This is a genomic window from Enterobacter asburiae (genome assembly GCF_007035645.1).
Lineage (GTDB): Bacteria > Pseudomonadota > Gammaproteobacteria > Enterobacterales > Enterobacteriaceae > Enterobacter > Enterobacter asburiae_B.
Genome location: NZ_AP019632.1, coordinates 57,267 through 287,952, shown reverse-complemented (window position 1 = coordinate 287,952; position 230,686 = coordinate 57,267). Strand labels below are relative to the sequence as shown.

Below are 230,686 nucleotides of genomic sequence, written 5' to 3'. Positions count from 1 at the left end.
GAGTAGCGGATGAACAGCGTCAGGGCGAGCATCGCAATAAAGGTCACGACCCAGATAACCAGCTGCATGGTGGTGATAGAGGCCGCGAAGTTTTCGCTGGCCCCCACAATCCACTGGCCGTTAAACAGGCTTGGCAGCGCCACGTCGCGCGAACCTTCGGTCAGGCTGACGTAGTTTTGCAGGAAGATCGACATCCCGATCGCGGAAATAAGCGCAATCAGGCGCTTGGAGCTGCGCACCGGCCGGTAGGCCACGCGCTCAATGCTCCAGCCGTAGGCGCTGGCAATCACAATCGCGCCGACAAAACCGGCGGCGACCAGCAGCCAGCTGCTGTCGATGCCCATCATCATCAGGGCGGCGATAATCATAAAGGAGACGTAGCTACCGATCATGTACACCTCGCCGTGGGCGAAGTTGATCATGCCGATAATGCCGTAAACCATCGTATAGCCGATGGCGATCAGCGCGTAGGTGCTTCCCAGCGTAACGCCGTTAAACATCTGCTGCAGGAAATAGAGAAACTGCTCGGACATATGCAAACCTTTTTATACCCGCCCGTCATGCCGGGCGGTGGGATAATTATTTGGCGGCCGAGGATGAACCGTCGGCGTGCCACTTAAAGACACCAAACTCAAATCCCTTCAGATCGCCTTTCTCATCCCAGTTCAGCGGCCCAATCACGGTGTTCGCCCCGTGTGCTTTTAAATCTTTCACCAGATCCAGCGGTTCTTTGCTGCCGGAGCGATCCAGCGCGGTGGCCAGAGACTGTACGGCCGCGTAGGTGATCCAGACGTACGGACCACTCGGATCTTTCTTCTGCGCCTTGAGCGCATCCACGATAGCCTTGTTGGCCGGATCCTGGTCATAGCGTTTTGGCATCGTCACCAGCATGCCTTCGGCAGAATCCCCCGCGATGTTAGACAGGGAGGCGTTGCCCACGCCCTCTGGCCCCATAAACTGGGTTTTCAGACCGGTGGCGCGCGCCTGACGCAGCATCTGGCCCATCTCCGGGTAGTAGCCGCCGTAGTAAACGAAGTCGATATTCTCTTTTTGCAGGCGAGCAATCAGCGCGGAGAAGTCTTTCTCACCGGCGGTAATGCCGTCGAAGAAGACGATGTTCGCGCCGCCTTTTTTCAGGCCGTCCTGCACGGAGCGCGCCAGGCCTTCGCCGTACTGCTGTTTGTCATGAATAATGGCAATGCGCTGTGGCTTAACGGTCTCGAGGATATATTTGGCGGCGGTGGGGCCCTGCGAGGAGTCCAGACCGGCGGTACGCATAATGTGCTGGTAGCCGCGCTGGGTCAGTTCCGGGTTCGTTGCGCCTGGGGTGATCATCAGAATGCCTTCGTCTTCGTAGATATCAGACGCCGGCTGCGTGGAGGATGAGCACAGGTGGCCGATCACATACTGAATACCGTCGTTGACGATTTTGTTGGCGACCGCGACGGCCTGTTTAGGATCGCAGGCGTCGTCATATTCCACGCCCACCAGCTTGTCGCCTTTGATACCGCCCTTGGCGTTGATGTCTTTGATGGCCTGGCGCGCGCCGTTGAACTCCATGTCACCCCACTGGGCAACAGGGCCGGACATCGCCCCCACTACCGCAACTTTAATGTCGTCTGCCATAGCGGCATGCGAGATCGACAGTGCGACCATCCCCGCGATTAACGTCTTCGCGTTCCTTTTCATCTCTGAATCCCCATTCGTGATGTCGTGTTTATATTTTGTTTTATTATGGTTAAAAAGCATTCTGTACTTTTAATGAACAACGCTATTTTTACCAGTGCCTTTAATGGTTTAGCGCAGTTTTTTGTCAAAAACCAGACTAAAATCTCTATTTTTCAGGCGATTAAGCAAAGATAATATTCTGAAATCAGGCAGAGATAAACAAATAAAAGTGCAGTTTGCAGCATAAAATAACGGTACAAAGCGCCGAATAAATCACTACCGTTCAGGTTAAAATTCTGCTTATTTTTCGATCCATGTGTTTTCAAACTGCCCAACGCGTTGCCAAAAAACTAATCACCTGGTTAATGAGAATAAAAAGAGGAAGCCGCTGAGTGAATAAATTGAGTACACTGCCCCTACTCAATCTGATTTGGACAAGTGGCTAATGAAACTGACTATCGTGCGTCTGGTGACCTTTAGCGACCAGGATCATATCGACCTGGGCAAGATCTGGCCGGAATATTCCCCTTCGTCGCTGCGCGTTGATGAGACCCACCGCATTTATGCCGCGCGTTTTAACGAACGCCTGCTGGCAGCGGTTCGCGTAACCCTGAGCGGTACGGAAGGGGCGCTGGACTCGCTGCGCGTGCGTGACGTCACCCGTCGTCGCGGTGTGGGACAGTATTTAATTGAAGAAGTGATCCGCGAAAACCCGAGCGTGACCTCATGGTGGATGGCTGATGTGGGCGTGGAAGACCGCGGCGTGATGGCGGCGTTTATGCAGGCGTTAGGGTTTACGGCGCAGGAAAGCGGGTGGGAGAAGCGCTAAAAGAAAGCCGGGTGGCGGCTGCGCCTTACCCGGCCTACATTCTCCACTGTATTTTCCCAAGCATTTCGTGTTGCAGGAAGGCGGCAAGTTATGAAATCCCCGGGAGCTTACATAAGTAAGTGACCGGGGTTGAATAACGCAGCCAACGCACCTGCGGCGCGAAAGGCGACGGGAAAATTATTTGGCGTCTGTCGCCGTGCCGTTCGCATGCCAGTCAAACACGCCGAACTCGAAGCCCTTCAGGTCGCCCTTCGCGTCCCAGGAGAGTGGTCCCATGACGGTCTCGACGGTATTCGCTTTCAGCCAGGTGGCAATCTCAGCCGGATCGGCTGACTGGTTCAGGCCCGCCTGCAGAGACTGCAGCGCCGCGTAGGTGGTCCAGACGAACGCGCCGCTTGGATCCTGTTTCTTCGCCTTGATGGCATCTACGATAGGTTTGTTCGCAGGAACCTGGTCGTAGTTCTTCGGTTTGGTCACCAGCAGGCCTTCGGCTGATTCACCCGCAATGTTAGACAGGGAAACGTTCGCCACGCCTTCCGGGCCCATAAACTGGGTTTTCAGGCCCGCAGCGCGCGCCTGGCGCAGGATCTGGCCCATTTCCGGGTGGTAGCCACCGTAGTAAACGAAATCAATATTCTCTTTCTTCAGACGCGCCACCAGGGTGGAGAAGTCTTTCTCACCGGCGGTGATCCCGTCGAAGAACACCACGTCGGCATTCGCTTTCTTGAGGTTATCCTGCACTGAACGCGCCAGACCTTCACCGTACTGCTGCTTGTCATGAACGATGGCAATGCGCTTCGGCTTCACTTTTTCAACGATGTATTTCGCCGCGGTTGGGCCCTGGTCAGAGTCCAGACCGGTGGTGCGCAGGGTCAGCTTGTAGCCGCGCGCGGTCAGCTCCGGTGCGGTCGCTGCCGGGGTGATCATCAGAATACCTTCGTCTTCGTAGATGTCAGACGCTGGCTGAGTAGAGGAAGAGCACAGGTGACCGATAACGTATTTGATCCCGTCGTTCACCACTTTGTTCGCAACCGCGACCGCTTGTTTCGGGTCACAGGCATCATCATATTTTACGATCTGCAGTTTTTCGCCCTTGATACCGCCCTTAGCATTAATGTCTGCAACCGCCTGTTCAGCGCCGGTAAATTCCTGGTCGCCGTACTGTGCTACCGGACCGGACATTGCGCCAACCACAGCCACCTTGATGTCTGCCTGTGCCATGGTGCTGAATGCCAACGCGATACATCCTGCCAGTAACGCTTTACCCTTCATGTTCATCCTGAGATTCCCCATTATTATGGTTATTACGATTGTTGTGATGTTGTTGTGCAGCGCTTTATGTCAGTTATAGGTGTGCTGTCCGCGCTTTTTCAGCATACTCTGCTAAAACATACCCGATTTTTATGATTTTGGAATAGCTAATTTGAAATGAATATATGATAAGCCCGGCAGGGATTTTCGCCGGGCATATGGCTTTAACGTGTCAGCGACGCGGAGATAATGTCCAGCGCTTTACGGAACTGCGCTTCAGGGATAGTCAGCGGATACAGGAAACGAATGACGTTGCCGTAGACGCCGCAGCTCAGAAGAAGCAGCCCTTCCTGCAACGCACGCTCCTGCACCTGGCGGGTAAATTCCGGCGAAGGCTGGCCCGTTTGCGGGTCGTTAAACTCCACCGCCACCATCGATCCCTGCGCGCGAATGTCAGCGATATACGGGCAGTGTTCCTTCGCCTTGTTCAGCACTTCCACCAGGTGATGGCCAAGATGCGCCGAGCGCGTGCAGAGATCCTCTTCATCAATCACGTCGAGCACGGCATGCGCCGCCGCAATCGCCAGCGGGTTCCCGGCGTAGGTACCGCCCAGCCCGCCCGGTGCAGGGGCGTCCATCACCTCCGCACGGCCCGATACCGCTGAGAGCGGCATCCCGCCCGCCAGGCTTTTCGCCATGGTGATCATATCGGGCTTCACGCAGTGGTGTTCCATCGAGAACAGCTTGCCGGTACGGGCAAAGCCGCTTTGCACCTCGTCGGCAATCAGCAAAATACCGTGGGTGTCGCACAGGGCGCGCAGTGCCTGCATAAAATCAGCTGGCGCAATGTTGAAACCGCCCTCTCCCTGAACCGGTTCGAGAATAATGGCCGCGACCTGGTCGGGTGCGATATCCGCTTTAAAGATGCGTTCCAGGCTTTTCAACGCTTCCGCCGTGCTGACGCCGTGCAGTTCATTCGGATACTGCGCGTGATACACCGAACCGGGGAACGGGCCAAAGCCGAGCTTGTACGGCGCAACTTTGCCGGTCAGCGCCATGGTCATAAAGGTGCGGCCGTGGAACGCGCCGCCGAAGGTGATTAGGCCGGGACGTTTAGTGTACGCCCGGGCAATTTTGACCGCGTTTTCGACCGCCTCTGCCCCCGTGGAGAAGAACGCGGTTTTGGCCGGACCGTCAACGGGCACGCGCTGGTTGATGCGCTCGGCAAGCGCCACATAGCCTTCGTACGGCACAATCTGGTACGCCGTATGGGTAAACGCGTGGAGCTGTTTTTCAATGGCGGAAATGACTTTTGGATGGCGATGGCCGGTATTCAGCACCGCGATCCCGGCGGCGAAGTCGATGTACTCGTTACCTTCCACGTCCCACACCGTGGCGTTTTCAGCTTTATCAGCATAGAAGTTACACATCACGCCGATGCCGCGCGGCGTCGCCTGTAAACGCCGGTCGTTCAGTTCGTTATTTTTCACCCTGTCCCCCTGAGAAAGTCGCCTGCTTAGCGCATCAGTAAGTGTTTGCCAGGGGGAGGGAATTCGCCAGAGCGGGCGCTAAAAAAACAAAACCCCCAGACTTTCATCCAGGGGTTCTCGGTGTACTTCGCGAAAATTACGCTTCGATAGCGGCGCGAAGTTTTTTCATGGCGTTCTTTTCAAGCTGACGGACACGTTCCGCAGAAACGCCGTAGCGGTCGGCCAGCTCCTGCAGCGTGGACTTGTTGTCTTCGTCCAGCCAGCGGGCGCGGATAATATCCTGGCTACGCTCGTCGAGGCCTTCCATCGCATGGGTCAGCTTGTTCGCGGCCTGATCTTCCCAGTTATCCTCTTCGATGCCGTCAGCAAAGTTAGAGGTTTTATCCTGCAGATACAGAACCGGCGCCATTGGCTGGCTGTCAGATGCGTCGTCGTCGGAGGACATATCAAAGGTCATGTCCTGCGCGGCCATACGGGATTCCATCTCACGCACGTCTTTGCTGGTTACGCCCAGCTCGCGCGCCACCATTTCCACTTCATCCTGGTTGAACCAGCCCAGACGCTGCTTGGCTTTACGCAGGTTGAAGAACAGTTTGCGTTGCGCTTTTGTCGTGGCGACTTTCACGATACGCCAGTTGCGCAGCACGTATTCATGAATTTCTGCTTTGATCCAGTGCACAGCGAAGGAGACGAGTCGCACACCCACTTCCGGGTTAAAGCGACGCACAGCCTTCATCAGGCCGATGTTGCCTTCCTGAATCAAGTCCGCCTGCGGCAAGCCATAGCCCGCATAGTTACGAGCAATGTGAACAACAAAGCGCAGGTGAGACAGGATCAGCTTTTTCGCTGCTTCCAGATCGCCCTGGTAATGCAGCTTTTCAGCAAGCTCCTTTTCTTCCTCGGCCGTTAACATCGGCCAGGTGTTCGCAGCCCGGATATAAGATTCCAGGTTACCAACAGGGGCTAAAGCTAAAGTTTGCATTTCTTTGGTCATTCATTCCTCTCAATGTTTCTTCTGGTCCTGGTCGTCCCCGTCAGGCAACAACCATGCCAAAGCGTTTGAGCAACGAGATTAGCATTCACTCTTTTATCAGACAGTGATTTTATCCACAAGTTCCAGGTGCAACGGTGAATAAATTACGCACAAATTGTGACATGAAGATGATAACAGGGGAAGCGACAACAGGGACGCTTTCCCTGCAGAGCGAGCATCTCGGTGCAGGGAAAGATTATATCACGCTTTTATTAGTCGGGAGTAAAGTGACGTAAATGTTGAACGGTTGCCAGCCAGGCTGCCACCCACCCAATCATCGAACAAACCAGCAGCAGCAACAGACACTCATCGAAGCCTAAGCCACTGATATCAAACTTCGTTCCGAAAACCTGCGCCACTTCAGTCACGGCAGAAGAGAGCCGCATCACCAAAATTTCTGACAATATCAGTGAAAGAAATGCACCGGAAAAACCGAGCAATGCGCCACCGTAAAGGAACGGTCGGAGGATGAAACCATCCGTCGCACCAATCAGTTTCTGCACGTTAATGGTATCGCGACGGGCAAAGATGCTCAGGCGCACGCTGTTACCGATGACGAGGAAGACCGCCGCCACCATCAGCACGCCAATCATCGCCGCGACGCGTCCTACCAGCCCGGTCAGGGCAGCAAGGCGCGCAAACCAGCTGTCGTCCATGCGCACTTCATCAATGCCCTTAATGCGCGTGATGCGATCGCGCAGGGTGTTAAGCGAATCGGTCCCCTGGAAATCCAGCTTCGGGATCACCACCGCCACGGCGGGCAGCGGGTTCTCTTCGAGCATATCCAGCGCGCCGCCAAAGCCAGACCAGTTACGGAACTCGCCCAGCGCGTCTTCACGGGAGAGATAGTTGACCTTCTCCACGCCCTGCTCGGCCTGGATTTGCCCGACCACCTGCGCGGCGGCGTTATCGTCGAGCGCTTTATCCATATAGACCGTGATCTGCGGGGACGGATAATACTGTGAGGCCGCCTGGTTGACGTTTTTATAGACCATATAGCAGACGCTTGGCAGCGTCAGGGAGATGGCGATCACCATCACCGTCAGGAACGTCGCCAGCGGTTTGCTTTTCAGGTCCTGCAGCGCGCCGTGGAAGGCGTAGCGCACCTGCTCGTTAAACACGTTGGTTTTACGGGAGGCCGGTTTTGGCGCGGCCTTCTGGCGCTTCGGCGCATTACGATTGCCGTCACCACCGCCCTGCGGCTTACGGAAACGGTCAAACCGGTTCCCGAACTGCCGAATCTGGTTTATTGCATCACGCTTATTCACCGTGGCCTCCGTGCAAATGCCCGTCGCTCAGGGTCAGCATGCGGTACGAACGACGGGAAATGAGCCCGATGTCGTGCGTCGCCATCAATACGGTGACTCCTACGCGGTTAAATTCCTCAAACAGACGCAAAATCCCTTCGGACAGGGCATCGTCCAGGTTACCGGTTGGTTCATCCGCCAGCAGTACGGCAGGCTTGTTCACCACCGCGCGGGCGATGCCCACGCGCTGCTGTTCACCGCCGGAGAGCTGGATCGGGAAGTTCTTCGCTTTGTCCAGCAGCCCGACCTTATCCAGCGCCGCAGAAACGCGGCGGCGGATATCGTCATAGCTGGCGCCGGCAATAATCAGCGGAATGGCCACGTTATCGAAAACGGTGCGATCCATCAGCAGGTGGTGATCCTGGAAAATCATGCCGATCTGACGACGCAGGAACGGCACTTCGCGGTTTTTCAGGCGGCTGATCTCATGGCCGCCGAAAAAGATTTTCCCGGCGCTTGGCCGCTCGATCCCACAGATAAGCTTGAGCAGGGTACTTTTCCCCGCGCCGGAATGGCCGGTCAGGAATGCCATCTCGCCCGGCTGCAGGTGGAATGTCACCCCCTGCAGCGCTTGTCTCCCACCGAGATAGGCCTTGCTGACGTGTTCAAAGCGAATCATTGTTAGTCCTCTCGGGCAAATAATGCCTCAATAAAGTCGTCCGCCTTAAACGGACGCAAATCCTCAATACGCTCGCCCACACCGATGTAACGGATAGGAATGCCGAACTGGTCGGCCACGGAGAAGATCACCCCGCCTTTCGCGGTGCCGTCCAGCTTGGTCAGCGCGATCCCCGTCAGTCCTACCGCTTCATTAAACAGCTTCGCCTGGCTGATGGCGTTCTGTCCGGTGCTGGCATCAATGGTCAGCATAATTTCATGCGGTGCGTCTTCGTCCAGCTTCTTCATAACGCGGACGATTTTCTTCAACTCTTCCATCAGGTGCGATTTGTTCTGCAAACGCCCTGCGGTATCGGCAATCAGCACGTCCACGTTGCGCGCCTTCGCTGCCTGGATGGCGTCGAAGATCACGGACGCAGAATCCGCGCCGGTATGCTGGGCAATCACCGGAATGTTGTTGCGCTGGCCCCAAACCTGCAGCTGCTCAACCGCTGCCGCGCGGAAGGTATCGCCCGCCGCCAGCATCACCGATTTGCCCTGCTGCTCGAACTGACGCGCCAGCTTGCCGATGGTGGTGGTTTTACCCACGCCGTTTACGCCAACCATCAGAATAACAAATGGCGTTTTGCCTTCAATATTAAGCGGTTCGTCAACTTTTGCGAGAATTTCACCCATCTCGTCTTTCAGCAGACCGTACAGCGCTTCGGCGTCGCGCAGCTGTTTGCGGCTCGCCCCTTCGGTCAGATTGGCGATGATCTTACGGGTGGTTTCCACGCCGACGTCCGCAATCAGCAGCTGTTCTTCCAGCTCTTCGAAGAGATCGTCGTCGATCTTCTTGCCGCGGAACAGACTGATAAATCCGGAACCTAAGTTTTCTTTGGTTTTGAGCAGGCTGCGCTTCAGGCGCGCGAAGAAACCTTCTTTGGTCGGTTTTTCCTGCTCCTGTACGCTCTCTTCTTCCGGCTGTTCTTCAACCGGCACGACGATAATCGCCTCTTCCGCGGCTTCTGCCGCCAGCGCCTGGGCTTCCAGCTCTTCGTCGGTCAGCTCTGGCTCGAGTGCCGCTTCTTCTTCCACCGCCTCAACAATTTCAACGGTTTCCGCTTCCGCCTGCCACTCTTCGGCAGAAACCTCTTCGGCTTTCACCTCTTCCGGCAGCGGCAGCTCTTCGTGCTCGATAACGGCCTGTGGCGTTTCGGTAATATCCTCAACGATAACCGGTTCTGGCTTCTCGCTCTCCTGAACCTGTTCAGTGACCTCAACCACCTCTTGTGCAAAGGATTCAATCTCTTCTTTGCTGTGCGCCGTTTCTTCCGCTTCGACAACCGCGGCGGTTTCTACAGGCGTTTCAGGCTGTGACTGCTCTTCAACGGCTTGTTGCTCTTCGGTTTTCTGTTCTGTTTCTTGCTCTTTTTCACCGAAGCCCAGCCAGGAAAAGAAGCCACGTTTTTTTTGTTTTGCCATCTGCGACTACACTCCTCGCGGCGCTATATACATGGAAGCTAAAAAAATGATGAAATAGTCTAACACTTTACTTAATTGACATCACCGCCCGCAATCGCAGGCCAATTGTTAACAGAGCTTTCCTGAGATGAAGAAACCCAACCGCGCCCCGGCCGGTCAAATTCGTATTATCGGCGGTCAGTGGCGAGGCCGGAAATTACCGGTGCCGGACAGCCCCGGTTTACGCCCTACTACCGACCGCGTGCGCGAGACGCTGTTTAACTGGCTGGCCCCGTCAATGGTAGACGCCCACTGCCTGGACTGCTTCGCCGGAAGCGGCGCGCTCGGCCTGGAAGCGCTGTCGCGCTATGCCGCCAGCGCCACGCTGCTGGAGATGGAGCGCGGCGTTGCGCAGACGCTGCAGCAAAATCTGGCGACGCTGAAAGCGAGCAACGCTAAAGTCGTGAACACCAACACGCTGAGTTTTCTTGCGCAGAAAGGCACGCCGCATAACGTGGTGTTTGTCGATCCGCCGTTCCGCAAGGGGCTGCTGGAAGAGACGTTATCCCTGCTTGAGCAAAACGGCTGGCTGGCGGATGACGCGCTAATTTACGTTGAAAGCGAAGTGGAAAACGGTTTACCGCCGGTTCCCGCCCACTGGGATCTGCACCGCGAAAAGGTCGCCGGCCAGGTCGCTTATCGTCTTTATCACCGTCAGGCACAAGGAGGCTCCGATGCCGGTACTGATTAACCTGGGACGTTTGCTGATGCTGGGCGTCTGGGCGTTTTTAATTCTCAACCTGGTACACCCCTTCCCGCGTCCGATGAATATTTTCGTTAACGTCGCGCTGATTTTCACGTCGTTCATGCACGCCCTGCAGATGGTGATGCTGAAAAACGGCCTGCCGAAAGACGGCCCGCAGATGACGGGCTGGCAGCAGCTGCGCGTGTTTATTTTCGGAGTGTTTGAACTGCTGGTGTGGATGAAGAAGTTTAAGGCGCAGGTGAAGAAGTAAGGCGCGGCCTGATGCCCTCACCCTAACCCTCTCCCACAGGGAGAGGGAACGATTACACCCTCTCCCTGTGGGAGAGGGCCGGGGTGAGGGGAAAATTACCGCTCCGGTTCAAACCCTTCAAACCGCGTCCCTTTGTAGCTCAGCGTTCCTTTCTCACCCACCGTCAGCTGATGGTACTGCTGCGCCTCCAGGCGGAAGGTCATCTCCAGGCCGCCCGTTTCCGCCCTAAAGCTCGCTTCATAGCGCATTGCTGTGCCCGCAGGCGTCACCTGCTGCTGGCGCGAGCGGCGGTCGTTGAGCGGTTTCTCGCGTTTGTTGGTCACCACCACGCGCTTTTGCATCAGCGGCGCGGCATCGTTATCCGCCTTCTCGCGGCGCTGCTGCACGAAACGGAACGAGGCGGCAATGACGATAATCGCCACCACGATAATGAAAAAAAGCGGCATCTTGCTCATTCTAAAATCCCATAAGATTATGCGGAATTCAGGATACCTTGCCTTCCCCGCCATTGCCAAACGCCCGCCCGCGTCACTACACTGGATCAGAAACTGATTATTCAGACTTAACAGATACAGGGAGTTAATATGCTTTGGTCATTTATCGCTGTCTGTTTTTCCGCATGGCTTTATGTCGATGCGTCGTACCGCGGTCCCACCTGGCAGCGCTGGTTGTTTAAACCGGTCACGCTGTTGCTCCTACTGCTGCTGGCCTGGCAAGCGCCGATGTTCAACGCCGTCAGCTATCTGGTGCTCGCCGGGCTGTGTGCATCCCTGATAGGCGATGCCTTAACCCTGCTGCCGCGACAGCGCCTGCTGTACGCCGTTGGGGCGTTCTTCCTCTCCCATCTGCTGTATACCATCTACTTTGCCAGCCAGATGACGCTCTCCTTCTTCTGGCCGCTGCCGCTGGTACTGCTGGTGATTGGCGCCCTGCTGATTGCGGTGATCTGGTCACGACTGGAAGAGATGCGTTTGCCGGTCTGTACGTTTATCGCCATGACGCTGGTGATGGTGTGGCTGGCAGGTGAACTGTGGTTCTTCCGTCCGACCGCTCCGGCGATGTCCGCGTTCTTCGGCGCCGCGCTGCTGCTGATCGGGAATGTCGTCTGGCTGGGCAGCCACTATCGCCGCCGCTTCCGGGCGGATAACGCGATAGCCTCCGCGTGTTACTTTGCCGGGCATTTCTTGATTGTGCGTTCGCTGTATATCTAAATAGCGCTTGACTCTGGAGTCGACTCCAGAGTGTATGCTGCGGTTAATGAGAAAATTATCATTGCCGGAGACTGCCATGTCGACTCCAGAAATACCAAAAAAAGTCCCTCAATTCTCGGCACTTAAGCTCAGCCCGGCTCCGTCGAAAGACGACTGCTGCTGCGAAGGCGCGTGCGAAACGCCAACTCAACCCCTTCCTGAAAGCGGCAACCGCTACAGCTGGGTCGTCAACGGCATGGACTGCGCGGCCTGCGCCCGCAAGGTGGAAAACGCCGTCAAGCAGGTGCCGGGCGTGAGCCACGTTCAGGTGCTGTTTGCCACCGAAAAGCTGCTGGTCAGCGCCGATAACGACGTCAGCAAGCAGGTTGAAGCTGCCGTCAGCCAGGCGGGCTATACCCTGCGCAGCGAAACGGCGCCCGTTGAAAAAGCCTCCTCCCTGAAAGAAAACCTGCCGCTCATTACCCTCATCATCATGATGGCCCTGAGCTGGGGGCTGGAGCAGATTAACCATCCGTTCGGCAATCTGGCGTTTATCGCCACCACGCTGGTCGGCCTGTTCCCGATTGCCCGTCAGGCGCTGCGCCTGATGAAAAGCGGCAGCTGGTTTGCCATCGAAACGCTGATGAGCGTGGCGGCGATCGGCGCGCTGTTCATTGGCGCGACGGCAGAAGCGGCGATGGTGCTGCTGCTGTTCTTAATCGGCGAACGCCTTGAGGGCTGGGCGGCGAGCCGGGCGCGTAAAGGGGTCAGCGCGCTGATGGCGCTGAAGCCGGAAACTGCCACTCGCGTGATAAACGGCACGCGTGAAACGGTCGCCATCAATACGCTGCGCCCGGGCGACGTGATTGAGGTGGCCGCAGGGGGGCGTCTGCCTGCCGACGGCGCGCTGCTTACCGCCACCGCGAGCTTTGATGAAAGCGCCCTGACCGGGGAATCCATTCCGGTAGAGCGCGCCGCGGGTGAAAAAGTGCCTGCTGGCGCCACCAGCGTCGACCGTCTGGTGCAGCTCACCGTGCTTTCCGAGCCGGGCGACAGCGCCATCGACCGTATCCTGAAGCTGATTGAAGAGGCCGAAGAGCGCCGCGCGCCGGTCGAACGCTTTATCGATCGCTTCAGCCGGATTTATACCCCTGCCATCATGCTGGTTGCCCTGCTGGTCACCGTCGTCCCGCCGCTGTTCTTTGGCGCCCCGTGGGAGGGCTGGATTTATAAAGGGCTGACGCTGCTGCTGATTGGCTGCCCGTGCGCGCTGGTGATTTCCACCCCGGCGGCGATTACCTCAGGTCTGGCGGCGGCGGCGCGGCGCGGCGCGCTGATTAAGGGCGGCGCGGCGCTGGAGCAGCTGAGCCAGGTTCAGCATATCGCCTTCGATAAAACCGGTACGCTGACCGTGGGCAAGCCGCAGGTGACCGGCGTGTATCCTCAGGAAACCAGTGAAGATGAGCTGCTTACACTGGCCGCCGCCGTTGAACAGGGGTCCACTCACCCGCTGGCGCAGGCGATTGTGCGAGAAGCGCAGTCGCGCGGGCTGAATATCCCTCCGGCAACCGCCCAGCGGGCGCTGGTCGGGTCAGGGATTGAGGCCACCGTTGACGGTAAAAATGTGCTGATTGTCGCGGCAGGCAAGTCTTCCAGTCCAGAGGTTGAGGCGTTAGAACAGACCGGACAAACCGTCGTGAGCGTTATGCAGGACGGCGTGGCGAAGGGAATGCTGGCGCTGCGCGATACCCTGCGCGATGACGCCAAAGAAGCCGTAGCGGCGCTGCACAAGCTGGGCGTGCAGGGCGTTATTCTTACCGGTGATAACCCTCGCGCGGCGGCAGCGATTGCCGGTGAGCTGGGGCTGGAGTTTAAAGCCGGACTGTTGCCTGCGGATAAGGTCATCGCCGTGACGGCGCTGAACGCCCGCGCGCCGCTGGCGATGGTCGGTGACGGGATTAACGATGCCCCGGCGATGAAAGCGTCCACCATTGGTATTGCAATGGGCAGTGGTACCGACGTGGCGCTGGAAACGGCCGACGCGGCGCTGACCCACAACCGCCTGACCGGGCTGGCGCAGACGATCGCCCTGGCGCGCGCGACGCGGGCCAACATCCGTCAGAACATCGGCATTGCGCTCGGGCTGAAAGGGATTTTCCTGGTGACGACCCTGCTCGGCATGACCGGATTGTGGCTGGCGGTGCTGGCGGATACCGGGGCAACGGTGCTGGTGACGGCGAACGCGCTCCGGCTGCTGCGTCGCCGGTAAAAAAAGCCCGGTGGCGCTAACGCTTACCGGGCCTCCATGTCCTGTTAACTCATCGGTCGGGTAAGGCGAAGCCGCCACCCGACTTTTTTATAAGAAATAGCTCATCGCCAGGCCTAAAAACAGCACCAGACCGACGTAGTTGTTGTTCATAAACGCTTTAAAACAGGCGTCACGCTCACGCTTCGCAATCAGCTTTTGCTGGTACGCAAACAGCAGTCCCGCCACCAGCACGGACCAGTAAAACTCCCAGTTCAGCCCGTTCAGGCGACCGATCGCGACCATCAGCGCCAGTACCGCGACCTGCAGGATACCGATAATCAGCTTGTCCTGACGACCAAAGAGGATGGCGGTGGATTTGATGCCAATTTTCAGGTCATCGTCGCGGTCTACCATCGCGTATTGCGTGTCATACGCCACCGCCCAGAGAATGTTCGCCAGGAACATCAGCCAGCAGCTGAGCGGTAAGGACTCACTAACCGCCGCAAACGCCATCGGAATCGACCAGCCAAACGCCGCGCCCAGCACCACCTGAGGCAGGTGGGTATAGCGCTTCATAAAGGGATATACCCAGGCCAACGCCAGCGCCGCAACGGAAAGCAGAATGGTCATGGTGTTGAGGGTTAACACCAGCAGGAAAGAGAGCAGCACCAGAACAATGAACAGCACGCGGGCTTCTTTCCCGGTGACCTGCCCGCTGGGTAACGGACGTCCGGCAGTACGCTTAACATGACCGTCGAATTTACGATCGGCATAGTCATTCACCACGCAGCCCGCCGCGCGCATCAGCCAGACGCCGGCAACGAACACGGCCAGGATCCACAGCGGCGGCACGCCCGGCGTGGCGAGCCACAGCGCCCACAGGGTCGGCCACAGCAGCAGTAACGCGCCAATGGGTTTATCGGTACGCATTAAGCGGTGATACGCCAACAGCTTATTCTGCGTCAGGCTCCACTCCATTTTTTCTTCCTCTTAGTACAACGGTGATGCCGGTAAAAAAAGCTCCGTCAGAATTAACGGTTTACCGCTCAGGCGAAGGCGGGAACGACGCCCCCAGAGTTCGGCATCACGACCAATCTCAATAAAATCCCGGGTAAGCTCAGACGAGGTAAAAAGGTAACGCCCCAGAGGCGTTTTCCCCAGACGTTGCAGCGCGAGCTCTGGCCCGGAAAGGGTGGACTCGGGGACCACCGTCCGCCCGGCAAGCCACGGCTCACCATCAGCACAGAGTAAAATTTCGCGCAGCCAGTAGCGTGGCTCTTGCGGCAGCAGCGGCAGCTCGCTGGCGATCTCATCGCCAGAGACAAACCCTTCCTGAATCAGGGTCACCGTGACCGTTTTACCCTGTTGCTCAAAACGTTTCGTCATGGAATCTTCCAGCAACAGCCAGTCCAGTTGCTGCGGATCAAGCGCAGGTATTTGGTCGAAATAGCGCAGCGCACGCAGTTGCGTTAGCGCAGGGTGTGACATGCCAGACTCTCCGATACATAACGTAATGGCATTGTATCGCAGAAACACGGATTGAGGGGGGCCAAACGTTATTTAACGATCACGATCGCAACATGGGCGCAACAGCCTGGCGGCTACGAAAAAAAGTGCGCCCACTCAGGCGCACCAAACTACTAACAAATCAGCACTGTGGGGAAACGGTTACCCCTTGCCTTTTACACTGCTGATAAAGGTGGAACGGGCAGTGGTTGAACCTAAACGTTCGGCTTCATCAAGCAGTTTCAGCGCTTTATCGACATCGCCGCGCTTCACCGCCTGCTTAATGGCGTTGTTGAAGTACTCTTCGGTGTCGTTCAGTACCGGCTCGGCCTTCTTCGCCGGGGCAGGCGCTGCGGTCGCTACCGGTGCGGCTGCCGTGGCAGCTGGCGCGGTATAGGCAGGAGCAGCTGTGTTACCTACAGTGACAGGGCCGGAACCGGAAGAGCCAAACAGCGGGCCGACCAGCACGCTTGAACCGCTGTTCGTTTTCACCTTCAGCTTTAACGTTCCGTCGGTGACGTGACGAGCAATCGGGTCTGGAATATCAGGAATCGCGTTACCGGTACCTTTTGCGTAGGCTTTAGCCGGATCGAGCAACGTGGTGGTCTTCTGAAGATCTTGCTCAGTGGTAAAGACCAGAACGTAGAGTTTTTGCTGGCCCAGCGCTGGCGTAAGGCGCATGACGCCTTCCAGACGGTCGGCGCTCATCACGCCGGGCTCCTGATACGTAAAGTATTCACTTGGGAAAAAGGCAGATGGCGTCATGTTCTGATCGAGAATCAACACGTTTGGTGCAAATACACTCGTCTGCTTATTAACCTCACTGGTCAAGGTAATGGCCAGTTCACCAATATTGGCGGGTACGCTATACGCAGCGACAGGGCCGGTAATACCCGGAACATTAAGTGACTGACCAGCCGTTGAGAGCTGGGTGGTCTGGGTTTTAGACTGATCGACAGGGGTCCAGACAAGCTGTTGCAATGCAGCTGTCGGAATGGCTGGCGCGGATGTTGTGTTTTGCGGAACGAAATTGACGTTAGCGAGCGTTACAGCAGGCGCGCTTGCCAGCAGCCCTGCGGTTAAACAAAGGGCAAGGAGAGTTTTGTTCATTTTCATTGTTATCACCTCAAAATGCACAGGTCAGCGGTAGCCAGGCAATAGCGCGCCGTCCCAAGGATTGAGGGGCTTGCGCCCCTCAGTTTGGTCATTACGTCAGGTTAAGACGGGATTACCACCAGATTTCCATCTGGGCGCCGAAGGACCACTCATCGTTGTCGCCGCGGCTGAAGCTTTTCGCAGTGGTATCGCTATAGGCCATGCCTGGGGTGTAACCCGCAACGGAGTTTTTACCTGAAGGCGCATAACCCCATTTCTCATCCCACTTGGCATAGGTGGCGAAGACGCGGATTGCTGGACGTGACCAGATGCTGTCGCCAGCCTGCCACTGTTGTGCCAGGGTGATTTTATACTGGTTGTTGGTTTCGCCAGTTTCCTGAGATTTGACGTTGTCGTAGCCCACTTCAAGCAGAGTGCTCATGATAGGCGTCCATTTGTACATAGGACGAACGCCTACGGTCCACCATTTAGTACCGTTGTTGTTATCCCAGTTGATATCCTGGTACATACCGACGTACATCAGATCCCAGCTATCGCCCAGCGAGATAGCACCGTGGTCAAGTACGCGCCACAGGTGCCCGTTGTTGTTGATGCCATAGTTGATATCGTCAGTAGTGCCAATGTTCGAACCTTGCGACAGACCTTTACCCTGAGAGGTCATAGAGTCAGTTGCATATTGCAGAACGAATTTGTTGTAGCCTTTCAGCATGCTCTGCGTGTGTTCAGCGGTGAACATCCAGCCATCTTTAGATGCGCCGTCGATCAGGTGATAATCATCACGTGGGTTTGCACGGCCGTAATCAGCCCCCAGCTCCAGGGTACCGCCCGGGTTAATTTCCATCTGGGCTAAACGCACGTCAAAGACATCGTTCGCCGTGCGAGTGGTGTAGTCATAAACGCTGTTGCTGGCGAAGGATGAAGAACCGCCGGCTTCAGAAGAACGGGTTGCAGCCAGAGAGAGCTTACCAAAACCTACGTCGATGTTTTCCAGACCTGCACCAGGACCTGAAATATCCCAGTAGTAGAAGTCGATCATGTGGACGTCATGACGCTGATAGAAGCGCTTACCGGCCCAGATAGTCGAACCTGGCAGCCACTCAATCAGGTTTTTACCCTGCACGTTGGCTTCACGGAACGCCGGGTCAGTGGCCTCCCAGTCGTTCTGTTGCGCCACGGAATACGCGACGTTGGTGTCGAAGTAGAAGCTCTTATCGCCCTCTTTCCACACTTCCTGGCCCAGTTTCAGTTCCGCATAGGTTTCACATTCGTTACCCAGACGGTATTTACTTTGAGCACCGGTTGCCTGGAAGCACTGTTGTTCGCCGCCACTACCCGTCCAGCCGATACCGGAACGAGCATAACCATGGAAATCCACGGCCATTGCCTGAGCAGACATTACGCCCGCTGCGACGGCAACTGCCAGAGGAAGTTTGCGCAGAGTAATCATCATTCTATCTCCTGAGATCATTGCTTTTCTTTGAACACTTCACCTGTCGGTTTCGTGTCTTCTTTTGGGATTGCTTAAACGCCTGGCTCTTTGTGCAACCGACGACATGCAGTGCCATCCTCACGGAACAGATGGCAACGCTCTGGCGGCAAGCCGATAGCGAATGTGGCACCCTCTTCTACCAACACCACGTCGTTCTGGCGGTAGACCAGGTTCTGACGGATGGCGGGGATCTGGATATGAATCTGTGTTTCGTGACCAAGCTGTTCGACGACCTGAACGTCACCTTCCAGGGTCACATCAGCGATGTGGCTCGGCAGCAGGTGCTCAGGACGAATACCGAGGGACATATTTGCCCCGACCTGTACGTTGGCGCTGTCGACCGGCAGCCAGACCTGCTGGCGGTTTGGCAGCTCCACCTGTACCTGTTCAATGGCTGTCGCGGTCACTTTGACGGGCAGGAAGTTCATCTTTGGCGAGCCAATGAAGCCCGCAACAAAGCGGTCTGCCGGGTAGTGGTACAGCTCCAGCGGTTTACCCACCTGCGCCACGCGGCCGGCATCCAGCACCACGATTTTGTCGGCGAGGGTCATCGCTTCCACCTGATCGTGGGTGACGTAAATCATCGTGCGGCCAAGACGCTTGTGCAGACGGGAGATTTCAATACGCATCTGGACGCGCAGGGCGGCATCCAGGTTAGAGAGAGGTTCATCGAGCAGGAACACGCGCGGTTCGGCCACCAGCGTACGGCCAATCGCCACACGCTGACGCTGACCACCGGAAAGCGCTTTTGGTTTACGCTCCAGCAGGTGGGCCAGCTGTAACACTTCCGCCACCTGCGTCACGCGCTGGTTAATGACCTCTTTCTTCGCGCCGGCCAGCTTCAGGCCAAAGGACATATTTTCGGCAACGGAAAGGTGTGGATAGAGTGCATAAGACTGGAACACCATACCGACGCCACGTTCGGCAGGCGGGATGTCGTTCATTCGGGTATCACCAATCAGCAGGTCGCCGCTGGTAATCGTTTCAAGACCGGCAATCATACGCAGCAGAGTAGATTTACCACAGCCTGATGGGCCAACAAACACCACGAATTCGCCTTCGTTGATGTCCAGATTGATGTCTTTCGACACCACAACGTCACCCCAGGCTTTCGTTACATTACGCAGCTGTACGCTCGCCATGCCCTTCTCCCTTCGTTACAACCTGTCACCGACAGAAACATTCAAGATAAGTTCACTATGGGGTATCCATTACTTTCCCGAATCCTCCACCCCCCGCCTTTTTTATGGGGGAGGAGGCGGGAGGATGAGGGAGCAGGCTCTGCGACCGCCGTGGGCGGGCTGAGGCAAAATTCGTGAAGCCGCCTGCAAAATTCGGTGGTTTTTTATGTGCGCCAGCACTCATAACTTAAATTTATGCAACGGAGATCACACAAACGGGGGGTGGGGCGTAGGGGTTGGGAGGATGGAAAGAGGATGTCAAATAAGGAGACTGAGACACGTTGAACCACTGAAGTCATACCACGAGACATCACCAAAAAGGATGGCAGCTATGAATATCAAGACTGGCGCACGCGTTTTCGCATTGTCCGCCCTCGCAGCAATGATGATTTCCGCACCGGCGCTCGCCAAAATTGAAGAAGGCAAACTGGTTATCTGGATTAACGGCGACAAGGGCTATAACGGCCTGGCCGAAGTGGGCAAAAAATTCGAAAAAGATACCGGCATCAAAGTTACCGTAGAACACCCTGACAAGCTGGAAGAGAAGTTCCCGCAGGTTGCAGCAACCGGCGACGGCCCGGACATTATTTTCTGGGCGCATGACCGTTTCGGGGGTTACGCGCAGTCTGGCCTGCTGGCAGAAGTGACGCCAGATAAAGCCTTCCAGGACAAACTGTTCCCGTTCACCTGGGATGCCGTTCGCTATAACGGCAAGCTGATCGCTTACCCTATCGCGGTTGAAGCCCTGTCTCTGATTTACAACAAAGACCTGGTACCAAACCCACCGAAAACCTGGGAAGAGATCCCGAAACTGGATAAAGAGCTGAAGGCGAAAGGTAAATCCGCGCTGATGTTCAACCTGCAAGAGCCGTACTTCACCTGGCCGCTGATTGCTGCCGACGGCGGTTACGCGTTCAAGTTTGAAAACGGCAAATATGACGTGAAAGACGTGGGCGTGGACAACGCGGGCGCGAAAGCGGGTCTGACCTTCCTGGTTGATCTGATCAAGAACAAACACATGAACGCGGATACCGACTACTCCATCGCGGAAGCGGCGTTCAACAAAGGCGAAACCGCGATGACCATCAACGGTCCGTGGGCCTGGACCAACATCGACAAGAGCAAAGTCAACTACGGCGTGACGCTGCTGCCAACCTTCAAAGGCAAGCCGTCTAAACCGTTCGTTGGCGTGCTGAGCGCGGGCATCAACGCCGCCAGCCCGAACAAAGAGCTGGCGAAAGAGTTCCTGGAAAACTACCTGCTGACCGATCAGGGTCTGGATGAAGTGAACAAGGACAAACCGCTGGGCGCCGTCGCGCTGAAATCCTTCCAGGATCAGCTGGCGAAAGATCCACGTATCGCGGCCACCATGGATAACGCCCAGAAAGGCGAAATCATGCCGAACATCCCACAGATGGCTGCGTTCTGGTACGCCACGCGTACCGCGGTCATCAACGCTGCAAGCGGTCGTCAGACTGTCGATGCCGCGCTGAAAGATGCTCAGGGTCGTATTACTAAGTAATGACGTAGTCCCCTCTCCCTTCGGGAGAGGGTTAGGGTGAGGGTTGGCGCTATCCGCACGCCCTCACCCCGGCCCTCTCCCCCAGGAGAGGGAGAAAAGATCAAACGTTGTAGAGGAAAAACCCCATGGATGTCATTAAAAAGAAACGCTGGTGGCAAAGCGACGCGCTGAAGTGGTCAGCGATCGGTCTGCTGTGTCTGCTGGTGGGTTACCTTGTTGTTTTAATGTACGTACAAGGGGAATATCTGTTTGCCATCATGACGCTGATTTTAAGCTCTGCTGGCCTGTATATTTTCGCTAATCGTAAAGCCTATGCCTGGCGCTATGTTTATCCGGGCGTGGCCGGGATGGGGCTGTTTGTCCTGTTCCCGCTGATTTGTACCATCGCCATTGCGTTTACCAACTACAGCAGCACCAACCAGCTTGCGCAGGAACGCGCGCAGCAGGTCCTGCTGGATCGCTCATATCAGGCAGGCAAGACCTTTAACTTCGGCCTGTATCCTGCCGGGAACGATTGGAAGTTAGCGCTTACTGACGAAGCAAGCAGCAAATACTATGTCTCCGACGCGTTCAAATTTGGCGGCGAGCAGAAGCTCACCTTAAAAGAGGCACAGGCCCTGCCGGAAGGTGAACGCGCCAACCTGCGCGTCATTACCCAGAACCGTCAGGCGCTGACCCAGCTCACCGCCGTGCTGCCAGACGACAGCAAGGTGACCATGAGCTCGCTGCGCCAGTTCTCCGGCACGCAGCCGCTGTATACCCTGGCGGACGACGGTACGCTGACCAACAACCAGAGCGGCGTGAAATATCGTCCGAATAACGACATTGGTTTCTATCAGTCCATTACTGCCGACGGCAAATGGGGTGATGACAAGCTCAGCCCGGGCTATACCGTCACCATCGGCTGGGACAACTTTACCCGCGTGTTTACCGACGAAGGCATTCAGAAACCGTTCTTCGCCATCTTCGTCTGGACGGTGGTCTTCTCGGTGCTGACGGTGATCCTGACCGTGGCCGTGGGCATGGTGCTGGCCTGTCTGGTCCAGTGGGAATCCCTGAAAGGCAAAGCGATTTACCGCGTGCTGCTGATCCTGCCGTATGCCGTACCGTCGTTTATCTCGATTCTGATTTTCAAAGGGCTGTTTAACCAGAGCTTCGGTGAAATCAACATGATGCTGAGCGCCCTGTTCGGCATCAAACCGGCCTGGTTCAGCGACCCGACCACCGCTCGCTCGATGATTATCATCGTGAACACCTGGCTCGGTTATCCGTACATGATGATCCTGTGCATGGGCCTGCTGAAGGCTATCCCGGACGATCTGTACGAAGCCTCGGCGATGGACGGCGCGGGCCCATTCCAGAACTTCTTTAAAATTACGCTGCCGCTGCTCATTAAACCGCTGACGCCGCTGATGATTGCCAGCTTCGCCTTTAACTTTAACAACTTCGTGCTGATTCAGCTGTTGACCAACGGCGGCCCGGACCGCCTTGGCACCACGACGCCAGCAGGCTATACCGACCTGCTCGTGAGCTACACCTACCGTATCGCCTTCGAAGGCGGCGGCGGCCAGGACTTCGGTCTGGCGGCAGCGATTGCCACCCTGATCTTCCTGCTGGTAGGCGCTCTGGCGATTGTGAACCTGAAAGCCACACGTATGAAATTTGATTAAGGAGGGCATCAATCATGGCAATGGTACAACCCAAATCTCAGAAGTTGCGCCTCCTGGCGACGCACTTAGGCCTGCTGATTTTCATCGCGGCGATCATGTTCCCGCTGCTGATGGTTATCGCCATCTCCCTGCGTTCGGGTAACTTCGCCACCGGGAGCCTGATCCCGGACGAAATCTCCTGGGAGCACTGGAAGCTCGCGCTGGGCTTCAGCGTGGAACACGCGGATGGCCGCGTCACGCCGCCGCCGTTCCCGGTCCTGCTGTGGCTGTGGAACTCGGTGAAAATCGCAGGCATTACCGCCATTGGTATCGTGGCGCTTTCCACCACCTGTGCTTATGCCTTCGCCCGCATGCGTTTCCCGGGCAAAGCGACGCTGCTGAAAGGGATGCTGATTTTCCAGATGTTCCCGGCCGTACTGTCGCTGGTGGCGTTGTATGCCCTGTTTGACCGTCTGGGCCAGTACGTACCGTTTATCGGCCTGAACACCCACGGCGGCGTGATCTTCGCCTATCTTGGCGGTATCGCACTGCATGTATGGACCATTAAAGGCTATTTCGAAACCATCGACGGCTCGCTGGAAGAAGCGGCCGCGCTGGATGGCGCAACCCCGTGGCAGGCGTTCCGCCTGGTGCTGCTGCCGCTGTCGGTGCCGATTCTGGCGGTAGTGTTTATCCTGTCGTTTATCGCTGCGATCACCGAAGTACCGGTTGCCTCACTGTTACTGCGTGATGTGAACAGCTACACCCTGGCCGTAGGTATGCAGCAATACCTCAACCCGCAAAACTACCTGTGGGGCGACTTTGCCGCGGCGGCCGTACTTTCCGCCATCCCGATTACCGTGGTGTTCCTGCTGGCGCAGCGCTGGCTGGTCAACGGCCTGACGGCGGGCGGTGTGAAAGGTTAAGTTTCATTTTGTTATGCCACTGCAACCCTCAACTTTAGACGTATTGTATTGACCCAACTTGTGACTGTTGTTAGGCGCTCTTCGGAGCGCCATTTTTTTTATTCGCGTTTCAGCCGCTTCGAGTTGCACAGCCAGAGGGTGATCACCAGCAGCAGGATCGCCGCCGAGTAGATCAGCACGTCGAGCGGGGACTTATGATCGACGATGATCAGCCGCACTATCGCAGTGATCCCAATGTAGACAAAATAACGCAGCGGGAAGTGAAAGCCGGACTGAAAGTACTTCACAATCAGGGCGATAAATTCAAAGTAGAGAAAGTAGACCACCAGGCCTTCCACCAGCGCATATTTGCTGGTTTGTTCAGGGGCGAACAGTACATCCGCAAGATGCACTGTCTCTTTACCCAAAAAGACGACCAGTATCAGGCCAAGGCTCAACAGACCGAGGTTCAGCACGGTCTGGAGGACTGTTGAGATAAACTCAACGCGCGGGCGAGTCAAGGATGTCATACAGCACCTCATTCTCCAGGGCGAGGTTCCTGTATAACGCAAAAATGTGACGGGGATCTATATTTTTTGTTTATGTTTTGTCCGCATGAGCATTCTTGCCGGGCGGCACTGCGTTTGCCCGGCCTACAAAAACGCTAACGTAGGCCCGGTAAGCGCAGCGCCACCGGGCAAAGAAGCATCAGCGGAAGTTAATGTTCTTATCGCTCGTCATGTCATACAGCTGGAACTTACGTCCAAGCTGCTGACCCCCGTCACGCGTCAGCGGCGTCCAGCCCACTGCCGCACGGCTGCGGGTTGGGCCTGACGAGAACAGATCCAGCGGGATCGACACGTAGACCCCTTTGGTGAAGTCCCCTTCCCCGTACTCGTCCGGCGAAACGTTGGTGATAGTGGCGTAGCCACCCACCACGACGCCGCTGTCGAAGTGTTTAGAGATATCGAGCGTGCCGCCCTTATCGCCCGCCAGGTACTGGCCGACGCTGGCTTTCACCAGCACGTCAGGTGCGAACGACGGCGTCCAGTAGGCGGTCAGATGGCCCGTTTTGACGCTGTAGTCGGTGAACTTCATCATGTCCTGCGCGCTGCGCCAGTCACGCTGTTTGACGTAGTTGGCATCCACCCCGAACGCCCAGTTACTGTCGACAGGACGATAAAGCACTTCCGCCCCCGCGCCGCCATACATGGTTTCCAGATACCCGCCGTACACCTGGCCGTAGAAGCCGTTGCCGAAGTACTGGAAGTAGTTGGCCTGCAGGTTATTCACGTAGGCATCGTTTTGTACGTACTCACGCACGCGGGTACGCACGCGCGGCAGCGCCGAGTCTTTTGGCGGGTTGGTGTAGTTGAACTTGTCGTAGTTATTGGCGATGTTGCCGAACAGGCTGCCGGTGGTCAGCAGGTGGTCGGTGAGCCACAGATCCGCCGTCGCCATGACGCCCAGCTGATACATGTAGAAGTTTTCAGGCCCGCCCACGGACTGGTTCAGCACCGGATCGATATGGAAATCGAAGCGCGATTTGTCGATATACCAGCCCTGCTCGGTGGTTTCCGGCACGATCGGCTCTACGCGTTTTTGCACCAGCTCGGTTTCATGCCCGAGCGGCTCACCTTCCAGATGGCGCCTGAGGCTGGCAACGTCCGTTTCGGTTGTGACCTGCGGCAGGTTGAGACGGTTCTCCGTCACGCGGATCGTGCGGATCCCTTCCGGCAGATCGTTCATAACGATCCGGTTAGCGCGTTCGATCCCTTCGCGCGAGTCGCGGTATTTCACCTGCTCGCCGGTCACGTACAGCGTATCGCCTTTCACCTGAATTTTCGGATCCGCCAGGCCGGCATTGTATTTCAGCAGCGTCAGCTGGTTTGCCACCACGGAGTGCTGCAGAATCGCATCCTGCGGCTCCGGCTGGTATGCAGGGCGCGCGTTATCATTGTAGTGCGGCCGCATGTCGTTAAAGTTGGTGCGCAGCGTGAAGCCAAACATCACCGTATTGCCGCGCTCGTAGCTGAGGTTAAAGTCGGCCCAGTCGGTGACGCGATAAATGGCGCCGACGTTAAACTTGCTCTTCTGCTCAATCTTTCCGGCGAAGTCCTGCGAGTAGTCATTCCCCTCATATTCCAGCTTCAGGCGTAATGGCTGCCAGGGCGTTTGATACTCCACGCCGCCAAACAGCGACGCCGGACCGTGGAACATCTGGTCTCCGTTGATGGAGCCCGCTTTCTTATAGCTGTTATCGCGGTAGCAGTATTTGTCGCTGTAGGAGCAAAACGGGTTTTTCACGTTACCGCTGGTGCCGAGATAGCCCCATCCCAGGCCGAGCGAGAAGTCGAACGGCCCCCAGGCTTTACTGGCCACGATGTATTCCGCATCAAACAGACCGGTACCACCGATATCTTTGGCGCCCACGGACACCTGCGGCATCCAGTAGCTCTCTTCCCACAGGCGCAGCTTGACGTCGAAGGCTTTATCTTTGTAGGTCTGATCGCCGGAGAACGCCTCTACGCTGCTGTATTGTTTCGTACGCACGTCGGTATAGCGCAGCGTGGTTTCAAGCCACGGGAACAGCTGCACCGAGGCGGAGTAGTAGCGATACTGGTCGTTATCACGGTAGTTAAGGCTAATTTCGCCTTCGCGCGCCATACGCGCGGTGGGCGTTTGCAGTAAACCGACGCCGCCGAAGTCTGACTGAGACGGGCCAATGGGTGCCGGATACGTTTCTGCATGGCAGGCGGCACTCACGCAGAGCGCCAGCATGCTGTAGAGATAGGTTCTTTTCATTATTCCGGTATCCGCTGAATCAGGGAGTGAAGGATATCGGCGTTAAGCCCGTCATACGCCTTCGTCCAGAAATGGTCGGCAAAACCGACAAAAATGATGCTGCCCGGCATAGGTTCGATATGCCGTTTATTCCAGTAAGCGACGGGGGCTTTTTGTGTGTGCCCGTCTGGGTAAACCACCCAGGCGTAGCTGTTATCGGCACCGCTCAGCAGGCTCTGCTCGTCGAGGTAGCTCGCCACGTCACGACCGGGCGTGAAGGGCTTTTTACCCGGGCTGCTGATAAGCCCCATTACGGTCACCGTCGTCGGCTTCTCCGGCAGCCAGAGCGTATACTCCCCTTCAAGCGTGGGGTTGCCCTTTTCCGTGACGCGCACTTCGTCGGGATCCAGGTTCACGTTCTGACGGCCCGTCACCTTCAGCGCCTGCAGCTGCTGGCGAACGCTGTTAATCGCCGCCGCGTCGTCGCCATCTTCCTGCTCCGCTAATCCCGTCAGCCTGGCAAGGAGCGCCTTGTGCTGTTGTTCCGCTTCAGCGGTCTTCTGCCGTTCAGCGATCACTGCCCCCGGCCACCAGCTGTTGGCGAGCCTTGGCTGTCCGACGAGATCGAGCAGATGCTCAGCGTGGGTTAAGGTTTTGGGTTTTTCACTGTCCGGCGTGTAGACCTTCACCGTCCCTGCGGACCATGCCAGCGGTGCGGCAAGGCTGGCGAGAAGCGCAACGTGGATGAGCGTTTTCATGATTTCGCCGCCTTGATCAGGGTGGTTTTCACCGGGAAGAATCCGGCACCAAGATACTGCAGGGACTGGCGGATCTGCCCTTCCTCGTCGATCCAGAAGCGGTTGTGCCAGGTGGCCTGGTCGGTGGTGATTTCTTCATCCAGCACGCGAACCTGCGTTTCGTCGCTGCCGACTTTCACGCTGTCCGTGCCGTCCCAGCGGAAGGTCGAGCGTGCCGTGGCGTAACGCACCTGCTTATGTTCGGTCCAGCCCATCGTGCGCGTCCAGCTTGCGCCGTCGGCGATCTGGTTCGGCTTGATCAGCGGATCGGCAGCGATGTTATTCACCTCCAGCAGGTTGTCGCCGCCCAACAGGGTTTTCACGATACGACCATGCTGCGTCACGATGGTGGCCTGATCCTGCGTCACCCATTTCTGCTGCCCGTTTTCATCGAAAGCGAGCACCACAAACAGCTGCGGGCCATCATTAAGCTGCATGTACTGACTGGCATAGGGCATGTTTTGAAGTTCGTCATCGGTTAAATGCACGCCCGGTGTGCCGAACATGCTTTCCCACAGTGAGTTTCCCAGCCCTTTGGTGGTGGCCGAGCACGCCTGCAGCAGCAGGCAAATCAGAATGATTGCAGGTCGCTTCACGACTCTTCTCCGAAGGGGCGAAATAACCACACCGAAGTGTGGTTATGATTAAAACACCCGCTATTACTGGGTGCTGGTTGTCGTGGTGGTCGTGGTTCCGGTATTGGAGCCATCACCGCCACCGGTTGCCGCCAGCGCGACACCCACGGCTGAACTTACGGTGCTGGCGCTGGCTGCGGTAGAACTTCCCGCAGACGCAGACGTCGCAGCCGAACCTGCCGCTTCCCCGACCTGAACCGGAGCTGCATAGACAGATGTCGCCGCAAGCGCAGATATGGCAAAAATGCCATACAGTACTTTCTTCATAACAATTTCCCTTCAATGAATGAATGGAGATTTGCCCGAAAAGAATTTCAGGCGGAATCGAGTATACACAACTACTGCCGTGGGTTTGCCGTAAGGGGAAATAGGGAGAGGGTTTTCGGACTAATGGTTAAAAGGGAAATGAAAGACAAATAACATAAATATATAACCACTATAAATCAATAAGTTATAATATAAGAATATTAATGAACCACTACGTATTTTCTTAAAATAAACCGCAGCAATTAACGGGTTAAGCGTCTTTTTCGGATTAAACTCAGATTCAGAATTTGAGTTAACTAACAGACATCAGGAATTATCCGATAAAAAAATGCCGGCATTAAGCCGGCACGTTTTCATGACGTTTTAATTACGCACGCCAGGCTTTATAACGGTTGATCAAACCATTTGTCGAGCTGTCATGGCTGGCAATCGCTTTATCGTCACCCAGCTCTGGCAGAATACGGTTTGCCAGCTGTTTGCCCAGCTCAACGCCCCACTGGTCAAAGGTGAAGATGTTCAGGATGGCGCCCTGCGTGAAGATCTTGTGCTCGTACAGGGCAATCAGCGCGCCCAGGCTGAACGGCGTGATTTCGCGCAGCAGGATGGAGTTGGTTGGGCGGTTGCCTTCGAACACTTTGAATGGCACCACGTGGTCCAGAGTTGCCGGATCTTTACCCTGGTCACGGTATTCCTGTTCAACCACTTCGCGGGATTTACCGAACGCCAGCGCTTCGGTCTGCGCAAAGAAGTTGGACAGCAGCTTCGGATGGTGGTCGGACAGCGGATTATGGGTGATAGCCGGGGCGATGAAATCGCACGGTACCATTTTGGTGCCCTGGTGGATCAGCTGGTAGAAAGCATGCTGGCCGTTGGTGCCCGGCTCGCCCCAGATGATTGGGCCAGTCTGGTAATCCACCGCGTTGCCGTTACGGTCAACGTACTTACCGTTAGATTCCATGTTGCCCTGCTGGAAGTAAGCAGCAAAGCGGTGCATGTACTGGTCGTATGGCAGAATCGCTTCGGTTTCAGCGCCGAAGAAGTTGTTGTACCAGATACCGATCAGCGCCAGCAGCACCGGCAGGTTTTTCTCTGGTGCGGTGGTGGAGAAGTGTTTGTCCATCGCGTGCGCGCCGGAGAGCAGCTCGACGAAGTTGTCGAAGCCCACGGACAGGATGATGGACAGACCGATCGCAGACCACAGGGAGTAGCGGCCGCCAACCCAGTCCCAGAACTCGAACATGTTCGCAGTATCAATGCCGAACTCGCTGACCGCTTTACCGTTGGTAGACAGCGCCGCGAAGTGTTTCGCCACGTGCTTGTTGTCGCCCGCGGTTTTCAGGAACCAGTCGCGCGCGCTGTGGGCGTTGGTCATGGTTTCCTGAGTGGTGAAGGTTTTGGACGCAACCAGGAACAGGGTCGTTTCCGGGTTCACGTTCTTCAGCACTTCGGCGATGTGGGTACCATCGACGTTAGACACAAAGTGCATATTGAGGTGGTTTTTGTACGGGCGCAGCGCTTCGGTCACCATGAACGGACCGAGGTCAGAACCGCCGATACCGATGTTCACCACGTCGGTGATTGCTTTGCCGGTGTAGCCTTTCCAGCTACCGGAGATGATCGCTTCGGAGAAGGTTTTCATCTTTTCCAGCACCGCGTTCACTTCAGGCATGACGTCTTTGCCGTCAACGATGATTGGCGTATTGCTACGGTTACGCAGGGCCACGTGAAGCACGGCACGGTCTTCGGTACGGTTGATCTTCTCGCCGGAGAACATGGATTTGATGGCGTCGGCAAGCTCAGTTTCTTTCGCCAGATCCTGCAGTTTTGCCAGCGTCTCTTCGGTAATGCGGTTTTTGGAGAAATCCACCAGCATCAGGTCGTCGAAGGTCGCGGAGAACTTAGAGAAACGATCGGCATCCTTCGCGAACAGGTCCGCGATGGTGACGTCTTTCATTTCATCAAAATGTTTCTGGAGTGCCTGCCAGGCAGCGGTCTGCGTTGGGTTGATGTTTTTCATTAGCAATACTCTTCTGATTTGAGAATTGTGACTGCGGTCGATTGTAGCGCCTGCAAATAAAAATTGTGATGGTTTTTATGCCATTGCCCTGGCCTGCATCAAACACAGGTGAAAAGACCCGAAAAGTATAGCTGCTGAAGCGCCCTCCCGGGGCGGCGAAATGTCGGTCAAAAAGCCCTAAAACGGAGCATAAAATCTGGCGCTGTTATAAGTCCTGTTTCTCAGGGGTACCCCCCCATAAAAAATCCGCATAATCCCAGCATTGACAGGACCTCCCCCGCATTTTATTTATAGGGCCGTATTTTGCGCCTGCACCTGTTTTCGTTTCACTCTTGTGCCAAGGTCGCTTATTCATTCCCTGACACGAGGTTGTTATGACGAGTTTTGTGGTCGCCAAATTTGGCGGCACCAGTGTGGCCGATTACGATGCCATGAACCGCAGCGCCGATGTGGTGCTGGCCGATCCGAATACCCGCCTGGTGGTGCTGTCTGCCTCCGCCGGCGTGACGAACCTGCTGGTTTCTCTGTCTGAAGGACTGGAAGCGACAGAACGTTTCGTGAAGCTGGATGCACTGCGCAAAATTCAGTTCGACATCCTTGAACGTCTGCAGAACCCAAACGTCATCCGCGAGGAAGTGGAACGTCTGCTGGAAAATATCACCACTCTGGCAGAAGCGGCGTCTCTGGCTACCTCCACCGCCCTGACCGACGAACTGGTCAGCCACGGCGAGCTGATGTCTACCCTGCTGTTTGTTGAAATCATGCGCGAGCGTAACGTTCAGGCGCAGTGGTTTGACGTGCGTAAAGTGATGCGTACCAGCGATCGCTTTGGCCGCGCCGAGCCGGACGTTGAGGCGCTGGCGGAGCTGACCAATCAGCAGTTGGCACCACGCCTGGCAGACGGTATCGTGATTACCCAGGGCTTTATCGGCAGTGAAGCGAAAGGCCGCACCACCACGCTTGGCCGCGGCGGCAGCGACTACACCGCCGCGCTGCTGGGCGAAGCCCTGCATGCAACGCGCGTGGATATCTGGACGGACGTTCCGGGCATTTACACCACCGACCCGCGCGTCGTTTCTGCGGCTAAACGTATTGATGTGATCGCCTTTGAAGAAGCGGCTGAAATGGCCACCTTCGGTGCGAAAGTGCTGCACCCGGCAACGCTGCTGCCGGCCGTACGCAGCGATATTCCGGTCTTCGTCGGCTCCAGCAAAGATCCGAAAGCGGGCGGGACGCTGGTCTGCAAGAAAACGGAAAACCCACCTCTGTTCCGCGCCCTGGCCCTGCGCCGTCGCCAGACGCTGGTGACGCTCCACAGCCACAATATGCTGCATTCACGCGGTTTCCTGGCGGAAGTGTTTGGCATTCTGGCGCGCCACAATATTTCGGTGGATCTGATCACCACCTCTGAAGTGAGCATTGCGCTAACGCTGGACACCACCGGCTCGACCTCCACCGGCGACACGCTGCTGACGCAGTCGCTGCTGATTGAGCTGTCTGAGCTGTGCCGCGTGGAAGTAGAAGAAGACCTGGCGCTGGTTGCCATCATCGGCAACAAGCTGTCGCGCGCCTGCGGCGTGGGTAAAGAGGTGTTCGGCGTGCTCGACCCGTTCAGCATCCGCATGATCTGCTACGGCGCATCCAGCTACAACCTCTGCTTCCTGGTGCCTGCCGATCAGGCCGAGCAGGTCGTGCAGAAACTTCATCAGAATTTGTTTGAATAAAATTCGTTAGCACGATAAACAATACCTATAAGCCGGGCACAGACCCGGCTTTTTCATAACTAAACAACACGACAATACTGCAAGGAATCCACTATGTTATCCGCCGTTACGCGGCTGTTCCCGTTATGGGCGCTGCTGCTCTCCGTACTCGCGTATTACACCCCCGCCACGTTCACGGGCATTGGTCCGTGGGTCGCCACGCTGCTGATGCTGATCATGTTCGGTATGGGCGTGCATCTGAAAATCGACGACTTTAAACGCGTGCTGTCTCGCCCTGCGCCCGTCGCCGCAGGGATCTTCCTGCACTACCTCGTGATGCCGCTTGCGGCGTGGCTGCTGGCGATGGCCTTTAAGATGCCGCCCGATCTCTCCGCCGGGATGGTGCTGGTGGGCAGCGTGGCCAGCGGCACGGCGTCCAACGTCATGATCTACCTGGCAAAAGGCGACGTGGCGCTCTCCGTCACCATCTCCTCCGTTTCAACGCTGGTTGGCGTGATTGCCACGCCGCTGTTAACCCGCCTGTACGTGGACGCGCATATTCAGGTGGACGTGATGGGCATGCTGCTCAGCATTCTGCAGATTGTGGTGATCCCGATTGCGCTGGGGCTGGTCATTCACCATCTTTTCCCGCGCGTGGTGAAGGCCGTTGAGCCGTACCTGCCCGCGTTTTCGATGGTCTGCATTCTGGCAATCATCAGCGCCGTGGTGGCGGGTTCCGCATCGCACATTGCCTCCGTGGGCTTTGTGGTAATCATCGCCGTGGTGCTGCATAACACTATTGGCCTGCTGGGCGGCTACTGGGGCGGGAAGCTGTTCGGTTTTGACGAATCGACCTGCCGCACGCTGGCAATCGAGGTAGGCATGCAGAACTCCGGCCTGGCGGCGGCGCTCGGTAAAATTTACTTCTCCCCGCTGGCGGCCCTGCCTGGCGCGCTGTTCTCCGTCTGGCATAACCTCTCCGGCTCGCTGCTGGCGGGCTACTGGTCCGGCAAACCGATTGATGAACAAACGAAAAAAGATGCGGTGAAGCAGGGTTAATTTACGCGGCTTGCTTTACACTGAAGCCTCTCTATCAGGAGGCTTCAGCAATGGCTACACCACGTTTGACCCAGAAAGACATGACGGAAGCCGAGCAGCGCGAACTGAAAACGCTTCTCGACCGTGCCCGTATCGCACATGGCCGCACGCTGACGAACGCCGAAACCAATCAGGTGAAAAAAGAGTACATCGATAAGCTGATGGCGCAGCGTGACGCCGCGGCGAAAAAAGCCCGCAAGCTTAAAAAAGAGCAGGCTTATAAACCCGATGCAGAGGCGACCTTTTCCTGGTCCGCCACAACGTCTACCCGTGGAAGGCGCTAATCAGCGCCCTTTCTTTTTGCGCCCCGGCTGGGTAAAGCGTTTTCCATTACCCGGCTTGCCTCGCCCCTTATCTTCCGCCTGAGGCGCCTTCACCACCGGGCGCTTAATCGCCTGGGTTTTCGGTTTTGCTTTGGCCTTCGGCTTCGCTTCGGACGAGGAGTTCTCGATAAGCTTGAAGAGTTCAATCAGCTCATCATCCGTTAAATCGCGCCACTCGCCCAGCGGGATACCGGACAGGCTGACGTTCATGATGCGCGTGCGTTCCAGCTTCGTCACTTCATAACCGAAGTGCTCGCACATACGGCGGATCTGGCGGTTTAAGCCCTGCACCAGCGTAATGCGGAACGCGAACGGCGCTTCTTTCTTCACCTTACACTTTTTCGTGACGGTACCGAGGATCGGCACCCCGGCGCCCATGCCGCGAATAAATTCGTCCGTCACCGGCTTGTTCACCGTAACGACATACTCTTTCTCGTGGTCATTACCGGCACGCAGAATTTTGTTGACCAGATCGCCGTGGTTGGTGAGGAAAATCAGCCCCTGAGAGTCTTTATCCAGACGGCCAATCGGGAAGATACGGCTGCTGTGGTTCACGAAATCAACGATGTTGTCCCGCTCACCGTCTTCCGTGGTGCTGACAATCCCAACCGGTTTGTTCAACGCGATAAACACTAGGTCTTCAGCATCACGCGGTTCGATGACCTGACCATTCACTTTAACCACATCGCCAGGGACCACCTGGTCGCCGATGGTGGCGCGTTTGCCGTTAAGAAACACGTTACCTTGTTCAATGTAACGGTCAGCCTCGCGACGTGAGCAGATCCCGCTCTCGCTAATGTATTTGTTTAATCGGGTTGATTGAGTTTGCAGCATAGTTTCTCCTGTGAAGGGCGAAATATACCTTAGGTATGGGCTGGAAAAAAAGATTAGCCGACGGTTACTGAGACGGGTTTTTTATTTTGCGAGACGCTTTCAGGATTTAGCGTCAGGCCATTTATCCTTGAGCTAACTCCTTTTAGCTTTACTCTCCAGAGACAATTATTTGTAGTTTATAAATCACATGGAGTAATATGAAGGAGATCGTTCAGACAGAATCCTTCCAACGCTGGGAGCAAAACTTAAAAGATCGGCGAGCGAAAACCATTATCGCTTCCCGCCTCTTTCGGTTGGCAAATGGTTTAGCGGGCGACATTAAACCCGTGGGCGAAGGTATAAGTGAGCTGAGGATCCACTATGGTCCGGGCTACAGAATCTATTTTAAAGACCAGGGCAATTGCATCATCGTGCTGTTGTGTGGTGGTGACAAAAGCAGCCAGGCCAGAGACATACTTATGGCAAAAATGCTGAGCAATGTATCCCAATGGCAGGAGTGAATGAGCATGCATAAATTAACACCCTACGATCCAGCCAATGCGCTGGTGGATGACGAGGAAATCGCCGTGTTTATGGCTGATGCCTTAGAAACGGGCGACTCAGCGTATATTGCTAAAGCTCTGGGCGTCATCGCGCGAGCGAAAGGAATGTCGACCATTTCACAGCAAACTGGCCTATCACGAGAGCAACTGTATCGATCGTTCAGTGATAAAGGAAACCCAACGCTTAAAACCACTCTGGCGGTCATGAAAGCATTGGGTCTTGGGCTAACAATCAAACACGCCGAAGATTAATACTCATCCCGCTCGTCGTCTTCATCCGGCTGTTCCATCACGCTGTACGCCACCGCGCAGAACAACGAGTTGAGACGCTTCATATCCCCCAGCAGCCCCAAGTGCAGCGAACTGGTTTCGATACTCTGCACGTTCTGCTGGTGCAGACGCTCAACGTGGGCGTGCGAGTAGCGGCGGTTCAGAATGCGGAAACGATGCTTGTTGCGGCGCAGGCGGCGCGCGCTCGGCACGTCGCTGGAGAAGAAGACCAGCATCGCCAGCTTGAGGTTGCTGACCAGCTGTTCGTGCAGCGCTTCCAGCTCCTTCAGGCCTTCACCTGAAAACGCACGACGCGCGGCAAGGGATTTGTCGGCGATCTCGCTGCCCATACGCTCCACGATATCCGAGGCCTGCTCAAGGTTAAGCGACATCTCGATGATTTCCGCCCAGCGGCGGGACTCCTCTTCCGCCAACTCGTCCTGCGGCATACGCGCCAGGTAAAGCTTGATAGCGGTATAGAGCACGTTGATATCGTCCGCCAGTCTGCGCAGTTCTTTCTCTTCACGCGGCTCGCCGTGCATCACCTTTTGCAGGCCTTCGAGCATGGTTTCCATTGCGTCGCCCATGCGCAGCGTCTCGCGCGCGGCATTCGCCAGCGCCAGCGCCGGGGTATCCAGAGCGGACGTATCCAGGTGCTTCGGCTTCAGGCGCGCATCCAGCTCCGGTTCGTCCTGAATGAGACGCTCGCAGAAGCGGGCCATCGGCCCGGCAAAAGGGACCATCGCCAGGCAGCGCACCAGGTTGTAGAACACGTGGAAGTAGATCACCAGCTCCGCCTTCGGCAGCGGGAGATTGTCCATCAGGTTCGCCAGCGGGTGGATAAAGGGCAGGATAATCAGGCTGCCCACCAGCTTAAACAGCAGGCTGCCCAGCGCCACGCGGCGGGCGGCGGCGTTGGCGGCGCTGTTGTTAAGCATCGCCAGCAGGCCTGAGCCGAGGTTGGCCCCGATCACCAGACACAGCGCTACCGGGAAAGAGATCGCCCCTGCGGCGGTAAGCGTGGCCGTCAGCAGAACCGCCGCCAGGCTGGAGTAGCTGACGATAGCAAACACCGCGCCAATGAGCGCGTCCAGCATGATGTCCCCGGTCAGGGAGGCGAAGATGACCTGAACGCCATTGGCCTCGGTGATTGGCGTGACCGCCTGCACAATCAGCTCCAGCGCCAGCAGGATCAGCCCGAGGCCAATTCCTACGCGCCCGAGCTGCCCGGCGCGCGTCTGTTTGCGGCCGAGGAAGAAGATGACGCCGAGAAAAATCAGCAGCGGCGACAGCCAGGAGAGATCGAAGGTCAGAACACGCGCCATCAGCGCGGTACCTACATCCGCACCCAGCACAATCACCAGCGCCGGGGCCAGCGCCACCAGATCCTGCGCCACAAAGGAGGTGACAAGCAGGGTCGTGGCGTTACTGCTCTGCACCAGTGCCGTGACGCCAATGCCCGCGCAGAAGGCGAGCGGCTTCTTCTCAACGCTGCTGCTGAGAACGGTACGCAAGCGCGCGCCAAATACGCGCATCACGCCGGTACGGACGATATGGGTGCCCCATACGAGCAGGGCGACTGCAGAGAGCAGGTGTAACAGGGTCAGCACGGAAGGTTTTCCTCCTTATCGTTATTCGTTTTCCATAGGTTCAGTATAAGGGTTTAAACGTAAGAAAGAGACAGGGCGCCCCATGAGCGCCCTGTTTGTTGTAAGGAAAAGTGATTTAGTCGGCGTCGTAGCCGAGATTTGGCGCCAGCCAGCGCTCCACTTCAGACACGCTCATGCCTTTGCGCAGGGCATAATCTTCAATCTGATCCCGCTGCAGCTGCGCCACGGCAAAGTACTTGCTGTCCGGATGGCTGAAGTACCAGCCGGAAACGGACGCGCCTGGCCACATGGCGAACGACTCGGTGAGCTTCATCCCGGTATGGGTTTCCACGTCCAGCAGCTTCCAGATGGTGCCTTTTTCGGTGTGCTCCGGACAGGCCGGATAGCCCGGCGCCGGGCGAATGCCCTGGTAATTTTCGCGGATCAGATCCTCATTGCTGAGGTTTTCATTCGCCGCGTAGCCCCAGTGCACCTTACGCACGCGCTCGTGGAGGTACTCGGCGAAGGCTTCCGCCAGGCGGTCGGCAATCGCTTTCACCATGATTTTATTGTAATCATCGTGCTGAGCTTCAAACGCGTCCGCCAGCGCGTCTTCTTCGAGACCGCCGGTTACCGCAAAAGCGCCGATATAGTCGGCTTTACCACTCAGCTTCGGCGCGACAAAATCGGCCAGGCAGTAGTTGGCAAAGCCCACTTTCTCGGTTTGCTGGCGCAGATGGCGGCTGACCGCCAGCACGTGGGTGCGGGTTTCATCGCGATAGATTTCGATGTCGTCGCCCACGCGGTTCGCCGGGAACAGGCCCACCACGCCGCGCGGGTTGAGGCTTTTCTCTGCGCTCAGCGTGTCGAGCATATCGTTGGCATCTTTAAACAGGCGCTTCGCCTCCTCGCCAACCACCTCGTCTTCCAGGATGCGCGGATATTTGCCCGCCAGCGACCAGGTCATAAAGAACGGCGTCCAGTCGATGTAGTTGCGCAGCGTCTCGATGCTGGCCGTTACGTCCTGCACGCCCAGGCGGTGCGCGACCGGCGGCGTGTAGCTGGACCAGTCGAAGGCCAGATCGTTGTCGCGCGCCGCCTGAAGCGAAACAGGCGGGGTGCGCGGCTTCTTACGGCCGTGCTGAATGCGAACGGTTTCGTACTCTTTGCGGGTGCGCGCCACAAAGTCATCGCGCTGGGTGTCGGAGAGCAGCGCGGAGACCACGCCCACCGTACGCGAGGCGTTCTGCACGTAGACCGTCGGGCCGCTGTAGTTCTGCTCGATTTTCACCGCCGTGTGCGCTTTCGAGGTGGTCGCCCCGCCAATCAATAACGGAATGGTGAAGCCCTGTCGCTCCATCTCTTTTGCCACGTTGACCATTTCGTCGAGCGACGGCGTAATCAGGCCGGAGAGGCCAATCAGGTCGGCGTTCACTTCGCGCGCGGTCTTGAGGATTTTGTCCGCCGGGACCATCACGCCGAGGTCGATAATCTCGTAGTTATTACACTGCAGCACTACGCCAACGATGTTCTTGCCGATGTCGTGCACGTCGCCCTTCACGGTGGCGATAACCATCTTGCCGTTGCTGGAGCCTTTCTCTTTGCTGGCTTCGATGTAGGGCTCCAGATAGGCCACCGCCTGCTTCATCACGCGGGCGGATTTCACCACCTGCGGCAGGAACATTTTGCCCTCGCCGAACAGATCGCCGACCACGTTCATGCCGTCCATCAGCGGGCCTTCGATCACCTCAATCGGGCGGGCTGCCTGCTGGCGTGCCTCTTCGGTATCAAGCTCGATAAATTCGGTGATACCTTTGACCAGCGAGTATTCCAGACGCTTTTTCACGTCCCACGAACGCCACTCGGCCTGCTGAACGTTTGCCGCCTCATCCGATTTGCTGCCGCGGTATTTCTCCGCCAGGTCCAGCATACGCTCGGTGGCGTCGTCGCGGCGGTTAAGGATCACGTCCTCGACGGCATCGCGCAGCTCGGCGGGAAGGTCGTCGTAAATCGCCAGCTGGCCGGCGTTAACGATCCCCATGTCCATGCCGTTGCGGATGGCGTAGTAGAGGAACACAGCGTGGATCGCCTCACGCACCGGGTCGTTGCCGCGGAACGAGAACGACACGTTCGACACGCCGCCGGAGATCAGCGCATGCGGCAGCTCGCGCTTGATGTCTTCACATGCGCCGATAAAGTCCTGGGCGTAGTTGTTGTGCTCTTCAATCCCGGTCGCAACGGCGAAGATATTCGGGTCAAAGATAATGTCTTCCGGCGGGAAGCCCACCTCTTCGGTCAAAATCTTGTACGCGCGGCGGCAAATCTCGATTTTGCGCTCGCGGGTATCGGCCTGACCCACTTCGTCAAAGGCCATCACCACCACGGTGGCACCGTAGCGGCGGACCATCTTCGCGTGGTGGATAAAGATATCAACGCCCTCTTTCATCGAGATGGAGTTGACGATGCCTTTACCCTGGATGCACTTCAACCCTTTTTCGATGACTTCCCACTTGGAGGAGTCAATCATGATCGGCACGCGGGCAATGTCCGGCTCACCGGCAATCAGGTTGAGGAAACGCACCATCGCCGCTTCGGCGTCGAGCATCCCCTCATCCATGTTGATATCGATAATCTGCGCGCCGCTTTCCACCTGCTGGCGGGCAACGTCCAGCGCTTCGCTGTACTTCTCTTCTTTAATCAGGCGCTTGAACTTTGCGGAACCGGTGACGTTAGTACGCTCACCCACGTTCACAAACAGGCTGTCGTCGCCGATGGTCAACGGCTCCAGGCCGGACAGACGACAGGCAACCGGAAGCTCGGGCAGCTTGCGCGGCGGCAGTCCGGCCACGGCGTTGCTCATAGCCGCGATATGCTCCGGCGTGGTGCCGCAGCAGCCGCCGACGATGTTCAGGAAGCCAGACTCGGCCCACTCGCGGATTTGCGCCGCCATGGTGTCGGCATCGAGATCGTATTCACCAAACGCGTTTGGCAGACCGGCGTTCGGGTGGGCGGTGACATAGCATTCCGCGATACGGGAAAGCTCCTGCACGTACTGGCGCAGTTCATCCGGCCCCAGCGCGCAGTTCAGGCCAAAGGAGAGCGCTTCGGCGTGGCGCAGGGAGTTATAAAACGCTTCGGTTGTCTGGCCGGACAGGGTACGGCCGGAGGCGTCGGTGATGGTGCCGGAAATCATGATCGGCAGGTCAACGCCGAGCGCTTCAAACTCCTCTTTCACCGCGTAAATCGCGGCTTTGGCATTGAGGGTGTCGAATACGGTTTCAATCAGGATCAGATCGGAACCGCCTTCCACCAGCGCTTTGGTCGATTCACGATAGGCCGCAACCAGCTGATCGAAGGTGATATTACGAAACGCCGGGTCGTTGACGTCCGGTGAAATCGACGCGGTGCGGTTCGTCGGGCCAAGCACCCCGGCAACGTAGCGAGGCTTGTCCGGCGTGCGGGCCGTCCACTCGTCGGCGCAGGCGCGCGCCAGCTTCGCGGCTTCCAGGTTGATTTCCGCCGACAGGGATTCCATCTGGTAATCCGCCATGGCGATGGTTGTCGAGTTGAATGTGTTGGTTTCAACGATATCCGCACCCGCTTCGAAGTAGGCGTTGTGGATATCCTTAATGACGGACGGCTTGCTGAGCACCAGCAGGTCGTTGTTCCCTTTCAGGTCGCAGGGCCAGTCGGCAAAGCGTTCGCCGCGGAAATCATCTTCACTCAGACGATACCCCTGGATCATGGTGCCCATGCCGCCGTCCAGCACCAGAATTCGTTCATTTAACTGCGCACGCAGTTGCTCTACTTTGCTGCTCACACTTGCTCCCGACAACGCTCAACAAGGCCATAAGGCTGCGTTCCATACTGGCACAATCTCGCAGGGTGGAAAAGCCGCACAGCGGTAACATGAGACATGTTCACCATCACTCCTCCGATCAGTCAGGATAACGGTTGCAAATTCACCAAATAAAACGAAAATGATTTCCACGATACAGAAAAAGGAGATCGTCATGGTCGCGACCGTTCCCGCTAAACGCGGCAGAAAACCTGCTGCCACCACCGCCGCCGCACAACAGGGCGGACAGGTTCAATCGCTCACGCGCGGTTTGAAGCTGCTGGAGTGGATAGCCGAGTCGCACAGCAGCGTGGCCCTGACCGAGCTGGCCCAGCAGGCTGGCCTGCCGAACTCCACGACGCACCGCCTGCTGACCACCATGCAGCAGCTGGGCTTTGTCCGCCAGGTCGGCGAGCTGGGGCACTGGGCGGTGGGCGCGCATGCGTTTATCGTCGGCAGCAGCTTCCTTCAGAGCCGCAACCTGCTGGCGATTGTGCACCCGATTCTGCGCAAGCTGATGGAGGAGTCCGGCGAGACCGTAAACCTGGCGGTGCTGGACCAGAGCGACCACCAGGCGATTATCATCGACCAGGTGCAGTGCACGCAGCTGATGCGCATGTCCGCACCGATTGGCGGCAAGCTGCCGATGCACGCCTCCGGGGCGGGGAAAGCGTTTCTCTCGCAGCTGAGCGAAGAGCAGGTGACGGGACTGCTGCACCGTAAAGGGCTGCACGCCTATACCCACGCCACGCTGGTGTCGCCCGTGCATCTGAAAGAAGATCTGGCCCTGACCCGCAAGCGCGGCTATTCGTTTGATGATGAAGAACATGCCCTGGGCCTGCGCTGCCTCGCGGCCTGTATTTTTGACGAGCACCGCGAGCCGTTTGCCGCCATATCCATCTCCGGGCCGATTTCGCGGATGACCGACGACCGCGTGACCGAGCTGGGCGCGCTGGTGATTAAGGCGGCGAAAGAGGTGACGCTGGCGTACGGTGGGATTCGTTGAGATTGAGTGCGGCCTGATGCCCTCACCCCGGCCCTCTCCCGCAGGGAGAGGGAGAAAATCTGATGCCCTCACCCTGCTCGAGAGGGTGCAAACCTAATGCAAAACCTCTGCTTGCGGCGGTAAGCGTACACATCTTCGACATGCCCGTTTTTGATCCGCGTTTGCAGCCCGCGCCAGTAGCTGGCGCGGAACAGATCCTCATGCATCTCTTCGAATAGCGGCCCGATGCGCGGGTCGGCGCACAGCCAGTGGCGAAACTCCTCCGGAAAAACATCGCCCGGCGAGACGCTGTACCACGGCTCACCGGAAAGCTCGTCTTCCGGGTAGCGGGGCTGTGGTATATCGCGGAAATTCACTTCGGTCATGTAGCAAATTTCGTCGTAATCGTAGAACACCACGCGCCCGTGACGGGTGACGCCGAAGTTTTTAAACAGCATGTCGCCCGGGAAAATATTGGCGGCGGCAAGCTGGCGAATCGCGTTGCCGTATTCTTCAATGGCATCCCGCAGCGCCTGACCTTCGGACTGCTCAAGCCAGATATTCAGCGGCACCATGCGGCGTTCGATGTAGAGATGGCTAATGGCAATTTTGTCGCCAAGATCGGTGATTTTCGCAGGTGCTTCCTGCATTAACAGCGCCATGAGCGCCGGGTCGATCTGCTGTTTATCCAGCACAAAGTTTTCGAACTCCTGGGTATCCGCCATGCGCCCGACGCGGTCGTGCTCTTTAACCAGCTGATAGCAGGCGCGAACGTGCGCGGCGGTCATCTCTTTCTGCGGCGCGAATCTGTCTTTAATCACCTTAAAGACCCGGTCGAAACCCGGCAGCGTAAACACCAGCATCACCATACCGCGAATGCCGGGCGCTTCGATAAACTGCTCATCGGCCGCGGTGACATAACGCAGGTACTCCCTATAGCTTTCCGTTTTGGCGTGCTTCTGGCAGCCAATGGCCATATACAGTTCGGCGGTGGTTTTGCCCGGCAGGATCTCGCGCAGCCACTCCACCAGCGCGGCAGGCAGCGGGGCGTACACCATGAAATAGGAGCGGGCGAAGCCAAACACGATGCTGGCCTCGGCGCCGGTGGTCAGGCAAGTATCGACAAACAGTTCCCCGTCGTCGGTACGGTGAATGGGCAGCAGAAAAGGCACAATGGCGGTCGGCGTAACCAGTTTGCCCACCAGCCAGGCGGCTTTATTGCGGTAGAAAAGCTCGTTGGCAACCTGCAAATGGCTGTGGCTGAGCACCTCAGCGCCGAAGGTTTCGTTGAGATGGGCGTGGATATAGCCGATATCCCGGGTTTTACTCTCCCAGGGCAGGCGCAGCGGCAGATCCGTTAGCACGCGGTGCAGGAGCTTTTCCCATCCGCGATCGGGAAAGAAATCTTTCGCCAGCGGACGGGGAATGGTTCGAAAGCGTCGCTCGGGCTGGGAGCTGAAGATAAATAACCGCTCAGGAGATAGTGAGCGGTGGTCAAATAACCGACAATAGACGGAGTTGAAAAAGCTCTCCGCAATCTCGAAGCGCGGGTAATCGGGTAACAAATGGGTGTAGTGCTCTTTCACGCGCAGTAAAAATTCCGCGTCCGGGCTTTTACCGTCGGTAATACAGCGCAGCTGCTCCACCACCAGACCCACGTGGTGGTCATAGAGATGGATACGCTGCTTCATGGCCTGCTGAACCGCATGCCAGTCTGCATGTTCGAAGCGCTGCTGCGCGCCGGATGTCACTTCAAGAAAACGACCATACTGGGCATCGAAGCCCTGCAAAATAGTTTGGGCAATCAGCAATTCCAGGCCACGCGACATATATTCCCCCTCACCCCAACCCTCTCCCCGAGAGGGGAGAGGGGGAAAAGATTAGAACTGTGCTTCTTCCGTTGAACCCGTTAAGGCGGTGACGGAGGAGGTTCCGCCCTGGATAATCGTGGTCACATTGTCAAAGTAGCCGGTTCCCACCTCCTGCTGGTGAGACACGAAGGTGTAACCGTCTTTGCCCGCCGCAAACTCCGGCTGCTGCACCTTCTCAACGTAGTGCTTCATGCCCTCACCCTGCGCATAGGCGTGCGCCAGGTCGAACATGTTGAACCACATGCTGTGGATGCCTGCCAGGGTAATGAACTGGTATTTGTAGCCCATGTCGGACAACTGCTGCTGGAAGCTGGCGATGGTTTTGTCATCCAGCTTTTTCTGCCAGTTGAAGGACGGCGAGCAGTTGTAGGCCAGCAGTTTTCCCGGATACTTCGCGTGGATGGCGTCGGCAAAGCGTTTTGCCAGCGCCAGATCCGGCGTGGAGGTTTCACACCAGACCAGGTCCGCATAAGGCGCGTACGCCAGGCCGCGGCTGATCGCCTGTTCAATGCCGGCATGGGTGCGGTAGAAGCCTTCACTGGTACGCTCGCCGGTGATGAACTCGCTGTCGTACGGGTCACAGTCAGAGGTGATCAGGTCCGCCGCGTCCGCATCAGTACGGGCAATCACCAGCGTCGGCACGCCGAGCACGTCCGCGGCCAGACGCGCGGCAACCAGCTTCTGTACGGCTTCCTGTGTAGGAACCAGCACCTTACCGCCCATGTGTCCGCATTTTTTCACTGACGCCAGCTGGTCTTCGAAGTGAACGGCCGCTGCACCGGCCTCAATCATCGATTTCATCAGCTCGAAGGCGTTCAGCACGCCGCCGAAGCCCGCCTCCGCATCCGCGACGATCGGCAGGAAGTAGTCAGTAAAGCGCGGATCGCCAGGTTCGATACCGGCAGCCCACTGGATCTGATCCGCACGGCGGAAGGTATTGTTGATCCGATCCACCACCGACGGCACGGAGTTAGCCGGATAGAGCGACTGATCCGGGTACATGCTGGACGCCAGGTTAGCGTCCGCCGCAACCTGCCAGCCGGAGAGATAAATCGCCTCAATACCCGCCTTCGCCTGCTGCAGCGCCTGACCGCCGGTCAGCGCGCCGAGGCTGTTGATGTAGCCCTTTTTAGAGCCACCGTGCAGCAGCTTCCACATTTTCGCCGCACCGTTCTGTGCCAGCGTGCATTCCGGATTGACCGAGCCGCGTAATTTCACCACTTCCTCCGCGCTGTAAGGACGGCGGATGCCTTCCCAGCGAGGCTGTGTCCACTCTTTCTTCAACTCTTCGATTTGTTGGGTACGGGTTTTCATGTGCAGATGCTCCATATTGTTATGTGGTGAGTTACGCCAGGAAGCGGTAGCCCGGCAGGGTCAGGAAGTCGATTAAGTCATCTGATGTGGTGATTTGCTCCATCAGGCGCGCGGCGTCGTCAAAACGTCCGCTGCTGAAGCGGTGCTCGCCCAGCTCGTCCTGGATCACCCGCATCTCTTCGGCCAGCATCTGGCGGAACAGGGTCTTGGTCACCGGTTTGCCGTTGCTGAGCGTTTTTTGATGGTGGATCCACTGCCAGATGGAGGTACGTGAAATCTCCGCCGTCGCGGCATCTTCCATCAGGCCGTAGATAGGTACGCAGCCGTTGCCGGAGATCCACGCTTCGATGTACTGGACCGCGACGCGGATATTGGCACGCATGCCCTCTTCCGTACGCTCGCCCGCGCACGGTGCCAGCAGCTGTTCTTCAGCCGTTGGGGCATCGTCTTCACGCGTGACAAACAGCTGGTTTTTGTTGTCGCCGAGAACGCGGTTAAAGACCTCCATCGCCGTATCGGCCAGGCCGGGATGGGCAATCCACGTGCCGTCGTGACCGTTACGGGCTTCAAGCTCTTTATCAGCCTTCACCTTGTTGAGCACCTGATTGTTCCGCTCTGCGTCTTTGCTCGGGATAAATGCCGCCATGCCGCCCATCGCAAAGGCGCCGCGCTTGTGGCAGGTTTTGATCAGCAGGCGCGAGTAGGCGCTCAGGAACGGTTTATCCATGGTCACGACCTGGCGATCCGGCAGTACGCGGTCGGGATAGTTTTTCAGGGTTTTGATGTAGCTGAAAATATAGTCCCAGCGCCCGCAGTTCAGGCCGACGATGTGATCGCGCAGGGCGTGCAGAATTTCATTCATCTGGAACACGGCAGGCAGCGTTTCAATCAGCAGCGTGGCTTTGATGGTGCCGCGCGGCAGGTTGAAACGATCTTCCGCGTAGCTGAACACTTCGCTCCACCAGGCCGCTTCCTGCCAGGCCTGCGTTTTTGGCAGATAGAAATAAGGGCCGCTGCCTTTTGCCAGCAGGTTCTTGTAGTTGTGGAAGAAATAGAGTGCGAAATCAAACAGGCTGCCCGGAATGGCTTCCCCACGCCAGGTGACATGTTTTTCAGGCAGGTGCAGGCCGCGTACGCGACAGATCAGCACCGCCGGGTTCGGTTTGAGCTGGTAAATTTTGCCGGCTTCGTTGGTATAGCTGATGGTGCCGTTCACGGCGTCGCGCAGGTTGATCTGCCCCTCGATGACCTTACGCCAGTCCGGCGCCAGAGAGTCTTCAAAATCGGCCATGAAGACTTTAACGTTGGCGTTCATGGCGTTGATCACCATTTTGCGCTCTACCGGACCGGTGATCTCAACGCGACGATCCTGTAAATCTTCAGGGATGCCGCGGATTTTCCACTCACCGCGACGAATGGAAGCGGTTTCCGAAATGAATCCAGGCAACTTGCCATCGTCAATTTCCTGCTGCTGATGAATGCGTGCCGCCAGCAGCTTATTACGCTGCGGCGTAAAGCGGGTCACCAGTTCAGTCAGAAATTCTACCGCTTCCGCCGTCAAAACCTGCTGTTCTTGCTCGCCATACGGCTGGGTAAAGGCCAGTTCATCGACCGTCGTTGCCTGTTGAGTCATTACTCTGCTCCTCATCAAAGATCCAAAATCACGCCCCCGATGCGAACGAAAGATCGTTGGGTAGTTTTCGCTCAGCAGAATTAAGACTATCTATATTTTTTCTAAAATCAAAAACAATTTCCATTTTAATTTAATATTGAATTTAATTGTCTGATTTTATTGAAATTAAAGTTTAACTGGAGGGTGGGCGACATTTCGGAAATAAAAAAGGCACCCGAAGGTGCCTGATTTGAATAGCTGAAACGCTTTAGGATCGTTTAGTGCAGAAGATTACTCCAGCGTTGGATTCATGTGACGCAGATCGTATGGCGTTATCTGGTAGACGTAATAGTTGAGCCAGTTAGTGAAAAGCAAATTTCCGTGGCTGCGCCAGGTTGCTCTCGGTTTGTTTTGCGGATCGTCTTTCGGGAAATAGTTGTACGGTACATCCGGATTAAGACCCGCTTCGACATCACGGAAATACTCTGATGCGAGGGTATGCGGATCGTACTCAGGATGTCCGGTCACAAAAGCAATGCGTTTATCCTTGCTGGCAAACAGGTAAGCATCTCCGTCTTCCGTTTCGGCCAGGATCTCCAGATCGGTGTAATCACGAATCAGCTGGGCCGGGAAATCGGCGTAGCGCGAATGCGGGGCCAGGAAAGAGTCATCGAAACCACGCGTCAGCAAAGCGTGCGGGTGAAGAATGTGGTGTTCGTATACGCCAGAGAGCTTTTCAGTGCGGGTTTGCTTGGGGATGCCATAAAGAATATTCAGTGCGGCTTGTACCGCCCAACAGACAAACAATGTGGAGGTAACGTGATCTTTTGCCCACTCCAGAACCTGTTTGATCTGAGGCCAGTAGGCGACATCGTTAAATTCAACCAAGCCGAGCGGCGCGCCGGTCACGATCAGTCCGTCGAAGTTTTCCCCCTGAATGTCATCGAAGTTACAGTAGAAGTTGTTCAGATGCTCAGATGGCGTGTTACGTGATTCACGGGCATCGATTCGCAGCAGCTGGATATCCACCTGCAGCGGAGAGTTCGACAGAAGACGCAGGAACTGGTTTTCTGTTTCGATCTTTTTTGGCATCAGATTGAGAATAAGCACCTTCAGCGGGCGAATTTCCTGACCTGTCGCACGCGAAGCCGTCATGACGAAGACGTTTTCTTCACGCAAGAAATTGACGGCTGGTAGCTCGTCCTGCACCCGAATCGGCATAGCTTTATATCCTCACAGCATACGTATAAACGTTTAGACATCCAGATAGCTAACGATACCCAGAAACGGGCATAATGTCGAGCCTGCAAGCGGAAGGTGAGAAAGTTTCAAGGAGGGAAAGAGGGAAAAACAAAAGCAAAAAACCCCGCACCTTACGGTACGGGGTTCTTCTAATTGATGCCTGGCAGTTCCCTACTCTCACATGGGGAGACCCCACACTACCATCGGCGCTACGGCGTTTCACTTCTGAGTTCGGCATGGGGTCAGGTGGGACCACCGCGCTAAAGCCGCCAGGCAAATTCTGTTAATCTGTATCAGGCTGAAAATCATGTCTGTCTCATCCGCCGAAACAGCTTCGGCGTTGTAAGGTTAAGCCTCACGGTTCATTAGTATCGGTTAGCTCAACGCATCGCTGCGCTTACACACCCGACCTATCAACGTCGTAGTCTTCAACGTTCCTTCAGGACCCTTAAAGGGTCAGGGAGAACTCATCTCGGGGCAAGTTTCGTGCTTAGATGCTTTCAGCACTTATCTTTTCCGCATTTAGCTACCGGGCAGTGCCATTGGCATGACAACCCGAACACCAGTGATGCGTCCACTCCGGTCCTCTCGTACTAGGAGCAGCCCCCCTCAATTCTCCAGCGCCCACGGCAGATAGGGACCGAACTGTCTCACGACGTTCTAAACCCAGCTCGCGTACCACTTTAAATGGCGAACAGCCATACCCTTGGGACCTACTTCAGCCCCAGGATGTGATGAGCCGACATCGAGGTGCCAAACACCGCCGTCGATATGAACTCTTGGGCGGTATCAGCCTGTTATCCCCGGAGTACCTTTTATCCGTTGAGCGATGGCCCTTCCATTCAGAACCACCGGATCACTATGACCTGCTTTCGCACCTGCTCGAGCCGTCACTCTCGCAGTCAAGCTAGCTTATGCCATTGCACTAACCTCCTGATGTCCGACCAGGATTAGCTAACCTTCGTGCTCCTCCGTTACTCTTTGGGAGGAGACCGCCCCAGTCAAACTACCCACCAGACACTGTCCGCAACCCGGATTACGGGTCTACGTTAGAACACCAGCCATTAAAGGGTGGTATTTCAAGGATGGCTCCACGCAGACTGGCGTCCACGCTTCAAAGCCTCCCACCTATCCTACACATCAAGGACCAGTGTTCAGTGTCAAGCTATAGTAAAGGTTCACGGGGTCTTTCCGTCTTGCCGCGGGTACACTGCATCTTCACAGCGAGTTCAATTTCACTGAGTCTCGGGTGGAGACAGCCTGGCCATCATTACGCCATTCGTGCAGGTCGGAACTTACCCGACAAGGAATTTCGCTACCTTAGGACCGTTATAGTTACGGCCGCCGTTTACCGGGGCTTCGATCAAGAGCTTCGCGTTACCGCTAACCCCATCAATTAACCTTCCGGCACCGGGCAGGCGTCACACCGTATACGTCCACTTTCGTGTTTGCACAGTGCTGTGTTTTTAATAAACAGTTGCAGCCAGCTGGTATCTTCGACTGATTTCAGCTCCACCCGCAGGGGCTTCACCTACATATCAGCGTGCCTTCTCCCGAAGTTACGGCACCATTTTGCCTAGTTCCTTCACCCGAGTTCTCTCAAGCGCCTTGGTATTCTCTACCTGACCACCTGTGTCGGTTTGGGGTACGATTTCGTGTTACCTGATGCTTAGAGGCTTTTCCTGGAAGCAGGGCATTTGTTACTTCAGCACCGTAGTGCCTCGTCATCACACCTCAGCGTTAAAAGGTACCGGATTTACCTGGAACCTCCGCCTACATGCTTAAACCGGGACAACCGTCGCCCGGCTAACATAGCCTTCTCCGTCCCCCCTTCGCAGTAACACCAAGTACAGGAATATTAACCTGTTTCCCATCGACTACGCCTTTCGGCCTCGCCTTAGGGGTCGACTCACCCTGCCCCGATTAACGTTGGACAGGAACCCTTGGTCTTCCGGCGAGCGGGCTTTTCACCCGCTTTATCGTTACTTATGTCAGCATTCGCACTTCTGATACCTCCAGCATGCCTCACAGCACACCTTCAACGGCTTACAGAACGCTCCCCTACCCAACAACGCATAAGCGTCGCTGCCGCAGCTTCGGTGCATGGTTTAGCCCCGTTACATCTTCCGCGCAGGCCGACTCGACCAGTGAGCTATTACGCTTTCTTTAAATGATGGCTGCTTCTAAGCCAACATCCTGGCTGTCTGTGCCTTCCCACATCGTTTCCCACTTAACCATGACTTTGGGACCTTAGCTGGCGGTCTGGGTTGTTTCCCTCTTCACGACGGACGTTAGCACCCGCCGTGTGTCTCCCGTGATAACATTCTTCGGTATTCGTAGTTTGCATCGGGTTGGTAAGCCGGGATGGCCCCCTAGCCGAAACAGTGCTCTACCCCCGAAGATGAGTTCACGAGGCGCTACCTAAATAGCTTTCGGGGAGAACCAGCTATCTCCCGGTTTGATTGGCCTTTCACCCCCAGCCACAAGTCATCCGCTAATTTTTCAACATTAGTCGGTTCGGTCCTCCAGTTAGTGTTACCCAACCTTCAACCTGCCCATGGCTAGATCACCGGGTTTCGGGTCTATACCCTGCAACTTAACGCCCAGTTAAGACTCGGTTTCCCTTCGGCTCCCCTATACGGTTAACCTTGCTACAGAATATAAGTCGCTGACCCATTATACAAAAGGTACGCAGTCACACCACGAAGGTGCTCCCACTGCTTGTACGTACACGGTTTCAGGTTCTTTTTCACTCCCCTCGCCGGGGTTCTTTTCGCCTTTCCCTCACGGTACTGGTTCACTATCGGTCAGTCAGGAGTATTTAGCCTTGGAGGATGGTCCCCCCATATTCAGACAGGATACCACGTGTCCCGCCCTACTCTTCGAGTTCACAACCTGTGCATTTTCGTGTACGGGACTGTCACCCTGTACCGTGCGACTTTCCAGACGCTTCCACTAACACACAAGCTGATTCAGACTCTGGGCTGCTCCCCGTTCGCTCGCCGCTACTGGGGGAATCTCGGTTGATTTCTTTTCCTCGGGGTACTTAGATGTTTCAGTTCCCCCGGTTCGCCTCGTTAACCTATGTATTCAGTTAACGATAGTGTGTCGGAACACACTGGGTTTCCCCATTCGGACATCGCCGGGTCAAAGGTTCATATCACCTCGCCGGCGCTTTTCGCAGATTAGCACGTCCTTCATCGCCTCTGACTGCCAGGGCATCCACCGTGTACGCTTAGTCGCTTAACCTCACAACCCGAAGATGTTTCACTTCTGATTGCGAAAATTTGAGAGACTCGAACACACATAACATGTGTGTCGTTTCAATTTTCAGCTTGATCCAGATTTTTAAAGAGCAAAACTTCTTAATGCACTCAAAAGTACATTCAGAAGTTCATCATTCATCAGACAATCTGTGTGAGCACTACAAAGGCAGGTTCTTTAAGGTAAGGAGGTGATCCAACCGCAGGTTCCCCTACGGTTACCTTGTTACGACTTCACCCCAGTCATGAATCACAAAGTGGTAAGCGCCCTCCCGAAGGTTAAGCTACCTACTTCTTTTGCAACCCACTCCCATGGTGTGACGGGCGGTGTGTACAAGGCCCGGGAACGTATTCACCGTAGCATTCTGATCTACGATTACTAGCGATTCCGACTTCATGGAGTCGAGTTGCAGACTCCAATCCGGACTACGACGCACTTTATGAGGTCCGCTTGCTCTCGCGAGGTCGCTTCTCTTTGTATGCGCCATTGTAGCACGTGTGTAGCCCTACTCGTAAGGGCCATGATGACTTGACGTCATCCCCACCTTCCTCCAGTTTATCACTGGCAGTCTCCTTTGAGTTCCCGGCCGAACCGCTGGCAACAAAGGATAAGGGTTGCGCTCGTTGCGGGACTTAACCCAACATTTCACAACACGAGCTGACGACAGCCATGCAGCACCTGTCTCAGAGTTCCCGAAGGCACCAATCCATCTCTGGAAAGTTCTCTGGATGTCAAGAGTAGGTAAGGTTCTTCGCGTTGCATCGAATTAAACCACATGCTCCACCGCTTGTGCGGGCCCCCGTCAATTCATTTGAGTTTTAACCTTGCGGCCGTACTCCCCAGGCGGTCGACTTAACGCGTTAGCTCCGGAAGCCACGCCTCAAGGGCACAACCTCCAAGTCGACATCGTTTACGGCGTGGACTACCAGGGTATCTAATCCTGTTTGCTCCCCACGCTTTCGCACCTGAGCGTCAGTCTTTGTCCAGGGGGCCGCCTTCGCCACCGGTATTCCTCCAGATCTCTACGCATTTCACCGCTACACCTGGAATTCTACCCCCCTCTACAAGACTCTAGCCTGCCAGTTTCGAATGCAGTTCCCAGGTTGAGCCCGGGGATTTCACATCCGACTTGACAGACCGCCTGCGTGCGCTTTACGCCCAGTAATTCCGATTAACGCTTGCACCCTCCGTATTACCGCGGCTGCTGGCACGGAGTTAGCCGGTGCTTCTTCTGCGGGTAACGTCAATTGCTGTGGTTATTAACCACAACACCTTCCTCCCCGCTGAAAGTACTTTACAACCCGAAGGCCTTCTTCATACACGCGGCATGGCTGCATCAGGCTTGCGCCCATTGTGCAATATTCCCCACTGCTGCCTCCCGTAGGAGTCTGGACCGTGTCTCAGTTCCAGTGTGGCTGGTCATCCTCTCAGACCAGCTAGGGATCGTCGCCTAGGTGAGCCGTTACCCCACCTACTAGCTAATCCCATCTGGGCACATCTGATGGCAAGAGGCCCTAAGGTCCCCCTCTTTGGTCTTGCGACGTTATGCGGTATTAGCTACCGTTTCCAGTAGTTATCCCCCTCCATCAGGCAGTTTCCCAGACATTACTCACCCGTCCGCCGCTCGTCACCCGAGAGCAAGCTCTCTGTGCTACCGCTCGACTTGCATGTGTTAGGCCTGCCGCCAGCGTTCAATCTGAGCCATGATCAAACTCTTCAATTTAAGTTTGATGCTCGTGAATTAAACTTCGTAATGAATTACGTATGTTCACTCAGAGACTTGGTATTCATTTTTCGTCTTGCGACGTTAAGAATCCATGTCACTTTGAGTGCCCACACAGATTGTCTGATAAATTGTTAAAGAGCAGTGCAACGCGGCTTTCGCTCACCGTTGCGAGGTGGCGTATATTACGCTTTCCTCTTTCAGAGTCAACCCGTTATTTCAGAATTTTTCTCTTCAACCGAACCGCTTGTTGTGTGAAGTGATTCACATCCGCCGTGTCGATGGAGGCGCATTATAGGGAGTTCTCAGCAGGCCGCAACCGCTAAATGACAGAAAAATGACTGACTGCTGCATTCCACAGCAAAACCCCGCCTTATACCTTTTTACACACAGACTTATCCACAATGATACGAAAAAGTGAAAATGTGCGAGCGTTGCGCAAACGTTTTCGTTAAAATGCTCGCGCTTAATAAGGATGCCCCGTCAGGTGTGTTAGATGAGTTTTTCGCAGGAAAATTCATCTAACGCTCTCTGTAATCGTGAAATCCAGGGGATTTACCATGCAACAACGTCGTCCAGTCCGCCGCGCTCTGCTCAGTGTTTCTGATAAAGCCGGTATCGTCGAATTCGCTCAGGCACTTTCCGCACGCGGTGTGGAGCTGCTTTCTACAGGCGGTACCGCTCGCCTGTTAGCAGATAAAGGTCTGCCGGTAACCGAAGTGTCCGATTACACCGGTTTCCCGGAAATGATGGATGGACGCGTCAAAACCCTGCATCCGAAAGTGCACGGCGGTATTCTTGGCCGTCGCGGTCAGGACGACGCCATTATGGAACAGCATGACATCGCCCCAATCGACATGGTTGTCGTTAACCTCTACCCTTTTGCCCAGACCGTTGCTCGCGAAGGCTGTTCTCTGGAAGATGCCGTAGAGAATATTGATATCGGCGGCCCAACCATGGTGCGCTCCGCGGCCAAGAACCATAAAGATGTGGCCATCGTCGTAAAGAGCAGCGATTACAACACCATTATTAATGAGATGGATGCCAACGAAGGGTCACTGACTCTGGAAACGCGTTTCGACCTCGCCATCAAAGCCTTCGAGCACACCGCGGCGTACGACAGCATGATCGCCAATTACTTCGGTAGCCTGGTGCCTGCTTACCACGGTGAAAGCAAAGATCCTTCTGGCCGCTTCCCGCGCACCCTGAACCTGAACTTCATTAAGAAGCAGGATATGCGTTACGGTGAGAACAGCCACCAGCAGGCAGCCTTCTATATAGAAGAAGAGGTAAAAGAAGCCTCTGTTGCGACCGCTCAGCAGGTTCAGGGCAAAGCGCTCTCCTATAACAACATTGCGGACACCGACGCCGCGCTGGAATGCGTGAAAGAGTTCAGCGAGCCGGCCTGCGTTATCGTTAAGCATGCGAACCCATGCGGCGTTGCCGTGAGCACCTCTATTCTGGATGCCTACGATCGCGCGTACAAAACCGACCCGACCTCCGCGTTCGGCGGCATTATCGCCTTCAACCGCGAGCTGGATGCTGAAACCGCACAGGCCATCATCTCCCGCCAGTTCGTTGAAGTGATCATCGCGCCATCCGCATCCGAAGAGGCGCTGAAAATCACCGCGGCAAAACAGAACGTGCGCGTGCTGGTTTGCGGCCAGTGGGCAGAACGCGTGCCGGGCCTGGACTTCAAGCGCGTGAACGGCGGCCTGCTGGTTCAGGACCGCGATCTGGGTATGGTGACAGAAGCCGACCTGCGCGTGGTAACCAAACGTCAACCGACCGAACAGGAACTGCGTGACGCGCTGTTCTGCTGGAAGGTCGCGAAGTTCGTCAAATCCAACGCCATCGTCTACGCCAAAGAAAACATGACTATCGGGATAGGCGCAGGCCAGATGAGCCGCGTTTACTCCGCGAAAATCGCGGGCATTAAAGCAGGCGATGAAGGTCTGGAAGTAAAAGGCTCCGCCATGGCTTCTGACGCCTTCTTCCCGTTCCGTGACGGTATCGACGCGGCGGCTGCAGTGGGCATCACCTGTGTGATCCAGCCTGGCGGCTCAATTCGCGACGACGAAGTGATTGCCGCTGCCGACGAACACGGCATTGCAATGATCTTCACCGACATGCGCCACTTCCGCCATTAATTCCGGGAGCAGAAAATGAAAGTATTAGTGATTGGTAACGGCGGACGCGAGCACGCTCTGGCGTGGAAAGCGGCGCAGTCTCCGCTGGTGAAAACAGTTTTCGTAGCACCGGGCAACGCCGGTACCGCGCTGGAACCCGCGCTGCAGAACGTGGCTATTGGCGTGACCGATATCCCGGCGCTGCTGAGCTTTGCCCAGAGCGAGAAAATCGATCTGACGATTGTGGGCCCGGAAGCGCCGCTGGTGATTGGCGTCGTCGATGCGTTCCGCGCGGCGGGTCTGACAATCTTCGGGCCTACGGAAGGCGCCGCGCAGCTGGAAGGCTCCAAAGCCTTCACCAAAGATTTCCTCGCGCGTCATAACATCCCGACGGCGGAATATCAGAACTTCACCGAAGTGGAGCCAGCCCTGGCCTACCTGCGTGAAAAAGGCGCGCCGATTGTGATCAAGGCCGACGGCCTGGCCGCCGGTAAAGGCGTGATCGTGGCGATGACGCTCGAAGAAGCGGAAGCCGCGGTTCAGGATATGCTGGCGGGTAACGCCTTTGGCGACGCGGGCCACCGCATCGTGATCGAAGAGTTCCTCGACGGTGAAGAGGCCAGCTTTATCGTGATGGTCGACGGCGAGCACGTTCTGCCGATGGCCACCAGCCAGGATCACAAGCGCGTGGGTAATGGCGATACCGGCCCGAATACTGGCGGAATGGGCGCTTACTCCCCCGCTCCGGTAGTGACTGATGAAGTCCACCAGCGCACCATGGATCGCGTCATTTGGCCAACCGTGAAAGGGATGGCGGCGGAAGGCAACACCTACACCGGTTTCCTCTATGCGGGTCTGATGATCGACAAGCAGGGTAACCCTAAGGTCATCGAATTCAACTGCCGCTTTGGCGATCCGGAAACGCAGCCCATCATGCTGCGCATGAAATCCGATCTGGTGGAACTGTGTCTGGCAGCCTGCGAAGGCAAGCTCGACGAGAAAACCTCAGAGTGGGACGAGCGTGCGTCTCTGGGCGTGGTGATTGCGGCGGGTGGTTATCCGGGCAACTACAACACCGGGTATGAAATCCACGGCCTGCCGCTGGAAGAGATTGAAGGTGCGAAGGTGTTCCATGCGGGTACGAAGCTGGCTGACGACGATCGCGTCCTCACCAACGGCGGACGCGTGCTGTGTGCAACCGCGCTGGGCCATACCGTGGCAGAAGCGCAGAAGCGCGCCTACGCGCTGATGGCGGATATTCACTGGAACGGCAGCTTTAGCCGTCAGGATATCGGTTATCGTGCAATTGCGCGCGAGCAGGGCGAGTAATTTCACACCCTCACCCTAACCCTCTCCCTCAAGGGAGAGGGAACTTAAATCAAAAACTCTTCTCTGTCGGCTGCCAGGTGCAGAAGTCTTCGTTCGCCACCAGCAGCAGCTGAGAGCCTTCCGGCGCTTCAAGCCACGCCACACTCACTTCCATTGATGAATGACGCTGACGGCGTTGAATGTGTTCTGTTGCCCAGGATTCGAGCTCAGGCTTGACCGTCTGTCCTTCGCAGGTTGTCACCGTCCCATCGGCATGCCAGCGCCCCTGGCGCAGCACAACACGTCCCAGACGAAGCGCATCGCTGGTCTGGCGGATTTGTTCGGCACGATAACGGTAGAGAGCGATTTGATCGCTGGAAAGCTGCTGTTTTTGACCGCTGACTTCGCGCTGCATAAAGCTCAGCTCGCCATGGTCGTCAAAACGCACCTTCACGTGTTCGGGGGTCTTGCTGTAGACGTTCAGTTCAATCAGCGACAGGTCATCTCCCTGCCAGCGATATTCCGCAGTCGACGTATTGCCGTTATGCCACGGGCTGAAGGCAGAAAGCAGATGCACTTCGCCGCCGGAATCTTTGCGCCAGATCCTGACCGCGCCCTGGTTGTCCGCGTAGCCGCTGGCGGTAAACGGCGGCAGGGAGGTGTCGTGGCTGCAGGCTGACAGCAGCAGCATGCCTGCCAGCGCGAGCGTTCCACGCCAGAAAGACAAAAGGGGCGTTGCCGCCCCTTCGCTAAAACTGTTCACTGCCACGCGTCTTACTTAACAGCGTCTTTCAGTGCTTTACCAGAAACAAATGCCGGCACGTTAGCTGCGGCGATTTTGATTTCTTTACCGGTCTGCGGGTTGCGGCCAGTACGCTCAGCGCGGTGGTTCACTTTGAAGGTACCGAAACCAACCAGTTGCACAGCATCGCCTTCTTTCAGAGACTCAGTAATAGCAGCCAGGGTAGATTCCAGAGCAGCTTTAGCCTGCACTTTAGACAGATCAGCCTTGTCCGCAATTACATCAATCAGTTGAGTCTTGTTCATAAGTTATCCTTTCAATGTGTTTATCGCTTGCTAAGCATCGAGTGCGACGAAAATGCCAAAAAAGCACTCTCCTGCATACACGCACCGATAGCCACTTTTTTTCGCCCCCCAAATGTAGACCAGACAAGGGGCGAAAGGGAAGAGTCGAGGAGCGACAAAACGGGCGTTATCTCAAGTTTTCTTGTCTCATTGGTTAAAAATTATACCAATATTGCTCTCGGCAGCCTCTCGTAAGTCCGCGCGCAGCCCTTTTATTAGCTCAATATCGCGTTCTTCACACTCTGCCAGCAGGCGGAAAATTTCCCACTGAATGTCCCATTCTTGCTCAACCGCCGGGTTTGCACGCAGCTCTTCGTCGGTCATCTCGCGACCTTCCTGGGTCATTTCCAGCATCGCGACGGTTGTAATCGATGCCTTACTGACTTCAATTGCATGCTCCAGCGTTTCACCGCTCAGACGGGAGTGAAGCAGTTCGCTTAACGCCACGCAGGCATCAATCGCCGGATAGACACCGTAAAGGTCAAAATCATCCGCAGCCGGAATCGCCTCTTCCAGCTTTTCCAGCTGGGAGTCGAAGTTCACCTTCGCGTCTTTCACCGTCAGCGTTTCCCAGATCAGATCCAGAATGCGGCGGTAGATATGGCCATCACCAAAGCCCGTCTCCTTACAGAACGCGGCATAGTTGGGATACATGCGCTCGCACAGGCAAGCCATAAACGTCACGTGCTGCCAGCTTTCAAGTTTCTCAAGGCGCAGGTGAATCGGGTTTTGTAGCATGATGATCTCTCGAATCGAAAATTAGGCGCAGTTTACCTGAATCATCGCTGAATTTCCTGCCAACGAACAAAAGCCGGACGCGAAGATGCCACGGCGTCTGCCCAGCGCGTCGGCTCCGGCAAGCGGTAGCCCTTCATGCAGCGCTGCACCCACGCCAGGGCGCTGTCCATGCTCACCCGGTGCCCCGTGGCGATAAAGAGCGGATTACAGCGTGCCTTGCTGCGCCAGACCCACGCCAGCTGTTCACCTTTATGGATAAGCGGCGCCAGCGCGCCCGGCTCGGCTGAAAGAGGTTCAAACGCGCCGCACAGGCGTTTCTTGGCGACGCCAATGGTCGGCACATCCACCAGCAGCCCAAAGTGGCTGGCAACGCCTAAACGGCGCGGGTGTGAAATACCGTGTCCGTCGACAAACAGCAGGTCAGGTTTTTGCGAGAGTTGCTCCCACGCTGCCAGCAGCGCGGGATATTCGCGGAAGGAGAGAAAGCCCGGAATGTACGGCATGGTGGTCGCGATACGCGCTACCTTGTACTCCACCAGCTCAAGCGAAGGATATTTCAGTACCACCATCGCCGCTCGCGTCACTTCCCCGCCCTGCTCGAATCCGACGTCTGCTCCGCCAATGTACTGCGGAGGATCTTTATCCAGACGATCCTCGCGGATCACCGATGAGGCCAGTTCGATTTGTTGAGCGCGTAGCGACGCGAGATCCATAAACACTCCTTACTTGTGATACTGGGCAGAAAGCCGATGCACCGCCTCCACAAATACGCCTGCGTGTTCTGGCGGCACATCCTGATGAATGCCGTGGCCGAGGTTAAAGACGTGGCCTTCACCCTGGCCGAAACCAGACAGTATAGTCGACACTTCTTCTTCAATGCGCGCTGGCGGCGCATAGAGCATGGACGGGTCCATATTGCCCTGCAGCGCCACTTTGTCGCCCACGCGACGGCGCGCATCGGCGATATCGGTGGTCCAGTCGAGGCCCAGCGCGTCGCAGCCGGTTGCCGCCATCGCTTCCAGCCACTGGCCGCCACCTTTGGTGAACAGCGTCACCGGCACGCGGCGGCCTTCGTTTTCACGCAGCAGGCCGTCGACGATTTTGTGCATGTAGTACAGGGAGAACTGCTGATAATCGCGCCCGGTCAGCACGCCGCCCCAGGTATCGAAAATCATCACCGACTGCGCACCCGCCTTAATCTGCGCGTTCAGGTAGAGGGTGACGCTCTTCGCCAGCTTGTCGAGCAGCGCATGCAGGGCCAGCGGCTCGGCGTACATCATCTTTTTAATCATGGTAAAGGCTTTGCTGCTGCCCCCTTCCACCATATAGGTCGCCAGCGTCCACGGGCTGCCGGAGAAGCCAATCAGCGGCACTTCACCTTTCAGCTCGCGGCGAATGGTGCGCACGGCGTTCATCACGTAGCCCAGCTCGCCTTCCGGATCGGGGATCGGCAGCTTATCCACGTCGGCTTTGCTTTTGATTGGGGAGGTGAAACGCGGGCCTTCACCGGTTTCGAAGTACAGGCCAAGGCCCATTGCATCCGGAATGGTCAGAATATCCGAGAAGAGGATCGCAGCATCCAGCGGGAAGCGGCGCAGCGGCTGGAGCGTCACTTCGCAGGCCAGCTCGGCATTTTTGCACAGCGACATAAAATCGCCCGCCTGCGCGCGCGTGGCTTTGTACTCCGGGAGATAGCGTCCCGCCTGGCGCATCATCCACACCGGGGTGACATCAACGGGCTGGCGCAGCAGCGCACGCAGATAACGATCGTTCTTCAGTTCGGTCATTTTTGCAGTTCCTTAAGCGTCATGGCCTCAGTGTAACACTACTCATACTCGGCCCGACACATCGCCACGGTATCTTCTATCAGCCGACGCGCCACGGTGCCCGGCGGAGGTAACAGCGGTAGATCGTCGTAGCGATACCAGTTTGCTTCCAGCAGCTCTTTCTGATCGATAACGATCTCGCCGCTGTCGTATTCGGCCATAAATGCCGTCATCAGAGACTGCGGGAACGGCCACGGCTGGGAGGTAACGTAGCGCAGGTTCTTCACTTTGATCCCGCTCTCCTCCATCACCTCGCGCGCTACCGCCTGCTCCAGCGTTTCGCCCACCTCGACGAAGCCGGCCAGCACGGTGTGAATGCCGTTGCGATGGCGGGTATGCTGCGCCAGCAGGATGGAATCCTCCCGGCGGATAGCGACGATAATGCACGGCGCTATCTGCGGATAGTAGCGTTCGCGGCAGTGGCTGCAGAGCATCGCCCACTCGGTTTTGCTCGGACGCATGGTATGACCGCAGTAGCCGCAGTATTTATGCGAGCGGTAAAACTCAGAAAGCTGCACGCCGCGCCCCGCCAGCTGGAACAGCCCCACGTCCAGATCCAGCACCTGGCGCACCGATCCCATATCCTGGCGGCGGGGCTGTTGGATCAACCACACCGGCTCACCCTGCCACTCGCCGATCTTCAGCGCAGGCTGGCCGACGAGATCGAACGCCTCAGCTGCACCGTAGGGGATTTCCCCGGCAGGAAGCCATAATTTTTGTTCGTGACTGACGATCCACCAACCAAGATCTGATTTTTCAATAATACGATCCATATCTATTGCACTACCTTCGCTTCACTGACATGTTGTTAGCATTGTGGTTACATTCTGGATAAGCAGATTCAATCCTACATTTTGCGGAGTCGACCATGTTAAACCAGCTGCAAAGCCTGACTGAGCGCGTTAGAGGAAATAACAAACTGGTGGATCGCTGGCTACATGTACGCAAGCATCTACTCGTGGCTTATTACAATCTGGTCGGTATTAAGCCTGGCAAAGAATCGTTTATGCGACTGAATGAAAAAGCGCTGGATGATTTTTGTCAGGGCCTGGTCGACTATCTGTCCGACGGCCATTTCAATATTTATGAACGCATTATCCGCGAAATGGAAGGGACAACGCCGTATTTAGCGGCCAGCAAGCTCTATCCCCTTCTGGAAGCCAACACCCAGCAGATCATGGATTACTATGATTCCGCGCTCGAGAACGCTATCGACCACGATAACTATCTTGAGTTTCAGCAGGCGCTATCCGACCTCGGTGAAGCGCTGGAAGAGCGATTCACGCTGGAAGATAAGCTGATCGCCCTCGTGCTGGACAACGATTTGAACATCAGTAACGAAGAGAACGTCGCGCGCCCTGCTTGAGTTCTTCACCGTTAACGAGTAATTTACAACCATTCGCCCCTCTCACGAGGGGGATTTTTCTTGTCGGAGTGCCCAGCGCCTGAAAGCGCGGGCTGAGACCGTTAATTCGGGATCCGCGGAACCTGATCAGGCTAATACCTGCGAAGGGAACAAGAGTCACACTGCTGTTGTATCGCCTGAGGGCGATCCTCTCTTGCTTCATCCGTCGTCTGACAAGCCATGTCCTTCACTTTTGGAATGAGCTATGTCTACTGCAAAACTGACCCGCCGCGAACAGCGCGCACAGGCCCAACACTTCATCGACACGCTGGAAGGCACCGCTTTCCCGAACTCGAAACGCATCTACATTTCCGGCTCGCAGGCCGATATCCGCGTCCCAATGCGCGAAATTCAGCTTAGCCCGACGCTTATCGGCGGCAGCAAAGATAACCCGCAGTATGAAGACAACGAAGCCGTGCCGGTATATGACACCTCCGGTCCTTACGGCGATCCTGATGTTGCCATCAACGTCCAGCAGGGTCTGGCTAAGCTGCGCCAGCCGTGGATTGACGCGCGTAGCGACTGCGAAGAGCTGAGCGTCCTGAGTTCTGCGTACACCAAAGAGCGCCTGGCCGACGACGGCCTGGACGAGCTGCGCTTTACCGGCCTGCTGACGCCAAAACGCGCTAAAGCGGGCAAATGCGTGACCCAGCTGCACTACGCGCGCCGGGGCATCGTCACGCCGGAGATGGAGTTCATCGCCATCCGCGAAAACATGGGTCGCGAGCGCATCCGTAGCGAAGTGCTGCGCTATCAGCATCCGGGTGAAGGCTTTGGCGCTCGCCTGCCGGAGAACATCACGCCGGAATTTGTACGTGACGAAGTGGCCGCAGGCCGCGCGATTATCCCTGCCAATATCAACCACCCGGAATCCGAGCCGATGATTATTGGCCGCAACTTCCTGGTGAAGGTCAACGCGAACATCGGTAACTCGGCCGTCACCTCCTCCATCGAAGAAGAGGTGGAGAAGCTGGTCTGGTCCACGCGCTGGGGCGCGGACACGGTAATGGATCTCTCCACTGGACGCTATATTCACGAAACCCGCGAATGGATCCTGCGTAACAGCCCGGTACCGATTGGCACCGTCCCGATTTATCAGGCGCTGGAAAAGGTCAACGGCATTGCCGAAGACCTCACCTGGGAAGCGTTCCGCGACACGCTGCTGGAGCAGGCCGAACAGGGCGTGGACTATTTCACCATTCACGCGGGCGTGCTGCTGCGCTACGTGCCGATGACGGCGAAGCGCCTGACCGGCATCGTCTCGCGCGGCGGTTCCATCATGGCGAAGTGGTGCCTGTCCCATCATCAGGAAAACTTCCTCTACGAACACTTCCGCGAAATTTGCGAAATCTGCGCCGCGTACGATGTCTCTCTGTCGCTGGGCGACGGCCTGCGTCCGGGCTCTATTCGCGACGCGAACGACGAAGCGCAGTTTGCCGAGCTGCACACGCTGGGCGAACTGACCAAAATCGCCTGGGAGTATGACGTGCAGGTGATGATTGAAGGCCCGGGCCACGTGCCGATGCAGATGATCCGCCGCAACATGACCGAGGAGCTGGAGCACTGCCACGAAGCGCCGTTCTATACCCTGGGGCCGTTGACCACCGATATTGCGCCGGGCTATGACCACTTCACGTCCGGAATTGGAGCGGCGATGATCGGCTGGTTCGGCTGCGCCATGCTCTGCTACGTAACGCCGAAAGAGCACCTCGGCCTGCCAAACAAAGAGGACGTGAAGCAGGGGCTGATCACCTACAAAATTGCCGCCCACGCGGCGGATCTGGCCAAAGGCCACCCGGGCGCGCAAATCCGCGATAACGCCATGTCGAAGGCGCGCTTCGAATTCCGCTGGGAAGACCAGTTCAACCTGGCGCTGGACCCGTTCACCGCCCGCGCCTATCACGACGAAACCCTGCCGCAGGAATCAGGCAAAGTCGCGCACTTCTGCTCTATGTGCGGGCCGAAGTTCTGCTCGATGAAAATCAGCCAGGAGGTGCGCGACTACGCCGCCGCGCAGACCATTGAAGTGGGTATGGCGGACATGTCTGAAACCTTCCGTGCCAAAGGCGGCGAAATCTACCTCAAAAAAGAGGAGGCGTAATGTATAAGCCCGATTTCCCGCCCGTCCCTTACCGTTTAGGGCTCTATCCGGTGGTGGACAGCGTGGAGTGGATAGAGCGCCTGCTGGAGACAGGCGTTCGAACGATCCAGCTGCGCATCAAGGATAAACGCGATGACGAGGTGGAAGCCGATGTGGCTGCCGCCATCGCGCTTGGCCGTCGGCATAACGCCCGTCTGTTTATCAACGATTACTGGCGGCTGGCCGTTAAGCACCAGGCGTACGGCGTGCACCTGGGTCAGGAGGACCTGGAAACAACGGATCTGAGCGCTATCCGCGAAGCCGGGTTGCGTCTTGGCGTTTCAACGCACGATGACATGGAGATCGACGTGGCCCTGGCGGCCCGTCCCTCTTACATCGCGCTGGGTCACGTCTTCCCGACGCAAACCAAGCAGATGCCCTCCGCACCGCAGGGGCTGACGCAGCTGGCGAGTCACGTTAAACGCCTTGCAGATTACCCCACCGTCGCCATCGGCGGAATCAGTCTTGAACGCGCCCCGGCGGTGCTGGAGACCGGCGTCGGCAGTATCGCCGTCGTCAGCGCCATCACCCAGGCCGCAGACTGGCGTCTCGCCACCGAACAGCTGTTACAGCTGGCAGGAGCGGGTGATGAACGATCGTGATTTTATGCGCTATAGCCGTCAGATCCTGCTGGAAGATATCGCCATCGACGGACAGCAAAAGCTGCTCGCCAGCCGGGTGCTGATTGTCGGTCTGGGCGGGTTAGGCGCGCCCGCCGCGCTTTATCTGGCAGGCGCAGGTATCGGTACGCTGGTGCTGGCCGACGACGACGAAGTTCACCTCAGCAACCTGCAGCGACAAATTCTCTTTACCACCGAGGATATCAACCAGCCGAAAGCGCAAATCACCCGGCAGCGCCTGAACCAGCTCAACCCGGATATCGCGCTGATTGCCCTGCAGGAACGGCTCAGCGGTGACAACCTCAGCCGTGAGGTCGCCCTTGCCGACGTGGTGCTGGACTGCACCGACAACATGGCGACGCGCCAGGCGATTAACGCCGCCTGCGTGGCAAATAATACGCCGCTTATCACCGCCAGCGCGGTGGGGTTCGGCGGGCAGATGATGGTCCTGACCCCGCCGTGGTCGCAGGGCTGCTATCGCTGCCTGTGGCCGGACGATGCCGAGCCGGCGCGCAACTGCCGTACGGCGGGCATTCTTGGTCCGGTGGTCGGCGTAATGGGCACAATGCAGGCGCTGGAGGCCATCAAGCTGCTCAGCGGCATGGAGACGGAACGCAATACGCTGCGGCTGTTTGATGCCCGCTCCAGCGGCTGGCGCCATCTGGCGTTACACCGCGCCAGCCGCTGCCCGGTATGCGGAGGCCGCGATGCGCATTCTGTTTAACGATGAGCCGATGAAATGCGACGACGGGCTCACCGTTGCGGTACTGCTCGACAAGCTGCGCCAGCTCAAGCCGGGAACGGCGCTGGCGCTCAATCAACAGATCCTGCCGCGCGAGCAGTGGGAACATCAGCAGGTCAATGACGGCGACCAGATCCTGCTGTTTCAGGTTATCGCAGGGGGCTGAGATGTTACGTATTGCCGATAAAGTCTTTGATTCACATCTGTTTACCGGAACCGGAAAATTCGCCTCGCCGCAGCTGATGGTGGATGCCATTCGCGAAAGCGGCAGCCAGCTGGTGACGCTGGCGCTCAAGCGCGTGGATCTGCGCCATCACAGCGATGCCATTCTGGCGCCTTTACTGGAGGCAGGCGTCACGCTGCTGCCCAACACCTCCGGTGCCAAAACGGCCGAAGAGGCGATTTTTGCCGCGCAGCTGGCCCGCGAGGCGCTCGGCACCCGCTGGCTGAAGCTGGAAATTCATCCTGACGCCCGCTGGCTGCTCCCCGACCCCATCGAAACGCTGAAAGCGGCTGAAAAGCTGGTGCAGCAAGGGTTTACCGTCCTGCCTTACTGCGGCGCCGATCCTGTTCTGTGCAAACGGCTGGAAGAGGTCGGCTGCGCCGCCGTCATGCCGCTGGGCGCCCCCATTGGCTCCAATCAGGGGCTTGAAACCCGCGCAATGCTGGAAATCATTATTGAGCAAGCTACCGTGCCGGTGGTGGTTGATGCGGGCATTGGCGTGCCCAGCCATGCCGCGCAGGCGCTGGAGATGGGCGCCGACGCGGTGCTGGTCAACACGGCCATCGCGGTTGCCGACGATCCGGTCATGATGGCGCGTGCGTTCCGCATGGCCGTAGAGGCTGGCCTGCTGGCAAGGGAATCCGGTCCCGGCTCGCGCAGTTTCCAGGCGCAGGCCACCAGCCCGCTGACCGGTTTTCTGGAGGCGATCTCATGAGCACGTTTACCGATCGCTGGCGGCAGCTTAACTGGGACGACATTGCCCTGCGCATTAACAGCAAAACGGCGGCTGACGTGGAGCGCGCGCTGCATGCCCGCCATCTGACCCGCGAGGATCTGATGGCCCTGCTCTCCCCGGCGGCCAGCGCGTACCTCGAACCGATGGCCCAGCGAGCGCAGCGGCTCACCCGCCAGCGTTTTGGCAACACGGTGAGCTTCTACGTGCCGCTCTATCTCTCAAACCTGTGCGCCAATGACTGCACCTACTGCGGTTTTTCCATGAGCAACCGCATCAAACGTAAAACGCTCGATGACGATGAGATCGCCCGCGAGTGCGCGGCCATTCGTGAAATGGGCTTTGAACATCTTCTGCTGGTCACGGGCGAGCATCAGGGAAAAGTGGGAATGGACTATTTCCGTCAGCACCTTCCCGCCATTCGTCGTCAGTTTGCGTCGTTGCAGATGGAAGTGCAGCCCCTGGCGCAGGAGGAGTACGCGGAGCTAAAAACCCTCGGGCTGGACGGGGTCATGGTCTACCAGGAAACCTATCACGAGGCGACGTACGCCCGGCATCACCTGAAGGGCAAGAAACAGGATTTCTTTTTCCGCCTGGAAACGCCGGACAGGCTGGGTCGCGCGGGGATCGACAAAATCGGTCTGGGCGCGCTGATCGGGCTCTCTGACAGCTGGCGGGTGGATTGTTACATGGTGGCGGAACATTTGCTGTGGCTTCAGCAGCACTACTGGCAGAGCCGTTATTCCATCTCCTTCCCGCGCCTGAGACCTTGCGCGGGCGGGATTGAACCGGCTTCGCTGATGGATGAACGCCAGCTGGTGCAGGCCATCTGTGCGTTTCGCCTGCTCGCCCCGGAAGTGGAATTATCGCTCTCAACGCGTGAGTCCCCGGCGTTTCGCGATCGCGTTATCCCGCTGGCGATTAACAACGTCAGCGCGTTTTCCAAAACGCAGCCTGGCGGCTACGCCGACGATCGTCCGGAGCTGGAGCAGTTTGTGCCCCATGACGGGCGACGTCCGGAAGCGGTCGCCGCAGCCCTGACGGCTCAGGGTCTTCAGCCTGTCTGGAAAGACTGGGACAGCTGGCTGGGAAGAGTCTCGCAATGACGCTGAAACGTACTGCAACGCCATAAAAAATTGTCGAGGCGCGACGAAAAGGCAAAACCGGGTGGTTGTCAGCGATCGTCCGGTTTTTTATTGTCACACGGTCAGCAACGGATGCTGACCAGGGCGAAAAGCTTCTTCCTCGTTTCGCCCTGCCTCTGGTTCATTGCACACACGGCCGTCAGCAGGTTGAATAAGTATTTTCTTAATGGTTCTTAAGATAAATCATCCCGCCAGAAATCGTGTGCCGTATAATTCACCGCTAACCGCAGGACAGCGACTATGCTGAGAGGATATCGGCAGACGAAAAGTAATCACCATCAGGAACGATGTACAGCTCATGGCACTTCACAGCAAAAAGCTCTCTTTTACCCGGCCAATTATGCTCAGCTTCGCGGGGATCCTCTGCAGTTTTGCGGTGATCGCGATCGCGGTGACGCTTTCGCAACGAAAGGATTTTCTTGAGGATTATCATAAGATAAACAGCAATTTCACGCACAACCTGGCGGTGAACTACACCGAATCTATCCTGCGTGAAAACGACTATATCCTGGGCCGTTCCGCGATGTACTTTGCCCGCGACGACAGGCTAAACGAGACGCTCAACGTCAACCCGACGCAGGGGCTGCAGATGATGATGCATTTGCAAAACCTGATGCCGACCGTGTCCTCCATCTCGCTGGCGGACACGCAGGGGCATTATCTCCGCGCGCCGGAAGTGCTCCCCACGGAGAAGAGTAAAACCTTCGATCCCCGGACGCGGCCGTGGTTTATCGCTCAGGCCGAAGCCAGTATCTTCAGCCACTATACTCGCCCGTACATGGACTACTTCACCGGCCATCCGACAGTCACACTTTATAAGCCCTTGATTTCTCCCGAAGGCAGACTGAAGGGAACGATCGCGTTTCATCTCGATTTGACGTCAATGGGCTTCACCCTGCGTCAGATGGTGGCGCCCGTCCAGGGAGAATTCTTCGTCGTTGAACGCGACGGCGCCGTTGTGCTTCACCCGGATACAGGCGCGCTCTTCAAACAATACGTGAGCGAAGCGCTGATGGACAAAATGACCAGCGGCGAAGGCCACCTTTACGATAAGAAAAGCAACGCCTGGTACTACTACTACTCGTTTACCAATCCGGACTGGTTTGTCATCTACCGGGTCTCTGGCGAGACGCTCACCGATATCACCCGCCACGAAACGACGATTGTTGGCTGGGGGTTTGCGCTGGCGGCAATCATCATCATCCTCTTCGGCTTATACCTCCGTCACGCCTCGCGTACCGTGCTGATGCACATTATCAATGCCATCAAAACCGGCGACGTCAGCGAAGCGCCGCGCCTGGAAGCAATGCTGAGCCACACTATCCAGTCCAATAAAGAGCGTGAGATGGCCTATGTGCGCCAGGCCACTCACGATGCGCTGACGGGCTGTAAAAACCGCCGCGCGTTCGATAGCGATATCGCGGAGCTGCTGAATGCCCAGCAGCCTTTCGCGCTGGCGCTGGTGGACATCGATAACTTCAAGTCGATTAACGACACGCTGGGCCACCTGACCGGTGATATCGTTCTGCGCAACGTGGCCCGCGAAGGGATCCAGATTATGCAGCCACAACACGTCTCGATTTACCGGTACGGTGGAGAAGAGTTCGCGGTAATCTTCCAGGCTGAGCAGATGACGTCTGCGCTCTCATTGCTGGAAGCCTGGCGTACCGCAGTTGAAAAACGCGTCTGGCGAGAAGAAAACCTGCGGGTTACGTTCAGCGGCGGTCTTGGGGAGTGGCATTTTGAACCGCTGGAGCAATTTGTCGGAAGCGTTGATAGCGCCCTCTACAGCGCCAAACAGCAGGGCAAAAACCGCATCAATCGAACGTCCATCAGCTAATCCTCCCTCTTTCACCCTGCCCGTTTCCACGGGCCGGGTACGCGACAATGCAAAATTGTAACCGGTTTCAGAAAATCGCCGGTTTCTTTGTGATGCCTGACACACAATCGCGGTAAACCGGTTGTTGAAGCGCTCTGCACGGGATAATTATCAATAAACACATGTAGATCGAGGCTGATTATGAAGAACATCGTTTTATGCTGTGCAGCGGGAATGTCAACCAGCATGCTGGTTCAACGTATGAAAGACGCCGCGCAGAAAAAAGGGGTTGAAGTCACCATTAAAGCCGTTCCGGTTGCGGAGTTTAAAGACAACATCGCGACGGCCGACATCGTATTGCTGGGGCCACAGGTTAAATACGAGCAGGCTAAACTTCAGGCGCAGGCCGAGCCGCTGGGTAAAAAGGTCGCGGTGATCGACATGATGGATTACGGCATGATGAAAGGCGATGCCGTCCTGGAAAAAGCGCTCAAACTTCTGGAGTCATAATGGAAGACTTAGAAACCACGATTATGGAACTGCTGGTCAACGCAGGCGCGGCGCGCAGTGCGGCCCTGACGGCGCTACAGATGGCGCGTAAAGGTGAGTTTGACGAAGCAGAAAAAGCGATGGAAGAGTCGCGCGAATATGTGAAGCATGCGCACACGATCCAGACGCAGCTTATCGGTTTTGACGAAGGGACCGGGAAGCTTCCGGTTAACCTGATCACCGTCCACTCTCAGGATCACCTGATGAACGCGATGGTCATTCAGGATCTGGCGGGCGATATGATTGAGCTTTATCGTCGGATCCCGTTGGTGAACTGATAACCTACAGATGTAAAAAAACCCGCCGAGGCGGGTTTTTTATTGTCGGGTGGCACTGAGCTTACCCGACCTACGAGGCACATGCCCGGTAATGCTCATCACCGGGCATCAACGATTACTCGTTGTCGGAACCGCCCAGACCTGCGTTCAGCAGTTCTGCCAGGCTCGCGGATGCATCTTCAGCAGTTACCTGCGGTGCAGCTGGCAGTTCGCCCGCAGCACGACGACGCATACGATCCTGGTGGTACGCATAACCGGTACCCGCCGGGATCAGACGACCCACGATGACGTTCTCTTTCAGACCGCGCAGTTCATCACGTTTACCTGCAACAGCGGCTTCGGTCAGGACACGAGTCGTTTCCTGGAACGATGCTGCAGAGATGAAGGACTCGGTTGCCAGAGACGCTTTGGTGATACCCAGCAGATCGCGCGAGAAGGTCGCACCGATTTTGCCGTTCGCTTCCAGTTCGCGGTTAGCGATCTTGACGCGTGAGTATTCAACCTGCTCGCCTTCCAGGAACTCGGAGCTGCCTGCGTTTTCGATGGTTGCTTTACGCAGCATCTGACGAACGATAACTTCGATGTGCTTATCGTTAATCTTAACGCCCTGCAGACGGTAAACGTCCTGTACTTCGTTGGTGATGTAACGCGTTACCGCGTGTACGCCACGAAGACGCAGAATGTCGTGCGGAGCTTCTGGACCATCGGAAACCACATCACCACGTTCTACACGTTCACCTTCGAACACGTTGAGCTGACGCCACTTAGGAATCATCTCTTCGTACGGTTCGCTGCCATCTACTGGAGTGATAACCAGACGGCGTTTCCCTTTGGTCTCTTTACCGAAGGAGATGATACCGCTGATTTCAGCCAGGATTGCAGGCTCTTTCGGACGACGTGCTTCGAACAGGTCCGCAACGCGTGGCAGACCACCGGTGATATCCTTGGTACCGCTGGATTCCTGTGGAATACGTGCCAGAGCATCACCCGCACCGATCTGAATGCCATCTTCCAGCTGAACGATCGCTTTACCCGGCAGGAAGTACTGCGCAGGCATGTCGGTACCAGGGATCAGAACGTCGTTACCCTGAGCATCAACGATTTTCAGTGCAGGACGCAGATCTTTACCACCGGTAGTACGTTCAGCAGAATCCAGAACCACCAGAGAAGACAGACCGGTCAGCTCGTCGGTCTGACGAGTAATGGTCTGGCCGTCGATCATGTCAGTGAAGCGGATGAAACCACTTACTTCGGTGATAACCGGCATGGTGTGTGGATCCCAGTTTGCAACGGTTTCACCGCCAGCAACCTGCTCGCCATCACCTTTCGCCATAACCGCACCGTAAGGCACTTTATAGCTCTCTTTGGTACGACCGAATTCGTCGATCAGCTTCAGCTCGGTGTTACGAGAGGTCACAACCAGCTTGCCAGCGGAGTTAACAACAGACTTCGCGTTGCTGAGCTTGATGCTACCTTTGTTTTTCACCTGGATGCTGGATTCAGCAGCCGCACGTGATGCCGCACCACCGATGTGGAACGTACGCATCGTCAGCTGTGTACCCGGCTCACCGATGGACTGTGCCGCGATAACGCCGATTGCTTCACCTTTGTTGATGATGTGGCCACGCGCCAGGTCACGACCGTAGCAGTGCGCACATACACCAAAGTCGGTGTCACAGGATACAACGGAACGTACTTTCACGGAGTCAACAGAGTTCGCTTCCAGCAGGTCACACCAGTGCTCGTGCAGCAGCGTGTTGCGTGGAACCAGAATGTCTGCAGTACCCGGCTTCAGAATGTCTTCCGCGGTTACACGACCCAGAACGCGATCGCGCAGTGGCTCTTTAACATCACCACCCTCGATAACCGGGGTCATGGTGATACCTTCGAGGGTGCCACAATCGTCTTCGGTCACAACCAGATCCTGAGCAACGTCAACCAGACGACGCGTAAGATAACCGGAGTTCGCTGTTTTCAGTGCGGTATCCGCCAGACCCTTACGAGCACCGTGGGTGGAGATGAAGTACTGGAGTACGTTCAGACCTTCACGGAAGTTCGCGGTGATTGGCGTTTCGATGATGGAGCCATCTGGCTTCGCCATCAGACCACGCATACCTGCCAGCTGACGAATCTGTGCTGCGGAACCACGCGCACCGGAGTCGGCCATCATGTAGATGCTGTTGAAGGAAACCTGCTGCTCTTCTACGCCGTCACGGTTAATCACGGTTTCGGTCTGCAGGTTATCCATCATCGCTTTGGATACACGATCGTTCGCCGCTGCCCAGATATCGATAACTTTGTTATAGCGTTCGCCCGCGGTTACCAGACCAGACTGGAACTGCTCCTGGATCTCAGCAACTTCGGCTTCCGCTTCAGAGATGATCTCGTGTTTCTTCTCTGGGATGACCATGTCATCGATACCAACAGATGCACCTGAACGCGCTGCATAAGCAAAGCCGGTATACATTGTCTGGTCAGCGAAGATAACGGTCGGCTTCAGACCCAGAATGCGGTAACAGGTGTTCAGCATTTTGGAGATCGCTTTCTTGCCCAGCGCCTGGTTGACGATGGAGAAAGGCAGACCTTTCGGTACGATCATCCACAGAATGGCACGGCCAACGGTCGTGTCTTTCAGGCTGGTTTTCGCAACGAATTCGCCGTTTTCATCTTTTTCATATTCGGTGATACGCACTTTAACGCGCGCATGCAGAGAGGCCAGGCCAGCGCGATAAATACGCTCAGCTTCTTTCGGGCCAGTCAGCACCATGCCTTCGCCTTTGGCGTTAACACAGTCACGGGTCATGTAGTACAGACCCAATACAACGTCCTGAGAAGGAACGATGATAGGTTCACCGTTCGCTGGGGACAGGATGTTGTTGGTAGACATCATCAGCGCACGCGCTTCGAGCTGGGCTTCCAGCGTCAGCGGTACGTGAACAGCCATCTGGTCACCATCGAAGTCGGCGTTATATGCCGCACAAACCAGCGGGTGCAGCTGGATAGCTTTACCTTCGATCAGGACTGGCTCAAATGCCTGGATACCCAAACGGTGCAGAGTTGGTGCACGGTTCAGCAGTACCGGGTGTTCGCGGATAACTTCGTCCAGGATATCCCAAACGACAGCTTCTTCACGCTCAACCATTTTCTTAGCGGCTTTGATGGTGGTGGCCAGGCCACGCAGTTCCAGCTTGCCGTAGATGAACGGTTTGAACAGCTCCAGTGCCATTTTCTTCGGCAGACCGCACTGATGCAGACGCAGGTATGGACCTACGGTGATTACAGAACGACCGGAGTAGTCAACACGCTTACCGAGCAGGTTCTGACGGAAACGACCCTGTTTACCTTTGATCATGTCGGCCAAAGATTTCAGAGGACGTTTGTTAGAACCGGTGATCGCACGACCGCGACGGCCGTTATCCAGCAGGGCGTCAACCGCTTCCTGCAGCATACGTTTTTCGTTGCGTACGATGATGTCCGGCGCAGCCAGATCCAGCAGACGTTTCAGACGGTTGTTACGGTTGATAACGCGACGATACAGATCGTTCAGATCGGACGTTGCGAAACGACCACCATCCAGCGGAACCAGTGGACGCAGATCTGGCGGCAGAACCGGCAGAACGGTCAGGATCATCCACTCTGGTTTGTTACCAGACTGAACGAACGCTTCCAGCAGTTTGATACGCTTGGTCAGCTTTTTACGTTTGGTTTCGGAGTTGGTTTCGTTCAGCTCTTCACGCAGCTGCTCGCACTCTTGCTCCAGATCCATGCTCTTCAGCAGGGCCTGAATAGCTTCCGCACCCATCTTCGCGTCGAATTCGTCACCGAACTCTTCCAGCGCGTCCAGATACTGCTCTTCAGTCAGGATCTGATGACGTTCCAGGTTCGTCATCCCGCCTTCGATAACCACATAAGATTCGAAGTACAGAACGCGTTCGATATCGCGCAGCGGCATATCCAGCAGCAGACCGATACGGGACGGCAGAGATTTCAGGAACCAGATGTGAGCGGTCGGAGACGCCAGCTCGATGTGGCCCATGCGCTCACGACGCACTTTGGTCTGGGTCACTTCAACGCCGCACTTCTCACAGATCACACCACGGTGTTTCAGGCGCTTGTACTTACCGCACAGGCACTCGTAATCTTTTACTGGCCCGAAAATACGCGCACAGAAAAGGCCGTCACGCTCAGGTTTGAACGTACGGTAGTTGATGGTTTCCGGCTTTTTAACTTCACCGAATGACCATGAACGGATCATGTCTGGCGAAGCCAGAGCAATTTTGATCGCATCAAACTCTTCGGTTTTAGTCTGCGCTTTCAGAAACTTTAATAAATCTTTCACGGATTTGCTCCCGTCGGAGTTAGCACAATCTGGTGCCGGGGGTTAACCCGGCACCAGTGACCTGTTTGAGCGAGAATTACTCGTCTTCCAGTTCGATGTTGATACCCAGCGAACGAATCTCTTTCAACAGTACGTTGAAGGATTCTGGCATGCCCGGCTCCATCTGATGGTTGCCGTCCACGATGTTTTTATACATCTTGGTACGACCGTTCACGTCATCAGACTTAACGGTGAGCATTTCCTGCAGGGTGTATGCCGCGCCGTATGCTTCCAGCGCCCACACTTCCATCTCCCCGAAGCGCTGACCACCGAACTGCGCCTTACCACCCAGCGGCTGCTGAGTAACCAGGCTGTAAGAACCGGTAGAACGAGCGTGCATCTTGTCGTCGACCAGGTGGTTCAGTTTCAGCATGTACATGTAACCTACGGTTACCGGACGCTCGAACTGTTCACCGGTACGGCCGTCAAACAGCGTAATCTGACCAGACGTTGGCAGACCACCCAGTTGCAGCAGCTCTTTAATTTCAGCTTCTTTCGCGCCGTCGAAGACCGGCGTTGCGATTGGCATACCTTTTTTCAGGTTCTCAGCCAGGCGCAGCACTTCTTCATCGCTGAAGGTATTCAGGTCGACTTTCTGACGCACGTCGGTACCCAGATCGTAGGCACGCTGGATGAATTCACGCAGTTTCGCGACTTCTTCCTGCTGCTTCAGCATGGCGTTAATCTTGTCGCCAATACCTTTCGCAGCCATACCCAGGTGAGTTTCCAGGATCTGACCGATGTTCATACGAGACGGTACGCCCAGTGGGTTCAGTACGATATCTACCGGCGTACCGTTAGCATCGTGCGGCATATCTTCGATCGGATTGATCTTAGAGATAACACCCTTGTTACCGTGACGACCTGCCATCTTATCACCAGGCTGGATCTGACGTTTAACGGCCAGATACACCTTAACAATCTTCAGCACGCCTGGTGCCAGATCGTCGCCCTGAGTGATTTTGCGGCGTTTCGCTTCGAGTTTTTTCTCGAACTCGTGTTTCAGTTCGTCATACTGCTCAGCCAGCTGTTCCAGCTGATTTTGTTTCTCTTCGTCGGTCAGGCCCAGTTCCAGCCAGCGATCGCGTGGCAGTTTGTCGAGCTTCTCAGCTTCAACGCCACCGGCAACCAGCACCGCATAGATACGGCTGAACAGACCCGCTTCGAGGATCTGCAGTTCTTCAGACAGGTCTTTCTTAGCCTGTTTGAGCTGCATCTCTTCGATTTCCAGCGCACGCTTATCTTTCTCAACGCCATCACGGGTGAAGACCTGAACGTCGATAACCGTACCGGAAACACCGTTTGGTACGCGCAGAGAAGAGTCTTTAACGTCAGACGCTTTCTCACCGAAGATTGCACGCAGCAGTTTCTCTTCTGGCGTCAGCTGGGTTTCACCTTTCGGCGTAACCTTACCAACCAGAATGTCGCCGCCGGTCACTTCCGCACCGATGTAAACGATACCGGATTCATCCAGTTTGGAGAGCGCAGCTTCACCCACGTTAGGGATGTCAGCGGTGATCTCTTCTGGCCCCAGCTTGGTGTCACGGGACACACATGCCAGTTCCTGAATGTGGATGGTGGTGAAACGATCTTCCTGAACCACACGCTCGGAGACGAGGATGGAGTCTTCGAAGTTGTAACCGTTCCACGGCATGAACGCTACGCGCATGTTCTGACCGAGCGCCAGTTCACCGAGGTCGGTGGACGGACCGTCTGCCAGCACGTCGCCGCGCTCAACTGGCTCACCCAGAGATACGCAAGGCATCTGGTTGATACAGGTGTTCTGGTTAGAACGGGTGTATTTGGTCAGGTTATAAATATCGATACCAGCTTCGCCCGGATACATCTCGTCTTCGTTAACTTTGATAACGATACGGGATGCATCGACGTACTGAACAGTACCGCCACGTTTAGCAACTGCAGTAACACCGGAGTCAACGGCAACAGCACGTTCCATACCGGTACCAACCAGCGGCTTATCAGCGCGCAGAGTTGGAACGGCCTGACGTTGCATGTTCGCACCCATCAATGCACGGTTGGCGTCATCGTGTTCCAGGAACGGGATCAGGGACGCACCGACGGATACCACCTGCTGGGTGGATACGTCCATGTAGTCAACCTGGTCGCGACTGAACAAGCTGGATTCGCCTTTGCTACGGCAGGTAACCAGATCTTCTACAAAGTGGCCTTCGTCATCCAGGTTGGAGTTCGCCTGAGCGATAACGTAGTTGCCTTCTTCGATAGCAGACAGGTAGTGAATTTCGTCGGTTACAACACCGTCGGTCACTTTACGGTACGGGGTCTCGAGGAAACCGTATTCGTTAGTCTGTGCGTACACGGACAGGGAGTTGATCAGACCGATGTTTGGACCTTCAGGCGTTTCGATTGGACATACGCGACCGTAGTGCGTCGGGTGTACGTCTCGAACTTCAAAGCCTGCGCGTTCACGGGTCAGACCGCCTGGGCCGAGTGCAGAGATACGACGTTTGTGCGTAATCTCAGACAGCGGGTTGTTCTGGTCCATGAACTGAGACAGCTGGCTGGAACCGAAGAACTCTTTCACTGCTGCAGAAATCGGCTTGGCGTTGATCATATCCTGAGGCATCAGGGTATCCAGATCGCCCAGAGACAGACGCTCTTTCACCGCACGCTCTACACGTACCAGGCCAACGCGGAATTGGTTTTCCGCCATTTCGCCTACGGAACGGATACGACGGTTGCCGAGGTGGTCGATATCGTCCACTTCGCCTTTACCGTTACGGATATCGATGAGCTTCTTCATCACTTCGATGATGTCGTCTTTGCTCAGGATACCGGAACCTTCGATTTCGTCGCGCAGCAGAGAACGGTTGAACTTCATACGACCAACCGCGGACAGATCGTAGCGGTCTTCGGAGAAGAACAGGTTCTCGAACAGGCTTTCCGCCGCTTCGCGAGTTGGTGGCTCACCAGGACGCATCATGCGGTAGATTTCTACCAGCGCGCTCAGACGATCGGTGGTTGGGTCGACGCGAATAGTTTCAGAAATATACGCGCCGTGGTCCAGATCGTTGGTGAACAGCGTTTCGATACGTTTGTGACCAGACTGGCTCAGCTTAGCCAGCAGATCCAGGCTCAGCTCCATGTTCGCTGGGCAGATCAGCTCACCCGTTGACTCATCAACGTAATCTTTCGCGGCTACTTTTCCTGCAATGTACTCAACCGGAACTTCGATGAGTTTGATATCATCTTTTTCCAGCTGGCGGATGTGGCGCGCGGTGATACGGCGACCTTTTTCCACATACACTTTGCCGTCGGCTTCGATGTCGAACGACGCGGTCTCGCCACGCAGACGTTCCGGCACCAGCTCCATCTGCAGCTTGTTGTCGCGGATTTCAAAGATCACTTTCTCAAAGAACAGGTCCAGGATCTGTTCAGTGGTGTATTGCAGCGCACGCAGAATGATGGTTGCAGGCAGCTTACGACGACGGTCGATACGGACAAACAGGTTGTCTTTCGGATCGAACTCAAAGTCCAGCCATGAACCACGGTAAGGAATGATGCGTGCGTTATACAGTACTTTACCGGAAGAGTGTGTTTTACCTTTATCGCTGTCGAAGAAGACGCCCGGGCTACGATGCAGCTGGGAAACGATAACACGCTCAGTACCGTTGATAACGAAAGTACCGTTGTCTGTCATGAGTGGAATTTCACCCATGTAGACTTCTTGTTCTTTAATGTCTTTTACGGTGCCTTCCGGCGCTTCGCGCTCGTAGATCACCAGACGCAGTTTTACGCGCAGCGGTGCGGAATAGGTCACGCCACGGATCTGACATTCCTGAACGTCAAACACCGGTTCGCCAAGGCGGTAGCTGACGTACTGCAGCTCGGAGTTACCGCTGTAGCTCTGAATCGGGAACACGGAGCGGAAGGCTGCTTCCAGACCGTACTGCCCTTCAGGATCTTGCTCGATAAACTTCTGGAACGAGTCAAGCTGGATAGAAAGGAGATATGGAATGTCCAGAACTTGTGGACGTTTACCAAAATCCTTACGAATACGTTTTTTCTCGGTATAGGAGTAAACCATAGGGTTCCTCAGCTCGCTGACAAGTCGACCCATCTGTCCGACGAAGGGACAGTTTGTGCAACACCATTTTGTGGACCGGAAAATTGAATACTTTCCGCAATACCTGTTGCTATCACGCTTAAATCATTTCGTCGCGATTTACACAGAGCGAGCACCCTGTCGCAATATATTAAGTCGTCGATAGAAACATGCATTGTCAGGACAATCAGCAGTCAAACAGTGTGAAATGCTACTGATGCCTTACAGCGCAAAAAGGCTGGTGACTAAAAAGTCACCAGCCATCAGCCTAATTACTCAGGCTGCAACCAGAAAAGTTGGCTTATTTAACTTCAACTTCAGCGCCAGCTTCTTCCAGAGATTTTTTCAGTGCTTCTGCGTCGTCTTTGCTCACGCCTTCTTTCAGCGCAGCTGGAGCAGATTCTACCAGGTCTTTAGCTTCTTTCAGACCCAGGCCAGTTGCGCCACGTACTGCTTTGATAACAGCAACTTTGTTAGCGCCAGCAGCTTTCAGAATTACGTCGAATTCAGTTTTTTCTTCAGCAGCTTCAGCCGGGCCCGCAGCTACAGCTACAGCAGCAGCAGCAGAAACACCGAATTTTTCTTCCATTGCAGAAATCAGTTCTACAACGTCCATTACGGACATAGCTGCAACTGCTTCAATGATTTGATCTTTAGTGATAGACATTTAAATTGTTCCTGAAAATCAGAATAAGTTTATACGTAAGCAAATGCTTTATAAAGATAACTGCGATTAAGCAGCTTCTTTCGCATCGCGAACAGCAGCCAGAGTGCGAACCAGTTTGCCAGCCGAAGCTTCTTTCATGGTTGCCATCAGGCGTGCAATTGCTTCTTCGTAGGTCGGCAGGGTTGCCAGGCGATCGATTTGCGATGCCGGGATCAACTCACCTTCAAAGGCTGCAGCTTTGACCTCAAATTTTGCATTCGCTTTCGCGAACTCTTTGAACAGACGAGCAGCAGCGCCCGGGTGTTCCATAGAGTATGCAATCAGGGTCGGACCAACAAACGTGTCTTTCAGGCACTCGAACTGAGTACCTTCAACTACGCGACGCAGCAGGGTGTTACGAACAACACGCATGTATACGCCAGCTTCACGACCTGCTTTACGCAGTTCAGTCATTTTGTCTACAGTAACGCCACGGGAATCCGCAACTACTGCAGACAGCGCGCCTTTGGCTACTTCGCTGACTTCAGCAACAATCGCTTGTTTGTCTTGAAGATTTAAAGCCATTAGCTTTGCTCCTGGATGTTTGCCGGAACTCATGTTCCGGAACTCACTTCACTCTCCCAAACGGAAAGAGCGTCTTAATACGGTGAGCAGAAACAAGCCAGAGTATCCAAAAATAATCTTAGCGTTCTGTCACCGTCTACGCAGGGGATTAAGTCTCTTGCGAAACACCTGCGGTCTTCGACGGAGGCCTGGATTAGGCCAGGCTCCAACGAACAAATCTTTTAGCCGCTAACTTTCGTTAGCAAACGTGGGGGTAAGATTGTAGACAAAATCACCGCCCACGTAAAGGCATTAGTTTGCAGCAGCGCTCAGGCCAGCCTGGTCAACTGCAACACCTGCACCCATGGTGGTGGAGATGCTAACTTTCTTGATGTACACGCCTTTCGCCTGAGTTGGCTTTGCTTTTTTCAGCGCAACCAGCAGAGCTTCCAGGTTTTCTTTCAGTTTGTCAGCGTCAAAGTCCACTTTACCGATGGTGGTGTGGATGATGCCGTTTTTGTCGTTACGATAACGAACCTGACCTGCTTTAGCGTTCTTAACCGCTTCAGCAACGTTAGGAGTTACAGTACCGACTTTCGGGTTAGGCATCAGGCCGCGTGGACCCAGAACCTGGCCCAGCTGGCCAACAACGCGCATTGCATCTGGAGAAGCAATAACAACGTCAAAGTTCATTTCGCCTTTCTTGATCTGATCAGCCAGATCTTCCATACCTACCAGTTCAGCGCCGGCAGCTTTAGCAGCTTCAGCGTTTGCACCCTGAGCAAATACAGCTACGCGAACGGAACGGCCAGTACCGTGTGGCAGTACAGTTGCGCCACGAACGTTCTGATCGGATTTACGCGCGTCGATGCCGAGGTTAACGGCAACGTCAACGCTTTCAACGAACTTAGCAGTTGCCAGTTCTTTCAGCAGAGCGATAGCTTCGTTGATGTCGTACTGTTTGGTCGCATCAACTTTGTCACGGATCACGGACATGCGCTTGGTCAGTTTAGCCATTTCTTAGTCCTCCACTACCAGGCCCATGGAACGTGCAGTACCTTCGATTGAGCGAGTCATCGCTTCAATGTCGGCACCAGTCATGTCGGCAGCTTTGGTCTGCGCGATTTCCTGCAGCTGAGCGCGGGAAATTTTACCCACTTTGTCTTTGTTCGGTTTACCGGAACCAGACTTGATACCAGCCGCTTTCTTCAGCAGAACAGCTGCTGGAGGGGTTTTGGTAACGAAAGTGAAAGAACGGTCAGCGTAAACAGTGATTACGACTGGGATTGGCAGACCTTTTTCCAGGGATTCGGTTTTGGCGTTGAACGCTTTACAGAATTCCATGATGTTCACACCCTGCTGACCCAGAGCTGGACCAACTGGTGGACTTGGGTTCGCCATACCAGCTGCAACCTGCAGCTTGACGTAGGCTTGTACTTTCTTAGCCATTGTAAAATCCTCTGATTGGGTGATAGCGCCTCAGGGAGGCTCCCCGTGAATAAAATTCGTTTTACGGGCCGGGCCCATAAAAACAAAAGGCGCGAAATTGTATTCCAATCTCGCGCCCTGTGCAACGATTAAATCGCCGCTTTTTTGATCGCTGCTTAGGCTTTTTCGACCTGCGCAAAGTCCAGTTCTACCGGGGTCGCACGACCGAAGATAGAAACAGAAACTTTCAGGCGGGACTTCTCGTAGTCCACTTCTTCAACCACACCGTTAAAGTCAGCAAACGGACCGTCGCTAACACGAACCATTTCACCCGGTTCAAACAGCGTTTTCGGACGCGGCTTATCACCCACCTGCTGCAGGCGGTTCATAATCGCATCAACTTCTTTGTCGCTGATTGGCGCCGGACGGTCAGACGTGCCGCCGATAAAGCCCATCACGCGCGGTACGCTGCGCACCAGGTGCCAGCTCGCGTCGTTCATCACCATCTGAACCAGCACGTAACCCGGGAAGAATTTACGCTCGCTTTTGCGACGTTGGCCGCCACGGATCTCAACCACTTCTTCGGTCGGAACCATAACTTCGCCAAATAACTCTTCCATGTTGTGTAATTTGATATGCTCACGCAGCGACGTTGCTACGCGGCCTTCAAAACCGGAAAACGCCTGAACGACGTACCAACGCTTTTTAGGGGCTTCAGACATCTTAGAACCTCAGGCCAGTAATAAAGGAAACCAGGCGAACCAGAATACCATCCAGTCCCCACAGGATCAGTGACATTACCGCAGTCACTGCAGCCACGATCAGCGTGGTGTGCAATGTTTCCTGGCGAGTCGGCCAAATGACCTTGCGGACTTCGGTACGTGCTTCGCGAGCGAAAGCAACGGTTGCTTTACCCTTAGTCGTCAACAGCGCGACACCGCCCGCTGCAGCAATCAGAATCACCACTGCCAGCGCGCGGAGCGGCAGCATCATGTCACGATAAAGATAGTTGCCAACGATTGCCACAATCAGCAGCACGGCAACAGCGACCCACTTCATCGCTTCCAGGCCGCGCCCGCTCCCTTGAGCTTCGGTATTCGCACTCATAAACCAACCTGTCAGAAGAATTCTACAAATAATTTCACCCCGCGATTGCGAGGCGAGCCAAATCGAAACGCTAATCCCTTTATGGATTATACGCTCTCTGCAGAGCCTGTCTCAGCAATGATTATGACAAAAATAATCACTGATGAGCCAGGTTCTGATGTGAAAGCGTGCAAAAAGGGCATCAAATGATGCCCTTTTCATGCGCATTGCGTCAAATGTTATCAGCGATTAGCCGAGAACTTTAGCAACCACGCCCGCGCCAACGGTACGGCCACCTTCACGGATTGCGAAACGCAGACCGTCGTCCATCGCGATTGGGTGGATCAGAGTCACAACCATCTTGATGTTGTCGCCTGGCATTACCATCTCAACGCCTTCTGGCAGTTCGATGGTACCGGTCACGTCAGTTGTACGGAAGTAGAACTGTGGACGGTAGCCTTTGAAGAACGGAGTATGACGGCCGCCTTCGTCTTTGGACAGGATGTACACTTCAGATTCGAACTTGGTGTGTGGCTTGATTGAGCCTGGCTTCGCCAGAACCTGACCACGTTCGATTTCTTCACGTTTGATACCACGCAGCAGAACACCAACGTTCTCACCAGCACGGCCTTCGTCCAGCAGTTTGCGGAACATTTCAACGCCAGTACAGGTAGACTTCGCAGTCTCTTTGATACCAACGATTTCAACTTCTTCGCCAACTTTGATGATACCGCGCTCTACACGACCGGTAACAACGGTACCACGACCGGAGATGGAGAATACGTCTTCGATTGGCAGCAGGAATGGCTTGTCAATCGCACGCTCTGGTTCTGGGATGTAAGAATCCAGGAAGCCAGCCAGTTCGATGATTTTCGCTTCCCACTCTGCGTCGCCTTCCAGCGCTTTCAGAGCAGAACCACGAACGATTGGGGTATCGTCGCCCGGGAAATCGTACTGAGACAGCAGTTCACGAACTTCCATCTCTACCAGTTCCAGCAGCTCTTCGTCATCAACCATGTCGCATTTGTTCAGGAACACGATGATGAAAGGAACGCCTACCTGACGACCCAGCAGGATGTGCTCACGAGTCTGAGGCATTGGGCCGTCAGTCGCAGCAACAACCAGGATCGCGCCGTCCATCTGCGCAGCACCGGTGATCATGTTTTTAACATAGTCGGCGTGGCCTGGGCAGTCTACGTGTGCGTAGTGGCGAGTCGGGGTGTCGTACTCAACGTGAGAGGTGTTGATGGTGATACCACGAGCTTTTTCTTCTGGTGCGTTATCGATCTGGTCGAATGCACGAGCAGAACCACCGTAGGTTTTTGCCAGAACGGTAGTGATTGCAGCGGTCAGCGTTGTTTTACCATGGTCAACGTGGCCGATAGTACCGACGTTAACGTGCGGTTTTGTACGTTCAAACTTTTCTTTAGACATCGATTGTCCCTCTAAGACACGGATAAATCGGTGATATCACCACATCAACCAGGCGAAATGCCTGAATTGTTGAATACAGTAAAATTGAAACAGAGAGAAACGGGAAGGAGAAGTGAAGTGGTGCTGATACCCAGAGTCGAACTGGGGACCTCACCCTTACCAAGGGTGCGCTCTACCAACTGAGCCATATCAGCACGTATTGGAGCGGGCAGCGGGAATCGAACCCGCATCATCAGCTTGGAAGGCTGAGGTAATAGCCATTATACGATGCCCGCATCCTGAAACTCGGCTACCCAGTTCTTTCTGTAACAAAAAAAGAGATTTCTCTCTTTTTCAGTTTGAGCTGGCTAATTTTTCCAACCAGCTCCGGCGGCATTTACGCTGCCAGAAAGTGGTGGTGGGGGAAGGATTCGAACCTTCGAAGTCTGTGACGGCAGATTTACAGTCTGCTCCCTTTGGCCGCTCGGGAACCCCACCGGACTTGATGGTGCCGACTACCGGAATCGAACTGGTGACCTACTGATTACAAGTCAGTTGCTCTACCTACTGAGCTAAGTCGGCATCAAGTAGCGCGCATTCTATGGATACCTGCGCGGTCATGCAACTAAAAATTTGCATAAAACGTTCTTTCGCTCACATTTTATGCGAACAGCGTATCGGACGCTGTAAAAGTAGTCATTTGAGGTTAAATATTCAACATATCATCGTGATTTGCACCGTATTCACCGTAGCGTGACGGCTTCCGCGTTACGCAGCGCTTTCCATCTTTTTTCTTATTATTCCCGTCATCTGGTGTTAACCTCCTGCCCATTGTCCAAAATTAACTGTGTGATGAGCCATAATCCGGCAGTGTGATGCTGGCTCACTGAAGCATGCTTATGAGCAAAAAAGAGCAAACGTTAATGACGCCTTATCTTCACTTTAACCGCAGCCAGTGGGCTGCCCTGCGTGATTCCGTCCCTATGACGCTGACGGAAGGTGAAATCGCACGGTTAAAAGGGATAAACGAAGATCTGTCCCTGGAAGAGGTGGCAGAAATTTATCTCCCCCTCTCTCGCTTGCTTAACTTCTATATCAGCTCGAACCTGCGCCGTCAGGCCGTGCTGGAGCAGTTTCTCGGGACGAACGGTCAACGCATTCCTTATATCATTAGTATCGCAGGCAGCGTGGCCGTGGGTAAAAGTACCACCGCGCGCGTACTGCAGGCGCTGTTAAGCCGCTGGCCGGAACACCGCAGCGTGGAGCTGATCACCACCGACGGCTTCCTGCACCCGAACGAGGTGTTAAAAGAACGTGGGCTAATGAAGAAGAAAGGTTTCCCGCTTTCTTATGATATGCACCGTCTGGTGAAATTTGTCTCTGACCTGAAATCCGGCGTGCCGCACGTGACTGCGCCAGTCTATTCGCACCTGATCTACGATCGCATCCCGGGTGGGGATAAAACCGTGGTCCAGCCGGACATCCTGATTCTGGAAGGTCTGAACGTGCTGCAAAGCGGGATGGACTATCCTCACGACCCGCATCACGTATTCGTCTCGGACTTCGTCGATTTCTCTATTTATGTCGATGCGCCGGAAGACCTGCTGCAAAACTGGTACATCAACCGCTTCCTGAAGTTCCGCGAGGGGGCGTTCACTGATCCGGATTCCTATTTCCACCACTATGCCCAGCTTTCTGAAGAAGAAGCGATCAACGTGGCCACAGGGCTGTGGAATGAGATCAACTACGTGAACCTCAAAGAGAACATCCTGCCGACGCGCGAGCGTGCAAGCCTGATCCTCACCAAGAGCGAGAAGCACGCCGTCGACCAGATTCGCCTGCGGAAATAATCAAGCAGACATAAAAAAAACCGGCTTAGCGCCGGTTTTTTTCGTTATGCCTGTGGCTTCTCGCCATTTTCATCCTGATCGACCGCGAAGCAGGCAACCAGCTGGCCGCCATAATCCTTCAGCTGCGGCTGGAGCTGGGTGCACGGACCGAAGCGGCGACTGCAGCGGGCGTTGAATGCACATCCCGGAGGCGGATTCAGCGGGCTTGGTAGTTCACCCGTCAGCTTAATACGCTCACGACGATCGTCCGGGTTCAGACGCGGCGTCGCAGACAGCAGCGCCTGGGTATACGGGTGACGAGGGTTATTAAAGATCTGGTCTTTAGTCCCCTTCTCCACGCAGCGCCCCAGGTACATCACCATCACTTCATCGGCAATATGCTCAACCACCGACAGGTCGTGGGAGATGAACACGTAAGAGAGCCCCAGCTCCTGCTGGAGATCCATCATCAGGTTCAGCACCTGCGCACGCACGGATACGTCGAGCGCGGAGACCGGCTCATCGGCAATCACCACGTCCGGATCGAGCATTAGCCCGCGGGCGATCGCAATACGCTGACGCTGGCCGCCGGAGAACATGTGCGGATAGCGATCGTAATGCTCGGTTTTGAGGCCGACCTTCGCCATCATCGCCAGCGCTTTTTCACGGCGCTGCTCTTTGCTCAGATTACTGTTGATGAGCAGCGGCTCTTCCAGAATCTGCCCGACTTTTTTACGCGGGTTTAAAGAACCGTACGGGTTCTGGAACACAATCTGGATTTTCTGGCGACGCAGCTTCTGCGCCTGCGGATCGTGCTTGAGCAGATCCTGCCCCTGATAATAGAGCTCCCCGCCGGTCGGCACTTCAATCATCGTCAGCAGACGGCCCAGCGTGGATTTGCCGCAGCCTGACTCCCCCACCACCGCCAGCGTTTTACCGCGTTCGAGGTTAAAGGAGACGCCGTCCAGCGCTTTCACCAGGCGTTCAGGGGCAAACAGCCCCTTCTTCACCGGGTAGTATTTTTTCAGATCGATGGCCTGCAACAACGGTTGTTGCGTGGTGGCCTGTTGCGTACTCATAGTGTTGGCCTCCCGGCATCATCGAGTGGGTAGTGGCATTTCGACTGACGGCCGTCAGCAAGCTGGTTCAGCTCAGGCTCTTCTGCCCGGCATTTGTCCGTTGCATACGGGCAGCGCGGATTGAGCAGACAGCCCTGCGGACGGTCATATTTACCTGGTACCACACCCGGCAGCGATGCCAGACGCGCTTTGTCCTGAGCAAACTCCGGCAGCGCGCGTAAAAGCGCCTGGGTATACGGATGACGCGGCGCGCGGAAAATATCGTGTGAATTCCCGGTCTCGACCACCTGGCCGGCATACATTACGATGATTTTGTGCGCGGCTTCGGCCACCAGCGCCAAATCGTGCGTAATCAGCACCAGCGCCATATTCTCTTTCTGCTGCAGCTCCAGCAGCAGTTCGATGATTTGCGCCTGGATGGTCACATCCAGCGCCGTCGTCGGTTCATCCGCAATCAGCAGTTTTGGTCGACAGGCAATCGCCATCGCGATCATCACGCGCTGGCTCATCCCACCGGAGAGCTGGTGCGGGTAAACGTCCAGACGTGATGCCGGGTCAGGAATACCCACCTGGTTCAGCAGGTCGATCGCGCGCTGACGACGGGTTTTCTTATTCCCGCCCTGATGCACCTTAATCGCTTCCATAATCTGGAAACCAACGGTATAGCAAGGGTTCAGGCTGGTCATGGGATCCTGAAAAATCATCGCCACTTCAGCGCCCACCAGCTGGCGGCGCTGTTTTTCAGAAATGCGCTTCAGATCCTGACCGTTGAACTGCAGGTTTTCCGCCATCACGCGGCCCGGGTAATCAATCAGCCCCATGATCGCCAGTGAGCTCACTGACTTACCGGAACCGGACTCCCCGACAATGCCAACCACTTCGCCCTGATTTACGCTGTAGCTGATGCGGTCCACGGCGCGAAACGGGGTGCCTTCGTCGCCGAAGTGCACCGATAATTTATCTACATTTAATAACGCCATCTCGTGCCTCTTACTGCTTCAGTTTGGGATCAAGCGCATCACGCAGGCCATCACCCATCAGGTTAAATGCCAGCACCGTCAGCAGAATTGCCAGACCCGGGAAGGTGACAACCCACCAGGCGCTTTGTGCGAACTGCAACACGTCGGAGAGCATGGTGCCCCACTCCGGTGTTGGCGGCTGTGCACCCATGCCCAGGAAGCCAAGAGCGGCCATATCAAGAATGGCGTTAGAGAAACCGAGCGACGCCTGAACAATCAGCGGCGCAAGGCAGTTTGGGAAGATATTCACGAACATCTGGCGCATCGCACCGGCACCCGCCACGCGAGAGGCGGTGACGTAATCGCGGTTCACTTCCACCAGCACCGCCGCACGGGTTAAACGCACGTAGTGAGGGAGCGCCACGAAGGTCAACGCCAGCGCGGCATTGCCTATCGACGGGCCGAAGATCGCCACCAGCACCAGCGCCAGCAGCAGGCTTGGCAGCGCCAGCATGATGTCGACGATACGCATGATGATGTTATCAACGATGCCGCCGAAGTAACCGGCAACCAGGCCGAGTACAACGCCCATGATCAGCGACAGCACAACAACGAGACAGCCGACCAGCAGCGACAGGCGCGCGCCGTACATCAGACGCGACAGCACGTCGCGGCCCACGTCATCGGTACCCAGCAGGTGCGTCAGGCTACCGCCATCCTGCCACGCAGGCGGCGCGAGCAGCGCATCGCGGAACTGGTCCGCCGGGTTATACGGTGCGAGGAAGTTCGCAAACACCGCAATCAGGATCATGATTACGACATACACCAGCCCTACCACCGCGCCTTTATTGCGCTTGAAGTAGTGCCAGAATTCCTGCAGCGGCGTCATAGGAACCGGTGCAGCGACCACTTTATTTTGAGTGACTTGTGACATGATGGTCCCTTACTTCTTATGACGAATACGCGGGTTCACCACGCCGTACAGCAAATCGACCAGCAGGTTGACGAGGATAATCATCGTCGCGACCAGCAGTACACCGCCCTGCACAACCGGATAGTCACGGCGCTGCAGCGCGTCAATCAGCCAGCGTCCAAGGCCCGGCCAGGAGAAGATGGTTTCGGTCAGGATCGCCCCCGCCAGCAACGTCCCCACCTGAAGGCCGATAACGGTCACCACCGGCAGCATGGCATTACGCAGCGCATGGACGATGATGACGCGCATACGCGTCAGGCCCTTGGCGCGCGCGGTGCGGATGTAATCTTCGCCCAGCACTTCCAGCATGGAGGAACGGGTCATACGCACGATCACCGCCAGAGGAATGGTGCCCAGCACCATCGCAGGCAGGATCATGTGCGCGACGGCATCAATGAAGTTGCCCTCTTCGCCCCAGATAGCCGTGTCGATCAGCATAAAGCCGGTGAGCGGGTTGGTATCATCAAGGAAGACCATATCGCTGACGCGCCCGGAGACCGGGGTTAGGTTCCATTGCACGGAGACCAGCATGATCAGCATCATGCCCCACCAGAAGATAGGCATGGAGTAACCGGTCAGCGCCAGACCCACGGCGGTATGATCGAAAATAGAGCCACGCTTAACGGCAGCCAGCACCCCAACAGGAATACCCACCGCAGTGGCAAAAATCATGGCGCAGATGCCCAGTTCCAGCGTCGCTTTGAAACGCGGCACGAACTCGTCCCACACCGGAAGACGGCTTTTCAGCGAAATCCCTAAATCACCGTGCAACACGCCCCATATATAGTGGAGGTACTGCTGCCACATCGGCTTATCGAGACCGAGTTCCGCCAGCAGCTGTGCATGGCGCTCAGGGGAAATACCACGCTCGCCCGCCATAATCATTACCGGGTCGCCGGGGATCATATGGACGAAGGCAAAAGTGAGAAGGGTGATACCGATAAACGTGGGGATAACAAGTCCCAGACGTCGGAGGATGAACTGCAACATAACCCGGATTCTCTCTGATGACGCACGACCAGTGGCGTGACGTCTGTATTGCTCACAAATGTAAATTCCCTCTCCTGGCGGGAGAGGGTTAGGGTGAAGGGCGTGCATGCATCCCCTCACCCCTGCCCTCTCCCAGAGGGAGAGGGAGAACACCCTACTTATTATTCAACAGATACGTTTTCGAAGTGGTGTTTGCCCAGTGGATCAACCACGTAGCCCTTCACTTCTTTACGCACTGGCTCGTACACGGTGGAGTGAGCAACAATCAGCGCCGGAGCCTGATCGTGCATAACAACCTGAGCCTGCTTGTACAGTTCAATACGTTTGTTGTGATCGTCGGTCGCACGCGCCGGCTGGATCAGGTCTTCAAACGGCTTGTAGCACCAGCGAGAGTAGTTAGAACCGTCTTTCGCCGCCGCGCAGCTGAACAGGGTGGCGAAGAAGTTGTCCGGATCCCCGTTATCACCGGTCCAGCCCATCATTACCGCCTGGTGCTCACCCGCTTTGGCGCGCTTCAGGTACTCGCCCCACTCGTAGGTCACAATCTTGGCCTGAACGCCAACTTTAGCCCAGTCAGCCTGAACCATTTCCGCCATACGGCGTGCGTTCGGGTTGTACGGACGCTGTACAGGCATCGCCCACAGCTCAACGGTAAAGCCTTTATCCTGGCCCGCTTCTTTCAGCAGCGCTTTCGCTTTCTCAGGATCGTAGCTGTAGTCTTTAACGTCGTCGTTATAGCCCCACATGGTTGGTGGGATCAGGTTTTTGGCAGCAACGCCCGCGCCCTGGTAAACGGCTTTGATGATCGCTTCTTTGTTCACCGCGTAGGTCAGCGCCTGACGCACTTTCACGTCATCAAACGGTTTTTTCTCGGTGTTGAAGGAGAGATAGCCCACGTTCAGGCCAGCCTGCTCCAGCAGGTTGATGTTCTTGTCCTGCTTCATTCGGGCGATATCAGCCGGGTTCGGGTACGGCATTACCTGGCATTCGTTTTTCTGCAGTTTTGCATAACGCACTGACGCATCAGGCGTGATGGAGAAGACCAGACGGTCGATCTGCGGCTTGGTGCCCCAATAGCCTTCGAACGCTTTATACAGAATGCGGGAGTCTTTCTGGTACTGCAGCAGCTGGAATGGACCGGTACCGATTGGGTTCAGGTCGACTTTTTCCGGCGTACCGGCTTTCAGCATGTTGTCCGCGTACTCTTTGGACAGAATTGAAGCGAAGTCCATGGCCAGGTCAGCCAGGAATGGCGCTTCCGGACGCGTCAACACGAACTGAACCGTTTTATCGTCCACTTTTTTCACTTCAGCGATCAGGTCTGGCAGACCCATCCCTTCGAAGTATTCATAGCTGCCGCCAGACACTTTGTGGTACGGGTTCTGAGCGTTTTTCTGGCGGTCGAAGGAGAACACAACGTCGTCGGCGTTAAAGTCGCGCGTTGGTTTGAATTCTTTGCTGTCCTGCCACTTCACGCCCTGGCGCAGGTGGAAGGTATAGGTTTTACCGTCTTCGCTGACGTCCCACTTCTCGGCCAGACCCGGAATCACTTCCGTGGTACCGGTTTTGAATTCAACCAGACGGTTATAGATCGGTACAGAGCTTGCGTCGTAAGTCGTACCAGAGGTAAAGAGCTGTGGGTTAAAGCCTTCCGGCGAGCCTTCAGAACAGTAAACCAGGGTTTTTGCCTGTACGCTTGCTGCCACGGTCATAGCCACCAGGCTCAGACCAAGCTTCAGCATCCCTGACTTCTTCAAGGAAATACTCATTATTCTGCTCCAATGTGATGTTTTGCTTTGTTGTGTTACGCCGCCAGACCTTTATTTATTTTTTACCCGGTCCGGTCGGTGATGCCCGAAGGCTTTAAAGGGATGGAGAATCCTTTCAGAAGAGCGTTTGAGTTGCAGCGCAGATCGTCCCTGAAATGCCCCTCATGCCCTACAATCTGTCAACAGAATGTGAAAACGTCAATACAGGTGACGGGGATTTACGCTGAGTGTGAGAAACCGCAAACAAAGATTAAAAAAACTATGTATGCCAGTTTTCAGCAGGGAAATTTATGCTACTCGCTATCTTGCAGCACAAGTCTCTTCATATTTCGCAACAATCAGTGATTAACTTTTATTCAGAATGGGTAAATTTTCTTGCAGAATGGTGATTATCTGAGCACTAAATACCGCGAACGTTAAAACGCACAGCGAAAAATGCTGAGGTTATCCATAAGCAACGCGAAAAAAGATCAATCTATATATAAAAAAATACAATGGATTATGTCACAAAATCGTTAACAGGCAGGGAGAAGCAGGCCTAAGGGGCGTTTTGGATACTCTGACGGGATAAGATCATAATGCAAAAAGGGCTAACCTTGCGGTTAGCCCTTTTCAGAATGTGGTCGGCGAGAGAGGATTCGAACCTCCGACCCACTGGTCCCAAACCAGTTGCGCTACCAAGCTGCGCTACTCGCCGAATGCGGAGCGCATCTTACTGCTGAGGTGCGCCCCCGTCAATCCCTTATTTTCAAAAAGCCATTCAACTGGCGATATTCTCGCCAGGGCAGCTACTGCGCGGCTTTTACGCTGTTATCAGGGAGTTTACACCAGTTGTTGTTTTCGTTAATCCCACCATTCGGTGAGGTATAGCCGAGACAACCCATAATGGTGTCGTACAGCTCAACGTGACGACGCGGCACCTTCATCTCCGCCTCTTTTTTCAGCTGAGCAAACATCTTCGCCTTCTCCGGATTTTCAAGATACTTATCCGACATCCACATGATCATCGGCACGCGGAACTGCTCCGGCGGTGCCAGCTTGCGCGGCGTACCGTGCAGGTGCTCTTTCTCGTTGATGGATTCACCGTGGTCTGCCGCGTAAATCACAATCGCTTTTTTATCGCGCAGCTGGTCGATCACCCGGCTCAGGAAGGTATCCACGTACAGCACCGAGTTATCGTAGGCGTTGATCAGCTCCTGCTTGCTGCAGTCTTTATTAATGCCCACGCACTCAGGCTGCCACTTCGCAAAATCACGCGTGTAGCGCTGGTAATAGCTGTAATGCGACCCTTTGGTATGCAGAATAACCAGATGCTTACCCTGCGGATGGTTCTTGAGGGACTGCGACATCTCTTCCAGCAGCAGCATGTCGTCGACGTTTTTACCGCGGTTACGCGGCTCGGCGCCAATCTGCTCGCGGTACGCGATGTTATCTGCAAGGGTGTTGGTGTAGAACCACATCTCACTTTGCATCGCAAACAGGTCAGAGCTAAACCCAAGCTGCTTCAGCACGGCAAACACGTTCTGCTCTTTCAGCGTGCGTTGCGGGTTATCGCTTGCACCGCCTTCACGCACAAACATACAGCGCAGCGAGAGCTTGGTTGCGGTATCGCAGGAGTAGCCACGGTAAGCCACCAGGTTTTTCTCCTGCGCCAGCTTTGGCGTGGTGTCCCGGTTATAGCCGAGAATACCCATATGATCCCAGCGCGTCGTTTCGCCGATGACGAAGACGACGTACGTATCATCAATCCCGTCGGCTGGCGGCTGGTAGGTGAATTTTTTCGTTGGATTGATCAGCGATTTCACATCACTGGATTCGTCCGCCTGCGCCCAGGCATACAAACCTAACGCTGACAGCCAGTTAGACGGCAAATAGGAGTTTGCCACCACGCCGCCATAGCTTGGCATATCCACGCCCGTCGCTTTTTCAACGCGTTTTTGCTGCGTTTCCATCAGGCGGATTGGCGCCCATACCAGCAGTCCGGCCAGCAGGACAACGACGATATTGCGGATCCGCTGTCCACGGGTGCGCAGCTGGCGTAACAGCGTATAGCGGCACGTATTGTTCCAGATAAAGAACAGCGGTATCAGACAGGTTAAAACTGTCCAGACGATAAAGCCTTTCCCTACCACCTCTTTCGAGAGATCGATATCCGTGGTCATCACCGAGGCAACGATACCGTACCCAATGACCACGTTCATAAAGGTCATGTAATAGCTTGCGGCGGCGGAAATAATCACCACCAGCGAGGCCAAAATTTGCCAGGTACGTCGGCCAAAAAGGGACAGCAGGCGTAAGAGGAAGAAGGTAGCGAGGACGGAGCCGAACACTTCAATGGCGGCAAAAATACCATTACTCACGGTAAGGTGTTCAAAATAACCTTCCACTCTTCTGAACAGTACCGCGCCATTCAGAAATAATCCGATATAGACAGCCAGCATCAGACACAATCTTTGCTGGGTAAGAGACCTAATGTATTTCATGCAAACAACCCTGGGGGAAGGGGTATAAAAACCCGACGAATCTCAAAGAGAAAGCGGACAGAGTACGTAAATGCGTAAGGAAGCGTTATTAGAAACGTCTACAAGCGCGATAAGTAGACCACAGCGGGAGAGAAAAGTGGCAGCAGAGAGTGTGATCGGTATAAATTTTTACAAAATATCGAGACGGGAAGCGTCTCGCATAAAGAAAAAAGAGGCCACAGAGGCCTCTTTCATACTGCTTACGCGTGCGCTTCTTTGAATACTTCACGCTGCGGCTGGCGAATCGTGGTCGAGAGCGCCAGCGAGATAATCAGCAGGGCAAATATGACGCAGAAGGTCACGTAGAACCCGCCGAACAGAGAGGCTATCAGCGAGCCGCAGATGCTGCCGATCCCGAAGCCAAGATAGATAACGCCGTAGTTTTTCGCCAGATTGTTCAGGCCAAAGAACTCGCTTACCAGTGACGGGAAGACGGTAATCGTGCCGCCGAAGTTAAAGGCCACGCAGGCAATCGCCGCAAAGAAGGTGGCTTCATTCAGCGGAGCGAACAGCAGCGCCGCCATGCCGACCAGCGAAACCACCTGCCCAATCGTAATCACACGGATGCGGGCAATTTTGTCAGACAGAATACCGAGCACCAGACGACCGGAGAGGTTGGCAATGGAGATGACCGTCACCGCATTCGCCGCCGTAGCCGCATCCAGCTTCACCATCCCCTGCGCGATATCCTTCGCCACGCCGATGACATAAAGTCCGCTCATGCAGGCCGTCAGGAACATCACCGCCAGCATCCAGTACTGCGGTTTACGCATGGACTGCGCGAGGGTGAAGTCGTTCTCCACCACGCCGTTAACGGATTTGACCTCCTGCTGCGGCGCATCGGTCATCAGCGTGGCGCCGAACAGAATCATCACCAGCACGATTGCGCCCCAGATCATAAAGGTGTTTTCGAGGCCAACGGACGCCAGCAGATGGGAGTCGATAAATTTGAACCCGAGACTGCCCAGGCCATAAGAGCCGATGGCGAACGCGGAGATTAAGCCTTTACGCTCCGGGAACCACTTCACGCAGTTCGACAGGGTCAGCAGGTAACCTGCGCCATCGGCCAGACCCACCAGCACGCCGGCGCTCAGCCACAGCATCATCAGGTTGCTGGAATGCGCCATCAGGAAAAAGCCCAAACCCAGCAGAATGCCGGACGCCATGGTCACACGCTTCACGCCAAAACGCTCCTGCAGCTTGCCCGCGACGGAAGACGAAATCGCCAGACCCAGGCTCAGCAGACCAAAGGAGAACGCAACCTGGCTGACCGGCGCGCCGAGTTTGTCGGAAAGCGCGCTGTTAAACAGGCTCCAGGTATAGACCGACCCCAGCGCAAACTGGGTGACGATGGTGCCAAAGAGCGTGAGCCAGCGCGTGCGGTTATAAGTTGATGTGTTCATGGCAGTCGTCCTGCAAGAGAAATTAAGGAAGTTCGCTGAGGACAACGATAAACAAAACCTTAATACGCCTGGGGTAAAACGGCATGAAATGCAGGCGGAACGGAATGAAATGCCTGGAAACGGGAATGAATGGCCTGGCCCGGGCATAAAGCGACAGCGTGTTAGTATCCGCTATCGCTGTAACGCCCGTGGTTGTTGTATTCGAGATGTTATCGTAACGTTTAAAAAAGCAACAACTCTAGAAATTTGCGCTAACGCCGAGGGTGTATAAAAACTCCTCACCGGTGGTGGTGTGCTCCCCCTGAGCCAGCGACGCATAGGCCGCGACGTGCGTATTAAAAGGAATATCCGTTCCCACGGTGACGTCCATCCAGCTACCGTTTTGGGCAGGGGCTGGCGTTTGCGGCATGCCAAACTGCGATTTCCACTGGTTTTCACCAAACTGCTGGTTATAGCTAATCTGCGCCCACGGACGAAGATCGCCGTACTGGGTATTCACGCGCCACCCCAGCGTGCTGACGCTGGCATGCCAGAGCGGGTCGGTGATTGCCTGCGTCGACGCGCTATCACCAAACTCGTTGATCATCATGGGAGCCGTGCCGTCGTACCGCCACGCCACTACCGGACCGGTGGTGATACGCGCTGAAACCGGAAAATTCCAGCCCACGCTCATCATCCCCTCCGGCGTGCTGCCAGACGGTATATTCAGGGCAAGACCCGGCGCGTTTTGCGAAGACTGAATACGCTCAGCCAGAATATCCTCATAACGCGGTTGGTGATCCGCGTCCCATGTATAGCGTTCCGCCGTATTATTTTGGGCGTCTGAAACGATATATTCCTGTTGCCAGGCAGACGCTGTATTACAAAAAAACAGGCAGGCTGAAATCCCCACCAGGCCAGAAGCAGCATGGCGACCACTGATTTTTTTTATCATCATCAACGCGACCCCAGAGAGAGCCGAATTCGGCGATATTTGTCGTTATTCAGGAAGAGCTTATAACCCTTGTATTAACTATTGTCTTTATAGTAAACACGTCAAGCCAGTCAGAATGAAAATTTTGCGAAATCAGTATCAATAAGGGAGATGACGGATGGAACGTTGCGGTTGGGTGAACCAGGATCAGCTTTATATCGACTATCACGATCGGGAATGGGGCGTGCCGGAAACGGATGGCAAAAAACTCTTTGAGATGATCTGTCTGGAGGGCCAGCAGGCGGGGTTGTCATGGATTACGGTACTGAAGAAACGTGAAAACTACCGCAACGCCTTCCACCAGTTCGATCCTGTCGCCGTCGCCGCGATGACCGATGAAGACGTGGAACGCCTGGTGCAGGACGCCGGTATCATCCGTCATCGCGGTAAGATCCAGGCCATCATCGGTAACGCACGCGCTTACCTGGCAATGGAGCAAAACGGCGAATCATTTTCAGATTTTGTCTGGACGTTTGTGAACAACGATCCGCAGGTCACCCAAGCCGCCACGCTCGCGGAAATCCCGGCCTCTACCCCGGCCTCGGATGCGCTCTCGAAGGCCCTGAAAAAACGCGGCTTTAAGTTTGTCGGTTCCACCATCTGCTACGCCTTTATGCAGGCCTGTGGCCTGGTCAACGACCACGTTACCGGCTGCTTCTGTCATCCGGGAGGCCATCATGATCCGCAAATGGCAAAGTGAGAATACCGCGCCGCTTTTGAGCCTGTGGCTTGAAAGCACCACGGAAGCGCATCCGTTTATCGAGCCGGGTTACTGGAAAGAGAACGAGGCCATGGTGCGGGACGTTTACCTGCCGTCGGCGGAAACCTGGGTCTGGGAACAGGATGGCGAGCCATACGGATTTATCAGCGTGATGCAGTCTCAGTTTGTCGGCGCGCTGTTTGTCGCACCGTCATGCATCGGGAAAGGCATCGGGCGCGCGCTGCTGAACCATGTTCAACAGCGCTTCCCGCATTTAACCCTGGAGGTATATCAGAAAAATGTGCGGGCGGTGAATTTCTACCATGCTCAGGGCTTTCGCATTGAGGACAGCGCCTGGCAGGATGATACCCAGCACCCGACGTGGATCATGAGCTGGCAGGCGGATCAAACGCCGTTAAGGTAAGCTCGGGTCCCTGATATTTTTCTACCCAGGCCAGCGCCGTGTTCCCTGCGCAGCCATTCCCCAGCTTCGAGCTGGGGAGATCTTTGGTCAGCACGTTAACCGCCCCGTTTTTACAGATCCCTCCCTCGGCGGGCTCAAGGTCGGGCCATGCGCCCTGATGAATGCAGATCACGCCCGGTTTAATTCCGTCGCTCACCACCGCCCCTGCCAGCACCTGCCCGCGCGAGTTCCAGACGCGCACCACGTCGCCGTCCGCAATCCCCCGGGCTTTCGCATCGAGGGAATTCAGCGTGACCGGCTCTCGCCCGGCGACCGCATACTTCTCGCGCAGAGACGTATAGTTAAGCTGGCTGTGCAGACGGTGCGCGGGATGCGCAGACAACACCTGCAGCTGTTCCGGCTGGGCGTTGCCGTGCCACTCGTCCGGCTCGAGCCACATAGGGTGTGGCGGGCAGTCGGCATAGCCAAAGCTGGCGATGCGCTCGCTGTGGATCACGATCTTTCCGCTCTCGGTTTTCAGCGGGTGGTTCTCGGGGTCGCGGCGGAAATCGGCAAAACGGACAAACTTCGCGTTCTGTTCGCTCTCCGGCATCTCGACGATCTGGTTCGCTTCCCAGAATTCGGCAAATGGCGGAAGCGTCACGCCCTGCGCTGCGCCGCGCTGGCCGGCAATCTGGTAGAAGGTTTCCAGCCATTGCAGATCGCTTTTCCCCTCGGTAAAACGCTCGCGACCGCCCGCTTCCCACAGCTCGCTCAGTTCAGCAAACACGTCAAAATCATCACGCGCTTCGTCTCGCGGGGCCACTACGCGCTTCATCGGGACCATATGCTGGTTGCTGTAGTCGCCGGTCATGGTGAGATCGTTACGCTCAAACGAGGTGGTCGCTGGCAGCACAATATCTGCATGCTTAGCCGAGCCGGTCCAGAAGCACTCGGAAATCACCACCAGCTCCGGCTTCTGCCAGGCGCGGATCAGGCGGTTGGTATCCTGATGGTGCGTGAAGTTCGACCCGCCCGCCCACCATACAAATTTAATGTCCGGGAAGTGGCGGTCCAGACCGTTGTGCTGATAGAAACCGCCCGGGTTTTCCAGGGCTTCAACAATACGCGCCACCGGGATTTTATCCACGGCATCGACGCCGCCCTGCACCGAGCCTTGCAGAGACGCCAGCACCGCCGCTTTACGCGTCGGGTTACCGCCGTTTGCAAAGTGATAGGAGAGACCAAAACCCCCGCCCGACGTGCCGATCTGCCCAAGCATTGCGGCAAGCGTTACTAGCATCCAGTGTTTTTGCTCGCCAAACTGCTGACGCTGCATTCCCCAGCCGGACATTAACATCGTGGTATTTTTATGGAACAACGCCGCCAGTTCGCGGATTTTCTCCGCAGGTACGCCGCAAATATCTGCCGCCCACGCTGCCGTTTTCGCCACCCCATCGGATTGGCCCGTCAGGTAGTCGGCGAATTTATCGAAGCCGGTGGTACAGCGCGTCAGGAATTCAACATCGTGCCAGCCGTTTTCTACCAGCGTATGGGCGATCCCCAGCATCATCGCCACGTCGGTGCCCATATGGGGGGCAATCCACTCGGCGCTATCGCCGAAGAAATCCATGGTTTCAGAGCGCATCGGGTCAATGCAGATGATGCGCTTGCCGCTTTTGCGCAGCGCGTCGAAATACCCAATCCCCTGCTCGTCGCTGGCATTCCAGGCAATTTTCAGCGTATTGAGCGGGTTGGCGCTCCAGAGCACCACCACGTCGGTATGCGCCAGCACCAGCGGCCAGCTGGTCTGCTGCTGGTACACTTCGTTCCCCCCTACGACGTACGGCATGATCGCCTGCGCCGCGCCGGTGGAGTAATCCCCGAGATGGCCGGTATAGCCTCCCGCCAGGCTCATGTAGCGCTGCAGCAGCGTCGAGGCCTTGTGCAGCACGCCGTTCGAACGCCAGCCGTAAGATCCGGCAAAAATGGACGACGGACCGTAAGTGTCGCGAATGCGCTTATGCTGGGCGTGGATCAGCGCCAGCGCGTCATCCCAGCTCACGCGAACAAACTCATCCTGACCGCGGATCCCCTGCGGTTTATCCGGCGAGGCCAGAAAACCTTTACGCACCATCGGCCAGCGCACGCGCGTTTTGCTGTGCACCTGATCGCGAACGACGGTCTGTAACGAGTTGGGATGTTGGGTTGGCAGTGCCCCGCGGGACGACAGAACATTTTCGCCATCGGTTTCGACCAGCATCGGCCCCCAGTGGGCGGCGGTCAGAATGGTTTTCGTTGAGGTGCTCAAGCGTGCGCTCCTGGTTGCGTGCAGGTTTACGGCCTTCTTTCTGAGGCAGTTTATGGTTTGTCACAAATTTCAGAGTTATACCCGGAATTTTCTCCGTATCTGGACGTCATAATCAACTGCCACGCTCGCCGTGGCAAAGAATAAAAAGGATTAAGGAAAGAAGATGAAAAAACGCGTACTCGTTATTGCCGCTCTGGTGAGCGGTGCTCTGGCTGTTTCTGGCTGCACAACTAACCCTTACACCGGTGAGCGTGAAGCGGGTAAATCCGGCATTGGCGCGGGTATCGGCTCGCTGGTCGGCGCAGGCGTGGGGGCGCTCTCCTCCTCCAAGAAAGACCGCGGCAAAGGCGCGCTGATTGGCGCCGCGGCGGGCGCGGCGCTGGGCGGCGGCGTTGGCTATTACATGGACGTGCAGGAAGCGAAGCTGCGCGACAAAATGAAGGGAACCGGCGTGAGCGTGACGCGCAGCGGCGATAACATCATCCTGAATATGCCGAACAACGTGACCTTCGACAGCAGCAGCGCAACGCTGAAACCAGCAGGCGCAAACACCCTGACCGGCGTGGCGATGGTGCTGAAAGAGTACAACAAGACCGCCGTTAACGTGATTGGCTATACCGACAGTACCGGCAGCCAGGATCTGAACATGCGACTGTCCCAGCAGCGCGCCGATTCCGTGGCCAGCTCGCTGATTACCCAGGGTGTTGAAGCGAACCGTATCCGCACCAGCGGCATGGGCCCTGCCAACCCTATCGCCAGCAACAGCACGGCGGAAGGCAAAGCGCAGAACCGCCGCGTTGAGATTACGTTAAGCCCAATTCAGTAGGTAAAAGCAAAACGGCAACGCTCGTTGCCGTTTTTAGTGGTTGCACCCTCTCCCGTGGGAGAGGGTTGGGGTGAGGGCACCAGACCGCACCCTCCGGTAAGCGCAGCGCCACCGGGCAAATTACTTGATTCGTCTGATTTTCCCGTTAAGGTATTCTCACTAAATTCAGGGAAATCAGCGATGAGCAAACCAGCCCGGGCCACCATCAGCGACGTGGCGAAAGCCGCCAAAACCGGTAAAACAAGTATTTCACGCTACCTTAACGGCGAGAAACACCTGCTGTCCGACGCATTGCTGGCGCGTATTGAACAGGCCATTGCCGATCTCGACTACCGTCCCAGCCTCATGGCGCGCGGGCTCAAACGCGGCCGCACCCGCCTTATCGGGCTTATCATCGCCGATATCACCAACCCCTATTCCGTTAACGTCCTCAGCGGTATTGAAGCCGCCTGTCGCGAGAAGGGGTTCACGCCGCTGGTCTGTAATACCAACAACGAAGTCGACCAGGAGCTGCATTACCTCGATCTGCTGCGCAGCTATCAGGTCGAAGGGATTGTGGTGAACGCTGTCGGCATGCGGGAAGAGGGTTTAAATCGCCTGCAGCAATCCTCCCTGCCCATGGTCCTCATCGACCGTAAAATTCCGGAATTTGCCTGCGATGTGGTCGGGCTGGATAACACCCAGGCCGCCACGACCGCCACCGAACATCTGATCGAACAGGGCTTCGAGGCCATTCTGTTTCTGAGTGAACCGTTAGGGATGGTCAATACCCGTCGCGAGCGCCTGAGCGCATTTCGCGCCACGCTGGAGCGATATCCCGGCGTGATCGCCGAAAATGCCGAAACGCCGCTTCACGAAGCCGACCAGCTCGACAACACCCTGCGCCAGTTCCACACGCGCCATCGCGGGATGCGCAAAGCCGTTATCTCCGCAAACGGGGCGCTGACGCTTCAGGTCGCCCGCTCGCTCAAGCGCATTGGCCTGCACTGGGGCAGCGATATCGGTCTGCTGGGGTTTGATGAACTGGAGTGGGCGGAACTGGCGGGCGTCGGCATTACGACACTCAAACAGCCCACCTGGCAGATTGGCTATGCTGCTGTTGAACAAGTGGTTCGCCGCATTGAAGGCACCAGCGATGCCGTTCGCGAGCAGGTCTTCTCCGGCGAGCTGATCGTTCGCGGCTCCACGGCGCGTTAATTTTCCCTTGTGATACCGATCATAAATTCGACATCCTGACCTTTTCTTTGGAACCGGTTCCATCTAGCGTAATAGTATTGTTATGTTGCGATGGAGTCCGAAGATGGGCAGGAAAATTATGGTGGTCACCGCCGCGTACGGTGCGGAACAGGTGCGACAGGCAGGCGGTCAGCGGGCGATGCTTCCCGTTATTGCAGGCGCAGGGGCAGACGGCGTGGAGATCCGCCGGGAACTGTTCAGCAGCGAAGAGCTGCTGACGCTGCCTGCGCTGGGAGAATCCATTGAGCTGCTCGGCCTGCTGGCGTGCTACTCCGCCCCCGCCGCCCTGTTTATGCCCGACGGCACTCTCAACCCGGATCTGACCCGCTATCTCTCTGAGGCCAGCACCCTGAACGCCCTGTGGCTGAAGGTTTCCCTGGGCCATTTCCGCGACGCGCAGCCTCTCGACGCCCTGCGTAGCCTGCTGAACGCAAGCGGCATGGCGCTGGTCGTGGAGAACGATCAGACCGACTGTGGACAGCTCGCGCCGATGCAGCGCTTCCAGGCCGCCTGTCGGGAAATGGCATTGCCCGTCACGCTGACCTTCGACATGGGCAACTGGCTGTGGGTCGGTGATTCCCCCGAAGAGGCCGCGCGTCACCTTGCCCCTGCGGTGAGCTATATCCACGTGAAAGCCGCCGTGCCGCATAAAGATAACTTCCGCGCCGTGGCACCGGACCACGCTGATGCGCGCTGGCTGGATCTGCTCGGCCAGCTGCCTGCCGATGCCCCGCGCGGTATCGAGTTCCCGCTGGAAGGGACGGATTTAACCGCCGTTACCCGCCATTACGTCAACCTGCTGCGCGAGGAGTAAACCATGCACAAGACGCTGGATGTCATCACCATCGGCGAGGCCATGGCGATGTTTGTCGCCACTGAAACGGGCGAACTGAGCGCGGTGGAGCACTTTATCAAGCGCGTGGCGGGCGCAGAGCTGAACGTCGCGACCGGCCTGGCGCGTCTCGGCCTGAATGTGGGCTGGGTCAGCCGCGTGGGGGACGACAGCTTTGGCCATTTCGTTCTCGACTCGCTGAAAAAAGAGGGTATTGATGCCGCAGGCGTCACCCTCGACGGACGCTTCCCTACCGGCTTTCAGCTTAAATCTAAGGTCGAAAATGGAACCGATCCCATCGTGGAATATTTCCGTAAGGGATCGGCCGCAAGCCACCTCTCAGTGGCGGATTACCACGCCGACTATTTCGCCTCCGCGCGCCATCTGCACCTGAGCGGCGTGGCGGCAGCGCTGTCTGCCAGCTCGTATGAACTGCTGGATCACGCGGCAGCCACTCTGAAAGCCCAGGGAAAAACGATCTCTTTCGATCCGAACCTGCGCCCGGTGCTGTGGAAAAGCGAAGCGGAAATGGTCGAGAAGCTCAACCGTCTGGCGTTCAGAGCGGACTGGGTTCTGCCGGGCCTGAAAGAAGGGATGATCCTGACCGGCGAAAGCACGCCGGATGGCATTGCCGATTTCTACCTGAATAAAGGAGTAAAAGCGGTGGTGCTGAAGACCGGCGCCGATGGCGCATGGTTTAAGACGGCCGACGGCGAACAGGGCGCGGTCGCGGCGGTCAAGGTTGAGAACGTGGTCGACACCGTCGGCGCGGGCGACGGTTTTGCCGTGGGCGTGATTAGCGCCCTGCTGGAAGGCAAAACGCTGCCGCAGGCCGTGGCGCGGGGCAACAAGATTGGCTCGCTGGCCATTCAGGTGCAGGGCGACAGCGAAGGATTACCCACGCGAGCAGAGCTTAACGAATAAACATCCCCCTCACCCTAACCCTCTCCCCAGAGGGGCGAGGGAATGACTTGCTCCCTCTGGGAAGAGGGCCGGGGTGAGGGGCATAAATCGCACTCAGCAAAACAAGCCACCGTGTACCCTACAGACAACGGCGGTAACAACCTCAACAACAGAGGCAAGCCTATGAACAGTTCGACCAATGCAGTAAAACGCTGGTGGTACATCATGCCAATCGTGTTTATCACGTACAGCCTGGCGTATCTTGACCGTGCCAACTTCAGCTTCGCGTCCGCGGCGGGGATCACAGAGGACCTTGGCATCACCAAAGGTATCTCCTCCCTGCTGGGAGCCCTTTTCTTCCTGGGCTACTTCTTCTTCCAGATCCCCGGCGCGATTTATGCGGAACGCCGCAGCGTGCGTAAGCTGATCTTCGTCTGCCTGATCCTGTGGGGCGCCTGCGCGTCACTGACCGGCGTGGTGAACAATATTCCTGCCCTGGCCGCCATTCGCTTTATCCTCGGCGTCGTTGAGGCGGCGGTGATGCCGGCGATGCTGATCTACATCAGCAACTGGTTTACCAAATCTGAACGCTCGCGCGCGAATACCTTCCTGATCCTCGGTAACCCGGTGACGGTACTGTGGATGTCGGTGGTGTCTGGCTACCTGATCCAGTCCTTCGGCTGGCGCGAGATGTTTATCATCGAAGGGGTTCCGGCAGTGATCTGGGCATTCTGCTGGTGGGTGCTGGTGAAGGATAAACCTGCCCAGGCGAAATGGCTTTCCGAAGACGAAAAAGCGGCGCTGCAGGCGCAGCTGGATAAAGAACAGCAAGGCCTGAAGGCGGTACGCAACTACGGTGAAGCCTTCCGCTCGCGCAACGTGATCCTGCTCTGCGCACAGTACTTTACCTGGAGCATTGGCGTGTACGGCTTTGTGCTGTGGCTGCCGTCGATTATCCGCAGCGGCGGCGAAAACCTCGGCATGGTAGAAGTGGGCTGGCTCTCTTCCGTACCGTATCTGGCCGCGACCATCGCCATGATCGTCGTCTCCTGGGCGTCGGACAAGCTGCAGAACCGAAAATTGTTTGTCTGGCCGCTGCTGCTGATCGCTGCTTTTGCCTTTATCGGCTCGTGGGCCGTGGGTGCAAATCACTTCTGGGCCTCTTATACCCTGCTGGTGGTCGCCGGTGCCGCCATGTATGCCCCGTATGGTCCGTTCTTTGCCATCATCCCGGAAATGCTGCCGCGTAACGTCGCGGGTGGCGCGATGGCGCTGATTAACAGTATGGGTGCGCTGGGGTCGTTCTGCGGCTCCTGGTTCGTCGGCTACCTGAACGGTGCCACCGGCAGCCCGTCCGCATCGTACATCTTTATGGGGGTGGCACTTTTCGCCTCCGTGTGGCTTACTCTGATTGTTAAGCCTGCTAATAATCAACAACACCCTGTCGGCGCACGCCACGCCTGAATCCTTAAAAATCAACGGAGATTAGCATGAAGCCGTCCGTCATTTTGTACAAAGCACTGCCGGAAGATCTGCAGAAACGCCTTGAAGAACACTTCACCGTCACGCTGGTGAAGAACCTGAGCCCGGAAACCGTGGCGCAGCACGCCGAAGCGTTCGCCAGCGCCGAAGGCCTGCTGGGTTCAAGCGAGAAAGTGGATGTCGCCCTGCTGGAGAAAATGCCGAAGCTTCGTGCTACCTCTACCGTTTCCGTGGGTTACGACAATTTCGATGTGGATGCCCTGAACGCCCGCAAGATCCTGCTGATGCACACCCCCCATGCCCTGACGGAAACCGTGGCCGATACGCTGATGGCGCTGGTACTCACCACGGCCCGTCGCGTGGTGGAAGTGGCCGAGCGCGTGAAAGCGGGCGAATGGACAAAAAGCATTGGACCGGACTGGTTCGGCGTGGACGTTAACGGCAAAACGCTGGGCATTGTTGGCATGGGGCGCATTGGGCTGGCACTGGCGCAGCGCGCGCATTTTGGTTTTAACATGCCGATTCTGTATAACGCGCGCCGTCATCACAGTGAAGCCGAAGAACGCTTCAACGCCCGCTACTGCGAGCTGGATACTCTGCTGCAGGAAGCCGATTTTGTTTGTCTGGTTCTGCCGCTGACGGACGAAACGCGTCATCTGATTGGCAAATCCGCATTTGAAAAAATGAAGAAATCCGCCATTTTCATCAACGCGGGTCGTGGCCCGGTGGTAGATGAGAAGGCGCTGATTGAAGCCCTGCAGAACGGTGAGATCCATGCCGCAGGTCTGGACGTGTTTGAACAGGAGCCGCTGCCGGTGGACTCCCCGCTGCTGACAATGCCAAACGTCGTCGCCCTGCCCCACATCGGCTCAGCCACCCATGAGACGCGCTACAACATGGCGGCCACTGCGGTCGATAACCTTATCGCCGCCCTAAGCGGAAAGGTGGAGATAAACTGCGTGAACCCGCAGGTGCAACGATAGAAACGAAAAAACCCGCCAGAAGGCGGGTTTTTGAATTTTGTGCTACTGGGTTGGAAGCTTACAGGCTTACAACGTTACCAGCTGCTGGGCCTTTAGCGCCGCTTTCGATGGTGAAGGAAACTTTCTGACCTTCATCCAGAGATTTGTAGCCATCGTTCTGGATAGCAGAGAAGTGTACGAACACGTCTTTTGAGCCATCGTCAGGAGTGATGAAGCCGAAACCTTTATCAGCGTTGAACCATTTTACCAGACCAGTCATTTTAGCAGACATAGAAATTACCTTATTAACAAATATATTGAGCCTTCCGGCTTGATGGATTGCGTTACAGATTTTTAAGCGATGAAGGAAGGGTCACAACGAAGGGTATCTATGGATAACAATCTGGACTGCTTTACTAAACTGCTTTAGGTCTGTGTAACAAACCGACGGGGATAGTTATACCGATGTGGTAGAAGAATGACAAGCGTTATTTTCGATAAGCATAAAAAAACCCCGCCATGCGCGGGGTTTTTTCGGTTTATTCTGTGGCCGTGACGGCGGCACTCCAGGCCTGGCTAAAGGCCTGATGCTGTGAGGCCAGCGGCCCAATCAGCGTATTGTACTGGCTTGCCTGCTGCGAGGTCGGGAACTGAATGCCGTTGGCAACAAAGCTCACCTGAGTATCCTGCTGGGCAATAAAGTCGCCCACCTGAACCAGCTGCTGCGTGAAGATTTGCGCGGCCGGAATCAGCGGTTGCAGCGCTTCAGACGGTTTCGTCACCACTTTCTCATACACTTTGTCGAAGACAGGTTTGAGATCGTCACCCTGCTTCAGCGCAGAACGTGACGCGTCAGCCTGCATTTTCGCATTCTGCAACTGCTGGCTCAGCACGCCAAGCGCACCGTTGGACTGGCGAAGCGGCTCACGCTGCGTCATATAATCCTGCGGAACGCGAATGGCGTTCACGCTATCCACTACCGGACGGATACCGGAATCCATCGCCTGGCTCACCTGCTGTGAATAACCATAAAGAATGGCGTAATCGGACACGAAGGGGCCAAACTGTTTTTTCTGATCCGCAGTCAGCGTCGGCAACCGCTCGCCGCTGCGCATCACTGTATTCTGCAGAAAATCGATAAACGCTTTGCGCTGATCGCCTTCTTTATCAAAACACCCACTCAGGCTAACAACCATCAACAACGCCGCAATAGGCGCAAACCAGCGAGAGCAGGACTTTCCTGTCGCCATTTTATTACTCCTTTCACCCAAAAAAGCGCACACCGGCACACGCGTGCCCGACGCTGACAAGGATAGTCCAGGTCAGCCTTGCAAGATACTCTTTTCATGCAAAACGGCTATTGCCGATTTATTTCTTACCATTTACAAAAAAATACCTGCCGAAGCCGACATATGACTAATCAGGTAATTAGCATAACTATCCATATCGCTGAATCGGGTAAAGCGATCGTTATCGCACGATTAATCACACCCGTGACGATCCTGGGTTCGTATTAGGGACTATTCTTAACTGGCTCTCTGATGTTCTTGATCACGATGTGAGATTTAAGAGGAGTCCTCAATGGAATATAAAGATCCTGAGTTTGAACTGCTGAGCAGTCTGGAACAGATCATTTTTAAAGACGTGCCGCAGGCGATTACCCTGCAACAAAAATCCAATCCCTTTACAGAATATGAGCAATTGCGCAAAGGGACAGGACTGAAAACGGAAGAATTCGCCAGAGCGATGGGTGTCAGCGTGGCTATGGTGCAGGAGTGGGAGTCAAAACGTGAGAAACCCACCCCAACCGAGTTAAGGCTGATGCGCCTGATTCAGGCCAACCCTGCACTCAGCAAACAGATAGCGTAGTGAAGATTGAATGCCCCCGCCTTTGCGGGGGCTTGTGTTTTAAAGGCTCTCGCAACGCCAGCCCGCCTCTTCCCATACCCATTCATGCGTTAATGTTAAGCCTCTTAAAAAAGCCTCATCGTGTGATACCACCAGCAGAGCCCCGGGGAAATCGGCCAGCGCCGCTTCAATGGCCTGGACCGAGGCCAGATCCAGATGGTTAGTCGGTTCATCCAGCAGCAGAAGCTGCGTGGCCTCCGCGCGCCACAGCACGCAGGCCAGGGCGGCTTTAAGACGCTCGCCGCCGCTGAGCTCCGCCAGCGGGAGCGTGACTTTGTCGGCACCCAGTTGAAGCTGCGCCAGACGGGTTCGCAATACCCCCTCTTCCAGAGGCGTATGACCCAGGTTGAGATGCGTCATGACCGACTGCGAAAGATTGAGTTGGGACAGATGCTGGTCGAGATAGGCGCAGCTGACTGAAACCTTACAGGTACCCGAACGGGGAGCAATCTCGCCGAGGAGGGTTTTTAACAGCGTCGATTTGCCGCAGCCGTTCGGTCCCTTTAACGCCACGCGCATCGGTCCGTCCATCCGCCAGTTGAGCGGAGGAACAGGCACATGCGGCAGCACCAGATCCTCCAGCACCAGTACCTGCTTCCCGTCCGGGATCTGACTCCCCGGCAGGGTGAACATTACCGGGTTATCTTCTTCAACGCGTTCACGCGCCTTTTTTACCGCGGCGTTGAGGGCTTCATTTTGCTCGCTGTGCTGTTTTTTCCAGGAGCCGATCCGCTCCTTTGCCGCGCCTTTATATTTGACCCGCTCGAACGACGCGATATTCAGGGTATCAACGGTGCGCAATGTCTTTGCCGAACGCCGCTGGCTGTCATCATGCTCTTTTTGCATGCGTGCCCGAGTGCGTTTGCGCTCGGTTGCAGCATGTTCCAGCGACGCGCGGGCCGCCTGCTGTTCGGCATCGCGCTGGGTTTGATAATCCGCATAATTCCCGCCGTAGCTGCGCAGGTCCGAGGCGCTCAGTTCAAGGATACGCGGCACCTGGGCCAGCAACTCACGGTCATGGGAAGCCACCAGCACGCCGCCCTGAAAACGGCTGAGCTGGTCGTAGAACCACGCCCGGCCCTGTCGGTCCAGATGGTTAGTGGGCTCGTCCAGCAGCATGAAATCGGCTTCAGCCGTAAACGCCCCGCACAGCAGGGCGCGAATGCGCTCGCCGCCGCTGAGCTCACCGGCGGGTTTATCCGGGTCAAACGGCGGGAGATTTGCATTGATAAAGGCTTCGCTCAGACGCTCGGCGACATCCCAGTGACCGTCAAGCAGCTCCAGATCGTCAGGCTGGTAATTGCCGCTGTCGATGCGCTTACGTGCCGCAAAAATAGCGTCATACCCGAGCAGTTCAGCAAGCGTCGTCTGCGGAGAAATGACGTGCTGCTGCGCCACATAGACATGCGAGCTAAAGCGTTCAATATGACCGGTAGCCGGTTCGTCCAACCCCGCCAGCAGACGCAACAGACGCGTTTTCCCGCTGCCGTTACGGCCAACCAGCGCGCACAGGGAGGGTTCCAGCGTGAGATTCAGCGGACCAAAAAGGGTATCGCCCGTCGGAAACTGACAGGTGACCTGATGCAAAATAAAAGAAGGGGACTGCGCAAAATGAGCCATAAGCACTCCTGAATGAAATCAAAACATCCCCTGCCGACGCGGTGGCGTTTAGCAAGGATCGAAATTCATCAGTCGTGTTTGTTCATTTTTGGGGGGCGCTCCAGCGTGAGAAAGTTAACGCGATAAGGATAGCGGTAATGTGTTGACGGTTTCAAGGTTAAATTTTGGACGACTTATACTCCCTCTCCCTTTGGGCTGAGGGATCCCCACCAAATATGGTCTGCACAGACGGCCCCCTCTCCCTTGAGGGAGAGGGCTGGGGTGAGGGGGAACATACGGCTGTGGGGGTTGTTCCTTGCTACTCTGTAACGACATGGCCTGTGAACGTGCCAGGGCGGCTCAATCGCCACCGCCATGGCGTCGCTGTAAAACCTCTCCCCGCAGTATGCTTCTCATTACGGTAATTTTGCGAGCCTCTTTCCAGAAATGGTAATATCCTCAGCGACATAGCTCAAAACTGTTGCCGCCTGTTTTGATGAGCAGTAAGTTCTCTTCGCACCTGCAAAATCAGGTGCCGGGATTGGAACCCTGAATCACTTCACTGGCGACACAGGCTCTGTGTCGTACGGCCTGTTGCATCTCAATGGCGGGCCGGACAGGGGCGCTGCAAAGCGCGCTGGTGTCAGTGAGGCCAGTCGTTCCAACCTTGTTCGGTTCCGCCACCAGCGAGCCTGGAACCTCCCGTGGCGGAAGATATACCACTCACTGAGGTTATTTTATGTCATTGATTAACTCTTTAATCACCCTGCCCTTCAACCATGCCACCGACTTCACCGAACTGGCGGATAACTGCGAACGTTTTACCGACGCACTGGTCGATTGCGAAGAACCCGCCCCAAAAATGGCCCTTTACGGCAGACTTTATGCCTGTCTGAATCTTCTGCAACCCACGCTTCTGGATCCTGTTCCGGACGCTTTAAAAGCCAGCCTGACCGTGAAGGAACTCCCGTCATGCGTTCCGGCTTTCGAACCCGAATGCGATCAGCTGGGGCGCTACTGTCAGGAGATAACGCAGATGCTGATGAACAGCTCACTGCCGCGACAATCTGAAATCGTGATGGAAGATTTGCTGTGCGAACTGGTCAGCTACTTTGCCGATAAGCTGAAGGCACCGCGCTGGCTGCAGACGGACGAAGGCACAATCGCGATCGGCTAAACCTGCCGGATGACGCTGCGCTTATCCTGCTCAGAAAAGCCCCATAAAAAAACCCGCCGAAGCGGGTTTTTAGCATGTGTAACAACGGCACATCACTGCAGAAGCGAAATATCCGCTACGCGCAGGAACAGCTCACGCAGTTTCTCGAGCATGGAGAGACGGTTAATACGCAGTTCTTTATCTTCGACGTTCACCATCACTTTCTCGAAGAAGGCATCGATCACGTCACGCAGCTCGGCCAGCTCCACCAGCGCTTCCTGGTAGCGACCTTCCGCGAAGTAAGGCTCGAGCTTGTCGCGCAGCACCACAACCTGCATCGCCAGAGCGATCTCTTCCGGCTCTTTCAGGGTCGCGGCGTTCACGCGCTCGTTCAGCGTCTCGTCGGATTTCGCCAGAATGTTGGATACGCGCTTGTTGGCCGCGGCCAGGGCAGATGCCGCTTCCAGCGTACGGAAGTGGGAAACCGCCTTCATACGCGCATCGAAATCAGCCGGACGGGTTGGACGACGCGCCAGCACCGCCTGAATGGTGTCAACGGTGTAGCCTTCGTCCTGATACCACGCGCGGAAACGACCGAGCATAAAGTCGATCACGTCATCCACAACCTTCGCGTTAGTCAGCTTGTCGCCGTACAGACGCACCGCTTCTTCGGTCAGGGTCTGCAGATCGAGGTTCAGGTTCTTCTCAACGATGATACGCAGCACGCCCAGCGCGGCACGACGCAGCGCAAACGGGTCTTTGTCACCTTTCGGATGCTGACCGATACCAAAGATACCCGCCAGGGTGTCCATCTTATCGGCAATTGCGACGGCACATGCAACCGGGTTGGACGGCAGTTCGTCACCCGCAAAGCGCGGCTGATACTGCTCGTTCAGGGCGACGGCCACGTCTTCCGCTTCGCCATCGTGACGCGCGTAGTGCATGCCCATCACGCCCTGGGTGTCGGTAAATTCGAACACCATGTTAGTCATCAGGTCGCACTTGGACAGCAGGCCTGCACGCGTCGCGTGGTTGACGTCTGCACCGATTTCACGGGCAATCCAGCCGGACAGCTCCGCAATGCGGTCGGTCTTGTCGCGCAGCGTACCCAGCTGCTGCTGGAACAGCACGGTCTGCAGGCGCGGGAGATGATCTTCCAGACGCTTTTTACGGTCGGTATTGAAGAAGAACTCCGCATCTGCCAGACGTGGACGCACCACTTTCTCGTTACCGGAGATAATCTGGATCGGATCTTTCGATTCGATGTTCGCCACGAAGATGAAGTTTGGCAGCAGCTTGCCGTCGTTGGCATAGACCGGGAAGTACTTCTGGTCACCCTTCATGGTGTATACCAGCGCTTCAGCCGGAACGGCCAGGAATTTCTCTTCGAACTTCGCCGTCAGCACAACTGGCCATTCAACCAGAGAGGTGACTTCTTCCAGCAGGCTGTCGCTCAGGTCTGCGTTACCGCCAATCTTGCGCGCCGCGTCTTCCGCGTCCGCTTTGATTTTGGCTTTACGCTGTTCGTAGTCGGCAATGACCTTACCGCGCTCCAGCAGGATCTGCGGATACTGGTCGGCATGGTCGATGGTGAACTCTGGCTCGCCCATAAAGCGGTGGCCGCGGATCACGCGATCGGACGCCACGCCCAAAATGGTCGCCGGGATAACGGTATCGCCCAGCAGCAGGGTCACGGTATGCACCGGACGCACAAAGTGCACGTCAGAGGCGCCCCAGCGCATCAGCTTAGGAATCGGCAGCTTCGCCAGAGACGTGGCAATCATGTCCGGCAGCAGCGCTTCCGCGCTTTCGCCTTTCACGTGCGCACGATACAGCAGCCACTCGCCTTTATCCGTGGTCAGACGCTCGGCCTGATCAACGGTGATGCCGCAACCGCGCGCCCAGCCTTCAGCCGCTTTGCTCGGCTTGCCTTCCGCGTCAAACGCCTGGGCAATTGCCGGGCCACGTTTTTCGACTTCGCGATCCGGCTGAGAGGCCGCCAGATTTGCCACTTTCAGCGCCAGACGGCGCGGTGCGGCAAACCACTCAATTTTACCGTGTGCCAGGCCAGCGTTATCCAGCTCGGCGGTCACGTTCGCAGCGAAAGATTCAGCCAGGCTGCGCAGGGCTTTTGGTGGCAGCTCTTCGGTGCCGATTTCCACCAGGAAAGTTTTCTCAGACATGGCCGCCTCTTATTTGTTTCGGTTGCACATCGGGAAGCCAAGGGCTTCACGGGACGCGTAGTAAGCTTCTGCAACGGCTTTGGTCAGGGTGCGAATACGCAGAATGTAGCGCTGACGTTCAGTCACGGAGATGGCTTTGCGGGCGTCCAGCAGGTTGAAGCTGTGGGCGGCCTTCAGAATACGCTCGTAAGCAGGCAGCGGCAGCGGAGTCTCCAGCGCCAGCAGCTGCTGTGCCTCTTTCTCGTACTGCTCGAAGCAGGTGAACAGGAAGTCCACGTCCGCGTATTCGAAGTTATAGGTGGATTGCTCCACTTCGTTCTGATGGAACACGTCGCCGTAGGTGGTTTTACCCAGCGGGCCGTCGCTCCAGACCAGGTCGTAAACGCTGTCTACGCCCTGAATGTACATGGCCAGACGTTCCAGACCGTAGGTGATTTCACCGGTGATCGGCTTACATTCCAGACCGCCAACCTGCTGGAAATAGGTGAACTGGGTCACTTCCATGCCGTTCAGCCACACTTCCCAACCCAGACCCCAGGCACCCAGCGTTGGGTTTTCCCAGTTATCTTCCACGAAACGGATGTCGTGAATGGTTGGATCCATACCCAGCTCTTTCAGCGACCCGAGATACAGTTCCTGAATGTTGTCGGGTGATGGCTTAATCACCACCTGGAACTGATAGTAATGCTGCAGACGGTTCGGGTTTTCACCGTAACGACCATCGGTCGGACGACGAGAAGGCTGCACATACGCGGTCGCCATTGGCTCAGGCCCCAACGCGCGCAGGCTGGTCATCGGGTGTGAAGTGCCGGCGCCGACTTCCATGTCCAAAGGTTGAACAATGGTACAGCCCTGACGAGCCCAGTAATCCTGTAAGGTCAGGATCAGGCCCTGGAAGGTCTTGGTATCAAACTTTTGCATAGTATTTCGTGCTGGATACGTGTGGTTTTAAATGGAAGGGACCAGTATACCCGCTGGCTGCAAGATATACAGTACGAAACGGGGTTGTTTAGGGAAAATTGGGGAAATAAGCCTTCCGGCCAGAACGCTGACGGCGTCTGGCTGCTGATTATACGAGCAGGCTAGCGCATGGAGAGGTGTAAAAACTGACCGTCCGCATCAAACGAGCAGACAAAGCCCTCTTTGCGGGACGTATGCCCCCGCAGCTCATAGCTTCCCTGAAAACGCTCAAACCCGGTGACATCAATTTTCTGCACGTCCGAGTTATAGCGGCGAGCGGCCCGATCTTTACAGAGCGCTTCCATATCCAGTGAACGTTCCGGGCTCATTTTACCCTGCTGCGCTTTTTGCACAGGTGCTTCTTGCGGCGCGCTGCATCCCGCCAGGATCACCAGCAGAAAGAGTGACGCCACACGCTTCATCATCATTTTTATTACCGCCCTGGTCAGTGGCTGTTATTTTTAGTATCAAAGCTTTTATAGATTAAGGTCCGGCATTCTGCGAATCTCGCGGCTTCCCTACAAGCCTGCTGAATAAAACTCAGAATTTTCCAAGCGAAGACTTTTGGACAATGGCAGTCACACTCAATTTACAGGGAATACGAGGAACTGATGCAGTCAAAAATTAACTGGATTGATAACCTGCGAGGAATAGCGTGTCTGATGGTGGTCATGATCCACACGACGACCTGGTACGTCACGAATGCCCACAGCATCAGCCCCGTTAACTGGGATATCGCCAATATTCTCAACTCTGCGTCACGCGTCAGCGTGCCGCTATTCTTTATGATTTCCGGCTTTCTCTTTTTTGGCGAACGTAGCGCGCAGCCGCGGCACTTCATCCGCATCGCGGCCTGCCTGGGGTTCTACAGCGCCGTTGCCCTGCTCTATATCACGCTGTTCACCTCCATTAACGCCGGGCTATCGCTGAAATACGTGCTGCAAAAACCGGTGTTCTATCACCTGTGGTTCTTCTTCGCCATTATCGTTATCTATCTGGTCTCCCCGCTCATCCAGGTAAAAAACGTCAGCGGTAAAATGCTTCTGGCCCTGATGGTGGTTATCGGCATTGTCGCCAACCCGAATACGCTCTCACAGAAAATCGACGGATTTGAGTGGCTGCCGGTCAATCTCTATATCAACGGCGATACTTTTTACTACGTGCTTTACGGCATGCTGGGGCGCGCCATCGGGATGATGGACACGCAAAAACGCGGGCTGAACTGGCTCTGCGGGGCGCTGTTTATCGCTGGCGTGGCAGTGATTTCACGCGGGACGCTGCACGAATTGCAGTGGCGCGGCAATTTTGCCGATACCTGGTATCTCTATTGCGGGCCGATGGTCTTTATCTGTGCCGTTTCGCTGCTCACGCTTGCCAAAAATACCCTGAACACGCGCGCCCTTCCCGTGCTGAGTATTATCTCGCGGCACTCTCTCGGGATTTACGGTTTTCACGCGCTGGTGATCCACGCGCTGCGCACGAGAGGCGTTGAGCTAAAAAGCTGGCCGGTGCTGGATATGGTCTGGATTTTTGCCGCCACGCTGGCGATCAGCCTGCTGCTGTCGATGCTGCTGCAAAAAATAGACGCTCGCCGCTTCGTCAGCTAATGCTTCGCTGCCGGGCGCGATGGTACTGGCGCGGGGAGGAAAACCCTGCCGCCAGTGAAGCCTGCTCCACGCCGCGCCCCTGCAATAGCCACTGCTCCGCCACCGCCAGACGCAGCTGTTCCAGATAATCGCGAACGCTAATCCCTAAATGTGACTGGAAAAGCCGGGTGAGATGACGCGGGCTGACGTGCGCCAGTGCGGCAATGTCAGGCAAGCTCCACGTTTTTTGCGGCTCGGCAGTGAGCGCATCCTGCGCCCGATGAATCGCCGGGTGAAGATGATTGCGATAGCGTAGCCACGGAGAGAGCTGGGGATCGTCACCGGAACGGCGGAACCAGACCACCATCTCACGCGCCACGGTCAGCGCCTTTTCGGGGCCGCACAGGCGGTTAATCATGTGCAGCGCCAGATCGATGCCTGACGTGATCCCCGCGCTGGTCCAGATATTCTCATCCTGCACAAAGATGCGGTTTTCTTTAATCGTCGCCGTGGGGGCCGCGGTGCGTAAACGGCTAATAACGTCATGATGGGTCGTGCACTGTCGGTTGTTCAGCAGGCCCGATTTCGCCGCCAGTAAGGCCCCTGAGCAGACGCACATCACGGTGATTTCCTGGCGCTGGATCTGCGGCTGCAGACGCATCAGCCAGTACTGGATCTGCTGCGCCTGTGGCGTTGAGAACTGACTGCGGGAGTCGCTCACACCCGGCAGCACCAGCAGGCTGCCTTCCGGCAGACGCTCCGGCAGCGGCTGAATGCCGCTCATCGTCAGGCCAATCGACGTCTGAACGTCAGGCTGCGGGCCAATGTAATGCAGGCGAAACGCGTCGCCTGCCAGCACAAAGGTTTCTGCCGGGCCGGTCATGTCTAATGACAGCACCCCGGGCAACATCACGAACCAGACGTCGATGCGCATTACAGTGACTCCAGCGTCTCCGCTACCGTTTTAATCTCGGCAAAACGCCCGGAAAGTACCGTCTCGGTACGATGGCGAATTTCCGCTGCGCTAAGGGTTATCCCCTTGTACGTCATGGGAAACGTCAGCGTTGCCTCACTAACAAAGGTCACAGCATAACCTAGATCGGATGCCACCCGGGCGGTGGTTTCACAGCATTGTTCAGTGCGAATGCCGCAGATAATCAGCTGGTTGATATCACGCTCGCGCAGCCAGCGGTCAAGCCCGGTATCCGTAAACGCATTATGGACGTGTTTCTGGAAAACCACATCCGGCTGATGACGTAAAAAGGCCATCGGTTTGACATAGCCGCTTTCGAGGGTAAAAGGACCGTCTTCATCCACGTGAAAAATATCAACGACCGGAATATTGTGCGCCTGGCAGCCTTCGATCAGCCCCAGCATCGCCTGCTGAAAGGCAGGAATTTCGTCCTCCTGCCAGTAATTGCGGTGATGGAAGGACTGCTGAGTATCGATGTTGATTAATGCAATGCGTGACATGATAAATCTCCTCGCCAGTGGGTGTAACACCATACTGGCAAGGAAATGAAGGCACGCACAGACCAAAAAAGGACATCCTCGTGCCTCTCCCGGACAAGCGGTTTTACGACATCAGCGGCAACAGCTGTTGGTAGATTTTGCGGAACACGTCGCGCCTCTCCGCGTACCGCGCATGGCGCGCCGCGTCAGGCAAATGCGCCTGTTCAAGCGTAAGCTGCGGCAACAGTTGCGAAAGCGGTTGTTCCGGATGAATGGCTATCTGCGCCAGTCGCGCGGCACCGAGCGCGGGCCCGACATCCCCTCCGGTGCGGAAATCCAGCTGCAACCCGCTGATATCAGACAGCATCTGTCGCCAGTAAGGGCTTCGCGCACCGCCGCCAATCAGGGTGACGCTCGTCGGTTTCAGGCCGCAGTCGTGCACCACGTCCATCCCGTCGGCCAGCGCATAGCCCACGCCTTCCAGAACCGCACGCGCCAGCTCTGCCGGGCCATGTTGATGGGTTAAGCCAAAGAACACCCCTTTCGCTTCCGGGTTGTTGTGCGGGGTACGCTCGCCGGAAAGATACGGTAAAAACCAGACGGTACCCGCAGCGTCATCCGCCTGCTGGGCTGCGGAAATGAGCGCCGGAACGTCGGCCATGCCGGTGAGTTTTGCCGCCCAGGCCAGGCAGGATGCCGCGCTGAGCATCACCGACATCAAATGCCATTTCCCGGGAAGGGCATGACAGAAACTGTGCACAGCGCTTTCAGGATTACTGCGATACCCGTCGCTGACGGCAAAATAGACGCCGGACGTTCCCAGCGACAGCATCGCCTGCCCCGCCTCAACCATGCCGACACCGACAGCGCCCGCCGCGTTATCGCCGCCCCCGGCCACCACCGGTACGGCAGGCATATTCCAGCGTTCAGCAACGGCTGGCAGCAGCGCGCCTGTCACCTCACAGCCTTCGTACAGCGCTGGCATATGTTCCCGGGTCAGATAGCATGCATCCAGCATCGCCTCGCTCCAGTCGCGCTTCGCCACGTCGAGCCACATGGTGCCGGCGGCATCGGACATGTCGCTGGCGAAATCGCCCGTTATGCGAAAACGCAGATAGTCTTTCGGCAGCAGGACTTTCGCCACCTGACGGAAAATCTGCGGTTCGTGGCGCTGCACCCACAGCAATTTGGGCGCAGTAAAGCCGGGCATCATCAGGTTGCCGGTAATCTCCCGGGAATTGGGCACGCATTCCTCAAGAAGCGCGCACTCTTCCGCACAGCGGCCATCGTTCCAGAGGATCGCTGGACGCAGCACGCGATGCTGGCTGTCGAGCAGCGTAGCGCCGTGCATTTGTCCGGCAATTCCCAGCGCTTTCACGTCACGAAGGCTGTGCTGCTCACCTAAGGCTTTAATTGCGCGATCCGTCGCCTGCCACCACTGCTCCGGATCCTGTTCTGACCACAGCGGATGCGGACGTGAAACCTGCAGCGTTTCCGTCTGCGTGGCTAACACGTCGCCCTGCTCGCTCAACAGGATGGCTTTCACACCCGATGTGCCAAGATCGATCCCGATATACATTACGGTGACTCCTTTAACAGAAATGCCCGGTGGCGCTAACGCTTACCGGGCCTACGTGCATCTTCAGCTCAATCACTTATCAAACAGATAGTGGTTTACGAGATTTTCCAGCAGTTCCTGGTGCCCGCTCTGGTGCTGCGGCGCCAGCTGCTGTTGTTCAGCGTACTTCGCAATTTCCGCCAGCGATAACTGACCTTTCAAGATTTGCTGACCCAGCTCACTGTTCCAGCCGCTGTAACGCTTCGCTACGCGTTTATCCAGCTCGCCGTCTTCAATCATACGAGCCGCCACTTTCAGCGCCAGCGCCATGGTGTCCATCGCGCCAATGTGGCCGTAGAACAGATCGTATTTGTCGGTGCTCTGACGACGCACCTTGGCGTCAAAGTTCAGGCCGCCGGTGGTGAAACCGCCCGCTTTGACGATTTCGTACATCACCAGCGCATTCTCTTCCACGCTGTTCGGGAACTGATCGGTGTCCCAGCCCAGCTGTGCATCGCCACGGTTCGCATCGACAGAGCCGAAAATGCCCAGCGCAATGGCAGACGCGATCTCGTGATGGAAAGAGTGGCCCGCCAGCGTGGCGTGGTTGGCTTCAATGTTCACTTTGATCTCTTTTTCCAGACCGAACTGCTTCAGGAAGCCATAAACCGTCGCCACGTCGTAGTCATACTGATGCTTGGTCGGTTCCTGCGGTTTCGGCTCAATCAGCAGCGTGCCGCGGAAGCCGATTTTGTGCTTATGGTCGACAACCATCTGCATAAAGCGGCCAATCTGCTCGCGCTCCTGACGCAGGTCGGTGTTCAGCAGCGTTTCATAACCTTCACGGCCACCCCACAGGACATAGTTCTCGCCACCCAGCTGATGCGTAGCGTTCATTGCCGTCACCACCTGCGTGGCTGCCCAGCTAAACACTTCCGGATCCGGATTGGTTGCCGCGCCCGCGCCGTAGCGTGGGTTGGTGAAGCAGTTTGCCGTGCCCCAGAGCAGCTTCACGCCGCTTTGCTGCTGTTTCGCCGCCAGTACATCCACCATCTGCGCAAAATTGTTCAGATACTCTTTCAGCGACGCGCCTTCCGGCGACACGTCCACGTCATGGAAGCAGTAGTACGGTACGTTCAGCTTGTGGAAGAACTCAAATGCGACATCGGCTTTGCGCTTTGCCAGCTCAATGGCCTCACCCGGCTGCTGCCACGGGCGGTCAAAGGAACCCACGCCGAACATATCGGCGCCGTTCCAGCAGAAGGTATGCCAGTAACAGGCGGCAAAGCGCAGATGATCTTCCATGCGCTTACCCAGCACCAGCTCATCCGGGTTGTAGTGACGAAATGCTAAAGGATTGGTCGTTTTTGGGCCTTCGTAACGAACACGATCGAGTTGGTCGAAATAAGCTTGCATATTGAGCTCCATAATCAGGGTATGCGGCGAGTCGTTGATACAGGAGTAATAGTGAATAGACATTTTGGGTTGCTCAATTACGTTATTTCACACTGCTATTGAGAGAATGCACAACTGTGCGCTGGCTCGCAAAATAATGCGCAGACAAACTATTTTTCGGCGCGTATTCCAGAATCAAATGTAATTAAGACGTTACGTATTTTAAAATCCGATCGCGGTCATAAATTTAGAAATAAACCAAATATCATAATGAGAAGATAAAAATCTGTAATTGCCAGCCCGCCTTTCCGCGTTAAAAATTTGCTGCGTCTCAGTAGTGAATGTTTCTTTTATCTCAGCAACACATACCCCTACAAAAAGGCCTAATAATTATGAAGATAAAGAACCTGACTCTAACGCTCTGCACTACGCTTATCCTTGCAAGCTTTGCAGGACATGCCAAAGAGGTCAAAATTGGCATGGCGATTGACGACCTGCGCCTGGAGCGCTGGCAAAAAGATCGCGATATTTTTGTGAAGAAAGCAGAATCTCTCGGCGCAAGCGTGTTTGTTCAGTCGGCTAACGGCAACGAAGAAACACAAATGTCGCAGATCGAGAATATGATCAACCGTGGCGTCGATGTTCTGGTCATTATCCCCTATAACGGCCAGGTATTAAGTAACGTGGTGAAAGAAGCCAAACAGGAAGGCATAAAAGTCCTGGCCTATGACCGCATGATTAATAATGCGGATATTGATTATTATATTTCGTTCGACAATGAAAAAGTCGGGGAATTACAGGCGCAAAGCCTGATCGACAAAGTGCCTCAGGGCAATTATTTCCTGATGGGCGGCTCTCCGGTAGATAACAACGCCAAACTGTTCCGCGAAGGGCAAATGAAAGTCCTTAAACCGTACATCGACAACGGGAAAATTAAAGTGGTTGGCGATCAGTGGGCCGACGGCTGGCTGCCAGAAAACGCGCTGAAAATTATGGAAAACGCGCTGACGGCCAACAACAACAAAATTGATGCGGTTGTGGCCTCCAACGATGCCACTGCAGGCGGTGCTATCCAGGCCCTGAGCGCACAGGGGCTGGCCGGAAAAGTCGCCATTTCAGGACAGGATGCCGATCTCGCTGGCGTAAAACGCATTATCGCAGGCACCCAAACCATGACGGTCTACAAACCGATTACCCAGCTGGCCAATACGGCGGCGGAAATCGCCGTGGAGCTGGGTAATGGCAAACAACCTAAAGCAGACGCAACGCTGAATAACGGCCTGAAAGACGTTCCGGCTCGCCTGCTCACGCCGATTGAAGTCAATAAAGAGAACATTGACGCCACCGTGGTTAAAGACGGTTTCCACAAGAAGAGCGAACTGTAATCCGGCGCGGCCCCTGCTCTGCGGGGGCGCATCACGTTGTACTGTTCTTCCCTCGGGCTATGTGGAGCGGTTATGCCCTATTTACTTGAAATGAAAAGCATCACCAAGCGCTTCGGCACGGTGAAAGCCGTCGATAACGTTAGCCTCCGGTTGAACCCCGGCGAAGTGGTTTCACTGTGCGGCGAGAACGGCTCGGGCAAGTCGACGCTGATGAAAGTGCTGTGCGGGATCTACCCACACGGCAGCTACGAAGGCGAAATCGTCTTTGCCGGTGAAGTGATTCAGGCGACACACATCCGCGATACCGAACGCAAAGGCATCGCCATCATCCACCAGGAGCTGGCGCTGGTGAAGCATCTCACCGTGCTAGAGAACATCTTCCTCGGGGCCGAAATTTCCCACCGCGGCGTGCTGGATTACGACACCATGACGCTCCGCTGCGAAAAGCTGCTGGCGCAGGTGAGCCTCAACATTTCACCGGATACCCGCGTGGGGGATCTGGGCCTGGGTCAACAGCAGCTGGTCGAAATAGCGAAGGCGCTAAATAAACAGGTCAGGCTGCTGATCCTTGATGAGCCAACGGCCTCGCTCACCGAACAGGAAACCGCGGTTCTGCTCAACATCATCCGCGATCTGCAAAACCACGGCATCGCCTGTATCTACATTTCGCACAAGCTGAACGAGGTCAAAGCCATTTCGGACACCATCTGCGTGATCCGCGACGGGCAGCACATCGGCACACGTGAAGCCACCGGGATGAGCGAAGATGACATCATCACCATGATGGTGGGCCGCGAGCTGACGGCGCTCTACCCGAATGAGCCTCACGCTAAGGGCGATGAAGTGCTGCGCGTGGAAAACTTGACCGCGTGGCACCCCGTTAACCGCCACATCAAGCGCGTCAATAACGTCTCGTTTTCTCTTCACAGCGGTGAAATTCTTGGGATTGCCGGCCTCGTCGGTGCCGGGCGCACCGAAGCCGTACAGTGCCTGTTTGGCGTGTGGCCGGGGCGCTGGGAGGGCACGGTTTATATCGACGGCCAGCCGGTGAAAATCGACAACTGCCAGCAGGCGATTGCCCACGGCATTGCCATGGTGCCGGAAGATCGTAAGAAAGACGGCATCGTACCGGTGATGGCGGTGGGTAAAAACATTACGCTTGCGGCACTCGATCGGTTCTCCGGCGCGCTGAGCAGCCTGGACGACGCCGCCGAGCAGCAGTGCATCCTCCAGTCGCTTGCCCGGCTGAAGGTCAAAACCTCCTCGCCGGAACTGGCTATTGGCCGTCTGAGCGGGGGAAACCAGCAGAAGGCGATTCTGGCGCGCTGCCTGCTTCTCAATCCACGCATATTAATTCTTGATGAGCCAACGCGCGGGATTGATATCGGTGCCAAATATGAAATCTACAAACTGATTAATCAGCTTGTACAGCAAGGGATTGCCGTCATTGTCATTTCGTCTGAATTACCCGAAGTGCTCGGACTGAGCGACCGCGTGCTGGTCATGCATGAGGGAAAACTGAAAGCCAACCTGATTAACCAGAACCTGACGCAGGAGCAGGTGATGGAAGCCGCTTTAAGGAGCGAACGTCATGTCGAAAAGCAATCCGTCTGATATCAAAGTCGCTGTTCCGACGCCCGGTGCGTTCGCGGGCTTAAAAGCGCTTAACCTGCAGGTTTTCGTGATGATCGCGGCCATTATCGTCATCATGCTCTTCTTTACCTGGATGACCGATGGCTCGTACTTAAGCGCACGTAACGTCTCTAACCTGCTCCGCCAGACCGCCATCACCGGCATTCTGGCGGTGGGCATGGTGTTCGTGATTATCTCCGCGGAGATCGACCTGTCGGTCGGGTCGATGATGGGTCTCCTCGGCGGCGTGGCGGCGATTTTTGACGTCTGGCTCGGCTGGCCGCTGCCGCTGACCGTGGCGGTCACGCTGGTGCTGGGTCTGGTACTGGGAGCCTGGAACGGCTGGTGGGTTGCCTACCGTAAGGTGCCATCGTTCATTGTCACCCTGGCGGGGATGCTGGCCTTTCGCGGGATCTTAATCGGCATCACTAACGGCACCACCGTCTCCCCGACCAGTGCAGCCATGTCGCAGATTGGCCAGAGTTACCTCTCGGATACCGTGGGCTTTACCCTCGGTGTGGTGGGGTTACTGGGATTTGTCGCGTGGCAGTGGCGTGGACGCATGCGCCGTCAGGCGCTGGGGCTGGCTTCTCCGGCGTCAACGTCGGTAGTGGGGCGTCAGGCGCTCACGGCGGTCATTGTGCTGGGCGCCATCTGGCTTTTAAACGACTATCGCGGCGTTCCGACCCCCGTCCTGCTGCTGGCGCTTTTACTGCTGGCCGGTATGTTTATGGCGACGCGCACCGCGTTTGGCCGCCGTATTTATGCCATTGGCGGCAACCTTGAAGCTGCCCGTCTCTCGGGTATCAATGTCGAACGTACCAAGCTGGCGGTCTTCGCCATTAACGGCCTGATGGTCGCTATCGCCGGGTTGATCCTCAGCTCGCGTCTGGGCGCCGGTTCTCCCTCCGCCGGTAACATCGCCGAGCTGGATGCTATCGCCGCCTGCGTCATTGGCGGCACCAGCCTCGCAGGGGGTATCGGGAGCGTGGCGGGCGCGGTCATGGGGGCATTTATCATGGCGTCGTTGGATAACGGGATGAGTATGATGGACGTCCCGACGTTTTGGCAGTATATCGTCAAGGGGGCCATTCTTTTACTGGCAGTCTGGATGGACTCGGCCACCAAGCGACGGGCCTGATAACCGTATTGTGACTTAATTGGGAAGTGAGCCATGTTTGAAAAGCGTCACCGCATTACGTTGTTATTCAATGCCAATAAAGCCTACGACCGTCAGGTGGTGGAAGGTGTTGGTGAATATTTGCAGGCGTCGCAATCCGAATGGGATATTTTTATTGAAGAAGATTTTCGTACCCGTCTGGAGAACATCAAAGACTGGCTGGGCGATGGCGTCATCGCCGACTATGACGATCCCATCATTGAGCAGCTGCTGACCGACGTCGACGTCCCGATTGTGGGCGTCGGCGGCTCCTACCATGCGCCCGAACACTATCCGCCGGTCCATTATATTGCCACCGATAACCATGCCCTGGTCGAGGCCGCCTTTCTCCATTTAAAAGAGAAAGGCGTCCATCGCTTCGCGTTTTATGGGTTACCGGCCACCAGCGGCAAGCGCTGGGCCGTTGAGCGAGAACACGCGTTTTGCCAGCTGGTCGCGCAGGAGAAATACCGTGGCGTGGTCTATCAGGGGCTGGAGACCGCGCCGGAAAACTGGCAGCACGCGCAAAACCGCCTGGCGGACTGGCTGCAAACGCTGCCGCCGCAAACCGGTATTATCGCCGTGACGGACGCCCGCGCGCGGCACGTGCTGCAGGTCTGCGAACATTTACACATTCCGGTGCCCGAAAAGCTGTGCGTGATTGGCATTGATAACGAAGAACTGACCCGCTATCTGTCTCGCGTGGCGCTCTCCTCCGTTGCTCAGGGCACGCGTCAGATGGGCTATCAGGCGGCGAAGCTGCTGCATCGTCTGCTCGATAAAGAGTCTCTACCGCTTCAGCGTTTGCTCGTGCCTCCTGTCCGCGTCGTGGAGCGTCGCTCAACCGATTATCGCTCCTTAAGCGACCCGGCCGTTATTCAGGCCATGCACTACATTCGCAACCACGCCTGCAAAGGGATAAAGGTCGATCAGGTACTGGATTCGGTGGGCATTTCGCGTTCGAATCTGGAGAAGCGTTTTAAAGAAGAGGTGGGCGAAACCATTCATGCCGTCATCCATGCTGAAAAGCTGGAGAAAGCACGCAGCCTGCTCATTTCTACGTCACTGTCGATCAACGAAATCTCGCAGATGTGCGGATACCCGTCTCTGCAATATTTCTATTCCGTGTTTCGCAAAGAGTATGACACCACGCCGAAGGAGTATCGGGATCGCCACAGCGAGGTGCTGATATAGAAAAGAAAACGCCTTCCAGTGGAAGGCGTTTTTTTGAGATTACATATGGGCGGCGATTAAGCGCTGGTTATCCTGGTACATGGCGAACAGATAGTTGTTATAGCTCTGTCCCTTTGTCGAATAACCTTTCAGCTTGTGGATCATCGTACTGGCCGTCACTTCCTGGTCCGCTTTACGCAGCTGAGCGCGTGATTTACGGAACGATGAGTAGGCCGGGTGCGTGTTCAGATTCACCACATAGGCGCTGACGGAATCTTTCACAGATTCAAACTGCGAATAGCCTTTCACCTTGCCAGGGGCATTATTACAACGACCTTTCACACATTTCATGCCGAAAAGGTTGTTGTTGCTACGCGCGAGCTTAGAAGTACCCCAGCCGCTTTCGGCAGCAGCCATGGTCGCAACCATGCTGCCCGGGATGATATCCACACGCTCAAGGAGAGCATTCCACGGCACACGACGGGTGTTACCGTTCCAGCTCAGCTTGTAGCGCTTCGTGATATCTTTCAGACGCGCGCGCTCTGACGGCGACCAGCGGCTATCGTACTGTTTGGAAATCAGCCAGTTACGATCCGCAGTAATCGCGGCATTTTGACTCGTGATGTAAGGCATTACCGTCCGGAGAAACGCTTTTTTCCTTGGTGTTCCGGAAGGGTATTTTCGCAAATCAGGAAGTGAACTACTCTTTGCACTATTGCGAGAATACTCTTGTTTACTGCTAACCTTACTACTTGTCGTCTTTATTACGTGGGCTTTCTTACTCGTTGTATCCGTGTGCGTCTTCGCAAGCACCTCACCCGAAAATGCCGTGGTGAGTAACATGAGTATCGCAGCCCCATATCGTCGAATGGGAGTCGATATCATTAGGTCTCCTGGTCGGATGTAATCATCCCAACACCTTATTTTTTTCACAAATTTGAGAGCGGAATCTCAAATCATATCAAAAATAGACTTCAAGAGCACGTATAGAAATAGTCCAATTCCGAAACTATGTCACCTGAAACTTGCTCATAAAAACATCATTCCACAAAAACTGTGTGCGCTATCGCAGATAACTGCCTAATTTTGCGCGAGATCACTCATCCTCACGCTTCCTCCCGGCAGAAAGCGGCAGGGGATGAGTTTTTGCCCCTCGCCTGATGGCACACTGGTCAAAAATGCCGCGACAGGAAAAAGGAATGAAACGTACCGCATTAGCCTTTCTGATGTTACCCGCACTGGCGCATGCCGACTGGTCATCGCCGGGGTTTAGCGCATTTAGCGCCGAAGGCACCGGGGTCTTCACCAGCCAGGCAAAGCTTGCGAAGGGTACGCGTCCTCTGACGCTGAGTTTTGACAAGACGTGCTGGCAGCCTGCGGACGCGATAAAACTCAATGAGATGCTGTCGCTCAAGCCCTGTGACGGCACGCCGCCGCAGTGGCGCCTTTTTCGCGACGGTGACTACCAGATGCGGATTGATACCCGCTCCGGCACGCCCACCCTGCTGCTGACGATTCAGAGTGCCGCAGAACAGCCGGTTGCAAACGTCATCCGCCAGTGTCCGAAGTGGGACGGTAAACCGCTGTCGCTGGACGTCAGCAGTACCTTCCCGGAAGGCTCCGTGGTGCGCGACTACTACAGTAAACAGACGGCGACGGTGCAGAATGGAAAAATAACCCTGCAGCCAGCCGCCAGCAGTAACGGCCTGCTGCTGCTTGAGCGCGCCGAAACCGACAAGCCTGCGCCGTTTAGCTGGCAAAACGCCACCGTCTATTTTGTGCTGACCGACCGTTATGTGAATGGTGACCCGGGCAACGACAACAGCTACGGTCGTCATAAAGACGGTATGCAGGAGATTGGCACCTTCCACGGCGGGGATCTCAAAGGACTTGCCGGCAAGCTCGATTATTTACAGCAGCTGGGAGTGAACGCACTCTGGATAAGCTCTCCGCTTGAGCAGATCCACGGCTGGGTAGGCGGTGGCACAAAGGGGGATTTCCCGCATTACGCCTATCACGGCTACTACACCCAGGACTGGACGAAGCTCGACGCCAACATGGGCACCGAAGATGATTTACGCCATCTTGTCGACGAAGCGCACAAGCGCGGGATCCGCGTTCTGTTCGATATCGTCATGAACCACGTTGGTTATGCCACGCTGGCAGACATGCAGGAATTTCAGTTTGGCGCCCTGTACCTTCAGGGTGATGAGCTGAAAAAGACGCTGGGAGAACGCTGGACGGACTGGAAGCCGGGCGCGGGCCAAAGCTGGCACAGCTTTAACGACTACATCAACTTTAGCGACAAAGCCGCATGGGAGAAATGGTGGGGCAAAAAATGGATCCGCACGGACATCGGCGATTACGACAACCCCGGCTTCGACGATTTGACCATGTCGCTGGCATTTCTGCCGGATCTGAAAACGGAATCCACGACGCCTTCCGGATTGCCTAACTTTTACCAACACAAGCCCGACACCCACGCGAAGGCCATCCCCGTATATACCCCGCGCGATTATCTGACCCACTGGCTCAGCCAGTGGGTACGTGACTACGGCATCGACGGTTTCCGGGTGGATACGGCGAAACACGTTGAGCTTGCGGCCTGGCAACAGCTGAAAGACCAGGCAAGTCAGGCGCTGGCCGCCTGGAAAGGGGCGAACCCGGACAAAAAGCTCGACAACGCACCGTTCTGGATGACCGGGGAGTCCTGGGGCCACGGAGTGATGCAAAGCGATTATTACCGCCACGGTTTTGATGCGATGATCAACTTTGACTATCAGGAGCAGGCGGCAAAAGCGGTGGATTGTCTGGCCGATATGGATCTCACCTGGCAGCAGATGGCGGAAAAGCTGCAAAGCTTCAACGTGCTGAGCTATCTCTCATCACACGATACGCGTCTGTTCCGCGAAGGGGGCCAGCGCGCGGCGGAGCTGCTTCTGCTGGCTCCGGGCAGCGTACAAATCTATTACGGTGATGAATCCGAGCGTCCGTTCGGTCCGACGGGTTCTGACCCATTACAGGGCACCCGTTCGGATATGAACTGGCAGGACGTCACGGGCAAGCAGGCCCTAACCGTCGCCCACTGGCAAACGCTGGGCCAGTTCCGCGCCCGCCATCCGGCGATCGGTGAAGGCAAACAAACCACGCTGTCGCTGAAAGAGGGATATGGCTTCGTGCGCGAGCATAATGGCGATAAGGTGATGGTGGTATGGGCAGGTAATCAATAATTCACCCCCTCACCCTAACCCTCTCCCCGCAGGGGAGAGGGAACCGCACGGCGCCGTCTTTTCCCCCTCTCCCTGTGGGAGAGGGTTAGGGTGAGGGGAAACCCACCAGAACTATTCACTACACAAATACACTTCCGCCCTATAAAACAACAAATCCGACCACATCACCCGATTTGCACCAGCACGGTGCTAGCGTTATGGTTACCCACTTTCAAAATAAGCTCGACAGATCACCTGCTATGACGTTTTCACTTTTCGGCGACAAATTTACCCGCCATTCAGGCATTACTCGCCTGATGGAGGATCTCAACGACGGGCTGCGCACACCGGGCGCAATCATGCTCGGCGGCGGAAACCCGGCTCAAATCCCGGAGATGAATACCTATTTCCAGACGCTGCTCGCTCAGATGCTGGAAAGCGGCAAAGCAACCGATGCGCTTTGCAATTACGACGGCCCGCAGGGTAAAACCGAACTGCTGGCACTCCTCGCCGAAATGCTGCGTGACGAGCTGGGTTGGGATATCGAACCACAGAATATTGCACTGACAAACGGCAGTCAGAGCGCGTTTTTCTACTTGTTTAACCTGTTCGCAGGGCGTCGCGCCGACGGCACTACCAAAAAAGTGCTGTTCCCGCTGGCACCGGAGTATATCGGCTACGCCGATTCCGGCCTGGAAGAGGATCTGTTCGTCTCTGCGCGCCCGAACATCGAGCTGCTGCCGGAAGGCCAGTTCAAATATCACGTCGATTTTGAACACCTGCATATTGGTGAAGAGACGGGCATGATCTGCGTATCGCGCCCGACTAACCCAACGGGCAACGTGATCACCGACGACGAACTGATGAAGCTGGATGCGCTGGCGAATCAGCACGGCATTCCGCTGGTGATCGATAACGCCTACGGCGTGCCGTTCCCGGGCATTATCTTCAGCGAAGCACGTCCGCTGTGGAACCCGAACATTGTCCTGTGCATGAGCCTCTCTAAGCTGGGTCTGCCGGGCAGCCGCTGCGGCATCATCATCGCCAACGAGAAAATCATCACCGCCATTACCAATATGAACGGCATTATCAGCCTTTCACCGGGCGGCATTGGCCCGGCGATGATGTGTGAAATGATTAAGCGCAACGACCTGCTGCGTCTGTCCAATGACGTGATCAAGCCATTCTATTACCAGCGCGTTCAGGAGACGATTGCGATACTTCGCCGCTACCTGCCGGAAGAACGCTGCCTGATCCACAAACCTGAAGGAGCAATTTTCCTGTGGCTGTGGTTTAAGGATTTGCCTGTCACCACCGAACTGCTCTACCAGCGCCTGAAAAAGCGCGGCGTTCTGATGGTACCGGGCGATTATTTCTTCCCGGGACTGGATAAGCCGTGGCCGCATACGCACCAGTGCATGCGCATGAACTACGTACCCGATCCGGAAAAAATCGAAGCGGGTGTTAAAATTCTCGCCGAAGAAATTGAAAAAGCCTGGCGCGAAGGCAATTGTTAAATATTAAGGCTCTTCGGATGAAGAGCCTTATTTTTATCGTGATCTATATATTTTATAAAGGATATATCCTTCTGCTTTATTTCCCTATTATTTAAAGGGATTACTTAGGATAATTCCTGTTGTTTTAATGGCACTATAGTAATTCAAAAATAATTAAGTAGACATTAAATAATAACTTAATTAACTCATTGTTATATAAGATTTAAAAACAAACAACGCTGGTAAAAAAATATCCTCGAAGCGAGTCTGTGTGCATTTTTAAAATACTGCATATACTCACTAATACGCCGCTCGGCGTTCTATTGCGTGGAGTATTTTTATGCTACCTAATAATGCTAGTCGCATCAGCGTAATTGCTGCTGCGGTACTGCTCGCGTTCTCTCTTTCTGCCTGCAGTGGAAGCGGTGGCGGATCTCACTCAACAGCCAAAAATAACCCTGCAACCGGAAGTAATACCGGCTCGGGTGATGGAAGTGGCACAACGGCTAACAATGGTGGTTCAGGCAGTAACGGATCTGGCTCAGGTTCAGGGACAGGCTCGGGCTCAGGAACGGGAACCGGAGGTAACGGCAGCGGAGGAACCGGAACGGGCAGTGGCGGCACAACCACTGCAGGCGTGAATACTGTGCTGGGTGATGCCGGTAAAACGGTGACCAGCGTCGGCTCTACGGTGGACAGTCTGGGAAGCCAGATCCCGACAAATAATCCTGTCACATCAACCGTTTCAACCACCGTCAGCGGTGTTGGCAGTGCCGTCTCTACCGTGGGAACAGGCGTCACCTCCGGCATTGGCGATCCGGGCAACGCGAACGGTGTTGGTACGACGGTTCAGGGCGTGACCACGTCGGTCACCTCCTTGGGCAATACCGTCTCTACGGTAGGCACGGGCCTGGCAAGTTCGACATCGGGAACACCGGTTAGCGGCGTAACAGGCCTGACGGGCAGCGTGGTAAACAGTACCGGGCAGTTAGTCAGTAACACCGGCACAGGTTTAACCAACACGGTCAGTAGCCCTGCGGTAGCTCAGGTAACAACCGATACCACGACTGTGGTGAACAAGACGCTGGGCGGAGTACAAGGCGTGACGCAAAGCGTGGGCACCACAACAGGTCTGGGGACTCCGGTCAACGGCCTGCTGACGCAGGTAGGAAACACCGTGAGCGGCGTAGGCACCAACGTTAGCAGCAGTAATAGCGGGCTTAGCGGCGTAGGTCAGGTCGTTCAAAACGTCGGCCAGACGGTGACGGATACCGGTACGCTAGTGAAACCCGCCACCTCGACGACCGGAGGAGGATCAGGCTCTCTCACAGCTAATGCAACTGTGGCGGCCACGAACAACAGCCTGGGTGCGACGGTCAATACAACCCTCAATACCCTGACGTCGGGCGTTACCGCCAGCACAACAACACGTTAACCACCGGTCTACTGACGCCAAAACAGTAAAACGGTTATTGCCTTTCTGCGCCCCTGCTTCAGGGGCGCTTCGTACAGCGACACTCCCCCTAACCGGGAATGATGAACAGGGATAGCGCGATGAAAAACCATTTCCTTTTTTCGCTGACGGGGCTGGTTGTGTTGAGCATGGCCCGCGCCGATACACTGCCCTCTATTATTAACCCTGATAACCCGGCGCAAGTTTCTCGTAACGTTGCCCCAGAACAGACTGAGACCGTCCCACAGCCGAAAGTCAAAATAGAAAAACCGCAGTCAACGCTGACGCCTGAAACGCCCATTACCATTCATCACATTCAGTTTATTGGCGGCACGCGTTATCCCTTGCAGGAATTACTTAAACCCTTCAGGCCTTACGCCGGAAAAACCGTGCCGCTAAAAACGCTTACGGGGCTGGTAAATGATATTACGGCGCGCTACAAGGCCGACGGTTTTCCGCTCTCCTATGCCTGGCTGCCCGATAATAATTTCCAGCAGGGAAATATTAAAATTGTCCTGGTCGAAGGGTACGTGGCGCACAGCGACATAACCAGTAACAACCCCAATATCGCCGCGCGCCTTAAACGCTTGTCAGAAAAAATCATGGCGGAAAAACCGCTGTCTCAGGATACGTTCGATCGATATAGCCAGCTGATGACCCGCACCCCGAACGTTCCGGTCACGGCCAACGCGCAGCTGCCAACCAATATCTATGGCGCGGCGGCGATGCAGATAACCGGCAATGAGGAGCGGAGCTGGAATATCGCCTCCACGATCGACACCCGTAAAGGGCAAGATGTAATGATGCTGAACGGAACGCTCAGCAACCTGACAAGCTATGGCGATCAGCTTGGCGTGGCTACGCTTATACCGTTAGATAGCAACACGCGAAAAAACTATGTGGGTCTGAACTGGCAGCAGTTTTTAAACGATGAAGGGCTGACGATGCAGATCAAAGGCAGCTATTACCGTGAAAATCCGCGGGATTTTTCCCCCCTGCTCACTTTGCCCAATAATATTCAGGTCGATTCGAAGCAAAAAACCACGCAATACAACGGCGGCGTGACGTTTGGCTATCCATTGCTGCTGACGCAAAAATCACAAATTAATCTGACCAGCGGTTTTGATTATACCGACCGCCAGGATGACTATGCCCTGCAGGCCAGACTGCAGGGCAAAACCTACAGTCTGGACTCCGTCAACCAACACGCGCGTTATCCGGCGCTGGAAGTGGGTATCAATGGTGCGCATCAATTCACAACCGCCAGCATCAGCGGCAGACTCAACGTACGACAGGGTATTGATGCGATGGGTGCCGATATCGTCTCAGTCCCTAAACCCGATATTAATTTTACGCTCACAAAAAGCTATCTGGACGCTGCCTGGCTGTTTGCCGACAAATGGCGGCTATCAACATCATGGGAGGGAGACTGGTCAAATAACACGTTGCCAGAGCCCGAACGCGTTAGCTTCGGTGCCCAGCGCTTTGGCCGTGGATATCAGGACAGTGAAGCAAGCGGTGATTACGGCTATGGCGGGCAGGTAGAACTGCGCTATATCAAGATGCGAAAAGAGAGTACCTGGCTTGCCACCATCCAGCCCTATATCCTGGCCGATACCGCGCAAACCTGGTTTAACACGTCCGGTTTGCCTCATCAACGGCTCGGGTCAGTGGCTGCCGGGGTGATGATAGGCGATACGCGCCACTATAGCGTCACTGTGGAGGCGGCACGACCCGTCGGGGATGTTCCGACAGACAGTCGCAACAGGGACTGGCGCTACAGTCTGACGTTCACGTGGAATTTCAATAAAATGCAGTAAGCTTTTCAGCCCGAATCCTGGCAGGGTCAACGCAGCGTAACGCGTGGGTTGGACAGGCCTCCACGCAGGCCGGTCCGCCTTCGCGATGCAGGCATAAATCACATTTCAGCGCCTGCGCCTTATTTCCCTCCAGGCGCACCTGCATCGCCCCGTACGGACACGCCACCACACAGCTTTTGCACCCAATGCAGCGCGTCTGCTCAACGAGCCAGGCTCCCGCCGTACGGCTGATGGCATGGGTTGGACAGACGTTAGCACACGGCGCGTCCTCGCACTGATGGCAACCCACTGCCGTAGTGTATGAACTTCCCTTAACCACCCGAAGGCGGGGCGAAAAGGCATTAGCGGAGACGGCGTCCTGATGCGACACCGCGCAGGCCACTTCGCAGGTGCGGCACCCAATGCATTTTTCCGCATCCGCCATGATAAATCGGTTCATGTGTTACGCCTCGCGCACGTTAAAAGCCGGTTCTTTTGAGATAGCCGCTGGCGCTACCGTCGAAGTCAGAACGAATGTAAGCCGGATAAAACATAACGACTCCTGATATCCGTGCTTAATTCACGCCCGTCGCCAAATACGGGCGAGAGTGCCCGGTTTGATTTTCTTTAAGAATGATACACATGATGCACACCTTTATTGATGGCGCAGATCGCATTAGCGTATCAGGAATATTAATGAGGAAGCCATGACGGGAAGGGAAAACGGGAGATCGGTACCCTCAAATATGCCCGGCGGCGCTTCGCTTGCACGGGCCTACGTAAAACTGCGATGGCAGTCCATGTAGGCCGGGTAAGGCGAAGCCGCCACCCGGCTTTAGCGCATCAGAAACGCCAGGTCAGGCCGGTCATCAGCGCGAAGCTGTCGTCGCGGTCGATCATCGGGCTGTTCTTCACGTCGTCAGGCAATACGGTGTAGACCGCGCTGGCGTTAAGATACAGCTTCTGGGTTAACTGATATTTGGCCGCCAGGCCAACGTATGGCGTCCAGCTGTCACCGGCGGTGTATTCATCCAGACCTGAGCGGCGAGACTCGCTGCCGGATACGCCATAGTAGTAGTCGTTATAGCTTTCGTCGCTATAGAAAATACCGACAGAGGGCGTCAGGGTCAGGCGTTCCATCCTGATTGGACGGAAGTATGAAACCTCGCCGATCATACCGCCGCTTTCATCCGTGGCATCGCCCGAGACCGCCACTTTCAGCGAACCCCAGCTTTCGTGGCGGTAGTACGCGCCGCCGAGGAAGGCAGAAGCTTTACGCTCATCAAGCTTTTTCATCTGATGGTCGTCGTTGTCATCAGGATCGAAATGCAGCGGCATCCAGGATGCGGTCAGGCTGAGTTCATTTTTTGCGTCTTTCCACAGGATCCATCCGCCCGTGGTCTGGCGAACATAAAAGCTATCGCCTTCGTAGCTAATTAACGGTACTGCGGTAGTATTTTCGTTATAGCCTTTGTAAGGAGACTCATTAAATACAGCCCCCGCTCCTAGTGAAAAGTCACCGGCCATTGCTGAGGATGTTGCAAATAACGTGGCAGCGATGAGTAAATTGTATTTAATAGTCATTACATGTAATCCATTAAAATGCCAAACAAGCGAGGCGCATAATAATGGTTACAAATTTGCCAATGCAACGCTGCGGTTTATATAATATTATATACAAAATCATATAGATGGGTGTGCATGATGAATAAATTACAGCTAAAGCCGCGCGAGTTAAAAATTATATCCGTCATCGCAGCCACCCACAGCATTGGTGATGCCGCCGCCCTGCTGGGCATGGCGCAGGCCAACGTCAGTAAATATCTGTCTGATTTTGAAACGCGGGTTGGACTCAAGGTTTTTGAGCGCACCACGCGGCAGCTGGCCCTGACCCAGTTTGGGGAAGCGTTACTCCCGTACATTGATGCCACGCTGGATAAGAACAGTCAACTCGTTAATTTTATTGCTGATTATAAGCATGAAAAGCGCGGAAAGGTCACGATCTATGCCCCTACAGGTATCGTAACCTATCTCGCGCGCCACGTGATCCATCAGATAGAAGATATCGGTGACATCCGCATCTCCCTGAAAACCTATAACCTGGATCGGAATGAATATTCAGAAGGCGTTTCTTTTCCGGATGACTGCGACATTTTAATTACCTATGCGCCGCCGAAAGACGAAAGTCTGGTTGCCAGCGTGTTAACAAAATATTCTGTTACGGCATTCGCTACTGTAGAATATTTAAATAAACACCCCTTAACGGGACCTGAAGGTTTAATTAATCACTCCTGTATTCTCATTGATTCCATGCTGTTCGATGATGCAAACATCTGGCGTTTCCGCGTGCACGGCAGTGATAGCGTGCATGACTACCGGGTGACCGGTAATTATATTTGTGACAATACGCAGACGGCCCTGGAGCTGGCAAGAAATAATCTTGGGATTGTTTTTGCGCCAAAAGAGAGTCTGAAAAAAGAATTAACGCAAGGGATGCTGGTTCCCTGCTTCCCGCATCAGGAAGAGTGGTGGCTCGATCTGACGGCCATTTTCCGCAAACGCGAATACCAGCCCTGGCGCGTGCAATACGTTCTGGATGGCGTTCTGAACTGCCTGCGCCAGCAAATTGCTCAGGCCGCCCATGGACGGCCTGAGCTGGGCGATTAGAACAGCCCCAGCGGTTTATCGGAGTAGCTGACCAGCAAACATTTCGTCTGCTGATAATGTTCCAGCATCATCTTGTGGGTTTCACGCCCGATGCCCGATTGCTTATAACCGCCAAATGCCGCGTGCGCAGGATAGGCGTGGTAGCAGTTGGTCCAGACGCGCCCGGCCTGAATGCCTCTGCCCATTTTATAGGCCAGATTACCGTTGCGGCTCCAGACGCCGGCTCCCAGGCCATACGGCGTGTCGTTGGCAATCTCCAGCGCCTCCTCCATCGTTTTGAAGGTGGTTACAGCCAGCACCGGTCCGAAAATTTCCTCCTGGAAGACGCGCATGTTGTTCTGACCGAACAGGATCGTTGGCTCCAGATAATACCCTTCCTGCAGATCCCCACCGAGCACCTTACGGCGACCGCCGGTCAGAATATCCGCCCCCTCTTTCTTGCCGATATCGATGTAGTTGAGGATGGTTTCCAGCTGTCCGTGCGAGACCTGCGCCCCCATCTGCGTGACGTTATCGAGCGGGTTACCGCTGCGGATAGACTCGACGCGGCGAATGGCCCGCTCCATAAAGCGCTCATAGATGGACTCCTGCACCAGCGCGCGGCTTGGGCAGGTGCAGACTTCGCCCTGGTTAAACGCAAACAGCGCAAACCCTTCCAGGGCTTTATCGAAGAAGGCATCCTCTTCCTCCATCACGTCCGCGAAGAAGATGTTCGGGGATTTCCCGCCCAGCTCCAGGGTCACGGGAATGATGTTCTGCGTGGCGTACTGCATAATCTGCTGGCCCACTTCCGTCGACCCGGTAAACGCCACTTTAGCGATCCGTTTCGAGGTAGCCAGATATTCCCCTATCTCACCGCCCGCACCGTTGACCACGTTAATCACGCCAGGCGGCAGAAGATCGCCAATGATTTCCATCAGCAGCAGCACCGAGAGCGGGGTCAGACGCGCCGGTTTAAGCACAATGCAGTTCCCGGCCGCCAGCGCGGGCGCCATTTTCCAGCTCGCCATCAGCAGCGGGAAGTTCCATGGAATGATTTGCCCGACGACGCCCAGCGGCTCGTGGAAGTGATACGCCACGGTGTCGCTGTCAACCTCGCTTATTCCGCCCTCCTGAGCGCGAATGCAGGAGGCAAAATAGCGGAAGTGGTCGATGGCAAGCGGCACGTCTGCCGCCATCGTTTCCCGGATAGGCTTGCCGTTATCCCAGGTTTCCGCCGTCGCCAGCAGCTCCAGATTCTGCTCCATCCGGTCGGCGATTTTGAACAAAATAGCCGCGCGGTCCTGAACGGAGGTGTGGCCCCATTTATCTTTCGCTTTGTGCGCCGCATCCAGCGCCAGATCGATATCGCGCTTGCCGGAGCTGGCTATTTCGCACAGCGGCTGGCCGGTTACGGGGGTCAGGTTGGAATAGTATTCGCCGTCGACGGGAGCTACCCAGTCGCCGCCAATAAAGTTGTCATAACGAGGCTTCAGCTTGAGGGGAAAACCATACTCGCCGGGCTGGATACGCGATGAGGGAGGATTGTTTGTCATGACCGTCTCCTTGCTGTTGGTGTACATCAAGGGTAGTTCCGGCTGGCGATTTTCTCGCCAACCGGTAACGGCTTTACGACGGGGGTCACGGAGTTTCAGGAAATAATAACGAATCGCGCAATAAATGATCGTTACCGCGACGGCGGGTAAAGCCGATGCGGTTGAAATACTCCAGGATCTGAATCGCCAGCTTGCGGCCCACGTTCAGCCGGTCGCGGAAATCGGCTGCGCAGGTAGAGCCCCGCTCCTGATCCAGCTCGCGGATCAGGTTCGCAAACGCCACAATGCGATCGTTACGGTAATAACGATCTTTCACGATCGCGACTATCAGCCCCTGCTGCGCCGCATGGCGCAATACCTGACGCATCACCTGCTCGTCGGTATTCGTTTCGCGGGCCAGATCGCGAACCCACCACGGCTCATCGCCAAACAGCGAGGCCACTTTTTGCCATACTGCCTCTTGCTCAGCGGTGAACCCGGCCTTGTGATCCGGAAGATGCAGCCAGCCGTGGTGGCTTTTGATCGCCCCGCTTTCGCGCATGTTTTCAATCAGCAGCAGCACCAGCGCATCGTCTTCCATCGGCAGCGCCATGCGCCGCAGACGCTCACGGCCCGGGCCAGGCTCATCCTGATGCTGTTCATGGTATGTTGCGAGCGTGCTTAGTATCTTACGCTGCCAGTTCGCAGCAACCGGGGCGTTTAGCAGACTGTTTCCAGCCTGAATAAAGCCCGGCTGCTGGGCCAGCAGGCGTAACCCTTCCTCGCTCAGCTGGCGTGCCCATGCAAAATCACGCAGGCTCACCGCACCGCGCTCAAGATGCACCCGCAGCGCGGCGTTATCATCGCTGGCCTGTGCCAGCGCTGCCAGCCACTGCAGATATTCAGGCTTACGCTTGCCGCGTCGCGGCGGATTCAGCGCGACCACCCGTGCCCCGGCCAGCGTTTCCCGCGCGGAAATATCACGCAGAACCAGACGATCGTTGTCTGCAAGCCAGAGCGGTGAATCGAATACCAGTTCGGCAAGATCGTTTTCCAGCAGCGACACGCGCCCGGTGATATGGCTGGCCGCGTGGTGAATATGCAGCGGCTGCCATTGGGTCAGGGGCACGTTTGTCTGCAGGGAGACAATGACGCGTTCAGACGGCTCAGGCGGGGCATCGGCCAGCAGCCAGTCCCCGCGGTTAAGCTGCTCTTTTTCCGCATCCCCGGCAATGTTCAGCGCGATCCGCTGCCCGGCATGAGCACGCTCCGCGGGCTGGTTTTGCGCATGTAAGCCGCGCACGCGCATCGGTTTGTTAACGCCCGTCAGCCAGAGCGTATCACCTACGTTCACTTCACCGCTCAGCGCCGTACCGGTCACCACCAGCCCCGCGCCTTTGACGGTAAACGCCCGGTCAATTGCCAGACGGAAGCGGTGATGGCTGGCGTGGTCACGCGACGAAAGCTGCTGTAAGTGGTGGCGAAGTTCATCGATACCGCGCCCTTCTGTCGCCACGGTGACAAAAAGCGGTGCATCGGCAAAACCATACTCCTGCAAGGTCGCCTGTACCGCTTCGCGCACTTCGCTGACGCGAGCGTCATCCACGCGATCGGCTTTGGTCAGCGCCACGGTCAGCTGCGGGTTACCGGTCAGCTGCAGGATCGCCAGGTGCTCACGGGTTTGCGCCATAACGCCATCATCGCAGGCCACCACCAGCAGGGCATGATCGATGCCCCCCACGCCCGCCAGCATGTTGGACAGAAACTTTTCATGCCCCGGAACATCAATAAAACCCAGCACGCGACCATCAGGCTGGGGCCAGTAGGCATAGCCCAGATCGATGGTCATGCCGCGCTTTTTCTCTTCCGGCAGGCGGTCGGCGTTTATGCCGGTAATCGCCTGCAGCAACGTGGTTTTTCCGTGGTCGACATGACCGGCGGTGGCAATAATCATTTCAACAACATCTCCAGAAATCGCTCTTCATCTTCAAGGCAGCGCAGATCCAGCCACATTCGGCCATCGTAAATCCGCCCGATAACCGGCGCGGGAAGGCCACGCCAGCGCGACGACAGGGCTTCAAGGTGGCTGCCGCGCCCGTCACGCGGGGTGAACGTGAGCGCTTCACTCGGCAGCCTGTCCACCGGCAGCGAACCGCTGCCAATCTGCGACTGGCAGGGTTCAATGCGAACGTCAAAATCGGGGTAGTGCGGGGCAATGCGCGGCAGCAGTAATTCGGCCTGGGCGCGAATCGAAGCGGCATCGCGGGTTAACAGACGCAGCGTGGGGAGGCGGTCGGCCAGTTTCTCCGGATGGAGATAAAGCCGCAGCGTCGCCTCCAGCGCGGCAAGCGTCATTTTATCGGCTCGCAGGGCGCGCTTGAGCGGATGCTGCTGCAGCTTCGCAATCAGCTCGCGCTTGCCGACGATAATCCCGGCCTGCGGCCCGCCCAGCAGCTTGTCGCCGGAAAAGCTGACCAGGCTAACGCCTGCGGCAATCATCTCTTGCGGCATCGGCTCTCTCGGCAGCCCGTAAAGGCTCAGATCCACCAGCGAGCCGCTGCCGAGATCGGCAATCACCGGAATATTCAGTTCGCGGCCAATCGCCGCCAGCTCTGCCTCTTCAACCGTTTTGGTGAAGCCTTCAATATGGTAATTGCTGGTGTGGACCTTCATCAGCAGGGCGGTATTTTCATTCACCGCCGCGCGATAATCTTTCGCATGGGTACGGTTAGTGGTGCCCACTTCATGTAGCGTGCAGCCCGCCTGGCGCATCACGTCCGGAATACGAAACGCCCCGCCAATCTCCACCAGCTCGCCGCGGGAAACCACCACCTCTTTGCCGCTGGCGGTGGCCGCCAGCATCAGCAGCACCGCTGCGGCGTTGTTATTCACAATGCAGGCATCTTCCGCGCCGGTCAGCTGGCACAGCAGGTCCGCCAGCGCCCGGTCACGATGCCCGCGACCGGCGCCGTCCAGATCGTACTCCAGCGTCACGGGCGCCCGCATGGCCTGCACAACCGCCGCAACCGCCTCTTCCGCCTGCTGCGCGCGGCCCAGGTTGGTATGCAGCACGGTACCGGTCAGGTTAATCACCGGGCGTAATGCGCTTTGCGCTTTCTCATCCAGCCGGTGCTCAACTTCCTGCTCCCACGCCGCGCACCAGTCGGGCAAGGCGTTTTCTGCCTGAATAGCGCATCGGGCTTCGTCCTGAAGCAGGCGTAACATCTCCACCGTCGCGGTATGGCCAAAACGCTCAACGGCAGCATGAATGCGGGGCTCGCGAAGGAGACGGTCGGTAGCGGGGATCTGGCTGTACAGCGAATGATGAGTAGTCATGAAAGCGCCTGGCGAGTAAATATCTTCCCCCCTCCCGACGGGAGAGGGAGTTAACATGTGGAGGGATTGTACCGCCTCCGACGCCGAAGTGTTATAACCCGCGTCAAGCCTTTGGCGGTTCGGTACGGGCAAAGCTCTCGCGGCTAAAAAGCGTGTCTGCCAGTTTCACCAGCAGCGGACGGTCGACGCACCAGCCAGGGGAAACCCGGCGGAAGTTGAGATAGCCGATGGCGCAGGCGATAGCGATAGTTGCCAGGTTCAGGCTGTCGGTTTGAATTTTGCCCTCCCGGATAAGCTGTTCGCACCTGTCCAGGCTGCGGCTGATTTTTTCCCGCTGGCGTAACAGTTCCGTTTCCGACTGCTGGGCGACGGGCCTTGCCTGTTCACGCACGGAGGTTAACGCCGCATCCATAATGCCATCGGCCAGGGCTTCAATTTGCTTCACCGCCAGCGCCGCTTTTGGGTCAGCCGGCAGCATTGCCGGGGCAACGCCCAGCAGCTCGATATACTCCGCAATAATCGGGGAATCGAACCAGTATTCGCCCTCGTCCGTCACCAGCGCCGGGACTTTCCCCAGCGGGTTGTACTGCGCGACGCCGTTTTCAGCGTTGTAGGGCTGTTCATTGATGAATTCAAATTCAATCCCTTTCTCCAGCAGGAGAATCGAGATTTTTCGCACGAAGGGACTGGTGTAGCTACCGATGAGTTTCATTGCCTGATCCTTGATGCCGGAAAAAAGTCAGTATGGATCAAGCGATGAAAAAAGGGCAGGTACGCGTGTCGCATTCCTGCCCTGGAAGGATTAGTGATCGAGGTAGAGGTAGTGCATCCAGCTGGTCATGCGCAGCAATACTTTACGCATCACCGAGACGTGGGCGAAATGGTCCGAGTAGACCGCCACCTGGGCATAGATACCGTCTGGCAGCGCATCGACCTCCGCATTCGGATCCAGCTCAATCGTACCCAACACGCCGTCCGTTCCCGGCACCACCGTCAGCGACTGCAGCGCGCCCTGCGCCTGATAGGAGCCTCCCGGCACCACCGGCAGAATACTGGTGAGTTTACCGGTAAACACCTGGCCCGGCAGCGCGTTAAACACCACCTCCGCTTCATCGCCCGGCTTCAGACGCAGCAGCGAGTTCTGACGGAACTGGGCCACGATCTGACGCTTCTGTTCAGGAATAAAGACCATCACCGGACGCAGCGGCAGCGCGGCGGCGTACGTCCCCGGACGGATCAGCACCTGGGTGATGTAGCCATCGCTTGGCGCACGGACCACGGTCTGATCCAGGTTGTATTTGGCTTCAGCAAGCTGCGCGCGTAAGGAGGCAATCTGCGACTGCTCGCCGTTCACCATGCTGTCCAGCTGGCTTTGAATCTGCGTCTGTTCGGCAACGGAGCCTTTCACCATCGCATCCTGTGCGAGATAATTTTGCCGCGCGTTGTCGATATCGCTTTCAGAAAACGGATTCACCTTTGCCTGGCTGCCTTTCAGGTAGCGCTGATAATCTTTAAACAGACGATCGCGTTCAGCCGACACGCGGGTGGTATTGGCGACCGCTTCCGAAAGCTGCGCTTTCAGATTGTCGATATTGTGCGTTGCGGTCACCAGGTCGGCCTGGAGTCTGTCGACGCGCGCCTGGTAGCGGCCCGGATCCAGTTTAAATAACACTTCGCCTTTTTTAATTAGCTGGTTATTTTTATCGGTCACTTCACTGACCACCCCGGTAACCTGCGGCGTAATTGGAATAGAAATAACCGCCTTTTGCGCCGTAAAGGTGTACGGATGGTTATAGTTCATTAACAGAATAAGTCCGGCAACAATAAACACCCCGCCTAATGTCGCGGTGGCAAGCGTCCACTGGTTTACCGGAATACGGAATATTTTAAAAATCACCCAGGCAAATGCCACATAGGTCAAAATAATTAACAGATCCATGATTAGCGCTCCAGCGTGTTTTTATCAGCGGCGGGCTGTACCGCGGCCAGCTTTTGTTCTAATTCGGCCACGCGTTTGGCCAGCGCATCCATGCCCGGAACCTCATCAGGCTTGGTGATGTGGTTTTGCATCCCCCAGCCGCGATCTTCACGGTACAGCGTGGCCCATATCCACAGGAACGGCCAGATGGCATGGAGCGTAAACAGGCTAATCCAGCCTGCCGTGTGAATCGCATCGGCATGCGGATGGTTTCGCTTTTTGGCCATATTATAAGGAATGTCATGGATGGCGATGATTCCATAAAAGAGAACCAGAAATACAAAAATCAATACGCCCAGCGCAAAATAGTTGAGAAACATATTCTCCTCACTTAAACAACGTCAACTCATTTAATTAATAAAACAGTACGCAACCTAATTAATTTATTTTGAAATACAGAAGGTATACTGGTTATTTCAGAGCCGGGGAGTATCGTTTTTTATAATATCTCCGTGCAAGTTTATAAGCGTGTCAAAATATATCCTGAATAATAATATACTTAACCTTACAATATGAGCGTAATCCACCTTTTAACTTTTCGCCATACCACACTTCAAAAGTGGTTTTTTAGCTTAACGTGTCGCGCTATGCCATCCTGACGCCGAATCGCTAAGCAGAGTTTGCCGCCGATCGCAGCCGGAGAAATCTGCATAAAAATATTTTGTGAAATCAGTCACAATCCAGAAACAAACCCACAAAACCAAATCGTGACAACCATCACAGAAAAGGGTGGTTTTTGCCGCATTTCTCGCCGTCGTATTTTTTTTGCCCACCTTTTTTGTGACTAAGATCACCTCATTGACATCCACACCCCCTACCTTTACGTGATGTGCATCACACAAATTTTCGCTGTCTGGACAGTTGAACGATTCAGTGCCAGATTTCACAGCATCAGAACAGGGCCCGGCTACCTCTGCCGCCTCATTAACAATAAACCTCGGGCCGCAAGCCTAAGCGTAAACAGAAGAAGGGGTGTTTTATGTCATCCGATTTCAAGATCAAAGTTCAAAGCTTTGGTCGTTTCCTCAGCAACATGGTGATGCCAAATATCGGCGCGTTTATCGCGTGGGGTATCATCACTGCATTGTTCATTCCGACAGGGTGGTTGCCTAACGAAACGCTGGCGAAACTTGTTGGCCCAATGATTACCTATCTCCTGCCGCTGCTCATCGGTTTCACCGGTGGTCGTCTGGTGGGCGGTGACCGTGGTGGCGTAGTGGGTGCCATCACGACCATGGGTGTTATCGTCGGTGCGGATATGCCGATGTTCCTCGGTGCAATGATTGCCGGTCCTCTGGGCGGCTGGGCGATTAAGAAATTCGACGTCTGGGTTGATGGTAAGATCAAATCCGGCTTCGAAATGCTGGTGAACAACTTCTCTGCGGGCATCATCGGGATGATCCTCGCGATTCTGGCGTTCCTCGGCATTGGCCCAGCGGTTGAAGTGCTGTCCAAAATTCTGGCGGCAGGCGTTAACTTTATGGTGGCGCACGACATGCTGCCGCTGGCGTCTATCTTTGTTGAACCGGCGAAAATCCTGTTCCTGAACAACGCCATCAACCACGGTATCTTCTCGCCGCTGGGTATTCAGCAGTCTCACGATCTCGGCAAGTCTATCTTCTTCCTGATTGAAGCCAACCCAGGTCCGGGTATGGGCGTACTGCTGGCGTACATGTTCTTTGGTCGCGGCAGCGCTAAGCAGTCTGCTGGCGGTGCGGCAATCATTCACTTCCTGGGCGGTATCCACGAAATTTACTTCCCGTACGTGCTGATGAACCCACGCCTGATCCTGGCCGTTATCCTTGGCGGTATGACCGGCGTGTTCACCCTGAGCGTGCTGGGCGGCGGTCTGGTGTCTCCAGCTTCTCCGGGTTCTATCCTGGCGGTGCTGGCGATGACGCCAAAAGGGGCGTACTTCGCGAACATCGCGGCCATCTGTGCGGCCATGGCAGTCTCCTTCGTGGTCTCTTCTATCCTGCTGAAAACCAGCAAAGTGAAAGAAGACGACGATATTGAAGCGGCGACCCGTCGTATGCACGACATGAAAGCCGAATCCAAAGGCGCGACCCCGCTGGCGGCTGGCGATGTGTCTAACGACCTGAGCCACGTGCGTAAAATCATCGTTGCCTGTGACGCCGGTATGGGTTCCAGCGCAATGGGTGCAGGCGTGCTGCGTAAGAAAGTGCAGGATGCGGGCCTGACCAACATCTCCGTCACCAACAGCGCCATTAACAGCCTGCCGCCGGACGTTGACCTGGTCATCACGCACCGCGACCTGACCGAACGCGCCATGCGCCAGGTGCCGCAGGCACAGCACATCTCGCTGACCAACTTCCTCGACAGCGGCCTGTACACCAGCCTGACCGAACGTCTGGTTGCGGCGCAGCGTCACGAAGACAACGAAGTGAAAGTGCGCTCAAGCCTGCAGGACAGCTTTGACGAAAGCAACGCCCACCTGTTCAAACTGGGTGCGGAAAACATCTTCCTCGGTCGCACAGCAGCAACCAAAGAAGAAGCGATTCGCTTTGCCGGCGAGCAGCTGGTGAAAGGCGGCTACGTTCAGCCTGAATATGTCGACGCAATGCTGGAACGCGAAAAACTGACGCCAACCTACCTGGGCGAATCCATCGCGGTGCCGCACGGTACGGTTGAAGCGAAAGATCGCGTCCTGAAAACCGGCGTCGTATTTTGTCAGTATCCGCAGGGCGTGCGCTTCGGTGAAGAAGAAGACGACATCGCCCGTCTGGTGATTGGTATCGCCGCTCGCAACAACGAGCACATTCAGGTGATTACCAGCCTGACCAACGCGCTGGATGATGAATCTGTCATTGCGCGTCTGGCGAGCACCACCAGCGTGGAAGAAGTCCTGGCACTTCTTAACAAATAAGTTCTCTTCCCTCTCCCCTCTGGGGAGAGGGCTAGGGTGAGGGGAAAAAGTTCCTCACCCCAGCCCTCTCGGGTAAAAACATTGATGAAGGTTAACACTATGAAAGCATTACATTTTGGCGCAGGTAATATCGGTCGTGGTTTTATCGGTAAACTGCTGGCAGACGCGGGCATTACGCTGACATTCGCCGATGTGAATCAGGTGGTCCTGGATGCCCTGAATGCGCGTCATAGCTATCAGGTCCATGTAGTCGGTGAAAACGAGCAGGTTGAGACGGTATCCGGCGTCAACGCGGTCAGCAGCATCGGGGAAGACGTTATCGACCTGATCGCCAGCGTCGATCTGGTCACCACGGCCGTGGGTCCGGTCGTCCTTGAGCGCATCGCCCCTGCGGTTGCGAAAGGCCTGGCAAAACGTAAAGCGCAGGGCATCGACGCTCCGCTGAACATCATCGCCTGTGAAAACATGGTGCGCGGCACCACGCAGCTGAAAGGCCACGTGCTTAACGCTGTAGCAGACGAAGACAAAGCCTGGGTTGAAGCGCACGTTGGGTTTGTGGATTCCGCCGTGGATCGCATCGTTCCGCCGTCTGAATCCGCCACCAACGACCCGCTGGAAGTGACCGTGGAAACCTTCAGCGAGTGGATCGTGGATAAAACCCAGTTTAAAGGCGCCCTGCCGACCATTCCGGGAATGGAATTAACCGATAACCTGATGGCATTTGTCGAACGCAAACTCTTCACGCTGAACACCGGGCATGCTATAACCGCGTACCTCGGAAAATTGGCCGGTCATCAGACCATTCGTGACGCGATCCTCGATGAGAAGATCCGCGCGGTGGTGAAAGGGGCAATGGAAGAGAGCGGCGCGGTGCTGATCAAACGCTACGGTTTTGATGCTGATAAACACGCAGCATACATCCAGAAAATCCTCGGTCGCTTTGAAAATCCGTATCTGAAAGATGACGTTGAGCGCGTGGGCCGTCAGCCTCTGCGCAAACTGAGCGCGGGCGACCGTCTGATTAAGCCGCTGCTGGGCACGCTGGAATACGGCCTGCCGCACGCCAACCTGGTGAAAGGGATTGCCGCCGCGATGCACTACCGCAGCGAGCAGGACCCACAGGCGCAGGAACTGGCTCAGCTGATTGATGACAAAGGCGCGCAGGCTGCGCTGGCGCAGATTTCCGGTCTGGACGCCAACAGCGACGTGGTTGTGGAGGCGGTTAACGCATACAACGCAACCAAATGATGCACAGTGCGGCGCAGGTTAACCTGCGCCCAGATAATAGATTGTCAGATATGCAGGCAATAATGGAACAAACCCAGGCCTTTGAAAATCGTGTGCTTGAGCGTCTGAATGCTGGCAAAACCGTACGAAGCTTCCTGATTGCCGCCGTCGAATTACTGACCGAGGCGGTGAATATCCTGGTGCTTCAGGTGTTTCGCAAAGACGACTACGCGGTAAAGTATGCTGTAGAACCGTTACTGGACGGAGACGGACCGCTGGGCGATTTATCCGTGCGTTTAAAGCTGATTTATGGTCTTGGCGTGCTCAACCGACAAGAGTATGAAGATGCGGAGCTGTTAATGGCGCTGCGCGAAGAGCTCAATCATGACGGTAACGAGTACACCTTTACCGATGATGAGATCCTGGGGCCCTTCGGCGAGCTGCACTGCGTCAGCGCGCTCCCCCCTGCTCCGCATTTTGATAACAGCGACCCTGAGCTATACGCGATGCAAAAGCTGCGTTATCAACAGGTTGTCCGCTCCACGATGGTGCTCTCCCTGACTGAGCTGATTTCCCGAATCAGCTTAAAAAAAGCGTTTCAGAAGTAAGCCTGCTCACATTGGTGTATCCTTCCCTGTAAATTCCCCGTTTTCAGAGTTATTTGTCATGAAAGAAGTCGAAAAGAACGAAATTAAACGCCTGAGCGACCGTCTGGATCTGATCCGCCACCAGATGGCTGGCCTGTCACTGGTCGATTCCGCCGAGAAGTACGCCGAGCTGGAAAAAGAAGCCGCCACGCTGGAAACAGAAATCGAGCGTCTGCGCGAAGTGAAGGGCCAGAAGCTGAGCAAAGAAGCGCAGAAGCTGATGAACATGCCGCACCGCCGCGCGATCACCAAAAAAGAACAGGCCGACATGGGCAAGCTGAAGAAAAGCGTCCGTGGTCTGGTGGTGGTACACCCTATGACCGAGCTTGGTCGTGAAATGGGCCTGAAAGAGATGACGGGCTTTTGTAAGACCGCGTTCTGATACTTCCCCCCTCTTCCTGTGGGAGAGGGCCGGGGTGAGGGCATCAGGCCCCACCCTGCTTCAAATTGGCCCAACCAATCCCCCTTTTCTTTCTTCCCCGGTTCACAATTCCATTATTTTCGCTCACAAACTCATTGCCTGACCATAACATTTGGTTAACCATTCATTGTCATTAACCCTACAACATAACATTGGCAGGACCACTTTTACACAACCTGTGACGCAGAGTTGAGCGGAGACTCACCCGCAGCGCAGGCTGTCTGGTCCCCAGGAGACCTGCATGAGCCTCTGGCAACAAAACTACGACCCGGCCGGAAATATCTGGCTGTCGAGCCTGATCGCATCGCTTCCGATTCTGTTCTTCTTCTTTGCGCTGATTAAGCTCAAGCTGAAGGGCTACCTCGCCGCGACGTATACCGTTGCTATCGCCCTGATGGTGGCGCTGTTCTTCTATAAAATGCCGGTCGATCGCGCGCTGGCCTCCGTCGTCTATGGTTTCTTCTACGGCCTGTGGCCAATTGCGTGGATCATCATCGCGGCGGTCTTTGTCTATAAAATCTCGGTGAAAACCGGGCAGTTCGACATAATCCGTTCGTCGATTCTTTCCATCACGCCGGACCAGCGCCTGCAGATGCTGATTGTCGGCTTCTCCTTCGGGGCATTTCTGGAAGGTGCGGCAGGCTTTGGCGCACCGGTGGCGATCACCGCCGCGCTGCTGGTCGGGCTGGGCTTTAACCCGCTCTATGCCGCGGGCCTGTGCCTGATTGTGAACACCGCGCCGGTTGCGTTTGGCGCGATGGGTATTCCGATTCTGGTGGCCGGACAGGTCACCGGGCTGGACAGCTTCGAGATCGGCCAGATGGTTGGCCGCCAGCTGCCCTTCCTGACCATTATCGTCCTGTTCTGGATCATGGCGATTATGGACGGCTGGCGCGGCGTGAAGGAGACCTGGCCTGCGGTGATGGTGGCGGGCGGTTCGTTCGCTATCGCTCAATACCTCAGCTCGAACTTCCTCGGCCCGGAGCTGCCGGACATCATCTCTTCGCTGGTGTCGCTGGTCTGTCTGACGCTGTTCCTGAAACGCTGGCAGCCGGTGCGTATTTTCCGCTTCGCCGACATGGGCGCCTCGCAGGTTGATCAAACCCTGGCCCGTACGGGCTATACGGCAGGACAGGTGATCCGCGCCTGGTCGCCGTTCCTGTTCCTGACCGCAACGGTGACCCTGTGGAGCATCCCGCCGTTTAAAGCCCTGTTCGCCCCGGGCGGCGCGCTTTACGACATGGTGATTAACATCTCCGTACCGTTCCTCGACAAGATGGTCGCCCGTATGCCGCCGGTGGTGCACGCCGCTACGCCGTATGCCGCGGTCTATAAATTCGACTGGTTCTCCGCCACCGGTACCGCCATCCTGTTTGCCGCTATTCTTTCCGTGGTGTGGCTGCGCATGAAGCCTGCGGCCGCGGTGCAGACCTTTGCCGCGACCATTAAAGAGCTGATGCTGCCGATTTACTCCATCGGCATGGTGCTGGCGTTCGCGTTTATCTCGAACTACTCCGGCCTGTCATCGACGCTGGCGCTGGCGCTGGCCCATACCAGCCACGCCTTCACCTTCTTCTCGCCGTTCCTCGGCTGGCTGGGGGTGTTCCTGACCGGTTCCGATACCTCGTCTAACGCCCTGTTTGCCGCCCTGCAGGCAACGGCAGCCCAGCAGATTGGCGTGTCGGACGTCCTGCTGGTGGCCGCGAACACCACCGGCGGCGTGACCGGGAAAATGATCTCTCCACAATCCATCGCCATTGCCTGTGCGGCGGTGGGACTGGTCGGTAAAGAGTCGGATCTGTTCCGCTTTACCGTGAAACACAGCCTGATATTCACCTGCATGGTCGGGGTGATCACCACCCTGCAGGCCTATGTCTTAACCTGGATGATCCCATGATAGTGATGCCCAGACGCCTGTCCGACGAGATTGCCTCTCGCGTGCGGGCGCTGATTGAAGAACAACAGCTTGAAGCGGGCATGAAGCTGCCCGCCGAACGCCAGCTTGCCGCACAGCTTGGCGTGTCGCGCAATTCACTGCGCGAGGCGCTGGCGACGCTGGTCAGCGAAGGCGTGCTGGTGAGCCGTCGCGGCGGCGGCACTTTTGTGCGCTGGCAGCATGACGACTGGTCCGAGCAAAACATCGTGCAGCCGCTAAAGACGCTGATGGAGAACGACCCGGACTACAGCTTCGACATCCTTGAAGCGCGTCACGCCATCGAAACCAGTACCGCCTGGCACGCGGCCATGCGGGCAACCGACGCCGACAAAGAGAAACTCATCGCCTGCTTTGAGGCCACGCAAAGCAGCGACCCGGACATCGCCTCCCAGGCGGATGTCCGTTTTCACCTGGCGATTGCCGAGGCGTCGCACAACGTGGTGCTGCTTCAGACCATGCGCGGGTTCTTCGACCTGCTGCAATCCTCCGTGAAGCAGAGCCGCCAGCGCATGTATCTGGTTCCGCCGGTGTTTGCCCAGCTCACAGAACAGCACGAGGCGGTGCTCAACGCCATTCTGGCCGGTGATGCCGAGGCCGCACGCAAAGCGATGATGGCGCATCTCGGTTTCGTGCACACCACCATTAAACGATTCGATGAAGACCAGGCCCGACAGGCGCGTATTACCCGTCTGCCTGGCGACAGTGATATTTCCAGGGAGAACAAAGCATGATTATTTCAGCAGCCAGTGACTATCGCGCCGCGGCGCAGCGCATTTTGCCCCCGTTCCTGTTCCACTATATCGATGGTGGGGCGTATGCCGAATACACCCTGCGTCGCAACGTGGAAGATCTGTCGGAAGTGGCCCTGCGCCAGCGCGTGCTGAAGAATATGTCTGACCTGAGCCTTGAGACAAAGCTGTTCAACGAAACGCTCTCCATGCCCGTGGCGCTCGCGCCTGTAGGCTTATGCGGCATGTATGCCCGCCGCGGTGAAGTGCAAGCTGCCGCTGCGGCGGAGGCCAAAGGCATTCCGTTTACGCTTTCCACCGTGTCCGTCTGCCCGATTGAAGAGGTAGCACCGACCATCAAGCGCCCAATGTGGTTCCAGCTGTACGTCCTGCGCGATCGCGGGTTTATGCGCAACGCGCTCGAGCGAGCCAAAGCGGCGGGCTGCTCCACGCTGGTCTTTACCGTCGATATGCCAACGCCCGGCGCGCGCTATCGTGATGCCCACTCCGGCATGAGCGGCCCGAATGCTGCGCTCCGTCGTTACTGGCAGGCCGTGACCCACCCACAGTGGGCGTGGGATGTCGGCCTGAACGGTCGGCCTCACGATCTCGGGAATATCTCGGCTTACCTCGGTAAACCGACCGGGCTGGAGGATTACATCGGCTGGCTGGCGAACAACTTTGATCCGTCGATCTCGTGGAAAGACCTGGAGTGGATCCGCGAGTTCTGGGACGGCCCGATGGTGATCAAAGGGATCCTCGATCCGGAAGATGCCCGCGACGCGGTACGCTTTGGCGCAGACGGGATTGTGGTCTCTAACCACGGCGGACGCCAGCTTGACGGGGTGCTCTCTTCCGCACGCGCCCTGCCGGCCATCGCCGATGCGGTGAAAGGCGATATTGCGATCCTGGCCGACAGCGGCATCCGCAACGGGCTGGACGTGGTGCGCATGATTGCGCTCGGCGCCGACAGCGTGCTGCTGGGGCGCGCGTATCTGTATGCGCTGGCGACGGCGGGCCAGGCAGGGGTGGCGAATCTGCTCAACCTGATCGAAAAAGAGATGAAGGTGGCGATGACGCTGACAGGAGCAAGAACGATTAGCGAAATCAGTAAGGATTCCCTAGTGCAGGAGTTAAGCAAATTACCGGCGGCGCTGGCGCCACTTGCTCAGGGAAACGCGGCGTAAATTCTCCTCCGTTAATATACCTTTCTCACGCGCCCGATTTCCCCCTCGGGCGCTTTTTTACGCCAAAAATAACATCCAGATAACATATTGGATAAGAAAATTTGACATCCACCTGCCGTCCGCAATTGTATAGACAAGCAAATACAAGAACACAAAAACAACATCAGATCGGAGGGGAGCGTATGGCGTATTCAGGTAAGGTGGATATTCAGCAGGTGATCGATGAGAGTTCCTTTTCAGGGTTTCACTGGCTGCTCATTGTGCTGGGCTTTCTGGTTCTGGCGATCGATGGTTTTGATACGGCGGCGATGGGTTACATCGCGCCTACGCTGTCGGCAGAATGGGGGATACACAAACAGGATCTGGGGCCGGTGCTGAGCGCGGCGCTGCTAGGGCTGTCGCTGGGCGCGCTGATTGCTGGTCCGGTATCGGACCGGATGGGTCGCAAGCGCGTGCTGGTCTTTTCGTGCCTGTTCTTCGGCCTTGCGAGCCTGGGGACGGCCTGGGCGCAAAGTCTGAATACGCTCACGCTGTGGCGCTTTCTGACGGGCCTGGGCCTCGGTGCCGCAATGCCTAACGCCATCACGCTGATCTCGGAGTTTGCCCCCCAGCGCTGTCGCGCCATGGCGATTAATACCATGTACTGCGGCTTCCCTCTGGGTGCGGCGGGCGGCGGCGCGATCTCTTCCTGGCTTATCCCCCATCACGGCTGGCGAAGCGTGCTGCTGACTGGGGCGATTGCGCCGCTGATTTTAACGCTGCTGCTGGGGCTGTTTTTACCGGAGTCCGTGAAGTTTCTGGTGCAGCGCGGGAAAGACGTCATGCAGGTCCGCCGCATCGCCAGCCGGTTCGCCCGCAGCACGCTGGATAGCGTCACGGGCTTTTTCCTGGCGGAGGAGAAAGTCGCCTCTAAAAAAGGGAGCGTGTCGCAGCTCTTTTCCATGCCCTGGCTGCCCGGCACCCTGATGCTGTGGGTGACCTATTTTATGGGGCTGGTGATTTACTACGTCCTGCTAAGCTGGATGCCGACGCTGATGCAGGGGATGGGCTATGCTCTGGCGGAATCCGCCTGGCTCACCTCGCTGTTCACCTTCGGCGGCACCGCAGGCATTCTGCTCGCGGGCTGGATGATGGACCGCTGGGAAGCGCATAAAGTTGTCGCGTGTGGTTTCGTGCTGACAATGGGCCTAATTCTTTTACTGGGAATTGAGCATAACCATATCGCTCTGTTTGGCGGGCTGATTTTCCTGATGGGGATCGCGATGAACGGCGCGCAATCGGGCATGCAAACCCTGGCCGCCACCTTTTATCCTACCGAGTGCCGCGCGACGGGCATCGCCTGGATGCAGGGGATCGGCCGCTTTGGCGGCGTGGCGGGAACCATGACCAGCGCCCAGCTTCTCGCTATGCAGTGGCAGGCAGACAGTATTTTAATGATCCTCAGCGTTCCCGCTCTGGTGGCCGCTGCGGCAACCGTCTACAAAATGCTCTACAGCCGCTCGCAGGAACCCGGCGTCGCGTAGTTCCTCTCTTTTCTGCTATTCTGCCCCCGCAATTAAGGGGGCAGCATGCTTAACATCGTTTTATTCGAACCAGAAATTCCGCCAAATACCGGCAATATCATCCGCCTGTGTGCCAACACCGGTTTTCGTCTGCATATCATTGAGCCGATGGGCTTTACGTGGGACGACAAACGTCTGCGTCGCGCAGGGCTGGATTATCATGAATTTACCGCCGTCGTTCGCCATCACGATTACGCCGCGTTTCTGGAAGCCGAAAAGCCGCAGCGCATGTTCGCCCTGACCACCAAAGGCACGCCAGCGCATAGCGCCGTGAACTATCAGGCAGGTGACTATCTGATGTTTGGCCCGGAAACCCGCGGCCTGCCGGCCACGATCCTGGATGCCCTGCCCGCTGAGCAGAAAATCCGTATTCCGATGATGCCGGACAGCCGCAGCATGAACCTGTCGAACGCGGTGTCGGTGGTGGTGTATGAAGCATGGCGCCAGCTGGGGTATCCGGGCGCCATTCTCAGAAGTTAAATGCCGTCACCATACTCGAACGTATGGTGAATGCCGTTGAAGTGCTGATCCATGTCCATGGAAGGCTTATCGCTGTCTGGTTTACCGACGATGCGCGCCGGTACGCCAGCGGCGGTGGTATGCGGCGGCACGGGCTGGAGCACCACGGAGCCTGCGCCGATCTTCGCGCCGCGCCCGACTTCAATATTGCCGAGGATTTTGGCACCCGCGCCAATCATCACCCCTTCACGGATTTTCGGATGGCGATCGCCGCTGGTTTTACCGGTACCGCCCAGGGTAACCGACTGCAGGATCGAGACGTCATCTTCAATCACCGCCGTTTCCCCGACGACAATCCCGGTGGCGTGGTCGAGCATGATCCCGCGGCCAATCTTTGCCGCCGGGTGAATATCGACCTGGAACGTCACGGAAACCTGGTTTTGCAGGAAGATCGCCAGCGCGCGGCGGCCTTCATTCCACAGCCAGTGGCCGATGCGGTAAGCCTGCAGGGCGTGGAAGCCTTTCAGGTACAGCAGCGGCGTAGAATATTTATCGACCGCCGGGTCACGCGTGCGCACGGCCTGAATATCGCAGGCGGCAGAGGCGATCATTTCCGGGTCTGCGGCGTACGCCTCTTCCACCACTTCACGAATGGCGATAGCTGGCATGATCGAGGAAGCCAGCTTGTTGGCGAGCATATAGCTCAGCGCGCTGCCGAGATTTTCGTGCTTGAGTAGCGTCGCGTGGTAGAAACTGGCCAGCATAGGCTCGCAGTCGGCCAGCGCCCGGGCTTCGGCTTTAATATTGTTCCAGACGATATCCAGTTCTTCACACGGCATTGCTTACTCCAGACGATAGTTAATGACCAGCCAGTTCTGCGCTGGCTGGGTCATTCAGGTGACAACGGTTCCGACTAGTTACTGCTGCGCTCGTCCTTGCGCGCACGACCTAATAAGGTCAATGCTGCCTCGCGCGCATTTTTTCCGCAATACAATACCTGATAAATTTCCTCGGTTATTGGCATTTCGACACCGAAACGGTGCGCCAACTCGCGGACTTCTTTGGTATTGCGGTAGCCTTCAACCACCTGACCAATCTTCTCCTGCGCGCCTTTAACATCGCTGCCCTGTCCGAGCATCATGCCAAAGCGGCGGTTACGAGACTGGTTGTCGGTACAGGTCAGCACCAGGTCGCCCAGGCCAGCCATTCCCATAAAGGTGGCCGGATCGGCACCCAGCGCTTCGCCCAGGCGGGACATTTCGGTCAGTCCTCGGGTGATCAGCGCCGTACGCGCATTGGCACCAAAACCAATGCCGTCTGACATCCCGGCACCAATCGCAATCACGTTCTTCACCGCACCGCCCAGCTGCACGCCGATAAAATCGGGGTTGCTGTAGACGCGGAAGCTCTTGCCGCAGTGCAGCAGCTGTTGAAGATCGTCGGAGAAGGCCTGATCGGTGGAGGCCAGCGAAATCGCCGTCGGCAGGCCAGCGGCCAGCTCTTTGGCAAAGGTCGGGCCGGAGATGACCGCCAGCGGGATCTCATCACCCAGCGCTTCACGGGCAACGTCCTGCAGCAGGCGTCCGGTTTCGGCTTCCAGTCCTTTTGTCGCCCAGACAATGCGCGCATCCGGGCGCATCAGCGGCTTAATCTGACGGAGCACGTCGCCAAATACATGGCTCGGAACCACAATCAGAATGTTGCGGCTGGCCGCCAGCGCGGTCGCAAGGTCGCTTTCAAGGTGCAGGGAGTCGGGGAACGGAACGTCCGGAAGAAACGCCACGTTACAACGGTCGCGTTGCAGCGTTGCGATATGTTTTGGGTCGTGGCCCCAGAGAACCACTTCGTGACCATTTCTTGCCAGCGTGATGGCAAGAGCGGTGCCGTATGAGCCGGCACCGATCACAGTCATTGACGCATTAACAGTGCTCATCAGGCATCCTGATGTTGTTCAGCACCTTCGCCAGCTTGCTGCTGCAGATAGTTCATGAACAGCGCATCAAAGTTAACTGGCGCAAGGTTCAGTTGCGGGAATGTACCGCGAGAAACCAGGCTGGTGATGCATTCACGCGCATACGGGAACAGAATGTTCGGGCAGTACGCACCCAGGCAATGCGCCATCTGGTTGCCTTCGATACCGCCGATAGAGAAGATGCCGCCCTGCTGTACTTCACACAGGAATGCAGTTTCTTCACCCAGAGATGCGGTAACGGTCACACGCAGCACGACTTCATACACGTCATCTGCCAGTTGGGTAGATGCGGTATCCAGATCAAGTTTAACCTCTGGCTGCCAATCTTTCTGGAAAACATGTGGCGCATTTGGCGCTTCGAAAGAGACGTCCTTGGTGTAGATACGCTGGATCTGGAAAGTCATCTCGGTGTTGTTTTGTTCTGACATGGAAATACCCTTTTTAATTGTCCTAAAGTCTCTTAGCTCAGCAGCGGATCGAGTCCACCACGGGCGTCGAGCGCATACAAGTCATCACAGCCGCCAATGTGCTGCGCATCAATAAAAATCTGCGGAACCGTCGTGCGACCACTACGTTTGATCATCTCTTCGCGTTTAATCGCGTCACCGTCGATCGGCAGTTCCTGGAACGTGACGCCTTTGCTGTTCAGCAGCGCTTTCGCACGATGACAGAACGGGCACGTCGCTTTGGTATAGATCTCAATATTGGCCATGACTGAACTCCTTATTTACCGCGTACCAAAGGAAGATTTTCCCCGCTCCAGCCGGAAATACCTTCTTTCAGCACCGTTACGTTTTCGAAGCCTGCTTTATGAAGCGCGCTGGCAGATTCCTGTGCCTGCATGCCGGTCGCATCGACAACGATAATCGGCTGGGCTTTGTGTTTCTCAAGCTCACCGACGTTGTTCGCTTTGATTTCAGCTGGCAGCAGGTTGATTGCGCCCGCAATGTGACCTTTGCGGAAATCGTCACGCTGACGCAGATCGACCACGACGGCATCTTCTTTGTTAATCAGACGCGTCGCTTCACCACGGGTGATAACCTTAATTTTAGACGTCAGGCTCTTAAATGTGGTGAACAGCACAGCAGCCAGCAGGCCAATCCACGCGATGCTCAGAACCGGATGGCGGCTAACGAATTGCATAATTTCTTGCATGGAGGGTAACTACTCCCGACTAAGTGATAAAAAAAACCAGGACAGGAGTATACCTGTGCGTTCTGGCAAATACAGCCAGCGACCATAACCTAATCCATTTTCTGCGGCATGCCACCTAAAAAAATGCCTCAAAATGGTCTGGTGAACATCTTGCCCCTGCGCTTTCTTTGATCTTCTGCGGCTATTTGATCGATTCAGCTGTAGTAAAATTACGCAAATTTTGACTCTTGAGCATGAGGTTGTCGCAATGTCGGTTTCTAAAAAACCTATGGTACTGGTGATTCTGGATGGCTATGGCTACCGTGAAGATAGCCAGGATAACGCTATTTTCAACGCCAAAACCCCGGTCATGGATGCCCTGTGGGCGAAACGTCCGCATACGCTGATTGACGCGTCTGGCCTGGAAGTGGGTCTGCCGGACCGCCAGATGGGCAACTCCGAAGTCGGTCACGTAAACCTGGGCGCCGGGCGTATTGTGTATCAGGATCTGACGCGTCTGGACGTTGAAATTAAAGAACGCACCTTCTTCTCCAACCCAACGCTGTCTGGCGCGGTCGATAAAGCCGTTGCCGCTGGCAAGGCCGTACACATCATGGGCCTGCTCTCTGCTGGCGGCGTTCACAGCCACGAAGATCACATCATGGCGATGGTTGAACTGGCCGCCGAGCGCGGTGCAGAAAAAATCTATCTGCACGCCTTCCTGGACGGTCGCGATACGCCACCACGTAGCGCAAAAGGCTCTCTGCAAGCCTTCGAAGAGAAATTCGCCGCGCTGGGTAAAGGCCGCGTAGCGTCCATCATTGGCCGTTACTACGCTATGGACCGCGACAACCGCTGGGATCGCGTTGAACAGGCCTATGACCTGATGACCCTGGCAAAAGGCGAGTTCCAGTTCGCGACCGCCGTTGAGGCGCTGGAAGCGGCCTATGCACGTGATGAAAACGACGAATTCGTGAAAGCGTCCGTGATTCGCGCTGAAGGCCAGGCTGATGCCGCCATGGAAGATGGCGACGCGCTGATCTTCATGAACTTCCGCGCTGACCGCGCGCGTGAAATCACCCGTGCGTTCGTCAACAGCGACTTCGACGGTTTTGCCCGTAAGAAAGTGGTAAACCTCGATTTCATCCAGCTGACCGAATACGCCGCCGATATCAAAGCGCCTTGCGCGTATCCGCCAGCATCTCTGGCAAATACCTTTGGCGAGTGGATGGCGAAGAACGACAAAACGCAGCTGCGTATTTCCGAAACTGAAAAATACGCGCACGTGACCTTCTTCTTTAACGGCGGCGTTGAAGAGCCGTTCAAAGGCGAAGACCGCATTCTGATCAACTCTCCGAAAGTCGCTACCTACGATCTGCAGCCAGAAATGAGCTCTGCAGAATTGACGGAAAAACTGGTTGCGGCCATCAAGAGCGGTAAGTACGACACCATCATCTGTAACTACCCGAACGGCGACATGGTTGGGCATACCGGGGTGATGGAAGCGGCAGTGAAAGCGGTTGAAGCGCTGGACCACTGCGTTGAGCAGGTAGCGAAAGCGGTTGAAGCCGTTGGCGGCCAGCTGCTGATCACCGCTGACCACGGTAACGCTGAACAGATGCGCGACCCGGCGACCGGCCAGGCCCACACGGCCCATACCAACCTGCCTGTTCCGCTGATTTATGTGGGTGATAAATCACTGAAAGCAGTGGAAGGCGGCAAGCTTTCTGACATCGCGCCAACCATGCTGTCGCTGATGGGTATGCCGATCCCTGAAGAGATGACTGGTAAGCCGCTGTTCATCGTGGAATAATCGCTCCCCATGAGGGGAAAGGCGATTTTTTCAATCACATGGGTCGTGAAGCCGCTTAGGTTATCAGTCAGACCTCTGTTTTACGCCAGCGCACTCAGCGCTGGCGTATTGCTGTGCGCCGCATCCGCCCACGCGGATGACCGCGACCAGCTGAAATCCATTCAGGCCGATATCGCCGCCAAAGAGCGTGCGGTACGCCAGCAGCAGCAGCAGCGCTCCGCCCTGCTCGCCCAGCTCAAGCAGCAGGAAGAGGCGATCTCCGCCGCCACGCGTAAACTCCGTGAAACGCAAAACACCCTCGCCCAGTTGAATAAACAGATCGACGAGATGAACGCGTCGATTGCCAAACTCGAGCGCCAGCGTGACGCGCAGGAGCGCAATCTTGCCGCACAGCTTGATGCCGCATTCCGCCAGGGTGAACATACCGGACTCCAGCTGATCCTCAGCGGCGAAGAGAGCCAGCGCGGCCAGCGCCTGCAGGCCTACTTTGGCTATCTCAACCAGGCGCGTCAGGAGACGATCGCGCAGCTGAAGCAGACGCGCGAAGAGGTCTCCACGCAAAAAGCCGAGCTGGAAGAGAAGCAGAGCCAGCAGCAGACGCTGCTTTACGATCAGCAGGCCCAGCAGGCGAAGCTTGAGCAGGCGCGCAACGAGCGTAAGAAAACCCTTTCCGGCCTTGAATCCTCCATTCAGGAAGGTCAGAGCCAGCTCAGCGAAATGCGCGCCAACGAATCAAAACTGCGTAACAGCATCGCCCGTGCGGAAGCGGCGGCGAAAGCGCGCGCCGAAAAAGAGGCTCGCGAGGCGCAGGCCGTTCGCGATAAGCAGCAGGAAGCGTCCCGCAAAGGGACCACCTACAAGCCAAGCGAGAGCGAACGTTCCCTGATGTCGCGTACCGGCGGTTTGGGCTCTCCTCGCGGTCAGGCTTTCTGGCCCGTTCGCGGTTCAATTCTGCATCGCTATGGCGAACAGCTGCAGGGTGAGCTACGTTGGAAAGGAATAGTTATCGGTGCGTCTGAAGGTAGCGAAGTAAAAGCCATTGCCGATGGCCGCGTGATTCTGGCCGACTGGCTGCAGGGTTACGGACTGGTGGTGGTGGTCGAACACGGTAAAGGTGACATGAGCCTTTACGGCTACAACCAGAGCGCGCTGGTCAGCGTCGGCACGCAGGTGCGCGCAGGCCAACCCATCGCCCTCGTGGGCAGCAGTGGCGGTCAGGGCCGCCCGTCACTCTATTTCGAAATTCGTCGCCAGGGTCAGGCGGTCAATCCACAGCCGTGGTTGGGAAGATAAGTTTTGCTTCAATTTCGTCGAATGGTTTTCTCCGTCGTCAGCGCGCTGGCGCTGGCTGCACCAGTATACGCAGGTAAACTCGCTATCGTGATTGATGACTTCGGTTATCGTCCACACTATGAAAATCAGGTGCTGGCGATGCCGTCGGCCATCTCTGTCGCCGTCCTTCCAAATGCGCCCCACGCGCGTGAGATGGCGACCAAAGCCCATAACAGCGGTCATCAGGTGCTGATCCACCTGCCGATGGCCCCGCTCAGCAAGCAGCCGCTGGAAAAAGACACCCTGCGCCCGGACATGAGCAGCGAGGAGATTGAGCGCATCATCCGCGACGCCTATAACAAAGTGCCGTATGCCGCAGGGCTGAACAACCATATGGGCAGCGCGATGACATCAAGCCTGTACGGGATGCTCAAAGTGATGCAGGCGCTGGAGCGTTACAACCTCTACTTCCTCGACAGCATGACCATCGGCAACAGCCAGGCGATGCGTGCCGCTCAGGGAACCGGCGTAAAGGTGATTAAGCGCAAGGTGTTCCTGGATGATACCCAGAACGAAGCCGATATCCGCATGCAGTTTAATCGCGCGGTACAGCTGGCCCGCCGTAATGGCTCAGCCATCGCCATCGGTCACCCGCACCCGTCTACCGTTCGCGTCCTGCAGCAGATGCTGCCGACCTTGCCTGCCGATATCACGCTGGTGCGTCCGAGCGATCTGCTGAACGAGCCGCAGGTAGATACCTCTACACCAAATTCAGCGCAGCCCGTCCCTACAGCGCCGCGTAATCCGTTCCGCGGCGTGAAGCGCTGTGTACCGAAGCAACCGCTTGAACCGGTCTATGCAACCCGCTTCTTCTCCGTCATCGGAGACAGCATCAGTAACAGTACCCTGGTGAAATACGTCCAACAGCAGTGGCAGGGATGGGGTAAGAAAGCCTGACGCTTATTTCGCAATCTGAGAGTCCGTCTGCTCGTTAGCAACGGGCTCTTTTTTTTCCTGATGCTGATACCAGGATTTGAAATACTTCAAAAAGCTATAGGCTGTGGCATACAGTCCCGTCGCCACCCCCACTTTGCCCTTACGCCAGGCGCCGCTAAACAGATACCATTTGAAAAAAGCCCCGATGGCGCTGATTACGCCGCGCCCTATAGAGGGCCGTATTTTTTGATGTTGAACCAGGCGGGTTGTATAACAATTTAATTTGTTAAAAAGCTCATGCAGCGTGGGAAACGTATCATGTTTTACATAACCCGGAATACGTTCACAACGGAGAAAACCTTCGACCTGGTCGTCTACCGGCCTGTTATTAAACCGGGACTGTTTACGATTAAAAAGACGCACAGGATAATCAGGGGATGAAACTGGATAAATCGTCCGGACTTCTTCACCCAGAACAAACCAGTGGCGACATATTCGCCATGCCATTCCGGGGTCTGGCTCATCGCCTGCTTTTAACGTTAAAACGGCATTAACCGTTTCCTGGTCAAGAATTTCGTCGCTGTCGATGCACAGGACCCAGTCATTGCTGGCTAAGGATATAGCATGGTTCATCTGCTCGCCATGCCAGCTAAATTTTTTATAGACAGGTAGCAGTCCAAAACTTTCACAAATATATCGTGTTTTGTCCGTACTGCCAGAATCGACCACGACAATTTCATCCGCTATTTTCAAAAGAGGCGGGATAACATCGTGCAATAATCTTTCAGAATTAAACGTTAATAAGCAGACCGTTATTTTAAACATTTTCCCACTCTCAATAGCAGCCTAAATTAATATTATTAATACTATATAAATGAGGAGAGACGATTAAAGTCCTGAATCACACTTTTCAAATAAGCACGCTTGAAATTTTGTCTAATTCTGAAGGGCAATAAAATAGAAAAATCTATTTTATTTCAACAGATTCTTTATAATGCAGTCAGATGAAGGGTAGCACACGGATTCAGACATGCCGCACAAAAGTAAAATTCTCCTCCTGGATACGGGTAAAGAATGGGGGGGAGGCACCAACAGTATGCTTGAGCTCCTGAAGCGAATCAATCGCGATAAATTCGATATTACCTGTTGTTTTTACAGTGATTATAGTCGTGCTGAAGGTGAGACGATTGGCCAGGTGCTCAACGGCATCGGCATCCCGCTCATCGTGATCCCTCAACGTCCGCAGCCGGTCTGGGCCAAATTGTTGAAGGAAGCGGGACGTAGCCTGCTGTTTTTCTCACGCAGCGCCCGCAAGGCATTGACGCGTCACGTGGATATCATGTGGCGCATCAGACCTAACGTCAGCAAAATCGAGACCCTTTTCACGCAGGGCGGTTTCGATACGCTCTATATGAATAACCAGCCGGGCTCAAACGAGGAAGGCTATCTGGCGGCGGCGAACCTGCAGGCGCGGTTGATCCAGCACTGCCGCATTGAGCCCGTTTTGACCCCGCCGCTGGTAAAGCTGGTTAATGCCCATGCCACAAAAATCATCGCCGTCTCGCACGGCGTTGAACGCGTGTTGCTTGAGCATGGCGTCCGACCCGAACTGTGTACGACGGTCAATAATGCCATCGACATCCACCAGCCTTTACCTGACCGACGCGCGATGCGCCAGCGCCTGAACATTGATGACGACACGTTTGTGTTCGGCAGTATCGGGTCGTTAATCCCTCGCAAAGCCAACCACCACACGCTGGAGGCGCTGGCACAGTTCAGCCAGAAGCATCCCGAGGCGAAATGGAAAATGGTGCTGGTCGGCGAAGGTGCCGAACGCCGCGCTTTAGCGGAACAGGCCCGAGCGCTGGGAATTGAAAACCACGTCATCTTCACCGGTTTTCAGAATACCCCATTTGATTACCTCGCTACGTTTGACGCCTTTATTCTCGCCTCAAAAAGCGAAGGGCTGCCGCGCGTGGTGCTGGAAGCGATGCTTCTCAATATCCCCGTTATTGGCTCTCAGGTGACCGGCACGGCGGAATTGATTGACCATGATTCGACAGGGCTGCTCTTCCCCTGGAGCGATGTTTCACAGCTTGCACAGCATCTGGACAATATCTGGGCAGACGCGGATCTGCGGGCTCGACTGGCTGCGGCTGCATACCAGAACGTCTGTCATACCTATGCCATCGAAAACTATGTCAGCGGTGTCGAAGCCGTGCTTGGCGCGCACTAACCAAACGAGATAACTATGTTTAAATTTCTTAATGCTCGCTATCGTCATATCACCGGGCGACACAACATTCCTTACAGCTCTCTGCCCGTGACGGGCGCGCTTGCTGCGGTGGATTCTATTGTGATTCCGTGTACCGGCGCAGATTTCGTCGAAGAAGCATTACTCTCTGCCACCTTCGCGGAACGTTATGCCACCGGGGTGAGCGAAATCGTCATCGTCAGCGATCAGCCTGAATCCGCCTTTGGGGTACTGCCGCCTAAAACCCGCGTAGTGACGCTAAATCTTCCCGTTCGTGAGGAAAGCTACCGCTATAAGCAGATCTACCTCAGCCGTCTGGTGAAGCTTAACGCCCCGCTGCAGGCTCGCGGTGAAGGGGTATTGATGATCGATTCCGATCTCAACCTGCTCAAGATGCCCGAGATCAACATGGCCGATATGCACATTTACTCCAGCTTCCGTCAGGGCAAAATGATTGCAAAGCTGGACGGTGCGCCAGAGGAAAAAGTGCCGGCGTATTACAAGGAGACGGTGCGCCCGTATCTGGTCGATCACGTTAACGGCGCGTTTCTTGCGGCAACTAAAAAAACCTGGCGCCGTATCTGCCCGCTGTGGCTGACGCTGTTCCAGGATACCTGGGAGCTGATGGACGACACGCAGCCGCCGACCGATCAGCTGCCGCTCGCCGCGCTGCTGGACATGCTGGATTTAAAAACGGTTAACCTGGGCGACTGGATGAACTGGCCAGTCTCCAAGAAGATCGGTGGTCAGGAAGCCGTTGTGCCGAAAGAGGTGATTGGCGCGCACGGCGGTTTCCCCCTCTCCGAATGGCAGAAGTATCTTGAATCGCCGGATAACAAACTGCTGTTCAAAGGTCAGGACTACACCCGCAAGGTGCGTTACCTGACGGACGAAGAGAAAAAGAATCAGTGAAAAAAGGGGCCTCAGGCCCCTTTTTGATTACTTATCCCAGCTCAGGATCACTTTTCCTGACTGGCCGGAACGCATCGCGTCGAAGCCCTGCTGGAACTCATCGATGGAGAAACGGTGAGTAATAATTGGGGACAGATCCAGACCGGACTGGATCAGCGCCGCCATCTTGTACCAGGTCTCGAACATCTCGCGGCCATAGATGCCCTTGATGAACAGCCCCTTGAAGATGACTTTGTTCCAGTCGATAGACATGTCTGACGGCGGAATACCCAGCATCGCGATACGGCCACCGTGGTTCATGGTATCGAGCATGGTGCGGAACGCCGGTGGCGCACCGGACATCTCCAGACCCACGTCAAAGCCTTCGGTCATGCCCAGCTCTTCCATCACGTCGGTCAGGCTCTCTTTCGAGACATCTACCGCACGGGTGACGCCCATTTTGCGGGCCAGCGACAGACGGTATTCATTCACGTCGGTGATCACAACGTTGCGCGCGCCCACGTGCTTGGCCACCGCAGCGGCCATAATGCCGATTGGGCCCGCGCCGGAGACCAGCACGTCTTCACCGACCAGGTCGAAGGAGAGCGCCGTGTGCACCGCGTTGCCGAACGGGTCGAAGATGGAGGCCAGGTCGTCAGAGATATTGTCCGGGATTTTGAACGCGTTAAACGCCGGGATCACCAGGTATTCCGCGAAGCAGCCCGGGCGGTTTACGCCCACGCCAATGGTATTACGGCACAGGTGCGTACGCCCGCCGCGACAGTTACGGCAGTGGCCGCAGGTAATATGGCCTTCACCGGAGACGCGATCGCCAATTTGGAAGCCTTTCACTTCCTGGCCGATTCCCACCACTTCACCGACATATTCGTGACCGACAACCATCGGTACCGGAATGGTTTTCTGCGACCACTGGTCCCAGTTGTAGATGTGAACGTCAGTACCGCAGATGGCGGTTTTACGAATTTTGATCAGCAGATCGTTATGACCGACTTCCGGCTCCGGCACGTCGGTCATCCAAATCCCTTCTTCCGCTTTCAGTTTGGATAACGCTTTCATCACACGTCCTCAGGCAATTACGCCCAGCTGTTTGCCGATGCGGGTAAAGGCTTCCACCGCACGTTCAATTTGTTCAGGCGTATGCGCCGCAGACATCTGGGTGCGGATACGCGCCTGACCTTTTGGCACCACCGGGAAGAAGAACCCGGTGACGTAAATCCCTTCTTTCTGCAGTTCGCGGGCAAATTGCTGCGCGACGACCGCATCGCCCAGCATCACCGGAATGATCGCGTGGTCAGCACCGGCCAGGGTAAACCCTGCGGCGCTCATTTTTTCACGGAACAGACGGGCGTTGGACCACAGGCGGTCGCGCAGCTCAGCGCCGGACTCCACCATCTCCAGCACCTTGATGGAGGCGGCAACAATGGCCGGCGCCAGGGAGTTGGAGAACAGGTACGGGCGAGAGCGCTGGCGCAGCCACTCGACCACCTCTTTACGCGCGGCGGTATAGCCGCCGGACGCGCCGCCAAGCGCTTTGCCCAGCGTACCGGTGATGATATCCACGCGGCCCATCACGTCACAGTATTCGTGGGAACCGCGGCCGTTTTCGCCGACAAAACCGACCGCGTGAGAGTCATCAACCATCACCAGCGCGTCGTATTTATCCGCCAGGTCGCACACGCCCTTCAGGTTGGCGATCACGCCGTCCATGGAGAACACGCCGTCGGTGGCGATCAGCACGTGGCGAGCCCCCGCTTCACGAGCCTCTTTCAGGCGCGCTTCCAGCTCGACCATGTCGTTGTTGGCGTAGCGGAAACGCTTCGCTTTGCACAGGCGTACGCCGTCAATGATGGAGGCGTGGTTCAGGGCGTCGGAGATAATCGCATCTTCTGCGCCAAGCAGGGTCTCAAACAGACCGCCGTTGGCGTCGAAGCAGGAGGAGTACAGAATCGCGTCTTCCATTCCGAGGAAGCTCGCCAGCTTTTGCTCAAGCTGCTTGTGGCTGTCCTGCGTACCGCAGATAAAGCGTACGGAGGCCATGCCGAAACCGTGGGTGTCCATGCCGTTTTTTGCAGCGGCAATCAGCTCAGGGTGATTCGCAAGACCTAAGTAGTTGTTCGCACAAAAGTTGATCACATGGCTGCCGTCGGCAACGGTGATGTCCGCCTGCTGGGCAGACGTGATAATACGCTCTTCCTTGAACAACCCTTCCGCACGTGCGGTGTCGAGGTCGCTGTTTAACTGTTTGTAAAAATCACCACGCATTGCAATTCTCCAGACTCGGCAAATTTCGGGACATATTACCCAAACCTATAGTTCATGACGAGATGACACGTCATCTCTTGTCGTTTTTGCAGCATAAATCACGCGTACCCCTGCGCTGTGAAGGTGAATGGCTGAAGGGCAGCCATACTAATGATATGATAGAGACATTAGCGTCCGGGATTGTCCCCGGGCTCCACACTTCAAAGGTTACAGTTATGATCATCGTTACCGGCGGCGCGGGCTTTATCGGCAGCAATATTGTTAAGGCTCTCAATGACAAAGGCATCACCGACATCCTGGTGGTTGACAACCTGAAAGACGGCACCAAGTTCGTCAACCTGGTGGATCTGAACATCGCTGACTACATGGATAAAGAAGACTTCCTTATCCAGATTATGGCAGGCGAAGAGTTCGGCGAGATCGAAGCCATCTTCCACGAAGGTGCGTGTTCTTCCACCACCGAGTGGGACGGCAAGTACATGATGGACAATAACTATCAGTACTCCAAAGAGATCCTGCACTACTGCCTGGAGCGTGAAATTCCGTTCCTGTATGCCTCCTCCGCGGCAACCTACGGCGGCCGCACCTCGGACTTTATCGAATCCCGCGAGTATGAACAGCCGCTGAACGTCTACGGTTACTCCAAATTCCTGTTCGACGAGTACGTGCGTCAGGTGCTGCCAGAAGCGAACTCGCAGATCGTCGGCTTCCGTTACTTCAACGTCTACGGACCGCGCGAAGGTCACAAAGGCAGCATGGCGAGCGTGGCGTTCCACCTGAACACCCAGCTGAATAACGGCGAAAGCCCGAAACTGTTCGAAGGCAGCGACGGCTTTAAGCGCGACTTCGTTTACGTGGGCGACGTTGCCGCAGTGAACCTGTGGTTCTGGGAAAACGGCGTATCCGGCATCTTCAACCTGGGTACCGGCCGCGCGGAGTCCTTCCAGGCCGTGGCTGACGCAACGCTGGCGTATCACAAAAAAGGCAGCATCGAGTACATTCCGTTCCCTGACAAGCTGAAAGGCCGTTATCAGGCGTTCACCCAGGCCGATCTGACCAACCTGCGCGCCGCAGGCTACGACAAGCCGTTCAAGACCGTTGCCGAAGGCGTAACGGAATATATGGCCTGGCTGAACCGCGACGCATAAGTATGAAGATTCTGGTGATCGGCCCGTCATGGGTGGGCGACATGATGATGTCGCAAAGTCTCTATCGCACGCTCAAGGCGCGTTATCCCCAGGCGATAATCGACGTGATGGCACCCGCGTGGTGCCGTCCGCTGTTGTCGCGTATGCCGGAAGTGAACGAGGCGATCCCGATGCCGCTTGGCCACGGGGCGCTGGAAATTGGCGAACGCCGCAAGCTCGGCCATAGCCTGCGCGATAAGCGCTACGATCGGGCGTATGTCCTGCCAAACTCCTTTAAATCCGCCCTTGTGCCTTTCTTTGCGGGCATCCCACATCGCACCGGCTGGCGCGGTGAAATGCGCTACGGCCTGCTGAACGATGCGCGGGTGCTGGATAAAGAGGCCTGGCCGCTGATGGTGGAGCGCTATGTGGCGCTGGCCTACGACAAAGGCGTGATGCGCAGTGCGAAAGACCTGCCGCAGCCGCTGCTGTGGCCACAGCTTCAGGTTAACGACGGTGAAAAATCCCAGACCTGTAACGCGTTTGGCCTTTCGTCTGAACGCCCGATGATTGGCTTCTGCCCCGGCGCCGAGTTCGGCCCGGCAAAACGCTGGCCGCACTATCACTATGCGGAGCTGGCGAAACAGCTGATTGACGAAGGCTACCAGATTGTCCTGTTCGGTTCGGCAAAGGACCACGAGGCAGGCAACGAAATTCTCGCGACGCTCAGTAATGAACAGCAGGCCTGGTGCCGCAACCTGGCGGGAGAAACGCAGCTTGAACAGGCTGTTATTCTGATTGCCGCCTGTGAGGCCGTGGTCAGCAACGATTCGGGCCTGATGCACGTCGCCGCCGCGCTCAACCGCCCGCTGGTGGCGCTGTATGGCCCAAGTAGCCCGGACTTCACGCCCCCGCTTTCTCATAAAGCGCGCGTCATCCGCCTGATCACCGGCTATCACAAAGTACGCAAGGGCGATACCGCAGAAGGCTACCATCAGAGCCTGATCGACATTACGCCAGAGCGCGTTCTCGAAGAGCTTAACGAACTGCTGTTGAGCGAAGAAGGATAACGAATGCGGGTACTGATCGTTAAAACTTCTTCGATGGGCGATGTTCTGCATACGCTCCCGTCACTGACGGACGCCATGCGGGCCATTCCCGACATTCGTTTTGACTGGGTGGTGGAAGAAGGCTTCGCGCAGATCCCCACCTGGCATGAAGCGGTTGACCGCGTGATCCCGGTGGCGATTCGCCGCTGGCGCAAAGCGTGGTTCTCCGCCCCGATTAAAGCCGAACGCAAAGCCTTCCGTGAGGCGGTGCGGGCACGGCATTACGACGCCATCATCGACGCCCAGGGGCTGGTGAAAAGCGCCGCGCTGGTGACGCGTCTGGCACACGGCGTAAAGCACGGCATGGACTGGCACACCGCCCGCGAACCGCTGGCGAGCCTGTTCTATAACCGTCGCCACCACATCGCAAAGCAACAGCATGCCGTAGAACGTACCCGCGAGCTGTTTGCAAAAAGCCTGGGCTATGCGAAACCGGAAACTCAGGGCGACTACGCCATTGCGCAGCACTTTTTGCGCAATACAGATCCCTGTGCTCAGCCTTATCTTGTCTTCCTGCATGCCACAACGCGCGACGATAAACACTGGCCGGAAACGCACTGGCGAAGCCTGATTGAACTAATGCAACCTACCGGCATCCATATTAAACTGCCCTGGGGCGCTGAACATGAGCGGCAGCGTGCAGAGCGTCTGGCAGCAGGTTTTTCACACGTCGAGGTATTGCCGAAACTCACGCTGGCGCAGGTTGCCGCGCAGCTGGCGGGAGCGAATGCTGTTGTTTCCGTTGATACAGGTTTAAGCCATTTAACCGCGGCGCTGGATCGTCCGAATATTACGATTTTTGGTCCGACCGATCCCGGATTGATCGGGGGTTACGGTAAAAACCAGCATCAGATGGTCAGCCCGACCCAGCAAACGAAGGATATCAGCGCAGATGCTATTTTTTCATTTTTACAGGGCAGCCGTTGGCTTTCCAACAGGGATATCTAACGCATGAGTTACGTATTTCTGCTGATTTTACTCTTTCCGGTGAAGCTTATCCGGAAGCTGTTCCGCAAAGAGACAGGTAAAAACCTGGTCATTCAGACAGCAAAAATCGGCGATTTTGTTAATGCAACGCCCCTTCTGGCATACCTGCAAAAAAGCGACGTGCTCATCAGTCGTAGCGTAGGTGCGCTGGCGAAGCATGATGAGACGATCGATGAGATTTTTTTTATCGAGCAGCATAAGCGTAACCTGTGGCGAAAGCTGGTCTTTGCCTGCCGGATCATGAACCGCTATGACAATGTCTATCTCCTGCAACCCAATAGCGTGAACCTCTTTTTCGCCTCCGTGTGTAACGCTAAAAACAAACAGTTTTTAAGCACTTACACGCGAAGATGGTATCACGGAATTTTCTATGCAACGGCAGACGGTACTGTTGAACACGGTAAGAAGACTCTTTCAGTCACGAACTATCTCAAACTGGCCGATCGCACCTTAACCTGGCAAGACTCGCCAAAGCACGCCACAAAGCCACTTTTCAAACCTGCGACCTATCCGGCAATCCTCGATAAACCCGGCGTGATCCGGATTGGCATCAGCGTAGCCGCGGGAAATAAAGCGAAAACCGTTCCGCCGGTCATCTGGAAGCAAATTGCCGATCGTCTCGCCGACCTGCCCTGCGAATTTTATGTGTTTGGCGCCCCGAATGAACAATCGTGGATGGATGATATCACCCGCGCTTACGGTGAACTGCCCAACTTTATTAATCTGATTGGCAAAATCTCGCTTGAAGAGCTGCCGTGGGCCATTTCTAAAATGGATTGCTATATCGCGTCTGACTCGGGGAATGTCTACATTGCCGATGCGGTAGGCGTGCCGGTAATCTTACTGTTCGGGCCTTGTTGCCACTATGAACAGCGTCCGCTGGGCAACGTATTGCTGATTGGTAATGATGACAACATTTGCTCATATGTTTTTGAAACACGATATTACTTCTCACAGAGCCGGGAAGAACTCTTCGCTGTAACAGACGAAGCGCTACGTGAACTCAAACACTTCATTTGCGAGTTACCCACAATTAATACAGACGCATACTCCTTTGATGCTCAGGGAAACTAATTATTATGGCTTTTCTAAGCATCATTATTGCCGCGCATAACGCCAAAGATACGCTTCACACTACGCTAGAAAGCCTGCAAAACGCGATTGAGGGGGCGGGGGATGATGTAGAGATCATTATCTTTAACGACAGTTCAAACGACTCAACGCAGGATATTATTGAAGCGTGGCTGCCAATGCTTCCGAATGCGCAATCCCGATACGTCGAGTACCGTAACGTAGGCCATGTTCGAAACAGTGCCCTCTCGCTGGCCACAGGTGAATACATTACCATGCTGGATAGCGATGACCGGATGAAACCGGGCAGCATCAGGGACGCGGTGGCGTTTCTCAAATCAGAGCGCCCTGATATGCTCCTGACGCGCCTGCTGGAAATTCGCGACACCAAAAAAATGACAGCCGACTGGCAGGGGTTCTCTCCTGTTGCTTTGTCACAACATGAGGCAATAAAGCGGTTCCTGCAGCACAAAGATTTTCAGGCACATCTCATCGGGCAATTCATTCATCGGGAATTGTATGTGAATAACCCGATTCCTTCGATGGTCTGCTATGAAGATTTTGCCGTGTTTCCCGGCATGCTGATGCAATCGAGTAAAATAGTCTATCAGCGTCAGGGACATTATTATTACATCAAACGTAACGACAGTTTGTCGAGCCGTCTCGACGCCAGTAAAATCGCTACGCTGGTTGATTGCACATTACAAATGGAAGAAACATTCCCTCGTTCTTTTAAGCATCTTGTTAATTGTCACTGGTTTGATATCTACAGAAACCACCGGCAGCATCTGACTGACCTGCAACTCAAACTGGTTAAACAGCGGGTCAATGCACTTTATTCTCTCTCTTTCTTCTTTACCAGAGATGTACGTTTCAGCTACAAAAAAAGGGTCATTGAGGCATTATGGAAAAAGTAAAACTGCGGCTTTATCAGCTGACGCTGATTTTGAGCCTTATTTCGCTTGCGCTGGCGCTGCTGAGTTCAGGTAAGCAGCGAGAGTTTTTCTATATTGCGATTTATGCCAGCATTATCGGCTTAGCGTGCGAATATAAAAAAATCACAGTGCGTCCTTTTTCTATCGCATTGCCGATTTTATTGATTGGCCTGCTTAATCTTGGCTGGTATCTGGTATATGAATATCATAGCGAAGGTCTGAACGTTTATAGCGATTATCTCGGTGCAAGTAAAAAATTAATTCTGGCAAGTATTCTCATTTTTTATCTTGACCGGTTTAAGTCTTATATTGATAAAATATCCTTCCAGAAATATTTTTTATACGCCTCTGGTGCAGGGTTTATACTCGCCACTGGCTATGGCTTATGGCAGGCTTCACAGGGTATGGGGCGTATCGAGATGGCCATAAACCGTGCGACCGTGTCGGCCTATGTTTATTCTGTATTGTCACTGGCGTTTGTATACAGCCTTTATCTACAGAAAAATATAAAACTGTATGTAGCCGCAGGACTCATCATCTTAATATCTTATTTCGTCATTCTTTTAACGGGCACCCGTGCCGCAATGGGGTTATATCTACTCCTGGCGATTGTACTCACGCTTTATCACTTCAGAAGAATCCACCTTAAATCTACGCTGATTTTCTTATGTATTGTGGCGGGTATTGTTATCGTTAGCTACAAGCCATTAATCTTACCTAAGATACAACAAACACAAGCTGAAGTTGAAAGTTATCAGAAAGGCTATGATGCAACCTCACTCGGCGCACGTTTCTCTATGTGGAGTGTTGGTATTCAAAACGGTCTTGCCCATCCTTTAGGGCAGTCAGTTGAAGACCGCGAAATATGGACACAGCAATATGTGAAAAATGGGCACCCACATCTGGCGGCTGCACTCGAGTTTATCAGGGTGCATCTGCACAATGAGTTTATTGAGAAATATTCTCTGCAGGGGATCCCAGGGCTGGCGATATTAGTGTTTTTCTATATATCGATGATCGTTTACGCCCTTAAAAACAGAAATGGCCTGCTGCTAACGACCATGCTTCTTTTATTACTCTATGGCCTGACTGACGTCATACTGTTGAGTTCTGAGGCTTTAATCTTCTTTGTCACCGTGTTTGCGCTGAGTACCCCTTTTTCGCAAACCAGGCAACGCTAATGATAATGCCCGCCTGGCGGGCATTATTTTTTCTTGTATTGATAAAACTCCGCCAGCGTCATCCCTACCGTCTTATCGGATAACCAGCTAAAGAGCGTTTCTAAATCCTGATACAACCCTTCAATCGCCGCCTCATCTTTAAACGTTGGGCTTCCGCCAGGCATAAATTCCGACGAATGAAGCATAAACTCCACGTACTCACTTCCCTGCGACAGGCTTTGCTGTGCGACCTGAATCATTTGCGCCGCATTCCCACCGGACGGTCTTAGCCAGTTCACAGAGGGAGAGCGATATTTACCGCGAAGCCTGTCGTAACCCTGTTTGATCGTGTTCAACCACGCCGGGTGTTTATACTGAATGCTCATCGGCACTTCGAGTAATGGGCTATTGCCTGCCCGGGAAATATTGTCTAAATCCATGAAATAGGCGTGGTCGGGGAAATGCTGATAATCCGTTCCGCCATTACCCTGTGGGGCGCCTTTCGCATTGCGCCAGTTCACGCGTGGCGTCACGGAGCAATCCACCTGGTAGCCCAGTTCAACGAGCAATTTTGCATAGCGACTGTCAAATGCCCAACGTCCGGCACGGTGGCTTAACATTTTGGTCTGGAAGGTCTCTTCCAGCAGGCGTGTCATGAACAGCACTTTTTCGCGCATCACCTCATCCGAAAATTCAACCAGATAAGGCTGCCATCGCCAGTCATCGCCCGTGAGATCGTGTTCCGGCGGGCTATTCCATGCGTGAAGGTGCATTCCCACCTCCCCCTGACCGCGGGCGATCGCGTCCCTGGCGAATTCGATGAAAACGGGCTCGATCGCCATCTCGTAATTGGTCAGCCACACGGGCTTAAAGCCGAAACGCTCACAAAGCGCCTGGAAACGCGCCAGATAACGCGCATTTTCCGTTTTAATGACGCGGTGATTTTGCCAGAGATTATCGCCCTCAGTATCAATTGTGATGATAAACGCTGGTTTGTTCATAATGAGTCCGCAAGACAGGAAAGTTAGCGCTATGTTACGCACTCTCCAAAGCATGAGTAAACCCTTCCAGGGAAATTACTGAGATTATGGAGAAAGAGTGCAAGTCGCTATCAGGTCTATTAGAATTGCCATCAGTACAACGCCGATAAGATGATGATGAATAACTTACCTGACACACCTGATTTGCGCATTTTACTTATCAAACTCCGCCATCATGGCGACATGTTGCTGACCACTCCCGTCATTGATTCGTTACGTCAAAAATGGCCGCAGGCGCAGATTGATGTCCTGCTGTATGAAGAAACGCGCGATATGCTCGCCGCGCATCCGGCGATCGGTACAATTTATGGAATCGATCGTAAATGGAAACAGCTTGGCACGCTCAAGCATCTTCAAAAAGAGTGGCAGTTGCTGCGTGCGTTAAGAAATCAGCATTATCATCTGGTGATTAACCTGGCCGATCAATGGCGTAGCGCGATCGTCACCCGTTTCACCGGTGCACCCGTTCGCCTCGGATTCGCGTTTAACAAACGCAACAGTGCATTCTGGCGTTTTTGTCACACCGATCTGGTCTCTGTCGACGGCCACAAATTCCTGCATACGGTCGAACAGAATCTTTCCATTCTGGCGCCATTACCGGTCGCGCCGCAGCCTGCCGTCACCATGGCTTACACCGCAGAAGACTGGCATCATGCCCGCCAAAAGCTGACGCAGACGGCTGTGGGTGACAGCTATATCGTGATCCAGCCGACGTCCCGCTGGTTCTTTAAATGCTGGAGCGAAGACAAAATGGCGCAAACCATTACTGCACTGCAGCAGGATGGTCATACGGTTGTGCTCACCGCGGGGCCGGATAAAAAAGAGCTGGCGATGATCGATCGCATTCTCGCCGCCTCGCCAAAGACGGGAGTCGTCTCGCTGGCGGGCCAGCTAACGTTGCGCCAGCTGGCCTCACTCATCGATCATGCGCGTCTTTTTATCGGCGTTGACTCCGTTCCAATGCATATGGCCGCTGCGCTGCAAACGCCCTGCGTGGCGCTATTTGGCCCTTCTAAACTCACGTTTTGGTCTCCATGGCAAGTCAACGGTGAAGTCATCTGGGCCGGCGATTACGGCCCTTTACCCGATCCGGATGCCATTGATACCAAAACGAAAGAACGCTATCTCGACGCCATTCCCGTTGATGCTGTCGTCTCCGCCGCAAGGAGATATCTGTCATGAAACACCATCGTCTGGCCATTGTTCGCCAAAAATATCGCCCTGATGGCGGAGCGGAACGCTTCGTTTCGCGCGCTCTCACCGCGCTGAGCAATCAGAACCTTGAGCTCAACGTCATCACGCGTGAGTGGCAGGGAGAGAAGCAAGACGACTGGCATATCCACATTTGCAACCCTCAAAAATGGGGCCGCATCAGTCGAGAGCGCGGATTTGCACAGGCCGCGCGCGCGCTGTGGCAGCAACAGCAGTTTGATATTGTTCAAAGCCATGAGCGCATCCCGGGTTGTGATATCTATCGCGCGGGTGATGGGGTGCATCGTCGCTGGCTGCTGCAGCGCGCGCGCATTTTACCTGCCTGGCGTGCGCAAATGCTGATGTATGACCGCTATCACCGCTACGTGATGCGTGCGGAACGGGAAATGTATCAGGCGCCCGAGCTGAAAGCCGTAATCTGTAATGCGGAGATGATCAAACGCGAAATCGTTGAAGACTTTGATATTGACGCAAATAAAATTCATGTGATTTATAATTCTATTGATTCCAGCCGCTTCGTTCCGGCCCAGGAGGCACAGCGTGCGATGCTGCGCCAGCAATTTGGTTTGCCAGCCGATGCCGTTGTGCTCTGTTTTGTTGGCTCAGGGTTTGAACGAAAAGGATTAGCCAGCGCCATACGCGCTATCGCTGGAACATCAGCCTGGCTGATTGTGGTTGGGCAAGATAAAGCAGAGCGTCGTTATCGCGACCTCGCCCGTTCGTTAGGCTGCGAGGGGCAAATCCGTTTCCTGGGGGTGCAAAAAGAAACTCTGCCTTTTTATCAGCTATCCGATGGTTTACTGTTGCCAACGCTGTATGATCCCTTTCCTAACGTCATTCTTGAAGCGATGGCCTGCGGCTTGCCCGTCATTACTTCAGAGAGTTGCGGTGGTGCAGAGTTTATTCAACAAGGCCAGAACGGATTTTATTGTGACGCACTTGATATCAGTACACTGAAGGAAGCGGTAGCCGCCATTCCTTCACTGGAAAAAAATAACAATATGGGACGAGCGGCACGTGAACGTGTAAAAGACGCCACTCCCGAAAAACTATCAAGTCAGCTTATTACGCTTTATCAAAAATTACTGGATTAAAAATGCGCATCCTAATGATTATTGATGGTTTACCCGGTGGAGGAGCTGAAAAAACGGTTCTTACGCTCTCCCGTGGATTAATAGAAATGGGACATCAGGTCTCTCTATTCTCTCTGCGGAAAGTGTGCGACTACGCCATCCCGGACGGCATCGATTATCAGGTTGTTCAGGACACATGTAAAAAACCGTGGCGAAAGCTGACGGAAATCCCACGCCGCGCCCAACTGCTGGATCAGGCGATTGAGCAAGCTGAGCGCAGCGGCAAATTTGATGTGGTGTTCTCTCACCTGCACAAAACAGACCGCATTGTGTCGCACTGCCGCGCGCTGGAACGTGACAAAGTCTGGTTCTGCGTGCACGGCATGTTCTCGTTTTCCTATCTTCGCCATCGCAGCGGACTTTCGCGCTGGTTTAAACATCTTAAAATTCGTCATACCTACGAAAACCGCAACGTTGTCGCCGTCTCAGGCGCCGTGTTGACAGATCTTTCCGAGACGCTGGCGCTCAATCTTCGACGCAAAGCGGTTATCCATAATCCTTTCGATATTCCTGAAATTCAGCGTCTGGCGGATGCGCCCTTCGAGATGCAGGGAAAGGATTACATTATTCATGTTGGCCGCTTCCATGAGCACAAACGCCACGACCGACTCTTACGTGCGTTCGCCCTGAGTAAAATTGACACAACGCTGGTCATGATGGGCAATGGATCTGACGCTCAAATTCAAAAACTCAAGCAGCTTGCTGCCGAGCTGGGTATTGAAAACAAAACGGTTTTCCGCCCGTTCGAGTCCAATCCCTATCCCTGGATTAAAGGGGCACGCCTTTTAGTGTTAAGTTCTGACTGCGAAGGTTTTGGTAATGTGCTGGTCGAAGCCATTATCTGCCAGACGCCACCGGTCAGTACAAATTGCCCCGGAGGCCCTGCCGAAATCCTCACCGGCGCTTTAGCGCGCGGGCTGGCAGAGTTAAATGACGAGTCACTGGCAAAAACGCTGGCGGATATTTATACCGCCCCACCGGTCGTTGGCGATACAACCATCGCGTCGTTCGGTATCAATGCCATTTGCCAGCAATATATTGCTCTGGTCGACAATCAAAAATAATCAGGTTTCTTATGCAAAATTCAGCCCCATTGTTAAGCGTGGTGGTTGCCGTTTATAACGGTGAAGCTTTCCTGGATCAGTTCTTTACCTGCCTTGTCAATCAACGCATCGACAGCATGGAAGTCATCATTGTCAATGACGGCTCTACTGACCGCTCGATGGAGATCGTCGAAAACTGGCGAGAAAAACTGCCGCAGCTGCAGGTCATAGAACAGCAAAACCAGGGCGTATCCATCGCGCGTAACACCGGTCTGGCCGTTGCGACGGGTCAATATCTTTCTTTCCCGGATATTGATGATGTCTTTAAACCCGGCATGTACCAACACCTGCTGGATATGGCCGTCACGCAGGATCTGGATGTCGCCACCTGTAACGGGAACTACGTCTGGGAGAATAACAAGAAACCCTCGCGCCCGATCTTCCCTGAAGACAAACTGGCTTCGACTGGGGTCATGGCTGGCCCTGCGTGGTTAAAAATGGCGCTGGACTCTCGTAAATTCCTTCACGTCACCTGGCTGAACATCTATCGCCACGACTTTATCCGTAAACACAATTTCCATTTCGAACCCGGCCTGCGCCATCAGGATATTCCGTGGACCACCGAAGTGCTGCTCGCGGCAGAGCGGGTTCAGTACACCAGTGAACGTTATTACGACTACTACATTCACTCTGCATCGGTGTCCCATATGCCGGACAATGACGACACGCTGATTCGCTCCGCGCGTCACTACATGAAAATCCTGCAGATGCTCGATGCCATCAATCAGCGCTACCCGGATAAAGTGAAAGGGATCCCTGCCTGCCACTGGCAAATTGCCAAAGAGGGGCTGGGCATTATTCACACCTTCGACAACATGAAGGATGAGAAGAAGAAATCAATGATTATTAAAGAGTTCTTCGAAACAGGCATCTGGAAACTCATCTGGAAAAGTGCAAAAAGTCCGCGTCTGCGCTGGCGGCTGGGTCGACGTTATTTCCGTTTGAAACGGTATCTGGCATAAGAGATAGCTTTACCTGGCCTAAATGCTTAGAATTTGCCCGCCGAAACTAAAAAAACGGATAATCGCTTGGAATTGTTGTATACCGCTCTGCTCTACATCATTCAGCCACTGGTGTGGCTGAGACTGTTGCTTCGTAGCCGGAAAGCGCCTGCGTATCGTAAACGCTGGGCTGAACGCTATGGCTTCTGCCGCAATAAAGTCGTACCGGACGGTATCTTGCTGCATTCCGTTTCTGTCGGTGAAACGCTGGCGGCGATCCCGCTGGTTCGCGCCCTGCGTCACCGCTACCCTTCACTGCCAATCACCGTCACGACGATGACGCCAACCGGCTCGGAGCGCGCGTTATCCGCTTTCGGTAAAGACGTGCAGCACGTCTATCTGCCTTACGATCTGCCCTGCGCCATGAATCGTTTCCTGAATACCGTTCGCCCGAAGCTGGTGATCGTGATGGAAACCGAACTGTGGCCGAATATGATTTCCGCCCTGCATGCCCGTAAAATCCCGCTGGTCATTGCCAACGCCCGCCTTTCAGAGCGCTCGGCGAAAGGTTACGGCAAGCTGGGTAAGTTTATGCGCCGCCTGCTGAGCAAAATTACGCTGATTGCCGCGCAGAACGAAGAGGATGCGGCACGCTTTATCGCGCTGGGCCTGAAACGCAACCAGCTTGCGGTAACGGGCAGCCTGAAATTTGATATTTCCGTTACCCCTGAGCTCGCCGCCCGTGCGATCACGCTGCGTCGCCAGTGGGCCCCGCGTCGTCAGGTCTGGATTGCCACCAGTACTCATGATGGCGAAGAAGAGATCATTCTGCAGGCTCACCGCAAGCTGCTGGAAAAATTCCCTGATTTACTGCTGATCCTCGTGCCGCGCCATCCGGAGCGTTTTAAAGATGCCCGTGAAATGGTGCAGAAAGGCGGCTTCAGCTTCACGCTGCGCAGCAGCGGTGAAATCCCTTCCGGCAGCACCCAGGTGGTGATTGGCGATACGATGGGCGAGCTGATGCTGCTGTACGGAATCGCTGACCTCGCGTTTGTCGGTGGCAGCCTGGTCGAACGCGGCGGTCATAACCCGCTGGAGCCGGCAGCCCACGCTATTCCGGTGCTGATGGGGCCGCACACGTTTAACTTCAAAGATATCTGCGCGAAACTACAGCAGGCCGATGGTTTAATTACCGTGACCGATGCGGATTCGGTGGTTAAAGAGGTATCGACCCTTCTGACTGACGAAGATTATCGCCTGTGGTACGGGCGTCATGCCGTCGAAGTGCTGCACCAGAACCAGGGCGCACTGACCCGACTGCTGCAGCTTCTGCAACCTTATCTGCCCCAGCGGAGCCACTGATGTCAACGCGCCTGTCGGTCGTCATGATCGCCAAAAATGCCGCCGACCTGCTTCCGGATTGCCTGGCGTCGGTTGCCTGGGCTGACGAGATAGTCATTCTCGACTCCGGAAGTACAGACAACACGGTGGACGTTGCCCGGGCAGCGGGCGCAAAAGTCTTTGTCGACGCTGACTGGCAGGGCTATGGCATCCAGCGCCAGCGCGCGCAGGGGTATGCCACAGGTGATTATGTCCTGATGCTCGACACCGACGAACGCATCACGCCTGAGCTTCAGCAGGCCATTCAGGCGGTGATTTCCTCGCCCCAGCCTGGCGCCGTATACAGCATTGCCCGCCGCAACTACTTCCTTGGCCGTTTTATGCGCCACAGCGGCTGGTATCCTGACCGCGTGATGCGCCTCTACGAGCGCGAGCGGTATCAATACAACGACAATCTGGTGCATGAATCCCTGAGCTGCGATAGCGCCCAGGTCATTCCCCTGACGGGCGATTTGCTGCACCTGACCTGTCGTGATTTCGCGAGCTTCCAGCGTAAACAGCTCAACTATGCCACCGCATGGGCTCAGGAGCGTCACCAGCGCGGCAAGAAGGCCTCGCTGACGGGTATCTTCACCCACACGCTGGGCGCGTTCCTGAAAACGCTGCTGCTGCGTGGTGGCGTCCTGGACGGCAAGCAGGGCTGGTTACTCGCGGTTGTGAATGCCCAGTATACTTTCAACAAATACACCGAGCTGTGGGCGCTCTGCCGCGGCTACTCAGAGAAAACGTGAGCCATGAGCACAAAAGCGATTTATCCGGGTACCTTCGATCCGATCACCAACGGTCATCTTGATATCATCACCCGTGCGGCGTGCATGTTTGACAAGGTGATTCTGGCCATTGCCGCCAGCCCCAGCAAAAAGCCGATGTTTGACCTCAACGAACGCGTACAGCTCGCCACCGATGCCATTTCGCACCTGCCGAATGTTGAGGTGGTCGGGTTTAGCGACCTGATGGCAAACTTCGCCCGCGCTCAGCAGGCCAATATTCTGATCCGTGGTTTGCGCGCGGTGGCAGACTTCGAGTATGAGATGCAGCTGGCGCACATGAACCGCCACCTGATGCCGGAGCTGGAGAGCGTGTTCCTGATGCCCTCCAAAGAGTGGTCGTTTATCTCTTCCACGCTGGTAAAAGAGGTGGCGCGTCATCACGGCGATGTCACCCATTTCCTGCCGACTAACGTCCACCATGCATTGATGGAAAAGCTAAAGTAGCCTTATTTCTGGCACTGACGGCAGTAGAACGTGGCGCGCTGGGCGTGCTTCGTGGCAATCACTGGCGTGCCGCAGACTCTGCACGGTTCGCCTTTACGGCCATACACCTGCAGCTCCTGGGCAAAATAGCCCGGCTTGCCGTCACTTTGCAGGAAGTCCTTCAACGTTGTCCCGCCCTGCTCAATCGAGCGAAGTAATACAGCTTTAATCACCCGGACCAGCAGCTCGCACTCCTGCGCCGACAACGAAGAGGCCAGCCGATCGGGATGGATCCCGGCCGCAAACAGCGATTCGCTGGCGTAGATATTCCCCACGCCGACCACCAGCTTGTTTTCCATCAGCCAGGGCTTAATCGGGCTTTTCTTTTTCGCACACTTCGCCTTGAGGTATTCCGCATTAAACGCGTCTGAGAGCGGCTCCGGGCCCAGATGCGCCAGCACGTTATGCCCTTCTAGCTCCTTCGTCCACAGCCACGCGCCAAAGCGCCGCGGGTCGGTGTAACGGAGCACTTTGCCGTTGCTCATCACCAGATCGACGTGGTCGTGCTTTTCCGCAGGCAGTTCTTCGGTAAGAATGCGCAGGCTTCCGGACATTCCCAGGTGGATAATAATCCAGCCGTCGGGCAGTTCCAGCAGCAGGTATTTCGCGCGACGCTGTACGCTAAGGACGGGTTTATCGCTCAGGGCATGGATCTCATCGGACACCGGCCAGCGCAGACGTCCATTGCGGACCACCGCGTGAAGAATCGTCGCGCCGACCAGATGGGGCTCAATGCCGCGACGGCTGGTTTCTACCTCAGGTAATTCAGGCATGGTTCCTCCGTTGAGATGCAGAATGCAAAAAACCCCGCAGTTGCGGGGTTTTTCGATACAAGGAGACTAAAATTATTTGATTTTAGCTTCTTTGTACAGTACGTGCTGGCGTACAACTGGATCGAATTTTTTCAGTTCCAGTTTTTCCGGCTTAGTACGTTTGTTCTTCGTGGTGGTGTAGAAGTGACCTGTACCAGCAGAAGAAACCAGCTTGATTTTCTCGCGAATACCTTTAGCCATGATTTATTTCCTCTTTAAGTACTTAGTACTTTTCGCCACGGGCACGCAGTTCGGACAGAACTGTATCGATGCCTTTCTTATCGATTACACGCATACCTTTAGCAGATACGCGCAGGGTGACAAAACGCTTCTCGCTCTCAACCCAGAAACGGTGAGAGTGCAGGTTCGGCAGGAAACGGCGTTTAGTCGCGTTCAGTGCGTGGGAACGGTTGTTACCGGTCACCGGACGCTTGCCAGTAACTTGGCAGACTCGGGACATGTCTATTCTCCAAAAATCAAATTAGCTCGAGCTTCGTATGGGGTATCGGCGCCTCGTCAGGCTTTACAGCCCGGTCATCGCATAGTTCTAAGTGAACTCTCGATTGCCAGGCCCAAATGCCAAACCCGAGATTCTCAAAGGTGGCGTAGTATACGCTGACTCGGCGGTGTGCTCAAGTCCCGAACAGACAAAGATCCCGATGGATCGCGAGAAATAGCCTAAATCCAGCCATGTTCTGCGAAAGAAATGTACTCACCGCGGCCAATTATCAGATGGTCCAGCACACGAATGTCCATGAATTGACAGCATTTGATAATACGTTCGGTGATTTCTTTGTCCGCTCTGCTCGGTTCTGCACAGCCAGAGGGGTGATTATGCGCGAGGATCACGCCCGCTGCATTCACTTTTATCGCTTCCCGCACAATTTCACGCGGATGCACCTCAACGTGACTCAATGTGCCCGCAAAGAGACAGCTATGTTTCAGCACCCGATTTCTGTTATCGACAAAGATCACCATAAAGATCTCGCGTTCGATATCGGTTAACTGGCTTTGCAGGAATTCGCGCGTCATCGCGGGCGTCAGGATCGGATCTTCCATCTCCATGCGGACATTGTAAAAACGGCGGGCAAGTTCAGCAATGCCCCTCAGCTGGGCATATTTCGCCACGCCAATTCCCTCAACGTGCTTAAACTGCGCCAGATCGGCGGTCAATAAACCGTACAGCGAACCGAAATGTGCTATCAGCTCTTTTGCCAGCGTAAATACCGTTTTTCCGGGCGTTCCGGTACGTAAAAAGAGCGCCAGCAGTTCATCGTCTTTTAACAGGGTGACGCCATAGCGCAGCAGTTTTTCGCGCGGCAGCAGCTCCTCATCCTCTTCTTCCATGCTCTTTCTCCCCTTTTTAACCTCATGCTGCCACAGGCCAATCCGTCGCTCGACGGCCACATTGCGTTCTTGCGTAGCGCCTCGCAAAGTGGTCGAAGGACAAAATCACCCCGCTTTGGGGATTGTGATAAAATGCCCGCTCTCTGGTGAAACCCAACAGGAAAGAATCATGATGAGCCTGGCCGGTAAAAAAATCGTTCTTGGCGTGAGCGGCGGCATTGCTGCTTATAAAGCGCCGGAGCTGGTGCGTCGTCTGCGCGAGCGCGGAGCTGACGTGCGGGTCGCGATAACCGAAGGCGGTAAAGCCTTTATCACTCCCCTGAGCCTGCAGGCCGTTTCAGGATACCCGGTATCTGACAGCCTGCTCGATCCGGCCGCCGAAGCCGCGATGGGCCATATTGAGCTGGGAAAATGGGCAGACCTGGTTATCCTCGCTCCCGCCACGGCTGATTTAATCGCTCGGGTGGCAGCCGGTATGGCAAACGACCTGGTCTCCACCATTTGTCTGGCCACCCCTGCGCCTGTTGCCGTCGTTCCTGCCATGAACCAGCAGATGTACCGTAACGCGGCCACCCAGCACAATCTGGAGACGCTGGCCTCACGCGGCCTGCTTATCTGGGGTCCGGACAGCGGCAGCCAGGCCTGCGGCGACGTTGGCCCGGGCCGCATGCTTGACCCGCTGACGATTGTTGATATGGCCGCAGCCCATTTTTCGCCTGTCAACGATCTGCAACATCTCAACATCATGATTACCGCGGGCCCCACGCGCGAGCCGCTGGATCCGGTGCGCTACATCACCAACCACAGCTCCGGCAAAATGGGCTTTGCGATTGCCGCCGCCGCCGCAAGGCGTGGCGCGAACGTCACGCTGGTGAGCGGCCCGGTATCGCTGCCTACCCCTGCGTTTGTGAAACGAATTGACGTGACCACCGCGCTGGAGATGGAAGCCGCCGTGCAGGCACATGCGCAAAGCCAGCAGATTTTTATCGGCTGTGCGGCCGTCGCAGACTATCGTGCCGAGACGATCGCCGAGGCTAAAATTAAAAAGCAAGGCGATGAATTAACACTAAAAATGGTGAAAAACCCGGACATTGTTGCCGGCGTCGCCGCACTAAAAAGCCATCGTCCATACGTTGTTGGGTTTGCCGCAGAAACGAATAATGTGGAAGAATATGCCCGGCAAAAACGTACCCGCAAAAACCTCGATTTGATTTGCGCGAACGACGTATCGCTGGCCACACAAGGATTTAACAGCGACAGCAACGCACTGCACCTTTTCTGGCAGGATGGAGATAAAGTCTTACCGCTTGAGCGCAAGGAACTCCTGGGCCAACAATTACTGGACGAGATCGTTACCCGTTATGATGAAAAAAATCGACGTTAAGATTCTGGACCCGCGTGTTGGCGAGCAATTCCCGCTGCCAACCTATGCCACCTCCGGCTCTGCCGGTCTTGACCTGCGCGCCTGTCTCGATGACGCCGTAGAACTGGCTCCGGGTGCCACTACCCTGGTTCCAACTGGCCTGGCAATTCACATTGCTGACCCGTCTCTGGCAGCAGTGATCCTGCCGCGTTCTGGTCTGGGCCATAAGCACGGCGTTGTGCTGGGTAACCTGGTCGGCCTGATCGACTCCGACTACCAGGGTCAGCTGATGGTCTCCGTCTGGAACCGCGGTCAGGACAGCTTCACCATTGAACCTGGCGAACGTATCGCCCAGATGGTCTTTGTACCGGTGGTACAGGCAGAATTTAACCTGGTGGCAGACTTTGACGCCACCGACCGTGGCGAAGGCGGCTTCGGCCATTCCGGGCGCAAATAACGGCCCGAAAGACACGTATCTCACAGCGTCATAATGCAATAACAAACCGCAAACGCCCGTTTGCGGTCGCTGTGTGGATGCCAGCCTGGCAAGTGCTTATTTTCAGGGGTATTTTGTAACATGGCAGAAAAACAAACCGCGAAAAGGAATCGTCGCGAAGAAATACTTCAATCTCTGGCTCTGATGCTTGAATCCAGCGATGGCAGTCAACGCATCACCACCGCTAAACTGGCCGCCTCTGTAGGCGTGTCTGAGGCGGCGCTGTACCGTCATTTCCCGAGCAAGACCCGGATGTTCGACAGTCTGATCGAGTTTATTGAAGACAGCCTGATCACGCGCATCAACCTGATTCTGAAAGACGAAAAAGACACGACCGCGCGTCTGCGTCTGATTGTGCTGTTAATCCTGGGCTTCGGTGAACGCAATCCGGGCTTAACCCGTATCCTCACCGGCCACGCGCTGATGTTTGAACAGGACAGACTGCAGGGCCGCATTAACCAGCTTTTCGAGCGGATTGAAGCGCAGCTGCGCCAGGTACTGCGCGAAAAGAAAATGCGTGAAGGCGAAGGTTACAGCATTGATGAAACGCTGCTGGCGAGCCAGATTCTGGCGTTTTGTGAAGGGATGCTCTCCCGCTTTGTGCGCAGCGAGTTCAAATACCGTCCAACGGACGATTTTGACGCCCGCTGGCCGTTAGTGGCTGCTCAGTTGCAGTAATCCGTAAGCCCGGTAAGCGTAGCGCCACCGGGCAATTTAATTACACCCCGAACTCTTCCCGGTACGCACGTACCGCCGCCAGATGGTCCGCCATCTCAGGCTTCTCTTCCAGATACGCAATCAGGTCTTTCAGGGTAATAATCGACGTCACTTTGCAGCTGTAATCGCGTTCGACTTCCTGAATAGCGGAAATTTCACCGCGACCACGCTCCTGACGATCCAGAGAAATCAGCACGCCAGCAAGCGTCGCACCGTTGGCCTGAATAATCTCCATCGATTCACGGATCGCCGTACCCGCGGTAATCACGTCATCGACCAGCATGACGCGGCCCTGCAGCGCGCTGCCGACCAGATTCCCGCCTTCACCATGGGTTTTAGCTTCTTTGCGGTTAAAGCAGTACGGCACGTCGCGGTCATGGTGTTCCGCCAGCGCCACCGCGGTGGTGGTCGCAATCGGAATGCCTTTATAGGCCGGGCCAAACAGCAGGTCAAAATCAATCCCGGAATCCACCAGCGCTTCGGCATAGAAACGGCCTAACAGTGCCAGATCGCGCCCGGTATTAAACAGCCCGGCGTTGAAGAAATAGGGACTCTTACGCCCGGATTTCAGCGTAAATTCGCCAAACTTAAGTACCTGCTTGTTAAGCGCAAACTCAATAAACTGGCGCTGATACGATTTCATGGATTTGCTCCTTTGGTTTTTTCTGTCTTACAGGCAAAAAAAAGGCGACTCATTGGTCGCCTTTAAAATCAATTTTCTAACGCCGCTTTCTGCGTCGTTACAATGGATTCGATTCCCCCTCGGGCCAACGCCAGCAGGGAGAGAAGCTCTTCGTGGGTGAACGGCTCGCCTTCCGCCGTACCCTGCACCTCAATGATGCGACCGTCTTCGGTCATCACCACGTTCATGTCGGTTTCGGCTGCAGAATCTTCAACGTATTCCAGATCGCAAAGCGCTTCGCCGTTAACGATACCAACAGAAACCGCCGCAACCATGCCTTTCATTGGGTTGGTTTTCAGCTTACCGGCCGCAACCAGCTTGTTCAGGGCATCCGCCAGCGCCACGCAGGCGCCGGTAATGGATGCGGTACGCGTACCACCGTCTGCCTGAATGACGTCGCAATCGAGAGTGATGGTGAATTCGCCAAGGATTTTCAGGTCAACGGCGGCGCGCAGCGCACGCGCGATCAGACGCTGAATCTCCATGGTACGGCCGCCCTGCTTACCCTTTGCCGCTTCACGGGCATTACGGGTATGGGTCGCACGCGGCAGCATGCCGTATTCTGCGGTGATCCAACCCTGGCCCTGACCTTTCAGGAAGCGCGGAACGCCTTCTTCGATGGAGGCGGTGCACAGCACTTTAGTGTCACCAAACTCAACCAGCACGGAGCCTTCAGCGTGTTTTGTATAGTTACGGGTCAGGGTGACGGGACGCACCTGATTGGCGCTACGGCCTGATGGACGCATGATGGATTCTCCGGCTTGAAACGAATGTGGCTGCGCATTATACGGATAAAGGACGCTTATTCCTATCCTGAGAAGCCCCCGAAAGCTATAATCCCCCCATCTCTCCTTTAAAAACGGGAATGTCTATGATCCGCAGTATGACCGCCTACGCCCGGCGTGAAATCAAGGGTAGCTGGGGTAGCGCCACATGGGAAATGCGCTCGGTAAACCAGCGTTACCTGGAAACGTATTTCCGTATGCCGGAGCAGTTCCGCAGCCTTGAGCCTGTCGTACGTGAACGTATCCGTACGCGTCTGACGCGCGGAAAAGTTGAATGTAACCTGCGCTTTGAGCCTGATGCGAGCGCACAGGGCGAGCTCATCCTCAACGAAAAACTGGCAAAACAGCTCGTGAATGCGGCGAACTGGGTCAAAATGCAGAGCGATGAAGGCGAAATCAACCCGGTTGATATTCTGCGCTGGCCTGGCGTCATGGCCGCCGGTGAGCAGGATCTGGACGCCATTGCCGCTGAAATCCTGGCAGCTCTCGACGGCACGCTGGACGACTTTATCGTTGCCCGCGAAACCGAAGGCCAGGCGCTGAAAGCGATGATTGAGCAGCGTCTTGAAGGCGTGAGCACCGAAGTTGCCAAAGTCCGCACCCATATGCCAGAAGTGCTGCAATGGCAGCGCGAGCGCCTTGTCGCCAAACTGGAAGAAGCGGAAGTTCAGCTGGAAAACACCCGCCTGGAACAAGAGCTGGTGCTGATGGCGCAGCGTATCGATGTCGCTGAAGAGCTGGACCGTCTGGAAGCGCACGTTAAAGAAACCTACAACATTCTGAAGAAAAAAGAAGCTGTGGGCCGCCGTCTGGACTTTATGATGCAGGAGTTCAACCGCGAGTCGAACACCCTGGCGTCTAAGTCGATCAATGCAGAAGTGACGAATTCAGCGATTGAGCTCAAAGTGCTGATTGAACAGATGCGCGAGCAGATCCAGAACATCGAGTAATGCTTTTCGGGTGGTGTCGAATGCACCACCCATTACTATTTCTAATCCATCTCAACGTCCATTTTGTCGTTTTACCGCCTTTCATCAAGCTTTCTCTATAGAACTTGATAAAAATTTATAGGGCAAACTGACTCGCCTTAGAAAATCTCAATCGTGATCTCGCGCACAAATCGCTAACCTCCCCCGCGTTCACACCGGAGGGTATATGCTGCTTCACATCCTTTATCTCATTGGCATCACCGCAGAAGCCATGACCGGCGCACTTGCCGCCGGACGTCGCCGTATGGATACCTTCGGCGTGATCATTATTGCTACGGCTACCGCGCTGGGCGGCGGTTCCGTGCGCGATATTCTGCTTGGCCATTACCCGCTCGGCTGGGTTAAACACCCTGAATATGTGATTATCGTGGCAACGGCCGCCGTGTTAACCACCATCGTGGCGCCCGTTATGCCCCATCTTCGCCGCCTGTTCCTTGTGCTTGATGCGCTGGGGCTGATTGTCTTTTCAATCATCGGCGCGCAAATCGCGCTCGATATGGGGGAAGGACCGGTTATCGCCACCATCGCCGCCGTGGTCACGGGCGTATTCGGCGGCGTGCTGCGCGATATGTTCTGCAAACGCATCCCCCTGGTCTTTCAAAAAGAGCTGTATGCCGGCATCTCCTTTGCGGCAGCGGTGCTCTATATCGCCCTGCAGCATTACGTTTCAAACCATGATGTGGTGGTCATCTCGACGCTGCTGTTTGGCTTTACGGCCCGCATGCTGGCGCTGCGTCTGAAGCTCGGACTGCCCGTTTTTCATTACAAACACAGCACCCACTAGCTTCAGAACCCGTTGATGTGCTGTTCAGCGAGCCATTTCGCCAGCACATCAATCTGAGGCGCGTGAATCCAGTTAACGATTTGTCGCGCTTTCTCCTCTCCTGTTCCCGGCAGGGTCTGCCAGTCCTTAGCGTTGCGCCCGCTCATCTTCTGCCACGATATGTCTCCCATCGCCTTCAGCGAAGCCTGGGTCAATGGCACACCCATTGCCATGAGCCAGCGGATAAACGGCTTCTCGCGCACCAGATTAAATCGGTGCCAGAGCGCCAGCCCGCGTGCTGAGGAAAACCCCGGTGTAGCCTGCAGCTGCGCCTGCGTTAATAACAGCCATGAAAAGAGATGTTCAAAATGATGCGCCTGCCAGAGGGTCCGCCAGCCTGACTCACCTAATCCTTCAATATCGAATACCTGCTTTGAACTGAGCCAGGTCAGCCGGGCAAAGAACTGCTCCATACACTCCGGCGAAGCATAGAAACAGCTAAGAGCATGATAGCGTGAGGCCGGTGGCTCTGGTTTATGTCTGTCAGTCCCGCGCCAGAGCACCTTATCAAACCGGGGGATACCCTGCCCGGCCAGGCTGATCTGTATCTGATCCCCCGGAGCAATATCCAGATTCTGCCAGCGCCCAACCGAGCCCAGACTCACCCGCTGCACCTGTTTATCATCCAGTTGCACGGGTTCCAGCGCTGCTACAACGGAAATTTTGCCCGTGCGCCCCACGGAAAAATGAATATCACTCACCTCAGCGACCTGGGCTGCGGGAGGATATTTCCACGCGACAACCCAGTGGCCTTCTCCCGGTAACCACTCTTCGCCCGCAGGTTCATCCTCCGAACGCACCACAATGCCATCCGTGGCAAAAGGTAATGCGGTCACGTGCCAGGCCGCGCGCTGCTTCTCGACGGCATCGACAGAATCGGCGGGTAGCGTGTACCGTGCCGACAACGGAAAACCGGCCTGAGACAGTTCAGCTAAAGATGTCCGCATATCTTTCGGTCCGTCCGGCCAGGCCCAGATGAATACGCCGATCTTGCTCAATAGCGAGTTATCCTTTTGCCGCATCATCGCCCCCGCCACCTTGGCGCGAGCGTTCATTCCGCCCAACTGGCTCTGAATGTGGTTGTCGCGTAACCAGTAAAGCTCGCCCTGCAAGACGCTATTCGCCAGCGCGCCGGTGAGATTTTGCGGAACAGACGGGATTAAACGTACCTTCCCGGTCCAGTCTTCCCCTTTGAGGCCATCACCGCGACTGATAGCCTGGGTTAACTTTCCGTTGCGATAGACCAGCGTTATCGCCACACCGTCAACTTTCGGCTGCAGCCACAGATGCTGTCGGGCACGCATCCACTGCCTCAGTTCCTCTTTGCTGGCCACTTTATGTACGCCCGTATGGGCAACAGGATGTTTTACGCTTCCCGCCAGCGCGGGGAATTTCTCTTCTGAAGGCTCACTGCCAAAACAACGCTGCCACTGCGTTAACCGCCCGTGAAGCTGGTCGTAAACCTCGTCGCTGATCTCGCTCACGCCCTGCTTCCAGTAGGCCTCATCCCAGCGTTTGATTTGCGCGCTTAACGACGCCATCTCTTTTTCTGCTTTTGCCTGCGACCACACCGGACACACCGCCGCGCCAGAGCCACACCACAACAGCATTAACCCGCTTATCCATCGCCACATCGCTACCCCTCCTTTGCATTGCAGGAGGTATACCCGGATGCCTGAAACAACGCTAACGACAACGTTTCACAATGCGAGACGCTATCCGGTGTTTCTTTTGGTTGCTGAAAACCACAGATAAAACCTGAAAACGGCACGCAAAATTCAATAATCCAGGGGAAAAAGTGTGACAAAGGCTACGTCACACGGCGGTGACGTGTATAATAAGCCCGTATGTAGGACTTCTTCGTTAACACATACAAAAGACTCTCATGGCTCAAGGCACGCTTTATATTGTTTCTGCCCCTAGTGGCGCGGGTAAATCCAGCCTTATTCAGGCACTGTTAAAAACCCAACCGTTGTACGACACACAGGTTTCTGTTTCTCACACCACGCGAGCGCCGCGTCCGGGTGAAGTGCACGGTGAACACTATTTCTTTGTGGATCACGACGAATTCAGAGCGATGATCGGCAGAGACGCGTTTCTTGAACACGCTGAAGTATTCGGTAATTACTACGGTACCTCGCGTGAAACCATTGAGCAGGTTCTGGCCACGGGCGTGAATGTGTTCCTGGATATCGACTGGCAGGGCGCACAGCAAATTCGTAAGAAAATGCCTGATTCGCGCAGTATCTTTATTTTACCGCCATCGAAAGATGAACTGGATCGCCGCCTGCGTGGCCGCGGTCAGGACAGCGAAGAAGTGATCGCAAAGCGTATGGAACAGGCTGTTGCAGAAATGAGCCATTACGCGGAATATGATTACCTTATTGTGAATGATGATTTTGATGCCGCACTGAGCGATCTCAAAACCATTCTTCGTGCAGAACGTCTGCGTATGAGCCGCCAGAAGCAGCGACATGACGCATTAATCACCAAACTGTTGGCAGACTGAACCCACTTTCAGTATCATGCCCAGTCATTTCTTCACCTGTGGAGCATTTTAAGTATGGCACGCGTAACTGTTCAGGACGCTGTAGAGAAAATTGGTAACCGTTTTGACCTGGTGCTGGTCGCCGCGCGTCGCGCTCGTCAGATGCAGGTAGGCGGTAAAGATCCGCTGGTACCGGAAGAAAACGATAAAACCACCGTTATTGCACTTCGCGAAATCGAAGAAGGTCTGATCAACAACCAGATCCTCGACGTGCGTGAGCGCCAGGAGCAGCAAGAGCAGGAAGCCGCAGAACTGCAGGCCGTAACCGCTATTGCTGAAGGTCGTCGTTAATTAAACCTGCGGGTCGCCCTTGTATCTGTTTGAAAGCCTGAATCAACTGATTCAAACCTACCTGCCTGAAGACCAGATTAAGCGTCTTCAGCAGGCGTATCTCGTTGCACGTGACGCTCACGAGGGCCAGACACGTTCAAGCGGTGAACCCTATATCACGCACCCGGTAGCGGTGGCCTGTATTCTGGCCGAGATGAAACTCGACTACGAAACGCTGATGGCCGCTCTGCTGCATGACGTGATCGAAGATACCCCTGCCACTTATCAGGACATGGAACAGCTGTTTGGCAAAAGCGTTGCCGAACTGGTGGAAGGGGTCTCTAAGCTTGATAAGCTGAATTTCCGCGACAAGAAAGAGGCGCAAGCCGAAAACTTCCGCAAGATGATTATGGCGATGGTGCAGGATATCCGTGTCATTCTCATCAAACTCGCTGACCGTACCCACAACATGCGCACGCTGGGCTCACTTCGCCCGGATAAACGTCGCCGCATTGCCCGTGAAACCCTCGAAATCTACAGTCCGCTGGCGCACCGTTTAGGTATTCACCACATTAAAACCGAGCTGGAAGAGCTGGGCTTTGAAGCGTTGTACCCGAACCGCTATCGCGTGATTAAAGAGGTGGTGAAAGCCGCACGCGGTAACCGTAAAGAGATGATTCAAAAAATCCTCTCGGAAATTGAAGGGCGCTTACAGGAAGCGGGAATTCCGTGCCGCGTCAGCGGTCGCGAAAAACATTTGTACTCCATCTACTGCAAAATGGTGCTCAAAGAGCAGCGTTTTCACTCGATCATGGATATCTACGCCTTCCGCGTAATTGTCCACGACTCGGACACCTGCTATCGCGTGCTGGGGCAGATGCACAGCCTCTACAAACCGCGTCCGGGCCGCATGAAAGATTACATCGCCATTCCAAAAGCGAACGGCTATCAATCTTTGCACACCTCGATGATCGGGCCACACGGTGTGCCTGTTGAGGTGCAAATTCGCACCGAAGACATGGACCAGATGGCAGAGATGGGTGTTGCCGCACACTGGGCATATAAAGAGCACGGTGGCGAAAGCAGCACGACCGCACAAATCCGTGCCCAGCGCTGGATGCAGAGCCTGCTGGAGCTTCAGCAGAGTGCGGGTAGCTCGTTTGAATTTATCGAGAGCGTTAAATCCGATCTCTTCCCGGATGAGATTTACGTTTTCACCCCAGAAGGGCGCATTGTCGAACTGCCTGCGGGCGCAACGCCGGTCGACTTCGCTTACGCCGTGCATACCGATATCGGGCATGCCTGCGTCGGCGCGCGTGTCGACAGACAGCCTTATCCGCTGTCTCAACCGCTCTCCAGCGGCCAGACGGTAGAAATTATTACCGCGCCGGGCGCACGTCCGAACGCGGCCTGGCTGAACTTTGTCGTGAGCTCCAAAGCACGCGCCAAAATTCGCCAGCTGCTGAAAAACCTCAAGCGCGATGATTCCGTCAGCCTGGGGCGTCGTCTGCTCAACCACGCGTTGGGCGGTAGCCGTAAGCTGGCTGAAATTCCGCAGGAGAACGTCCAGCGCGAGCTGGAGCGCATGAAGCTTGCGTCGCTTGACGACCTGCTGGCAGAGATTGGCCTCGGCAACGCCATGAGCGTGGTGGTGGCGAAGAATCTGCAGCAAGGCGACACGACAGCGGTGCCTGCAACCACGCAAAGCCACGGACACCTGCCGATTAAAGGCGCAGACGGGGTGCTGATCACCTTCGCAAAATGCTGTCGTCCAATTCCTGGCGACCCGATTATTGCGCACGTCAGCCCGGGTAAAGGGCTGGTTATCCACCACGAGTCCTGTCGTAACATTCGCGGCTACCAGAAAGAAGCCGAGAAGTTTATGGCGGTCGAGTGGGATAAAGAGACCGCGCAGGAATTTATCACCGAAATTAAGGTGGATATGTTCAACCATCAGGGTGCTCTGGCGAACCTGACGGCAGCGATCAACACGGCTTCTTCCAACATTCAGAGCCTGAATACGGAAGAAAAAGATGGCCGCGTGTACAGCGCCTTTATTCGTCTGACCGCCCGCGACCGCGTGCATCTGGCGAATATTATGCGCAAGATCCGCGTCATGCCGGACGTGATTAAAGTCACCCGAAACCGAAACTAGGTTTATGAATTCACAACGTTATGCACGTATCTGCGAAATGCTCGCCAGGCGTCAGCCTGACCTGACGGTCTGCATGGAGCAGGTGCATAAACCTCATAACGTCTCTGCTATCGTCCGTACCGCAGATGCCGTCGGTGTGCATGAAGTGCACGCCGTCTGGCCGGACGGCCGTATGCGCAATACGGTCTCGGCGGCGGCAGGCAGCAACAGCTGGGTGTCTGTCAAAAATCATCACACCATTGGCGAAGCCGTATCGCACCTAAAAGGGCGCGGGATGCAGATCCTCGCCACTAACCTGTCCGCTAAAGCCGTAGATTTTCGCGAGATCGACTACACCCGCCCGACCTGCATTTTGATGGGTCAGGAGAAAACCGGGATCACCCAGGAAGCGTTGGATCTGGCGGATCGTGACATCATCATTCCGATGATCGGCATGGTCCAGTCTCTCAACGTCTCCGTGGCGTCCGCGCTCATTCTGTATGAAGCGCAGCGCCAGCGTCAGAACGCCGGGATGTACGAGCGCAGCAACAGCATGCTGCCGGAAGAGGAACAGCAGCGCCTGCTGTTTGAAGGTGGTTATCCGGTTCTGGCTCGCGTTGCGAAGCAGAAAAAATTGCCTTACCCCCACGTCAACGCGCAGGGCGAAATTGAAGCCGATGCCGAGTGGTGGGCCACCATGCAGTACGCCGGGTAAGCGATGAAAGGCCGCCTGCTGGATGCTATCCCGCTTAACAGCCTGACGGGCGTGGGCTCAGCGCAAAGTAATAAGCTTGCAAAAATTGGCCTGCACACCGTTCAGGATCTCCTGCTTCACCTCCCCCTGCGTTACGAAGACCGCACCCAGCTCTACAAGATTGGCGATCTTCTTCCCTCCACTTACGCCACCGTTGAAGGCGAAGTCCTGAACTGCAACATCACCTTCGGCGGACGCCGAATGATGACCTGCCAGATCAGCGACGGCACCGGCATTCTCACCATGCGTTTTTTCAACTTCAGCGCGGCGATGAAAAACAGCCTGGCGACGGGCCGCAGGGTGCTGGCCTATGGCGAAGCCAAACGCGGGAAATACGGCGCAGAGATGATCCACCCGGAGTACCGCGTGCAGGGCGATCTCAGCACGCCGGAAATGCAGGAGACGCTTACCCCGGTTTACCCAACGACCGAAGGCATCAAGCAGGCGACGCTGCGCAAGCTCACCGATCAGGCGCTGGAGCTGCTGGATACCTGCGCCATTACCGAGCTGCTGCCGCCCGAGCTGGCGCAGGGCATGATGAGCCTGCCCGAGGCGCTGCGCACCCTGCACCGCCCGCCGCCAACGCTGCAGCTCAGCGATTTAGAAAGCGGCAAACATCCCGCACAACAGCGTCTTATCCTTGAGGAATTACTGGCACATAACCTGAGCATGCTGGCGCTTCGCGCGGGCGCGCAGCGTTTCCACGCTCAGCCGTTAAGCCAGAACGATGCGCTCAAAGATAAGCTGCTGGCCTCGCTGCCGTTTAAACCCACCGGCGCGCAGGCGCGCGTCACCGCCGAGATTGAACGCGATATGGCGCTCGACGTGCCGATGATGCGTCTGGTGCAGGGCGACGTGGGCTCCGGTAAAACGCTGGTTGCCGCCCTGGCGGCCCTGCGCGCGATTGCTAATGGTAAACAGGTGGCGCTAATGGCGCCGACCGAGCTGCTGGCTGAACAGCACGCCAACAATTTCCGCGCCTGGTTTGCGCCACTCGGAATTGAAGTGGGCTGGCTTGCCGGGAAGCAAAAAGGCAAAGCGCGCCTTGCGCAACAGGAGGCTATTGCCAGCGGGCAGGTGCAGATGATTGTCGGCACGCACGCCATCTTCCAGGAGCAGGTGCAGTTTAACGGTCTTGCGCTGGTGATTATCGACGAGCAGCACCGCTTCGGCGTACATCAGCGTCTGGCGCTCTGGGAAAAAGGCCTGCAGCAGGGCTTCCACCCGCATCAGCTGATCATGACCGCTACGCCGATCCCACGCACCCTGGCGATGACCGCCTACGCCGATCTGGATACCTCCACCATCGACGAACTGCCGCCGGGCCGTACGCCGGTCACAACGGTCGCCATTCCCGACACGCGCCGCAGCGATATCATTGACCGCGTGCGCAACGCCTGCACCCAGGAAGGGCGTCAGGCCTACTGGGTCTGTACGCTGATTGAAGAGTCTGAACTGCTGGAAGCACAGGCTGCCGAAGCAACGTGGGAAGAGCTTAAGCTGGCGCTGCCCGAGCTGAACGTGGGTCTGGTTCACGGACGCATGAAGCCCGCCGAAAAACAGGCGGTGATGCAGTCGTTCAAACAGGGTGATTTGCATTTGCTGATCGCCACCACGGTGATCGAAGTCGGCGTGGACGTCCCCAATTCCAGCCTGATGATCATCGAAAACCCGGAGCGTCTCGGCCTTGCCCAGCTCCACCAGCTGCGCGGGCGCGTCGGCCGCGGCGCGGTTGCGTCCCACTGCGTACTGCTCTACAAAGCGCCTCTTTCCAAAACCGCCCAGATGCGTCTGCAGGTGCTGCGCGACAGCAACGACGGTTTTGTGATTGCGCAAAAAGACCTGGAGATCCGCGGCCCGGGCGAACTGCTGGGCACGCGTCAGACGGGTAACGCGGAGTTCAAAGTAGCGGACTTGCTGCGCGATCAGGCCATGATCCCCGAGGTTCAGCGCCTCGCCCGCCATATTCATGAATGCTACCCCGAACAGGCGGCAGCGTTAATTGAGCGCTGGATGCCGGAAACCGAGCGGTATTCCAACGCCTGATCTCAGGCAAACATCGGCAGCATCAGGTACAGCTTGATCACCAGCGCGTTCACGATATCAATAAAGAACGCCCCGACCATCGGGACCACCAGAAACGCCATGTGCGATGGCCCGAACCGTTCGGTGATCGCCTGCATGTTGGCGATAGCCGTTGGAGTGGCCCCCAAACCAAACCCGCAGTGACCCGCTGCCAGCACCGCCGCATCGTAGTTTTTGCCCATCATGCGCCAGGTCACGAACATGGCGTACAGCGCCATAAACAGCGCCTGCACCGCCAGTATCGCCACCATCGGCAGCGCCAGCGAGGCTAGCTCCCACAGCTTGAGGCTCATCAGCGCCATCGCCAGGAACAGCGACAGACAGACGTTGCCGAGCACCGATACCGCCCGTTCAAACACGCGGTAGAAGCCCATCAGCGCCAGACCGTTGCTCAGGATCACCCCGATAAACAGCACGCAGACAAACGTCGGCAGTTCAAACGCGGAACCCGCCAGCCATTGCGCAACCACTTTGCCCACGGTCAGGCAGATGGCGATCGTCGCGATAGTTTCAATCAGCACCAGCGAGGTGATGCTGCGGCCAACGTCCGGCTTTTCGAAGGCGGTCGGCACCAGCTCATCGTCCGGCCTGCCGTTCGGCGTGGTGGAGTGCTTAACCAGATACCGCGCCACCGGGCCGCCAATCAGGCCACCCAGCACCAGGCCAAAGGTCGCACAGGCCATCGCCACTTCCGTCGCGTTTTCAAACCCATAGCGCTCGATGAACAGCTTGCTCCACGCGGCCCCGGTTCCGTGACCGCCCGAAAGTGTAATCGACCCCGCCAGCAGTCCCATCAGCGGATCCAGCCCCAGCAGCGTTGCCATGCCGATGCCAATGGCGTTTTGCATCAGCAGCAGCCCCACCACCACAATCAGGAATACGCCGAGCACCTTACCGCCCGAGCGCAGGCTCGCCAGGTTTGCGTTCAGGCCGATAGTGGCAAAGAAGGCCAGCATCAGCGGATCTTTCAGGGACATATCAAAATCGATTTCCCAGCCCATGCTTTTTTTCAGTAACAGCAGGGCCAGAGCCACCAGCAGGCCACCGGCGACAGGTTCAGGAATGGTGTATTTCTTCAGAAGGGAAACGCTATGTACCAGCTTGCGACCAAGCAGAAGAACCAGCGTTGCGGCAACAAGGGTCGACAACGTATCGAGATGAATCATAAAAGGCTCCTGTTATGCGCGTGTTCCATACACACGCGGCGTTATCCTGGGCCGGTTTGCGCTCTTCATGAGCCCCCGGCGCAAAAAGTGTAATTTTTTTTCCCCACGCGTTGTAGAAAACCTGCTCACAGCGGCAGATTTTCTTCCCTTTTTTTGCTGGCAATCGTTTGCTTTTACCAGGTGGTCAGATAAAATGCCCGCTTTTCCACCGTGGGATTGCCGCCGATGTCCGTTAACACCATAGAGTCGCCTGATGCGCAACCGATTGCGCAGAAGCAAAATAGCGAACTGATTTACCGCCTTGAGGATCGCCCGCCGCTGCCGCAAACGCTTTTCGCCGCCTGCCAGCATCTTCTGGCGATGTTTGTTGCGGTGATCACCCCGGCGCTGCTAATTTGCCAGGCGCTCGGTTTACCGGCGCAGGACACGCAGCACATTATCAGCATGTCTCTCTTCGCCTCCGGCGTGGCCTCGATTATTCAAATTAAAGCGTGGGGGCCGGTGGGGTCGGGATTATTGTCGATTCAGGGCACCAGCTTTAACTTCGTGGCACCGCTTATCATGGGCGGTACGGCGCTGAAAACCGGCGGTGCGGATGTCCCAACCATGATGGCGGCGCTGTTCGGCACCCTGATGCTGGCCAGCTGTACGGAGATGGTCATCTCCCGCGTTCTGCATCTGGCTCGCCGCGTCATCACCCCGCTGGTTTCCGGCGTGGTGGTGATGATTATTGGGCTGTCGCTGATTCAGGTGGGCCTCACCTCCATCGGCGGCGGCTATGCCGCAATGAGCGACCACACCTTCGGCGCGCCGAAAAACCTGCTGCTGGCGGGGGTCGTGCTGGCGATCATTATTCTGCTTAACCGCCAGCGAAATCCTTACCTGCGCGTCGCCTCGCTGGTGATCGCCATGGCGGCGGGCTACCTGCTGGCGTGGGCGCTGGGCATGCTGCCGGAGAACACCGCGCCGACCAACAGCGCGCTGATCACTGTCCCCACGCCGCTGTACTACGGACTGGGCATCGACTGGGGCCTGCTCCTGCCGCTGATGCTGGTCTTTATGATCACCTCTCTGGAGACCATCGGCGATATCACCGCCACCTCCGACGTCTCCGAGCAGCCGGTGTCCGGCCCGCTGTACATGAAGCGTCTGAAAGGCGGCGTGCTGGCGAACGGCCTGAACTCGTTTGTCTCTGCGGTATTCAACACCTTCCCGAACTCCTGCTTCGGCCAGAACAACGGCGTGATCCAGCTGACCGGGGTTGCCAGCCGCTACGTCGGTTTTGTGGTGGCGCTGATGCTGATCGTCCTCGGCCTGTTCCCGGCGGTAAGCGGCTTTGTGCAGCACATTCCTGAGCCGGTGCTGGGCGGCGCAACGCTGGTAATGTTCGGGACCATCGCGGCCTCCGGCGTGCGTATCGTCTCCCGCGAGCCGCTGAACCGCCGCGCGATCATGATTATCGCGCTGTCGCTGGCCGTCGGTCTGGGTGTTTCCCAGCAGCCGCTGATCCTGCAGTTTGCGCCTGACTGGGTGAAAAACCTGCTCTCTTCCGGCATTGCCGCGGGCGGTATCACCGCTATCGTTCTGAACCTCGTTTTCCCGCCTGAAAAGAACTGATCCTCTTCACGGCAGGCAGCCAATGCCTGCCGTGACATCTAATTACACCATTCCCGCCTTGAGGATTGCGCATAAATCGTGCATAACTCCCTTATGTGCGTTTTGCGGGATGGAAGACCATGAAATTTATTGGAAAGCTCCTCATCTATCTTCTGGTAGCCCTGCTCATTGTGCTGCTGGCGTTCTACATTTTGCTCCAGACCCGCTGGGGCGCGTCTCAGGTCAGCAGCTGGGTGACGGTGAATACCGACTACGAACTCAGTTTCGACAAGATGAATCACCGCTTTTCGTCGCCTTCCCACATCATTCTGGAAAACGTCACCTTCGGTCGGGACGGTAAACCCGCCACGCTGGTAGCCAAAAAAGTCGATATCGGCCTGAGCAGCCGCCAGATAACCGATCCGCTGCATATGGACACCATCACCCTGTTCGATGGCACGCTGAATCTCTCGCCTCAGACGGCACCGCTGCCTTTCCAGGCGGATCGCCTGCAGCTGAACAACATGGCCTTTAACAGCCCGAATACTGAATGGGACTTGAGCGCGCAGAAGGTCACGGGCGGCGTCAGCCCGTGGCAGCCGGAAGCGGGCAACGTGCTGGGGAACAACGCGCAGATCCAGATGAGCGCGGGCTCGCTGACCCTGAACGGCGTACCGGCGACCAACGTGCTAATCGAGGGCCAGCTCAACGGCAAGGAAGTGGTGCTGAAAACGATTGGTGCCGACATGGCCCGTGGCTCGCTTACCGGCTCCGCCCTGCGCAACGCCGACGGGAGCTGGATTATCGACACGATGCGCCTGAATGAGATCCGCCTGCAGAGCGATAAAACGCTGATGGCGTTCTTCGTGCCGCTGGCCTCCATCCCTTCTCTGCAGATTGGTCGTCTGGACGTAACCGACGCCCGGCTTCAGGGCCCGGACTGGGCGGTGACCGATCTCGATTTAAGCCTGCGCAACCTGACTCTTAGCAAAGGCGACTGGCAGAGCCAGGAAGGCCGGCTGTCCATGAACGCCAGCGAGTTTATCTACGGCTCGCTGCATCTTTTCGACCCGATCCTGAATGCGGAGTTTTCCCCGCAGGGCATGGCGCTGCGTCAGTTCACCTCCCGCTGGGAAGGCGGCATGGTGCGCACGTCTGGTAACTGGCTGCGCGACGGTAAAGCGCTGGTGCTGGACGATGTTGCCATCGCCGGGCTGGAGTACACCCTGCCGCAGAACTGGAAAACGCTGTGGATGGAGCCTCTGCCGGAATGGCTGAACAGCGTCACGCTGCAAAAATTCGGCCTGAGCCGCAACCTGGTGATCGACATCGATCCCGCCTTCCCGTGGCAGATCACCTCTCTGGACGGCTACGGCGCAAACCTGCAGCTGGTGAAAGATCGCCAATGGGGTATCTGGGGCGGCAGCGCAACCCTGAACGGCGCGGCGGCGACCTTTAACCGCGTGGACGTGCGCCGTCCGTCGCTGGCGCTGAATGCGAACGCCGCCACGGTGAACATTACCGACCTGAGCGCCTTTACCGAGAAAGGCATTCTGGAAGCCACGGCGACGGTTTCTCAGCTGCCGCAGCGGCAGACCACGGTGAGCCTGAACGGGCGCGGCGTGCCGCTCAACGTGCTGCAGCAGTGGGGCTGGCCTGCGCTGCCGATTACGGGCGACGGCAATATTCAGCTCACCGCCAGCGGCAGCGTGCAGGCCAGCGCACCGTTGAAGCCAACGGTGAACGGCAAGCTGAACGCGGTAAATATGGATAAACAGCAGGTGCAGCAGACGATGACGGGCGGTGTGGTATCGACCGCACCCTCACCCCAGCCCTCTCCCTGAAAGGGAGAGGGAGCAAACCCTTCCCTCGCCCCTTTGGGGAGAGGGTTAGGGTGAGGGGAATTAAATGTGAACCACCACCTCATTCCCCTCCGCTTTCACCACCACACCCCATTCGCTGCCCGCGTGTGAACCACCTTTTACGCCGCTCACCTTCTGTACGTTGCGCAAGCACACGGACCAGTTTTTCGCGTCTCCCGCGCCGGTAAAGGTCACGATATCGCCCCGACGTGACGCCTTCAGCGTAAACGCCACGGCCCCGTCCGCCGCAGGCACTTCGCTCACCGCCGTTGCGCCATCGTCCAGGTTAAACAGCTGGAAGGCCGTCCCCTCATTCCACGCGTAGTCCGGCTTCTGGTTATTGTTGCCCAGCGCCAGGAGGGTGTTGTCGCGCACGTAGACCGGCAGGCTCATGAAATCGTGCTGCTGCTTATGCCAGCGGCTGCCCTGAATTTCGTCGTTATGCCACAGATGCGTCCAGCGTCCTTCCGGCAGGTAGAACTGCACGTCGCCCGCCTCGGAGAACACCGGCGCGACCATCACCGCATCCCCCAGCATGTACTGGCGGTCGAGGTAATCGCATGCCGGATCGTCCGGGAACTCCAGCATCATCGCCCGCAGCATCGGCGTGCCGAACTCGCGGGCCAGCGCCGCCTGACGATACAGGTACGGCATCAGCTGACACTTCTGCTGGGTGAAGTGGCGCACCACGTCGCAGGACTCGTCATCGTACGCCCACGGCACGCGATAGGATTTGCTGCCGTGCAGGCGGCTGTGGCTGGAGAACAGCCCGAACGCGCACCAGCGTTTGTAGACATGCGCCGGAGCGGTGTTTTCGAACCCGCCGATATCGTGGCTCCAGAACCCGAAGCCGGACAGGCCAATCGACAGCCCGCCGCGCAGGCTTTCGGCCATCGACTCGTAGTTAGCGTAGCAGTCGCCGCCCCAGTGCACCGGAAACTGCTGCGCCCCGACGGACGCCGAGCGGGCAAACAGCACCGCCTCTTCCTCCCCCACCGTCTCCTTCAGCACGTTCCACACCAGCTCGTTATAGATGTAGGCGTAGTGGTTATGCATCTTCTGCGGATCGGACCCGTCGAACCACTGCACGTCCGTCGGGATACGCTCGCCGAAGTCGGTCTTGAAGCAGTCGACGCCGATTTCCACCAGGCCTTTCAGCCTGTCGGCATACCACCGGCACGCGTCCGGGTTGGTGAAGTCATAAATCGCCAGCCCCGGCTGCCATTTGTCCCACTGCCACAGGGAGCCGTCCGGGCGCCTGAGCAGGTAGCCCTTCTCTTTCAGCTCCCGGAAAATCGGGGATTTCTGGCCGATGTACGGGTTAATCCACACGCAGACCTTCAGCCCTTTCTCCTTCAGGCGGCGGATCATGCCTTCCGGATCCGGGAAGGTCACAGGGTCCCACTCGAAGTCGCACCACTGGAAGGCCTTCATCCAGAAGCAGTCGAAGTGGAAGACGTGCAGCGGCAGGTCGCGCTCGGCCATGCCGTCGATAAAGCTGTTTACCGTCGCTTCGTCGTAGTTGGTAGTGAACGAGGTGGTGAGCCACAGGCCGAACGACCACGCAGGCGGCAGCGCCGGACGCCCGGTAAACTGCGTATAGCGGTTCAGCACCTCTTTCGGCGTCGGGCCGTCGATCACGAAGTACTCGAGATATTCCCCTTCCACGCTGAACTGCACTTTGGAGACCTTCTCGGAGCCGACTTCAAACGAGACGTTCTCGGGATGATTCACCAGCACGCCGTAGCCGCGGTTGGTCAGGTAGAACGGGATATTTTTGTAGGACTGCTCGGTGCTGGTGCCGCCGTCGCGGTTCCAGGTTTCGACCGTCTGGCCGTTGCGCACCAGCGCGGTAAAGCGCTCTCCCAGACCGTAGACCGTTTCCCCCACGCCCAGATCCAGACGTTCGAACACGTAATTGCGGTCGGTATTGCTGTCCTGCACGTAGCCGTTGTTTTTCAGCTGGCTGCCGGTAATGCGCTGGCCGTTGCGCAGGAAATCCAGCGCCCAGAACTCGCCTTTGGTGACGCGCGCGCTGACGCTGCCGCTTTTCAGCTCGGCAAAGTCGGCGTTGTTTTCAATCTCTACCTTCACGTCTTTAAGAACGTTCAGCGGATAGTGCGGGCCGTTATTCAGCGCGCCCTGAAAATGCTCAATGCGCACCCCGACAATCCCTTCCTGCGGGGCAAACAGGCGCACCGTGAACATCAACGTGTCGAGCTGCCAGGTGCGTTCGCGCACGTCGCGCGGCGCCACATACACCACCAGGTCGTTGCCCTGCTGCTCCACGTCGAACACCTGAACCGGATACGTCACGTTCAGGCCCGGTTGAATAAGCCAGTTTCCATCACTGATTTTCATGCTCTCGTCCTCTTAGTTCTGCAATTCTTTGCTGACCGGCAGGGTTTCAAACTCCTGCTGATTGCGGCGCGCGCCCTGCGCCAGCTCACCCATGATTTTGGTCAGGAAGGGGGTTTTCAGCGTGTAGTAGCGCTTGGCGATAATGGCGCTCAGCACGTAGCAGACCGCCGGAGCCAGGGTAAACAGGCCGATAATGATGCTGATGGTCGCGCTGTTCTGGGTTTTGGCTGCCGCGTCGTAGCCGCCACCTGCCAGCATCCAGCCGATCATCGCCCCGCCCAGCGCCAGGCCGAGCTTCAGCACGAACAGCGTGCCCGCAAAGCTGATGCCGGTCAGGCGCTTGCCGTTGGTCCATTCGCCGTAGTCGACGGTATCGGACATCATCACCCACTGGATCGGCGTCACCAGCTGGTGCAGCACGCCGATGACGAAGATAAAGGCGAACATCAGCACGGTGGCGTGCATCGGCACGAAGAACATCGCCACGCTGACCACCGCCAGCGCGGCGTTGGTCCACCAGAAGATGCTGACCTTGCACTTCCAGTCGGTGAGCGGTTTCGCCAGCGCGGAGCCAATCAGGTTGCCGACGCAGTAGGTAGTGAGGAACGCGACGAACACCTCCGGCGAGCCCATGATCCAGGTGCAGTAGTACATCATCGCGCCGCCTCGCACGCAGACTGCGAGGATGTTGAGGATGGTGAGTACGCCGACGATGCGCCACTGGTCGTTGTGCCAGATGTCGCGCAGGTCTTCCCGCATGGAGGTGGTGCTCGGCGGCACCTGGATGCGCTCTTTGGTGGTGAAGAAGCAGAACGCCAGCATCAGGAACGCGACCACCGACAGCACGGCGATGCCGCCCTGGAAGCCGAACGCCTTATCGTCGCCGCCAATCAGGTTCACCAGCGGCATCATCAGCACCGTGGAGAGCATGCCGCCCGCCGTTGCCAGCACAAAGCGCCAGGACTGAAGGGAGATGCGCTGCGTCGGGTCGTTGGTGATCACGCCGCCCAGCGCGCAGTAGGGGATATTGACCACGGTATAGAGCAGGGTCAGCAGGGTGTACGTAACTGCGGCGTAAACCATTTTGCCGTTGAGGCTGAGGTCCGGCGTGGTGTAGGCCAGCACGCAGACGATGCCGAACGGGATGGCACCGAACAAAATCCACGGACGGAACTTGCCCCAGCGGCTGCGGGTGCGGTCGGCAATCAGCCCCATGCACGGGTCGGAGATCGCATCCAGCGCGCGCGCCAGCAGGAACATGGTGCCGACAAACCCGGCGGGAATGCCGAAAATATCGGTGTAGAAAAACATCATGTACAACATGACGTTATCAAAAATGATGTGGCTGGCGGCATCTCCCATGCCGTAGCCAATCTTCTCTTTAACTGACAATACTTCGCTCATCTTTTTTTATCCTTCACGCTGTAGGGGGCGCTGAGACCGGTTACAGAGTTTTAAACCATTGTTTCAGGAGCGGGTATTGCGTTTTCTGGTTAGCAGATTACGTTTCTTGTTTTTTGTGATCGCGGTAAATGTTGGGAGCACGAGGGGCTAACATGAGGATTTTCTTAGGAATTAACTGAAACAGGGGTGTACAGGTCAAAAGAGAGGTGAAAAAAGTGTGTCGGGGTATGTGGTAAATGCCTGAAAGTAGCTATAATGCGCCCCGCCTCCATGTAGCAATCGAGGCGCGGAAGATCGTCATCTCCGGTGAGGTGGCTGGACTTCAAATCCAGTTGGGGACGCCAGCGTTCCCGGGCAGGTTCGACTCCTGTGATCTTCCGCCAGTCCCCTACCATCGGTAGTTGTAATTTTGTGAATTGGGATTCATTACTCTTTCAATGCCATTTTCTATTAACCCTTTCCTTAATGCTTTGCTGATCAAAAGGAAACTAGGAATCTCCAATAATTTTTTTCCATTAATTTTAACTTTTGAACAATTAGTAAGTAAGTTAACTTTTGAACAATTAGTAAGTAAGTTAACTTTAGACTGATTGAATGGGAAACTATGATTTCTGTTATATCCATGCTGAGCAAGAAGTTTTGATCTTAACAATAAAGCTCTATAAATAGTAGAAACTAACCATCCATCCAGTTCTCTTAACTGCCTCTCATTCGTGACGAGTGGGTAAAAGCTCATTACACCTTTAAAGAAAATTCTTTTTGACCTTCCAGAAAGAAAGCGATGCTTTTTTATCAGGAGACGCCAGTACAGAATGGATTCATCCAGAGTAATACGGTCTCCTATTACTTCGATGGCGAAAAAGTGCGTGGCGTAATCATCGGGCAAATTACCAGTAACTAATTTTTTAAATCCCTCTCCATCAAGGTAGAGGGACCCAATCTTCACTAACAGCATCACTGAGGCACCTTATTCCAGTGATCCTCATATTTAATATGTCCCTCCAGATAAAACCACTCGATACCGCGATAACGAATCCCGATGCTTTCCATCATATTATGACCAGGCGCCCCCGGAACCCAGGTATGGGCAGCATCGCCAGACATAATCACGATACTATCCAGCGTTATGCGGTACACCTCGAATTCAAATCCTGCTTCGTTCACATCATAGTAGTGGATAACCGCTTTCTGTAGCCTTTTGCTTTGACATAAAGCATCTGCAAAGTAAGGCGACGTTTTGTCGATCTGCTTATGGATAGTGAATGCCCCATGTTCTCTGGCACCCATAAGATTGCCCGTGCTGGCGCTGCAAACCTGATGGTTGTGGTAATTGCTGTTAAGGATCTCAATCGCACCTTCTCTGCCCGAAACATTGCAGCTGCCTTTGATCGGGTTTCCATTTTCATCATAAAGAAACATGTATGCGGGTAATGACATTGACTTTCCTCCTAATGATAATTTATGACTCTGCCGTCATTATCCTTGAAAAATGGATAGTAATAATTTCGCTCATTCAAGGTATAAGAGATTTCATAGGCATAGCCAGCTGGCAAGGCAATCTCGATACAACTATCTGGATATGAACGCCTTTGAAATTCGGCCGCAAACTCTTTATATTTACCGTGTTGCATAGACGAAATTGTATATCCATTCAAAATATCTTTTTCGTCGACACTAAAACAAAAATGATTGCCATTTATCATGATCATTCGCTGCTCAGGAATATTCAGGTTTTCACCCGGACAACCGGTCAACATTGAGATAATCGGAATGAATAGAATTTTTAGTTTCACTGTGGAAAGTCTCCTAAAATAACTTCATACCGCCTGAGAAGATCCTGTTTTGGTTCCGATGGGTCGTAATCAATGAGTTTATGCAGGTTGCTGCGGGGATCAAATCCATAGGTATTGAGCAGCCAGAAATCACTGACGATAGAGGCTTGTTGCTCGAGACCGTAATCAAGCAAGTGATGTTTATCTAAATGGTAGAAATAGTCGACAGCCCAGGAGAATGCTCCACGAAGGCGTACCATCATACCGTAAAGTCGTTTTCATACGTACCTTCCATAAAGTAAATCTCACCGTTTGGCGTCATTGCGGTTCTGAAATTCTGCATATTGAAGGGCAAATAACTTCCCCGATGAATCCACACTTCATTATAACGAATACTTAAACCATAAAGTGTTTTGGCAAGGTTAATTTCACCGAGCGTTAGCAGTCGCACTCCGCCAATTTTTATTCCATCGCTCATCTGCGCTCTCCTTTTGCGAGAGCTATATTAATATCACCGTAACTTAATACAATTATTTTTTTAATGAATGATAAGGGTGTTATTATATCCCTCAGAAATTACGGTAACGTTTTAAATTATCTACTGATTATTTATACTCACCCAACCGCATATGCAGCAACGGAAACGGATTCCCCTGCCCGTCCAGTTCCGAGCGTCCGACCTGCTCAAACCCCATATGGCGATAAAATCCCACACCCTGCGGGTTCTGCTCATTCACGTCCACTTCGTTCGCGCCAAACTCTGCAATGGCGTGCTGGAGCAGCAATTTCCCGACGCCCTTCCCGCGGCTCGCGTTATCAACAAACAGCATTTCAATGCGGTTTTCATCCACGCCTAAAAAGCCGTGAATAACGCCTGCGTCATCGCGAGCGATCACGACCTTGAGGTTAGGCAGATAGGCGTTAAGCAATAGCGGGCGCAACGCCGCAATATCGCTTTCCTGTAAAAAGTGATGGGTGGCGCGGACGGAGGATTCCCAGATCGCGACCAGACGTTCGAAGTGTGTGGGGAGTGCGGTTTCTATTTTCATGGGGGGATCATGATTGGAAAACCGAACTATTTCAAGCCACGCTTTGCGGTCTGTTCCCCCTCACCCTAACCCTCTCCCTCAGGGAAAGGGAACAGGTCGAGCTAAACCCTAATCTCCATCACCGCGTACACCCCGTCCTTCGGCACCACCACGGTGACGTTTTCCACCGGTACGCCCGCCGCGAGGTGAATATCCTGCAGCTGCTGTAACGATCTCGGGTGAATATCCTCCCAGCCGATACCCCGCAGCACAAAGTCAATTTGCGGGCTGCTGGTGAGCATGTTCGACACAATCACCGCGCCGCCGGGCTTAACCAGCCGCAGCGCGCGCTGGAGAAAAATCACCGCATCGGTATCGTTGAAGTATTCAAAAATCCCCAGCGCGTCGACCAGTTCGGCCTGGTGCTCGCCGAGCTCCAGCAGCAGGTCCTCGTTACGCACCAGCGTATGGAGCAGGTTGCGCCTGAGCAGCGTCAGCTGTTCGCCCACCACAATCCCTTCCTGCGCCGCCATGGTTTCGGCCCAGCTGAGCGCCACCGGGTCTTTGTCCACCAGCGTGAGATACACCCGCTGGCCGTCAAGCTTTGCTTCGCGCAGTGCCTCCAGCACCGGAATGGCGGCACCGCTTGCGAGGCTAACCCAGTTATTTTCACTTTCGTTGTGAATGTACTTATCCACCAGCGCGGCCAGCACCCTGGCGCGGGATCGCACGCCAACCGCATCGTTAGCGTGTATAAACCACTGGCGGCTGTCGCTGTCCATTTTCGTGCCGTCGGGCAGGCGGTCCTCCAGCGGGTTTTGCACCACAAACAGCGCCAGCGCGGAGGGCACCAGCCGGGTGCGCCACGCGGTGAGCGCCGGGCGGTTGCGGAAGGCCTGTTCGGAATAGCGGTTCTGCGGGACAAGCACGGCCTGCCCCCCTTCGTCGTATTCCACCCTCGGAGGCCGGAGCGCTGGCTCGGCTTTCAGGGCGCGGTCAAGGGAGGCGATCTCACGGGCAGCGTCGTCTTTCATCGGCCACTGGTCGCTGACGTCGGGAAATGACGCGCTGAAAATCGTCATATTTTCCGGTGCATCGCCGCGAAAAGGCTGCCAGTTCATGTCGTCTTCCCTCCGTTAGGCTTTTAACGGAAGTCTATCCAGGCGAGCCAGTAATACCCTACGAAGAAAGCACGAAATAGGTGCATCAGTTCTGCGACGTGCGCCATACCCCCGGCGTGCAGCCGTACTCGGTCTGAAAATGACGAATAAAGTGGGCGCAGTCGCTAAACCGCATCCGCCGCGCAATATCCGTCACGCTCTGCTGAGAGTTTTTCAGCAGCCAGCAGGCATAGCGCAGCCTGGCGCTGCGAATAAATTCCCGCGCCGTTTTACCAAACTCGGCGTGAAACAGGCGGTTAAGCTGGCGTTCGCTCAGCTTAACGTCCTGCGCGAGCCTGGCGGCGTTCAGCGGGTGAGTCAGATACTGTTCGACGATCGTCACCGCCCTGCGCAGCCGTGAATCAGGGATCATGGCGATATTCGCGGGCCGCGGCGTGGCGGCGTCATGCGGAGGAAGGGACAGCCGCCGGGAGGTGGTGGCCGCAATGTCGTCTCCCCCGTGGGCGCGGATCAGCGCCGTTACCAGGGTGAGCGTTGAGATCCCGCCCGGGCAGGTCAGCACATCGCCTTCGTCGATAAAATCGAGGCCTTGCTCAGCATAAACCTGCGGAAACCGTTGCGTGAAAACGTCATGGTGATGAGGATGAATCGAGGCGCGGCGCTCGTTCAGTAAGCCTTCCTCCGCCAGAATAAAGCTGCCGGTACCAATACCAATCAGAGGAACGTTGTTGTGATAAGCCTCCGTGAGAAACGCTCTGTCGCCACGGTGTCCCTGGTGAAGATGCTCCAGACCTCCGCCGATCGCCGCAATATAGTCGAAATCGCCGGGCGGCGCATGGGCGGCCTCAGGCCGCACGCTGAGCCCTGAGCTGCTCACTATCGGTAAGTCGGGATAAGTGCTTATCAGGCTGAGTTTAAAGCGTATTTTCTGGCTACGCTTCTGGACGCTGGATGCAATACGTAACGCCTCTATTAATCCTGAATATGCGAAAAGCGAGAAATGGGGCCACAGGAGTAAACCCATATGCAGGGATTTATTCCGTGCAGGCGTCATTCTGACGCTATCATCAATTATATTTTTCATTAACTTGCCGAAGAATAATTACATTATCGCAACATTATTGTCGCTGTTATATTTTCCTAAGATAGGTCCTGGCTGTTAAATCAAGCATAAATGATGCCCGCAAAAACTTAAAAACATTTCTCCCTGTCGCTATCCGTTTTTTGACGTGTGGCACACATAGGTCGGCAGCGCCCCCAGAATAAATAAATAATTCTCATTCTGCTGTTTCTTAATACGCATATAAATATTCTTATTCGGATAGATAAAAAATAAGGGCTCGTACTTCTCCAGCCAGCTGTCGCTGATGTTGTCGTCCGGAAATTTCATATTGCGTATGGACGTTAGATTATAGACGCTGTCTTTGCGCTCAATCTGAAAGAAAACTTTGCGATTCAGGGTCTTCGTGGGATCGCTTTTCAACCGGCCATTCATGCTGAGTATTCCGCTGTTACCCTCCACGGTGTAATTCAGCCACAGAGAGAGCGTTTCATCACGGTGATGCTGAATAAAGTTCGCCTGGCAGGAAAAGGGCTGGATGTAATAGCGATGCCAGAGGTAATACGCCGCCACGACAGCCCCCATCAACAGGCACAGGCAGAGCGCAACAAGCGTTTGACGGTTGCGAACCATACTAGCGATCCTCTATAAAATAATCGGACATACAGCGGTTGGGTTCCGTCATTGGCCTGTCACAGCGTATGACCGATGCGCGAGGCAGCAGGATATATCCGCTGACGTACACCCAGGGATAGTTCGCGCACTGGTCCTTAAACGGGGCGGCATAGGCCAGGGCTTTATCCCGATCGCGCTGCGTTTCAATATCGCGAGAAAAATAGAGCTGACATTCGCCCATCTTCATCGCGAAGCGGTACCCGTCGACGAAATAGCTGTCATGCAGCAGGTTATGGCTGATAACGCTCACGCCAGCCAGCATCAGCAATAGCACCAGCGCGCCCGGCAGCCAGAAGCGGCGTGTCGGGGCCGTCGGGGCGACAGTCTCTTCGCAGACATCCGGAGCAGCACGTTCTTCCTCTTCAGCCTGCGGCTGCGTCTCTTTAACGGTGATTTGCGTATCGCTTGCGAGCGTCAGTCCAATACGCGGGATAGTGACAATCGGATCGGTTTCAAACCCCACTTTCTTCAGCCCCTTACGCAGAATAGAAATATTCTGGTAGTAGGTATTAGGCGAAACCAGCATCCCCCGGCGCTGCCAGACAATATCCATGCACTCCTGTTGAGTCACAATACTTCCGACTCTTTCTATTAATAACAACAAACAGCGCCCCGCCGGGGAATTTAATACCACCACCCGGTCAGGATTGTTGAGATCGCGTAATGTGCTGGCCGCTGGATGAAACTCTACCAGGCCATTAATAATGTAATGCTTATGCATAGAATGGGCTAAATACCTCCGGTCAACGCCTGTTGCGCCAGTAGATTCCCTTCACGGTTAACCTGCGTATCCCTCGCCTGTGTAAGGATTAATGTGACGGATAAATGCGCAACTGTATATCCTGGCGCCTGGCGAAAAATCTTATTTTTCCTTTCTCTTTATCTGACCAGTCTGAAGTTTTCTTAACCGCCATTTTAAGCCGTCTTGACACTGACAAAACTCGACAAAGGCGCCCGTTGAACGCTTTAGCCATCATTGTCTGAATTATTCAGCGCGCTTAATTTGTTTTTTTAATCAAAAGCAGAGAGGACGCGCTCTGCCAGCGGGTTTCGAAATTACGACCAATTCGAAAGCTGTCGTCTTAATTAACAATTTCGGTGCGAAACTGTTAGCCACCGTCAGTAACAACCCTCGTCGCATGACGTCCCCAGACTATTTCCTTACAAAACATTTATTAAAGCCAACTTTTCAATAAAAACTACCGGTATGATTATTTACAGGCAAATAAGCAAAAGCCGGTTCAGCGAGGAGAAATTGACGCTACACCTAAACCGTACTTAAAACAAATTAAGATTAATTCAGGTTACCTCTTTTACGCCCTGAGTATAGTGGGCTCACACCGTGCAATGCTTAATTGCTTCGAAAATACAGGCATCGTTCTGCCAGACAGACGAGTCTCATTACAATTATAAATCGAGGGAATGACATGGCGAATAAGCTCAACAACACACGTCATTTAAATATCGCGCTATTGGGTGGAGATCACTTTGCGCGCCAGGGGATCGCCGCGTTATTAAAAAATATTGTCCCGGCTATGCAGATTACAGCATCGATCGATAATTACATGGAAATCGAAACGATACTCGCAGCCGCACCGGTAGACGTGATTTTTTTATCCGGCATGGAGAAATATCACGCGGGATATGACTGCCTGAAATATATCAGGAAGATGAAAGTCCTTTATCCCGACGTACTTATTTGCATGTATTCCGCACCGGCAAATTCCTGGCTGTGGATACGCGGTGAAATAGACGCCTATCTCTCGCTGCAGGACCCGCTTTATCACTGGCGAGCCAGCGTATTAAAAATGGTCGATAGCCGTTATCGCCCACTAAAAAAACCCACGGCGTTATCGCTGACGCCGGGTGAATGGAGGGTATTGAAGGAACTGCGAAAGGGTCTGGATATGCGTTACATCGCCGAAACAGAGCAGCTTTCTTACCGTCGTGTCAGCGCGTTAAAAAGCTCAGCGATAAGAAAACTCGGGCTCAGGAACAAGACAGATTTGCTGGTCTTTTTAACCAGTTAGACCTGCTGCTTTCAGAGCAAATCTCGACATAACACCATAATGGAATCAGGACAATGAAAGCTCAATTCAATAATAAAACGCTGCTCGCTATCACTATTGCGGCATTACTGCCAGCGGGCACGGCCCTGGCTGCCGGCACCAGCGGCGGCACGGTGAACTTTAGCGGCAAAGTGGTGACCTCCGCCTGCGCCATCAGCGCAGGAAGCGCCAACATTGACGTGGATATGGGTGAAGTGCGTACCGCAACGCTGAAGACGGCAGGCAGCGTTGCCAGCACGGCAAAAGCGTTTGCCATCACCCTGGAAGATTGCGAAATCGCCGATACCTCAGCCTCTACGGATGAGAACCCGATTGCCGCCACAACCGTGGCCGTCACCTTCACCGGCACGCCGGACACTTCCGATGTTAATAGCTTGTCCGTCGGGGCAAACGGCAGCGCCAACTCTGCGCAAAACGTGGCTATTCGCCTTTATGACGAGCAGGGCAACGTGGTGAACCTGGGTGAACCTGCTGCGGCCATCCCTCTGCGTAAGGGTGCCAACACCCTGAACTTCAGCGCGAAATATTACTCGCCGAAGGGCGGCGCCACCGCGGGTGATGCCAGCGCCGTCGCAACCTACACCGTGACCTATTCGTAATCCTCAGGCCCGGTCTGCGAGCCGGGCCTGTCTTAGCTTTCAGGAGAAACACTATGCGCGTAAACACATGGATTTGCCTGGCGGGTGCGTTATGTTCCTCCGCCGTCTATGCCGGCGGCGTGGGGCTGGGCGCAACGCGAATGGTCTACTCCAGCGCCACCAGCCAGGCCATGATGCAGGTGAGAAACACCCATCCCGACGCTACGTTCCTCATCCAGTCGTGGATGGAGAATGAGAAAGGCGAACGCACCAACGACTTCGCGATCACACCGCCGCTGTACGTCATAAAACCGGCCAGCGAAAGCGCGGTGAAAATCATGTTTAACGGTAAAGCCCTGCCAGCGGATCGGGAGACGCTCTACTGGATGACGGTCAAAGCCATCCCCCAGCAGGCGAAAAGCGGCGCCGGGAATACGCTGCAGTTTGCGTCGGCTAACCGCATCAAGGTCTTTTATCGCCCGGAGGGACTCAGCGAGAGCCCGGGAGAGGCGTGGAAAAAACTGGCCGGTGCCTACCGCGCCGGAAAAGTCACGCTCAGCAACCCCACGCCGTACTACCTCACCACCATCAACGTGAAAATTGACGGTATGCCGGTGCAGCCGGTGATGGTGCCCCCGAAAGGCAGCGTGACCCTGGCCGAAACCTTCAGCCATGCGGGCAGCATGAGCTATCAGACCATTAACGATTACGGGGCATGGACCCCCGCCACGCGCGCGTCGTTATCCCAATAATAAAAACAGTAAGGCGTGACCACGTGAAAATAAAAATCCTGTGCGCCACGGTGATCTCCCTGGTGATTCGGCAAGCCGTGGCTGCTGAAAGCGAGCTGCAATTTAACCCCGCGTTCCTCAACGGCGAGAGCGCAAACAGCGCCGATCTCGCCTGGGTCAACGCCGGGAGCGCGTTGCCGCCGGGTGATTACAACCTCAACGTGTATATCAATACGAATTATGCGTTCACGGGAAACGTCACGTTCCGCCTTGCTGAAGACGGCACGGGTGAAGCGCTGCCCTGCCTCACGCCTGAACAATTCGCCGCGCTGGGCATCGATAGCCATCAGGCGAAGGGCGGCGACCTGCCGCTGGCGCAGCGCTGCATCTTCCTAACGAAGGCGTTTGCGGATACGCAGTTTGATCTGGACCAGAAGACGCTCACCCTGAGCTTCACCGTACCGCAAAGTGCGATGCGCAATTTGCCGCGCGGGTACGTCAGCCCGGAAAGCTGGGAGGCGGGCATTCCTGCCGTGTGGCTGAATTACGTGGTCAATGGCTCAAACAATGAGTATCGCGGCGAGACGCGCACGCGGGAGCAGCAGCTGTTTGCGAGCCTCAACAGCGGCGTCAACCTGGGCGCGTGGCGGCTGCGTGATTTCACCACGTGGACCAAAGACAGCAATGAGCTTACCCACGTGCAGACATGGCTGCAGCGCGATATTCACGCCCTGCGCGCGCAGGTGTATGCCGGGGAAACGTACACCTCGGCGCAGGTGTTCGACTCCGTGGGCCTGCGCGGTATCGCCCTGAAAACCGATGACAACATGCTGCCCGCCAGCCTCAGCGGCTATGCACCTGAAGTTCGCGGCATCGCGCGCAGCAACGCCACGGTCACGGTTCGCCAGAACGGCAACATCATCTATCAAACCTCCGTCCCGCCGGGGGCGTTTGTGCTGAAAGATCTCTACCCGACCTCCTCGGGAGGCGATCTGGCGGTCACCATTCAGGAGAACGACGGCAGCAAAACGCAATACACGCTCCCCTTTGCCAGCGTGCCGAACCTGGTGCGTAACGGACAGGTGAAATATGCCCTCGGCGCCGGGAAATACCGTCCGACGGGCAATCAGGACGCGCCCTCTTTCGCGCAGGGCGAGCTGTTCTACGGCTGGCGATACGGCCTGACGTTTTACGGCGGGGCGCAGTTTGCCGATCGCTATAACGGCCTGGCCCTCGGGTTTGGGCAAAACCTCGGCCGCTTTGGCGCCTACTCCATCGATCTGACCCACGCCCGCAGCCAGCTGGCGGACGATCGGCACTATACCGGTGATTCGGTGCGCCTGCGCTACAGCAAGCTGCTGAACGACATTGGCACGCGGGTGAATTTCTTCTCGCTGCGCTACTCCACGAAAGGGTTTTATACCCTCAGCGACACCACGTACAAAGGCATGTCGGGCGGATCGCCAAAGCAGACGGTGGAAGACGATGGCACCGTCACCACCCAATACGACACCGTGTACAACCTGCGCATGTCGCGTAAGGCAAAAAACCAGCTGCTGCTGTCGCAGCCGATGGGACAATACGGCTCGCTGTCACTGTCGTGGGATCAGCAGACCTACTGGAACACGTCAAATACCACGCAAAGCCTGCAGTTTGCGTGGAACGCCACGTTTCGCAACGTGTCGCTTGGCGTCAGCGTCCAGCGAAGCTCGAGCCTGTATGACGACAAGAAAGATAACATCCTGTCGATGTCGATTTCGGTCCCGCTGGGCAACCCGACGCTGTCGACCCGCGCGCGCTTTACCACGACCCATGCGGATTCCACCGGCACCACCACCAGCACGGGCGTGAGCGGCTACCTGCCGGGTGAGGAGAATCTGTTCTATAGCGTCAACCAGCGCTACAGCTCCCGACAGCACTACGGCGGCGATGCCACCCTGCAGTACGAAGGCGCGTGGGGAGACTACAACCTGGGCTACAGCTACGCCAGCGACTCCCGCAACCTCAGCTACGGCATCAGCGGCGGCGCGGTAGTGCATGAAGATGGCCTGACGCTGAGCCAGCCGCTCGGAAATACCAACATTCTGGTAAAAGCCCCGGGAGCCAGCAATGTCGCCGTGCTTAACCATAAGGGCATCAAAACGGACGGCCGTGGCTACGCGGTGATCCCGTACGCTACGCCGTACCGCGTTAACCAGGTCGCGCTGGACGTGACGACCGCCGGCAACGACGTGGAGCTGGAAAACGCCATCGCCAACAAAACGCCTACCGATGGCGCCCTGGTTCGCGCCACCTTCACCACGCACCAGGGGGCAAAAGCGATGTTTATCGTACGTCACGGCAACGACGTGCTCCCCTTCGGCACGCTGGTCTCGCTCGATGATGACAAAACCAGCGGCATCGTTGGCGATGGCGGCAGCCTGTATCTCTCCGGTTTGTCAGAGAAGGGCACGCTGAACGCCGTGTGGGGCCGCGGCAGCCGCCAGCGCTGCGCCATTACCTACGCCTTAAACAAGCAGAACTATAACGCCCGCACCGGTCTTTATTCTCAGGAGGTGGTATGTCAGTAACGCTTCGGATCGGCTGCCTTGCGCTGCTGCTGGTTTTCACGCTCCCCGTTCGCGGCTACGACGTGCTGGTCTCCGTCACCGGCAATTTGATCGGCAACACCTGCGTGGTGGCGCAGGACTCCGGGGAGCAAAACGTGCCGCTGGGCACCATTGGTATTAAACAGTTCAGCCGTGCCGGGGCCGTCAGCAATATCAAAACGCCCTTCACGCTCAGGCTTGAAGCGTGCGGGCCAACCTTTGCTGGCGTAAAAATTCGCTTCAGCGGTACGCCGGATGATGCCAATCCGCAGCTGCTGAAAATTGCCGACGGTGGCGCTACCGGCGTGGCGGTGCAGATCCTCGATAAAGAGAGCGTACTCATTCCCCTGAATACAAAGACCACCGCGTACGGAACGGCGGGGGATGACAGCGTACAGATGACCTTCTACGCGCAGCTGGTTGCCACCGCTACGCCGGTGAGCGCCGGTGATGTGTCAGCCCTCGCCACCTGGACAACGGAGTATCTATGATGCGTTTAGCGTTTCTTCTCGGCGGATTACTTTTCTGTGCCAGCGTGCAGGCTCTGGACTGGAAATCGGACATTACGCTCTCGCCTCAGCCGATGACCTACAGCGGGCCAGCGGATTCCGTGGTGCCGGGCAGCATTATCGGCTCGACCTGGAGCGCCACCGCCAGCGTGCAGCAGGTGTTCTGGTGCGGGCTTATTTTTACCTGCAACAAAGGCACGCTGCAGCCCAGCAGCAGCGCCATCTCAAGCGGTGCGACGGTCACCGTCGACGGCGCGAATTACACCATTTTTGAGACCGGCGTACCGGGCGTGGGGTATATCATCGGGCTGAAGGATTTTAAGAGTACACAATATATTCCGCTGCAAACCGGTATCACGCAAAGCTACCCGGCAGAGGGCACCAGTGGGTTTGCCCAGGATCTGGGATGGTCTGCAAAGGTCACCTTTATTAAAACCGGTGCAGCCCTGAAATCCGGCGTCTATAACATCCCGACCATCAACGCCGCGGTGCTCACCGCCTATAACAACGAAACGAAAACGGCGCAGGTCATCATCAGCCCGACCACCATCACGGTGACCGCCAGCGGGTGTACGGTCGGCAGCAAAAACGCCAGCGTGGCGCTGGGCACCATTGATATTCGCACCCTGCCCACGGTGGGAAGCACGTCGCCATCAGGGACGTTTACCGTCGGCCTGACCTGCGACGCGAACGTGGCGGTTCACGCGGTGATGACCGATCAGACCACGCCGTCGAACACCTCGTCGGTGGTGACCCTGACCGGAGACTCCACGGCGTCCGGCGTTGGGGTGCAGTTTTTCTACAACGGCAGCGGGCCGCTGACGATGGGGCCGGACAGCTCGGCCGCGGGTGCGACCGGCCAGTTCTTCATCCAGAGCACCACGGCGGCGCAGACGCTCACGTTACCGTTCCAGGCGCAGTACATCCGAACCGGCGAACTGGTCCCCGGCTCGGCCAACGCGCTGGCCAGCATTACGTTTTCCTACCAGTAGGGGCTACTGCTTCACCCACACCAGCTGATCGGTTCGGAAGCCCAGACCGCGCGCGGTGTTCAGGTAATCCTGCTTCACCGCATCCGGAATGGTTGGCGTGCGTGACAGGATCCACAGGTAGTCGCGGTTCGGGCCGCTGACCAGGGCGTACTGGTACTTATCGTCCAGCCTGATCACGTTATAGCCGCCGTAGAACGGGCCGAAGAAGGACACCTTCAGCGCGGCGGTGGTTGGCTCGCCGGTAAAGTACGCTTTGCCTTCGCTCTCGTTCCACTTGTTCTTCACCGGATCGTAGCCCCGGTTGAGCACGCTGATGCCGCCGTCGCTGCGCTTGCCGTAGGTGGCGGTTACCTGCTCCAGCCCGCGTTCAAAGCGGTTTTCCAGACGGGCGACCTCGTACCATTTGCCAAGATAGCGGCTGGCGTCAAAACCGGAAATCGGCTGCACGCCCTTCGGCGGCGTGGGGGATTTACAGGCGACCAGCGTCAGCGCAATGGCAACACCGGTCACTACAGGCCATAGCTTCATGAGAATTCCTTTCATTTGCACGGTTGGACGTTAAGTGTAGTGCACCGTTTCGGCGCTTCATCCCGTTCGGGAAAATTCGTAGTATATTGAGAGTATTCCTCCACTCTGGACACGGACATGGCTTACTCCATCGGCGAATTCGCCAGACTCAGCGGCATCACCGCCACCACCCTGCGGGCGTGGCAGCGTCGCTATGGTTTACTCAAGCCACAGCGCACGGAAGGCGGCCACCGCCAGTACAGCGACGAGGACGTCCAGCAGGCGCTCAAAATCCTCGACTGGGTAAAAAAAGGCGTCCCGATCGGCCAGGTCAAACCGCTGCTGGAGCGCCCGATGCCGGGACGGACCAACAACTGGCAAACCCTGCAGCAGAACATGCTGCAACGTCTGCAGGACGGCAAGGTCGAGTCCCTGCGCCAGATGATTTACGACGCCGGACGCGAATACCCAAGGCCGGAGCTGGTCGCGAACGTGCTGCGCCCGCTGCGCAGCCAGGTCTCGGCCAACGTCGCCGCCGCCATGACCCTGCGCGCGATCCTCGACGGCATCATCATCGCCTACACCTCGTTTTGCCTCGAAGGCGATAAAAAAGCGCCGGGCGATAATATTTTGCTCAGCGGCTGGCACCTGAACGACCCGTGCGAGATCTGGCTCGAAGCCTTAACGCGCACCGGGCAGGGCCACCGAATCGACATCCTGCCGGTTCCGCCTGACGCGCTGGCACCGGAAATTTTCCCGGAGCGCAAATGGCTTCTGGTCACCAGCGGCAAACTCACCGCCGGGCGGAAAAAACAGGTGGAGCAGTGGCAGCAGCAGGTATCGCTTGAAGTGATTATCCTCTGATAATTTTCTCCTGCGGGAATCTTCACGAAAAGTTGAATATTTTCCCGCACCGCAGATGCTAACGTTTTCCTGTAACGAATAACTCAACAGGAAAACACCATGAAAAAAACTGCCCCTCTGCTGATCCTGGCCTCGATGGCCTTTGCCCCTGCTGCCTTTAGCGCCCCTGCCGGCACGCTGAGCGTCCACATTCTCGACCAGCAAACCGGGATGCCGCCATCAGACGTGACCGTTACGCTGGAGAAACAGCAGCAGGACAAATGGACCCCGATTGCCAGCGGTAAAACCGACCACGACGGCCGCATCAAATCGCTCTATCCGCAGGATCAGGACATGCAGCCTGGCGTGTATAAAGTGACCTTCAAAACCGCAGAGTACTTCCACGGCAAAAAGCTGGACTCCTTCTTCCCGGAGATCCCGGTGCTGTTTACCGTGACCCGCACCAACGAGAAGCTGCACATCCCGCTTCTGCTGAGCCAGTACGGTTACTCGACCTACAAGGGCAGTTAAGACGCATTGATTTTAAAGGAATAAAAAAAATAGTTCCGCTAATACTTGGACAAATTAGTCATGTTGTGTAAGTTTTAATTATATGAACGGGAGGACTACACCATGACAACGAAACCTGTGCTCGGTATTAGCGGATGTTTGACCGGATCCGCCGTTCGCTTTGACGGCGGACACAAGCGTATGGGCTTCGTCATGGATGAGCTGGCCCAGTGGGTGAATTTCAGGCCCGTCTGCCCGGAAATGGCTATCGGTCTCCCGACGCCTCGTCCGGCCATACGCCTGACGCTGACGGACAGCGGCGAAACGCAGCTCCGTTTCAGCAAGCCGCCTCATGATGACCTCACGCAGAAAATGGTCGACTTTACGGCGGACTATCTGCCAAAAATCGGCGATCTGTCGGGATTTATCGTCTGTGCAAAATCCCCAAGCTGCGGCCTGGAACGCGTGCGGCTGTACGATGAAAACGGCAACCGGGGCCGCAAGGAGGGCGTCGGGCTGTTCACCGCCGCCCTTCTTGAAACCTACCCGTGGCTGCCCGTCGAGGAAGACGGTCGGCTGCACGACCCGGTGCTGCGGGAAAACTTTATCGAGCGGGTATTTGCCCTGCACGAGCTAAACACGCTGCGCGCTAAAGGTCTGACGCGCCGTGGGCTGCTGGATTTTCACAGCCGCTATAAGCTTCAGCTACTGGCGCACCATCAGGCAGGCTACCGCGAAATAGGCCCGTTCGTTGCCTCGCTGCACGAGTGGGAAGACCTGGACGCCTTCTTCGTGGCGTACCGGGAAAAACTGATGACCATCCTGAAAAAACCCGCCTCGCGGAAGAATCACACCAACGTGCTGATGCATATCCAGGGGTATTTCCGTAACCAGCTGAACACCCGCCAGCGCGGCGAGCTGCGCGACGTGATCCTGCACTATCGCAACGGACAGTTGCCTATTCTCGCCCCGATCACGCTGCTGAAGCACTACCTGGCCGAATACCCCGACCGGTATCTGATGACGCAAAACTACTTTGATCCCTATCCTGATGATTTGGGTCTGCGTCTGGCAGTCAAGTGATCATAAAAATGCGAAGGCCCCATTGACCCGTAGAGGCCCAAAGCAGTACCCCGTTTAGACGACATCCTCACTGTCGTCTCTTTTTTGCATTTCATCTCAAAGACTGTGATTATATACAGGCTTATTCTGCAAAAGGGGCCTGCCTGTGATCAACACCCTGCACATTCAAAACTACCGATCCATCCGCGACATGTCGCTGGAGCTGGAGCAGCTCAACATCGTCTTCGGGCCGAACGGCACCGGGAAATCCAATATTTACAAGGCGATACACCTGATGCACAGCGCCGCCCAGGGGCAATTTTCCCAGGCGCTGGCAAACGAGGGCGGCATTCTGAAGGTGTTCTGGGCAGGCAAAACCCGCAGCGACCAGCTGCGGCGGATGAATCTGGCGGTGGAAACAGAGACCTACGAATACGAGCTGCAGGTCGGGTTTGTGGAGAAGCTGCCCTATCCCTCGCAGTTTCAGCTCGATCCGGTGATCAAAGAGGAGTCTATCTGGCTGAGCGGCCAGCACCGTCGGCCTTCGTCACAGCTGATGAAGCGTAAGAACCAGGCAGTATTTCTCAACAACGTGCATCACGAGAAAGTGACCCACAGCGGCACGCTGTACGAGAACGAATCGGTGTTCGGGCAGCTCGGCGAACCGCATCTTTACCCGGAAGTGTCGCAGATGCGCGAGTCCCTGCGTAACTGGCGCTTTTATCATGAGTTTTCTGTATCAATCGGCTCGGCGATGCGCGCCCCGCAGGTCGGCTTCCGCTCCCCGGTGCTGGCCAGCGACGGTGCCAACCTGGCGGCCGCGTTTCAGACTATCGTCGAGATCGGCGACGAGCTGCTGCTGATGCGCATCCTTGACCAGGCCTTCCCCGGCTGCGTGTTTTATAGCGACAACGCCGGCGGACGTTTTCGCATGATGATGCAGCGCGAGGGTCTTAGCAGGCCGCTGGAACCGGCGGAGTTCTCCGACGGCACCCTGCGCTTTCTGTGCCTGGCGGTAGCGCTGTTAAGCCCGCGCCCACCGGCGTTTATCGCGTTGAACGAACCGGAAAACAGCCTGCACCCGCAGATGCTTCCCGCGCTGGCGAGCTTAATCGCCGAGGCCAGCCGCTACTCGCAGATCTGGCTCACCAGCCACTCGCCGGAGCTGGCGAAGTTGATTGAGAAACAGCGATCGTTTTCGCTGTATCAACTGTCAATGGTGGAGGGGGAGACGCGGGTGGAGAGGCTGGGGTAGGTCGCATTCTCTTTCTTTTAAGTAAATATGAAAAATCCTGCCAACAGATGGGCAGGATTATCGAAAATTATTCAGTATCAGAACGCGAAGATTTACGGGCTTTACGCTCATCTATTTTCGCGAAGATCCAAGACCCCAGCCCTCCAGCAGTCCCCGTAATAATGCTTACAACTATAATATCTATAATAACTTCTCGCGTTAAATTCACCTTACCATCGAAAATCAAGTCTATAACAACACTAGCTATCGAGAAAAAAATAAAACAACAAACGACAAGATAAACCACACTTAAAAATAAAATCTTCAAACTTATTTTTTGTTGTTTTTTAATTGCCAGCATTATTAGCATCCTTTTCTTTTAGTTTATCTTTAATTTTATTACCAATAAATTCGCCACCAACAGAACCAATAATGTCACTAACAAATCCGGTGCTTGGGCCGAAAACTGGATTCAATGCAGGCGGTGCAATAACACTAACCACACCACCAACTGCCCAGCTAAACCCAGAACCCGTCAGGGCATTTTTATCAAGACCATCTGTGAAAAATGTCCCTCCAGCTACGATACCTGCGTTTTGCCAGACATTACGACCCGGAGCCAGCGCCCCTGTAATACCCGCAGACATACTACTCCAGTAATCCCAGCTTTTGTTTTCGTGGCCTGGTCTGCTTAAGTCGTACCATTGATAACTGCCATTAGCAATTTCACCGATTACAGCACCACCAACAACTTTTACTATGGATGCCGCAGGCCCTAAATAGGCGGCTCCCGCTATCATTACACCATCCTTAGATCCATTAACTATCACCTTCGTGATATTGGTGCTGTCCGGCATATCGCCTTTCGCGATCCTATTCAGCCCGGCCTGTGTTTCTTCCGGCGTCAGGTTGTTTTCCACAGCATACTGTTTCCATACAGCGTTAACCGCAATAGTATTTTCCATGCCCGTGCCAAAGTTCAGCGCGTTATTCTCAGCACTATTCTTCCCGGCACTGGCCCCGGCCGCCGCACCAGCCGTATTTCCCCCAGCAATCCCGCCGGCTATGCCCGCTGAAACAGATGCCAGCGTACTCACGGTCTGCTTCTGCTCTTCCGTCAGCTTCGACGGGTCTGTGTCCGGATAGAACTGTCTGGCGATTGCTGTCGCAATCAGTTCGCCGGATGCGGCCCCCACAGCGCCCGCTGCGGCACTGTTTCCCTGAAGGGCTGCGGTTACGCCGCCGAGGATGGCATGGGCAATCGCTTTTGCCGCCGTGTTGTCATCAATGCCTGCATGATGGCCGATGATGTTCGCCAGCTCCGGTGCTGACGCGCCCGCCAGCGCCCCTCCGATATTGCCGCCCGCCAGTCCCTGCAGCGCTGCCGTGGCCGCCTGGATGCCGCGCTGCATATCGCTGCCGGTACCATATTTTTCCTGCGTCTCTTTATATTCCGGCGTAGCACGCAGTTTCGCCAGATAATCCTGGCGATCTTTTTCTGTCGCGTTAGCCGGAATATCACCATATTTATCCTTTGCCGCCTTCAGCCCGTTCAGGTCACCCTGCGTCCTGGCAATATCCGCCACCTGGCTGCCAATATCGCTGATCATCCCAACCGCGTTCAGGCGGTTCTGCTCTTTCTCCTTGTCGAAGATCGGGCTGATGCTGTCGTTAGCATGTTCGGTGTCGCGGCTCAGATCGGCCACGTCCTGCTTCTGGTTTGCCTTGTCGCGGATGGTGAGGGAGCCCTCTGCCACGGCGGCCTGCGTGGTGCCTTCCTTATGGCCTTTATTACCCGCAGCGGAGATCATGCCGCCCGGCAGGTTGCCCTGGAATTTATCCCCGAAGCTGCCGCCGCCGCTCAGGCTGATACCGGAGTGCGAGGTTTTAAAGTCCGCTTCGTTGTGGATATCGCTGAAGCCCAGCGTTCCGGTATCGAGGCTGTTTTTGTCCGGCGTGGCGGTGGACGCGATAACCGCGCCATCAAGCTGGGTGTGATGCCCCACGGTGATGTCGAAGCCCCCGTCCCCGGCATACAGCCCGGTCTGTTCGGCCACCGAATCAAAGCGGCTCTTCATCTTGTCCTGGCTGGCGTTGATATAGCCTGAACCGGACATGGTGCCGAAGGTGAAGCTGCCACCCGCTGCAACGCTGGTCTGCTTGCTGTCGTAGTCGCTGTTGTTCTGCTGGCTGCGCATCAGCAGGTCGTGACCAACATCTGCCACGATTTTATTGCCGTTAACCTGGGCGCCATCAAGCACGGTGTCGTGCCCGCTTTTTAGGGTGACGTTTTTGCCGCTGTCGATTGTGGTTTCGGTCCAGTCGGTACCGTTGCCTTTATCCTTGCCGTGCGCAGCGTTAACGTTGGCAAACACGCTGATACCCGCGCCGTTGCCTCCGGCACCGATGCTCACGCCAATGCCGCCACCGCTGCTGCTGTTCTTGCCGCTGGTTTTTTGGGTATTCGCCGCGCCGGACAACAGAATATCGTTCTGTGCATCCAGCGTGGTGTCGCCCCCGGCTTTCAGCTGGCTGCCCGCAATCACGATGTCGCCGCTGTTTGCACCTTTGTTTTTGCCGTTCGCGGTGATGGAGAGATTGTTGCCTGCGTTCAGCGTGCTGCCTGCCACCGCATCACTCTCAGCATGCTGCTGTGATTTCGACTTCTGGGTCGTCAGCGAGAGGCTCACACCCATTGCGTTCGGGTCGCCGGTGGTTGCCGCCATATCCGCAGCCTGCCCGGCCTGCACGCCGGACAGCACCGTTTTGGTGGCCTGAAGGGCTTTCAGACGGCCATCACTTTGCTCTTTGGTCTCCTGCGCCGCGCTCACGGCATTGTTAATAGCGCTACCGACGGTGCCGGAGAGCGCCACGGTGAGCCCGCTTTTCTTCTGCTCGAAGGTTTCATCCCGGGTGCGCCTGTCGTGCCCCGGCTCAATGATGACGCTGTCGCCGCTGAGGCTTAAATCCTTCCCGGCGATAAGATCCGCCCCGCCGACGTGGGCCTGGTTTCCGGCAGAAATCGCGACGTTACCGCCCGTCGAGCCCACCGTACTGAAGCTCTGGCTCTGGGTGGTGCCCTTCTCACGGAGATCGTGCGTGCTTTTGCTGCTGCCGATGGTGAAGCCAATCCCGCCCGAGCCCATCAGGCCGGATTTTTTCTCTTCCTTAAAGCGCCAGGAGGTGTCGCTGTTCGTGGCCGCCACGATATCGACGTTGTTGCCCGCCTTAAGCTGCACGTCGCCATCGCCCGCCACGGCGGAGCCGTTCACCTGCAGGTTGTTGCCCGCCACCACCTGCACGTTGTCGCCGCTAAGTAATGAGCCGGATTCACGCGTCGCGCTGTCCTCCTCGATGGTGTGGGTGGTTTTCTTGCTGAGGAAACCTTTTTTGGTTTTGGTCTGCTCTTTGTAGTGATAATCGCTTTCGGTTGCGGTATTGAGGCTGACGTCGCGGCCTGCCGCCACGCCGATATCGCCCTTCGCCGTCACCTGCGCGGCTTCGGTGGTGACATCGCGTCCGGCGAGGATTTGGGTATTCGCCCCGCTGGCGATCTCGGTTCCCTGCTGACGCACCGATTCGTTAATAACGGTTTTCTTGCCTGACCTATAGCTGTCGCCCTGCGTGGTCTCTTCCGCAGCCAGATTCACGTCGCGACCCGCCTGCAGCCCGACGCTTTTCTCCGCCGCCAGCGCGGCGGCCCGGGCGTTGATATCCTGCCCGGCCTTCAGGACCAGGTTATCGCCTGCGGAAATCGTGGTGCGGTCGAGCCCGGTGCTGTGGGATTCGCTTTTCCCTTTCCGGCTGCTTTCGCTTGTTTGCTCCGCGTTCAGGTTCAGGTCGTTGCCCGCGCTCAGCCCCGCGCTGCCGCCCGCCTTCAGGTCGCTGGCGGTCACGTCAAGGTTGTGCCCGGCATTCACCAGCAGGTTGCCGCCCGCGGTGACGTTACTGCCCTGATACGTGACGGACGAACGGCTGGTTTTCTCCCGGCTGGAGCTGAATGCGTCGTTGATCTGATTCGCGTTGACGGCAATATCGCCCCACGCATTCAGCAGTATATCCCCGCCGGAGGCCAGGTTCGCCCCGGTGACGGTGATGTTTTTCCCCGCCTCAAGCGACAGGCCATCCTGCGCGGTAATCGACGCCGTGTTGCCCAGCAGCGTGTCTTTCAGGCCGATGTTGCCGTACTTCCCTCCGGCGTTGATATCAATCTGCTCAACCTGCGTCAGGTTGTTGATGCTGCCGTCCAGGCTCTCCAGCGCGACCGTTTTGCCGCTGATGGTGGAGCTGATGTTATTGATATCGCCGATGGCGCTCAGGTTCAGGTCGCCGCCCGCTTTCATCAGGCCGTTGCTGAGGTTGCTGATGCTGTTCTGGCTGTCGAGCGTCAGGCTGTTTTTCGCCAGCAGCGAGCTGCCGCCGTTGGTGATGCTGCCGCCCTTCAGGGTGACGTTGTTGCCCGCGATCACGCTGCCGTTGTTGACGGTGACGTCCTTCGGCGACAGGTAGAGTTTCGGCACCATCACCGTTTCGCCGTTGACGGTGGCTTTCTCCCACCACAGCAGGCTGTGGTCGAGCGCGGCAATCTGATCGGCGGTCAGCGAGACGCCAAACTGCAGGCCCAGCGACTGCTGCGCCGCCGCGGCGTTGTCCATCAGGTAGCGCATCTGATCCAGATCGGAGCCGATGCCGTTCAGGTAGCGGTTACCGGTCTGGTTGAGCACCACGTTGGAGACATAGCGGGTATCGAACGCCGCATCGCCGAGGAAGCGGTAGTCGTAGTCCGGGTTCAGGTTGAGGCGGCCAAGCATATAGGACGAGCCGAGGAACTGCTTCTCGTCGGTAAACGCCAGCCGCGTCTCCTGCGGCGCCGTGGACGACGGTTTGATCCCGAGCATCGCGTTCAGATCGGCAAACAGGGCGGGATCAAGCTGTCCGAGACCATTCAGTTTCGGGTTGATGCCGATCAGGTACGGGCTTTTCGGGTTGTCGGAGAAGACAAAATAGCCGTTGTTGCCCGACGGCAGCGGGTAAGCGCTGGTATCGACGCGCTGGCCCTGATAATGCCCGACGGCGCCGCCCTGAGCGGTTCGGAGATCGGCGGTGGTGACCCCGGTGTTCGCCAGTGCGCCCAGCTGACCGAGGTTCGCGTTGCCTTTCTGCGTGGTGACAATGTTGCTGAGAGACGTGCCGGACGCGCCGCCGTTTTCCAGCGCGCCACCGCCGTTAAGCTGCTGCAGCGCCCCCTGGAGCCGATCGTTCCACTGCGGCGAGTTCACCGCCACGGTGCCGGTCGTGTTCAGCCCCTGTTTTTGCACGCCGCTGCCGATGGTCTGGTTGCTGAGGGTGTTCAGCGACGGGGTGGAGATAACGTTACTGACGCCGCCCGCGTTAGCGGTGGTATTAGTGTTGCTGATGTTGCTGGTGAAGTTCGCGGTGACGTTGCCGCCCGCCTGGATGACGGCGCGGTATGTTTCACCATTTTCACTTTCTGTGACATGCCCATCTAATACATAGGTTACGTCATTGTCGTAGTAAGTATTGCGATGGGTTGGAGAGTAGGAGCCAGGAGAACCCCCGCCATATGAGGGGCTTACATATTTATATACAGCATATTCTGTATAAGTTCCGCTCTGATAGCTCTGATTATTCAGCGTGTTTCCTGCAAGCGTAATATTGCTATTCGCCAGGATTGCACTCGCCTGATTGTTCAACTCTGCGGCAGTGATAGTCAGGTTACGCCCGGAAGAAATACGAGCGCTTCCACCCTCAGCATTTACAACCTGCGCTATCTGATTTAGTGCATATTTACGTGTTTCATAGCCTGTAATTGGTTTGTAATAGTAATGGGTATCCTCATACAAGAAACAGGGAACTCCCCCACATGTACCTGAACCGTCATGGGTATAAGTGCTGTATTTATCCCGAACAAGCGTATCGATTCCGAGAACCGACACAGGTATGTCAACAGTTGCCTGCCCAACCCAACCATACGCTGGCGACGCACTTGTTGTTGTGGTTGACGTTAATCCATCACGCTGATTTAACAGGCTGGCAGTCTTAACCGTAATATCCCCATTCTGCGTCTCAATATTCCCCGACGTGTTCACCACCTGGCTGTTCGCATTCCCCGCCGCATCCCGCTGCATCCACAGGTTGTTCCCCGCCATGATGTCGCCGCGCCGGTTAGTGATGCTGTCAGCAAACAGCGCCAGATTATTCGCCGCGTACAGCAGCGCGGTGTTGACGATGGCGCCCGGCGCGCTCAGGGTCAGCGAGCCGCGCGTGCCGGTGAAGCCGTCGACGGTAATGTTGCTCCGGCTGGCGACGGTGATGTCGCCCCCGCCCTGCACCGCGCCCGCGGCGTTCAGCGCCACGCTGCTGCCGGAGAGCGTGCTGGTGCCGCCGCCGGTGGTGATTTGTCCGTTGTTGCTGAGCTGCCCGCCCGCGCTGAGGTTAACCGCCTGCCCCTGCAGCACGCTGCGGTTATCGATGTCGCCGCCGCTGCTGATGGTCAGGGTCCGGCCTGCCGCCACGGCGGTCCGGCTGGTAAACGCGTTCGTCAGCTGCAGCGTTAAGTCCCCCAGAGAGACCAGCTGGCCGGTCAGGTCCAGCCCCCGGCTCTGCAGCCACAGGTTGCCGCCGCTCAGCAGCCTGCCGCCCGCGCTCTGGGTCACCTGGTCCGCGTCGATGTTCAGCTGCGCGTTGCCGAGCAGCGTGCCGCTGTTGTTCAGCTGGCCGTAGTTAACCGTCAGCTGTCCCGCCTGGGTGGTGCCCTGGCTGGCAAAGGTGGTGCCGGTCAGCGTGGCCCGGTCGGCCACCCACGTGCCGCCGTTAGTGGCGTTTGCCGCATTGAGTATCAGGTCGGTGGCCTGCAGCCAGCCGGTACCGGTGAACTGCGGCGTGCCGAGCGTCAGGCGCGCGCCGGAAAGCAGCCTGCCGTCGTTACGCGCCTGCGAGGAGGCGGTCACTCGCGTCTCGCCGCCGCCCTGAATCAGGCCGTAGTTAAACAGCGCGGGCGTGGTCAGCGTCAGGCCATCTCGGCTGACGATTTCGCCCCCGCTGCTGTTGGTCAGCGTGCCGCTGAGGGCCAGCGTCGCGCCGTTATCGCCCTGCAGACGTCCGCCGTTGGTGAGCGCCCCGGTGGTGATGCCGAGCGTGCTCCCCTGCATTTTGCCGTCGCTGGTGACGGAGGCCGCCGTGACGTTCAGCGCCCCGCCGGAGAGCAGGGTGCCGGTCGACTGCTGGCTGACCGCGCCGGTCTGGCTGAGGGTCAGGCCATTCACCCCGCTGATGGCGCCGCTGTTGCTGAGCGTGCCGCCGGTCAGCGTCAGGTTTTTCGCCGCCCACTGCCCCTGGTTCGCCAGCGTCGCGGCCTGCAGCGTGGCGCTGCCCGCGGTTATCCAGCGTCTGCGCGGTGATATCCGCCCGCCCCTGGCTCATCAGCGAGCCGGACGAGGTCAGCGTGCCGCCGGTCGCGGCCGTCAGCGCCCCCTGGCTGAGCAGGGACCCGCCGTGCGTCCAGTCGCCGGTGGCGCGGATGTCCGCGCCGTTCCCCTGCAGCGTGCCCTGCGTGGTCAGCTGGCCTGCGTCCAGCGTCAGCATGCCGCCGGAGAGGGTGCGCGAGGCCGCGCCCGTGGTCAGCGCGGTGCCGGTGAGCGCCAGGCCGTTCGTTCCCTGCATCAGGCCGTCGTTGTTCATCTCGCGGGCGGTCAGGGAGAGCGTGCCGCCGGTGATGCGCCCCGGGTTCGCCAGGGTGTCCGCGGTGAAGGTGGTTGCGCCGCCGCTCTGCAGCAGCCCGGTATTGGTTAACGCCCCGCCGAGCGTGCCGCTGAGCCCCGCCAGCCCGTTCACCGTGCCGCTGCTGGTCAGGGTGGTGCCGGTCATGTCCAGCGTCGCGCCCTGCAGCGTACCGGCGTTCGTCAGCTGCCCGCCCGTCAGCGTGAAGCCGCCGCCGGAGAGCCATTTGCCGTTCAGCGCGTTGATAAAGCGGTCAGCGGCGGCGTTAACCGCGCTGCTGCCCTGCATCAGGCCGCTGTTGCGCAGCTCCGTCGCGCCTGCGGTCAGCGTTCTGCCCGCCACCGTGCCGCTGCTGGTCAGCGTCGTCGCGTGAAGCGCGGCATCGCCGGTGGCCACGATGTTCCCGGTATTGCTCAGGGCGTTGCCCAGCCCCAAATCCAGGTCCTGCGCCTGAATATCGCCCCGGTTGGTCAGGTCGCTGCCCCGGAGGGTGAACCCGCCGTTCACCAGCAGCAGACCGGCGTTATCGAGCGTGTCCAGGGACAGATTCAGGCCGCTTCCGCTCACCAGCTGCCCGGTGGCGCCGTTGCTCAGCGCGCGGGTGGTCAGCGCCAGCGTGTCGTTGCCCTGCAGCATGCCGGTGTTGGTCAGCTGCGCGGCGTTCACCGTCAGCGCTTTCCCCGCCAGCCGGCCGTCGTTAAACAGCTGCGCCGCCGTCAGCGTGAACAGGTTCTGGCTGAGCAGGGCGCCGGTGTTGTCCAGCCTGCCGGTTGCAGCAAGCGTCAGGGCGTCCAGCGCCTGAACGCTGCCCTGGTTATTCAGGCCTGCGGCGTCCAGCGTGGCGCTGCGCCCCTGCAGGCTGCCCGCGTTGCTCAGCGTGTGTCCGCTCAGGGTGAGGGTCTCACCGCCCGTCACCTGCCCCTGAGTCTGGTTCGCGAAGGTGTTGCCGGACCAGGCCAGCGTGCTGCTGCCCTGAAGCAGGCCGCTGTTCTGCAGGTCGCCCCGCAGGGTCAGCGCTTTCGCCAGCAGCTGGCCCCGGTTATCGGTATTGCCGGCCTGAACGTCCAGCGCCTGCTGGCTGAGCACCTTACCGCTGTTGGTCAGCGCGCCGGTCACCGCCGCCGTCACGCCCGCTTCCCCCAGCGCGTTACCGGTGTTCATCCACTCGCCGGTGGCCAGGTTCAGGGTGTTGCCCTGCATGAGCCCGGCGTTGTTCAGGGTGGTGTGGTGCAGGCCGAGCGCGCCACCGGAGAGCAGCATGCCCGCCTGCAGGTTGCTGAGCTGTGCCCCCGTCGCCGTCAGCGAGCGGGTTCCCTGCAGCGTGCCGCCGTTGGTCACCGACGCGCTGTTGAACTGCGCGTCGGCACCGGCCATCAGCCCGCTGTTGGTCAGGCTGGCGGCGGTCAGCGTCAGGCCGTCCCGGGCAATCACCCGGCCGCCCGCCTCGTTGCTGACCTGACGGGTCAGGTTCAGCAGCAGCGCGGTGGCGCTGAGCTCGCCGCTGCTGGTAAGGGTGTCGCCGCTGAGCGTCAGCGTTCCGCCGCTGCGCAGCGCGCCGCGGTTAGTGAGGTCTGCCACGCCGAGCGTCAGGGCCGCGTCCCCCTCGACGGTGCCCTGGTTCTCCAGGCTGTCCGCCGTGATGTGCAGGTCGCCGGCGGCAATACTGCCCGCGTTAACCAGAGTAGTGCCGTTCAGGGTGAGCCGGTCGTCCGCCAGCAGGCGTCCGCTGCTGGTCAGGCTGAGGTAGTCGCTGCTCAGGCTGACGCCGTTGATTTCACCCTGGTTGGTCAGCGTGTCGCCTTTAATGCGCAGCGTGCCGTCGGTGGTGATAAGCCCGCCGTTGGCCAGCACCGGAACGTTCAGCGTTAAATCCTGCGCGCTGTAGACCGACCCGCCCGCGAGGTTCGCGAGTGACCCGGTCTTCAGGCCGAGCAGGGTGGTGCCCTGCAGCAGCCCGCCGTTCTCCACCGAGGCAGCGTCCAGCGAGAGGGTACCGGCAACCAGCGAGCCGCTGCTGGTGATGCGCCCGGGGGCCGTCAGGGTCATGCGGTCCGCTTTTGCGGCGCCGGACTGGAGGATGTTCTGTCCGCTGAGAGTAATGGCGCCGGCGGTGAGCTCCCCGCCGCTGGTCAG

General features: G+C 56.1%; 196 protein-coding genes, 6 tRNA genes, 3 rRNA genes, 4 pseudogenes and 1 riboswitch (2 of these 210 only partly in view). Of the genes and pseudogenes, 97 read left to right on the top strand and 112 right to left on the bottom strand.

Annotated elements, in window-relative coordinates:
- Together livH and livK are read right to left on the bottom strand one after the other, a co-directional pair.
- On the bottom strand, nt 1-533 hold the 5' portion of the coding sequence (gene livH, locus FOY96_RS01300) for a high-affinity branched-chain amino acid ABC transporter permease LivH (RefSeq protein ID WP_008500099.1). It extends 394 nt beyond the left edge of the window; the window shows 533 of its 927 coding nt (coding positions 1-533); its start codon is at nt 531-533; the stop codon falls past the left edge of the window.
- Between the two features lie 46 nt (nt 534-579).
- Nucleotides 580-1,689 carry a high-affinity branched-chain amino acid ABC transporter substrate-binding protein LivK gene (gene livK, locus FOY96_RS01295; RefSeq protein WP_039264148.1) on the bottom strand — a complete coding sequence of 370 codons (1,110 nt, stop codon included), beginning with the start codon at nt 1,687-1,689 and terminating at the stop codon, nt 580-582.
- A 424-nt stretch (nt 1,690-2,113) separates the two neighbouring features.
- On the opposite strand from livK, the gene panM reads away from it, so the two are divergent.
- The gene (gene panM, locus FOY96_RS01285) at nt 2,114-2,497 is read left to right on the top strand and encodes an aspartate 1-decarboxylase autocleavage activator PanM (protein WP_023334145.1); all 384 of its coding nucleotides are present in this window, start codon (nt 2,114-2,116) and stop codon (nt 2,495-2,497) included.
- Between the two features lie 177 nt (nt 2,498-2,674).
- Here panM and livJ read toward each other — a convergent pair whose 3' ends face one another.
- The 6 genes from livJ to ftsY form a co-directional block, all read right to left on the bottom strand.
- Nucleotides 2,675-3,775: a branched chain amino acid ABC transporter substrate-binding protein LivJ gene (livJ, locus tag FOY96_RS01280; protein ID WP_072163886.1), complete on the bottom strand. Its 1,101-nt coding sequence runs from the start codon at nt 3,773-3,775 to the stop codon at nt 2,675-2,677.
- Nucleotides 3,776-3,972: 197 nt separating this feature from the next.
- Nucleotides 3,973-5,238 carry a 4-aminobutyrate--2-oxoglutarate transaminase gene (locus FOY96_RS01275; RefSeq protein WP_087823777.1) on the bottom strand — a complete coding sequence of 422 codons (1,266 nt, stop codon included), beginning with the start codon at nt 5,236-5,238 and terminating at the stop codon, nt 3,973-3,975.
- 136 nt (nt 5,239-5,374) lie between these two features.
- Nucleotides 5,375-6,232 carry an RNA polymerase sigma factor RpoH gene (gene rpoH / locus FOY96_RS01270; RefSeq protein WP_023310018.1) on the bottom strand — a complete coding sequence of 286 codons (858 nt, stop codon included), beginning with the start codon at nt 6,230-6,232 and terminating at the stop codon, nt 5,375-5,377.
- A 251-nt stretch (nt 6,233-6,483) separates the two neighbouring features.
- The gene (gene ftsX, locus FOY96_RS01265) at nt 6,484-7,539 is read right to left on the bottom strand and encodes a permease-like cell division protein FtsX (RefSeq protein WP_032662628.1); all 1,056 of its coding nucleotides are present in this window, start codon (nt 7,537-7,539) and stop codon (nt 6,484-6,486) included.
- Complete coding sequence (ftsE, locus tag FOY96_RS01260) at nt 7,532-8,197, bottom strand: cell division ATP-binding protein FtsE (RefSeq protein ID WP_025758973.1); 666 nt, start codon at nt 8,195-8,197, stop codon at nt 7,532-7,534. The genes ftsX and ftsE overlap by 8 nt, the downstream gene beginning before the upstream one ends.
- Nucleotides 8,198-8,199: 2 nt before the next feature.
- Nucleotides 8,200-9,660 carry a signal recognition particle-docking protein FtsY gene (ftsY, locus tag FOY96_RS01255; protein WP_143346393.1) on the bottom strand — a complete coding sequence of 487 codons (1,461 nt, stop codon included), beginning with the start codon at nt 9,658-9,660 and terminating at the stop codon, nt 8,200-8,202.
- A gap of 127 nt (nt 9,661-9,787) precedes the next feature.
- Here ftsY and rsmD point away from each other — a divergent pair, with 127 nt between their 5' ends.
- Both rsmD and FOY96_RS01245 read left to right on the top strand, forming a co-directional pair.
- Nucleotides 9,788-10,390, top strand: coding sequence for a 16S rRNA (guanine(966)-N(2))-methyltransferase (gene rsmD / locus FOY96_RS01250; RefSeq protein WP_023310014.1), 603 nt, complete (start codon nt 9,788-9,790; stop codon nt 10,388-10,390).
- Entirely contained in the window at nt 10,374-10,655 is a 282-nt protein-coding gene (locus FOY96_RS01245; protein ID WP_010436509.1) for a DUF1145 family protein, read from the top strand. The genes rsmD and FOY96_RS01245 overlap by 17 nt, the downstream gene beginning before the upstream one ends.
- Nucleotides 10,656-10,750: 95 nt before the next feature.
- On the opposite strand, the gene FOY96_RS01240 is transcribed toward FOY96_RS01245, so the two are convergent.
- A complete protein-coding gene (locus FOY96_RS01240; RefSeq protein ID WP_143346392.1) occupies nt 10,751-11,110 on the bottom strand; it encodes a DUF2500 domain-containing protein in 360 nt (119 codons plus the stop codon).
- Between the two features lie 129 nt (nt 11,111-11,239).
- On the opposite strand from FOY96_RS01240, the gene FOY96_RS01235 reads away from it, so the two are divergent.
- Complete coding sequence (locus FOY96_RS01235; RefSeq protein WP_029741976.1) at nt 11,240-11,866, top strand: lysoplasmalogenase; 627 nt, start codon at nt 11,240-11,242, stop codon at nt 11,864-11,866.
- A gap of 76 nt (nt 11,867-11,942) precedes the next feature.
- On the top strand, nt 11,943-14,114 hold the full coding sequence (gene zntA / locus FOY96_RS01230) for a Zn(II)/Cd(II)/Pb(II) translocating P-type ATPase ZntA (protein ID WP_143346391.1): 2,172 nt from the start codon (nt 11,943-11,945) through the stop codon (nt 14,112-14,114).
- 87 nt (nt 14,115-14,201) lie between these two features.
- On the opposite strand, the gene ubiA is transcribed toward zntA, so the two are convergent.
- From ubiA to malK, 5 genes are all read right to left on the bottom strand, one after another.
- On the bottom strand, nt 14,202-15,071 hold the full coding sequence (ubiA, locus tag FOY96_RS01225) for a 4-hydroxybenzoate octaprenyltransferase (RefSeq protein ID WP_032662636.1): 870 nt from the start codon (nt 15,069-15,071) through the stop codon (nt 14,202-14,204).
- 12 nt (nt 15,072-15,083) lie between these two features.
- Nucleotides 15,084-15,581, bottom strand: a complete 498-nt coding sequence (gene ubiC / locus FOY96_RS01220) for a chorismate lyase (protein WP_023334136.1) — start codon at nt 15,579-15,581, stop codon at nt 15,084-15,086.
- 180 nt (nt 15,582-15,761) lie between these two features.
- Entirely contained in the window at nt 15,762-16,715 is a 954-nt protein-coding gene (gene malM / locus FOY96_RS01215) for a maltose operon protein MalM (protein ID WP_087823764.1), read from the bottom strand.
- Between the two features lie 112 nt (nt 16,716-16,827).
- Nucleotides 16,828-18,165 carry a maltoporin gene (locus tag FOY96_RS01210; protein WP_072210885.1) on the bottom strand — a complete coding sequence of 446 codons (1,338 nt, stop codon included), beginning with the start codon at nt 18,163-18,165 and terminating at the stop codon, nt 16,828-16,830.
- Nucleotides 18,166-18,236: 71 nt separating this feature from the next.
- A complete protein-coding gene (gene malK / locus FOY96_RS01205; RefSeq protein ID WP_023310005.1) occupies nt 18,237-19,346 on the bottom strand; it encodes a maltose/maltodextrin ABC transporter ATP-binding protein MalK in 1,110 nt (369 codons plus the stop codon).
- Between the two features lie 370 nt (nt 19,347-19,716).
- Between malK and malE the strand changes: the two genes are divergently transcribed.
- The 3 genes from malE (at nt 19,717) to malG (ending at nt 23,482) form a co-directional block, all read left to right on the top strand.
- Nucleotides 19,717-20,907 (top strand): maltose/maltodextrin ABC transporter substrate-binding protein MalE, encoded by a 1,191-nt coding sequence (malE, locus tag FOY96_RS01200; protein WP_039264157.1) that lies wholly within the window; start codon nt 19,717-19,719, stop codon nt 20,905-20,907.
- Between the two features lie 125 nt (nt 20,908-21,032).
- Nucleotides 21,033-22,577, top strand: a complete 1,545-nt coding sequence (gene malF, locus FOY96_RS01195; RefSeq protein WP_094935067.1) for a maltose ABC transporter permease MalF — start codon at nt 21,033-21,035, stop codon at nt 22,575-22,577.
- A gap of 14 nt (nt 22,578-22,591) precedes the next feature.
- Complete coding sequence (gene malG / locus FOY96_RS01190; protein ID WP_023310002.1) at nt 22,592-23,482, top strand: maltose ABC transporter permease MalG; 891 nt, start codon at nt 22,592-22,594, stop codon at nt 23,480-23,482.
- A 98-nt stretch (nt 23,483-23,580) separates the two neighbouring features.
- On the opposite strand, the gene psiE is transcribed toward malG, so the two are convergent.
- The 6 genes from psiE to pgi all read right to left on the bottom strand — a co-directional run bounded on the left by psiE (nt 23,581) and on the right by pgi (nt 29,961).
- Nucleotides 23,581-23,991: a phosphate-starvation-inducible protein PsiE gene (gene psiE / locus FOY96_RS01185; RefSeq protein ID WP_021242727.1), complete on the bottom strand. Its 411-nt coding sequence runs from the start codon at nt 23,989-23,991 to the stop codon at nt 23,581-23,583.
- A gap of 178 nt (nt 23,992-24,169) precedes the next feature.
- Nucleotides 24,170-26,266: a YjbH domain-containing protein gene (locus tag FOY96_RS01180; RefSeq protein WP_143346390.1), complete on the bottom strand. Its 2,097-nt coding sequence runs from the start codon at nt 26,264-26,266 to the stop codon at nt 24,170-24,172.
- On the bottom strand, nt 26,266-27,003 hold the full coding sequence (locus FOY96_RS01175; RefSeq protein WP_023334129.1) for a capsule biosynthesis GfcC family protein: 738 nt from the start codon (nt 27,001-27,003) through the stop codon (nt 26,266-26,268). The genes FOY96_RS01180 and FOY96_RS01175 overlap by 1 nt, the downstream gene beginning before the upstream one ends.
- Nucleotides 27,000-27,638 (bottom strand): YjbF family lipoprotein, encoded by a 639-nt coding sequence (locus FOY96_RS01170; protein WP_143346389.1) that lies wholly within the window; start codon nt 27,636-27,638, stop codon nt 27,000-27,002. The genes FOY96_RS01175 and FOY96_RS01170 overlap by 4 nt, the downstream gene beginning before the upstream one ends.
- Before the next feature lie 63 nt (nt 27,639-27,701).
- Nucleotides 27,702-27,944: an exopolysaccharide production protein YjbE gene (gene yjbE, locus FOY96_RS01165; protein WP_008503423.1), complete on the bottom strand. Its 243-nt coding sequence runs from the start codon at nt 27,942-27,944 to the stop codon at nt 27,702-27,704.
- Between the two features lie 367 nt (nt 27,945-28,311).
- Nucleotides 28,312-29,961: a glucose-6-phosphate isomerase gene (gene pgi, locus FOY96_RS01160; RefSeq protein WP_048977787.1), complete on the bottom strand. Its 1,650-nt coding sequence runs from the start codon at nt 29,959-29,961 to the stop codon at nt 28,312-28,314.
- Between the two features lie 374 nt (nt 29,962-30,335).
- Here pgi and lysC point away from each other — a divergent pair, with 374 nt between their 5' ends.
- From lysC to FOY96_RS01145, 3 genes are all read left to right on the top strand, one after another.
- Nucleotides 30,336-31,685 carry a lysine-sensitive aspartokinase 3 gene (lysC, locus tag FOY96_RS01155; protein WP_023309996.1) on the top strand — a complete coding sequence of 450 codons (1,350 nt, stop codon included), beginning with the start codon at nt 30,336-30,338 and terminating at the stop codon, nt 31,683-31,685.
- A gap of 93 nt (nt 31,686-31,778) precedes the next feature.
- Complete coding sequence (gene panS / locus FOY96_RS01150) at nt 31,779-32,723, top strand: ketopantoate/pantoate/pantothenate transporter PanS (RefSeq protein WP_143346388.1); 945 nt, start codon at nt 31,779-31,781, stop codon at nt 32,721-32,723.
- Nucleotides 32,724-32,773: 50 nt separating this feature from the next.
- Nucleotides 32,774-33,046, top strand: a complete 273-nt coding sequence (locus FOY96_RS01145; protein WP_023309994.1) for a YjbD family protein — start codon at nt 32,774-32,776, stop codon at nt 33,044-33,046.
- Here FOY96_RS01145 and rluF read toward each other — a convergent pair whose 3' ends face one another.
- Nucleotides 33,047-33,919, bottom strand: a complete 873-nt coding sequence (rluF, locus tag FOY96_RS01140; RefSeq protein ID WP_039264166.1) for a 23S rRNA pseudouridine(2604) synthase RluF — start codon at nt 33,917-33,919, stop codon at nt 33,047-33,049.
- Between the two features lie 197 nt (nt 33,920-34,116).
- Between rluF and FOY96_RS01135 the strand changes: the two genes are divergently transcribed.
- Together FOY96_RS01135 and FOY96_RS01130 are read left to right on the top strand one after the other, a co-directional pair.
- A complete protein-coding gene (locus FOY96_RS01135) occupies nt 34,117-34,419 on the top strand; it encodes a type II toxin-antitoxin system RelE/ParE family toxin (protein WP_039264167.1) in 303 nt (100 codons plus the stop codon).
- Between the two features lie 6 nt (nt 34,420-34,425).
- Nucleotides 34,426-34,713 carry an addiction module antidote protein gene (locus FOY96_RS01130; RefSeq protein WP_096151293.1) on the top strand — a complete coding sequence of 96 codons (288 nt, stop codon included), beginning with the start codon at nt 34,426-34,428 and terminating at the stop codon, nt 34,711-34,713.
- Here the strand turns inward: FOY96_RS01130 and FOY96_RS01125 are convergent.
- Nucleotides 34,710-36,341 carry a Na/Pi cotransporter family protein gene (locus tag FOY96_RS01125; protein ID WP_033144374.1) on the bottom strand — a complete coding sequence of 544 codons (1,632 nt, stop codon included), beginning with the start codon at nt 36,339-36,341 and terminating at the stop codon, nt 34,710-34,712. The genes FOY96_RS01130 and FOY96_RS01125 overlap by 4 nt on opposite strands.
- A gap of 115 nt (nt 36,342-36,456) precedes the next feature.
- Nucleotides 36,457-40,140: a methionine synthase gene (gene metH, locus FOY96_RS01120; protein WP_143346387.1), complete on the bottom strand. Its 3,684-nt coding sequence runs from the start codon at nt 40,138-40,140 to the stop codon at nt 36,457-36,459.
- A 193-nt stretch (nt 40,141-40,333) separates the two neighbouring features.
- Here metH and iclR point away from each other — a divergent pair, with 193 nt between their 5' ends.
- Entirely contained in the window at nt 40,334-41,164 is an 831-nt protein-coding gene (gene iclR / locus FOY96_RS01115; protein ID WP_045888359.1) for a glyoxylate bypass operon transcriptional repressor IclR, read from the top strand.
- A gap of 68 nt (nt 41,165-41,232) precedes the next feature.
- Here iclR and aceK read toward each other — a convergent pair whose 3' ends face one another.
- The 7 genes from aceK to FOY96_RS01080 all read right to left on the bottom strand — a co-directional run bounded on the left by aceK (nt 41,233) and on the right by FOY96_RS01080 (nt 52,169).
- On the bottom strand, nt 41,233-42,972 hold the full coding sequence (aceK, locus tag FOY96_RS01110) for a bifunctional isocitrate dehydrogenase kinase/phosphatase (RefSeq protein ID WP_143346386.1): 1,740 nt from the start codon (nt 42,970-42,972) through the stop codon (nt 41,233-41,235).
- A 51-nt stretch (nt 42,973-43,023) separates the two neighbouring features.
- Entirely contained in the window at nt 43,024-44,328 is a 1,305-nt protein-coding gene (aceA, locus tag FOY96_RS01105; protein ID WP_023309986.1) for an isocitrate lyase, read from the bottom strand.
- A gap of 31 nt (nt 44,329-44,359) precedes the next feature.
- Nucleotides 44,360-45,961, bottom strand: coding sequence for a malate synthase A (aceB, locus tag FOY96_RS01100; RefSeq protein ID WP_039264171.1), 1,602 nt, complete (start codon nt 45,959-45,961; stop codon nt 44,360-44,362).
- A gap of 270 nt (nt 45,962-46,231) precedes the next feature.
- Nucleotides 46,232-47,161 carry a homoserine O-acetyltransferase MetA gene (metA, locus tag FOY96_RS01095; RefSeq protein WP_024906663.1) on the bottom strand — a complete coding sequence of 310 codons (930 nt, stop codon included), beginning with the start codon at nt 47,159-47,161 and terminating at the stop codon, nt 46,232-46,234.
- A 179-nt stretch (nt 47,162-47,340) separates the two neighbouring features.
- Nucleotides 47,341-47,456: ribosomal RNA gene (rrf, locus tag FOY96_RS01090) — 5S ribosomal RNA — on the bottom strand.
- Nucleotides 47,457-47,526: 70 nt separating this feature from the next.
- Nucleotides 47,527-50,431 (bottom strand): 23S ribosomal RNA (locus FOY96_RS01085).
- 198 nt (nt 50,432-50,629) lie between these two features.
- Nucleotides 50,630-52,169, bottom strand: a 16S ribosomal RNA gene (locus FOY96_RS01080).
- Together the 16S, 23S and 5S rRNA genes form the textbook arrangement of a ribosomal RNA operon.
- A 560-nt stretch (nt 52,170-52,729) precedes the next feature.
- On the opposite strand from FOY96_RS01080, the gene purH reads away from it, so the two are divergent.
- A complete protein-coding gene (gene purH / locus FOY96_RS01075; protein ID WP_033146979.1) occupies nt 52,730-54,319 on the top strand; it encodes a bifunctional phosphoribosylaminoimidazolecarboxamide formyltransferase/IMP cyclohydrolase in 1,590 nt (529 codons plus the stop codon).
- Between the two features lie 15 nt (nt 54,320-54,334).
- Nucleotides 54,335-55,627 carry a phosphoribosylamine--glycine ligase gene (gene purD, locus FOY96_RS01070; protein WP_143346385.1) on the top strand — a complete coding sequence of 431 codons (1,293 nt, stop codon included), beginning with the start codon at nt 54,335-54,337 and terminating at the stop codon, nt 55,625-55,627.
- Between the two features lie 49 nt (nt 55,628-55,676).
- Here the strand turns inward: purD and FOY96_RS01065 are convergent, their stop codons facing one another.
- The 6 genes from FOY96_RS01065 to nudC form a co-directional block, all read right to left on the bottom strand.
- Nucleotides 55,677-56,369, bottom strand: coding sequence for a DUF1481 domain-containing protein (locus tag FOY96_RS01065; protein WP_033146981.1), 693 nt, complete (start codon nt 56,367-56,369; stop codon nt 55,677-55,679).
- An 11-nt stretch (nt 56,370-56,380) separates the two neighbouring features.
- Nucleotides 56,381-56,653: a nucleoid-associated protein HU-alpha gene (hupA, locus tag FOY96_RS01060; RefSeq protein ID WP_002445246.1), complete on the bottom strand. Its 273-nt coding sequence runs from the start codon at nt 56,651-56,653 to the stop codon at nt 56,381-56,383.
- Nucleotides 56,654-56,839: 186 nt separating this feature from the next.
- Nucleotides 56,840-57,430 (bottom strand): YjaG family protein, encoded by a 591-nt coding sequence (locus FOY96_RS01055; protein WP_033146983.1) that lies wholly within the window; start codon nt 57,428-57,430, stop codon nt 56,840-56,842.
- A 41-nt stretch (nt 57,431-57,471) separates the two neighbouring features.
- Entirely contained in the window at nt 57,472-58,143 is a 672-nt protein-coding gene (gene nfi / locus FOY96_RS01050) for a deoxyribonuclease V (RefSeq protein WP_023309979.1), read from the bottom strand.
- 9 nt (nt 58,144-58,152) lie between these two features.
- Nucleotides 58,153-59,217: a uroporphyrinogen decarboxylase gene (hemE, locus tag FOY96_RS01045; RefSeq protein ID WP_029742041.1), complete on the bottom strand. Its 1,065-nt coding sequence runs from the start codon at nt 59,215-59,217 to the stop codon at nt 58,153-58,155.
- A gap of 38 nt (nt 59,218-59,255) precedes the next feature.
- Nucleotides 59,256-60,029 (bottom strand): NAD(+) diphosphatase, encoded by a 774-nt coding sequence (nudC, locus tag FOY96_RS01040; protein ID WP_094935702.1) that lies wholly within the window; start codon nt 60,027-60,029, stop codon nt 59,256-59,258.
- 95 nt (nt 60,030-60,124) lie between these two features.
- Here nudC and FOY96_RS01035 point away from each other — a divergent pair, with 95 nt between their 5' ends.
- The 10 genes from FOY96_RS01035 to FOY96_RS00990 all read left to right on the top strand — a co-directional run bounded on the left by FOY96_RS01035 (nt 60,125) and on the right by FOY96_RS00990 (nt 68,910).
- Nucleotides 60,125-60,622, top strand: a complete 498-nt coding sequence (locus FOY96_RS01035) for an Rsd/AlgQ family anti-sigma factor (protein WP_023309976.1) — start codon at nt 60,125-60,127, stop codon at nt 60,620-60,622.
- Nucleotides 60,623-60,676: 54 nt separating this feature from the next.
- Nucleotides 60,677-60,788, top strand: a riboswitch (TPP riboswitch).
- 78 nt (nt 60,789-60,866) lie between these two features.
- On the top strand, nt 60,867-62,762 hold the full coding sequence (gene thiC, locus FOY96_RS01030) for a phosphomethylpyrimidine synthase ThiC (RefSeq protein ID WP_143346384.1): 1,896 nt from the start codon (nt 60,867-60,869) through the stop codon (nt 62,760-62,762).
- Nucleotides 62,762-63,403 carry a thiamine phosphate synthase gene (thiE, locus tag FOY96_RS01025; protein ID WP_045889037.1) on the top strand — a complete coding sequence of 214 codons (642 nt, stop codon included), beginning with the start codon at nt 62,762-62,764 and terminating at the stop codon, nt 63,401-63,403. The genes thiC and thiE overlap by 1 nt, the downstream gene beginning before the upstream one ends.
- Nucleotides 63,390-64,145, top strand: a complete 756-nt coding sequence (thiF, locus tag FOY96_RS01020) for a thiazole biosynthesis adenylyltransferase ThiF (protein WP_045889036.1) — start codon at nt 63,390-63,392, stop codon at nt 64,143-64,145. Before thiE ends, thiF begins: the two co-directional genes overlap by 14 nt.
- Nucleotides 64,129-64,329, top strand: a complete 201-nt coding sequence (gene thiS / locus FOY96_RS01015) for a sulfur carrier protein ThiS (protein WP_039262358.1) — start codon at nt 64,129-64,131, stop codon at nt 64,327-64,329. The genes thiF and thiS overlap by 17 nt, the downstream gene beginning before the upstream one ends.
- 1 nt (nt 64,330) lies before the next feature.
- A complete protein-coding gene (gene thiG, locus FOY96_RS01010) occupies nt 64,331-65,101 on the top strand; it encodes a thiazole synthase (RefSeq protein WP_023334103.1) in 771 nt (256 codons plus the stop codon).
- A complete protein-coding gene (gene thiH, locus FOY96_RS01005; protein WP_143346383.1) occupies nt 65,098-66,225 on the top strand; it encodes a 2-iminoacetate synthase ThiH in 1,128 nt (375 codons plus the stop codon). The genes thiG and thiH overlap by 4 nt, the downstream gene beginning before the upstream one ends.
- A 337-nt stretch (nt 66,226-66,562) precedes the next feature.
- Nucleotides 66,563-68,104, top strand: a complete 1,542-nt coding sequence (locus FOY96_RS01000) for a sensor domain-containing diguanylate cyclase (RefSeq protein ID WP_143346382.1) — start codon at nt 66,563-66,565, stop codon at nt 68,102-68,104.
- A gap of 180 nt (nt 68,105-68,284) precedes the next feature.
- Nucleotides 68,285-68,593, top strand: a complete 309-nt coding sequence (locus FOY96_RS00995) for a PTS sugar transporter subunit IIB (RefSeq protein WP_023334100.1) — start codon at nt 68,285-68,287, stop codon at nt 68,591-68,593.
- Nucleotides 68,593-68,910: a PTS lactose/cellobiose transporter subunit IIA gene (locus FOY96_RS00990; protein ID WP_033146992.1), complete on the top strand. Its 318-nt coding sequence runs from the start codon at nt 68,593-68,595 to the stop codon at nt 68,908-68,910. Before FOY96_RS00995 ends, FOY96_RS00990 begins: the two co-directional genes overlap by 1 nt.
- Nucleotides 68,911-69,025: 115 nt before the next feature.
- Here the strand turns inward: FOY96_RS00990 and rpoC are convergent, their stop codons facing one another.
- From rpoC to FOY96_RS00925, 13 genes are all read right to left on the bottom strand, one after another.
- On the bottom strand, nt 69,026-73,249 hold the full coding sequence (gene rpoC / locus FOY96_RS00985) for a DNA-directed RNA polymerase subunit beta' (protein WP_023309968.1): 4,224 nt from the start codon (nt 73,247-73,249) through the stop codon (nt 69,026-69,028).
- Between the two features lie 76 nt (nt 73,250-73,325).
- On the bottom strand, nt 73,326-77,354 hold the full coding sequence (gene rpoB / locus FOY96_RS00980) for a DNA-directed RNA polymerase subunit beta (protein WP_023334099.1): 4,029 nt from the start codon (nt 77,352-77,354) through the stop codon (nt 73,326-73,328).
- Between the two features lie 319 nt (nt 77,355-77,673).
- Entirely contained in the window at nt 77,674-78,039 is a 366-nt protein-coding gene (gene rplL / locus FOY96_RS00975; RefSeq protein ID WP_006176746.1) for a 50S ribosomal protein L7/L12, read from the bottom strand.
- A gap of 66 nt (nt 78,040-78,105) precedes the next feature.
- Entirely contained in the window at nt 78,106-78,603 is a 498-nt protein-coding gene (gene rplJ, locus FOY96_RS00970; protein WP_001207203.1) for a 50S ribosomal protein L10, read from the bottom strand.
- 291 nt (nt 78,604-78,894) lie between these two features.
- Nucleotides 78,895-79,599 (bottom strand): 50S ribosomal protein L1, encoded by a 705-nt coding sequence (rplA, locus tag FOY96_RS00965; protein ID WP_006810530.1) that lies wholly within the window; start codon nt 79,597-79,599, stop codon nt 78,895-78,897.
- Nucleotides 79,600-79,602: 3 nt separating this feature from the next.
- On the bottom strand, nt 79,603-80,031 hold the full coding sequence (gene rplK / locus FOY96_RS00960) for a 50S ribosomal protein L11 (protein ID WP_008503452.1): 429 nt from the start codon (nt 80,029-80,031) through the stop codon (nt 79,603-79,605).
- Nucleotides 80,032-80,186: 155 nt separating this feature from the next.
- Nucleotides 80,187-80,732: a transcription termination/antitermination protein NusG gene (nusG, locus tag FOY96_RS00955; protein WP_002438628.1), complete on the bottom strand. Its 546-nt coding sequence runs from the start codon at nt 80,730-80,732 to the stop codon at nt 80,187-80,189.
- Between the two features lies 1 nt (nt 80,733).
- Nucleotides 80,734-81,117 (bottom strand): preprotein translocase subunit SecE, encoded by a 384-nt coding sequence (gene secE, locus FOY96_RS00950; RefSeq protein WP_014068449.1) that lies wholly within the window; start codon nt 81,115-81,117, stop codon nt 80,734-80,736.
- Nucleotides 81,118-81,345: 228 nt separating this feature from the next.
- Nucleotides 81,346-82,530, bottom strand: coding sequence for an elongation factor Tu (tuf, locus tag FOY96_RS00945; RefSeq protein WP_023309456.1), 1,185 nt, complete (start codon nt 82,528-82,530; stop codon nt 81,346-81,348).
- A 118-nt stretch (nt 82,531-82,648) separates the two neighbouring features.
- A tRNA-Thr gene (locus tag FOY96_RS00940) sits at nt 82,649-82,724 on the bottom strand.
- Nucleotides 82,725-82,730: 6 nt separating this feature from the next.
- A tRNA-Gly gene (locus FOY96_RS00935) sits at nt 82,731-82,805 on the bottom strand.
- A gap of 117 nt (nt 82,806-82,922) precedes the next feature.
- A tRNA-Tyr gene (locus FOY96_RS00930) sits at nt 82,923-83,007 on the bottom strand.
- Nucleotides 83,008-83,015: 8 nt separating this feature from the next.
- A tRNA-Thr gene (locus FOY96_RS00925) sits at nt 83,016-83,091 on the bottom strand.
- A gap of 317 nt (nt 83,092-83,408) precedes the next feature.
- Between FOY96_RS00925 and coaA the strand changes: the two genes are divergently transcribed.
- On the top strand, nt 83,409-84,359 hold the full coding sequence (coaA, locus tag FOY96_RS00920) for a type I pantothenate kinase (RefSeq protein WP_021242480.1): 951 nt from the start codon (nt 83,409-83,411) through the stop codon (nt 84,357-84,359).
- Between the two features lie 44 nt (nt 84,360-84,403).
- Here coaA and dppF read toward each other — a convergent pair whose 3' ends face one another.
- From dppF to FOY96_RS00870, 9 genes are all read right to left on the bottom strand, one after another.
- Nucleotides 84,404-85,417 (bottom strand): dipeptide ABC transporter ATP-binding subunit DppF, encoded by a 1,014-nt coding sequence (gene dppF / locus FOY96_RS00915; protein ID WP_023309965.1) that lies wholly within the window; start codon nt 85,415-85,417, stop codon nt 84,404-84,406.
- On the bottom strand, nt 85,414-86,397 hold the full coding sequence (gene dppD, locus FOY96_RS00910) for a dipeptide ABC transporter ATP-binding protein (RefSeq protein WP_008502772.1): 984 nt from the start codon (nt 86,395-86,397) through the stop codon (nt 85,414-85,416). The genes dppF and dppD overlap by 4 nt, the downstream gene beginning before the upstream one ends.
- A gap of 10 nt (nt 86,398-86,407) precedes the next feature.
- The gene (dppC, locus tag FOY96_RS00905; protein ID WP_029742039.1) at nt 86,408-87,310 is read right to left on the bottom strand and encodes a dipeptide ABC transporter permease DppC; all 903 of its coding nucleotides are present in this window, start codon (nt 87,308-87,310) and stop codon (nt 86,408-86,410) included.
- A 9-nt stretch (nt 87,311-87,319) separates the two neighbouring features.
- Nucleotides 87,320-88,339 (bottom strand): dipeptide ABC transporter permease DppB, encoded by a 1,020-nt coding sequence (gene dppB / locus FOY96_RS00900; protein ID WP_006177810.1) that lies wholly within the window; start codon nt 88,337-88,339, stop codon nt 87,320-87,322.
- 161 nt (nt 88,340-88,500) lie between these two features.
- Nucleotides 88,501-90,108 carry a dipeptide ABC transporter periplasmic-binding protein DppA gene (gene dppA, locus FOY96_RS00895; RefSeq protein ID WP_094935112.1) on the bottom strand — a complete coding sequence of 536 codons (1,608 nt, stop codon included), beginning with the start codon at nt 90,106-90,108 and terminating at the stop codon, nt 88,501-88,503.
- Between the two features lie 620 nt (nt 90,109-90,728).
- Nucleotides 90,729-90,805, bottom strand: a tRNA-Pro gene (locus FOY96_RS00890).
- Between the two features lie 91 nt (nt 90,806-90,896).
- Nucleotides 90,897-92,591 (bottom strand): kdo(2)-lipid A phosphoethanolamine 7''-transferase, encoded by a 1,695-nt coding sequence (eptB, locus tag FOY96_RS00885; protein WP_039261186.1) that lies wholly within the window; start codon nt 92,589-92,591, stop codon nt 90,897-90,899.
- Nucleotides 92,592-92,830: 239 nt separating this feature from the next.
- Nucleotides 92,831-94,033, bottom strand: coding sequence for an L-lactate MFS transporter (locus FOY96_RS00880; RefSeq protein WP_143346381.1), 1,203 nt, complete (start codon nt 94,031-94,033; stop codon nt 92,831-92,833).
- 238 nt (nt 94,034-94,271) lie between these two features.
- Nucleotides 94,272-94,970, bottom strand: a complete 699-nt coding sequence (locus FOY96_RS00870) for an autotransporter domain-containing protein (RefSeq protein ID WP_143346379.1) — start codon at nt 94,968-94,970, stop codon at nt 94,272-94,274.
- Nucleotides 94,971-95,124: 154 nt separating this feature from the next.
- Between FOY96_RS00870 and tag the strand changes: the two genes are divergently transcribed.
- Together tag and FOY96_RS00860 are read left to right on the top strand one after the other, a co-directional pair.
- Complete coding sequence (tag, locus tag FOY96_RS00865) at nt 95,125-95,706, top strand: DNA-3-methyladenine glycosylase I (protein WP_143346378.1); 582 nt, start codon at nt 95,125-95,127, stop codon at nt 95,704-95,706.
- On the top strand, nt 95,684-96,130 hold the full coding sequence (locus tag FOY96_RS00860; RefSeq protein WP_032661790.1) for an N-acetyltransferase: 447 nt from the start codon (nt 95,684-95,686) through the stop codon (nt 96,128-96,130). The genes tag and FOY96_RS00860 overlap by 23 nt, the downstream gene beginning before the upstream one ends.
- Here FOY96_RS00860 and FOY96_RS00855 read toward each other — a convergent pair.
- Complete coding sequence (locus tag FOY96_RS00855) at nt 96,093-98,372, bottom strand: molybdopterin guanine dinucleotide-containing S/N-oxide reductase (protein WP_269473787.1); 2,280 nt, start codon at nt 98,370-98,372, stop codon at nt 96,093-96,095. The genes FOY96_RS00860 and FOY96_RS00855 overlap by 38 nt on opposite strands.
- 211 nt (nt 98,373-98,583) lie before the next feature.
- Here FOY96_RS00855 and FOY96_RS00850 point away from each other — a divergent pair, with 211 nt between their 5' ends.
- The 6 genes from FOY96_RS00850 to ghrB all read left to right on the top strand — a co-directional run bounded on the left by FOY96_RS00850 (nt 98,584) and on the right by ghrB (nt 104,682).
- Nucleotides 98,584-99,246 carry an OmpA family lipoprotein gene (locus FOY96_RS00850; protein WP_008502762.1) on the top strand — a complete coding sequence of 221 codons (663 nt, stop codon included), beginning with the start codon at nt 98,584-98,586 and terminating at the stop codon, nt 99,244-99,246.
- Between the two features lie 180 nt (nt 99,247-99,426).
- Nucleotides 99,427-100,443, top strand: coding sequence for a LacI family DNA-binding transcriptional regulator (locus FOY96_RS00845; RefSeq protein ID WP_039261180.1), 1,017 nt, complete (start codon nt 99,427-99,429; stop codon nt 100,441-100,443).
- Nucleotides 100,444-100,546: 103 nt separating this feature from the next.
- Nucleotides 100,547-101,296, top strand: a complete 750-nt coding sequence (locus FOY96_RS00840) for a sugar phosphate isomerase/epimerase family protein (protein ID WP_039261178.1) — start codon at nt 100,547-100,549, stop codon at nt 101,294-101,296.
- Nucleotides 101,297-101,299: 3 nt separating this feature from the next.
- Nucleotides 101,300-102,238 (top strand): sugar kinase, encoded by a 939-nt coding sequence (locus tag FOY96_RS00835; protein ID WP_143346376.1) that lies wholly within the window; start codon nt 101,300-101,302, stop codon nt 102,236-102,238.
- A gap of 162 nt (nt 102,239-102,400) precedes the next feature.
- Nucleotides 102,401-103,681 carry an MFS transporter gene (locus FOY96_RS00830; protein WP_023309951.1) on the top strand — a complete coding sequence of 427 codons (1,281 nt, stop codon included), beginning with the start codon at nt 102,401-102,403 and terminating at the stop codon, nt 103,679-103,681.
- A 26-nt stretch (nt 103,682-103,707) separates the two neighbouring features.
- Complete coding sequence (gene ghrB, locus FOY96_RS00825) at nt 103,708-104,682, top strand: glyoxylate/hydroxypyruvate reductase GhrB (protein ID WP_048976284.1); 975 nt, start codon at nt 103,708-103,710, stop codon at nt 104,680-104,682.
- Between the two features lie 58 nt (nt 104,683-104,740).
- Here the strand turns inward: ghrB and cspE are convergent, their stop codons facing one another.
- Both cspE and FOY96_RS00815 read right to left on the bottom strand, forming a co-directional pair.
- Nucleotides 104,741-104,953, bottom strand: a complete 213-nt coding sequence (gene cspE, locus FOY96_RS00820) for a transcription antiterminator/RNA stability regulator CspE (RefSeq protein ID WP_003860775.1) — start codon at nt 104,951-104,953, stop codon at nt 104,741-104,743.
- A 247-nt stretch (nt 104,954-105,200) separates the two neighbouring features.
- A complete protein-coding gene (locus tag FOY96_RS00815) occupies nt 105,201-105,911 on the bottom strand; it encodes a DUF3053 domain-containing protein (protein ID WP_023309949.1) in 711 nt (236 codons plus the stop codon).
- 331 nt (nt 105,912-106,242) lie between these two features.
- On the opposite strand from FOY96_RS00815, the gene FOY96_RS00810 reads away from it, so the two are divergent.
- A complete protein-coding gene (locus tag FOY96_RS00810; RefSeq protein WP_029740975.1) occupies nt 106,243-106,530 on the top strand; it encodes an HTH-type transcriptional regulator in 288 nt (95 codons plus the stop codon).
- A 39-nt stretch (nt 106,531-106,569) separates the two neighbouring features.
- Here FOY96_RS00810 and FOY96_RS00805 read toward each other — a convergent pair whose 3' ends face one another.
- A complete protein-coding gene (locus FOY96_RS00805; RefSeq protein ID WP_143346375.1) occupies nt 106,570-108,189 on the bottom strand; it encodes an ABC-F family ATP-binding cassette domain-containing protein in 1,620 nt (539 codons plus the stop codon).
- 718 nt (nt 108,190-108,907) lie between these two features.
- On the opposite strand from FOY96_RS00805, the gene FOY96_RS00795 reads away from it, so the two are divergent.
- Entirely contained in the window at nt 108,908-109,345 is a 438-nt protein-coding gene (locus FOY96_RS00795; protein ID WP_143346374.1) for a hypothetical protein, read from the top strand.
- Between the two features lie 92 nt (nt 109,346-109,437).
- Here FOY96_RS00795 and glyS read toward each other — a convergent pair whose 3' ends face one another.
- The 3 genes from glyS to FOY96_RS00780 all read right to left on the bottom strand — a co-directional run bounded on the left by glyS (nt 109,438) and on the right by FOY96_RS00780 (nt 112,895).
- Entirely contained in the window at nt 109,438-111,507 is a 2,070-nt protein-coding gene (gene glyS / locus FOY96_RS00790; RefSeq protein ID WP_143346373.1) for a glycine--tRNA ligase subunit beta, read from the bottom strand.
- Between the two features lie 9 nt (nt 111,508-111,516).
- A complete protein-coding gene (gene glyQ, locus FOY96_RS00785) occupies nt 111,517-112,428 on the bottom strand; it encodes a glycine--tRNA ligase subunit alpha (RefSeq protein WP_003860141.1) in 912 nt (303 codons plus the stop codon).
- A gap of 161 nt (nt 112,429-112,589) precedes the next feature.
- Complete coding sequence (locus FOY96_RS00780; RefSeq protein ID WP_029740978.1) at nt 112,590-112,895, bottom strand: YsaB family lipoprotein; 306 nt, start codon at nt 112,893-112,895, stop codon at nt 112,590-112,592.
- A gap of 183 nt (nt 112,896-113,078) precedes the next feature.
- Between FOY96_RS00780 and FOY96_RS00775 the strand changes: the two genes are divergently transcribed.
- The gene (locus FOY96_RS00775) at nt 113,079-114,074 is read left to right on the top strand and encodes an acyltransferase (RefSeq protein WP_143346372.1); all 996 of its coding nucleotides are present in this window, start codon (nt 113,079-113,081) and stop codon (nt 114,072-114,074) included.
- Here FOY96_RS00775 and FOY96_RS00770 read toward each other — a convergent pair.
- The 4 genes from FOY96_RS00770 to xylA all read right to left on the bottom strand — a co-directional run bounded on the left by FOY96_RS00770 (nt 114,067) and on the right by xylA (nt 118,479).
- Nucleotides 114,067-114,987 (bottom strand): GlxA family transcriptional regulator, encoded by a 921-nt coding sequence (locus FOY96_RS00770; protein WP_143346371.1) that lies wholly within the window; start codon nt 114,985-114,987, stop codon nt 114,067-114,069. The two genes, FOY96_RS00775 and FOY96_RS00770, sit on opposite strands and share 8 nt — an antisense overlap.
- Nucleotides 114,987-115,526 carry an isochorismatase family protein gene (locus FOY96_RS00765; protein WP_094935101.1) on the bottom strand — a complete coding sequence of 180 codons (540 nt, stop codon included), beginning with the start codon at nt 115,524-115,526 and terminating at the stop codon, nt 114,987-114,989. Before FOY96_RS00765 ends, FOY96_RS00770 begins: the two co-directional genes overlap by 1 nt.
- Nucleotides 115,527-115,629: 103 nt before the next feature.
- A complete protein-coding gene (gene xylB / locus FOY96_RS00760) occupies nt 115,630-117,084 on the bottom strand; it encodes a xylulokinase (RefSeq protein WP_143346370.1) in 1,455 nt (484 codons plus the stop codon).
- Nucleotides 117,085-117,156: 72 nt separating this feature from the next.
- A complete protein-coding gene (gene xylA / locus FOY96_RS00755) occupies nt 117,157-118,479 on the bottom strand; it encodes a xylose isomerase (RefSeq protein WP_087823749.1) in 1,323 nt (440 codons plus the stop codon).
- 371 nt (nt 118,480-118,850) lie between these two features.
- On the opposite strand from xylA, the gene xylF reads away from it, so the two are divergent.
- The 4 genes from xylF to xylR all read left to right on the top strand — a co-directional run bounded on the left by xylF (nt 118,851) and on the right by xylR (nt 123,828).
- Entirely contained in the window at nt 118,851-119,843 is a 993-nt protein-coding gene (gene xylF, locus FOY96_RS00750; RefSeq protein WP_096150907.1) for a D-xylose ABC transporter substrate-binding protein, read from the top strand.
- Nucleotides 119,844-119,915: 72 nt separating this feature from the next.
- Complete coding sequence (locus tag FOY96_RS00745; RefSeq protein WP_143346369.1) at nt 119,916-121,457, top strand: xylose ABC transporter ATP-binding protein; 1,542 nt, start codon at nt 119,916-119,918, stop codon at nt 121,455-121,457.
- Nucleotides 121,435-122,616, top strand: coding sequence for a xylose ABC transporter permease XylH (gene xylH, locus FOY96_RS00740; protein ID WP_033147011.1), 1,182 nt, complete (start codon nt 121,435-121,437; stop codon nt 122,614-122,616). The genes FOY96_RS00745 and xylH overlap by 23 nt, the downstream gene beginning before the upstream one ends.
- A gap of 33 nt (nt 122,617-122,649) precedes the next feature.
- A complete protein-coding gene (gene xylR, locus FOY96_RS00735) occupies nt 122,650-123,828 on the top strand; it encodes a D-xylose utilization transcriptional activator XylR (RefSeq protein WP_047059743.1) in 1,179 nt (392 codons plus the stop codon).
- Nucleotides 123,829-123,867: 39 nt separating this feature from the next.
- Here xylR and FOY96_RS00730 read toward each other — a convergent pair whose 3' ends face one another.
- Nucleotides 123,868-124,692: a protein bax gene (locus FOY96_RS00730; protein ID WP_032661838.1), complete on the bottom strand. Its 825-nt coding sequence runs from the start codon at nt 124,690-124,692 to the stop codon at nt 123,868-123,870.
- Nucleotides 124,693-125,006: 314 nt separating this feature from the next.
- Here FOY96_RS00730 and FOY96_RS00725 point away from each other — a divergent pair, with 314 nt between their 5' ends.
- The 4 genes from FOY96_RS00725 to FOY96_RS00710 all read left to right on the top strand — a co-directional run bounded on the left by FOY96_RS00725 (nt 125,007) and on the right by FOY96_RS00710 (nt 131,785).
- Nucleotides 125,007-127,037 carry an alpha-amylase gene (locus tag FOY96_RS00725; protein WP_143346368.1) on the top strand — a complete coding sequence of 677 codons (2,031 nt, stop codon included), beginning with the start codon at nt 125,007-125,009 and terminating at the stop codon, nt 127,035-127,037.
- A 239-nt stretch (nt 127,038-127,276) separates the two neighbouring features.
- Nucleotides 127,277-128,533, top strand: coding sequence for a valine--pyruvate transaminase (avtA, locus tag FOY96_RS00720; RefSeq protein WP_033147014.1), 1,257 nt, complete (start codon nt 127,277-127,279; stop codon nt 128,531-128,533).
- Nucleotides 128,534-129,149: 616 nt separating this feature from the next.
- The gene (locus FOY96_RS00715) at nt 129,150-129,947 is read left to right on the top strand and encodes a collagen-like triple helix repeat-containing protein (RefSeq protein WP_224435038.1); all 798 of its coding nucleotides are present in this window, start codon (nt 129,150-129,152) and stop codon (nt 129,945-129,947) included.
- A 119-nt stretch (nt 129,948-130,066) separates the two neighbouring features.
- The gene (locus tag FOY96_RS00710; RefSeq protein ID WP_143346367.1) at nt 130,067-131,785 is read left to right on the top strand and encodes a ShlB/FhaC/HecB family hemolysin secretion/activation protein; all 1,719 of its coding nucleotides are present in this window, start codon (nt 130,067-130,069) and stop codon (nt 131,783-131,785) included.
- Here FOY96_RS00710 and FOY96_RS00705 read toward each other — a convergent pair.
- Complete coding sequence (locus FOY96_RS00705) at nt 131,769-132,224, bottom strand: 4Fe-4S dicluster domain-containing protein (RefSeq protein ID WP_094935096.1); 456 nt, start codon at nt 132,222-132,224, stop codon at nt 131,769-131,771. The genes FOY96_RS00710 and FOY96_RS00705 overlap by 17 nt on opposite strands.
- A gap of 383 nt (nt 132,225-132,607) precedes the next feature.
- Nucleotides 132,608-133,348 carry a MipA/OmpV family protein gene (locus FOY96_RS00700; RefSeq protein ID WP_033147018.1) on the bottom strand — a complete coding sequence of 247 codons (741 nt, stop codon included), beginning with the start codon at nt 133,346-133,348 and terminating at the stop codon, nt 132,608-132,610.
- A 117-nt stretch (nt 133,349-133,465) separates the two neighbouring features.
- On the opposite strand from FOY96_RS00700, the gene FOY96_RS00695 reads away from it, so the two are divergent.
- Nucleotides 133,466-134,431, top strand: coding sequence for a LysR family transcriptional regulator (locus FOY96_RS00695; RefSeq protein WP_143346366.1), 966 nt, complete (start codon nt 133,466-133,468; stop codon nt 134,429-134,431).
- Here FOY96_RS00695 and aldB read toward each other — a convergent pair.
- From aldB to FOY96_RS00665, 6 genes are all read right to left on the bottom strand, one after another.
- Complete coding sequence (gene aldB / locus FOY96_RS00690; RefSeq protein WP_143346365.1) at nt 134,428-135,966, bottom strand: aldehyde dehydrogenase AldB; 1,539 nt, start codon at nt 135,964-135,966, stop codon at nt 134,428-134,430. The two genes, FOY96_RS00695 and aldB, sit on opposite strands and share 4 nt — an antisense overlap.
- Before the next feature lie 85 nt (nt 135,967-136,051).
- The gene (gene selB / locus FOY96_RS00685; RefSeq protein WP_143346364.1) at nt 136,052-137,899 is read right to left on the bottom strand and encodes a selenocysteine-specific translation elongation factor; all 1,848 of its coding nucleotides are present in this window, start codon (nt 137,897-137,899) and stop codon (nt 136,052-136,054) included.
- A complete protein-coding gene (selA, locus tag FOY96_RS00680) occupies nt 137,896-139,281 on the bottom strand; it encodes an L-seryl-tRNA(Sec) selenium transferase (RefSeq protein WP_033147021.1) in 1,386 nt (461 codons plus the stop codon). The genes selB and selA overlap by 4 nt, the downstream gene beginning before the upstream one ends.
- 103 nt (nt 139,282-139,384) lie before the next feature.
- Complete coding sequence (locus FOY96_RS00675; protein WP_023309924.1) at nt 139,385-139,993, bottom strand: glutathione S-transferase; 609 nt, start codon at nt 139,991-139,993, stop codon at nt 139,385-139,387.
- Between the two features lie 90 nt (nt 139,994-140,083).
- Nucleotides 140,084-141,220, bottom strand: a complete 1,137-nt coding sequence (locus FOY96_RS00670; RefSeq protein ID WP_033147023.1) for an HlyD family secretion protein — start codon at nt 141,218-141,220, stop codon at nt 140,084-140,086.
- Between the two features lie 2 nt (nt 141,221-141,222).
- Nucleotides 141,223-141,579, bottom strand: a complete 357-nt coding sequence (locus FOY96_RS00665) for a DUF3302 domain-containing protein (RefSeq protein ID WP_023334046.1) — start codon at nt 141,577-141,579, stop codon at nt 141,223-141,225.
- Nucleotides 141,580-142,238: 659 nt separating this feature from the next.
- On the opposite strand from FOY96_RS00665, the gene FOY96_RS00660 reads away from it, so the two are divergent.
- From FOY96_RS00660 to trmL, 9 genes are all read left to right on the top strand, one after another.
- Nucleotides 142,239-144,146: a PTS mannitol transporter subunit IICBA gene (locus FOY96_RS00660; RefSeq protein ID WP_023309922.1), complete on the top strand. Its 1,908-nt coding sequence runs from the start codon at nt 142,239-142,241 to the stop codon at nt 144,144-144,146.
- Nucleotides 144,147-144,245: 99 nt separating this feature from the next.
- Complete coding sequence (mtlD, locus tag FOY96_RS00655; protein ID WP_032665121.1) at nt 144,246-145,394, top strand: mannitol-1-phosphate 5-dehydrogenase; 1,149 nt, start codon at nt 144,246-144,248, stop codon at nt 145,392-145,394.
- A complete protein-coding gene (gene mtlR / locus FOY96_RS00650) occupies nt 145,391-145,981 on the top strand; it encodes a mannitol operon repressor MtlR (RefSeq protein WP_033147025.1) in 591 nt (196 codons plus the stop codon). Before mtlD ends, mtlR begins: the two co-directional genes overlap by 4 nt.
- Before the next feature lie 58 nt (nt 145,982-146,039).
- On the top strand, nt 146,040-146,402 hold the full coding sequence (locus FOY96_RS00645; protein ID WP_010436679.1) for a YibL family ribosome-associated protein: 363 nt from the start codon (nt 146,040-146,042) through the stop codon (nt 146,400-146,402).
- Between the two features lie 280 nt (nt 146,403-146,682).
- Nucleotides 146,683-148,338: an L-lactate permease gene (lldP, locus tag FOY96_RS00640; RefSeq protein ID WP_032650757.1), complete on the top strand. Its 1,656-nt coding sequence runs from the start codon at nt 146,683-146,685 to the stop codon at nt 148,336-148,338.
- Nucleotides 148,335-149,108, top strand: coding sequence for a transcriptional regulator LldR (gene lldR / locus FOY96_RS00635; RefSeq protein ID WP_023294814.1), 774 nt, complete (start codon nt 148,335-148,337; stop codon nt 149,106-149,108). Before lldP ends, lldR begins: the two co-directional genes overlap by 4 nt.
- Nucleotides 149,105-150,292 carry an FMN-dependent L-lactate dehydrogenase LldD gene (gene lldD, locus FOY96_RS00630; protein ID WP_143346363.1) on the top strand — a complete coding sequence of 396 codons (1,188 nt, stop codon included), beginning with the start codon at nt 149,105-149,107 and terminating at the stop codon, nt 150,290-150,292. Before lldR ends, lldD begins: the two co-directional genes overlap by 4 nt.
- 182 nt (nt 150,293-150,474) lie before the next feature.
- Nucleotides 150,475-151,815, top strand: coding sequence for an MFS transporter (locus tag FOY96_RS00625; protein ID WP_143346362.1), 1,341 nt, complete (start codon nt 150,475-150,477; stop codon nt 151,813-151,815).
- A gap of 45 nt (nt 151,816-151,860) precedes the next feature.
- Nucleotides 151,861-152,334 (top strand): tRNA (uridine(34)/cytosine(34)/5-carboxymethylaminomethyluridine(34)-2'-O)-methyltransferase TrmL, encoded by a 474-nt coding sequence (trmL, locus tag FOY96_RS00620; protein WP_143346361.1) that lies wholly within the window; start codon nt 151,861-151,863, stop codon nt 152,332-152,334.
- Here trmL and cysE read toward each other — a convergent pair.
- The 5 genes from cysE to FOY96_RS00595 all read right to left on the bottom strand — a co-directional run bounded on the left by cysE (nt 152,331) and on the right by FOY96_RS00595 (nt 155,440).
- Nucleotides 152,331-153,152 carry a serine O-acetyltransferase gene (cysE, locus tag FOY96_RS00615; RefSeq protein ID WP_008502718.1) on the bottom strand — a complete coding sequence of 274 codons (822 nt, stop codon included), beginning with the start codon at nt 153,150-153,152 and terminating at the stop codon, nt 152,331-152,333. The two genes, trmL and cysE, sit on opposite strands and share 4 nt — an antisense overlap.
- A 74-nt stretch (nt 153,153-153,226) precedes the next feature.
- Nucleotides 153,227-154,246 carry an NAD(P)H-dependent glycerol-3-phosphate dehydrogenase gene (gpsA, locus tag FOY96_RS00610; protein WP_023309915.1) on the bottom strand — a complete coding sequence of 340 codons (1,020 nt, stop codon included), beginning with the start codon at nt 154,244-154,246 and terminating at the stop codon, nt 153,227-153,229.
- On the bottom strand, nt 154,246-154,713 hold the full coding sequence (gene secB, locus FOY96_RS00605) for a protein-export chaperone SecB (protein WP_003860835.1): 468 nt from the start codon (nt 154,711-154,713) through the stop codon (nt 154,246-154,248). The genes gpsA and secB overlap by 1 nt, the downstream gene beginning before the upstream one ends.
- Before the next feature lie 32 nt (nt 154,714-154,745).
- Complete coding sequence (gene grxC, locus FOY96_RS00600) at nt 154,746-154,997, bottom strand: glutaredoxin 3 (RefSeq protein ID WP_023309914.1); 252 nt, start codon at nt 154,995-154,997, stop codon at nt 154,746-154,748.
- 11 nt (nt 154,998-155,008) lie between these two features.
- The gene (locus FOY96_RS00595) at nt 155,009-155,440 is read right to left on the bottom strand and encodes a rhodanese-like domain-containing protein (protein WP_023309913.1); all 432 of its coding nucleotides are present in this window, start codon (nt 155,438-155,440) and stop codon (nt 155,009-155,011) included.
- A 247-nt stretch (nt 155,441-155,687) separates the two neighbouring features.
- Between FOY96_RS00595 and gpmM the strand changes: the two genes are divergently transcribed.
- The 3 genes from gpmM to FOY96_RS00580 are packed head-to-tail and all read left to right on the top strand — an operon-like array spanning nt 155,688 to nt 159,461.
- Nucleotides 155,688-157,232 (top strand): 2,3-bisphosphoglycerate-independent phosphoglycerate mutase, encoded by a 1,545-nt coding sequence (gene gpmM / locus FOY96_RS00590; RefSeq protein ID WP_033147030.1) that lies wholly within the window; start codon nt 155,688-155,690, stop codon nt 157,230-157,232.
- A 33-nt stretch (nt 157,233-157,265) separates the two neighbouring features.
- Complete coding sequence (gene envC / locus FOY96_RS00585; protein ID WP_229231479.1) at nt 157,266-158,525, top strand: murein hydrolase activator EnvC; 1,260 nt, start codon at nt 157,266-157,268, stop codon at nt 158,523-158,525.
- Nucleotides 158,526-158,528: 3 nt separating this feature from the next.
- A complete protein-coding gene (locus FOY96_RS00580) occupies nt 158,529-159,461 on the top strand; it encodes a divergent polysaccharide deacetylase family protein (RefSeq protein WP_143346360.1) in 933 nt (310 codons plus the stop codon).
- A gap of 3 nt (nt 159,462-159,464) precedes the next feature.
- Here the strand turns inward: FOY96_RS00580 and FOY96_RS00575 are convergent, their stop codons facing one another.
- Nucleotides 159,465-160,265 carry a glycosyltransferase family 2 protein gene (locus FOY96_RS00575; RefSeq protein WP_143346359.1) on the bottom strand — a complete coding sequence of 267 codons (801 nt, stop codon included), beginning with the start codon at nt 160,263-160,265 and terminating at the stop codon, nt 159,465-159,467.
- 205 nt (nt 160,266-160,470) lie between these two features.
- On the opposite strand from FOY96_RS00575, the gene FOY96_RS00570 reads away from it, so the two are divergent.
- Complete coding sequence (locus FOY96_RS00570) at nt 160,471-161,676, top strand: glycosyltransferase (RefSeq protein WP_143346358.1); 1,206 nt, start codon at nt 160,471-160,473, stop codon at nt 161,674-161,676.
- 15 nt (nt 161,677-161,691) lie between these two features.
- A complete protein-coding gene (locus FOY96_RS00565; protein ID WP_094935084.1) occupies nt 161,692-162,606 on the top strand; it encodes a hypothetical protein in 915 nt (304 codons plus the stop codon).
- Nucleotides 162,607-162,633: 27 nt separating this feature from the next.
- On the opposite strand, the gene tdh is transcribed toward FOY96_RS00565, so the two are convergent.
- Complete coding sequence (gene tdh / locus FOY96_RS00560; RefSeq protein ID WP_023309906.1) at nt 162,634-163,662, bottom strand: L-threonine 3-dehydrogenase; 1,029 nt, start codon at nt 163,660-163,662, stop codon at nt 162,634-162,636.
- A gap of 9 nt (nt 163,663-163,671) precedes the next feature.
- Nucleotides 163,672-164,868: a glycine C-acetyltransferase gene (gene kbl, locus FOY96_RS00555; RefSeq protein WP_024906617.1), complete on the bottom strand. Its 1,197-nt coding sequence runs from the start codon at nt 164,866-164,868 to the stop codon at nt 163,672-163,674.
- 215 nt (nt 164,869-165,083) lie between these two features.
- On the opposite strand from kbl, the gene rfaD reads away from it, so the two are divergent.
- From rfaD to FOY96_RS00525, 6 genes are read left to right on the top strand one after another with little or no spacing between them, the layout of a single operon-like run.
- Nucleotides 165,084-166,016 (top strand): ADP-glyceromanno-heptose 6-epimerase, encoded by a 933-nt coding sequence (rfaD, locus tag FOY96_RS00550; RefSeq protein ID WP_008502707.1) that lies wholly within the window; start codon nt 165,084-165,086, stop codon nt 166,014-166,016.
- Nucleotides 166,017-166,018: 2 nt separating this feature from the next.
- Nucleotides 166,019-167,065, top strand: coding sequence for an ADP-heptose--LPS heptosyltransferase RfaF (gene rfaF / locus FOY96_RS00545; RefSeq protein ID WP_143346357.1), 1,047 nt, complete (start codon nt 166,019-166,021; stop codon nt 167,063-167,065).
- Nucleotides 167,066-167,068: 3 nt separating this feature from the next.
- Complete coding sequence (rfaC, locus tag FOY96_RS00540) at nt 167,069-168,052, top strand: lipopolysaccharide heptosyltransferase RfaC (RefSeq protein ID WP_143346356.1); 984 nt, start codon at nt 167,069-167,071, stop codon at nt 168,050-168,052.
- 3 nt (nt 168,053-168,055) lie between these two features.
- Nucleotides 168,056-169,165, top strand: coding sequence for a glycosyltransferase family 9 protein (locus FOY96_RS00535; protein ID WP_143346355.1), 1,110 nt, complete (start codon nt 168,056-168,058; stop codon nt 169,163-169,165).
- A gap of 5 nt (nt 169,166-169,170) precedes the next feature.
- The gene (locus tag FOY96_RS00530) at nt 169,171-170,079 is read left to right on the top strand and encodes a glycosyltransferase family 2 protein (RefSeq protein WP_143346354.1); all 909 of its coding nucleotides are present in this window, start codon (nt 169,171-169,173) and stop codon (nt 170,077-170,079) included.
- Complete coding sequence (locus FOY96_RS00525) at nt 170,067-171,278, top strand: O-antigen ligase family protein (protein WP_143346353.1); 1,212 nt, start codon at nt 170,067-170,069, stop codon at nt 171,276-171,278. Before FOY96_RS00530 ends, FOY96_RS00525 begins: the two co-directional genes overlap by 13 nt.
- A 23-nt stretch (nt 171,279-171,301) precedes the next feature.
- Here FOY96_RS00525 and FOY96_RS00520 read toward each other — a convergent pair whose 3' ends face one another.
- Nucleotides 171,302-172,258 carry a polysaccharide deacetylase family protein gene (locus FOY96_RS00520; protein ID WP_048975608.1) on the bottom strand — a complete coding sequence of 319 codons (957 nt, stop codon included), beginning with the start codon at nt 172,256-172,258 and terminating at the stop codon, nt 171,302-171,304.
- A gap of 150 nt (nt 172,259-172,408) precedes the next feature.
- Here FOY96_RS00520 and rfaQ point away from each other — a divergent pair, with 150 nt between their 5' ends.
- The 7 genes from rfaQ to coaD all read left to right on the top strand — a co-directional run bounded on the left by rfaQ (nt 172,409) and on the right by coaD (nt 179,301).
- Complete coding sequence (rfaQ, locus tag FOY96_RS00515) at nt 172,409-173,479, top strand: putative lipopolysaccharide heptosyltransferase III (protein ID WP_143346352.1); 1,071 nt, start codon at nt 172,409-172,411, stop codon at nt 173,477-173,479.
- Complete coding sequence (locus FOY96_RS00510; protein WP_143346351.1) at nt 173,476-174,603, top strand: glycosyltransferase family 4 protein; 1,128 nt, start codon at nt 173,476-173,478, stop codon at nt 174,601-174,603. The genes rfaQ and FOY96_RS00510 overlap by 4 nt, the downstream gene beginning before the upstream one ends.
- Before the next feature lie 2 nt (nt 174,604-174,605).
- Complete coding sequence (locus tag FOY96_RS00505) at nt 174,606-175,706, top strand: glycosyltransferase (RefSeq protein WP_069303472.1); 1,101 nt, start codon at nt 174,606-174,608, stop codon at nt 175,704-175,706.
- 11 nt (nt 175,707-175,717) lie between these two features.
- A complete protein-coding gene (locus tag FOY96_RS00500) occupies nt 175,718-176,707 on the top strand; it encodes a glycosyltransferase (RefSeq protein WP_045887675.1) in 990 nt (329 codons plus the stop codon).
- A gap of 66 nt (nt 176,708-176,773) precedes the next feature.
- On the top strand, nt 176,774-178,048 hold the full coding sequence (waaA, locus tag FOY96_RS00495) for a lipid IV(A) 3-deoxy-D-manno-octulosonic acid transferase (RefSeq protein WP_032661923.1): 1,275 nt from the start codon (nt 176,774-176,776) through the stop codon (nt 178,046-178,048).
- Nucleotides 178,048-178,818 (top strand): glycosyltransferase family 2 protein, encoded by a 771-nt coding sequence (locus tag FOY96_RS00490; RefSeq protein WP_045887674.1) that lies wholly within the window; start codon nt 178,048-178,050, stop codon nt 178,816-178,818. The genes waaA and FOY96_RS00490 overlap by 1 nt, the downstream gene beginning before the upstream one ends.
- A gap of 3 nt (nt 178,819-178,821) precedes the next feature.
- Complete coding sequence (gene coaD, locus FOY96_RS00485; protein WP_063408583.1) at nt 178,822-179,301, top strand: pantetheine-phosphate adenylyltransferase; 480 nt, start codon at nt 178,822-178,824, stop codon at nt 179,299-179,301.
- A 2-nt stretch (nt 179,302-179,303) separates the two neighbouring features.
- Here coaD and mutM read toward each other — a convergent pair whose 3' ends face one another.
- The 4 genes from mutM to radC form a co-directional block, all read right to left on the bottom strand.
- Nucleotides 179,304-180,113 carry a bifunctional DNA-formamidopyrimidine glycosylase/DNA-(apurinic or apyrimidinic site) lyase gene (mutM, locus tag FOY96_RS00480; protein WP_143346350.1) on the bottom strand — a complete coding sequence of 270 codons (810 nt, stop codon included), beginning with the start codon at nt 180,111-180,113 and terminating at the stop codon, nt 179,304-179,306.
- 72 nt (nt 180,114-180,185) lie between these two features.
- A complete protein-coding gene (gene rpmG, locus FOY96_RS00475; protein WP_003024094.1) occupies nt 180,186-180,353 on the bottom strand; it encodes a 50S ribosomal protein L33 in 168 nt (55 codons plus the stop codon).
- 22 nt (nt 180,354-180,375) lie between these two features.
- The gene (gene rpmB / locus FOY96_RS00470; protein WP_002436699.1) at nt 180,376-180,612 is read right to left on the bottom strand and encodes a 50S ribosomal protein L28; all 237 of its coding nucleotides are present in this window, start codon (nt 180,610-180,612) and stop codon (nt 180,376-180,378) included.
- A gap of 218 nt (nt 180,613-180,830) precedes the next feature.
- Nucleotides 180,831-181,499, bottom strand: a complete 669-nt coding sequence (radC, locus tag FOY96_RS00465) for a RadC family protein (protein ID WP_143346349.1) — start codon at nt 181,497-181,499, stop codon at nt 180,831-180,833.
- A gap of 172 nt (nt 181,500-181,671) precedes the next feature.
- Here radC and coaBC point away from each other — a divergent pair, with 172 nt between their 5' ends.
- The 3 genes from coaBC (at nt 181,672) to slmA (ending at nt 184,036) form a co-directional block, all read left to right on the top strand.
- The gene (coaBC, locus tag FOY96_RS00460; RefSeq protein ID WP_087823747.1) at nt 181,672-182,883 is read left to right on the top strand and encodes a bifunctional phosphopantothenoylcysteine decarboxylase/phosphopantothenate--cysteine ligase CoaBC; all 1,212 of its coding nucleotides are present in this window, start codon (nt 181,672-181,674) and stop codon (nt 182,881-182,883) included.
- Nucleotides 182,861-183,319, top strand: coding sequence for a dUTP diphosphatase (gene dut, locus FOY96_RS00455; protein ID WP_008502691.1), 459 nt, complete (start codon nt 182,861-182,863; stop codon nt 183,317-183,319). Before coaBC ends, dut begins: the two co-directional genes overlap by 23 nt.
- Nucleotides 183,320-183,439: 120 nt before the next feature.
- Nucleotides 183,440-184,036: a nucleoid occlusion factor SlmA gene (gene slmA, locus FOY96_RS00450; RefSeq protein ID WP_008502690.1), complete on the top strand. Its 597-nt coding sequence runs from the start codon at nt 183,440-183,442 to the stop codon at nt 184,034-184,036.
- Nucleotides 184,037-184,076: 40 nt separating this feature from the next.
- Here the strand turns inward: slmA and pyrE are convergent, their stop codons facing one another.
- Nucleotides 184,077-184,718 (bottom strand): orotate phosphoribosyltransferase, encoded by a 642-nt coding sequence (gene pyrE / locus FOY96_RS00445; RefSeq protein ID WP_010426430.1) that lies wholly within the window; start codon nt 184,716-184,718, stop codon nt 184,077-184,079.
- Between the two features lie 68 nt (nt 184,719-184,786).
- Nucleotides 184,787-185,503: a ribonuclease PH gene (gene rph / locus FOY96_RS00440; RefSeq protein ID WP_010426431.1), complete on the bottom strand. Its 717-nt coding sequence runs from the start codon at nt 185,501-185,503 to the stop codon at nt 184,787-184,789.
- A 125-nt stretch (nt 185,504-185,628) separates the two neighbouring features.
- On the opposite strand from rph, the gene FOY96_RS00435 reads away from it, so the two are divergent.
- Nucleotides 185,629-186,492, top strand: coding sequence for a YicC/YloC family endoribonuclease (locus FOY96_RS00435; protein ID WP_023309886.1), 864 nt, complete (start codon nt 185,629-185,631; stop codon nt 186,490-186,492).
- A 205-nt stretch (nt 186,493-186,697) separates the two neighbouring features.
- Nucleotides 186,698-187,315 carry a trimeric intracellular cation channel family protein gene (locus FOY96_RS00430; RefSeq protein WP_048980250.1) on the top strand — a complete coding sequence of 206 codons (618 nt, stop codon included), beginning with the start codon at nt 186,698-186,700 and terminating at the stop codon, nt 187,313-187,315.
- A gap of 2 nt (nt 187,316-187,317) precedes the next feature.
- Here FOY96_RS00430 and ligB read toward each other — a convergent pair whose 3' ends face one another.
- Complete coding sequence (ligB, locus tag FOY96_RS00425) at nt 187,318-188,988, bottom strand: NAD-dependent DNA ligase LigB (protein ID WP_143346348.1); 1,671 nt, start codon at nt 188,986-188,988, stop codon at nt 187,318-187,320.
- Nucleotides 188,989-189,239: 251 nt separating this feature from the next.
- Here ligB and gmk point away from each other — a divergent pair, with 251 nt between their 5' ends.
- From gmk to recG, 5 genes are read left to right on the top strand one after another with little or no spacing between them, the layout of a single operon-like run.
- The gene (gmk, locus tag FOY96_RS00420; RefSeq protein WP_010426438.1) at nt 189,240-189,863 is read left to right on the top strand and encodes a guanylate kinase; all 624 of its coding nucleotides are present in this window, start codon (nt 189,240-189,242) and stop codon (nt 189,861-189,863) included.
- Between the two features lie 54 nt (nt 189,864-189,917).
- Nucleotides 189,918-190,193, top strand: a complete 276-nt coding sequence (gene rpoZ, locus FOY96_RS00415; RefSeq protein ID WP_000135058.1) for a DNA-directed RNA polymerase subunit omega — start codon at nt 189,918-189,920, stop codon at nt 190,191-190,193.
- A gap of 19 nt (nt 190,194-190,212) precedes the next feature.
- Nucleotides 190,213-192,327 (top strand): bifunctional GTP diphosphokinase/guanosine-3',5'-bis pyrophosphate 3'-pyrophosphohydrolase, encoded by a 2,115-nt coding sequence (gene spoT, locus FOY96_RS00410; protein ID WP_023309883.1) that lies wholly within the window; start codon nt 190,213-190,215, stop codon nt 192,325-192,327.
- Between the two features lie 4 nt (nt 192,328-192,331).
- Complete coding sequence (gene trmH / locus FOY96_RS00405) at nt 192,332-193,021, top strand: tRNA (guanosine(18)-2'-O)-methyltransferase TrmH (protein ID WP_024906644.1); 690 nt, start codon at nt 192,332-192,334, stop codon at nt 193,019-193,021.
- A gap of 3 nt (nt 193,022-193,024) precedes the next feature.
- Nucleotides 193,025-195,106 (top strand): ATP-dependent DNA helicase RecG, encoded by a 2,082-nt coding sequence (recG, locus tag FOY96_RS00400; protein WP_143346347.1) that lies wholly within the window; start codon nt 193,025-193,027, stop codon nt 195,104-195,106.
- Nucleotides 195,107-195,108: 2 nt separating this feature from the next.
- Here the strand turns inward: recG and gltS are convergent, their stop codons facing one another.
- Nucleotides 195,109-196,311, bottom strand: a complete 1,203-nt coding sequence (gene gltS / locus FOY96_RS00395; RefSeq protein WP_033147054.1) for a sodium/glutamate symporter — start codon at nt 196,309-196,311, stop codon at nt 195,109-195,111.
- 225 nt (nt 196,312-196,536) lie between these two features.
- Between gltS and xanP the strand changes: the two genes are divergently transcribed.
- Nucleotides 196,537-197,928 carry a xanthine/proton symporter XanP gene (gene xanP / locus FOY96_RS00390; protein ID WP_014881972.1) on the top strand — a complete coding sequence of 464 codons (1,392 nt, stop codon included), beginning with the start codon at nt 196,537-196,539 and terminating at the stop codon, nt 197,926-197,928.
- Nucleotides 197,929-198,047: 119 nt separating this feature from the next.
- Nucleotides 198,048-199,751, top strand: coding sequence for an AsmA family protein (locus FOY96_RS00385; protein ID WP_143346346.1), 1,704 nt, complete (start codon nt 198,048-198,050; stop codon nt 199,749-199,751).
- Nucleotides 199,752-199,811: 60 nt separating this feature from the next.
- Here FOY96_RS00385 and yicI read toward each other — a convergent pair whose 3' ends face one another.
- Both yicI and FOY96_RS00375 read right to left on the bottom strand, forming a co-directional pair.
- Entirely contained in the window at nt 199,812-202,130 is a 2,319-nt protein-coding gene (gene yicI / locus FOY96_RS00380; protein ID WP_143346345.1) for an alpha-xylosidase, read from the bottom strand.
- A gap of 12 nt (nt 202,131-202,142) precedes the next feature.
- Nucleotides 202,143-203,534 carry a glycoside-pentoside-hexuronide family transporter gene (locus tag FOY96_RS00375; RefSeq protein ID WP_104949767.1) on the bottom strand — a complete coding sequence of 464 codons (1,392 nt, stop codon included), beginning with the start codon at nt 203,532-203,534 and terminating at the stop codon, nt 202,143-202,145.
- Between the two features lie 288 nt (nt 203,535-203,822).
- Here FOY96_RS00375 and FOY96_RS00370 point away from each other — a divergent pair.
- Nucleotides 203,823-203,917, top strand: a tRNA-Sec gene (locus FOY96_RS00370).
- 5 nt (nt 203,918-203,922) lie between these two features.
- Here FOY96_RS00370 and FOY96_RS00365 read toward each other — a convergent pair.
- The 9 genes and pseudogenes from FOY96_RS00365 to FOY96_RS00325 form a co-directional block, all read right to left on the bottom strand.
- The gene (locus FOY96_RS00365) at nt 203,923-204,492 is read right to left on the bottom strand and encodes a hypothetical protein (protein ID WP_143346344.1); all 570 of its coding nucleotides are present in this window, start codon (nt 204,490-204,492) and stop codon (nt 203,923-203,925) included.
- The gene (locus FOY96_RS00360) at nt 204,489-204,971 is read right to left on the bottom strand and encodes an Hcp family type VI secretion system effector (protein ID WP_143346343.1); all 483 of its coding nucleotides are present in this window, start codon (nt 204,969-204,971) and stop codon (nt 204,489-204,491) included. Before FOY96_RS00360 ends, FOY96_RS00365 begins: the two co-directional genes overlap by 4 nt.
- Nucleotides 204,972-204,982: 11 nt before the next feature.
- Complete coding sequence (locus tag FOY96_RS00355) at nt 204,983-205,327, bottom strand: putative T6SS immunity periplasmic lipoprotein (protein WP_269473767.1); 345 nt, start codon at nt 205,325-205,327, stop codon at nt 204,983-204,985.
- Nucleotides 205,324-205,784: pseudogene (locus FOY96_RS00350) on the bottom strand (type IV secretion protein Rhs). Before FOY96_RS00350 ends, FOY96_RS00355 begins: the two are co-directional and overlap by 4 nt.
- Nucleotides 205,785-205,911: 127 nt before the next feature.
- Nucleotides 205,912-206,355 carry an acetyltransferase gene (locus tag FOY96_RS00345; RefSeq protein WP_143346342.1) on the bottom strand — a complete coding sequence of 148 codons (444 nt, stop codon included), beginning with the start codon at nt 206,353-206,355 and terminating at the stop codon, nt 205,912-205,914.
- 101 nt (nt 206,356-206,456) lie between these two features.
- Nucleotides 206,457-207,455, bottom strand: coding sequence for a class I SAM-dependent methyltransferase (locus FOY96_RS00340; RefSeq protein ID WP_064673829.1), 999 nt, complete (start codon nt 207,453-207,455; stop codon nt 206,457-206,459).
- An 85-nt stretch (nt 207,456-207,540) separates the two neighbouring features.
- Nucleotides 207,541-208,479 carry a GlxA family transcriptional regulator gene (locus tag FOY96_RS00335; RefSeq protein WP_047059676.1) on the bottom strand — a complete coding sequence of 313 codons (939 nt, stop codon included), beginning with the start codon at nt 208,477-208,479 and terminating at the stop codon, nt 207,541-207,543.
- Nucleotides 208,480-208,668: 189 nt separating this feature from the next.
- A complete protein-coding gene (locus FOY96_RS00330) occupies nt 208,669-209,148 on the bottom strand; it encodes a YqeJ family protein (protein ID WP_143346341.1) in 480 nt (159 codons plus the stop codon).
- 1 nt (nt 209,149) lies between these two features.
- Entirely contained in the window at nt 209,150-209,911 is a 762-nt protein-coding gene (locus tag FOY96_RS00325) for a winged helix-turn-helix domain-containing protein (protein ID WP_143346340.1), read from the bottom strand.
- Nucleotides 209,912-210,617: 706 nt separating this feature from the next.
- Between FOY96_RS00325 and FOY96_RS00320 the strand changes: the two genes are divergently transcribed.
- From FOY96_RS00320 to FOY96_RS00295, 6 genes are read left to right on the top strand one after another with little or no spacing between them, the layout of a single operon-like run.
- Nucleotides 210,618-211,220 (top strand): helix-turn-helix transcriptional regulator, encoded by a 603-nt coding sequence (locus tag FOY96_RS00320; RefSeq protein ID WP_143346339.1) that lies wholly within the window; start codon nt 210,618-210,620, stop codon nt 211,218-211,220.
- A gap of 53 nt (nt 211,221-211,273) precedes the next feature.
- Complete coding sequence (locus FOY96_RS00315) at nt 211,274-211,858, top strand: fimbrial protein (protein ID WP_143346338.1); 585 nt, start codon at nt 211,274-211,276, stop codon at nt 211,856-211,858.
- Between the two features lie 53 nt (nt 211,859-211,911).
- Nucleotides 211,912-212,589, top strand: coding sequence for a fimbrial biogenesis chaperone (locus FOY96_RS00310; RefSeq protein ID WP_087823666.1), 678 nt, complete (start codon nt 211,912-211,914; stop codon nt 212,587-212,589).
- A gap of 23 nt (nt 212,590-212,612) precedes the next feature.
- Complete coding sequence (locus tag FOY96_RS00305; RefSeq protein WP_094935838.1) at nt 212,613-215,138, top strand: fimbria/pilus outer membrane usher protein; 2,526 nt, start codon at nt 212,613-212,615, stop codon at nt 215,136-215,138.
- Entirely contained in the window at nt 215,129-215,647 is a 519-nt protein-coding gene (locus FOY96_RS00300; protein ID WP_039263502.1) for a fimbrial protein, read from the top strand. Before FOY96_RS00305 ends, FOY96_RS00300 begins: the two co-directional genes overlap by 10 nt.
- Nucleotides 215,647-216,657 (top strand): fimbrial protein, encoded by a 1,011-nt coding sequence (locus tag FOY96_RS00295; RefSeq protein ID WP_058841900.1) that lies wholly within the window; start codon nt 215,647-215,649, stop codon nt 216,655-216,657. The genes FOY96_RS00300 and FOY96_RS00295 overlap by 1 nt, the downstream gene beginning before the upstream one ends.
- Before the next feature lie 3 nt (nt 216,658-216,660).
- On the opposite strand, the gene FOY96_RS00290 is transcribed toward FOY96_RS00295, so the two are convergent.
- The gene (locus FOY96_RS00290; protein WP_047059663.1) at nt 216,661-217,185 is read right to left on the bottom strand and encodes a lipocalin family protein; all 525 of its coding nucleotides are present in this window, start codon (nt 217,183-217,185) and stop codon (nt 216,661-216,663) included.
- Between the two features lie 117 nt (nt 217,186-217,302).
- Here FOY96_RS00290 and FOY96_RS00285 point away from each other — a divergent pair, with 117 nt between their 5' ends.
- The 4 genes from FOY96_RS00285 (at nt 217,303) to FOY96_RS00270 (ending at nt 220,834) form a co-directional block, all read left to right on the top strand.
- Nucleotides 217,303-218,028, top strand: coding sequence for a MerR family transcriptional regulator (locus FOY96_RS00285; RefSeq protein WP_032661978.1), 726 nt, complete (start codon nt 217,303-217,305; stop codon nt 218,026-218,028).
- A gap of 99 nt (nt 218,029-218,127) precedes the next feature.
- Nucleotides 218,128-218,538, top strand: coding sequence for a hydroxyisourate hydrolase (gene uraH, locus FOY96_RS00280; RefSeq protein ID WP_033147068.1), 411 nt, complete (start codon nt 218,128-218,130; stop codon nt 218,536-218,538).
- Between the two features lie 102 nt (nt 218,539-218,640).
- The gene (locus FOY96_RS00275) at nt 218,641-219,600 is read left to right on the top strand and encodes a YbgA family protein (RefSeq protein WP_143346337.1); all 960 of its coding nucleotides are present in this window, start codon (nt 218,641-218,643) and stop codon (nt 219,598-219,600) included.
- Between the two features lie 145 nt (nt 219,601-219,745).
- The gene (locus tag FOY96_RS00270; RefSeq protein WP_048975190.1) at nt 219,746-220,834 is read left to right on the top strand and encodes an AAA family ATPase; all 1,089 of its coding nucleotides are present in this window, start codon (nt 219,746-219,748) and stop codon (nt 220,832-220,834) included.
- A gap of 67 nt (nt 220,835-220,901) precedes the next feature.
- Here the strand turns inward: FOY96_RS00270 and FOY96_RS00265 are convergent, their stop codons facing one another.
- The 5 genes and pseudogenes from FOY96_RS00265 to FOY96_RS23320 form a co-directional block, all read right to left on the bottom strand.
- A complete protein-coding gene (locus tag FOY96_RS00265) occupies nt 220,902-221,174 on the bottom strand; it encodes a hypothetical protein (protein WP_143346336.1) in 273 nt (90 codons plus the stop codon).
- A gap of 616 nt (nt 221,175-221,790) precedes the next feature.
- A pseudogene (locus tag FOY96_RS23240) lies at nt 221,791-224,943 on the bottom strand (hemagglutinin repeat-containing protein); the annotation flags it as partial.
- A 92-nt stretch (nt 224,944-225,035) separates the two neighbouring features.
- Nucleotides 225,036-225,846 (bottom strand): annotated as a pseudogene (locus tag FOY96_RS23330) (hemagglutinin repeat-containing protein); the annotation flags it as partial.
- A 2,071-nt stretch (nt 225,847-227,917) separates the two neighbouring features.
- The gene (locus FOY96_RS23325) at nt 227,918-229,927 is read right to left on the bottom strand and encodes a beta strand repeat-containing protein (protein ID WP_462917120.1); all 2,010 of its coding nucleotides are present in this window, start codon (nt 229,925-229,927) and stop codon (nt 227,918-227,920) included.
- A gap of 291 nt (nt 229,928-230,218) precedes the next feature.
- Nucleotides 230,219-230,686 (bottom strand): annotated as a pseudogene (locus FOY96_RS23320) (hypothetical protein); its annotated part runs 447 nt beyond the window's last position; the annotation flags it as partial.

What these genes read in the sequence shown, in the direction of transcription:
- FOY96_RS00300 (WP_039263502.1), top strand. Translation starts at nt 215,129, where the DNA reads ATGTCAGTAACGCTTCGGATCGGCTGCCTTGCGCTGCTGCTGGTTTTC.
- FOY96_RS00850 (WP_008502762.1), top strand. Translation starts at nt 98,584, where the DNA reads ATGAAAAAACGCGTACTCGTTATTGCCGCTCTGGTGAGCGGTGCTCTG.
- FOY96_RS00830 (WP_023309951.1), top strand. Translation starts at nt 102,401, where the DNA reads ATGAACAGTTCGACCAATGCAGTAAAACGCTGGTGGTACATCATGCCA.
- FOY96_RS00840 (WP_039261178.1), top strand. Translation starts at nt 100,547, where the DNA reads ATGGGCAGGAAAATTATGGTGGTCACCGCCGCGTACGGTGCGGAACAG.
- FOY96_RS00995 (WP_023334100.1), top strand. Translation starts at nt 68,285, where the DNA reads ATGAAGAACATCGTTTTATGCTGTGCAGCGGGAATGTCAACCAGCATG.
- FOY96_RS01035 (WP_023309976.1), top strand. Translation starts at nt 60,125, where the DNA reads ATGTTAAACCAGCTGCAAAGCCTGACTGAGCGCGTTAGAGGAAATAAC.
- lldP (WP_032650757.1), top strand. Translation starts at nt 146,683, where the DNA reads ATGAGCCTCTGGCAACAAAACTACGACCCGGCCGGAAATATCTGGCTG.
- FOY96_RS01000 (WP_143346382.1), top strand. Translation starts at nt 66,563, where the DNA reads ATGGCACTTCACAGCAAAAAGCTCTCTTTTACCCGGCCAATTATGCTC.
- dppD (WP_008502772.1), bottom strand. Translation starts at nt 86,397, where the DNA reads ATGGCGTTATTAAATGTAGATAAATTATCGGTGCACTTCGGCGACGAA.
- rfaF (WP_143346357.1), top strand. Translation starts at nt 166,019, where the DNA reads ATGAAGATTCTGGTGATCGGCCCGTCATGGGTGGGCGACATGATGATG.
- FOY96_RS00330 (WP_143346341.1), bottom strand. Translation starts at nt 209,148, where the DNA reads ATGGTTCGCAACCGTCAAACGCTTGTTGCGCTCTGCCTGTGCCTGTTG.
- glyS (WP_143346373.1), bottom strand. Translation starts at nt 111,507, where the DNA reads ATGTCTGAGAAAACTTTCCTGGTGGAAATCGGCACCGAAGAGCTGCCA.
- FOY96_RS00290 (WP_047059663.1), bottom strand. Translation starts at nt 217,185, where the DNA reads ATGAAGCTATGGCCTGTAGTGACCGGTGTTGCCATTGCGCTGACGCTG.
- FOY96_RS00520 (WP_048975608.1), bottom strand. Translation starts at nt 172,258, where the DNA reads ATGAACAAACCAGCGTTTATCATCACAATTGATACTGAGGGCGATAAT.
- dppA (WP_094935112.1), bottom strand. Translation starts at nt 90,108, where the DNA reads ATGAGTATTTCCTTGAAGAAGTCAGGGATGCTGAAGCTTGGTCTGAGC.
- grxC (WP_023309914.1), bottom strand. Translation starts at nt 154,997, where the DNA reads ATGGCCAATATTGAGATCTATACCAAAGCGACGTGCCCGTTCTGTCAT.
- tuf (WP_023309456.1), bottom strand. Translation starts at nt 82,530, where the DNA reads ATGTCTAAAGAAAAGTTTGAACGTACAAAACCGCACGTTAACGTCGGT.
- kbl (WP_024906617.1), bottom strand. Translation starts at nt 164,868, where the DNA reads ATGCGTGGTGATTTTTACAAACAGTTAAACAGCGACCTCGACACCGCA.
- tag (WP_143346378.1), top strand. Translation starts at nt 95,125, where the DNA reads ATGGAACGTTGCGGTTGGGTGAACCAGGATCAGCTTTATATCGACTAT.
- thiS (WP_039262358.1), top strand. Translation starts at nt 64,129, where the DNA reads ATGCGCATTCTGTTTAACGATGAGCCGATGAAATGCGACGACGGGCTC.
- lldD (WP_143346363.1), top strand. Translation starts at nt 149,105, where the DNA reads ATGATTATTTCAGCAGCCAGTGACTATCGCGCCGCGGCGCAGCGCATT.
- FOY96_RS00710 (WP_143346367.1), top strand. Translation starts at nt 130,067, where the DNA reads ATGAAAAACCATTTCCTTTTTTCGCTGACGGGGCTGGTTGTGTTGAGC.
- xanP (WP_014881972.1), top strand. Translation starts at nt 196,537, where the DNA reads ATGTCCGTTAACACCATAGAGTCGCCTGATGCGCAACCGATTGCGCAG.
- FOY96_RS00990 (WP_033146992.1), top strand. Translation starts at nt 68,593, where the DNA reads ATGGAAGACTTAGAAACCACGATTATGGAACTGCTGGTCAACGCAGGC.
- FOY96_RS00695 (WP_143346366.1), top strand. Translation starts at nt 133,466, where the DNA reads ATGATGAATAAATTACAGCTAAAGCCGCGCGAGTTAAAAATTATATCC.
- rplA (WP_006810530.1), bottom strand. Translation starts at nt 79,599, where the DNA reads ATGGCTAAACTGACCAAGCGCATGTCCGTGATCCGTGACAAAGTTGAT.
- mtlD (WP_032665121.1), top strand. Translation starts at nt 144,246, where the DNA reads ATGAAAGCATTACATTTTGGCGCAGGTAATATCGGTCGTGGTTTTATC.
- nudC (WP_094935702.1), bottom strand. Translation starts at nt 60,029, where the DNA reads ATGGATCGTATTATTGAAAAATCAGATCTTGGTTGGTGGATCGTCAGT.
- FOY96_RS00335 (WP_047059676.1), bottom strand. Translation starts at nt 208,479, where the DNA reads ATGGGTTTACTCCTGTGGCCCCATTTCTCGCTTTTCGCATATTCAGGA.
- FOY96_RS00775 (WP_143346372.1), top strand. Translation starts at nt 113,079, where the DNA reads ATGCAGTCAAAAATTAACTGGATTGATAACCTGCGAGGAATAGCGTGT.
- FOY96_RS00375 (WP_104949767.1), bottom strand. Translation starts at nt 203,534, where the DNA reads ATGAGCGAAGTATTGTCAGTTAAAGAGAAGATTGGCTACGGCATGGGA.
- FOY96_RS00360 (WP_143346343.1), bottom strand. Translation starts at nt 204,971, where the DNA reads ATGTCATTACCCGCATACATGTTTCTTTATGATGAAAATGGAAACCCG.
- FOY96_RS00510 (WP_143346351.1), top strand. Translation starts at nt 173,476, where the DNA reads ATGAAACACCATCGTCTGGCCATTGTTCGCCAAAAATATCGCCCTGAT.
- nusG (WP_002438628.1), bottom strand. Translation starts at nt 80,732, where the DNA reads ATGTCTGAAGCCCCTAAAAAGCGTTGGTACGTCGTTCAGGCGTTTTCC.
- FOY96_RS01055 (WP_033146983.1), bottom strand. Translation starts at nt 57,430, where the DNA reads ATGCTACAAAACCCGATTCACCTGCGCCTTGAGAAACTTGAAAGCTGG.
- lldR (WP_023294814.1), top strand. Translation starts at nt 148,335, where the DNA reads ATGATAGTGATGCCCAGACGCCTGTCCGACGAGATTGCCTCTCGCGTG.
- malK (WP_023310005.1), bottom strand. Translation starts at nt 19,346, where the DNA reads ATGGCGAGCGTACAGCTGCGTAATGTAACGAAAGCCTGGGGTGACGTT.
- xylF (WP_096150907.1), top strand. Translation starts at nt 118,851, where the DNA reads ATGAAGATAAAGAACCTGACTCTAACGCTCTGCACTACGCTTATCCTT.
- rph (WP_010426431.1), bottom strand. Translation starts at nt 185,503, where the DNA reads ATGCGTCCATCAGGCCGTAGCGCCAATCAGGTGCGTCCCGTCACCCTG.
- FOY96_RS00645 (WP_010436679.1), top strand. Translation starts at nt 146,040, where the DNA reads ATGAAAGAAGTCGAAAAGAACGAAATTAAACGCCTGAGCGACCGTCTG.
- gpsA (WP_023309915.1), bottom strand. Translation starts at nt 154,246, where the DNA reads ATGAGCACTGTTAATGCGTCAATGACTGTGATCGGTGCCGGCTCATAC.
- avtA (WP_033147014.1), top strand. Translation starts at nt 127,277, where the DNA reads ATGACGTTTTCACTTTTCGGCGACAAATTTACCCGCCATTCAGGCATT.
- cysE (WP_008502718.1), bottom strand. Translation starts at nt 153,152, where the DNA reads ATGCCGTGTGAAGAACTGGATATCGTCTGGAACAATATTAAAGCCGAA.
- ghrB (WP_048976284.1), top strand. Translation starts at nt 103,708, where the DNA reads ATGAAGCCGTCCGTCATTTTGTACAAAGCACTGCCGGAAGATCTGCAG.
- aceK (WP_143346386.1), bottom strand. Translation starts at nt 42,972, where the DNA reads ATGTCGCGTGGCCTGGAATTGCTGATTGCCCAAACTATTTTGCAGGGC.
- slmA (WP_008502690.1), top strand. Translation starts at nt 183,440, where the DNA reads ATGGCAGAAAAACAAACCGCGAAAAGGAATCGTCGCGAAGAAATACTT.
- FOY96_RS00845 (WP_039261180.1), top strand. Translation starts at nt 99,427, where the DNA reads ATGAGCAAACCAGCCCGGGCCACCATCAGCGACGTGGCGAAAGCCGCC.
- FOY96_RS00780 (WP_029740978.1), bottom strand. Translation starts at nt 112,895, where the DNA reads ATGATGATGAAGCGTGTGGCGTCACTCTTTCTGCTGGTGATCCTGGCG.
- thiF (WP_045889036.1), top strand. Translation starts at nt 63,390, where the DNA reads ATGAACGATCGTGATTTTATGCGCTATAGCCGTCAGATCCTGCTGGAA.
- FOY96_RS00310 (WP_087823666.1), top strand. Translation starts at nt 211,912, where the DNA reads ATGCGCGTAAACACATGGATTTGCCTGGCGGGTGCGTTATGTTCCTCC.
- FOY96_RS00795 (WP_143346374.1), top strand. Translation starts at nt 108,908, where the DNA reads ATGTCATTGATTAACTCTTTAATCACCCTGCCCTTCAACCATGCCACC.
- FOY96_RS00570 (WP_143346358.1), top strand. Translation starts at nt 160,471, where the DNA reads ATGCCGCACAAAAGTAAAATTCTCCTCCTGGATACGGGTAAAGAATGG.
- FOY96_RS00325 (WP_143346340.1), bottom strand. Translation starts at nt 209,911, where the DNA reads ATGCATAAGCATTACATTATTAATGGCCTGGTAGAGTTTCATCCAGCG.
- coaBC (WP_087823747.1), top strand. Translation starts at nt 181,672, where the DNA reads ATGAGCCTGGCCGGTAAAAAAATCGTTCTTGGCGTGAGCGGCGGCATT.
- FOY96_RS00435 (WP_023309886.1), top strand. Translation starts at nt 185,629, where the DNA reads ATGATCCGCAGTATGACCGCCTACGCCCGGCGTGAAATCAAGGGTAGC.
- FOY96_RS00535 (WP_143346355.1), top strand. Translation starts at nt 168,056, where the DNA reads ATGAGTTACGTATTTCTGCTGATTTTACTCTTTCCGGTGAAGCTTATC.
- dppC (WP_029742039.1), bottom strand. Translation starts at nt 87,310, where the DNA reads ATGTCACAAGTCACTCAAAATAAAGTGGTCGCTGCACCGGTTCCTATG.
- FOY96_RS00675 (WP_023309924.1), bottom strand. Translation starts at nt 139,993, where the DNA reads ATGAAACTCATCGGTAGCTACACCAGTCCCTTCGTGCGAAAAATCTCG.
- recG (WP_143346347.1), top strand. Translation starts at nt 193,025, where the DNA reads ATGAAAGGCCGCCTGCTGGATGCTATCCCGCTTAACAGCCTGACGGGC.
- rpoH (WP_023310018.1), bottom strand. Translation starts at nt 6,232, where the DNA reads ATGACCAAAGAAATGCAAACTTTAGCTTTAGCCCCTGTTGGTAACCTG.
- panM (WP_023334145.1), top strand. Translation starts at nt 2,114, where the DNA reads ATGAAACTGACTATCGTGCGTCTGGTGACCTTTAGCGACCAGGATCAT.
- hemE (WP_029742041.1), bottom strand. Translation starts at nt 59,217, where the DNA reads ATGACCGAACTGAAGAACGATCGTTATCTGCGTGCGCTGCTGCGCCAG.
- yjbE (WP_008503423.1), bottom strand. Translation starts at nt 27,944, where the DNA reads ATGAAGAAAGTACTGTATGGCATTTTTGCCATATCTGCGCTTGCGGCG.
- malG (WP_023310002.1), top strand. Translation starts at nt 22,592, where the DNA reads ATGGCAATGGTACAACCCAAATCTCAGAAGTTGCGCCTCCTGGCGACG.
- rplJ (WP_001207203.1), bottom strand. Translation starts at nt 78,603, where the DNA reads ATGGCTTTAAATCTTCAAGACAAACAAGCGATTGTTGCTGAAGTCAGC.
- rsmD (WP_023310014.1), top strand. Translation starts at nt 9,788, where the DNA reads ATGAAGAAACCCAACCGCGCCCCGGCCGGTCAAATTCGTATTATCGGC.
- metA (WP_024906663.1), bottom strand. Translation starts at nt 47,161, where the DNA reads ATGCCGATTCGGGTGCAGGACGAGCTACCAGCCGTCAATTTCTTGCGT.
- FOY96_RS00385 (WP_143346346.1), top strand. Translation starts at nt 198,048, where the DNA reads ATGAAATTTATTGGAAAGCTCCTCATCTATCTTCTGGTAGCCCTGCTC.
- trmL (WP_143346361.1), top strand. Translation starts at nt 151,861, where the DNA reads ATGCTTAACATCGTTTTATTCGAACCAGAAATTCCGCCAAATACCGGC.
- zntA (WP_143346391.1), top strand. Translation starts at nt 11,943, where the DNA reads ATGTCGACTCCAGAAATACCAAAAAAAGTCCCTCAATTCTCGGCACTT.
- FOY96_RS00870 (WP_143346379.1), bottom strand. Translation starts at nt 94,970, where the DNA reads ATGATGATAAAAAAAATCAGTGGTCGCCATGCTGCTTCTGGCCTGGTG.
- xylH (WP_033147011.1), top strand. Translation starts at nt 121,435, where the DNA reads ATGTCGAAAAGCAATCCGTCTGATATCAAAGTCGCTGTTCCGACGCCC.
- coaA (WP_021242480.1), top strand. Translation starts at nt 83,409, where the DNA reads ATGAGCAAAAAAGAGCAAACGTTAATGACGCCTTATCTTCACTTTAAC.
- hupA (WP_002445246.1), bottom strand. Translation starts at nt 56,653, where the DNA reads ATGAACAAGACTCAACTGATTGATGTAATTGCGGACAAGGCTGATCTG.
- rplL (WP_006176746.1), bottom strand. Translation starts at nt 78,039, where the DNA reads ATGTCTATCACTAAAGATCAAATCATTGAAGCAGTTGCAGCTATGTCC.
- ftsY (WP_143346393.1), bottom strand. Translation starts at nt 9,660, where the DNA reads ATGGCAAAACAAAAAAAACGTGGCTTCTTTTCCTGGCTGGGCTTCGGT.
- FOY96_RS01180 (WP_143346390.1), bottom strand. Translation starts at nt 26,266, where the DNA reads ATGAAAAGAACCTATCTCTACAGCATGCTGGCGCTCTGCGTGAGTGCC.
- FOY96_RS00500 (WP_045887675.1), top strand. Translation starts at nt 175,718, where the DNA reads ATGCAAAATTCAGCCCCATTGTTAAGCGTGGTGGTTGCCGTTTATAAC.
- FOY96_RS00265 (WP_143346336.1), bottom strand. Translation starts at nt 221,174, where the DNA reads ATGCTGGCAATTAAAAAACAACAAAAAATAAGTTTGAAGATTTTATTT.
- aldB (WP_143346365.1), bottom strand. Translation starts at nt 135,966, where the DNA reads ATGACAAACAATCCTCCCTCATCGCGTATCCAGCCCGGCGAGTATGGT.
- xylA (WP_087823749.1), bottom strand. Translation starts at nt 118,479, where the DNA reads ATGCAAGCTTATTTCGACCAACTCGATCGTGTTCGTTACGAAGGCCCA.
- FOY96_RS01245 (WP_010436509.1), top strand. Translation starts at nt 10,374, where the DNA reads ATGCCGGTACTGATTAACCTGGGACGTTTGCTGATGCTGGGCGTCTGG.
- FOY96_RS00810 (WP_029740975.1), top strand. Translation starts at nt 106,243, where the DNA reads ATGGAATATAAAGATCCTGAGTTTGAACTGCTGAGCAGTCTGGAACAG.
- FOY96_RS00285 (WP_032661978.1), top strand. Translation starts at nt 217,303, where the DNA reads ATGGCTTACTCCATCGGCGAATTCGCCAGACTCAGCGGCATCACCGCC.
- selA (WP_033147021.1), bottom strand. Translation starts at nt 139,281, where the DNA reads ATGACTACTCATCATTCGCTGTACAGCCAGATCCCCGCTACCGACCGT.
- coaD (WP_063408583.1), top strand. Translation starts at nt 178,822, where the DNA reads ATGAGCACAAAAGCGATTTATCCGGGTACCTTCGATCCGATCACCAAC.
- FOY96_RS00855 (WP_269473787.1), bottom strand. Translation starts at nt 98,372, where the DNA reads ATGCTGGTCGAAACCGATGGCGAAAATGTTCTGTCGTCCCGCGGGGCA.
- rfaC (WP_143346356.1), top strand. Translation starts at nt 167,069, where the DNA reads ATGCGGGTACTGATCGTTAAAACTTCTTCGATGGGCGATGTTCTGCAT.
- FOY96_RS00730 (WP_032661838.1), bottom strand. Translation starts at nt 124,692, where the DNA reads ATGATATCGACTCCCATTCGACGATATGGGGCTGCGATACTCATGTTA.
- FOY96_RS01130 (WP_096151293.1), top strand. Translation starts at nt 34,426, where the DNA reads ATGCATAAATTAACACCCTACGATCCAGCCAATGCGCTGGTGGATGAC.
- mutM (WP_143346350.1), bottom strand. Translation starts at nt 180,113, where the DNA reads ATGCCTGAATTACCTGAGGTAGAAACCAGCCGTCGCGGCATTGAGCCC.
- dppB (WP_006177810.1), bottom strand. Translation starts at nt 88,339, where the DNA reads ATGTTGCAGTTCATCCTCCGACGTCTGGGACTTGTTATCCCCACGTTT.
- FOY96_RS00660 (WP_023309922.1), top strand. Translation starts at nt 142,239, where the DNA reads ATGTCATCCGATTTCAAGATCAAAGTTCAAAGCTTTGGTCGTTTCCTC.
- thiH (WP_143346383.1), top strand. Translation starts at nt 65,098, where the DNA reads ATGAGCACGTTTACCGATCGCTGGCGGCAGCTTAACTGGGACGACATT.
- FOY96_RS00625 (WP_143346362.1), top strand. Translation starts at nt 150,475, where the DNA reads ATGGCGTATTCAGGTAAGGTGGATATTCAGCAGGTGATCGATGAGAGT.
- thiE (WP_045889037.1), top strand. Translation starts at nt 62,762, where the DNA reads ATGTATAAGCCCGATTTCCCGCCCGTCCCTTACCGTTTAGGGCTCTAT.
- FOY96_RS00320 (WP_143346339.1), top strand. Translation starts at nt 210,618, where the DNA reads ATGGCGAATAAGCTCAACAACACACGTCATTTAAATATCGCGCTATTG.
- FOY96_RS00340 (WP_064673829.1), bottom strand. Translation starts at nt 207,455, where the DNA reads ATGAACTGGCAGCCTTTTCGCGGCGATGCACCGGAAAATATGACGATT.
- pyrE (WP_010426430.1), bottom strand. Translation starts at nt 184,718, where the DNA reads ATGAAATCGTATCAGCGCCAGTTTATTGAGTTTGCGCTTAACAAGCAG.
- pgi (WP_048977787.1), bottom strand. Translation starts at nt 29,961, where the DNA reads ATGAAAAACATCAACCCAACGCAGACCGCTGCCTGGCAGGCACTCCAG.
- FOY96_RS00530 (WP_143346354.1), top strand. Translation starts at nt 169,171, where the DNA reads ATGGCTTTTCTAAGCATCATTATTGCCGCGCATAACGCCAAAGATACG.
- FOY96_RS00525 (WP_143346353.1), top strand. Translation starts at nt 170,067, where the DNA reads ATGGAAAAAGTAAAACTGCGGCTTTATCAGCTGACGCTGATTTTGAGC.
- FOY96_RS00670 (WP_033147023.1), bottom strand. Translation starts at nt 141,220, where the DNA reads ATGGATCTGTTAATTATTTTGACCTATGTGGCATTTGCCTGGGTGATT.
- tdh (WP_023309906.1), bottom strand. Translation starts at nt 163,662, where the DNA reads ATGAAAGCGTTATCCAAACTGAAAGCGGAAGAAGGGATTTGGATGACC.
- FOY96_RS00770 (WP_143346371.1), bottom strand. Translation starts at nt 114,987, where the DNA reads ATGCGCATCGACGTCTGGTTCGTGATGTTGCCCGGGGTGCTGTCATTA.
- ligB (WP_143346348.1), bottom strand. Translation starts at nt 188,988, where the DNA reads ATGTGGCGATGGATAAGCGGGTTAATGCTGTTGTGGTGTGGCTCTGGC.
- FOY96_RS00505 (WP_069303472.1), top strand. Translation starts at nt 174,606, where the DNA reads ATGCGCATCCTAATGATTATTGATGGTTTACCCGGTGGAGGAGCTGAA.
- rplK (WP_008503452.1), bottom strand. Translation starts at nt 80,031, where the DNA reads ATGGCTAAGAAAGTACAAGCCTACGTCAAGCTGCAGGTTGCAGCTGGT.
- FOY96_RS00315 (WP_143346338.1), top strand. Translation starts at nt 211,274, where the DNA reads ATGAAAGCTCAATTCAATAATAAAACGCTGCTCGCTATCACTATTGCG.
- aceA (WP_023309986.1), bottom strand. Translation starts at nt 44,328, where the DNA reads ATGAAAACCCGTACCCAACAAATCGAAGAGTTGAAGAAAGAGTGGACA.
- FOY96_RS00860 (WP_032661790.1), top strand. Translation starts at nt 95,684, where the DNA reads ATGATCCGCAAATGGCAAAGTGAGAATACCGCGCCGCTTTTGAGCCTG.
- gmk (WP_010426438.1), top strand. Translation starts at nt 189,240, where the DNA reads ATGGCTCAAGGCACGCTTTATATTGTTTCTGCCCCTAGTGGCGCGGGT.
- dppF (WP_023309965.1), bottom strand. Translation starts at nt 85,417, where the DNA reads ATGAGTACGCAACAGGCCACCACGCAACAACCGTTGTTGCAGGCCATC.
- FOY96_RS00880 (WP_143346381.1), bottom strand. Translation starts at nt 94,033, where the DNA reads ATGAACACATCAACTTATAACCGCACGCGCTGGCTCACGCTCTTTGGC.
- panS (WP_143346388.1), top strand. Translation starts at nt 31,779, where the DNA reads ATGTTATCCGCCGTTACGCGGCTGTTCCCGTTATGGGCGCTGCTGCTC.
- FOY96_RS01210 (WP_072210885.1), bottom strand. Translation starts at nt 18,165, where the DNA reads ATGATGATTACTCTGCGCAAACTTCCTCTGGCAGTTGCCGTCGCAGCG.
- FOY96_RS00295 (WP_058841900.1), top strand. Translation starts at nt 215,647, where the DNA reads ATGCGTTTAGCGTTTCTTCTCGGCGGATTACTTTTCTGTGCCAGCGTG.
- FOY96_RS01135 (WP_039264167.1), top strand. Translation starts at nt 34,117, where the DNA reads ATGAAGGAGATCGTTCAGACAGAATCCTTCCAACGCTGGGAGCAAAAC.
- FOY96_RS00345 (WP_143346342.1), bottom strand. Translation starts at nt 206,355, where the DNA reads ATGAAAATAGAAACCGCACTCCCCACACACTTCGAACGTCTGGTCGCG.
- glyQ (WP_003860141.1), bottom strand. Translation starts at nt 112,428, where the DNA reads ATGCAAAAGTTTGATACCAAGACCTTCCAGGGCCTGATCCTGACCTTA.
- aceB (WP_039264171.1), bottom strand. Translation starts at nt 45,961, where the DNA reads ATGACTCAACAGGCAACGACGGTCGATGAACTGGCCTTTACCCAGCCG.
- ftsE (WP_025758973.1), bottom strand. Translation starts at nt 8,197, where the DNA reads ATGATTCGCTTTGAACACGTCAGCAAGGCCTATCTCGGTGGGAGACAA.
- FOY96_RS00745 (WP_143346369.1), top strand. Translation starts at nt 119,916, where the DNA reads ATGCCCTATTTACTTGAAATGAAAAGCATCACCAAGCGCTTCGGCACG.
- FOY96_RS01145 (WP_023309994.1), top strand. Translation starts at nt 32,774, where the DNA reads ATGGCTACACCACGTTTGACCCAGAAAGACATGACGGAAGCCGAGCAG.
- purD (WP_143346385.1), top strand. Translation starts at nt 54,335, where the DNA reads ATGAAAGTATTAGTGATTGGTAACGGCGGACGCGAGCACGCTCTGGCG.
- livK (WP_039264148.1), bottom strand. Translation starts at nt 1,689, where the DNA reads ATGAAAAGGAACGCGAAGACGTTAATCGCGGGGATGGTCGCACTGTCG.
- FOY96_RS00725 (WP_143346368.1), top strand. Translation starts at nt 125,007, where the DNA reads ATGAAACGTACCGCATTAGCCTTTCTGATGTTACCCGCACTGGCGCAT.
- rluF (WP_039264166.1), bottom strand. Translation starts at nt 33,919, where the DNA reads ATGCTGCAAACTCAATCAACCCGATTAAACAAATACATTAGCGAGAGC.
- lysC (WP_023309996.1), top strand. Translation starts at nt 30,336, where the DNA reads ATGACGAGTTTTGTGGTCGCCAAATTTGGCGGCACCAGTGTGGCCGAT.
- radC (WP_143346349.1), bottom strand. Translation starts at nt 181,499, where the DNA reads ATGGAAGAAGAGGATGAGGAGCTGCTGCCGCGCGAAAAACTGCTGCGC.
- secB (WP_003860835.1), bottom strand. Translation starts at nt 154,713, where the DNA reads ATGTCAGAACAAAACAACACCGAGATGACTTTCCAGATCCAGCGTATC.
- FOY96_RS00835 (WP_143346376.1), top strand. Translation starts at nt 101,300, where the DNA reads ATGCACAAGACGCTGGATGTCATCACCATCGGCGAGGCCATGGCGATG.
- gltS (WP_033147054.1), bottom strand. Translation starts at nt 196,311, where the DNA reads ATGATTCATCTCGATACGTTGTCGACCCTTGTTGCCGCAACGCTGGTT.
- FOY96_RS00595 (WP_023309913.1), bottom strand. Translation starts at nt 155,440, where the DNA reads ATGCAAGAAATTATGCAATTCGTTAGCCGCCATCCGGTTCTGAGCATC.
- FOY96_RS23325 (WP_462917120.1), bottom strand. Translation starts at nt 229,927, where the DNA reads ATGGCCGGTGCCGACGCGCAGTTCAACAGCGCGTCGGTGACCAACGGC.
- FOY96_RS01175 (WP_023334129.1), bottom strand. Translation starts at nt 27,003, where the DNA reads ATGAAAACGCTCATCCACGTTGCGCTTCTCGCCAGCCTTGCCGCACCG.
- FOY96_RS00765 (WP_094935101.1), bottom strand. Translation starts at nt 115,526, where the DNA reads ATGTCACGCATTGCATTAATCAACATCGATACTCAGCAGTCCTTCCAT.
- FOY96_RS01240 (WP_143346392.1), bottom strand. Translation starts at nt 11,110, where the DNA reads ATGAGCAAGATGCCGCTTTTTTTCATTATCGTGGTGGCGATTATCGTC.
- cspE (WP_003860775.1), bottom strand. Translation starts at nt 104,953, where the DNA reads ATGTCTGCTAAAATGACTGGTCTGGTAAAATGGTTCAACGCTGATAAA.
- rpoZ (WP_000135058.1), top strand. Translation starts at nt 189,918, where the DNA reads ATGGCACGCGTAACTGTTCAGGACGCTGTAGAGAAAATTGGTAACCGT.
- FOY96_RS00815 (WP_023309949.1), bottom strand. Translation starts at nt 105,911, where the DNA reads ATGGCGACAGGAAAGTCCTGCTCTCGCTGGTTTGCGCCTATTGCGGCG.
- FOY96_RS00665 (WP_023334046.1), bottom strand. Translation starts at nt 141,579, where the DNA reads ATGTTTCTCAACTATTTTGCGCTGGGCGTATTGATTTTTGTATTTCTG.
- malE (WP_039264157.1), top strand. Translation starts at nt 19,717, where the DNA reads ATGAATATCAAGACTGGCGCACGCGTTTTCGCATTGTCCGCCCTCGCA.
- purH (WP_033146979.1), top strand. Translation starts at nt 52,730, where the DNA reads ATGCAACAACGTCGTCCAGTCCGCCGCGCTCTGCTCAGTGTTTCTGAT.
- rfaD (WP_008502707.1), top strand. Translation starts at nt 165,084, where the DNA reads ATGATCATCGTTACCGGCGGCGCGGGCTTTATCGGCAGCAATATTGTT.
- rfaQ (WP_143346352.1), top strand. Translation starts at nt 172,409, where the DNA reads ATGATGATGAATAACTTACCTGACACACCTGATTTGCGCATTTTACTT.
- gpmM (WP_033147030.1), top strand. Translation starts at nt 155,688, where the DNA reads ATGTCGGTTTCTAAAAAACCTATGGTACTGGTGATTCTGGATGGCTAT.
- trmH (WP_024906644.1), top strand. Translation starts at nt 192,332, where the DNA reads ATGAATTCACAACGTTATGCACGTATCTGCGAAATGCTCGCCAGGCGT.
- ubiA (WP_032662636.1), bottom strand. Translation starts at nt 15,071, where the DNA reads ATGGAGTGGAGCCTGACGCAGAATAAGCTGTTGGCGTATCACCGCTTA.
- dut (WP_008502691.1), top strand. Translation starts at nt 182,861, where the DNA reads ATGATGAAAAAAATCGACGTTAAGATTCTGGACCCGCGTGTTGGCGAG.
- FOY96_RS01235 (WP_029741976.1), top strand. Translation starts at nt 11,240, where the DNA reads ATGCTTTGGTCATTTATCGCTGTCTGTTTTTCCGCATGGCTTTATGTC.
- rpmB (WP_002436699.1), bottom strand. Translation starts at nt 180,612, where the DNA reads ATGTCCCGAGTCTGCCAAGTTACTGGCAAGCGTCCGGTGACCGGTAAC.
- FOY96_RS00275 (WP_143346337.1), top strand. Translation starts at nt 218,641, where the DNA reads ATGACAACGAAACCTGTGCTCGGTATTAGCGGATGTTTGACCGGATCC.
- thiC (WP_143346384.1), top strand. Translation starts at nt 60,867, where the DNA reads ATGTCTACTGCAAAACTGACCCGCCGCGAACAGCGCGCACAGGCCCAA.
- FOY96_RS00705 (WP_094935096.1), bottom strand. Translation starts at nt 132,224, where the DNA reads ATGAACCGATTTATCATGGCGGATGCGGAAAAATGCATTGGGTGCCGC.
- ubiC (WP_023334136.1), bottom strand. Translation starts at nt 15,581, where the DNA reads ATGTCACACCCTGCGCTAACGCAACTGCGTGCGCTGCGCTATTTCGAC.
- rpoB (WP_023334099.1), bottom strand. Translation starts at nt 77,354, where the DNA reads ATGGTTTACTCCTATACCGAGAAAAAACGTATTCGTAAGGATTTTGGT.
- mtlR (WP_033147025.1), top strand. Translation starts at nt 145,391, where the DNA reads ATGATGCACAGTGCGGCGCAGGTTAACCTGCGCCCAGATAATAGATTG.
- iclR (WP_045888359.1), top strand. Translation starts at nt 40,334, where the DNA reads ATGGTCGCGACCGTTCCCGCTAAACGCGGCAGAAAACCTGCTGCCACC.
- psiE (WP_021242727.1), bottom strand. Translation starts at nt 23,991, where the DNA reads ATGACATCCTTGACTCGCCCGCGCGTTGAGTTTATCTCAACAGTCCTC.
- selB (WP_143346364.1), bottom strand. Translation starts at nt 137,899, where the DNA reads ATGATTATTGCCACCGCCGGTCATGTCGACCACGGAAAAACCACGTTG.
- malM (WP_087823764.1), bottom strand. Translation starts at nt 16,715, where the DNA reads ATGAAAATGAACAAAACTCTCCTTGCCCTTTGTTTAACCGCAGGGCTG.
- secE (WP_014068449.1), bottom strand. Translation starts at nt 81,117, where the DNA reads ATGAGTGCGAATACCGAAGCTCAAGGGAGCGGGCGCGGCCTGGAAGCG.
- thiG (WP_023334103.1), top strand. Translation starts at nt 64,331, where the DNA reads ATGTTACGTATTGCCGATAAAGTCTTTGATTCACATCTGTTTACCGGA.
- yicI (WP_143346345.1), bottom strand. Translation starts at nt 202,130, where the DNA reads ATGAAAATCAGTGATGGAAACTGGCTTATTCAACCGGGCCTGAACGTG.
- xylR (WP_047059743.1), top strand. Translation starts at nt 122,650, where the DNA reads ATGTTTGAAAAGCGTCACCGCATTACGTTGTTATTCAATGCCAATAAA.
- FOY96_RS00700 (WP_033147018.1), bottom strand. Translation starts at nt 133,348, where the DNA reads ATGACTATTAAATACAATTTACTCATCGCTGCCACGTTATTTGCAACA.
- xylB (WP_143346370.1), bottom strand. Translation starts at nt 117,084, where the DNA reads ATGTATATCGGGATCGATCTTGGCACATCGGGTGTGAAAGCCATCCTG.
- FOY96_RS00490 (WP_045887674.1), top strand. Translation starts at nt 178,048, where the DNA reads ATGTCAACGCGCCTGTCGGTCGTCATGATCGCCAAAAATGCCGCCGAC.
- nfi (WP_023309979.1), bottom strand. Translation starts at nt 58,143, where the DNA reads ATGGATCTCGCGTCGCTACGCGCTCAACAAATCGAACTGGCCTCATCG.
- eptB (WP_039261186.1), bottom strand. Translation starts at nt 92,591, where the DNA reads ATGAAATACATTAGGTCTCTTACCCAGCAAAGATTGTGTCTGATGCTG.
- FOY96_RS00565 (WP_094935084.1), top strand. Translation starts at nt 161,692, where the DNA reads ATGTTTAAATTTCTTAATGCTCGCTATCGTCATATCACCGGGCGACAC.
- FOY96_RS00430 (WP_048980250.1), top strand. Translation starts at nt 186,698, where the DNA reads ATGCTGCTTCACATCCTTTATCTCATTGGCATCACCGCAGAAGCCATG.
- rpmG (WP_003024094.1), bottom strand. Translation starts at nt 180,353, where the DNA reads ATGGCTAAAGGTATTCGCGAGAAAATCAAGCTGGTTTCTTCTGCTGGT.
- FOY96_RS00575 (WP_143346359.1), bottom strand. Translation starts at nt 160,265, where the DNA reads ATGTTTAAAATAACGGTCTGCTTATTAACGTTTAATTCTGAAAGATTA.
- malF (WP_094935067.1), top strand. Translation starts at nt 21,033, where the DNA reads ATGGATGTCATTAAAAAGAAACGCTGGTGGCAAAGCGACGCGCTGAAG.
- livJ (WP_072163886.1), bottom strand. Translation starts at nt 3,775, where the DNA reads ATGAACATGAAGGGTAAAGCGTTACTGGCAGGATGTATCGCGTTGGCA.
- FOY96_RS00805 (WP_143346375.1), bottom strand. Translation starts at nt 108,189, where the DNA reads ATGGCTCATTTTGCGCAGTCCCCTTCTTTTATTTTGCATCAGGTCACC.
- uraH (WP_033147068.1), top strand. Translation starts at nt 218,128, where the DNA reads ATGAAAAAAACTGCCCCTCTGCTGATCCTGGCCTCGATGGCCTTTGCC.